The organism is Paenibacillus sp. D9 (assembly GCF_001188365.1).
GTDB lineage: Bacteria > Bacillota > Bacilli > Paenibacillales > Paenibacillaceae > Paenibacillus_O > Paenibacillus_O humicus.
Genome location: NZ_JZEJ01000001.1, coordinates 4,165,814 through 4,333,465, shown reverse-complemented (window position 1 = coordinate 4,333,465; position 167,652 = coordinate 4,165,814). Strand labels below are relative to the sequence as shown.

Below are 167,652 nucleotides of genomic sequence, written 5' to 3'. Positions count from 1 at the left end.
CGCCTGCGGCGCCGCCAGCGCCGCGGTAGCCGAAGCCGCCGGCGCCCGAGGCGGCGGAGCCGCCGTACCGGCCGCCGCCGATCGTGCGGCCGCCCGGCGAAGCCAGCTCCTTCACGCCATCCGGGATTTCCTTGAGGAAGCGTGAAGGAGGATTGCTGCTCGTGCGCCCGAACAGGGTGCGCATCCGGGCGCAGGTCATGTACAGCTGCTGCTCGGCGCGCGTGATGCCGACATAGGCGAGGCGCCGCTCCTCCTCGAGCTCCTCGTTGTCGGTGAAGGCCCGGCTGTGCGGGAAGACGCCTTCCTCGCAGCCGATGATGAACACAACCGGGAACTCAAGGCCTTTGGCGCTGTGCATCGTCATCAGGATGACCGCGTCGTCCGGCGTCTCGTCCTTGTCCATGGAATCGATGTCGGCGATGAGCGCGAGATCGGTCAGGAACGAGACGAGCGACTTGTCGTCGTTGCGCTTCTCGAATTCCATCGTCACGGACAGGAACTCCTCGATGTTCTCGACGCGGGCTTTGGACTCCAGCGTGTTCTCGCGCTGCAGCTCCAGCCGGTATTCCGACAGCTCCAGCACCTTCTCGGTCAGCTCGGTCACGGACAGGTAGTCGCGCATGCCGGTCAGATTGTCGATCATCGTGCGGAAGTCCTGCAGCAGCGTGCGCGTGCGTCCGTTGACCTCGACGCCGGACAGGTCGCCGAGCACCTGGAAGATCGAGGAGCCGCGGCGCGCCGCCTCCTCGGCCAGCTTGGCGATCGTCGTGTCGCCGATGCCCCGCTTCGGAACGTTGATGATGCGGGTCAGGCTGATGTCGTCGTCCGGATTGGACACAAGGCGCAGATACCCGAGCACGTCCTTGATCTCCTTGCGGTCGTAGAACTTGATGCCCCCGACGATCTGGTACGGAATATCCGACTTGATCAGGATTTCCTCGATGACCCGGGACTGGGCATTCGTCCGGTACAGGATGGCATGGTCCGCATAATTGCGGCCGCCATTGCGCCCCGTGCGGATCTCGCCCGTAATATAGTAGCCTTCGTCATGCTCCGAATCGGCCTGGTACATCTTGATGGCTTCGCCGGCGCCCCGCTCGGTCCACAAGCGCTTGTCCTTGCGGCCGGTGTTCTGGCCGATGACCGCATTGGCCGCGTTCAGGATATTGGAGCTCGAACGGTAGTTCTGCTCCAGCAGGATCGTCCGCGCCTCCGGGTAGTCTTCCTCGAAGTTCAAGATGTTCGTGATGTCCGCTCCCCGCCACCGGTAGATCGACTGGTCGCTGTCGCCGACGACGCAGATGTTGTGGTGCTTGTCCGCCAGCATGCGGCAGAGCATATACTGGGCGCGGTTCGTATCCTGATACTCGTCGACATGGATGTAGCGGAACTTGTTCTGGTAGAAATCCAGCACCTCCGGCACATCCGTGAACAGCTGGATCGTCGACATGATGAGATCGTCGAAGTCGAGCGAGTTGTTGCTGCGCAGCCGCTTCTGGTACATCTTGTACACATCCGAGGCGACCTTCTGGAAGTAGTCGCTGCCGGCCTTCGTCTCGAAACGGACCGGATCGATCAGCTCGTTCTTCGCGCTGCTGATGACGGCCTGCACCGCCTTCGGCTCGAACTTCTTGGTGTCGATGTTGAGATCCTTCATGCAGCCGCGGATGACCGACAGCTGGTCGCCGGAGTCCAGGATCGAGAAGTTCGACGTGAAGCCGATCCGATCGATGTCCTTGCGCAGGATGCGCACGCACATGGAGTGGAAGGTCGATACCCATATATCGCTGCCGCCGGCTCCGACGAGCTTGGACACGCGATCCCTCATCTCGCGGGCAGCCTTGTTTGTGAAGGTGATGGCCAGAATGCTCCAAGGAGCCACGCGCCGCTTCTCGATCAGCCAAGCGATCCGATGCGTGAGCACCCTCGTCTTGCCCGAGCCGGCGCCGGCCATGATCAGCAGCGGCCCGTCGGTCGCCTGAACGGCCTCGCGCTGGGGAGGATTCAGCTTCCCGACCGCGGCTTCGATTCCGATGTCGTTCATCATATATGCATTCGTTCTCCTTTGCTCGGCGCCAGCCTCCGAACGAATACCGCGCCTTCGCGGATCCGCCTGCTGTTCGCCTTTGTTCGCCTGTCTCCAGTCTAGGGCAACCGGGCCGGAAGTGTCAATGAAGGAACCGGGCCGGACAGAAGGTAATTTTCCTCATCTCCGCCTGCTTGCCGGCGCAAGCTTGCAGAGGCGCCTGTATGCGGCTATCGCCGTCTCCCCCGCGAGTCGCAGTCACGTACATCCGCCGCTGCAGCATAAGGCGGTGCAGCTACGGCGGTGGCTGCAGGCATAAGGCGGTGCAGCTGCAGCGGTGGCTGCAGGCGGAAATGCTGAACAGCAGCATCGGCAGCCGAAAGGGAACGGCTTCGTCGCCGCTGCGTTCACGCCATACGCTATAGAGGAGAAATTTTCCTACGGCGCCAGTTTAGTCTCCTTGACCGCCCGCACCGTAGCGAGCCCGTTGTCGAAATGATCGTACAGCGCATTGCCGACTACGACAGTCGGAGCCGTCCGCGCCGCCAGAGCCGCTCGCTCCGGACCGTCGATGCCCCCGCCATAAAACAGCCTGGCTTGCCGCAGCGACCGCCTCACCCTGCGCACCAGCTCCATGTCGCCGAATCGGCCGCTGTATTCCAAATAGACGATCGGCAGCCGCATCAGCCTGTCGGCCAGCTGGGCGTAGGCGACGGCTCCGTTCTCGTCCAGATCCGTCCTTGCCCCCGTCACACGGGCCGCCTCGGCAGCCTCGTTCAGAATGATATACCCTTCGCCAAGCGTCCTCTCCCAAGGAATGAGCGGCCCCCACTCCTCCAGAGCCTTGGCCTGGCGTCCGGTAATCCAATCCCCGTCAGGGGTATTCAGAGCGATCGGAATCAAGTAGAAGTCGAAGCCGGGCACCGCGAGCTCGAGGCTCGACACTTCAAGAACGGCGGGAATTCCCGAGCCCTCCATGGAATGCAGGAGAGACTCCGTGTTCTCGTAGGTGAGGCCGCTGGAGCCGCCGACCAGTATCGCATCCGTGCCGGAGGACAGGACCCGGTCCATCTCCTTGCCGGCGAGCTTCTTGTCGGGATCCAGCTTGAATACATGCCTCCATTGGTCAAATGCTTCCGCCATGATTTCCGTCTCCCATTCGTCTTGTCGCTTCCAAGCCTGTTGTTCCAGTCTAGTGAAGGGCCGGCTTCGTTGTCAATTCGGGCTGGATGCCGGCGCAGCGCGGTCTCCCGGCTTCGTTGGATCCGCCCGAAAAACCTGCCGGCGCGGGCTCCCTCAAGCCGGGCTTGGAGCGCTGTTTCAAAAGAAGCGGCCCTTTTTCCGCTGCCGCACCCGCTTTGCTCCTCGATCGCTCAGAGGATCTCCTTCCCGGGCAGCTTCGCAACCGCATGGAGCGGCCTCTCTTGTTTCAAGGCGGGAAGCATGTTGGTAATGGAACCTACAAAGAGGACAAGGCAATTCCACTTCCGAAGGAGGAAACGATCATGAGCAAAGCAGACGTTGACCATATGGAAACGGAAACCGGAGCGATCAAGGACGAGCAGCGCGCGAGACAAGAGCTCGAGCGGACGGAGGCGCATCCGAACGGCGGGCATCCAAGCGGCCACGAGCCGCAAGGAATCGTGGAGGCAGACAGCGCGGTCCATCCTCCTGCGGTCAAAGGAACGGACGGGCCGGTCCAGCAGGACGAGCCGCAGGATGACGAGGAAGGCGACAGACGACGCGTGCCGAGCGATTTGGACCGTTCGTCCGCCAGCGACCCTCGCCTGCCTTACTTCATTTCCATCACTTCAAAGACGATCGAGCATGAGCGCTCCGGCACGGATCAGCTTGAGATCAGCGCGACCCAGGAGGAGCTGGAGAAGCTCAAGATCCTGCTGGACGAAATGGAGTCGACCGACGATGTCAGCTCCCTCGTGGCGGCCATTCCGTACAAGTCCAACGACAGGAGCCCGACCCAGAAGCGCTATCAAAGCCATGTGAACGATTTGTACATGACGATTCACGAGCTGGGGACGGCCGAGACGCGGGCTTTCATTGAAGGCACGAACCTGTTCCGCGAGCTGAACAATACGGACTTCGATCTGCCCGGCTACGATAAGGAGCCCAAGATCTGAGAGTCCTGCACCAAAAAAGGCTGCATGCCGTCCCTTTCGGGGCGTGCACCCAGCCTTTTGCTTTCTTTTTATTAGCGATACCATCAGCGCCGATCCCGCTTCAAGCAAATCCGGCAGCTCCGGCCCCGCTTCATGCCGGGAGCGGAACGCTGGACCAGACGGTTAGGAGCCGTAAACGGCGCCGACCTTTCCATTCGTAAAGGTCACATAATTGCTGTAGCCGTAACTCCAGGTTTCAACCGTAATGCCCCTGCTGCTGAGAACGCTTTTGGAGCTTGGCCGGCCCCAGCTGAGAAGCACCTGCTCCTTGTTCATTCCGACAGCCACCTTTTCCTGCTTGACCAAGGACCATGTCGATTGGGACCACTTGTAGGTCTTGTATGGATCCGCGGTCAGGAAGTTCTCGCTGTTGCCGAGAAGCTCGCTTACCATCGAGGCATCGTAGGCCGTATGCGATACCAGCTTGCCCGAAACCAGCCTGAAGTACAGCGTGAAGGAACCGCCCTGCTCCGGATAGATGTCTTCAATCGTAACTTTCTGGAATCGGTAATCGCTGTCGAAATGGTTGATCCAGTAGCTCTTGCCGATCAGACGAGTCAAGCCTCCAAGCTTTTCCTGCCGGATGATTTGGTCCGTCCGCGGAGTCGTAATCTGCATTACGGCTTTGCCCATCGTCACGGTCATGTATTGATAGGAGGAGTTCCAGTCCAAGGAAGCGCCAAGAGCAGACTTGAGCAGAGCCGCCGGGAATACCGCCGTTCCGCCGACCGTCTGGACTTTGCCCGGCATAGCCAGCGGCTTGCCGTCTACAACCGCGGAAGCGCTGCCCTGCTTCAGCTGGATGACCCGGCTGCCTTGCTTGACGGTGAAGGTTTTGGAGCCCGAATCCCAGGCAACCGAATAACCGAGTTCCTTGAATGTGCCCTTGAGCGGCAAATACATCGTTCCGTCCAGATAAGCGCCGCCCTCCAGCGCTTGGTTCGAACTGATGGTCACATGGACCGTTCGGCTTTGTCCCCCGGAAACGACGGTCACGTCCGTCTCGCCAGCCGCAAGCGCTTTGAGCTGTCCGTCCGGAAGCTTTTGCAGCAGACTCGGCTTCTCGATCGTCACGTTGGCTTCAGCCAGCGGAACGGTGCGGGCCGCCATTCCTTCCCACTTCTCCTCGATGGAGACATGCACTTTATCGCCTACCGCAAGGTCGGTCGCTTCGAGCTCCATTTTGAGCTCTTCGACGGCCGGCAGCTCCATCTCGAACCGTTTGCCGCTGCCGGTCTCATACGCCTCAAGCTTGCCGTCCTGCATGCGGAGAACGAGATACGAATCGCTGAAGTAGACAATTTCGGATGCGCCTGTCAAACCGGGATAAGCTTCCGTCAACTTGAACTTGTTGCTGATGTCGTTATGCCAGACGGTTCCGTCCTTGCGGACAACCGCCAGCATTCCGGATCGGCTGTAATCGGCGCTGACGGCATCCTCCACGATCGGTCTCGGCACGTACTTCGTCAAGTCGGCACGGTCGAAGCCAAGGTAATCGTAGGCTTCAAGCTTTCCCGTGCGATAGAGGACAACAAAGACGGAATCCTGGCCGTCTTTGCCGGATGTGGCGCGAAGGGAAACGACGGATTCGGCATTGACGGCAGCGACCAGCTTGCCGCTGCCGAATTTGCCGTCGGCATAGATCTGCCCGGATGGATTCATGGATGCGGTAAGGTTTCCTCCGCAATCGGCCAAGGACGCTTGAGGGGCCGTCCCTCCGACTTGGCCGCCGCCTAGCTCCCACACCGTTCCGTCCTGCTTAAGGAGGCAGCTGCCGGCCAACGCTTTGACGCCTTGAGCCAGCGAGACGGCTTTTCCTCCGTCCAAGCCGACGAGGCCGCCGCCGGGAGTCAATCCATACCCGTTTTCGATGCTGCTCAGCTTGACGTCGGCGATCTCATAGCCCTTTTTTCCTTGGATCCAGACCGTGCCGTCCTCCAGCAAGTAATTTGTTCCGTCAAAATCAACGACGCGGCTGCTTCCGCCGGCCCACACGCCTGCAGGCGCCGAACAAGCCATGACAACAGCCAGAATAGTAGAAGCTATCCACCTTTTGTGCTTCACGATCAAATCTTCCCTTCTCCCCATTAAATATAGGAAGATAGTACCATGAGAAGGAAAATAAAACCTTATTCCATTCCACAAATGGTTCTTAGGGATTATTTTTTATCTTATTATCAATACAACTTAGGTTATTTCCTCGATTATTTAAACACCGAGTAAAGCTCTTCCAGTGCCGCGTCCGCATCGACTTCGAGAGCGAACGATACCGGATTCCCCACGCTCGGGAAGACGCGGCGGTCGGTGACGACCATGCCGTCGGTCAGCCGGTCGCCGCAGGCGATGGACGCATGGAGCGTCGTGCAGGTGACCATTTCGGGGAATACGGCCGCGATGACGGCCAGCGGATCATGAAGCGGGCAGGCGTTGTCCAGCTTGTTCACCTGCTGGTAGAAGTCGAAGTAGATCGCGAACGAATCCTTCAGGAAATCGACCAGCGGAGCGTTTTCAGGAAGGCAGGTTTTGCCCAGCTCGTCCAAGGCATCGCGGGTAAGCAGCGTCTGCAGCGTCACGTCGAGCCCGATGACCGTCAGCGGCAGCCCGGCTTCCATGAGCACCGCCGCCGATTCCGGGTCACCCCAGAAGTTGGCCTCGGCGACCGGCGTCACGTTGCCCGGCACGAGCACATTGCCGCCCATGACGACGACGCTGCGGAACTTGGAGGCGATCGACGGATCGCGGCGCAGCGCAAGCGCCAGGTTCGTCATCCGCCCCATCAGGACGAGGGTCACCTCGCCGGGACGCTCGTTCGCGATGCGGACGAGATAATCCGCAGCGGCTTCGCCGAGCGGCAGCTGGTCAGAAGGGGGGAGCACCGCGCCGCCGATTCCGTTCTCTCCATGCACATGGGAGGTCGAGCCCTGGAACTCGCGCTCCAGCGGCTTCGAGGCGCCCTTGACGACCTGCACGCGGTCGCGCGCGCCGGCGAGCTGGATCAGGCGCAGCGTATTGTCCGTCGCCTGATCGACGTCGATATTGCCGAACACCGTGCATACAGCCTCCAGCCGGATAGCCGGCGACTTCACGGCGTACAGGATCGCCAACGCATCGTCGATCCCCGTATCGGCGTCAATAATCATGGAAACAGGCTCGCGCCCTTCAAACTTGCTGACATTCATCCGTCATAACCCTCTCTGTATGCAAAATGAATCCCCAACGCCTCTCGGAAACCGGGAAGCGTTGGGGCGAAAAGCCTTGATATTTCATGGAACTTCATGCTGGCTGACCGCCGTCAAATGCGAACTCATCGCGCGCTGGGCGCTTCACCAGCTGGCTCCGAGCGCCGAGCCCTTACTTCACCAGCTGGCCGCGAGTGACGCCGAGCTGGTTGGTCGCCTTCAGGCTGCGCCATACCTGGGTGCCGCTGATGCGGCCGTTGATGGCGTCGCGGTACAGAGCGAGCACCTCGCCCACCTTCTCGGCCGGCTCCTCGAGGAACTCGACCCGGTAGGAGCGCACGCCAAGCTCCAGGAAGTTGCGCAGGTATTCCGCGCCCGACTGCTCGATCGCATTGTAGACCGTGTTGCGGCAGCCCTCGTCCACGCGGACGGGGTGGGACATGCCGATGCGGTCCTGCAGGGAAATATTGTGCTCCTCGCAAGGACGGCCGCAGTTCGTGAAGTCGGTGCCTTCGCTGAGGAACGTGCAGTACACGCAGTGCTCGGTATGGAACATCGGCAGATGCTGGTGGATGACCACCTCAAGCGCCGAAGTGTCGCGGGTGTTGCCGAGCAGGTCGACCATCTGCTGGATATTGAGGTCGTAGGATGGCGTCAGCACGTCGCAGCCCGCTTCGCGGAACAGTTCCACCGCCTTATGGTTGGCGATGTTGAGCGAGAAGTCCCCGATCAGCTTGGGGAAAGGCTCGCCCGGCCGCTCCATGCGGGCCCGCAGGTAATAATACAGCGCGCCGGTGTTGCGCACAAGAACCGCATCCGGCTTCAGGCGCAGAATATTGGCGTGGTAGCCGTTCTCGTTGGGCATATGGATGCGCGGCGTCGCCAGCGCGATCGGCTTGCCTGCCGCGCGCGCGGTTTCGATGGCGGCCGGGAACTGCTTGATGAACTCGAAGTCGGCGTAGATCATCTCCACGTCCGTAGCGCAGGCAGCCTTCACCTGATCCAGCGTGCGGCACAGAGCGGTCAGGCGTGCAGCGCCGGGACCTGCCGCGACGGCGGCGTCCTTGTCGCGCTGCTCCTGGGTGCGGGCGTCCGCAAAGATATCCGCCTCCCGCTTGACGTAAACGGGCGGCTTCGGCCGCTCGCCCGCGAGCTGCTCCACCGCTTCGCGCCGCATCCGGTTCAGCTCGCGCACCGGAATGATCAGCTCGCCGTCCAGCTTCACTTCCAGCTCCTCGAGCTGGTACAGCGTGCCGCCGAGCCGGCCGAACTGGTCTTCAAGCAGCGCCTGGTCCATCGGCCGCTTGAGAGCTTTCTCCAGCGGCATCTCGCTGACCGCCTCGACGGTCGTCCCTTTCTGGACGTCGGTCCACCAGGTGCGCAGCGGCTGCCCTTCGGCGCCCTCCACCCTCAGCGCGAGCGGGAACACGCGATACGGCTTTTCCGTTTCGTACGTCGCTCGCAGGCGGCGGTCCAGAGCCGGATCGTTCGTTTTCCAGACGCGATCGCCGACCTTCACCCGCTGCAGATTGACGTCGCTGCGGCCCGGCACGATATCGAGCACGGTGCCTTCCATCGCCTCGCCCTCGATCTTCACGCCTTGGCGGCGGATATCGTAGACGCGTCCGCCCTCTTCCTTCTGTGTCGGATCTCCGGCGTCGAACACGATGCCGTCGCCCCGCTTGAGCGGCGCTTCCAGCCGGCAGACGACGCCGTCGCGCAGGATGCGCTCGACGCGGCCGAGGTAGACGCCCCGGCTTTTCGGGAACGTGCCCTCGACCAGCTGCTTGTTGTTCGTTCCCTTGAGGAAGCCGTGCGTGAAGCCGCGCGAGAAGCTCTGCTGCAGCTCGCGCACTTCCTCCTTGGACGGGCCGGAACGGTCGCCGTCAAAGTAAGCGTCGATGGCGCTGCGGTACTTGGACACGACGTTGGCCACGTACTCGGGGCTTTTCAGACGTCCTTCGATTTTAAAGGAAGTGACGCCCGCTTCGATCAGCTCCGGCACGATGTCGATCGCGGCCAAATCCTTGGGGGACAGCAGATAGGCGATATCGCCCATCGGCTTCTGCTCGCCGTCGACCATCAGATCGTAGGGAAGGCGGCACGCTTGCGCGCATTCGCCGCGGTTGGCGGAGCGGCCTCCCCACATTTCCGAGGTGAGGCATTGGCCGGAATAGCTGACGCACAGCGCGCCATGAACGAATACCTCCATCGGCAGCTTGGCCTTCTCGCCGATCGTCTTGATCTGCTTGAGGTTGTTCTCCCGTCCGAGCACGACGCGCTCGATGTCGAACGGCTTGGTGAACTCCACCGCCTCCGGAGAGGTGATCGTCATCTGGGTAGAGCCGTGGATCGGGAAATCCGGCGAGATTTCGCGAATCATTTTCACCAGTCCCAGATCCTGCACGATGACCGCGTCCACGCCCGCGTCCACGCAAGCTTCGATCAGCGTTTTCGCGTCTCGCAGCTCATCCTCGAAGACGAGAATGTTGAACGTCAAAAATCCCTTTACCCCGTAGCTGTGCAGAAACGCCATGATTTCCGCCAGCTCGTCCATCCGGAAGTTGTTGGCGCGCGCCCGCGCGTTGAACTTCTCGACGCCGAAGAAAACGGCGTCCGCTCCGTTCGCGACCGCCGCCCTCATGCACTCCCAATCGCCGGCCGGGGCCAGCAGCTCGATGTCTTGCCTTTGTATGGTTAAGGTCATTGCCTCGATATGCCTCCGTATCTATCTTCTCAACTAGTGTGGCCGTCTGACACGGCCGCTATACTGCTAGTGTAGCAGAGTAAGGCCGGTTGCACCAAGCATTCCGGGGAAAAAGCAGGCTGGCAACTTCAGGCCGCAGCCCCAGCGGCGGAGGAATTCTTGCCTTGACCGGGCAGAGCCGGCACTGCGAAAAAGGAGAAGGCGGTCGGCCTCCCGCTCGGGAGGCGGACCGCCTTGACAGACGGCGTTTCCATTCAATGACGTCGGCGAAGCCTGCTCGACCTCGCGGGGAAGCCGGCATCAGGTCCGGATTTCGGTCCCGCCGTTTATATACGGTCTCAGGTCCGGATTTCGCTCCGGCCGTTCATATACGGTCTCAAGGCGTCCGGAATCCGAATGCTGCCGTCTTCCCTCTGATGGATCTCCAGCAGCGGAATAAGAATTCGCGGCGAAGCTGCCGCCGTATTGTTGAGCGTGAAGCAATGCCTCAGCATGCCCTCGTCGTCCCGGTAGCGGATGCCGGCACGCCGGGCTTGGAAATCAAGCAGGTTCGACGACGAATGCGTCTCCCCATATGCGTCCCGGCTCGGCATCCAGGCTTCCAGGTCGAACTGCTTGTGCGTCTTCTGCGACATATCCCCGCCGCAGACGGCCATGACGCGGTACGGCAGCTCCAGCAGCTCCAGCACCTTGCGGGCATGACCGGTAATTTCCCTGTGGAGCCGTTCCGCCTCCTCCCGGTCGGCCCGGCAGATGACGACCTGCTCGACCTTGGCGAACTGATGCACCCGGTAGAGGCCATGCGTGTCGCGGCCGGCCGAGCCGGCTTCGCTGCGGAAGCAGGCCGACACCGCCGCCAGCCTCAGCGGCTCCGAGACGTCGATGATCTCGCCGCTGTAGTAGTTCACGAGCGGCACCTCCGCCGTGCCGGCCAGCCGCTCGTCCCTCCCTTCCAGGCGATAGGTCTGATCCTCGCCCGACGGGAAAAATCCGGTGCTCGTGAACGCTTCCGTACGCACCATGACCGGCACTTCGAGCAGCGTGAAGCCCTCGCGCAGCAGGACGTCCAGCGCCAGCTGCTGGACCGCCCGGTGGAGCAGCGCGCCGTCTCCCTTCAAATAATAGCTGCGGGTTCCGCCCGTCTTGACGCCCCTGGCAAAATCGACCATCCCGTGCAGCTCGCCGAGCTCGACATGGCTCAGCGGCGCGAAGCCGAATTCCGGCGGCTGTCCCCATGCATCCACCTGCACGTTGTCAAGATCCGACTTGCCCGCAGGAGTGTCATCCGATACGGGATTGGGCACTTCCAGCATCAGTCTGCGATATTCACTCTCGGCATCGGCGAGGGCCGGCTCGACTTCAAGCAGCCTTTCATTCGCCTCGCGCGCCTGCTGCTTCGACTTCTCGGCTGCCGCGGGCAGCTTCGCCCGCATATGGGCGGCGACCTGCGCCGATGCCAGGTTCCGCGCCTGCCGCAGCTCATCGGCCTGCCCCTGCAGCTTCCGCCGCAGCGCATCCGCAGCGAGCAGCTCCTCCACATTGAACGCCGAGCCTTTCGCCGCCGCCGCTTTCTTCACTTCTTCCGGATTTTCCCGGATCCATCCCATTTCCAACATGCCGCACCGCTCCTTTGTCTGTGAAAAAAACACAAAAAGCGCCCTGTCCTGTTGGGACGAGGAGCGCTTGACTCGCGGTGCCACCCAATTTGGCCGGCTGAAAGATCCGACCCTCTTTGGTTCCGCGGTAACGGGCGGTCCGGCAAACTTAGGGGAACGGAATTCCCTTGGCGAAAACGCCTCCGAGTTGGATTCTCATCATCGGCATGGTGACGGTATGCATTTGAATCAGTATAGCGGAAACGCCGTTCTTGCACAACTGGATTCCATTTTCCTTAACGGCATGAACGGAACAGGTTTATCGTTAACGCCGTATGTCATTAAACCTTTAAAGTTGCTATACTGATTTTGTTTTATATAGATGGGCAGCATTTGCCCCTGGAGATTAAATACGTGTAGAATCGGAGCCGACTCGATGACGGAAGATTTCATTTATATCCTGTTGGGCGTGTTCGATGCCCTGGCCATCTGGGCTTGCGCACTGACCCCTTTCAAGCTTCCCATTTACGCCTATAGATGGCGGCTTCTCGGCAGCAGCGTCTTCATCGCCCTGCTCTCTTACGTCAACCGCATGGTATTGCCTTTGTCCGTGCTGGATACGCCTATCCAATTTGTGATTCTCCTGCTTTTATGCCGCTATATGCTGAAAATCCGGTTCTTCTGGTCGACTCTCGCACTCGTGACGGGGTACATGCTGTATATGCCGCTTCAATTCGGCCTCTACTTCCTGCTGACCGCTTCGGGACTCGTGCCCGAAGAAGTGATGGCCCAGAGTACCGGCTACGTCTTCCTGCTTCAAATCGCATCCATCCTGACGGCCTATGTAATCGCCCTCATCCTGAAAGCGTCCGGGAAAGGCTTCTCCTTCATTCAGCAGCCTCCCCATGATTTCTCCGTGAAGGAGAACTACTTTACCTCCGCGAACGAGAAGCTGTTGATCGGCATTGCCGTCGGTCTGGTCTGCATTTCCTTTTCCGTGATGCTGATCCACCATTCCTACCAGCTCGTTATTTTTCCGGGGGTTCTTCTCGCTTCATTTACCGTCTACTCCGTCGCCTGGAGGCGGAATCGTCTGATTTCGGATGCGCAGGAAACCGATTTCCATAGGAGCAAGGGGAGGATGGACTAAAGCAGTCCTGCCCTCCGCTTGCCGCTATTCCCGGTCATGAAATGAAGGCGGAAGCGCTTCAACGGATTGTCCAGTTATTATGCGTTTTTGTCATCATCTCGCTTTGCAGGCTGTATGCGGGTGGGGGGCATGCTATAATGAAAGCGTTTATGGATCATTCTAATCCACGGGAGGTTATTCACCATGAAGCTTGGTGTATTCTCTGTTCTGTTTGCGCAAAAAACGTTCGAGGAATCGCTTGACTACATCGCGTCCAAAGGGCTCGACGCTCTTGAAATCGGAACCGGCAACTATCCGGGCAGCCCCCATCTTGACCTGGACGAGCTGCTTGCCGACGACGGCAAGCGCCGCGCGTTCAAGCAGGCGGTCGAATCCCGCGGCCTCATCATCAGCGCCCTGAGCTGCCACGGCAATCCGCTGCATCCGCAGAAAGCGATCTCGACCGAGCATGACGGAATCATCCGCAAGACGATCGAGCTGGCCAACCGTCTGGAGGTTCCGGTCGTCAACACGTTCTCCGGCCTGCCTGGAGACCATGAGGACGCCAAGTATCCGAACTGGCCGGTAGCGCCATGGCCGAACGACTTCCAGGAAGTGCTGAAGTGGCAGTGGGAACAGAAGGTCATTCCTTACTGGACCGACATCAACAACATCTCCGAAGCGGCTGGCGTGAAGATCGGCCTTGAGCTGCACGGCGGCTTCTCCGTCCATACGCCGGCCACGATGCTCCGCCTGCGCGAAGCGACGGGCAAAGCGATCGGAGCCAACCTTGACCCGAGCCATATGTGGTGGCAGGGCATCGATCCGGTCCAGGCGATCCATATCCTCGGCCGCGAAGGCGCGATCCACCATTTCCATGCCAAGGATACGACGATCGATCCGATCAACGTCAACAAGCACGGCGTAACGGACATGCAGTCCTACACGCTCATGCTCGACCGCGCTTGGCAGTTCCGTTCCGTCGGCTTCGGCCACGACCTCAAGGTATGGGCCGACATCATCAGCGCGCTGCGCCTCGTCGGCTACGACTATGTCGTCAGCATCGAGCATGAAGACGGCCTCATGAGCGTCGAGGAAGGCTTCAGCAAAGCGGTCGCCAACCTGCAGCAGGTGCTCATCCGCGAGCCGCTCGGCGAGATGTGGTGGGTGTGACCCGCACGTAAGCGCAGGAGATAAAAAGGCTTCCCGGCAGCAGACGCTGCATCGGGAAGCCTTTTTAGTTCGAAGCGCGGTATGTAGGGCAGCGGTTTACGCCAGCCATACTTTGAAGATCATGATATAGTCGATGACGAGGAACACGAGCAGGCATGCGGCGCCCCAGCCGATGGCGAAGATGTTCTTCTTGCGCTGGCCGACAAGGCGTACAAGCCCGATAGCGATGACGATCGTGAACAAAAGCATAAAGATGTCGAACGTATTGAAGTTGCTCGTCGCGGCCTTGGCCGCTTCTGCTGCAAGATACATGGGGTGCTACCTCCCGGGTTAGATTGCTGTGAGACCGCTTCCGACGGCGTCGATGCCGAAATGCCTGGACCGGATTCGGGCGGCTTATGGACGTATATAAGCTATGGTATCTTTTAGGCGTGCCGGATGCAAGATGTTTTCGCTCCGTAACACGTTTGCCACAATTTTGTCACCTTCTAATTTGCCGCGCCTCCGGTCCGGTTATTCTTTCCCATTATAAAAATTCCGGATAGCCTGCATCAACATTCCTTATAGGCCGCGGCTTCCCGGTTATTGCCCCTGCGATCCCGCTATGGTACGATCGGATTAGCGTAATCATACCTTTTTTATCGGATATTAAAATACCGGAACCAACTATAGGAGGTTCATTTCCATGGCTTACGAAATGCCCTGGACGGCCGACACGTCCAAGCTGAATAAAATGGAACTTTGGAAAATCGAGAAGGACGGACTGGATGTCATCCGCACGATTATCGAGAAGTATGCCCTGGAAGGTTATGACTCTATTCCCGAGGACGACATGAACCGCTTCAAATGGGCAGGCGTCTACGAGCAGAAGCCGCGCGACGGCTACTTCATGATGCGGATCCGCATCAATTCCGGCGTCATGACGACCGCTCAGGCCAGAGCCCTCGCCTCGATCGGCCGCGACTACGGCCGGGACCTGATCGACGTCACGACCCGCCAGGCGATTCAGTACCACTGGCTCCGCATCGAGAACATGCCGGATATCTTCAAGCGGCTCGAGGAAGTCGGCCTGTACAGCTACGAATCCTGCGGCGACTGCCCGCGCACGATCGTCGGCAACCCTCTTCAGGGCATCGACAAGGATGAACTGATGGATACGACTGCGCTCGTCGAGGAAATCAACGACTTCTTCCTCATGAACCGCGACTTCTCCAACCTGCCGCGCAAATACAAAATGTCCGTCTCCGCGAATATCTACAACAACGCGCATGCGGAAATCAACGACCTGGCCTTCACGCCGGCCGTCAAAGTCATCGACGGCGAAGAAGTCATCGGCTTCCACGCCTGGGTCGGAGGCGGACTCTCGGCCAAGCCCTATCTGGCCAAGGAGCTCGATATGTTCGTCCGTCCCGAGGAAGCTCTCAAGGTTGCGGTCGGCGTCACCACCCTGTTCCGCGACCACGGCTACCGCGAGAAGCGCCATCATGCCCGCCTGAAGTTCCTCGTCGCCGATTGGGGCCCGGAGAAATTCCAGGAGGAGCTGCTCAAGCTGATCGGCGACATGCCTTCGCGCGGCGAGAGCAAGACGGCCGGCTGGCAGGCGGCCTACTTCGACGGCGTGCACAAGCAGAAGGACGGCCGCAACTACATCGGCCTCAATGTGCCGGTAGGACGCACCAATTCCGATGAGCTCGAGCAGCTGTGCGACATCGCCGACAAGTACGGCGAAGGCAAGATCCGCACGACGATGTCCCAGAACATCATCATTACGGGCGTCGCCGACGAGAACGTGGAAGCGGCCCTGGCCGCGCCGGTGCTGGAACGCCTCACGCCGAATCCGAAGCCGTTCATGAGCCGCACCGTCAGCTGCACCGGCAACGAGTTCTGCAATCTCGCCATCGTCGAGACCAAGGAATTCGCCCGCGTCGTCGCCGAATACCTCGACGAGAACGTCGAGCTGGACGAGAAGATCCGCATCCACTTCATCGGCTGCCCGAACGGCTGCGGCCAGAAGCATATTGCAGACATCGGCCTCCAGGGCTCCCTGGTGAAAACCCCGGACGGCATGGTCGACGCCTTCGACATCGCCGTCGGCGGCATCCTCGGCCCCGGCGCAACCTTCAACAAGCCGCTCAAGGGCCGTGTGAAGGCAGGCGACGTTCCGTCCGTCCTAGCTCAGCTGATCGGCTATTACAAGGACGACCGCCAAGCCGGCGAGTCCTTCCACCAGTTCGTCAACCGCGTCGGCGTTCCTGCCTTCCAGGAGAAGCTGACCGGCATTCTGACCGCCTCGGCGAGCTGAGCAGGTTGAAATTCAAAACCGCCCCTCAAAGGGGCGGTTTTTTTTGCATGGTTTATTGCGTATGACCGGATGGAGCAGAGCTGCTGGCAGGGGCAGATTTGTCGTATAGGTAAATGTGCGCTTGGATGTTTTGCCGACGAAAGATTTGGCCGTATGAGCCTCTGTCTATAAGGTACCCCTCTACATTCCCATAGCTTTCCAAGCCATATCGGACATACGTTCCGTTATTTATAGAATTCCAGGTCATTTCCGGATTTATCGGACATACGTTCCGCTATTCTCGAATTCGTATCCGTATATCAATACGTTTTAAAGAAATAACGGATCCTATGTCCGATAAGACGTACAAAACGCTGATTTACGCCTAATAACGGATCCTATGTCCGATAGACGAACAAAACGCCGATTGACGCCGTCACGGCTTCTCTGTGCAATACGCTAGCAATACGCCGATTAATGCCTAATCACGGATCCTATGTCCGTCACGAGAAACAAAACGCTGATTCACGCTTAAAGCCTCAAATCGGCAACTCTTCCCATTCCAGAGCACGGCTTCATTGTCTTTGATCCCGAAGAGCAAAAAAACAGCCCTCGAGCGGATATACCGCACGAAGGCTGCTGCTTGCAAACTGCCGGACGAATTCCATGGAGGGCAACGACACGATAACGCGTTTTGCCGGAAAGTCCAGCTCATACTCCGTTCCCTTGAGCTCCTATTTCGAGCCCGTATCCTTCGGCTTGCGGCCTCTCTTCTTCGGCGCCTCTTCCGTGCCTCTCTTTTTCGTGGCAGCTTCCGTGCCGCGCTTCTTCGGGGCCGTGACGTATTCGCCGCGGCTCTCGGCGGCAAGCATCTGCTCGCCGGCCGCCCCGACCTCGGCAGCCGCTCCGGACGCCTCGGCGCGGGCGACCGCTTCCTCGGTCCGCTTGCGGTCGCGCTCCAGCACCGGGCCGAGGTACTTGCCCGTGTACGAGCCCTCTACCTTGACGACCTGCTCCGGCGTGCCCGTCGCGACGATCATGCCGCCGCCGCTGCCGCCCTCCGGTCCGAGATCGATGAGATAGTCGGCGGTCTTGATGACGTCGAGGCTATGCTCGATGACGAGCACAGACTCGCCGGAATCGACGAGGCGATGCAGCACCTGAAGCAGACGGTCGACGTCGTCCATATGGAGACCCGTCGTCGGCTCGTCCAGAATATAGAATGTGCGTCCCGTGCTGCGCCGGTACAGCTCGGAGGCGAGCTTCACGCGCTGCGCTTCGCCGCCGGACAGCGTCGTCGCCGGTTGGCCCATGTTCATGTAGCCCAGGCCGACATCCATCAGCGTCTGCAGCTTGCGGTGGATCTTCGGAATGTTGCGGAAGAATTCCGTCGCGTCCTCGATCGTCATATCCAGCACGTCGGCGATGCTGTGCCCCTTGTACTTGACCTCCAGCGTCTCGCGGTTGTACCGCTTGCCCTTGCAGATCTCGCATGGCACGTACACGTCCGGCAGGAAGTGCATCTCGATCTTGATGATGCCGTCGCCGCGGCACGCTTCGCAGCGGCCTCCCTTGATATTGAAGCTGAATCGGCCTTTCTTGTAGCCGCGCACCTTGGCCTCGTTGGTGGAGGAGTAGACGTCGCGGATATCGTCGAAGACGCCGGTATAGGTCGCCGGGTTGGAGCGCGGCGTGCGGCCGATCGGCGACTGGTCGATGTCGATGACCTTGTCGATCTGCTCCAGTCCCCGAATTTCCTTGAACTCGCCGGGACGGACCTTCGCGCGGTTGAGATCCCTGGCAAGCGTCTTGTACAGAATCTCATTGACGAGCGTCGACTTGCCCGAGCCGGATACGCCGGTAACGGCCGTGAATACGCCGATCGGAACCTTGACGTTGACGCCCCGCAGGTTGTTCTCCTTGGCCCCGCGGATCTCCAGCCAGCGGTCGTCGGTCTTGCGGCGCTTCTGCGGCACGGCGATGAACTTGCGGCCGCTGAGGTATTGGCCGGTCAGGGAATTCTCGTCCTTCATGACCTCCTGCGGCGTGCCTTGGGCGATGACATGGCCGCCATGAATGCCGGCTCCAGGCCCGATGTCGATGATGTAATCGGCGGCCAGCATCGTGTCCTCGTCATGCTCGACGACGATGAGCGTATTGCCGAGGTTGCGCATATGCTCCAGCGTGCCGATCAGCCGGTCGTTGTCGCGCTGGTGCAGCCCGATGCTGGGCTCGTCCAAGATGTAGAGAACGCCCATGAGGCTGGAGCCGATCTGGGTAGCCAGACGGATCCGCTGCGCCTCGCCGCCCGACAGCGTCCCCGCCGCCCGAGACATGGACAAGTAATTCAGGCCGACATTGACGAGGAAGCCGAGCCGGCTGTTGATTTCCTTGAGAATGAGATTCGCGATCGTCCGGTCCTTCTGGTTCAAATCGAGCGATCCGAAGAAGTCTTGCGCGTCCCCGATGGACAAGGAGGTCGTATAGGCGATGTTCTGCCCTCCGACCGTAACCGCTAGACTCTCCTTCTTGAGACGCTGGCCTTTGCAGCTGCCGCAAGGCTTGGCGCTCATGTATTCCTCGATATACTCGCGCATGGAATCGGAGGCCGTGTCGCGGTAGCGTCGGGCCAGGTTGTTCACGACGCCCTCGAACGGCACATACGCCTCCTTGCGGAAGCCGAAGTCGTTCTCATACTGGAACTTGACCCGCTCCCCGCCCGTGCCGTACATCAGCTTTTTCATCTGCTCGGCGGTCAGTTCGCTGACCGGCACGTCCATCGGAATGTGGTAATGCTTGCATACGGCGGCCATGAATTGCGGGTAATAGTTCGACGTGCTGCCCGCCCATGCCTCGAAAGCACCTTGCGAAATCGTCTTGCCCGGATCATGGATGAGCAGATCCGGATCGACGATCATCTTGGCGCCCAGGCCGTCGCATTCCGGGCAGGCTCCGAACGGACTGTTGAAGGAGAACATCCGCGGCGAAAGCTCGTCGATGCTGAAGCCGCAGATCGGACAAGCCAGGTTGGAGCTGAACAGCAGCTCCTCCTGATCGATGATGTCGACGATCACCTGGCCTTCGGACAGCTTGAGCGCCGTCTCCAGCGAGTCGGCGAGACGGGTCCGGATATCCTCCTTGACGACGATCCGGTCGACGACGACCTCGATGCTGTGCTTCTTGTTCTTCTCCAGCTCGATGCTCTCGCTCAGGTCGCGCAGCTCGCCGTCCACGCGGACGCGGACGAAGCCCTGCTTCTGGATGTCCTGCAGCAGCTTGGTGTGCTCGCCCTTGCGGCCGGAGATGATCGGGGCCAGAATCTGCAGCCGGGTGCGCTCCGGATATTCCAGGATGCGGTCGACCATCTGCTCCACCGTCTGGGACGTAATCTCGATGCCGTGCTCCGGGCAATGGGGCTTGCCGATCCGGGCGAACAGGAGCCGAAGATAATCGTAGATCTCCGTGACGGTTCCGACCGTGGAGCGCGGGTTGCGGCTTGTCGTCTTCTGATCGATGGAAATGGCGGGGGAAAGCCCCTCGATGGAATCGACGTCGGGCTTCTCCATCTGGCCGAGGAACTGGCGCGCGTATGCGGACAGAGATTCCACATAGCGGCGCTGCCCTTCGGCGTAAATCGTGTCGAACGCGAGCGAGGACTTGCCCGAGCCGCTGAGGCCCGTCAGCACGACGAACTTGTCGCGCGGAATCGTCACGTCGATATTTTTCAGGTTATGGGCTCTGGCGCCCTTGATCTCGATACGGTCGCTTGCCACAGGCTGGTACCCTCCTATATCCAATAGGGCGGCCGCGAAAGGCCGCTCCTTGCTGCTTCTATATTAGAGAGCGGCAGTGCCGCTCCTTTGAACAGGGAATCCCGCCGCTCCGCTCAGCTGTCTTCGGCCCGCAGCTCGAGAAGCGCGTCGCGCAGTTCCGCCGCCTTCTCGAAGTTGAGGTTCTTGGCGGCGTTCTTCATCTCCGCCTCCAGGCGGTTGATGACCTGCTGGCGCTCCTTCTTGGTGAGCTTGCCGGAGACACCGGACAGATAGTCGGCCTTCTGCTCGGCCGCCTGAGTCTCCTCGATGACGTCGTGGATCCGCTTGCGGATCGTCGTCGGCGTCACGCCGTGCTTCTCGTTGTACGCTTCCTGGATGGAACGCCGGCGCTGAGTCTCCGAGATCGCGAGCTTCATGGAATCGGTGATCTTGTCGCCGTACATGATGACCCGGCCCTCGGAATTGCGCGCCGCCCGTCCGATCGTCTGGATGAGCGACCGCTCGGAGCGGAGGAAGCCTTCCTTGTCCGCATCGAGAATCGTCACCAGCGATACTTCCGGAAGATCGAGGCCTTCCCGCAGCAGGTTGATGCCGACGAGCACATGGAAGGTGCCGACGCGCAGATCGCGCAGAATCGCCATCCGCTCCAGCGTCTTGATGTCGGAGTGCAGGTAGCGGACCTTGATGCCGACCTCCTTGAGGTAGTCGGTGAGATCCTCCGCCATTTTCTTGGTCAGCGTCGTGACGAGCACGCGCTCGTCCTTGGCGATGCGGTCGCGGATCTCGCCGAGCAGATCGTCGATCTGCCCCTTCGTCGGACGGACCTCGATGATGGGATCCAGCAGTCCCGTCGGGCGGATGATCTGCTGGATAGGCTCTCCCGGAGCGGTCTCCAGCTCGTACGGGCCCGGCGTCGCGGACACATAGATCGTCTGCTTGTCCTTGGCCTCGAACTCCTCGAAGCGCAGCGGCCGGTTGTCCATGGCGGACGGCAGCCGGAAGCCGTGCTCCACCAGCACTTCCTTCCGCGCGCGGTCGCCGTTGTACATGGCGCGGATCTGCGGCAGCGTCACATGGGATTCGTCGATGACGATGAGCATGTCGTCCGGGAAATAGTCCATCAGCGTATACGGAGTCGCTCCCCGCTCGCGGAAGGTCAGCGGTCCGGAGTAGTTCTCGATGCCGGAGCAGAAGCCCATCTCCTGCATCATCTCGATGTCGTAGCGGGTCCGCTGCTCCAGCCGCTGCGCCTCCAGCAGCTTGCCCCGCTCGCGCAGTTCGGCCAGACGCTCCTCCAGCTCGCGCTCGATGTTGACAAGCGCGATCTTCATCTTGTCCTCGTGGGTGACAAAGTGGGAGGCCGGAAAGATCGCAACATGGTCGCGCTCTCCGATGATCTCTCCCGTCAGGACGTCGATCTCGGTGATGCGCTCGATCTCGTCTCCGAACAGCTCGACGCGGATCGCCCGCTCGTTGTTCGCGACCGGGAAGATCTCCACGATGTCGCCCCGCACCCGGAACGTGCCGCGCACGAAGTTGATGTCGTTGCGCTGGTACTGGATGTCGACAAGCTTGTGCAGGATCTGGTCGCGCCCCTTCTCCATCCCCTTGCGCAGCGACAGCACGAGGCTGCCGTACTCCGATGGCGAGCCGAGGCCGTAGATGCACGACACGCTGGCGACGATGATGACGTCGCGGCGCTCGAACAGCGAGCTGGTCGCGGAGTGGCGCAGCTTGTCGATCTCGTCGTTGATGCTGGAATCCTTCTCGATGTAGGTGTCGGTCGACGGGAGGTAGGCTTCGGGCTGGTAATAGTCATAGTAGCTGACGAAGTAGGAGACGGCGTTGTCGGGGAAGAACTCCTGGAACTCGCTGCACAGCTGGGCGGCAAGCGTCTTGTTGTGGGCGATTACGAGCGTCGGGCGGTTGAGCTTGGCAATGGTGTTGGCTATCGTATAGGTCTTGCCCGTGCCGGTGGCGCCGAGCAGGATCTGGTGCTTCTGTCCCTCCCGCACCCCTTCGACGAGCTTCTGGATCGCGCCGGGCTGGTCGCCCTGGGGCGTATAGTCCGACTTCAGGTTGAAAAGTTTCTGTACGGTATCGGCCATATGGCTCTGAAACACCTCGATTCCTCTATATATGAAGCTAAAGACCCGGTCCCAAAGACCCGGTATAGCAAGTGAAATCTACTATTATATGAATAATTCCCTATTTAACTGTATACCCCGGAGAGCCGATAAAGTAGACGTCCCCGAATTTCATAAGAATATTTGTTCCCATTCATTATACCGAGTCGTTTCTTGGCTTGCAATGAGAACACTTTGGCAATCCAGCCTGTTTCCGGACGCCCTCTCCATCTTCGGCAAGGGATTTATATCTATACCCGCAATCCTTTCTATAGGAACGCTTCTTCCGCCGCGGCGGCAAGACGTTCTGCCATATAGGGACCTACTCAAGGAGCGTGAACGGCCTCATGGACTTAACGACACTAATCGGAATCGCGGCAGGCATCGCCGCTCTGGTCGGCGGCTTCCTCTGGGAAGGCGGCGAAATGCACGGCCTGGTGGAAAAGACAGCCATCCTGATCGTCTTCGGCGGCACCTTCGCCGCCGTCGCCGTCAGCTTCCCCGCCTCCCGCCTGCGCGGCATTCCATCCGCCCTTCGCCTCGCCTTCAGCAAGGACGAGGATTCGCAGCAGCAGATCATCGAGCGCATGACCGAGATGGCGACGATCGCCCGCCGCGGCGGCGTGCTGGCGCTGGAGACGCATGCCGGCAAGCTCGACGACCGCTTTCTGCGCGAAGGCATCCTCATGGTCGTGGACGGCACGGATCCAGACCTGACCAAGGACATTCTCGAGCTCGAGATCGAGGCGATGGAGCGGAGCCATGAGCAGCAGGCCAAAATTTTCGAAAGCGCGGGAGGCTTCGCTCCGACAATGGGAATCATCGGCACCGTCATGGGCTTGATCAAAGTGCTCGGCGACCTGCATGATCCCGGCTCGCTCGGCTCCTCGATCGCCGTGGCGTTCACGGCTACGCTGTACGGCGTCGCTTCGGCCAATGTCGTCTACCTGCCGCTGGCTTCCAAAATCCGCTCCCGCAGCCAGGAGCAGGTGCATCGCATGGAGATGATGCTCGAAGGCATCATGGGCCTCCAGGCCGGAGAGAACCCGCAGCTGATCCGCAAGAAGCTGCAGTCCTTCGTCGTCCAGGACGAGCCGATGCGCAGAAAGCCGAAGGCGGCGCGGGACGCGGCAGAGGGAAAGGCGGACGGGAATGCGGCGGAGGTCTAGGCGGCGCGGCGCGGCCGCGGCTGCCCCGGAAAACCATGAGCGCTGGCTCATTACCTATTCCGACCTCATCACGCTGCTGCTGATTTTCTTTGTCGTGCTCTATGCCATGAGTCAGCTGGATGTCAAAAAATACGAGGTTCTGGCGCAGTCTCTCCAGTTCCAGTTCAACAAATCGGATGCGGTGCTGGACGGCGGCCGCGGAGTCGCCGGTCAAGCGATACAAGACGGCTCCACGCTTCAAAGCCCGGTTCCAGCCAAGCCTGTCGTCTCCAGCGCGGAAACGGGAAAGGAGCAGCTGAAGCGGCTGCAGGAGGAAGAGCTGCAGAACCTGCTGAAGATCATCCAAACCTATATCAAGGACCACAAGCTCCAGGACCGCGTCTACGTCGCCGACACGCCCAAGGGCATCGCCATCCGGCTGAACGACCTGTTCCTGTTCGACCTCGGTCGGGCGCAGCTCAAGAAAGAGGCGACGCCGGTGCTGGACAAGCTGTCGAGCCTGTTCAAGTCGCTGGACAACACCGTGAGCATCGAAGGCCACACCGACAACCTGCCCATCAATCCAGGCGGGCAATATGCCGACAACTGGGAACTCTCGGCCGCCCGGTCGCTGTCCGTGCTCCACTACTTCATCGGCAGCAGCAAGCTGGCCCCGACCAAGTTCGAGATAGCCGGGTACGCCGATACGCGGCCGGTCACCTCCAACAGCACGGAAGGCGGCCGCTCCAAAAACCGGCGTGTGGAAATCACCGTCCTGCGCACGAGCGCCGATGCGGCGGCTAAATAGAACGCCTCGGGCAGGACAGCGTTTCGGTCGTGAGGGTTGGACGCATCATACGGGTTGAACGCATCCTGCGGGCTGGTCGCCTTCTTGCAGGCTGCAATCAGATCTAAGGGCTCCTCAGGAGCCTTTTTTTTTGCATTCCAACGACCTCTGATGCCTTGCTTTAAGGCTCGATATGAGCCTTATTGGCATCCTTTCAACTCCGATGAAGAGCCCTAAATCGGCATTGCTTTAACTCCGATAAAGCGCGCTAAGTTCCATACGGCCCCTGCCTCGCAGGGTTCGCCGGACCTCGGTTGGGGTAAGGATTGATTTAGTGGTAAAATGAAAGCATCATGCTTCGCAGAGAGAGGATGTTACGCTTGGACGATCTCATTATCCGCACGAGCAGCGGCCTGGTTCAGGGAGCCCGCGGCAAAGGAGTCCGATTCTGGAAGGGAATTCCGTTCGCGGAGCCGCCCGTCGGAGCCAGACGCTTCCGCAAGCCGCTGCCCGCCCAGCCATGGGAAGGAATGCTCCCGGCTGTCGAGCCCGGCCCGCTGGCGCCGCAGCCGGTCGATCCGTCCGGCGGAAGCTTCCGGCTCGTGCGCACCTCCATCCCGCAATCCGAGAATTGCCTGAACGTCAACGTGTGGGCGCCGCAGGAGCCTTCGGCCAAGCCGCTGCCTGTCATGGTCTGGATCCACGGCGGATCGTTCGTCACAGGCGGCGGCGGACTGCCGATCTATGACGGGACGGAACTTGCCCGCAGAGGCGGCCTCCTCGTCGTCACGACCAGCTACCGTCTTGGCGCTCTCGGCTTCCTGCATCTGTCTCCTTACGCCGACGGCTCGGATGCGGATGACGGTTACGTATCCAACGCCGGCCTGCTCGACCAGATCGCCGCGCTGGAGTGGGTGCAGGACAACATCGCCGCTTTCGGCGGAGATCCGGCTCAGGTGACCGTGTTCGGCGAATCCGCAGGCAGCATGAGCATCGCCGCCCTGCTGGCCATGCCCGCTGCGAAAGGACTTTTCCGGAGAGCCATCCTGCAGAGCGGCGCCTCCCAGGCGCTTCCGGAACGGCAAGGCTCGGTGCTCGCCGGAGCCTACCTGCATATGCTTGGCATCGGGCCGGGCGAGCTGGACCGGCTGGCGGATATCCCGACGTCCGAGCTGACGCGAGCGGCGGACAAGCTGAAGCGGGCTGCCGGAGAATCCGCCGTCATGCTGTTCCAGCCGGTCGTCGACGGCAAGACTCTGCCGGACTTCCCGCAGAACTTGATCGAGGCGGGCTCCGCCGACGGCATCGATGTTCTCATTGGCGTCAACCGCGATGAAGGCGCCTTGTTCATCCCGCCCGGCATGCCGCTTCTCTCCGACGAGAAGAACGCGCAAGCCTATGTCGCCGTGACGGGCGCGCCGGAGGCGGCGGAATGGACGCGCGGTTATCCGAGGACGACCGAAGGGCAGCAGCAGCTCATGACGGATCTCTTCTTCTGGCGCTCCTCCCTGCTGCTGGCGGACGCGCAGCTTCCGTACGCTCCCGTTTGGATGTACCGGTACGATTTCACTGTCGAAGGGCACGATGTGTTTGCAAAGGCCTTCCACGCGGCGGAGATTCCGTTCGTGTTCAACAATCTGGACCTGCTTCAGAATGTTGGTGTTGAAGTGAATGCGAGCATGCGCGTTATGGCGGAAAAGGTTCAGGACGCCTGGATCGCGTTCGCACGCACCGGAAATCCGTCGACCGCCGAGCTTGCTTGGCCGGCTTACGAGGCCTCCAGGCGCGCGACGATGATCTTCGACGCCGACAGCCGGGTCGAGCTAGATCCGGACGCGGAGAAGCGGCGGCGGCTGACCAAGAGGAGCTAGCCGTTGCGAAAAGCATTTCATGAATTTCGGGCTTAATTGGGGGGGCAGGTGGCTAGCCTTTAACACGTGACCTTCCCGTTGTAAATGTTCAGTTACTTCCTGACAATAAAAGTAGTCGGACTATCCTTCCGTTTTGTTGCGAAGAATTTTTGCTACTACGTATTTATGTGCGTAGAAAATAAATGAAGAAATTCTTGTAGCGGTAAAGCATCCCAACTATCGCTCACAAAAAACAGGTCAATCATGGTGGTATCTGACCATAATCGACCTGTTTGATGTATCGTCATAGCGTTATTTAGGTTACAAATTCAAGCAATGACGTACGCACAACAAATTCTAGATATCTTTATACGGGTATTACATGGGTTAGATGTATTATTGGTTGAATGTTGGGTTCATTCGGCACTAGGTAGCCCCCGCCAAAAAAAAAGCCCTAAAGAAAATGAACTTTAGGGCAAAGCACGTTAGCTATAATGATTGAGGGAACAATTCCAAATATGTTCTGTACCACTCAGGGCGCTGCGCTTTAATTTGAGAAAGAACCTCTGCTAATGCAACCCCCTTTAACTGAGACAGCTTTTCATAATTTATTTGCTGCGTATTCAGCCAAATCTGACCTAAATACTCACCACAGCTAGCTGCAATCATCTCATCATAGCTATTGTCATTGGACAATTGTATTAAAATGTCCACTGTCTCAGTATCTTGAAAATTGATACCTAAATCAATTACTGCATCATCTTTTTCCGCATCTGATGCAGTTGGGTCTTTTAATATCTCTAAAAGTTTCTCTTTCTTCATAATATTTCACTTCCCTAATGGAATATGAGTACCGACACTCGACCCACCTATTTGTCCTGTAAATGGATTAATGTATGATGTCGGTGTTCCTTCAGCATCTAATCGAGCATCAAAGCGAGGTTGATTGCTTCCTGCTTCCAGTCCTGGCCTTGTACTTGTTTCAGGTTTCAGCTTCAACCTCCAACTAAATTTTCCATTGGCGTCTTTTACTCCCCATTGCTCGACGCCACCAGCAGTATCTTGTCTCACCCATCCCTTTTCTTGTGCCCAAGTTCTCAAATTAGCGGTGTTCTTAGCAATGCTTCCAGTGTCTTTAACTAAAGCATTTCCCGCACCCTGGGAAACTCTCATTTCCCGTAACATTAGCCGCTCCTGTTGGAGACTAGCAACGGAGGCTGTATTCCCACGAATAACTGTCGTCGGAAGTCTACCACTGGAACCTCCTCCGCTTGAACCGTTGACCGCTGGATTACCTCCAATCAAACTTCTAAAGTTCATCGAAGCTCCACTTCGGAAATCACGATCGAATCTTGCATGACCACTAGGATCAGTAGCGACTAAAGGATTATTCTCAACATAAGTATACTGATTCAAACTTAATGGATTCTTTATCTCCCCTTCATACGTATCTTCAATAATAAACCGCCCCACGCTCGGATCATACCAGCGTGCCCTCAGATACTGTATCCGAGCAATGGAGTCCCAGTATTCACCAGAATACAGGAATGGATTTGACTTCGTTTCTTTACTTGTGATGAGCCCGCCCCAAATATCGTACTGATACTGGTTTTGACTGGTGTTCCCTGTACTGTCACGGAGCTCCGTCACATCTCCGTGTCCGTTGAGCAATAGAGGACAATTGTTATTTACTCAACAAAAACTGGTTAGTGCAGTTGTTTTAACCACTTACAAGTATGATGCAAATGGCAATCTGATTAATAGAATCAAAGTCCCGGGGACAAAAATGGATCTACCCGTATATGAAGGCAATCGCTCTTTTAACCTCTCGGCATGGTGGATTAAACAATATGACATTAGAGGCATCCATCAAATCGTGAAAATTCAACCGAACAAAATGCTGAAGGTCAAAACTGCCGTCAATGTCCAGAGCTTGTATAAATCTAAGGTCCAGCTTTATGTCGACTATTACAATGCCACAGGACATTATTGATGCGACTGTTTCGGATCTGAGTCAAACGACGAACGGAGCTTTTCAAATAATGGAAACCCAAATCAACACACCTGAACAAGCCGCTTTGCCCGTTATTTTTCGCGCTCTGGAAGAAAATGCCGGTGGGATCATTTATGTAGAAGATGTTAATGTCACTTATGGGTAACGAAGCGTTGTTTTCTATTTTTTATCAAGCCAATGATCTAAGTCTATTTCTTTTGCTTATGACTTTCCATTCTTCAGGACCTAGAGAACGAGCTTCCCGATCACGCCGTCCTCGAGAACAAACACCCCTTCTCCCTCCGTCCTCTCCAACCCGCCATTGCGGAAGTACAGGCCGCAGTCCTCATCCACGCCGTAATGGGCGCGATAATCGGGATATCTGTCGGCAGAGGCCAGAAGCTGCTTCTCGTCCTGCCATTGGGAAAAATGAACGGCAATAGAGATTCCATGAACCAGACCGAGTCCCCTCCGGTCCTGATAAGCAGACTCCTCGTTATCCTTCGGCGAGATCAGGCAGCGGTCCGGGCTGAGCAGCGCTCCCGCCGAAAACCCCGCCACCGGAATGCCGGCTGCCTGCCTCTCCGCGATCACCGGGCCGATCCCGGTCTCGACGATATAATCCGCGTACAGGTTCGTATCCCCGCCCCCGATAATGATGCCGCTGCTGGCGCGGAGAGCTTCGACCGCCTCGATCTCCGGCGTCGTCGGAAGCGGCACATAGCGGAACCGCGCCACTCCCCGCTCTTCCAAAGCCTTCGTATAATGAGGCATATACTCCTCCCATCCCGGTCGATCCACGCACAGAATGGTTACGAGCGAGCCAGCCCCGCCGGCCAGCTCTGCGAACCGCGCGGCCAGCCCCGTCGAGAACGGCGGCCCTCCCCCGAACAAGAACAAATGCGTTTCCATTTCACTCCTCGCGTCCCCTCAATAGATGTAGCGGTTCAAAAATTCATTGCGGAATTTGCCGGCGGGATCGTACCGCAGCAGCAGCCGGCGGAAATCCGCGAGCTTCTCGTAAAGGGGCTGAACCTCGCCGGGCGGCAGCGCGAACAGCTTGGCCCAGTGCGGACGCGCCCCGAGCGGGCGCAGCGCTTCTTCGATGACGGGCAGCACGCGGCCGACCGCCTCCACGTCCTGCTTCCAAGTGAAATGGATTCCGACCGAATCCTGTCCGAAGCAAGGGCTCATCCAGAGCCGATCCGCGGCAATCGTGCGGACCTCGGAAATGTACAGCAGCGGCGCAATCAGATCCCGAAGACCGTCGATCGCGCGCAATGCCTCGACGGCCTTGTTCCTCGGGACGAAATACTCGCTCTGCAGCTCTTCCCCGGCGCTTGGGGTGAAGTCCATGCGGAAATGCGGCAGCCTCTCATGCCAAGGACCCGCGACGCCCATCTGCTCGCTGCAGACGGCTCCGGAATGGCCGGGCACCGGATGGCGGTTGTCCGTGGCGGCAACCGCTCCGAAAAACTCTCCGTCCGGCTGGTCCGAGGACGCCGGATCCCCGACGCGGCGCTTCAGCCACACCTGATTGAACGAGGATGCCTTCCAGTCCGTGAACAGGCTGACGCTGTAGCATGCGGACAAGATCGCTTCGGCGTTCCGCTCCAGCTGTTCCAGCGGCAGCTGCTCATACACATGCTGGGTCATCTCGAAGGTGGGAACGATATCCAGCGTGACCTTCGTGACGACGCCCAAGCCGCCAAGCCCGACGACCGCTCCGTGAAACTCCTTGGCATCCGGCATGTCGCGGGAGAGCGTCACGGTCTCTCCGTCGGCAGCGACCATCTCCAACGCATGGACGGCGGCAGCCAGATTGCCATTGAGGACGCCCGAGCCGTGCGTCGCCGTGGCGATCGCGCCTGCGACCGTGATATGCGGCAGCGACGCCAGATTGTGCAGCGCAAAGCCTCTCTCATGGAGATAGCGGGCCAAATCCCCGTACCGGATGCCGCCTTCGACGGCGACCTTGCGGTTCGCGGAGTCGAGCTCGACGACCCGGTCCAGCTTTTGCAGCGAAATCAGGCTCCCGGCCGTATCCGCGATGCCGTTGAACGAATGCCGCGAGCCCAGCACCTTGATTCGGGAACTTCGAGACACCCATTTCTGTATATCCGATACACTCTTGGGGACCAGAATCTCCGTTGCTCCGTACTTGTAATTGCCTGCCCAGTTGCGCTCGTTGACCATTCTCGTTCACCATTCCTCCTATAACCGATGCCTATATCTTGTACTTCGGGTTCCATGCCGCGAATCCCTACCTGCGTTCGGCACGATTCATGGCATTGGGCTCGTAGATACGGCATAAATCGCCAAGAGGAGAATCAACAGCAGGAATCCCGGAATAAATAAAAACAAGCAAAACAAGAGCCTTTCACGGAACATAAAGGAAGGCCATTTCAGAGGACGAGTGAACTAACATGGCGGCCTATCTTCTCCCGTCAGACTACATGCTTTTTTACTGGGTCTTGCACATCCCCCCAACCATCCGCTATACTGGGAAAAATTTAATTGCGACAAGCGATGAACGGGGAAGTACCCGGCCGCGCCTGCATGCAGAGAGCCGGGAGGGTGGGAACCGGCTGCGGCAGGCCGGGGAAACGGTCCCGCGAGCTGGCGCCCGAACTCCGCCTTGCGGCGGATGCGTAGGCGCGCCCGGACTGGCCGATACCCTGCCGAGTTGCCTCCTGCTTGCAGGTCCATGCTCTCCAACCGGGAGCATGTCCTGCCCGCAGGAGGCCGACAAGAGTGGCACCGCGGACCTCACAAGGCCTCCGTCTCTTTTGAGACGGGGGCTTTTTGCCGTTCTCGCATGCAAATCGAATAAGGAGGAATGGACGATGACAACGCTGAAAAGATCTGCCGCTGCGCTGCTTGCCCCGCTGACGGGGCTGACCGGGGAGGAAATCGCATCACGGCTGGAATACCCGCCCGATGAAGAGATGGGCGATCTGTCCCTGCCCTGCTTCCCGCTGGCCAAGGAGCTGCGCCGCTCCCCGGCGGCGATCGCGGAGGAGCTCGCCGGCCGGCTGAACGGCGAGACCGATAATCCCGCGCCGGCGGTTTTGCCGGATGATGCGGGATGGAAATCAAATGCCGGCCTCCTTGGGACCGAATTCGGCGATGGACCCATCATTCATTGGCATGCCCATGCCGCCGGCGGCTACGTGAACCTGCGCGCCGCAGGCACCGGCTGGATGGAAGCCCTGCTCCGGGAAGCGGAGTCCCCCGGGCTCGGCCAACTCTCCGACGGAGCAGGCAAGAAGGTCGTCATCGATTATTCCGCTCCGAACATCGCCAAGCCGTTCAGCATCGGGCATCTGCGCTCGACGGTCATCGGGCGCGCCTTGGCGAACCTGCACCGCGCGGCGGGGTGGCGGGTCGAGACCGTCAACCATCTCGGAGACTGGGGCACGCAGTTCGGCAAGCTGATCGCGGCCTACAAGCATTGGGGCAGCCGCGAAGCGCTGGAAGCCGACCCCATCGGCGAAAGCCTGCAGCTCTACGTCCGCTTCCACGAGGAGGCGGATGCCCGTCCCGAGCTTCTCGACGAAGGCCGGGATTGGTTCCGCCGCCTGGAGCTGGGAGACGCGGAAGCACGCGAGCTGTGGTCCTTCTTTATCCGCGAAAGCCTGAAGGAATTCAACCGCTTGTACGACCGCCTGGGAATCGAGTTCGATCATATTCTCGGAGAAAGCTTCTACAACGACAAGCTGCAGGCCGCCGTCGCGAGGCTGGAGCAGGCCGGACTTCTAGAGGAGAGCGACGGGGCTGCCGTCGTCCGCCTGGACGAGGAGAACCTGCCTCCCTGCCTCATTCTGAAGTCCGACGGCTCCTCGATCTACGGCACGCGCGATCTGGCCACGGCTCTGTACCGCCGGGAAGCCATGCAGGGCGACAAGCTGCTTTACGTGGTCGGGGCGGAGCAGATCCTTCATTTCACTCAGGTGTTCCGGGTCCTCGACAAGCTCGACGGCTCCTGGAAAGACGTGCAGCGCGTGCATGCGCCGTTCGGCCTGATGAAAATGGACGGCAAGAAAATGTCGACCCGCCGCGGCAAGGTCGTCTTCCTGCAGGATGTGCTCGACGAGGCGGCGCAGCGCGCCCTCTCGGTCATCGACAGCAAGACGCCGGATCTGCCGGACAAGGAGGCCGTCGCGGAGGCGGTCGGCATCGGCGCCGTCGTCTTCGGAGACCTGCGCAGCCGCCGCATGCTGGAGGTCGACTTCAATATGGATGAAATGGTCAGCATGGAAGGAGAGACCGGACCTTATCTCCAGTACACGTACGCCCGCGCCGCCAGCCTGCTGCGCAAGGCGGCAAGCCGAAAGCTTGCTCCCGCCGGGCCGTCCGGGCCGTCCGGCTCGGCGCCCGCCGGCGAGCCGGACGGCCCGGACGGCTGCCCCGACAGGCTGGAAGCCTTGTCCGCGCCTGCCGCCAGAGCCTGCCTGATGGCTGTCGGCACCTATGCAGAGGCCATTCGCGGCGCGCTGCGCGAGCACGAGCCGTCGGTTCTGGCCCGCTACCTGCTCGATCTGGCGAAGAGCTTCAACCGGTTCTACAACAGCGAACGCATTCTTGGAGCCGACGAAAGGGCCGGCCTTGCCCGCATCCGTCTCACGGGAGCCGCCGCCTCCGTGCTTAAGCACGGCCTCCATCTGCTGGGCATTCCGACCCCGGAAAGGATCTGAATAGCCGGACGGAGCACGAAGGCCGGGCGGGCAAAGAAGGCCCGGTGGAGCAGGGCTGCTTCTGCGGAAATCGAAGGGAGAACGGCTCTTTCCAACCATGCAGGCAAGGACATCGGGAACCGGGACAAATTTAACTGCAAAGTTCAATTTAACTATTGATTGATAGGGATTGAAATGGTAAAATTTGTTTACGAACACATGTCCCCCTCACTTGAAAGGAGCTTGATTCCACCATGCCGGAACGAAAAAACATCTCTCCAGACAAAAAAAGGCCCTCCGAGGCGGAACAGGACGAGCGCGTCCTTCTGCTCGCCAAGCAGCTCCTGCTGAAGCACCGCATCGCTTTCCGCAAGCTGGCGCATCGCTCATGACGACCAAGCTGACCATTCCCCAGCTGATCGAGATCCACATGCTTCATCAGGATACGTACGGCGTCTTGCCGGGATTCCGCAATCCCGGCTTCCTGCTTCAAATCGTGGATCGTCCCTTTCACGAGAGCTTCGGCTCCTCGGATTCCGACAGCCTGATCCGGCAGGCCGCGCTTTACTGGCATGGACTGGCCCGCTCCTTCGCTTTTCGGGAGGGCAATGCCGCCACGGCGATGCACGCTATGCTCACCTTCCTGCTTGTGAACGGCTGCGAGCTGGAGATCGATGAAGACGATCTCGTCGACGCGGCCATCCTGGCGGCAACCTGGAAGATGGAGCTGGACGAGTGCGAGGCCTGGATCCGCGCGCGCTGCCCGGCCGAGCATGGGCTGAAGGCCCCGTCGCCATCGCTGTCCCCTATGGACAAACCTCTGGCCTGAACCTTATGATAGATGGGATTGTTCCATATTCAGAATCATTCGGGTGCTTGCGCGGACATGTCCGATTCCGCCAGGCTTAATAGGGAAGTCCGGTTGAAGCCGGCGCGGTCCCGCCACTGTGAATGCCGAGCCTCTGCGCATGCAGCCACTGCCTTTATGGCGGGGAGGGGCGCACGAGACGATGAAGCTGTAGCCAGGAGACCTGCCCGAATGTCTGCGCATCAATGCTCTTCGGGGGGTGGGAGCGGATGCGGCTGAGCTGCGGCCGACCGATACGGTCTATTTCCGCAGCCCATCTATGGGTACATTTTCGCCGCCCTCGAGGCGGCTTTTTTCTTTTCCCTTCAAGCCTTGGCGTATGGGGCTCTTTTCCTGTCCAGCCTGAATTTTATCGGCTCCATTGTCCCCCTCAAGCGAAGCGGACGAGATTCGCCTGTTCCGGCACATGGGAAGCCGCGATGTGCCGGAGCCCCCCGCAGCGGCTACTACTATTTCCGAAGGAAGGTCGATCCGTTTTGAAACGCATGCTTACCCGAGCCTCGCTGTCCTGGATGCTCATGCTCGCCCTTATCGTCTCCCTTCTTCCCGCAGGCGCCGCGCCTGCATCCGCAGCTCCCGATACCGCAAGCGCCCTGCGCCAAGCCGGCCAGACGCTGCTCAAAAGCGGAATCTCGTCGGATTGGGATGCCATCGCCGCCTCTCAAGCCGGCCTCGAGCTTCCGGCATCCTATGCGGCCGGACTCGCCAAGACGGTGCGCACGGAAGCCGCCGGCTTCACCAAAGTCACGGACCTGGAGCGTACGGCGCTCGCGGTGACTGCGATCGGCGAGGACGCCTCCTCCTTCCAGGGCGTCAACCTGATCGAGCGGATCGCCAACAGCAGCCGCATGACGAGCCAAGGCGTCAACGGTCCGATCTATGCTCTGCTTGCGCTGGATTACGGCGCTTATGAAGTGCCTGCCGCCGCGAAATGGACGCGCGAAGCCCTTGTGGCCGAAGTGCTGAAGCATCAGGCGCAGGACGGAAGCTTCGCTTTCGACGGCGAAAAATCCGGCAATCCCGATCTGACGGGCGCCGCCCTTACCGCACTTGCTCCTTACCTGGACAAGCCGGAAGCCAAGCAGGCCGGCGAGCGAATCGTCTCCTGGCTGGCCAAACAGCAGGATAAGGACGGAGGATTCACGAGCTACGGCGAATCCAGCAGCGAAAGCATCGCCCAGATCGTCATCGGCCTCGCCTCCGCGGGCGTCGACCCCGCGGACAGCCGTTTCGTCCAAAACGGCAAAGGGCTGCTGGACAAGCTGTTCACCTTCCGCAATGCGGACGGCAGCTTCTCCCATTCCCTGCCGCTGGCCGCCAATGCTTACGGCGCCTATCAGTCCGTCCAGGCTTTGACCGCCTACGAGAAATTCAAGAACGGCACCGGAAGACTGTACGCCAAGCCCGCTCCAAGCGTAACCGTGAGCGTGGAAGGACCGAACGCCACGCTGCTGGCAAGCGGCGTTGCCCGCGCCGTGTATGCGCTGGATGCATTGACGCAAGCCGCATCCGACGCCAAGCTGGCCGTGGAAGTGAAATCGATGCAGTTCGGCAAATACGTCGCTTCCATCGGCGGCATTGAAGGCGGCAAGTTCGGCGGCTACGACGGCTGGCTGTTCGCCGTCCAGCGCGGCGGTGCCTGGATTACGCCTTCCGTCGGCATGGGCGACTTCGCTCTGCAGAAGGGCGACCGACTGGCCGTCTTTTATGGAGACAACACGCAGCTGATCAGCTCCGCAGCGGTCAGCCCGCGCCAGCCGCGCGACAACGAAGCCTTCACCGTCCAGGTAAGCCAGCAGACCTGGGATTACACCGCCAACGCCTATACCGTCACCCCCGCTGCCGGAGTGAGCGTGAAAGCCGGCTCCGTGACGGCAACTGCCGATGCATACGGCACGGCCCGCTTCCAGGCGATGCCGGCCGGCAGCTATGACCTGACGGTGACGGGCTACAGCGACGCCAAGGCTCCTTCCGTGCTGAAGCATGTCCAGAAGCTGACCGTCGGCTCGACCTCCGCCCTCTTCTCCGACGAGAAGGAAATCGCGGCATGGGCCCGCGATTCCGTCCATGACGGCTATGCTTCCGGTCTGATCAGCGGCATCTCCGGCAACGGTGCGGCTCCTGCATTTGCGCCGAAGCAGAAGCTGACGCGTGCCGAGTTCGCTTCGCTGATCGTGCGTCTGCTCGGCCTCGAGCCGGCTTCGTCCGCGAGCGCAGCCTTCACCGATGTGAAGGCCGGCAGCTGGTACGAGCAGGCTGTGGTCACGGCTTCCGCCAGCGGCATCCTGACCGGCACCGGCGGCGGCAAGTTCCAGCCGGACGCGCCGATCAGCCGCCAGGATATGGCCGTCATTTTCGCCCGCGCCTTGAAGCTTGACCTGTCCGCAGCCCCTTCGGGCGACATCAGGGACATCAAGTCCGTCTCCGCTTACGCGGCATCGTCCGTGAACGCCGTTCACGGCACCGAGCTGATGGTCGGCGACAAGGACGGCAACTTCAATCCGAAAGCGACCGTAACCCGCGAGATGGCGGCGGTAGCGATCTTAAACGCGTACGAGAGCCTCGCTAAAGCGGCCAACTAGCACTCCCCGTCGTTTCACCGAACGGCAGCCAAGGGCCTTCCGACCGGAAGGCCCTTTTCGGCATCATTCAACAGTCGAGAAGGAATAGAACGTTGCGGCGCGGCTCGATGCGCGGCTGATCTCCGGCAGACCGTAGAGGAAACCCGGGAACCTCCGGAAGCCTGGAGGTTGATGCTCACCCCCTGCTCCGGAGATGATTTTATCTTGGAATCCCTTTGCCGCTGCGCCTCCTGCTCAAGATTTCAGTACCGCAGTGAACTGGATTCCGCAGATTTCAGCCCTGGCCGCGGCGCAATCGACCGGTTTGTAATCGCCAAGCCGGGGAATTACAATGGAGGAAGCTTATTTTTCATTACGGACGCGGCTGCCTTCTCATCCATCCTGGCGGCGCGCAAAGGAGATTCCCGTGGCTAACTACCGTTGGAGCCGGAAGGCGTTCTGGCTCAGTCCTTTCGTCGTCTTTACGCTCTCTCTTGTGTTCAAAATTTATTTGGCCGCTTTCGTCATCTACGGCGGCGAGCATGTATGGCTTCCTCTGCTGACGAGCCTGCCGTCGGTGTGGGCCGCTTATTTCCTGATCGAGCTGCTCGCCAGGAAGCGCAAGCTGATGACGTATCTCATCGTCAACCTGCTGCTGACGACCGTCTATTTCGCCGTCATTATGTATTACAAATATTTCGGCATCATCGTCACTTATCACGCGCTCATGCAGATCGGGCAGGTCACAGAGGTGAAAGGAAGCGTCTTCCAGCTGCTTCATCCCTACTTCCTGCTCATCTATGTCGATATCGTCGCCGCCTGGCTGCTGCTCGGCTTCAGCGGCACATTCCGCCGCGCCTGGCGCGGCTTGGCCAACCGCAGGCTGATGCCGGCCTGGATTCCGGCCTCGGGATTCATCCTGATGCTGGCCGTATGCATGGCCATCGTCTGGCCGAATCGCGGCATCTCCAACGAGCTGGTGCAGAACGAGCGCATGGGCATCCTCAATTACGAGGTGTTCCTGATGGCGACGGCGGGGAACGAGAAGCTCGTTCCCGCCTCGACCGTCACGCAGGAGGCCGTGAACAAGCTCAAGGGGGTGGCGGCTCCGCAGCAGCCGCTCTATGCGGGCGCCGCCAAAGGCCGCAATGTCATCGTCATTCAGCTCGAAGCGTTTCAGAACTTCCTGCTCAATAAAACCGTGGAAGGCAAGGAAATTACGCCGAACCTCAACAAGCTTATTCAAGAGAGCGCGTATTTCCCCCGCTTCTATCAGCAGGCCGGTTCGGGGAACACCTCCGATGCGGAATTCCTGACCAATACCTCCTTCTACGTGCCGCTGCGCGTGCCGGCGACTCAAGCCTATGCGGACAAATCCCTCCCCTCGATGCCGAAGGCGTTCCGGGCGGAAGGGTATGAAGCGCTCACGTTCCATACGAACGATGTCGCGTTCTGGAACCGCAAGGAGCTGTACAAGGCGCTCGGCTTCAGCCGTTACTACGACACGGAGTTTTTCGGCGGCGAGGACAAGGTCGCGTTCGGCGCTTCGGATGAAGTGCTGTATGCCAAGACGGTGCAGGAACTGGCCAAGCAGCGCGACGAGGGCAAGAAATTCTACGCGATGCTCATCTCCATGTCCTCGCATCATCCGTACAACATCCCGGACCGCAAAGTGAAGCTGAAGCTGTCCGACACGTACAAGGACTCCTTCGTCGGGGATTACATCCGCGCCCAAAACTATACCGACTATGCCCTCGGACAGCTGTTCCAGGAGCTGAAGGATGCCGGCTTATGGGACAACAGCGTCATAGCCATCTATGGCGACCATATGGGATTGCCGATCTACTCCCTGTCAGACGGCGACCTCGATCTGCTGGAGAAGCTCGACGGACGCAAGTACGATTCCTCCCAGATGATGAATATTCCGCTCATCGTAACGGCTCCGGGCCTGCTTCAGGCTTCCGTTCAGACTCAGGTAGGCGGCCAAAGCGACATCTTCCCGACAATCGCGAATCTCGTCGGCCTGCCGATGGAAAACCATCTCCACTTCGGGCAGGATCTGTTCAACCAGCATAGCAACCTGCTGCCGGAAAGGTACTACCTCCCGTCGGGCTCCTTCATCGACGATAGCGAAATCTTCGTGCCCGGCACCGGCTTCGGCGACGGCAGCCGGATCATGCTGCCGACCGCGGCGGAAGCTTCCGCCAATGCGGCACGGCAGAATGGCTCGGCGGACAGCGGCGGCGGCGGCTTGGGCTCTGCAGGCGGCTCGGCGGGGAATGCCGGCGGCGGCTTGAATTCTACAAGCGGCTCGGCGGGGAATGCCGGCGGCGATAAAGGCGCAGCAAGCTTGGGCGGCGGCAAAGCAGGCGAAGCCAGCCCACAGCCAGGCAAGCCGGGCGAGCCTTCCGGCACCGGCGGCACGGCCGGTCTCGGCAACGCTGCCGGAACAGGCGCCAAGCCAGGCAGCGACGGCGCTACGCGCGACGAATTCGACCGCGCGCTGCAGCTGCTGCGCATGTCGGACAGCTATGTGCGCTCGCTGCCTTCCAACGGCAACGATCCCGAGCCGGAAGATGCAGGCGCGGAATCCCGCAAGTCCAAGTCCAAGTAAAATGCGAATGCCCGGCGGATACGGTTCCGCCGGGCATTTTTGTATGCTGCGATATGAAGAGCTTCATGAAGCCATACCTCATTGCGCTGTTTTCGGATCTGGTTTTAGAAGGCGTGAACCGAATGTTCCCAATGCCGTTCTCTATCGGACATACGTTCCGTTATTTAACGCAAAAGACTTCCTACCGCCCTGCTATCGGACATACGTTCCGTTATGGCTGCAATGTTCATCGCCAAGCCGATAGCAGCACGTAAATAGCGGAACCAATGTCCGATCATTTCCCAAATAACATGATTTTAGCGAAATAGCGGATCGTATGTCCGCCAGCATCAAAAAGACGCCTCATGCCGTGCTGCTTATCTCGAACAACCATGCCATTTCAATAACTGAACGACAGCAGAGTAACTCCCGTCATCGCGTCCACGACAACATTCGTCTCCAGGCCGCCAGCACCTGAATTCCCGGAAGCTGCCGGATCGATGCCGGAGCCGCCGCTTGCCGCACCGCTTACAAAGCTCACGACGTAAACGGGAGTGCGCATGAGCTTGCGGGTTTCGCGAAGGACAGGATTGGCCGCCAAGGCCTCGGGAGAGAAGGAGCTGAAATCCGGCTTGCTGATCAGACGATAGACGCAGGAGATGGAGGATGCCGTCTTGGCCACCTTCGGATAGGCCCATTTGGCATTCTGCACGGCGCGGCCTTGGGGGACGAGATTCAGAGGCGCCTTGTTCTCGACGCCGGGATTCTCGAGCTTGATGCCCAGCTTCTGCAGAAGAGAGTCATCCTGGGTAGCGGAGACAGAGATGGCGGAGCCCGCTGCCGCATCCGCGCGGCTGCCTCCGTGGTTGAAGTGCCAGCAGCCCAAGGCGACCAGCAGGCCGACCGCAATCAGCCCGACTCCCATCCATCTCGATTGATCTCTCACGGCGCTTCCTCCCTTACCCAGAATGGTTTCCGGCTTGGCGGCGCTGGTCCGGACACTTGCTCGTCCTCCCAGCCTATACAGTAGTAACGTATCTGCAAGGGACAGGGTTGCTTCGGGTCGGAAAAAGGCTTCTTCCAATTCAGTCCAATCCCGTTCCATTCGGATTCCGGAATCGGCATCCTAAACGGCCTAACGCCTGAGCGGTTCTCATGGTGTTGTTTGAAGCCGTTCAACTCTTTTCGACAGGTTTTTTCCTATTACCCCAGCCGGGAAAGCATTGAAACGAAATTGCGCCTTTTTGTGGCAAAGATGGGAGCGGAGGAGGATATGGAGCTGAGGCCAGCTGAAGCGAAACAGGAAAGAAGCCAAGTATCCCTCCGCTTGGCTTGTCCATTTTTTTCCGATGAATTGCTTGGCTTGTCCAGTGCTTCCGATGGCTCGCTAGGATTGTCAAGTTCTTCCGATGGCTCGCTAGGATTGTCCAATCCTTCCGGCAGGTCGCTTGGCTCGTCCATTCCTTCCGTTTGCAATTCCAAATGAATCGATTCTCCGCACCGCCTCTACAAATCCTTGCGCTGGAAGCGCCAAATGCCGAGCACAAAAGCAACGATCGTATAGGCCAAGGCATACCAAAGGAAGGCTGGAGAGGGGGCCGAGCCGACTCCCAACATCGACATGAGGCTGTCTACCTGGATGCCCGTGAACTGCCTCAGCGCATCCATATTGAACAGCCTGTCCATCATCGTGCGCTGCAGGCCGTCAGCCGGCATCGCGAGCGACAGCAAACCCGAGATGGTGGCCAGCGAGCCGCCTACCGTCTCCTGAAGCGAGGCGAACTGAGCGGCCAGCTTGTCGATCATGCCGCCCAGCCAGCCTCCGCCGTACAGCATCGTCATGAAGACGCCGTTGCCGATGGCAGACAGAAAACCGGAGCCGAGCATCGACACCGATACCAGCAGCGGAACAACGGAAGCGAAAAGCAGATAGGCGATGAACAGGGTTCCCATGTCCCTCGGTACGCCGGCATGCATGCCGGCAACGCCCAGTATAGCGGCATACAGCACCAGAGAGTAACCCATGCCAAAGCTGACGTAGCCGAGCCAGCGTCCCGCATACCATTGCCACCTGGGCAGAGGCCGCGGCATCAGCGCCTGCATGACTCCCAGCTCCGCCTCGCCTGAGATGACGGAAGAGGAACTGAAAATGGAGAGAAAAGCAACGACGAACGCGCCGAAGAAGAAGCCTAGGCTGATGATGAACATGCCGCGGCTGTACCTTTCGACCAGAAGCTGCGGATCGTCGGGAGACAGCCCATACCTGCGGACTTCACCGCCGATGGCCGAAGCGATGAACCAGTATGCGATCAGGAACAGCACGGTCATGAAAAGCGTCAGCAGCAGGACGCGCTTGCGCAGCAGCTCCTTCCAGGTCATGCGAAGAATGATGGTCATGCTTTCTCCCCCCTGTGGCTCTTGCCGGAGAGCTCGGTGACGAACCATTCCTCAAGCCTCGTTTTGGCGCGCGTCGACTCGTAGAGCGTCATGCCTTGATCCAGAATCAGCGCATGCAGCCAGCCAGCCTGCTCCTCGTTCTCCAGCTCGGCCTCCAGCACGGCGGAGCCATCCGGCTCCGAGGCGGCCAGCCGGAAAGCCAGTCCCGTTTCCCCGCGCAGCCAATCCAGCAGCGCGGGAGCAAAGCCGCCGACGCGAAGCCGCCAGACAGGACGCTGCTGCAGCACTTCCTCGACCGTCCCCTGCTGGAGTATGCGGCCGTTGTTGAGCAGGGCGACGCGATTGCAGAGCGACTCCACATCCTCCATGAGATGAGAGTTGAGGAAGATCGTCTTGCCCTGGGCTTTCAGCTCATGGAGCAGCTCCCTCACCTCGCTTCGCCCGATGGGATCCATCGCCGAAGAAGGCTCGTCCAGGAACAGGATGCGGGGATCGCCGACCAGCGCGCAGGCGAGGCCCAGCCTCTGCTGCATGCCTTTGGAGTAATTTTTCACCCGGTCCCTCGAGCGCAGGCCGATGCCGACACGCTCCAGCAGCTGCGGCACCCTGCGATCCGCCTCCGCCCTTGGAAGGCGGCACATCTGCGCATGCAGGCGAACGACTTCTTCGCCGGTCAGCCACTCCTGATACCGGTACAGCTCGGGCAAGTAACCAAGGAGCCTTCGGGCCGAGAGGCTCCCGATCGGCTCGCCAAACAGGGAAGCCCGACCTTCCGTAGGGAAGATCAGGCCGACCAGCATTTTGACGCAGGTGCTTTTGCCCGCGCCGTTGGGACCGAGGAAGCCGAAGGCTTCCCCTTCCCTTACGGTAATCGAGACATCGCTGCAGCCGCGGCCGTTGTCGAACCGCTTCGTCAGCCCTTCGGTCTGGATGGCGATCACGCGGAGATCAGCTCCTGCAGCTTGGCCTTGAACGCGTCCAGCTTGCCGGCGAACAGGCTGCCTCCGTCCAGCGTGAACAGCTGGCCGTCCTTGACCCATGTAGCCGAATAACGATCCTTGCCGTTTTCATTGTAATTGTACTTGCTCAGGATGACGGAGATGCCGTGAACCTTGATGTTCTCCGACTTCCCGTCCGTGATGACCGGCATGACGAGATTTCCCGTGGAGAGAAACTCGCTCTGCAGAAGCCCGGCCCGCAGCGATTGCGGCAGCAGCGGGAACTGCAGCACCGCATCCCTTGCATCCTCCAGGCCTACGCCGGGCTCAACCTCGACGGTCGGCACGAGCTGCTGCGAAATCGAAGCGTATTCTCCTTTTTCCCCGTTGGCCAAATCGTAGGAAACGGTCTTGCTCGTCTCGAGCTTCACTTCCTTGCCGTCTACGGATGCCGGCATCAGCTTGGAAGCTCCCAGCTGCTTCATCGCTTTGTTGATTTCGTCCACGTTCATCTTGAGCGTCACCGTCTGTCCTCCGGATATGAAGAACGCCTCCTGCTTGCCCGTCAAGCTCTCGGGGAGCATGGAGAAGCCCAGCTCGGCCGCAGCCTGCTCGCGGCTCAGATTGTCCTTGTACCGTCCCGACTCCGACGTAAACGTCCCGAACCGGTTGATCGCTTCGCGGACCTGGCCGTCCGAAAAGGAATCGAACATCCGCTGAAGCTCGTTCTCATCCACGCTGACGACCTGCTCCATGCGGAACTGGCCGAGAATGGACGCCAGCGCCTTGTTGCCGGCCGGCGTCGCCGCCGCCGTCACCACGATCAGCGCGGCTGCCGCGATCGTCGTCCAGCGGCGGGCGCGGCTGTTCATGCGGCGGCGCGGCTTGACGTTCGCCGGAGCTGCCGTCTTGACGCGGTCCTCAGCGCCGACATCGCCAGCCGTCGCGGTCCCGACCCTGCCGCTTCCGGCTGCCGGGGCGTCCTGAACCGTACCGGCAACCCCCGCTGCCGCCATTCCGCCTTCGCGATCCCATTTGTCCCATGCGGCATGAGGCTGCTCTCCCGCCAGTGCGGCCTGCATCCGCAGCCAAGCCTCGTCCGTCTTTTTCTTTTCTGTGTCTGTATCTTTCCTTTGTTCCGTCATATTCGACCCATCCTCCTTCAATCAGGCTCATCCTGATTCGTCATAAAAACGCCGACGCTATTCCGACTCCATTGCGAAGGTCATTTTTTCACAACGCTTTTAGCGCAATTCCGCCTTCGGTTGAACCGGCCCGAGCCCCGCCGAACCTGTCAGGGCCATCCCCTCATCTCCCTGGCGCTGTTCGGCAGCCGCCGCGCATTTGCGAAGCCTCTCCGTCGCCCTCGCCAGCAGGGTGCCTACGATCGGCTGCCGCACCGACAGCTCCTCCGCTATCTCCGCGTAGCTGTATCCGGAGTACCGGAGCAGAAGCGCCCGGCGGTCCCGCTCGGGCAGCTCCTCCAGCCAGTCGCGCACCTCTTCCTGATCGAGCCTGCGCATCAGCTCGTCCTCGCCGGACGGGCTTGAAATCCCATCTACAGCAATTTGCTGCTCCTGCCGCTCAGCCAGCCTGCGCTGCCTCGCGGCGCTTCCCATATAGTCGTAAGCGAGCCTCGTCGCAACCCGGTGCAGCCATGCTCCGGCCGCCTCCAGGCTGTCCGGCGGCTGCCGGTACATTTTCAGAAACGTTTCCTGGGCCAGATCCTCCGCCACCGCCTCGTCGCGCAGAAGCGCGGTCAGCTTGCGAAGGACGGCCGGATGATGCTCGTAGAACAACTGCTTGAACGTTGCCGATTCCGGAATCGTCAAAGGTCCCATCCTCCTTTCTTGCTGCAGCTGTATAAAAGACGAATGCCGTCGAGCAAATGTATCAGCCCCGGGGGAATTAAATTTATCCGGCTACGTTCCGCCGCTTTCCTCCCCTTTCCTTCCTCTGGCTGCCTTTCCTTCATTTTGACAAGGCCTTGCGCATTCCCCATAATGTAAACTGAATCTTAAAGCTGACATGTAGCGTAATGTTTCACCCCTAAAATGTTGAGAAGGGAAGGTTTGACCTTGCAGCGAAATCGGTTTACCCGGATGTTTTCCAGCCGGCCATTTCTGTTCTTTTCCATCATCATACTGCTCAAATGCATGCTGACCTGGTTCGTCATCTTCGACGACGGCCCGTCGTGGGCGATTCTCGTGACGGAGCTCCCGTTCGCATGGCTGATCTTCGGCCTGCTGGAGATGTTCGCAGGCAAGCGCAAGCTGATCTATTACGTCATCGCGGACGCCGCCTTGACCGGCATCCTCTTCTCGGTCTTCATGTACCATAAATATTACGGGGTCATCGCCACCTGGCATGCGCTCCAGCAGGTCAACCAGGTGACGGCGGTCAGCAACAGCGTCTTCTCGCTGATGGATCCGTACTACACGCTGATCTTCCTCGATATTATCGTCCTGGCTGTCATTCTGATCCGCAAGCGGCGCGAGCTGCTGAAAAAGCCCGCCGCACGCTTCAACCGGCGCAAGGCTGTCTTCGCCGGCGTCGCCGTTCTGTCCTTTGCCCTGTGCCTGTTCAATATCGTGCCGAACCGCGCCAGCATGAACGAGCACACCAAGGCCGAGGAGATGGGCATCCTGAACTACGAGGCGTTCGCGCTCGTCGATCGGGGACAGACGGAGCTGGAGGATCCGGCCAAGGTGACGCAGGCCCGCATCGATGAGCTCAAAGGCGTCGATCCCAAGCAAGCTTCTCCATTCCAAGGCGCTGCACAAGGCAAGAACATCATCGTCCTGCAGCTGGAATCGTTCCAGAATTTCCTGATCGGCCTGGAGCTGGACGGGCGGGAGGTGACGCCGAACCTCAACAAGCTGGCGCGCGAAAGCCTGTATTTCAACAACTTCTATCAGATGGTCGGGCAGGGCAACACCTCCGATGCGGAGTTCGTCGCCAATACGAGCTTCTATATCCCGCGAAGCGGAGCGGCAACGATGTCCTACGCCTACAAGGACGTTCCGAGCCTGCCGAAGCTGCTGAAGGAGCAGGGCTATCAGTCCGCGACCTTCCATACGAACGTCGTCGACTTCTGGAACCGCCGCGAGCTGTACAAGGCGGTCGGCTTCGACCGCTTTTACGACCAGCCGTTTTTCGGCAAGGAGAACCAGGTGTTCTTCGGCGCCGACGACGAGACGCTGTACGCCAAGACGGCCGGCAAGCTGAAGGAGATGGACGGCGAGGGCAAGCCGTTTTATGCCCAGATCATCTCCATGACCGCCCATCATCCGTTCACGCTTCCGGACGGGCTGAGCCGCTTCGAGCTTCCGGAGCGGTATGAGAAGACATTCGTCGGCGACTACATCGCTTCCCAGAGCTATGCCGATTACGCCTTCGGCCAGCTGGTGGAGGAGCTCAAGGCCGCCGGACTGTGGGAAGATTCCCTGCTCGTCGTCTATGGCGACCATCAAGGGCTCCCGCTCTTCTCCCTCGATCGCAAGGACAAGGAGCTCATGAAAGAGATTCTCGGCCATGAATACGGCTATCCCGACATGATCAACGTTCCGCTACTCCTCACGCTGCCGGGCAGCAGGCAGGGAAAAGAGCTCGATACGCTTGGCGGCCAGGTCGATCTGCTTCCGACCATCGCGGGCCTTGCGGGGGCTTCGCTGGACGGTCAGCTTCATTTCGGCCAGGATCTTCTCAGCCAATCGCAAAATATTCTGCCTCAGCGTTATTATCTTCCTTCCGGCACGCTGCTCAGCGGCAGCTCGCTCTATATTCCCGGCATCGGGTACGACGACGGCAACCGCTATCCGCTGAAGCCGGGCACCCCGGCTGCAGGCTCCGACGAGGATGCCTACAATCGGGCGCTGGAGCTGCTCCGCCTGTCGGACAGCTATATGGAGGCCTTGCCGGAGCATGGCGGCGCGCAGCGTTGAATTCCGCACTCCTTAGTTAAATTGTCCCCTAAGCCCGCTTAATCATCACCGGCTGAGCCTACAGCCGCCAGATCCCGACGGGACGAAGCCGAGCCTCTCCTCCGCTTCGTCCCGTCTTTCTTTTTTGGTTCCGCAAAGGTTTTTCAGCCGCATGCTGGAGTCGGCTTCAAAGGAGTTGACAGCTTACGTTTACAAGTGTAATCTTTAATTATCGTTTACATACGTAAACATTCTTTTTCAAGGAGTAGATGGATTGCAATGAGCGTATCCCCCCGTATTACCGAGGCCGAGAGCGAGATCATGAAGCTTCTTTGGCAAAAAGAGCCCTTATCCGCCCAGGAAATCATTGCCGAGCTGTCCCAGCAGATGCAGTGGTCGGATCAGACGATCAAAACGTTCATTAACCGCCTTCATAAAAAGAATGCGATCCGGTTCGAGAAAGCCGGAAGGAATTATTTGTATTATCCGCTCGTATCCCATGCCGAGTATTTGAAGGCCGAGAACAAGTCTTTTCTGGACCGGGTGTACAACGGAGCCGTCGGCATGCTGTTCGCCCGATTCATCCAGGAAGAGAACCTGTCCGAACAAGACATCGACGAGCTCCAGAAACTTCTGGAGAAGCAAAAAACAGCGGAACGCCCCGACGCCTAGCCCGGTTCGTGTCCCGACGCGATCATGAAGGAGCTTTCGAGCCATGCAACGGATTCAAACGATCTTTCATCTCTTCTTGACGGCCTCGCTGGCATCGACCGTTCTTATCCTGGCGCTGCTCGCCTTCCGGAAGCTGTTCAAGAAGACGCCGAGCTCCAAGCTGGCCTATGCCCTCTGGCTGCTCGTGCTGATCAAGCTGCTCGTGCCGCTGGCGCCGCAAAGCCCGATCAGCTTGTTCGGCCTTATGCCGCAGGCGGCGACACAGGCCGATTCCGCCATGCGCCAGACCCCGCCGGTTCCAAGCCTGTCCGTCGATGACGGCACGGCGGCCTCCACGCAGCCAGTCGTTGTACCCGTGCCGGAGGATCATCCTCAACCGGAAACATCGGAACCTCCGGCGCCAGCTTCAGCTCCTCCCGCCTCTCCCCTCGAGGAAAAGGCGAGCGGACAAGCCCGCTGGAGCCCTCTGCCGATCGTTGCGCTGTCTTGGCTGGCCGGCTTTGCCGTCCTATGCCTCTGCTTCCTGATCGGCACGCTCCGATTCGAATTCAAATTCCGCTCGTCCCGCCGGATCGAAGATCCCGGCATCAGGTCCGCTTTGGAGAAATGCCGGCGGAAGCTTGGCATCAAGCGGCCGATTCCGATCCATGAAACCTATGGGCTTCGGAGTCCTTTCCTTTACGGACTTGCCCGGCCAAAAATCTATCTGCCTGCGGATATTGCCGTCATCGCCAATTCCAGACAGCTGGAGCACATCCTGCTGCATGAGCTGACTCATTACAAGCGCAAGGATCTGTGGATCAATCTTCTGTGGATGCTGGCTGCCGCGCTGCATTGGTACAATCCCTTCGTATGGCTGGCCATCCGGAAAATGAAAGCGGACCGCGAGGTAGCCTGCGACGCCGGAGTGCTGGAGGTGCTCGGCGAGCGGGAATCCGCCGCCTATGGCAGGACGCTGCTGCTGCTGTCGAAAGTTTTGGCCCGCAGCTCCAGGACAGCGGCCAATTTCTCGCCTTTCTTTGAACACGAGCACGAAATGAAACGGAGGATTACGATGATCGCCAAGTTCCGCAAAGGCTCCTATCGCCTGTCCGCCGCCGCCATTCTGGCGCTTCTCGCCATCGGAGCCGTCGTACTCGCCCAAGCTCCCAACACCAGGACCGGCGCCGCTCCGCAAGCCGGATCCGGGCAAGCACAGGCGCATACGGCCTCATTCCATCTTGTGCGGATAAACGACTGGTCCAAATGGTTCTCCAGCCTGGAGAGGGCGAATGATTTTTCCGGGTTCACGTACAAGGTGCCCGACTATCTTCCGGAAGGCTATCGGCTGGAGAATATCAATCTGGCCAAATACATGGACATGAACGACAACGTCGTCGCCATAACCGTCAAAAACGGATATGAAGTATTCCCGCATGAGAAAGCCTTCGAGCTGCTGGCTTCCAAGGAAAACCTGCTGGATACAATCTATAGCTCCCAGAGCGGCGGGGAAGTGCGGACAAACGCGCCGGCGACTTGGGGTCCGGCGGATCCTCAATTTTTCAAGTATGCGGATGCCACTTTTGCCGGGATCCACGGCACCTTGGTCTCCAGAATTCAAACCTATGCCTGGCATCTACCGGAAACAGCCAAAAGCTTCGTATGGCAGGATGAGGGGATCTGGTATGCCGTCGATTACTTCAGCGAAAACCATACCCGTGAAGGAACGCTTACTCATCGAAGCAATGTGACGATGCCGGATCTGGAAAAAATGCTGCATTCCTACGTGTTTCCCGAGCAGATCAAGCAGGTCGACTACACAGGCGAAGGGATCACCTTCCCGCTATACGACGGCAAGGACCTGCAGAAGGCTGAGGAGGCGCTGGGCTTCGACATCAATATCTCTTCCACCTTGGCGGACGGTCAATGGAAGCTCATGGACGCCCGCTTGAACAAGGCAGGCGACCGGACTCGGTATTTCAAATTCAGGCCGGCGGTGGATACGCTTGAAACGAGCTATCAGCCGGATCCCGATTTAAAATCGACCGTTTACTCCATGAACGATACGCTCAACCTGTATCAGAGCAAGGCTCCTATCGTCGATGCCGCCAAGATGACCGTCCTGCGGACGCTCGATCTGGATGGCGTCCGCGTCACCGTGGCGGAGGATGGCAAGAGATTCTACGATGTATTTGAAGTCGATCCGAAGAAGGATACCCGGCGCCAGCTCTTTTACCTGTGGGAAAAGGACGGCATTTATTTCACCGCCGCCTTCCTCGGCCTGGAGCCTAACCAAGAAGAGAACGTCAAGTCGCTGATCGGGGCTCCGGCCCTGGATGAAAAGAAGGCATGACCGCGACGGCCGTCCTCCGGGGCGGCCTTTTTTCATTCTTTCCGCCCTTGCGGTTGCCTTTGCCCCCGGCAGGGTTAATCTTAAGTAGAATTCGACAGAAGGGATGAGGGCGGATGCTGGGCAAGCTGAAAAATCTGCTGGGAGAGCCGACAAAGAGCGGCGGGGAAAAGAAAGGCGAGGAGGAAGCGGCTTACAGGGAGCTTGCAGATTCCAGGACAGGGCTGCTTCCGGGAATGCCGGCAGAGCTTGCCGAGGAGGAGCGCAAGCTCGAGGAGGCCTTGCCGCAGGAATGGCTGCTGCAGGTGCGCGAAGCCGTGCTGCGCGGCAACCCTGGACTGACGGATGAAAAGTACGGCTGGATGGAACGGGAGCTCAAGCGTCATTTTTTGCTCACCGGCCTGCTCCGCCGAGTTTCCTTGTACAGCGCTGAGGTAGGCCTGGTATGGCGGGAGCTGGCTCTTTACGAGCAGCAGTACCAGCAATTCTGCGAACGTTACGCCGGTTATCATCTTCAGGTGCAGGATGCCGTTGCCGCGCCCTCTCCATCAAGCTCGGCCGACAGCGCGGAGAGGGCTTGCTTCGAGCTTCTGTATCTGCTCCTGTTTCCTTTGGAGCCCGAGAACGAGCAGCTGCTCGGACCGTTCCATCATCATAAGCTGAGCCCTGGGCTGCTGGAGGAGCTGGAAGACCGCAGGCTGCCGCTGTGCGGCGGACTCGGCTTCGTCGGAACCTCCCACAAAGCCGCCATTGCCGAGTGTCTCACCGCCTCGCTGCGCGATCGATTGGAGGCCGCCCGGGACTGCTGCGCCGGGCTTCCCAAGCCCCGCCCCTTGGACCCTGCGACGGCGCTGCTGGCGAGCAGCATGGCCGGAGAGGGGTTCCCGTTCGATGCCGACGAGCAGCTGGACACTCCGGACGCGGGAGCATGGACGGCCGACCGCTCCACAGCGCTGCCGGGATAATCGAAAAAGGCCCTCGGCCATGACGGGCACGGCCGGGACCTTCGTTCGAAACTTCCCTTGGGAACTTCCCTTAGCGACAGAGAGCTGCGGACTACTTGGAGTCGGAGCCGCCGAGCAGTCCGAGCAGCTGCGGCGGAATCTGGATGCCGCGTCGCTCTCCCTCGCCGAACAGCGCCGGCAGGAAGTCGCTCTCTTCCTCTTCTTCCTCCTGCAGCGACTGGACTTCCCGATGCAGCCGCTCCATCTTGAGGTCCAGCGCGGCGGCCGAATCCGCCGCCTCCTTGAGCTCGCGAAGCAGATGCTCGGGGACGGCCTTGTTGTATTTGTAATACAGCTTGTGCTCGAGGCTTGCCCAGAAATCCATCGCAATCGTGCGGATCTGCACCTCGACGAGCACCTTCTCCTGACGATCCGACATGTAGACCGGCACCTCGATCAGAAGATGGAAGCTCTGATAGCCGTTCGGCTTGGGATGGGCGATATAATCCTTGACCTGCACGATGGCGAGATCCTTCTGCACCTTGAGCATGTCGTGGATCAGGTAAATATCGGATACAAACGAGCAGGTGATCCGCAGGCCGGCGATATCCTGGATCTTCTCCTTGATCGCGGGCAGCGAGAACTCGCAGTTTTTGCGGTAGATCTTGTTCATGATGCTTTCAGGCGATTTCACGCGCGACTTCGTATGCTCGATCGGATTGTAATCGTGGAGAAGCTGGAATTCCTCCTTGAGGATTTCGATCTTCGTCTCCATCTCGTCCAGGGCGAACTTGTACATCATCATGAAACGGGTAATGTCGTTCTTCAGCTTCTTGAATGGCTGCAGCTGCGAAGAGTTCATGGATGGCTCCTTGCCCGGCCGCTTGGGCCGCTTTGATCCCCCTTATCATCTCACAATACGCCCCCTGATTTCAAAAAAGCGGTCCGAGCGCGCCGGGAGCCGGCCTTCAAACTCATAAAAGGGCCGGACGAATATGCCCCATCTCAACAAGCGCCGGACAAGCCCGCCTGATGGCAACCTTCGCGGCGCTTCATCCACTCCCTCATTTCTCGGACGAGGACTTCCGGCTCCGATGCGAAGACGTCATGAGCGGAGGCCTCGAATTCGCGAAGCTCCCTGGAGGCGCGGCCGGCCTCTGCTTCGGCAGCAGCCTGTTGGGGATGTAACCTTCTGCCGTCATCGCCAGGTCCGGGCAGATAAGCAGCGGCAGCATATCGTCTGAACCGCTATTTGCCCCGTATCAATAGCATGGATGCGGCCTCCTCCGCAGCTCTCGATCTCAAATTCCTTCATCCCTGCGGCCTCCCCCAGCATGAATCCATATCCTTTCGCCTCCCGTCCAGGCAACGCCTGCCTCATGCATCTCTCCCTGAAACAATCTATTTTCCGTCCCTCCGGCAATTCCGGCAGGAGTTTCCGCTTTTTGGGGTAATCTACTTGATAGACCTATTTCCACTCTGAATCATCCCAGGAGGAGACTGCCGAATGAACATGGACCGTTACCGGATCGGAAGCGACGACAAGCTCAGGCTGAAGGACTACGATCCCGAAGATACCGCCGGATTCAAGGACAAGGATGAAGTCCAGGAGAAGTTCGAGGACCTGCTGGATAGGCTGGCCGAGCAGCAGGACCGCCTGTTCGCCTCGCGCAGCAACGGCGTGCTGGTCGTTCTCCAGGGCATGGACTGCAGCGGCAAGGACGGCGTCATCAAGAAGGTGTTCGGAGGCATCAACCCCGGCGGCTTCCGCGCCTACAGCTTCAAGAAGCCGACCGAGGAGGAGAGCGCCCACGATTTTCTCTGGCGCACCCACAAGGATGTTCCGGCCAAAGGCTACATCGCTGCCTTCAACCGTTCTTATTATGAAGAGGTGCTTATCACCCGGGTGCACGGCCACGTCAGCGACAAGGAGGCTCGCCGCCGGCTGAAGCAGATCCGGCATTTTGAGGAGATGCTGACGACGCAGAACGTGCTCGTCGTGAAGATCTTCCTGCACATCTCTCCCGAATTCCAGCTGGAGAAAATCCGGGACCGGATGGAAAATCCCGAGAAGCTGTGGAAATTCGATCCGACCGACCTTCAGGAGCGCCAATACTGGAAGGAATACACATCCGCCTACGAGGATGCGATCCGCCGCACGGCGACCGACGGCTCCCCATGGCATATCGTTCCGTCCAACAACCGCTGGTTCCGCAATTATCTCGTTCTCCGCATACTTGTGGAGGAGCTGGAGAAGCTCGGTCTGGAATACCCGAAGCCGGAGCTGGATTTATCCGCTTTTCCGATCGAGGAATCCAGTTTGGAAAAAATAGATGCGGAAAAGGAAACGAACTCATCCTCCCGTCCTCTTCTTGCGTAATTGCAGTCATTCCCGACCGACGGGAGGAAAACGCCAACCTGCCGGCGAATACGGGAACGAGGCTGCCGGCGGGCATGAAATCATCCGGAGCGCATGGAAGGAACCCGCTGCCCCGGACCCGCATGGCCTGACTTGACAGAGGAGGAATTCAATGACAAATGGGATGGAATCGATGACGGCCAAGCCGGGCATCAAACGGGAACGATGGCAGGAGATGGGCGATGAACAGCTGGTGACGGCTTGCATCGGGCCCTTGCTCGCACGGCTCCGCGGAGCTTCTGAAACCGATAAAACAGCCGCCTATCGCAGCCTTTCGCCGGAAAGGCAGGATCTCTTCATGCTGCGGGTGCTCGACGGCCATGCCCGCGGCTCGGCCTGGGAGTATTATGCCTGGACCGGGCTGCTGCTTCAGTCGCCGGATCAGTGGGCCGCCATTCTGGCGGCGCTGAGGCGGATCGGATCGCTCGAGCTGCTGGAAGCGCTCGCGGATACGGCGGCGGTGCATCGCAAGCGGCTTGGCCAAGATGCAGCCGGCGCCGACGCATCCAAGCTCCATGAAAAAGCCGAAGGGCCGTCTCTACCTCCCCCCGAAGCCAAAGCATCGGATCTGGACAACGATCCGGAGCTGGCTGCGGAAATCGCCGGTCTTTATGAGCTGTACCGCTCCCTTGTTCCCGAAGCCTACAAGCTGGCTGCGGAATCGATCCGCCGCGAGCCTCAGGCTTATCTGTCCCATGAGCCCAGCTGAAGCGTCTTGAATAGATCGCCGCCCCTTCGCCCATTCTACCGAGTGGAAGGAGGGGACCATATGAGCACAGCTAAAAACCGCCGGGAAAGCAATTGGAAGCAGCGCAAGCAAAACCAGCAGCCGCACGGCAAAATCAAGTCGCTCGAGGAATATGCCGACGAGCTCGGCGTTACTCCGTCTGAAGGCGTGTCTTCGTCTCAGCCGCCGACCCCGTAAGGTCCCCTAGTCCAGCCTGCGCCGCCCTCTATGGCAGCGCAGGTTTTTCGTGCTAGAATAGGCTTAAAGCTGCCGGAGCGCCGGAACCCGAAAGGAAGACGACCCATGAACGACACGCTGCTGTCCTATACGCTCACCGATGCTTCGCTTGACGATCTCCCCGCCATCGTCGCCATTTACAACACGACCATACCGGGAAGGATGGTGACGGCGGACCTCGAGCCGATCTCGACCGACGCCCGCATCCAGTGGTTTCATGAGCACTCGGCGGAGCGCCGTCCGCTGTGGGTGCTGAAGGACGGCGACCATATCGTCGCCTGGCTGAGCTTACAGTCCTTCCATCCGCGCGCCGCTTATGACGGCACTGCCGAGATCAGCATCTACCTGTCCGAGGCTCTCCGCGGCCAAGGAATCGGAGGCCTGCTCCTGCGGAAGGCCATGGAAGCTTGTCCGGCAATCGGCGTCCACACGCTGGTCGGCCTCGTATTCGGGCATAACGAACCGAGCCTTCGCCTGTTCGAAAAGCATGGCTTCGGACAGTGGGGACGCCTGCCGGATGTCGCCATCCTGGACGGAATCAGCCGCGACCTCGTGTACGTCGGCCGCAAGGTTTGACGAGCGGAGCCTCGGCAAGCGGCTGCTTGCTCGACAATCCCGCCGTCCTTTCTCCTCATCGGCAATCATTTTCCAATCAAAAAGCCGCCTGGAACGGAGCGACCTTTAAAGGTCCCTTCATTTCCAGGCGGCTTGTTTCATTGACCGCCAGCTGCTGCGATCCGGACCACCTTGCGCCCTTCGGAGCGTCCGGCAATCAAAGCCTGAGCCGCTTCTGCAACATCGTTCAGCTCCACCTCGCGGATGAGACGCTCCAGGCCGCGGGGCTTCAGATCTCCCGCCATCCGCTTCCATAGCCTGGTCCGCAGCTCCTGCGGCGCCCACACCGAATCGATGCCGCAAAGCTGAACTCCCCGCAGGATGAACGGGAAGACGCTTCCGGTCAGCTCCGAGCCCCCCGTCAAGCCGCAGCAGGCGGCTGTTCCGCCGTATTGGATCCGGCTCAGCACATTCGTCAGCATCGCTCCGCCTACGCAGTCGACCGCTCCCGCCCACCGCTGCTTGTCCAGCGGCCGCTGCTCTGCCGGCAGCAGCTCCTCGCGGGCCAGTATCCGGGCTGCTCCGAGCTCCCTCAGCAATTCGGCCGCTTCCGGCTTGCCGGAGACGGCCTCGACTTCGTAGCCGAGCCCCGCCAGCATGGAGACGGCGAGCGTGCCAACGCCGCCGCTGGCCCCGGTCACGACGACCGGACCGCTGCCCGGCTTCACGCCTCCGTCCTCCAGCTTCTGGATGGACATCGCAGCCGTCAATCCCGCTGTTCCGAGAGCCATCGCTTCGCGCGTGGTGAGCCCCTTCGGCAGCGGCACCGCCCACTCCGCCGGTATGCGGGCGTATTCGGAATACCCGCCATGCTGGCTCACGCCGAAGCCATGGCCGGTGACAATGACCTTTGTTCCGGGCGGCAGCTTGCGTTCGGAGCTTTTCTCGACGACGCCTGCCGCGTCGATTCCGGGAATCAGGGGATAACGGCTGACGATCCGGCCGTCGGGCTCAAGGGCGAGCGCATCCTTATAGTTGATGCTGGAGTAAGCTACCCGGATCAGCAAGTCCCCTTCCGGCAGCTTCGCCTCCTCCATCGTCTGCACGGCCGCCTCCACGTCTTCATCCTGCTTGTCCACGATCAGCGATCTGAATTGAAGCATGACGTCCCCTCCCTGGAATATGAGTTCACTTACGATAAGGCCATTGAAAAAGTTGTCGCTGCGTGCGCGGATCGATCTTCCGATCGCTGTTGTCCCCGTATTTCTCTGATTCTTACCGTTTTTACGGTTGAAATCCGGTGACAAAGGCGAGCGCATTCGCTTCTCCAGAATCGATTCCTCACCCTCCGCTTGTTTTTCAGTGGCCTCCTTTCGATTACCCTTATTTTCCTCCCGCAGCCGCATCGGGTCAAGACTAGCCTCCTTCTGTAGAGGGTAGCCCGAAAAGCCCGGGTTGCCCCAGGCCTCCATTCAATCGTTTGGATGGAAAACAACCCGATTGCGGCCGTCTTTCTTCGCTTGATACAGGCACCGGTCGGCTTCGCCGTACAAAAGCTGGAAGAGGTTGTCCCCATTCATCGGCTTCAGCTCCGTTGATGCGCCGCCGATGCTCACCGTCAGCCGGATTTGCCTCCCGTCATCGGCATGCACCTCGGCCGCCATGACAGCGGCTCGGATGCGCTCGGCAATCTGCTCCGCTTCCTTGGCTCCGGCGCCAGGCACCGCGACCGCGAATTCCTCCCCGCCGATTCTCCCGAACATCGCGTTGCCGTCCACGGCGCTCTGGGCCGCTTCAGCGAATGTCTGCAGCGCCAGATCTCCGTTCTGATGGCCGAAACGGTCGTTGATTCCTTTGAACAGATCCAAATCCATGATGAGCAGGCTGTACGGCCGGTCGTTCTCGGCGCACAGCGTGAGATGCCGCTGCGCCCGTTCGATGAAGCCGGTGCGGTTGTACAATCCCGTAAGACCGTCTATCGCCGCTCTCCGGCGCAAATCCTTCTCGACCTTTTTGGATTCCGATATATCGCTGATGACGCTCAGCGTTCCATAGAAGTCTCCCCGCCCCGATACGAGCGGAGTGACATTCACCTCCAGCCAGATATCCTCGGATCCCGGCCGCCTGAAGCGCAGCCTCACCTCGGATTCGATCCGGCGCTCATGAGCTTCCGACCATGCATCGGCATCCGGGATCAGCTGGCCGAGCAGCAGTCCGCGCCAGTCGCCTCCTGGCGTTCCGCCCGCTTTGGCGATGAGCCGCGAGGCGGAAGCGTTATGATCCATCACCCTCTGACGGGTATCGAGCACCACGATGCCGTCCTTCATGATCTCGAACAGCTTGTTCCGGGCGATGGGAACGACATGAAGAACCTGATAGCGATAGAAGCTCCAGAAGATCAGCAGACAGGCCGGAAACGTGGAGAAAACCAGCGCGCCAATAATGCCTTGCGCCAAGGCCGGATTAGCCAGCCTCACATTAATGGATACAAGAGGAATGAGCACCGCTCCGATCAAGCCCAGGAGCCGGCGCCGGTCTGTGCCGGCAGCTGTCAGCCAGGTGCGGAAAAGCACGGCGATGCCGAGAACTTGGCTGGCCGAGCTGTAGGAGATGAACATGGAGCTGAGAGCCGTCCTCTCGATATCCAGCATGCCGTCGGCGCCGATCCTCACCGATGCGCGCATGAGATGGTGATAGTCATTGGTGAAAATGAGCAAAATCGCCGCGATTGGAACCAGGGATGCATAGATGATGGGACGGATTCGTACCAACCGCTCATGCCCCGAATGGGCCAAAGCCAGGAACAAGCTGAGCACGGGATAAATGAACACTGAAATTTGCGAGATATTGCGCCATAAAACTTTGGTCTGCAGCTCCGGCATGACGTATTGCATCAGCGAGGCGAAGCTGAGCACCGCGGAAAGCGCCAGCATGGCGATATATATGGAAGTGCCGGGTACCCGTCTATACGGCGTAACCAGCAGGATAAGCGCGATTGGAACGCACGCGGCGACCAGGTATGTCCAGGTCATAAGCATAGATGTACTAACCCCCTGGTCGAATTATAGCAGATAATGGAGGAAATAGAAGTTCGAGATGGGATCTCAGACCTATGTATATATGGAGCGAGGCCTATTTTATTATCCTCTGTTATTATGAGATAACTTTAAGAAAGAAGTAGAGAGCGCATACAGAAGTGTCTGCATCAATTAAATGCTTTAACGCATTAATTCAATAACTAATTGCAGATTTATTCGGGCAACGTTAAAATAAACTTAAATTCTTGTTAATTATTACTAGACAAAGAAGATTTGGAGAAGTATTCTTTTATCACACGCGAGAGATGATAGGTTCCTTGTCGAATTATGTCACGTTATCTTTCATTTTTCGTAACGCCTTCCACATGGAAGGCCACCACACTTATAGAAAGAAGGTACCTGCTTGCAGAAGTCTCGCCGCAAAGTCATTCTGACCGCTTTGTCCACCACGCTGTCTGCCGCGCTGCTGCTTCAGCCGCTCGTGGCCCAAGCCGCTGCATCGCCTGTATCCTCTGGTATTCTGGCCAAAAGCCTGACCAAAGGAATCGACGCCATGATCTCTTCCCGCCTGGACACCTCGTCCAGCAAGCCTGTCAAAGTCATTGTCCAGCTGGATGGAGCGACGATCGCCGAGGGCAAATACGCCGCAAAAATGGGCGTCAAATCCCTCAGCACCGAAGCGACCGAGAGCGCGATCAGCCGCCAGCAATCCGGTGTCATCGCCTCTGCCAAGAAAAGCGGGATCGATCTTAAGGTCACCTACCAGTTCGATACGGTGCTGAACGGAATGGAGGTCGAGCTTCCGGCCAATCAGATTCCTGCTCTTGCCCAGATTGCAGGAGTGAAATCGATCTATGAGAACCGCACTTATTATTCCGTTCCGACGACAAGCTCCCCTACCGCGACTGAAACGACATACAAGTTTGACATCAATCCGCTCAAGCAGATCGGCGTTCCCGAGGCTTGGGATGCCGGCCTGACGGGCAAAGGCATCAAAGTCGGCGTCATCGACACCGGTGTGGACTACCTTCATCCGGACCTGAAAAACGCCTACAAGGGCGGCCATGATTCCTACTTCAACACGGATGATCCTTATGAGGAGTCCCCGGACGAAAAAACCGGCAATAAAGGCACCTCCCACGGAACGCATGTGTCCGGCACGATCGCTGCCCGCGCAGAGAACGACTCAGATGTCATCCATAAAGGCGTGGCCTACGAGTCGGATCTGTATGTCTACAAGGTACTCGGCTTCAACAAAGAAACCGGCCGCTCTTCCGGCTCCTCGGCGCAGGTCATCGACGGAATCGAGCATGCCGTGCAGGACGGAATGGATGTCATCAACCTGTCTCTAGGTTCCGATGATGCCAAGGACGCATTTACTCCCGACTCTATCGCAATCAACAACGCGGTCCTGGCCGGCGTCGTAGCTGTCGTGGCTAACGGCAACAATGCCGTTGAATCAGAGCAATACTACTACTCCATGGGCTCCCCCGCTTCCAGCCAGCTGGCTATTTCCGTTGGAGCAGCCACCAGCCCAAGCAACCATTACGGAGCATCGGTCAGCGCTTCGGTCTACAACTCCGCCGGCACGGTTGCGGGCAGCGTGTATACCAACAACGCCCTGAACGTCATGGGCTGGTATACCGGCAAAGAAGACTTCGCCTCCTTGATTGGAAGCGAGGAGCAGGCAGCCGTTTACGCCAATCTCGGAGCCGAGGCGGATTACAAAGGCCTCGACGTAAAAGATAAAATCGTCTTCGTTTCCCGTGGCACGCTGGCGTTTGTCGACAAAATTGCCATCGCCAAGGAGCATCAAGCCAAGGCTATCGTCATCTTCAACGGCAATGCGCTGACAACCGATGCGAATACGGCCAATCTGAGCGAAAGCATTGCGGGACGCGATTCCTGGATCGGCCCGACGGCTTATCTGGGCGACAGCCTGCAATTCATTCCTGCTTTTGATCTCGAAGGATCCAAAGGACGCGCGCTGGCTCGCTTCTTGAAAGCCAACCAAGGCGCCAGCCTCAAGCTCGCATTTGATTCCATCTATCCAAAAACGGTGGATCAAGGCGACCATATGGCCGACTTCAGCTCGCGCGGCCCGAACTCGGACGGCATTCTCGGCATCAAGCCGGACTTCTCCGCCCCGGGCGTGAACATCTTGTCCACTTGGCCGGCATACGGCAAGACGAATCCTGAAGCCAGCTATGCGGAAGCCTACAATCGCATCAGCGGCACCAGCATGGCGACGCCGCATGTTGCCGGGCTCGCTGCCCTGCTCCAGCAGGAGCATCCGGATTGGACTCCATTCGAAATCCGCGCGGCACTCGCCAATACGGCTGATCCGATCTCCGACGCGGAAGGTACCTTGTACGATGTGTATTCCCAAGGAGCAGGACGCGTGAACATCGCGGAAGCGATCAAAACTCCTGCCGTTCTGCAAACGGTGGAGCAGCTTGTTCTCTATGACAAAGAGATGAACCCTGTTCCGACGACGAACTACGGCGACAACGCCAGCTTTGGAGTCATGAAGGCAGGCAGCGATTTCAAGACGATCAATCTGCAGGTCAACAACACCTCCGATGCAGCGGTTACTTACAACGCCACCTACTCGCTTAATAGCGAAGTAACTGGCGATCCTTATTCGGATAAACCGGTCAATACTCCGGACAACAGCAAAATCAAAGTGTCGCTGGATGGTCTCGTCAATGGCACGATTTCCGCCAGCGCAGGAAGCAAATCCGCTTTCTCTCTGAGCGTAGCTCCTCAAGACGATGCGCCCGAAGGCGTCTACGAGGGACAAGTTGTCCTGACGGCTGCAGGCCTGCCGACACTTCATATCCCGTTCGTCGTCCATGTCGGCGATCAGAAGCCGGATACCGGCTACGGCATCCAGGATCTGACGCTGTCGACTCGCCAGCTCTCCCCTAACGGAGACGGCATCAACGACTTCATGGACATCTCGTTCCGCCTTGCTGCGCAAGGCATGAACTATTACGAAATCACCATCAACGACATCAATGACGATACAGTCGGTTATGTTACGTATACCGACGCTTATTCATCCGGTTCCGTCCTCGACTCCAAGGTCTATACAAGCCGCTTCGACGGCACGTACAAGATCGATGACGAGAAAGGAAACACAACGACCGCACAGCTGAAGGACGGCCAGTACGGCATCAACGTTGCCGCATACAAGATCGTCAAAGGCAAAATCGCTGCCCAAACGATCGGCTACCTTCCGTTCTCCGTAGCCCGTACGTCGACCGGCCCGATCTTCTTCCCGGGCACAGGAGCTGCTCCCGCTCCATCGCCAACCCCTGCTCCATCGGATGCAACGGCTTCCCTGAAGGCTGTCGTTGGTCAAGGCCAACAGCAGGTCGCCGTTAAATCCGCGACCGCGTCCGAAGCTTCCGCAACGGTGACTGCAGTAACCTACGCGGATCTGCAAGCCGCAATCGGTACCGGTACGACCAAGCTGGCTCTTGTCGTCAGCGCAGCTGCCGAAGCCGGCAAAGCTTCCAAGCTGAGCCTGCCTGCCGATCAAGTTCAACTGCTGTCCACTGCTCCAGCAGGCAGCTCGCTCTACTTGACGACAGGCACAGAGACGCTTGAGCTTCCGCTCTCGCTCCTGAAATCGGTACCGGCAGGAAGCGGCCTTGAGCTTATCATCCAAAAGGCTGCCGACTCCAAATTTGCAACAGCTAGCGTCGTTGGCACTCCGGTTACGTTCCAAGTGAACGTTGTAACCGGTTCTGTATCCAAAGAAATTAGCGTACCTGCTTCGACCTTCATCAAACGCTCGTTCACGCTGGACAAAGGCGTATCGGCTGACAAAGCCGGCGTCCTGTTCCTCGAGAACGGCAAGGAAGCACCGGCTCCAGCCGTATTCGCTGCCAATGAAGACGGAACGACGACTGTTGTCGTGAACCGCCCTGGCTTCTCCACCTATGCCGTGGCCAAGAAAGCCGTCGCGTTCAACGACATCTCGGCTTCGTGGGCTCAGAGCCGCATCCAGGCTCTGGCTGAGAAGCTGCTGATCAACGGCACGTCTGCGACGAAGTTCTCGCCGAAGTCCTCCGTCACACGCGCTGAATTCGCTGCAATGCTGACGCGCGGCCTCGGCCTCAGCACGACGTCCTCTGCTCCATTCACCGACCTCAAATCCGGCGCATGGTACAGTGATGCTGTAAATGCTGCTTATGCAGCCGGCCTGATTAACGGCTACAACGACGGCACCTTCCGTCCGGACGGCATCATCAGCCGCCAGGAACTGTCCGTCATGCTGGCCAAAGCCTCCACTCTGCTTGATATCAAAGCAACCGGCGGCAAAATCAGCACCTATGGCGACGCTGCAAGCTTCGGCGCCTTTGCGAAGGACAGCATTGCCTTTGTAACGGCGGCAGGTCTCATGGAAGGCTCCTCGGCGAACGGTTCCACCGTGTTCCAGCCGGCAGCTCCTACGACCCGCGAAGCGGCCGCAACCGTCATCTACAAGCTGCTTCAAGGCGGCAAGCTGATCTAAATCCAGCTCTTCCCGGCACCTGATCCCCCACGGGATCAGGTGTTTTTTTCTGTCCGGAAATAAATTCCTTCGTCATCGGCCTGCTCATTCCTTACACCGCTCCCGAGTTGGCCAGCGACGAAGTCCGCATGAGTCCGTTCACGATCGTATTCGAGAAGGCAGGCCTCAGCATCGCAGCATCCGTCATGAACGCTGTCATCCTGACCTCGGTGCTCTCGGCCGGCAACTCCGGCCTGTACGCCTCGACCCGCATGCTGTGGGTGCTTGCCAAGGAGGGCAAAGCTCTTCGCTGGCTGGCTCGCCTTAACCGTCGCGGCGTCCCCTTCGCCGCTCTGCTTGTGACGAGCGCCTTCGGCCTACTCGCGTTCCTCGCATCCCTGTTCGGCGACGGCGTCGTCTACGTCTGGCTGCTCAACGCATCGGGCATGTCCGGGTTCATCGTCTGGCTCGGCATCGCGGTGAGCCATTACCGCTTTCGGCGCGCCTGGAAGGCCCAAAGCCGCTCGCTCGACGAGCTGCCTTACCGGGCCAAATGGTATCCATTCGGCCCGGTTCTCGCCATGATTCTCTGCATCGCCGTCATCGGCGGCCAATTCGTCGGCGGCATCGAGGACGGGAAAGTCGACTGGGCGTTCATCGCCGCCTCCTACTTCGGCTTGCCGCTGTTCCTAGCCATCTGGCTGGGGCATAAGTGGAAACATAAGACCAAGCTCCTCAAGCTGGAGGAATGCGACCTGACACCAAGGCAGGAATAAACGAAGAGAGCGCCCCATCATGGAGCGCTCTCTTTCATTTTGTCCTATAATAAGAAATCAAATTATACGTCAATCCGAATCCAAACCAAGAGATATAAATGAGGCTATTGCCGGCGAGTGGATGAAAGTCGGGGTCCTGTACAAAATGAATTGTCCTGTAATAGAAGGAAAGATAGAAACCGTAGAGCAGAACAGGCGTCACCCACAAACTCAACGAAGTCCAGGTGAAGAATCGTTTCCTTTTCATTTCTTTCCTCCAGGGAAAGCTGTAATCCAAGCATTCCGCCCTCATCTATTCCTTCTCTATCCGTATCATCCTGCACCCGCTATTTTTGGATGTCGATTCCCTACCGGTTGTCTACCTTCTCCGGATACAGATCCAGGTTCATCATGCGGTATTCCGCCATCTGCTCGTATTTCGTGCCCGGCTTGCCCCAGTTGCAGTAGGGATCGATGGAAATGCCGCCGCGCGGAGTGAACTTGCCCCATACTTCGATGTAGCGGGGCTCCATCAGCTTGATGAGGTCGTTCATGATGATGTTCATGCAATCCTCGTGGAAGTCGCCGTGATTGCGGAAGCTGAACAGATACAGCTTGAGCGATTTGCTCTCGACCATCAGCTTGTCGGGAATGTAGGCGATATAGATCGTAGCAAAATCCGGCTGTCCCGTCATCGGGCATAGGCTCGTGAACTCGGGGCAGTTGAATTTGACGCGGTAATCCCGGTCCGGATGTTTGTTGACGAAGCTCTCCAGCACCTCCGGGGCATACGTGGAAGGGTACTTCGTCCCTTGATTGCCCAGCAGCGTGACGCCGTCCAATTCGGCTTGCGAGCGTCCTTGTTGTTCGTTCATGGATTATCTTCCTTTCTGGATTTCAATTGATCTGCTATGTCTGTGCGGTCTGCTATGGCGGCCTTCTAGTCTTCTTGTCTGCTTGAGGCCATGCTGTTGTGTGCATAGGTGCTGCGTTGTCGTGTACATAGATGCTGCGTTGCTGTGTGCATAGATGCTGCGTTGCTGTGTGCATAGATGCTGCGCTGTTGTGACGCAGGTGCTGCATTGTTGTACACATCGCTGCCGCGTTGTTCCGTACATGGATGTTTCCTTGCCGCTTGCAAAGGACTTCAACCCGTCTCCGCAATTCCTGCTACCCGCCCTCAGCCCCGCGTACCTGCAACCTCTCTCTTCCTCAACGTTGAAAGGAGGATCCGGAGAGCTCCATTGCCGGAGCATTCCTGCGCCCCTATAATGAAGGGAACTGATTGTCCATTCCAAGACCATACCGGCAAGGAGCATCCCCATGAAAATCCGTTTCGCCGCTGCGGCGGTCATCGCCGCGCTCGTTCTATCGGTCATCGTGTTTCTGATGCCGCCGTCCGAATCGTACAACGACCCGGATACGTTCTGGCATATCGAGGTCGGCAAGTCCATGCTGGAGGCCGGCAAGGTTCCGCATACCGCCATCCATACCTTTTACGGCGACGACAAGCTCCCTTATGTTCCGCATGAGGTCGGGTTTCAGGCCGTCATCGCGCTGCTGTACGATGCCTTCGGCTGGGCCGGCACCTACCTGCTTACCGCCGCCTGCATGATTCTGCTCGTGCTCGGCCTCTACCGCATGATGCTCGTCTCGCGCAAGGAGCTCGGCCTGCCGTCCCGGGGCCGCGAGCCGATCCTGATGCTGCTCCTGCTGCCTGTCATGTGGGGCATCTACGACATTTACTTCACGACCCGGCCGCAAATGATCTCCGCGTTTCTCATCGTCTGGTTCTTCGTTTTCCTGCGCGAATTCCAGATCAAGCCGGCAGCCCGCTACATGGTTCTGCTCCCGCTCATCTCGCTGCTGATCGCCAATTTCCACTCCGGCGTCTGGCCGGTCATCATCGTGTTCATGGGAATGGCGCTGCTGGAAAGCCTCGTTACCCGCAAGCTGCTGAACCGGCGCATCGGCTGGCGGTGGCTGGTCGTTGCGGTCACGGTCATCGGCGCCGGCTTCCTGAATGCGGCAGGACCGAAAAGCATCTTCTTCATCCTCACGGTGACGCACGGCAACTTCAACCTGCTCATCAACGAGTGGAAGGCCATCCAGTTCAACAGCATGGGCAATCTGGCCGCGACCTGCATGCTGCTGGCATTCGTCGCGCTGCTGCCGTTCTCGATCCACAAGCGGTTTTTCCGCTTCATCTTCATGATGGGCATCTTTTTCCTCGGCGTGTCCAACTACAAGTATCATTTCTTCATGTGGCTGTTCGTCCTGTACTTTGCCGCGGCCGTCATCGAGTCGGTTCCCGGGCTGCGCCGTTTCCGGCTCAGCCTCAGCGTGAAGCCGCTGATCATCGGCCTCTTACTGGGGCTCGGCGTGAACGTCGTCTACAACTTCCAGCATACGCCGCAGCCGAACTCCTACAAGTACCCGGTGAAGGAAATGGACTACATCCTGGAGCATTTCCAAGGCCCTGCGAGGCCCAAGGTCATGACGCTGTACGGCTCATCCGGTTATGTCATGTTCCGCGGCGGCGACGTGCTGGCGGACGGGCGGCAGGATCCGTTCATTACGGACGCGACCAAAACCGTCTTCGGCTGGACCGCCTTCGAGCAGTCCATGTACGGCTTCCCGGTATACGTCACCGATCTTGTGGACGCCAACCATCCCGACTACGTCATCGTCACACGCAAAAACGCCTCCAGCCGCTTCTACACGACCTGGCTGAGCAAATACGGATCGCCGATCTATTCCGGCGACTACGGCTCCGTGTTCCAGGTGAACGGGAAAAAGCCGACCTGATGCCCGGCCGGCCGAATGTGACTGCCGGCAAAGCCTGAATTTCCCGCATATCGCTTTGGGAGCTATGGCCTCGTCTTGCCGGAATGCCATCCTGCGGAATGAGCTCGACCCGGATTGAATCTGCAGTCTTTTCATGCCGCATCCCATGAACGAAAGCAACCCGAAAGCATCCATGCCCCCCTATCCTGGGGAGGGCATTTTTGCTCTGCCGGGGAGAAGGCTTCCTTCACTCCCTACCGCTAAACGCCCCGCTTGTTGCCCCAAAGCCACGCATGCAGCTGAGGCAGCACGCGTACCCGGCTCCACTCCGGATCGTCCATGACCATATCCACCAGCCGCTCGTATCGATCAGCCAAATAATTGCGGAGCGCCGCCGCATCCGGCTCCTCGAGCCGATCGTTGCCGGCTTGCAGGAACATCGGAATCTCCGGGAAGCGCCGATGAACCTCCTTCGCATAAGCGAGGTCCTCCGCGCTCATGACGACGACCTTCAACGACGGCAGCCGGCCGGCCTCCGCCAGTCTCGCCGCGATAGTCTCCAGTACCGTCCAATCCGTGTCCATCCCGGAACTAGGCGGCTTCGGCGACAGGGTGAGCTCGTCAATGTCCGCGAACCAGTCCTGCCAGCGGCTTCCTTGCGTCTCGAGGGCCACAAGCGCTCCGCGCGAATGCAAGAGGTCGATCAACCCGCCGAGAGGACGGAGCAGCGCCGGATTGCCGCCCGAGAGCGTGACGTGGCCGGGCGTCCTGCCGCCTGCCAGCCGTTCGAGCTCCCCGGCGATTTCTTCCGGCTCCATCCAGCGGATCTCGTCCTTCGCCGATCCGTCCCACGTAAAGGCGGAATCGCACCAGGAGCAGCTGTAGTCGCAGCCAGCCGTCCGGACGAACATCGTCTTGACGCCGATGACCATGCCCTCGCCCTGCACGGTAGGGCCGAAAATCTCCAGCACCGGAATTCGTCCGCGAACGGAAGGCTTTCCCGCAGCGCTGGATGCTGCCAAGGCGGGCACCTGCGCCGCGATGCCTGAACCGGAAGGAGGCGCGGATGCATCCTGCTCCTCCATGCCCGAACCGGCGTCCACGTCGGTTACACCCTGCTCCGCAATTCCCGAACCAGCGGCAGCTGCGGATGCTGCCTGCTCCTCGATGCCCGAACCGGCGCCAGGCGCAAATGCGCCCTGCCCCGCCGCTTCCTCTCGGCCGGCTCCGATCTGAGCCCCGCTCATCGGACGGCCTCGGGACGGTAGATGACGTAGCTGGACGGCGTTTCCCGCAGGAACACCTGCAGGCAGCGGGCGCCGTTGCCGCGCCGGTCCAGCTCTTCCTGCACCAGCTGCCATACCGTTCGCGCCACGACTTCGGTCGTCGGGAACGTCTCCGGATCGTCGGCAGCCTCCGAGCCGAACCGCTCGTCGTCGTTGAGCAGACGGTGGTCGAACCGGTCGCGGACAAGCCGTTTGACCTCGGAGAAATTGACAAGGAAGCCGCAGCCGTCCAGCTTGTCGCCGGCAACCGTCACATCGGCGTAATAGGTATGGCCGTGCACGCGGCTGCAGCTGCCCGCCTCTTCGGCGGGAATATAATGGGCCGCTGCAAAATGAAACTCCTTATGCAGCTCATATCGGAACGAATGGGGCGGAGACGGATAAAGGGTTTGCATTATCGGAGCTCACCGCCAGCATCCGTTCTTGCTTCATCCCGCATGCCTGCAGCGTTTGCTGCTCCGGCTTGCGCGCCAACGCCTGCTGCCGCTGCTGCGCGCCGAGTCAGATAACGCTCCAGGCCTTTGCGGCGCAGCTTGCACGCCGGGCACTCCCCGCAGCCGTCGGCAGGCACGCCGTTGTAGCAGGTCAGCGTTTTTTCCCGGACGAATTCAAAGGCTCCCAGCTGATCCGACAGCTCCCATACCTGTTCCTTGTCCAGCCACATGAGCGGCGTCTCGATGACGAAATTCTCCTCCATCGCCAGATTGAGCGTCACGTTCAGCGACTGGATGAAGATGTTCCGGCAATCCGGATATCCGCTGAAGTCCGTCTCGCACACTCCGGTGACAAGCGTGGCCGCTCCGACCCCTTTGGCCAGGACGGCGGCAAACGACAGGAACATCAGGTTGCGTCCCGGCACGAACGTATTCGGGAGTCCTCCCGCTTCGGGAGCGTCCGCTACCGCGAGGTCCTCCCTCGTCAGCGAGCTCGGAGCAAGCTGTCCGAGCAGGCTCATGTCCAGCATATGGTGGCGGATGCCGAGTTCTGCCGCGATGGATGCGGCGCATTGGAGCTCCAGCGCATGGCGCTGTCCGTACCGGAAGGTGACGGCCTCCACTTCCTCATAGCGCTCCAGTGCCCAGAACAGGCAGGTCGTGCTGTCCTGGCCTCCGCTGAAAACGACGACCGCCTTGCCTTTTCTTTTTTCCAATCTCTTCATTTGCTTCAACTTCCCCTCTCCATGATGGCCGAAGAGAGAGCAGCGATTAACTCCATATCTCTGGATCCCGAGCTGTACGGCTCTGCCGCATCGAACAAGCGACGAGCGGCGGCGCGCCAAAGAAAACGGCGGAAAGCATGCCCCACATGACAGAGGCTGCTTTCCGCCGAACGCAAAACACACGGATCCCCCGCGGGAATCGTGCGCCTTGTAGTTTTTTATAGAGGGAGTTCGCGAACCTCTCCCGGGCATGGCCGGCCAGAGCCGCCTTCCCGGACTTCGTCTTCGGTTGTGTTTCTTGCCCAGCTAGCATACCACAGAGTAATCCGGGGCGCTACGCCTTGCAGCGGGTTCTTAAGGCTTCCTCCTCCGAGGGCGGGCATGGCGAAAGGCTGGGAAACGGGCTGACTTGTGCTATAATTAGCCCCATTCAAGCCATGCCGACGCCTGTCCAGGGCCGGGAAAGGAGAGGGCCATCCGTGAAGGCCGGGAGTTTCTACCGCACCTATATCCGCAACAACCTGTTCACCAAGCTGCTCGCCACCTTTTCGGCCATTGCGGTGCTGGCGATCGTGACCCTCTCCTATCTGCTCTACGCCGTCATGGCGGGCTCCATCGAACGCGACATTGTCGGCAACCAGCGGCGCGCCATGGAGAGCGTAAGCGGTTATCTGACCGCCAAAAACGATTCCGTCCAGCGCATGGTCTCCGACATTTACCAGGATACGGCCCTTTCGCAAAACGTATCGTACCTGCTGCAGCATCCATTCGCGGACTATTTCCGCTTCCGCATCGACCGCTATGCGGACGAGCCTCGCGCCGGCTTCGGCAACGCGCTGACTTATTTCGAGCGCAAGGCGGAAGGCGATGCCGACATCCGGCACCTGCTGCTGTACAGCTCCGGCGTCCAGTATCTGTACGCCTACCGGAGGGAGGGCAATCCGCAGCTGCTGCAGCTGAACTCGGCGCTGTCCTACATTCCCGACGCGATGGCGCTGGAAACGCCGCCGGTAAGCCTTCCAAGCCCCTGGGTCCGGTCCGGCCTCGGGCTGGAGGACAAGCGGCTGTACGCGGTCCGGTCCGCGATCAACGATTCGTCCACGCTGCAGAACATCGGGCAGCTGCTCGTCTATTACAGCTCGGACGGCATCCAGCGGGCGCTGGCAACGTACGCGGACGTCCTCAAGGGCTATCTTCTCGTGCTGACGCCGCAGGGCCAGGTCGTGTTCGACTCCTCCGGCGCCTACTACGGCAAGCTCTATCCGTACGCTTCCCGGATCAGCGCCCTCTCCCCCTCTGCAGAGCTGGAAGAAGCGTCGCTCGTATCGGTGCTTCCCGAAAGCGCGGCCGGCTTCAACGTCGTCAGCGTCGTTCCGAAGTCGGAAATTCGCGCTGCGACGGCGAGCGTGCGGCGCACCGTCCTGAGCGTGAGCGCGGTCTGCATCCTGTTCGCGGTCGCCCTTCCCTCCATCGCGGTGTTCAGCGTCGCGCGCCGAACGGGAAGCCTGGTCCGCCTCATGAGACGGGTCGAGACCGGCGACATGGCCGGCCGCATCCACGATCCCCGCGGAGACGAGCTCGGCCAGATCGCGAGCGGCTTCAATCGGATGCTCGACCAGCTGGACCGCCATATCGAGCAGGAATACAAAGCGGAAATCAGGCAGCGAAATACAGAGCTGTCCGCCCTGCAGGCGCGCATCAATCCTCATTTCCTCTCCAATACGCTGGAGGTCATCCGGATGAGAGCCGTCTCGCAAGGCGCCGACGACGCCGGGGAGATGATCTACAGCCTGTCCGTGCTGTTCCGCAGCATGGTAAGCAGCCAGAGCATCGTGCCGCTGCGGGAGGAGCTGGAGCTGGGAAGGCAGTACCTGGAGCTGTTCCGGATCCGCTACAAGGACCGGTTCGCCTACAGAATCGAGATGGCGGGAACGATCGGAGGACGCGGGGTCATCAAGCTCTCGCTGCAGCCGATCATCGAAAACTATATCGTGCATGGACTCGATCCGGACCGCAGCGACAACCGGTTTTCGATCCGGGCCGAGGCCGTTCGCGGCATGATCTCGATCACGCTGGAGGACAACGGCAGGGGCATGGATGACCAGCGGCTGGAGGAAGTGGAACGGAGCATGCGGATTCCGCTTCCGGACGAGGCTGAAGGCTCCTTCGGCCTGCACAGCGTCTCGGAGCGGCTTAGGCTCGTCTATGGGCCCGAAGCCGGCTTGTCGATCGCCAGCGAGGCTGGCCAAGGAACGACTGTCATCATCCGGTTTCCGGACGAACTCGAGGAGGAGAGAAGCTGATGTATCGGGTCATGCTCGTCGATGACGAGCCTTTTATTGTGGAAGGCCTGCAGGATGCGATCGACTGGTCCGCCTTCGATCTGGAAATCGCCGCGGTCGCAGGCAGCGGCAAGGCGGCGCTGGAGCAGCTGAAGAGGCAGCCCGTCGATCTGCTCGTCACGGATATTACGATGCCCGGCATGTCCGGACTGGAGCTGATCAGGGAAGCGCGGGGAATACTGCCGGGGCTGAAGGCGATCATCCTGAGCGGCTACAACGAATTCGACTATCTCAAGGAAGGCATGACGCTCGGCATCGAGAACTACCTGCTGAAGCCCGTCAACTTCAAGGAGCTGCGGGCGACGCTGGCTGCGACGGCAGCCAAGCTGGACGCGGAGGAGGAGCCTCCCGAGCTCGCCCTGTCCGAGGAGGAGCTCGGCATCCTGAAGGACCGAATCCTCTACCGCTGGATGCGCGGCGAGATCGATCCCTCCGAGCTCGCCCAGCGGGCGGAGCTGCTCGGCCTGCGCCTGGACCGGCCGTGGCTGACGTCGGCTGTCGTCCGCGGAACCGGCGAGAGCATTTCCGCGTTGAGGAAGCGGGTCCGCTCCCTGCTGCCTGCCGATGCCCGCTCGCTCAGCTTCGCCGACCTCGACGGCGACCTCGTTCTGCTGTTTCCGTCGGATACGGCGGAGGCGGGGAGAGCCTCTGCCCGAAGCGCGATGGAAATTCTGTCCGCAGCCGGAGGCCTGCGCCTCTCGCTCGGGACGGCGGAGCGGATCGGCGAGCTCGAGCAGCGCAGCTACGCGCTTGCCAAGAAGGCGCAGGACTATCATCTGCTGCATGAGGGCAGTCCGATTCTGGACGCCGCCGATCTGCGCGAGCAGCCGGGAAGCGGCGAAGCGCTGGAGATCGGCAGCGGCGACTACTCCCGCATGCTGCTCGCGCGCGACACGGACGGGCTGTACGGCCGCATCGACGAGGACTTTCGGCGTTTCCAGCGGATTGAGGGTGCGACGCCGGAGCTGCTCCAAAGCGCGGCGATCGAGCTGGTCGTCGCGTTCCGCCTGGAGCTGAGGGATATGCGCGGCGGCGAGCAGGCGCAGGAGGTGCTGTTCCGCTTCAAGAAAACGCTGGACCGGATCGGCAAAGCCTCCTCCCTGGAGGAGCTGACGGATGCCGTCAAAGCTTACGCCCATTTCACGATGGAGCAGCTTCAGCGCAGCGACCGCGTGCCGGTCGTGAACCAGGTCATCCAGTACATTGCCGGGCATTACCGCGAGGCGCTGTCGCTCAAGACCCTCGGTGCCGCGCACCGCATCCACCCGGCCTATCTGGGGCAGCTGTTCAGCAAGGAGACCGGCTCCGGCTTCTCGGAGTACCTGAACAAGTACCGGATCGAGAAGGCGAAGGAGCTGCTGAAGGATACCGACGACAAGGTCGCCGATATTTCCCGCGAAGTCGGTTACGTGGAAACGGGATATTTTTACAAACAATTCAAAAAATATGTGGGCATCTCGCCCAATGAGTACCGGGAGCTGCGACCTTAGCGGCTCTCTTTCTTTAGTTTCGACACCGGATTCATAATTTGTCGCCTATTTGAAACGGCTTTCATCCGGTAAGGTGAGGATAAGCAGTTCAACACAGACAGACGCAAAGGGAGGATTCACCGGCATGAAAAAGAGATCCCCGAAAGCCATGGGCGCGATCGCCCTCATCCTTACCGCAGCCTTGACCGTAACGGCCTGCGGCAAAAGCGGCGGTGCCGCGGAAGGTACGGCGGAGAAGCCCGTCAACCTGATCTGGTACACGATCGGCGCTCCGCAGAAGGACACCGACAAGGTCATGGCTGAAGTCAACAAATACACGGCCGAGAAAATCGGCGCCACCGTTACCCTGAAGCAGATCGACTTCGGCGATTACAACCAGAAGATGGGCGTGATGACCGCTTCCGGCGAACCGATGGACATCCTGTTCACTTCTTCCTGGGCTTTCGATTACGTGCAGAATGCGCGCAAAGGCGCTTTCCTCGCCATCGACGACCTGCTGAAATCCGATGGAAAAGGCATTGTGGACACGCTGGACCCGGCCTTCCTCGAAGGCTCCAAGGTCGACGGCCACAACTACGGCATCCCGGCCAACAAAGAGCTGCCGGCCCAAACGGTCTACCGCTTCAACAAGCAGAACCTGGACAAGCTCGGTCTGGATTACAAAAACGTCAAGACGCTTGAGGATCTCGAACCGATTCTGAAAGCGAACAAGGAAAAGAATCCGGGCGTGCTCGGCCTGAAAATGGACAACAACTTCACGCCGTTCGTCCCTTACGATTACATCATCCAAGGCCTGCCGATGGCTGTCGCGCTTGACGGCGACAACAGCAAGATCGTCAACGTGCTCGACACGCCGGAAATGAAGCAGGCTCTGACAACGATGAACAAGTATTACAAAGCGGGCTACATTTCTCCTGAGGCGGCTACGACCACCTCGACCGGCGACGTGGAGAAAACCGGCAAATGGCTGATCGACCTCGCGACGACCCAGCCGCTCGCCGACAACACCTGGAGCGCCAGCCTAGGCTATCCGATCGAATCGACGCCGGCCGGCCCGTCCATCATCTACAACTGGTCCGTCATGGGCTCCATGCAGGCGATCTCGGCCAACTCCGAATATCCGGAGAAAGCGATGCAGTTCCTGAACCTGCTCAACACCGACGCCAAGCTGCGCAACATGGTCGACTCCGGCATCGAGGGCACGCACTACAAGATGACCGGCGACAACCGGATGGAGAACCTGCCTGAATCCAAAAACTACGACATGCCTACCTTCTCTCTCGGCAACGTCATGCTCACCTACCTGAACCCGGGCGACCCGGACAACAAATGGGACGAGTTCAAGAAATTCAACGACGAAGGCAAAAACGCTCCTACGCTCGGCTTCAACTTCGACACCTCCAAGGTCGCGAACGAGATCGCCGCTCTGCAGAACGTCAAAGCCGAGGTATGGGCTCCGCTCATGACCGGCACCGTCGACCCTGCCGGCTACCTGCCGCGCGCCAACGAAAAGCTGAAAGCGGCCGGCCTCGACAAGATCATCGCCGAAGCCCAAGCTCAGCTGGACGCCTGGAAAGCTTCAAAGAAGTAAGATAACGACCATTCCGGGCGAAGGCAGTTTCTTCGCCCGTTTTCTTTTTGCCTGAAAACGCACGCATGAAAAGGAGGCAACCCCATGAAAGGATTGGCCGGCTTCTTCCGCGACCTGGGCCGCAACAAAGCGATTCTGCTGATGGTGCTGCCGGGAGCGCTCTGGTTCCTCATCTTCTCCTACATTCCGATGGCCGGAACCATCCTGGCCTTCAAAGAGTACCGGATCAGCCGCCACGGCTTCCTCCGGAGCGTCCTGGACAGCGACTGGGTCGGACTGTCGAATTTCAAGTTCCTGTTCAGCACCAGCGACGCCTGGGTCATCACCCGCAACACGCTGCTCTACAACATCGTCTTCATCGTCCTCGGCCTCATCGCTTCGGTCGCCATGGCGATCGTGCTGTCCGAGATCGTCAACAAGCGCCTGTCCAAGCTGTACCAGACCGGCATGTTCCTGCCTTATTTCCTCTCCTGGGTCATCGTCGGCTACTTCGCCTTCAGCTTCCTCAGCCTGGACAAAGGCCTGCTCAACCAGATCCTGTCCTCCATCGGAATCGACCCGGTCAACTGGTACAACAACCCCGCCTATTGGCCTTTCATCCTCGTCTTCATCAGCCTGTGGAAGGGGATCGGCTACAACAGCGTCGTTTACCTGGCTTCCATCATGGGCATCGACCGCTCCCTTTACGAGGCCGCGATGATCGACGGCGCGAACAAGTGGCAGCAGATCCGCAACGTCACGATTCCGATGCTGAAGCCGCTCATGACCATTCTGACGCTGCTCGCCATCGGCAAGATCTTCTACGCCGACTTCGGCCTGTTCTACCAGGTGCCCCGCGACTCCGGCACGCTTTACTCCGTCACCAACGTCATCGACACCTATGTCTACCGCGGCTTGAAAACGACCGGCGAATTCGGAATGGTGACAGCCGCCGGCCTGTATCAGAGCTTCGTCGGCTTTACGCTCGTGCTTCTGTCCAATTGGGTCGTACGCCGCTTCGACAAGGACAACTCGCTGTTCTAGAATGCATTGCAAAGGCAGCAGGCTCAGTTGTCCTGGAACGCATCGAAGCGGACTGCGAAGCCAGCGGTTTCTTCCAATCGCTCTTGCCCCCAGGTTAGTTGAATTTGGAGTTAGCGGCGCTAACCCGGGGGCAAATGCGAACGCTCCGCTTCTCCAGAATCCCGCTGCCCTCTCCGTCCCTCATGCGACTTGAGACCTTTTTTGCCTTTTGCAACGGAGCGGCCGCAGACGGCCCCTCCATTGTGGCTTCGCATGCCTGCCTTTCTGGCCAACTCATTGCGGCATCGAATATCTGCCTCTCAAGTCACCCATTGAGGCATCACATGTTGCATTTCAGGTTCAGCCATTGCGGCTTCGCATGCCTGCCTTTCAGGTCCAGCAGCTTCGCCGGGACACCTGGCATTGCAGGCTGCGCCGCTGAGCCTGCTCGGTGCTTCCCCGGCTAGGCTTTCAGCCTTTTCCCATCACCGCCTTCCAAGAGTTCGGAAGGCGGTTCCCCCTTATAAATAAGGGGGAGGCGGCGGTTGGGCTTTTCAAACCGGGAGCGCAGCGGGCAGAATCGTTCTGGAGAAGCTTTGCCGGCGACCGTGACCCCATTGGAGATGGGGTGCGTGAGGGAGGCGGCGAAGCGTTCCCCTTTGAAGACCGGATGCTGACCCTGACAAGGGGCTGGGAGATGCAGAGCATCCGGGGTTCAACAGGGATCGGAGGAATGATCTGCCGGCGGAGCGGATGGGGTTTGAAGGGGGTTGCCTTTGCCTTTGCCTTTGCCTTTGCCTTTGCCTTTGCCTTTGCCTTTGCCTTTGCCTTTGCCTTTGCCTTTGCTCCCGATCTACCCGCACCACCAAGCACCAACAAGCCGCCCTCCAGGCGGCACGAAAGGAGTTTCCCCCTCATGGCCAAAGCAATGCCCGTCCGGAAACCCCGGGACTTCCAGAAGCTGTCGACCGGCTGGAACGTCGTCTTCAACCTCATCGCAGCCGTTTTCGCCTTGGCTTGCGTGTTCCCGTTCGTCTTCATCGTCATCATCTCGTTCACCAAGGAATCCAGCCTCGCCGAGAACGGCTACCAGATCCTTCCGGAGCATTGGAGCCTTGAGGCTTACCGGTACGTCTTCCAGAACGGCGACGCGCTGCTCCGCTCTTACGGCGTCACCATTCTGGTGACGGTCGTCGGCACCGTGCTCGCGCTGCTTGTCGTCACGCTGTACGCGTACGGCATTTCGCGCAAGACGTTCAAGTACCGGAATTTCTTCGGCTTCTTTGCTTTCTTCACGATGCTGTTCAACGGCGGCCTCGTCCCGACCTACATCGTCGTCACGCAGATGCTGGGACTCAAGGATTCCGTCTGGGCGATGATTCTGCCTCTGATGGTCAACGCCTTCTACATCCTGATCATGCGTACGTTCTTCAGCACGATGGTTCCCGACGCCATTATCGAATCCGGCAAAATCGACGGCGCCGGCGAATTCCAGATCTTCTGGAAACTCGTCCTGCCGCTCGCGCTCCCCGGACTTGCCACGATCGCCCTGTTCAGCACGCTCGGCTACTGGAATGACTGGTTCAACGCCCTGCTGTACATCGAGAATCCCAATCTCGTGCCGCTGCAGTCGATGCTGATGCGCATCGAAACCAACATGCAGTTCCTGCTGTCGCAGGCGGCGAGCAATTCCTCGCTGGCGTCCAATCTCCAGAACATGCCGCAGGATACTTCCCGCATGGCGATGGTCGTGCTCGCCACCGGCCCGATCATCCTCGCCTACCCGTTCTTCCAGCGTTATTTCGTACAAGGATTGACGATCGGAGCGGTCAAGGAGTAAGCTCGCGGCAAAGAAGCCGGACAACCTGCACGATCCCCACTTCCCAATCTCACTTTCGACAAGGAGCCTGATCATTCCATGGAACAATTCCGCCTCCCCAAAATCCCGATGCCGAAGCTGGAGACGCCTGCCGCCGTACAGGCCGTCCTCGAGGAAGCCGGCCAGCGCCTGGCGCATCGTCCGAAGCTGCTCGAGCTTTTCCGCAACTGTTTCCCCAATACGCTGGACACGACGACCAAGCTGATGGCTGACAGCACCACCTTCGTCATCACCGGCGACATTCCGGCCATGTGGCTGCGCGATTCCGTCGAACAGGTCATCCACTACGTTCCGCTTGCCAAGGAGGACCCTTCCCTCCAGCGGATCATCGAAGGCCTCATCAAGCGCCACATGAACATGATCCGGATCGACCCTTACGCCAACGCCTTCAACGAAACCAGCAACGACTGGCACTGGAACACGACCGACGTGACCGACATGGGTCCATGGGTATGGGAGCGCAAGTTCGAGCTCGACTCGATCTGCTTCTCGTTCCGCCTCGCCTATGCCTACTGGAACGAGACGAAGCATACCGCCATCTTCGACACGGACTTCAAGCTGGCGATGAGGACGGCAATCGATCTGTGGAAAACGGAGCAGCGGCACTTGGAGCAGTCCCCCTACCGCTTCACCCGCAACAACGGCATTCCGACCGATTCGCTGCGCAACAGCGGCCTCGGCATGCCGGTCAACTATACGGGCATGATCTGGTCGGGCTTCCGCCCGAGCGACGATGCGTGCGACTTCCACTACAACATTCCGGCCAACATGTTCGCCGTCGTCACGCTGCGGCAGATGCGGGAGATAGCGGAATGGGTATTCCGCGACATGGCGATGGTGCAGGAGCTGGCGGATCTGGAAGCGGACGTCGACCACGGCATCCAGCTGTACGGCGTGTACCGCCATCCCGAGTTCGGTCCCATCTACGCCTACGAGACCGACGGCTTCGGCAACTACTGCCTGATGGACGATGCCGGCACGCCGGGCCTGATGTCGATCCCTTACGTCGGCTATACGTCCGAGGACGATCCGATCTATCTCAACACGCGCCGCTTCGCGCTGAGCAAGGAGAATCCGTTCTATTACGAAGGCGCCAAGGCCAAAGGCATCGGCAGCCCCCACACGCCGCCGGGCTACATCTGGCATATGGCCCTTTCCATGCAGGGCATCACAGCCGTATCCGCCGAGGAAAAGCTCGCCATGATCGACATGCTGGAGTCGACCGATGCGGACACCGGATTCATGCATGAAGGGTTCCATTCCGACGATCCCGCCGTATTTACGCGCAGCTGGTTCGCCTGGTCCAACAGCCTCTTCTCGCAGCTCGTTTACCGGGCGATGAAGGACGGCCTGCTGGACGCCTGATTCCACTTGCCTGTTGGTCAAAGACCGATCGTCAACATCGCTTTCACTCCACTCCGTACTGAAAGGACGTGCTCCCCATGAGCAAGCGCACCGCGCATCTGATCTCGCATACGCACTGGGACCGGGAATGGTACCTCCCCTATGAGAAACATCATGTCCGGCTCGTCGAGCTCGTCGACACCTTGCTGGACACGCTCGAGAACGATCCCGGCTACCGCAGCTTCTTCCTCGACGGCCAGACGATCATCCTGGAGGATTACCTTCAGGTGCGGCCGGACAACCGCGAACGCCTGCAAGCCCTGATCACCGCGGGCCGCATCGGGATCGGTCCGTGGTATATTCTGCAGGACGCCTTCCTCACGAGCGGCGAGGCCAATCTCCGCAACCTGCAGATCGGCCATGAGGATGCCGCCCGCTGGGGTCCGGTATCCAAGATCGGCTATTTCCCCGACACGTTCGGCCTTGTCGGCCAGACGCCGCAGCTGATGGCGCAGGCCGGCATCGACAACGCGCTGTTCGGGCGCGGCGTCAAGCCGACCGGCTTCAACAACGAGGTCGGAGAGTCGACCGCCTTTGAAAGCTCCTTCTCCGAGCTCATCTGGGAAGGGCCCGACGGCTCCCGCGTGCTCGGCATTCTGTTCGCCAACTGGTATTCCAACGGCAACGAGGTGCCGGTTCAAGCCGAGGAAGCCCGCGCCTACTGGCAGCGCAAGCTTTCCGACGCCGGCAAATACGCGTCGACCCCGCATCTGCTCTTCATGAACGGCTGCGACCACCAGCCGATCCAGACGGATCTGGCCGAGGCGATCCGCATGGCCGGCGCGGTAGAGCCGGATGTGACCTTCATCCACTCCAACTTCCCGGACTATCTGCAAGCCGTCCGCGAGTCGGCGGGAGAGCGGCCTCTGTCGGTCGTTCAGGGCGAGCTGCGCAGCCAGCGCACGGACGGCTGGGGAACGCTGGTCAACACCGCCTCCTCGCGCGTCTACCTCAAGCAGATGAACGCCCGCGGCCAAGCTCTGCTGGAGCGCGCGGCGGAGCCGCTTGCGGCCTACGCTCATCTGCACGGCAAGGATTACCCGCATCACTTGCTCACGTACGGCTGGAAGCTGCTCATGCAGAACCATCCGCATGACAGCATCTGCGGCTGCAGCGTGGACGAGGTCCACCGGGAGATGGTCGCCCGCTTCGACAAGAGCCGCCATGTGGCGGAATCCATCCTCGACGAGACGGCGCGTTTCCTCGCCGACGCCGTGGACACCCGGGTATTTGGATCCTACGGCTCCGATGCTCTGCCGTTCGTCGTGAACAACACGACCGGATATGAACGCGGCGGCACCGTGTCGGTAGAACTCGACGCGGCACGGATCTATTTCCGCGATGGCATCCCGATTCCGGAAATGAACTCCCGCATCTCCGAAATCGGCCTCGAAGGCCGAGTACTCGTAGACGATCAGGGGCAGGCTATTCCTTGCACGATGGAAGATCTCGGTCTTCAGTTCGGCTATGACCTGCCGGACGACGCTTTCCGCCAGCCTTACCAGGCCCGCCGAGTGCGCCTGACCTTCCGCGCTGACGCCGTGCCGGCGCTCGGCCACCGCGCTTATGCCTGGGTGAAAGGCGGGCAGGCGCCGACGCAGCAGCCTTCCCTTCTCCAAGGAGGCCGCGTGCTGGACAATGGCCTGCTGCGCGCCGAAGTCGCCGAGGACGGCAGCTTCGCCTTGAGCGATCTCCGCACCGGACGGGTTTACACCGGTCTTGGCGTATATGAGGACAGCGGCGACATCGGCAACGAATACATGTTCATGGCTCCGAAGGGCGTAGAGCCGCTGACCACGAAGGGCTTGCAGGCATCCGTCCGCGTTGCCGAGGACGCTCCGTACCGGGCCGCTCTGGAAATCGTCCACGAATGGGAGCTGCCCGCCTCGGCTGATGAGCTTCTGGAGCGCGAGCAGCGGGAAATCGTCTACTTCCCGGAACGCCAGGCCGGCCGCTCCGAGCAGACGGTCAAGCTGCGCCTGACGACGACCTTGTCGCTGGAGCGGGGAAGCAGAAGGCTGGACATCGTCTCCTCCTTCGACAACCAGGCCAAGGATCACCGGGTGCGCATGCTGTTCCCGACGGATCTCGAGACGTCTGTCCACACGGCGGACTCCATCTTTGAAGCCGCCTTGCGCGACAACGAGCCATCCGCCGAGTGGACCAACCCGAGCAACGCGCAGCATCAGACGGCCTTTGCCGACGTCAGCGGCCTGGCCGCGGCCGGCGCGCGCGCCGGTCTTACCGTGGCGAACAGCGGGCTGAACGAGTACGAGGTGCTCCGCGACGGCCGCAATACGATCGCGGTCACGCTGCTCCGCTCGACGGGAGAGCTCGGAGACTGGGGCTGGTTCCCGACGCCGGAAGCCCAGTGCATCGGTCCGCATGAAGCGCGCTTGGCGCTTATCCCGCATGGCGGCGACGGAGCCGCAGAAGGCGCGTATGCCGAGGCCTACCAGTTCGAAACGCCATGGACGACGGCGCAGACCGGCATCCATGGCGGAACGCTCCGTCCCGTCGATGCCGCCTTGGCCTGGGAAGGCGAGGCGCTGGCGTTCTCAGCCTTCAAGGTCAACGCTGTCGGCGACGTTATGGCCCGCTGGTACAACTTGAAGCGCGAGCCCGCCAAGCTGGCCGTCCAGGCTCCGGCAGGAGCTTCCGGCTGGTACAAGAGCGGCGTGCTTGAGCAGGCCGAAACCGCGTCCGGACTGGACGCCGGCCGCCGCGCCGAGCTTCCGGCCGGTCCTGCGGAGATTATTACGCTCGGCTTCTCGCATCGGCTTCAATCCTAAACCTTAAAGCAACGCCAAAAAAGACCCGGGAGCTTGTCCCGGGTCTTTTTTGGCCTGCCGTTCGGCAGACGGCCCTCTAGCTTTCCAGCGCCGCTTCCCATTCCCGGCGGAGTATGCCCATGCTGATCCGGTCATACAGGCGTCCGTCCCGCCAGACAGCCTCTCTGGCCCTGCCTTCGTGGCGGAAGCCCGCCTTTTCGTACGCCCGGATGCCGCCCGCATTATACTCGATCACATCCAAGCCGACACGGTGCAGATTGAGCTCGTGGAACGCATAGCGCAATAGGATCTTCAGCGCGTCCGAGCCATACCCGCGGCCCCGGTTCTGCGCCTCCCCGATGCCGATCGCGAGCATCCCGGCGCGGTTGTTCCATTCGATGCTGTGGATGGCCGCGAAGCCGATCAGCTCGTCGCCTTCAAGCTCACGCAGACGGAAGTAGACTTCCTTGGAGCCGGGCTCCGACTCCGATTCCATCTGCTTTTCCGTAGCCGGCACCGCGTACTCCGTGTCCACGTTCCGCAAGTAATCGGAATCCTCCATCCAAAGCGCCATTGTGGCGACATCCTCCGGCCTTGGAGCGGCCAGTCGGACGAGCTTTCCTTCAAACAAATTCGGCCTCAGCCCCATATCAAATCCTCCTGTTGGTCTGAAGACGTCGGACCGCTTCCTCTGCGGCAGCCCGGGCTTCGCCAAGCTCCCCGTCAAGCCGGAAATAGAGCGTCTTCAAGAAATAAGCCAGTCCGATACGGGTGTGGAAAGCCGCCAAATAATCCGTTCCTGAAGAAAGGAAGGCTTCATACGCCTCCGGCAGTCCCTGGATCCATCCCGCCAGCGCAGCATCGGCCAGACCGCGTTCCAGCAGCCTGTCGATGACAGTCGTCAGCCTGCTGTCCTCATCGTCGGTATAGACCGTCTCCTTGAAAAAAGCACTCTGCACCGCTGCCAGAATGTCCGGAGCCCGCTCCGGCCGGAACGCCGGATGCCTGACGCAGGCACCAAGCAAATCCGCTCCGTGCGCGATGGCATGGGCCCATCCTTTCTCAGGCACGAAGCCGCGGGTATCCCGCTCTCTTTCCATATAGGACAAGCTTTGGCGGATCGCCTTCTCCGTTTGGGCGCCGCTCAGGACGCCGCTCTTCCTGTCCGCGACGATGACGCATGTCAGCGCCAGAGAGGCGAAGGAGCGCGTGAACACCGTATCGCTCCCTTGTTCCCCGATTCCGCTCATCTGCAGCCCAAGACAGCGCTCCAGCACACGCTCCAGCTGTCCGGGACTCAAATATCCTTCCCCGATCCATTTGGCGAACGCGGAGTAGATGAGCTCGTCCCTCAGCTCCGGGTCTACGGCCCCGATATGATCCAGCATGTCCTCCAAGAGCAGATCGCTATCCTCTTGAAGCCAGTCTCCCTTGCTTGTCTCTGTCATCCGCTGGAGCTTGAGCTTGAGCTCCTCCGATGTCTGTCCCATTTTCACGCCCTCTTTCCTGATTCCTTCAGCTCCCCGTATCTTACCGCTCCGCCGGGAATCCGTCAGGCTCCAGAATGGTTATAGACGTTCTCGACAGCCGTATGCCGCAGCTACAGCAGATACCGCAAATAGACGTACACGCTGGACAGCGCGACCGAGAGCAGCATGAGCGGGAAGCCGTATTTCAGGAACGTCAGGAACCGGATCGGATATCCCTCCCGGGCCGAGATCCCCGCCGCCACGAGATTGGCGCTCGCCCCGATCAAGGTGCCGTTGCCGCCAAGGCAAGCCCCGAGCGCCAGGCTCCACCAGAGCGGCTCCAGGTTGTCGATTCCCATGCTCCCCATGTCCTGGATGAGCGGAATCATCGTGGCGACGAACGGGATATTGTCCAGAAAGGCAGAGGCGATCGCGCTGAGCCATAAAATCAGCATGGACGCGGATTTCATGTCGCCTCCGGTCAGATCCACGGCGTTTTCCGCCAAGCGGCCGATGACGCCCGTGTCGACCAGCCCGCCCACAAGGACGAACAAGCCGATGAAGAAAAACAGCGTCGGCCATTCCACCGCGGCAAGGGATGCCTCCAGCATGCGCTCTCCGGTGAGCAGCAGCAGGATGAACGCTCCTGCCAGCGCCACGGTCGCGGATTCCAGATGCAGCGCCTGATGCAGGAAAAAGCCCGCGATCGTAAGCCCAAGCACCGACAGCGACTTGATGAGCAGCTTCCGGTCATGCAGCAGGCCGTCCTCCTCCATCTCCATCAGTCTCGCCTTCAGCTCCGGCGTCGTGCGCAGCTGCTTGCGGAAGATGAGCATGAAGATCGGCACATAGACCGCCATGATGATGGCGATGATCGGCGCCAGATTTTCGATGAAGGCGAGGAAGGTCAGCTCCTTGACCGCGCTTCCGATCATGATGTTCGGCGGATCGCCGATCAGCGTCGCGGTTCCGCCTGCGTTGGAAGCGATGACCTGGGTAATCAGGAATGGAATCGGGCTGACCTTGAGCCGGCGCGTAATGCTGAACGTGACCGGGACGATGAGCAGGATCGTCGTCACGTTGTCTAGGAAGGCGGAGCCGAGAGCCGTGACGAGCGCCAGCGCGACGAGAATGCGTACCGGCTCGCCCTTGGCCAGCTTGGCGGCCTTTATCGCGGCGTAGGCGAATATGCCGGTCTCGGCGGTGACATGCACGATGATCATCATGCCGATCAGCAGGCCGAGCGTATTGAAGTCGATATGCTCGACCGCCTTATGCTGCTCGACGAGGCCTGCGGCCACGACGATGAGAGCGCCCAGCATGGCGGCGACCGTACGGTGGATTTTTTCGGAAACGATGAACGCGTAGGTAAGCAGAAAAATCGCGACAGCCCATGCAGCCTGCAAAAACAAGACCTCCTGAAGATGACGATAAATGGACAATCATGAAGCTTTCATGATTTTACCATAAAAAAGCGAATCTCTTTAAGCCATCTTCAGCTTCCGATTACTTCCAGCGAACAATCCGGAACGAAAAAAAGGATGTCCTGGAGGCTCGCGCCTTTCGGACATCCTTTTTGGTGCTGTCGATTGCGGCAGGCTCACATCTCCGCAGCGGTGCCGCTCGCGACAGTCGGCACTTCCTGGGCCGCGCCGCGCGTAGCCCACTTGCGGCTGCGCCAGCGCAGCCAGCAGACGAAGCCGCGCAAGTATTCGTCCGCGATCATGCAGGCGTAGATCGCGACCAGCCCCCAGCCGAGATGGATGCTGAAGTAGTAGGCGACGGCTACCGATACGCCCCACATGCTGACTGTCGAGATGACCATCGTGAAGCGGGTATCTCCGACCGCGTTGAGGGAGTCGGCTATCGTCATGTTGAGCATCTTGCCCGGCTGCAGCAGCAGGTTGAGACCGAGCAGGGAAGCGCAGATGGCCAGTATCTCGCTGTCCGAGGTGAACAGCCCCAGCATCTGCCTGCCGAACAGGAACACGAGCAGCGCGTTGCCGATGACGACCAGCTGGCCGATCCAGAGGCCGGTATAGGCGCCCTTGTACGCCTCCCGCATGCGTCCCCCTCCGAACAAGTGGGCGACCCGAATCTGCGTAGCAAGCGCGATCGAGAACCCGATCAGGAAGCAGAACGATTCCAGCGTGTTCATATACGTGCGCGCCGACAGCTCCTTGGCTCCGAGCGAGCCGATGAACGTGAAGATGACGAGCTGGGAGAACACCCAGTTGGCCGAGTATACGCCGAGCGGCCAGCCGATCTTCATGACCTCGGAGAACAGTCCGCGGCTCCAGATCTTGATGTCGCCCCACCAGATGCGGCGCTCGAAGGCGAACAGGAACATGTAGAAGAGCAGCGCCGAGGCGAGCAGGCGGCTGACCAGCGTGCTGACGGCGACTCCCGTCAGTCCCCACTGCGGCAGGCCGAAGGCGCCGAAGATGAAGCCGTAGTTCAAGATGATGTGGATGACATTCATGCCGACGGCCGTGTACATCGGTCCCCGCGTGTTGCCGGTGTTGCGGATCGCCGTGCTCAGCGTGCTCATGACGGCGATCAGGATCATGCCGCCGCCGACGATGGAGATGTAGCGGACCGCCATCGGCACCAGCTCCTCGGGCATCTGCAGCACCCGGGCGATCGGCGCCGGGAACAGGATCAGCACCGCGCTCAGCGCCGCGCCGATGAGGACCGTCGCCTTGAGGGCGATAATGGAAATCGTCCGGGCCTCTTCCTCTTTCCTTGCGCCCAGCTTTTGCGCGATCAGGATGCCTGCGCCGCTGGCGATGACCGTGAAGAGAACCGTCATCGCATTGAACAGCTGATTGGAGAAGCCGACGACCGCTACGGCGTCATCGGACACTTTGCTGACCATCAGCGTATCGGCGGCCCCAAGAAGAAACTGCAGGAACAGCTCGATGAAGATCGGCCACGAGAGCGCCCACAGGGAATAATTACGATTTTTCATTTATGCAACCTCCACCCTGGATAACCTGGTACGGATCGCCCGCACCGGGCTGATGAAAGCCCTTACTTCGCCCAAGCCGCCTAACAACCTAACTTATTAAGGATGATGCGGATTACAAGTGAGTATGGAGCTCATTAGTCAAACCAAATTATAAGTGCTATACTCGCTCTGAGGTATCAAGGATGCAACCTTAACTTTCAAAATTCCAACTTCATTTTCATTCCAAGCAAAGGATAGAGTAGCCCATGAATCTGCTTCAGTTCGCTCTTCCGCCGCTCCCCTTCTATATCAGCAGCGGCCATGAAACGCATGGGCCGGGACTGGTCCATGTCGATCGCCGCAACATCGGCGTGTTCGATCTGCTCGCCGTCAGGCAAGGGACGCTGCACATCGGAGAAGAAGACCGCCGTTATGCCCTCGGCGCGGGAGAAGCGCTCATCCTTCGTCCTGACGCCCATCACTTCGGCACTTCCCCATGCACGGAGACGACCGAGTATTACTGGATGCACTTCGGCCATCAGGGCCATTGGACGGCGACCGACGAGCGGCTGCCGCTCTACCAGAGCCAGCGGGATACGGCCGATTCCTCCGCCAGCGCGGCCTGGAAGATGACCGCGCCGCCCTTCTCCGTCCAGGTTCCGCAGCATTCGGTGCTGCTGCAGCCGGAGCAGGCGTTCGAGCTGCTGGAGCAGCTGACGGCCATCACGCAGAGCGGCCATATGGGCGGCGCTCTCTGGCGCCAGCAGATCCTCTTCCAGGAGCTGCTCCAGCAGCTGTCGGCGGCCATCGACGCCCGCTCCACCTCGCCTTCGGCCGCTTGCGCCACACAGGCGGCCGCCTATCTGCGCCAGCATTACGCCGAGGAGATCAGCGCCCGCGAGATGGCCGACAGCCTCAATTTCCACTCCGTCTATATCGCCCGCTGCATGCAAAAGGAGTTCGGCTGCTCGCCGAAGGAGTACCTGCTCCGCTATCGGATCGGACAGGCCAAGCTGCTGCTTCTGCGCACCGACTATCCGGTCTCCCGCGTCGCGGAAGAGGTCGGCTTCAACCAGGCGGCCTACTTCGCCTCCTGCTTCGCCAAGTACGAGGGCATCTCGCCGCGCAGCTACCGGCTGCGGTTCTCGCATGCCTGAGATTCGCTCCGGTCCATCCCAAGCGAGCCCTACGCGGGAACACGTATGAAACCCCAATGAAACCCCAATGAAACCTTGGTTGCACCCAACTGCGCCAATAATCTTGCGCTGGGATAATGGAGGCCGCCGCTTCCGGAATCGCAGCGCTAGTTTCCTGGCCTTTTTTGGCATCGGCGCTTGAACCTGAAACCGGGCTAGATACTTCCAATCGTCGCTTGAGCTTGTGACCGACTAGATGCTCCTACATCTCCGCTTGAGCTTGTGACCGACTAGAGACTTCTACATCGCCGCTTGAGCCTGAAACCGGGCTAGATACTTCTACTCGCCGCTTGAGCTTGTGACCGACTAGATACTTTTACATCGCCGCTTGAGCTTGTGACCGTTGATATTTCTGCTCGGCCGCTTGGGCAGCCCGACACTTCCACTTCCCGCTTGAGCTTGAACCAGGCTGGTACCTTTACCTGAGAGGGTTTCAAAATAACGGCGGTTGCCCAATTGCAAGCGACCCATCCCCGTTTTGGTCTTGTTCGGTGGTTGTATCGGACATACGTTCCGCTATTTAGGCTTTTTCTTCGTTTTCGTGCCTTTATCGGACATACGATCCGTTATTCCATCCATCTAAATCGGTATTCCAATAATAACGAACAAATAGCGGATCGTATGTCCGATCCGCTTCAATAATGGCCTTTTATCGCAAAATAACGGATCGTATGTCCGATCCGCTTCAATAATGGCCTTTTATCGCAAAATAACGGATCGTATGTCCGATCCGGTTTCCTTTGCCTGAAACAATCCGAACCCCGGCAAGGAACAAGCGCACCTTCAACTTGAGTCCAGCACCTGCACGGCATCCTAACGCCACCCATAATGCGCGCATCCTCGGGCACCGGCAAGCCGTCAATCCCCGGCTATTTCCTCAACGATATCGCGGAGGCAGCTCAGCACCTGCAGCCTAGAGCGGATTCACCTTCACCTGCGAGCCTTTGCCGCTCGTCTGGATGCCGCTTTCCTTGCGGCCGGCTTCCTTCAGATCGGCCAGCAGCCGCTCCAGCACCGCTTTGGCGGCGGCGCCTTCCTTGGCTCCGGACGCCTTGACGACAATCTGGACGGCACTGCCTCCCCGCAGCAGCTTGTCCGCCTGCCGCAGCTTCGTGTCGTAATCATGCTCCTCGATATGCGCGGTGAAGCGAAGCTCCTTGACCTTTTCGCCGCTCTTGCCGCTGTTGCCGCTCTTGCCGCCATGGCTTGGCGCGCCCTTCCCGGCTGTCTTGGCATCTTGGCGAGCCTTGTCCTTGCCCTTCCCTTTCGGTGTCAGGCTGCAAGGCGGCGGGCTGCTCATCAGCGAGGTGCAGACGAGATCCGCTCCGGCCGCCTTCGCCAGCGCCAGCGCTTCCTCCCGGCTGACGACGCCGATCTTCTCTCCATTCAGTCCTGTCAGCATCACCTCGAATGCTTTGATTTGCTCGTTGATCAATACCGCCATAATCGCCTCTTCACAGCCTCTCTTCCGATCTTATTCTGTTAGCATACCCGGCTGGCGGCCTGCATTCAATCCCGTTCATTTGGATTTCGTCAAATAGAGCACCAGATCGTCATCCACGCGGACCTGGCCGCCGGGCTCGACGGGACGGTTGCCGTACATGACTCCTTTTCCGTCCGGAATATATCCCCGTTTGACGTACAGTCTCTGTGCGCTGCCATAATCCGCATACAAGCCGAATCCGATGCCGACTAGATCCGATTTTGCAAAAACCCGCTCCTCCAGCGCTTCGATCAGCCGGCTTCCGACTCCCCGTCTTCTGAACGGCGGGATGACGTCGAAGTTCTGAATTTCAGGGATTCGGTTCTCGGCAAAGTACGGATAATCCGACTTGAATACCACATGTCCCCATCCTGCGAATTCCTTTTCCAGAAAGGCCAGGAATGTTGCTCTTTCTCCCTTTTGGTTCTCTTCCCAGCAGCGCTCGATGTAATCAAGAGGCTTGCCGACGTCGTGGCCGGTCAACCCTTCATAGATGAGCTCGATGTCCTCCCCTGTCATAGGGCGAATTCCGATACCAGTCTCCATGTTCTGCTTCCCTCCCGCGATCAGACGATTCAGGATCATGTTATCACAATGGCGGCAATTCGATTGGTAAAGAACGACTAGATCAAACCTTCCTGAACGCTTCCTCTTCCCCGGTAAATAGACAAAAAGACCAGCCGAATGGGCTGGCCCTGACATATATCGGGAAGCAGTTTTCCCTGGAACTCTGTTATTTCATGGAACTCTATTATTTCATGGAACTCTGTTTTTCCCTGGAACTCTGTTATTCCCTGGAACTCTGTTATTCCCTGGAACTCTGTTATTCCCCGGACCTCCATTATTGGAACTCCATTATTCCCTGAAGCTCCATTATTTCTGAACAGCTTCTCCCGCAAAAGCGCGCACGTCCAGCGGAGCCGCCATATAAGCCTGAGCAGACTTCACAAACGACTGAAAATGCCCGCTGGCATTATGGGCCGCGACAGCCTCCGCATCCTGCCAAAGCTCGACCATCGTGTACGAATGCTCCTGCTCCGTGTTCTTGAGCAGGCTGTACGAAACATTGCCGGCTTCGGCTCGGGAAGCTTCCACCAGCGCCTCGGCGGCGCTTAGGAACTCGCTCTCCGCCTCGCTTTTCACCTTGATGCCTGCATGGATGATAATCATGTCGGTTTCCTCGCTCTCGTGGCCTGATGCCGTTCCATCCGGGCAATCATAGCCTTGTCTTTCTACGCGTATTCCGCTCCGCTATAGCTTCACTCAGCCTGCAGCCTCGTCCTGCTGCGCTTACTTCCACTCCGCTACGCGGTCCACAGCCAAGCGGGTCGTCAGCCGGGCTTCCTTGGCCGCGACGCCGACCGAGATCAGCATGACCGGAACATAGCGGTCCTTCTCCATGCCGAACACGTCGGCGATGCGGCTCTTGTCGTAGCCCCCGATCGGGTTCGTGTCATAACCGCGGGCGCGGGCTGCAAGCATGAGCTGCATCGATACAAGGCCGCTGTCCACCAGAATCATCTCGCGGAAAGCCTGGGCCGGAATCGAAGCGAACAGGCGAGTGTAGTTGGCCATCATCTGGTCCTTCACTTCCTGCGGCAGGAAGCCTCGCTCAACCGCTCCGCCCATGATTTCATCGGCATAATCGAAAGCTTTCATGTCGGCGAAAACGGCAATGACAGCAGACGAAGTGTTGACCTGCGTAGCATTGTTCGGCGCGATCTCGGCCAGAGCCGCTTTCGCCTCCTCGCTTTCAACGACGAGGAATCTCCACGGCTGCAGGTTGACGGAAGATGGAGCCAGGGTCGCTTCCGCCAGAATCTCGGTCATTTCCTCGCGGCTGATTTTGACGGCCGGATCGTATACCCGCACAGAGCGGCGTTCGGAAATGATTTTTTTGTAGTCGTTCGATTTTGTAGATACAGTCATGATTTATCTCTCCCTTGTCTTATCTTCTGTATTTTTATCTCTATCCATCCGTCTTCTTCCCGGAAGCCCGGGTCTCTTTCCAAGCCATGCTTCATTCTAAAAAAATCAGGATGTACCGGCATTTCCGGAACGGCTCAGCGCCGTTTCCACCTGCTGCACCTTGTCGCCGAGCTGCTGCAGCATCCGGACAAGCTCAAGCCGCTCCTCCTCGCGGAGGCCGGACTGCAGCTCTTCCATGAAGCGGTCCTTCTGTTCCTGGTGGGAGCGCAGACGGCTGTGGCCCTCTTCCGTCAGCTGAACGAGCGTCAGACGGTTGTCGCTCTCGCATCGGGTACGGGTGACGAGTCCTTCCGCTTCCAGCTGCTGGACATGCCGGGTGACCGCGGCGGGATCGATCGAGACCGCCTTCTGCAGCTCCGCCTGGCTGATCTGACCGCCGGCCAGCTTGAAGAGCAGCTCGAGCCGATTCGGGCTGATGCCGGCGCAGCGCTCGAACCGGGTCGCGATATGCTTGTTCAGATGAAGGAGCAGACACAACAGATCTTCGGTTCGGCAATTCGGAATGGCAAGAACCTCCTTCCATCGTTTGATGGATCAATGGTTGATGGATCAATGATACAACGGCCAGAGTCGGATTGCAACCATTCCGCATATTCCCGTTTGTCCCGGCTCCCAAAATCCGTTATCCTGATAGGACGACGAACAAGCATTCTCCCCCTGAGGGAAGGCATACATTGGAGACGACATCATCTATGAACGCGAATCTACCCATTCCCTACAAAAAGCCGCTCGGAGCAACCGGACGTTCGCTCCCCTACGCCACTCTCGCCTCCGCGGGAGGAAGTCCCCGGCTCGTGCCGGACAGCGATGCCGACAGCGGCTTCTTCCGCGCGCTCGAGAGCCGCGGCCTGAGCCTGAACGGCCCGCAGATCGAGGCGGTCCGCCACGGCGACGGCCCGCTGCTGACGCTGGCGGGCGCCGGCTCCGGCAAGACGAGCGTGCTCGCCGGCAGAACCGGCTATCTGGTCGCCGTGCGCGGCGCCGACCCGCGCTCGATCCTGCTCGTCACCTTCTCGGTCAAGGCCGCGGCCGAGATGAAGGAGCGCATCGCCGCTCTGCCCGGCATGCCGCCCGGCGCGGCCTCCCAAGTGACGGCCCGCACGTTCCACTCCTTCTTCCTGCAGCTCCTCCGCAGCCGCGGTTACCGCCAGGAGATACTCGGCAGCGGACCCTATCCGATGATCGTGCTCAAGGGCATGATCCGCGAGCTCGGCCTCGGCGACCGGATCGAGCCGGAGACTGCGCTCGCCGCTCTGTCCGAAGCCAAGCTGAGCCTCGTTCCGCTCGAGGAGCTGCCGGACAGGACGCAGGCGGACCGGGAGCTCAAGCGGCTGCTGCTTCGCTTCGAGGAATGGAAGGAACGCGAGCAGCGGATGGATTTCGACGACATCCTGCTCTGGTCCCATCGACTTCTAAGGGAGCAGCCCGGGCTGCTCGCGACGCTTCAGCGGCGCTTCCGCTATATCATGATCGACGAGTTCCAGGATACGAGCCTGCTGCAGTACGAGCTCATCCGCATGCTCGCCGGCGGCCACGGCAATCTGATGGCCGTCGGCGACGACGACCAGACCATTTACGGCTTCAACGGAGCGCGCAGCGAATATATTCTCGGCTTCAAGGATGCTTTTCCCCAGGCCAAAATGATTACGCTGGACACCAATTACCGCTCCACGGCCAGCATCGTCGGCCTCGGCAACGAAGTGATCAAGCATAACAAGGCCCGCTTTCCGAAGACGCTGAAGGCCGTGGCCACAAGCCGGGACGTGCCGCTGTACATCCGTCCTTTCACGACCGATCAGGAAGCGCTCGCCGTGACCGCCCATATCCGGGAACGGGTAGAGGAAGGCGCACGGGCCTATGGCGATTTCGCCATCCTGTACCGTACCGCAAGCAACAGCCGCGCCATGTTCGAGCAGCTCGTCCTCTCGGAGATCCCGTTCCAGATCCAGGATACCGGGGACCTGTTCTACGACCAGTCCGCCGTCAAGCCGCTCGTGGACTATATGAGGCTGTCGGTCAAGCGGCGCGATTTCACCGCTATGGAAGGCGTCCTGCCTTCCATGTATGTCAACCGGCATAAGGGCATGGCCCACATCCGGGCCAAGGACGATCCCCGTCCCAAGAAAGGCCCGCTCATCCATCTGCTCACGATGGAAGGGCTTAAGGATTTCCAGAAGGAGCAGATCCAAGCCCGCATTACGTTCGTCAAAGGACTCAAGGCGCTCAAGCCGGCCGATGCCGTGCGGCGCATGCGCAAGGAGTTTTACGACGCCTACCTCGATGCGGAGCAGGCTGGAGCCTCTTCCGCAGGCTCAATCGCAGCGGGGGCGACAGCGCATAAGGAGACGCTTCGCGAATCGCTGGACGAGCTGGAGTCCTCCGCCGCGCGATTTGCCGACGTCCCGTCATTCCTTACCTTCGTCTCGAAAATGGCGGAGCGCCATGCGCAGATGAAGTCCTTGCCGCCCGATGCGGCCAAGGATGCCGTCAAGCTCATGACGATCCACAAATCGAAGGGCCTTGAATTCCCCGCCGTCGCCATCATCGGGGCTTCGGAAGGCATCCTGCCGCACAGCCTTGCGCTGGAGGCGGACAAGCTGGCCGGCGGCGCCGATTCCGATCCGGCAGCCCGCAAGGAAGCCGCGCTTGAGGAAGAGCGCCGGCTTGCTTACGTGGCGATCACGCGGGCCAAGGAAGAGCTGCTGGTCAGCTCTCCCGCCACCTACCGCGGCCGCAAAATCGACGTCTCCCGGTTTTTGCTGGCTGCCTTCCAGTCTTCTCCGGTTTCCTCCGGCCAGCCTTCGGGCGCGGTGGAGAAGCAAGTCCCTTCAGCCGCATCCAAGCCTGCTGCGCGGGCTGCGGAGAAGCCAGCCGCGGCCGGGGTGCTTGCTTCCCGGGCAGCCGCTGCCAAAGCGTTTAAAAGCAAGTAGGCTTCACAAGCTGGTTCAGCCGCAAACACTCTTGAACTAGCTTTCCAGGCTGCGGCGGTAAAAGCATTCAAGCCGCTTTTCCGGATTTGCCGCCTTACCGGCCGACTCGTTCTATGTACAGTCCCCCGCATCCAGCGGGGGATTTTTGCTTAGCTTTTTTTACGGTTTGCTTTGGTCGCTTTGCCGCTGAAAGCCGCTTTGGCATCCGAAGTGAGCTCATTGGAAAACTCGGTGTCATTTTCAGCAAAAGTGTTCAGCTTCGTGGATTGGACCTCTGCTTTGGATGCTTTGTTCTTGCCCATGAGTGGACCTCCCGGATATCGAAATGTGAAGCGATGTTAGCTTGTGAAGCCGCCGGCCATTTCATTCATCGCACATCCACTAGGCGGCGCTCACATGCCGGGGGCGGAGGCAAGCCCGGTCTCGGGTCCAGGTGCAATTACATTCGGGAGTCCGTGTCGCCGTTTCCGGCAAGGAGGTACAATAAGGACATCAAGCAGCGCCGCAGGGCGCCGCGCCAAGAGGAGAATGCATGAGTATGAGAACCTTGTATCGTTCGCGCACAGATCGCAAGCTTGCGGGGGTATGCGGAGGAATCGGCCGCACATACGGCATTGATCCCGGATTGCTCCGGATCGGCTTCATCGCCGCAGCCGTATTCAGCTGCGGTACGGCCCTCCTGATCTATGCCGCCGCCGCTGTCATCCTTCCCAAGGAGTCCGGCTTCGCGGCACCGCCTCCCCCGGATTCCTACACCTACCGCTAAGCCGAGACGACTGCCGCACGAATAAAGCCCGCCATACCCAATATAAAGGAGTGCATCCCATGAGCGTATTCGACCGGATCATGAACCTGACCAAAGCTACCGCCAACGAAGTCATCAGCAAGCTTGAAAATCCCGTTTTGATGATGAATCAGTATATCCGCAATATGGAAGAGGAAATCGACGGCATGAAAAGCGAGCTCAGCCGCCAGCAATCCGCCTCCCGCGCTTACAAGCAGCGCCTCGATGAATGCGAGCAGCTGTCGCAGCACAACCAGCTCAAAGCCGAAGAGGCATTGGCCGAAGGCCGCGAGTCGGAAGCGCGCCTTGCCCTCGAAACCAAACTCCGTTATTCGGAGCAGGCGGCTGAATACGGCCGCCTGTACGATCAAGCCAAGCATGCTTCTGCCGAGCTCGATATCCGCCTCGAAGGCGCCCAGGAAGAGCTCGCCCGCCTTGTCCAGAAGCGCTCCGATCTGAGCGAGCGCCTGCAAAAAGCGGAAGCTGCCGCAGAGCGCAAGGCGCCGAGCTTCTCTCATGGCTTCGAGCCGGGAATCGCTTCACGCGGATTCGACCGGATCGAGGAGAAAATTCTTCAATGGGAAGCTCAGCTCGGCCTCTCCAGAGACTACAAGCCCGGCTCCGGCACAGCAGCTTCTTCCTATGAGCCGTCTGCGCCAGCCCCGGATTCCGGCCGCGCCTCCGTCATTGACGAGCAGCTCGCCGAACTCCGCCGCAAGATGAAAAGCGAATAACGAACATTAACCTTGAGCCCTTCGAGCGGACTTCTGCCGAAGGGCTTTTCTTGTATTCTTACGGCTCCTTTTACCGGCCGGGGGCTCTTTTTGCATGCCCGCCGAATCTTATGATGCCTATGGACTTTTTTCGATGCCCATGAACTCCTTGAATGCCAAGGGCTTCTTCTCAAGCGGAACGTTTCCTGCAAAATATCCCCGCAGATTCTCAAGCCCTACTTGATTAAGCCTCCCCTGATTGGAACATTTGTTCCTGTCGGTTTCCATTGCTGACAGACTGTTGTCACTCCAAGCTCCTAAGATAAGGAAGTACAGAGCCGGAACGACCACCCTATCATTCCTATCAAAGGAGAGAGCATTGATGACCTACGAACAGATCCACCTCTTTGAAATCGAAATCAGGGAATTCCACAAACGCTCCAGTCGGGGCCTGCCTCCTCTGCTGCCGAATAAAGGAACCGAATTCAACCGATCCGAACACATGGGAACTCCCTCCCGCAAGCGATTGAATCCCATACATTCCGTATTCGCTCTTCGAATCAAACGATAAAAAAACCTCCGGCGTCCATAAAGGATACCAGAGGTTCGTTCTCGATCAAAAAAGCATTAAGCATAATGGCAGGCAGCCAGATGGCCAGGGTTCGGGCCGACTTGGCGCAGCTCCGGCACTTCGGCCGCGCAGCGCTCTGTAGCTGCCGGGCAGCGTGTACGGAAAGGGCAGCCGCTCGGAGGGCTGATCGGGCTCGGCAGATCGCCGCGAAGCACGATGCGCTCCTTGGTCGCCTCGAAGTCCGGATCCGGTACCGGAATGGACGACAGCAGCGCCTGGGTGTACGGATGGCGCGGGTCGGCGTACAGATCGTCGCTCTCCGCGATCTCCACCAGCTTGCCGAGATACATAACCGCGATCCGGTCGCTGATATGCTTGACCATCGCCAGGTCATGCGCGATGAACAGATAGGTCAGGCCCTCCGTCTTCTGCAGGTTTTGCAGAAGGTTGACGACCTGAGCCTGGATGGACACGTCGAGCGCCGAGATCGGCTCGTCCGCCACGATGAACTTCGGATCCACCGCGAGCGAGCGGGCGATGCCGATCCGCTGGCGTTGGCCGCCGGAGAATTCATGCGGGTAACGTGTCAGATGGGACGGATTCAGGCCGACCTTGTCGAGAAGCCTCTCGACGGCCAGCTTGCGCTCCTTTTTGCTCGGCGTCAGGCCGTGCACATCCAGCGGCTCGGCGATGATGTTCTCGACCGTCCAGCGCGGGTTGAGGGAGGCGTAAGGATCCTGGAACACCATCTGCATCTCGCGGCGCAGAGCCTTGAGCTTGGCGCCCTTCATCGAGTAGATGTTCTCGCCGTTGAAATTAACCGATCCGGAGGTCGGCTCGTACAGACGCATGATCGTGCGTCCGGCCGTCGACTTGCCGCAGCCGGATTCGCCGACCATGCCGAGCGTTTCGCCCTTGCGGATGGACAAATTCAGTCCGTTCACGGCTTTCAGCGTTTTGTTCTTGCCGACATCGAAGAACTTGCTGAGGTCGTTTACATCCAGCATCGCATGATTGCTGTTGCTCATACTGTTCGTCCTCCTTACTCCGGCTTGGCGTGAAGCCAGCACTTGGATTCATGGGTCGGGCTGTGCGTGAACATATACGGATCGACTTCGACGCATACTTCCATCGCGTGCGGGCAGCGGGCCGCGAACGGACAGCCGTGAGGCGGGTTGGCCATATCCGGAGGCGTGCCTTCAATCGGGATCAGCGGCTCGTCTTTTCTCTGATCCATGCGCGGCAAGGACTTCAGAAGACCTTGGGTGTAAGGATGCTGAGGGTTTTTAAAGATTTCGAACTTGTTGCCTCGCTCCACGACCTGTCCGGCATACATAACAATAACTTTATCACACATGTCGGCAACGATGCCAAGGTCATGGGTGATAAGAATGATCGACGTGCCGAGCTTCTCCTGCATGTCCTTCATGACCTGAAGGATCTGAGCCTGAATCGTGACGTCGAGAGCGGTCGTCGGCTCATCGGCGATGAGCAGCGTAGGGTCGCAGCTCAGCGCGATGGCGATCATCGCGCGCTGGCGCATGCCGCCGGAGAATTCATGCGGATACTGCTTGACGCGGGCTTCCGGATTCGGAATGCCGACGATCCGCAGCATTTCGACGGCGCGCTTCTCGGCGTCGCCGCGGGACATATTCTGATGGCGGACCAGCACTTCAATAATCTGTCCGCCGATGGTCATCGTCGGATTGAGCGATGTCATGGGATCCTGGAATATCATGCCGATATCGCGGCCGCGTACGGATTCCATTTGCTTCTCGGTCTTCTTCAGCAGGTCGCTGCCTTCGAAAACGATCGAGCCGTCCTTGAAAACGCCCGGAGGCGTAGGAATCAGACGCATAATGGATTGGGCCGTGACGCTCTTGCCGGATCCGGACTCGCCGACGATTGCCAGCGCCTCTCCTTTGTCCATCGAGAAGGAGACGCCGCGTACGGCCTGCACTTCGCCGCCGCGGACGCGGAAAGAGACGCGCAGGCCGTCGACTGTAAGAATCGGTTCCATAAGAGTTTCACCTTCCTCATGTCGGTGGTAGCTAGTAAGTTGAATGTCGCTATCGATGCGCTTCGCAGGTCGGATGTCCCTTTCAATCGCTGTTGAAGCCCGGATTCCTTCATTGTCCATCCCCTTACAGGGTTGGAATCCGGTCTTCAAAGGCGAGCGCTGTCGCTTTTCCGGGGACATTCCGCCTGCTGCGCCGAACAGCAAGCATTCAACTTCATCTTGTCGGGGTATAGAAGTCATCCGGCTGCCCGTCTCAGCAGCAGCGGAGACAGAGCTTTCGATAGTCGGGTCTTCCTATTCCACCTTGGTTTTCGGATCGAATGCATCGCGCAGGCCATCGCCGAAAATGTTGAAAGCCAGCATGGCGATACAGAGAAGTCCGGCCGGGAACAGAAGCGTCCAAGGGTACAGCTGATAACTTACGATCGAATCGTTGATCATCGTTCCCCATGATGCAGCCGGGGATTGCACGCCTAGACCGAGGAAGCTCAGGAAAGCTTCGGCGAAAATCGCGCTCGGAACGGTCAGCGTCATCGTGACGATGATAGGGCCCATCGTATTCGGAATCAGATGCTTGAAAAGGATGCGGAATCCGCCGGAGCCGACAGCTTGAGCCGCCAGGACGTATTCCTGATTTTTGAGCTGCTTGATCTGGCCTCGCACGATCCAGGCCATGTTGATCCATCCCGTCGCGCTAAGGGCGATGATGATGGTGAGCATGCCTTGTCCCAGCACGACGCCGAGCAGGATAACGACGAGCAGGTAAGGAATCGAATAAAGGATTTCGGTGATCTTGTTGAGCACTTCATCGACTTTGCCGCCGAAGAAGCCCATGATGCCGCCGATGATGATGCCGAGAATGACATCGGCAAGCGCGGCGATGATGCCCACGGTCAGAGAGATTTGCGCGCCTTTCCAGCTCCGCGCGAAGATATCGCGTCCGAGGTCGTCGGTGCCGAAGTAATGATCGGCTCCGGGAGGCAGGAAAGAATTGAGCAGGCTTGTCGTGCGGAAGTCGTATTTGGTCATCATCGGGCCGAAGATGGCCATCAGAATGAGCAGAATCAGAACGACGCCGCCAGCCATGGCGAACTTGTTGGAAGTCAGCTTCATCATCGCGAGCTTCCAGGTCGTGTAGCTTGGCGCCATCTGCTGCTGGATGTTCTCCCGCTTCTTCAGCGGAATGAACTTTTTCGGATCCGGCAAAGGCCGGCGTTGGTCAGTTGTGTTGTCCATGTTGGAATCAGCCTCCTTTGCTCTTCTTCATGCGCGGATCCACCAGCGCGTAGCCGATATCGGCCAGGAACCTTGCCACCATGAGAATGACCGCGTAAAACAGCGTGATGCCCATAATCAGCGGATAATCGCGGTTCGCGATGCTGTCCGTGAAGAATTTGCCCAAGCCTGCGATGGCATAGATTTTCTCGACGACGACGGAGCCGGTGATGACGTTGGCGCTCATCGGGCCGAGATAGGTGACGACCGGCAGAATCGCATTGCGCAATCCGTGGCGCAGCACAATGCGCATAGGAGACAGCCCCTTGGCCTTGGCTGTACGGATGTAATCTGCGGTCAGCACTTCAAGCATGGAAGAGCGTGTCAAGCGGGTGATGAAAGCGATCGGCAGCGCGGAGAGCGCGATCGTAGGCAATACGTAATCCATCGGTCCTGCAAGTCCGGCGACGTTGAACCAGGTGACTTTGACGCCAAGCAGATACTGCATGACGGAACCGACGACGAAGTTCGGAATGGAAATGCCGAGAATGGCGACAAACACGGCAATCTTGTCGATCAGCTTGCGGTTGTACATCGCGGCGATCATGCCGAGCGCCACGCCTACGATGACAGAGACGACAACGGCGACAAGGCCGAGCTTGAGGGAGTTGCCGAACGATTGGGAAATGATGTCGGTAACAAAACGCCCCGGCGTCTTGAGCGACTCGCCCAATTCACCTTGGAACAGGTTTTTCATATAAGTCAGGTATTGCTGCCACAACGGCTTGTCCAGACCGTAATATTTCATCATCGCATCAATGGTGGCCTGCGAGTTTTTTTCGTTAAGGAAAGGGTTGCCCGGAACGGCTTTCATCAGGAAAAACGTCGCTGACGCTAGCACGACGAGCGAGATGACGATATTGATGAGCCTCCGAACGATGAATCGAAACATTCCAGCACCTCTTTTCGTTACCCAGCCCAACCGCAAAGAAAGAAGGGACGGCCGGAGACGGTCCGGTGTCCAGCACCGGACGGCGGCTCCAGCCGCGATCCCTTCTTCTCTCTGTCAGCTGTTCAGCGGTATGGCTTATTTCTCAAAGTAACCGTTGTTGTAGTTGATGTTGCCGGCATAATCCATGATAACGTCTTTGACTTTTGGATTAACCAGTTCGGAGCTCGTGTAGTAGTAGATCGGCATTACAGCCATTTCGTCCTCGATGAGGATTTTTTCGGCTTGCGCCATCATTTTCACGCGATCCGCTTGAACCGGGGAAGCATAAGCGTCCTTGATCAGCTTGTCGTATTCTGGGTTTTTGTGGCCGATGTCGTTGTTGCCGCCGCCCGTTACGTACAGGTCGAGGAACGTCATGGCATCGTTGTAGTCGGCGCCCCAGCCTGCGCGGGCGATGTCGTAGTTAAGAGCGGTACGGTTTTTCAGGAAGACTTTCCACTCTTGGACTTCCGGCTTCACTTCGATGCCGAGGTTCGTTTTCCACATGTCGACTACAGCTTCAGCGATTTGCTTATGCGCATCGGAGGTGTTGAAGAGCAGCGTCGTCGCAGGGAAGGAAGCCATGCCTTCTTCTTTCAGACCTTCGGCAAGCAGCGTTTTCGCTTGAGCGACGTCTTCCTTGAAGTAAGCATCCTGCGTTTCCTCGCGGAAGCTCTTCGATTCGCCCGTGATGCTTGGCGGTACGAAGCCGAAGGCCGGTTTTTGGCCGCCGGATACGACGCGGTCGATCAGCAGCTGGCGGTCGATCGCCATCGAGAGGGCTTTGCGGACCTTGGCGTTGTTGAACGGCTTCTTCGACTGGTTGAAGATATAGAAGTACGTGTTCGCCGTGTCTTTGATTTGCAGCTTGTCGCTGTTCTCTTTGCGCAGCTTGGCCAGTTGCGGCAGCGGAATCGTGCCGGTCGGCGCTCCTGCCCAGTCCAGCTTGCCCGTATTGAAGCTGTTGAACTCGGTGTTGGAGTCTGCGATCATGGAGAACTGGACTTTTTGCAGCTTCACGTCGGCTTTGCCGTAGTAGCCGTCGTTCGGAGTGAGCTCAACGGAATCGTTGTGCTTCCAGGCAGCGAGCTTGAACGGTCCGTTGCTGGAGAACGTTGCCGCTTCGTTGGCCCAGTTCGGATCCTTCTCGGCTGCGACTTTGTCTACAGGGAAGTATGTGTAGAACGTCTGCAGGCTGAGGAAGTAAGTCGTCGGGTTTTTCAGCTTGACTTCCAGCGTGCTGTCGTCGATCGCCTTGACGCCAACGGCATCTACGCTGCCTTTGCCCGTGTTGTACTCTTCAGCGCCGGCCAGGTAGTAAAGCTGGTAAGCGTAAGGAGCTGGTGTAGCCGCTTTCGGATCCAGCGTGCGTTTCCAGGAGAACTCGAAGTCATGAGCCGTGACCGGGTTGCCGGAGGACCATTTGGAGCCTTGGCGAATGTGGAACGTGTACGTTTTGCCGTCTTCGGAAACATCCCATTTCTCGGCCATGCCTCCAACGATCTCGCCGTTCTTATCGGCTTTCGTCAGACCTTCGAACAGGCCGTTTGCAACCGTGCCGGACACGTTGTCCTGCATCAGAGCCGGGTCCAAAGTAGGAGGCTCGGAAGTGAGGTTCATGCGGAAGACTTGATCTGCGGCCAGGTTGCCGGCTGCTTCGCCGCCGGTATTTTCGGCGGTGTTCGTTGCCGTGTTGCCGGCCGCATCTCCGCCGGTGTTGCCGGTATTGCCGGAGTTGCTGTTATTGTTGCCGTCGCCGCATGCTGCAAGCACGCTGCCTGCGATCATCAGTGCTGCCAGTGTCAATCCTGTCTTTTTGTACACTAACCTTACACGCCCCTCACATTAATGGTTGAATAGCATAAATGAATTATACTATTACATAGTAAGAATAACAACTTGCATTATTTTCTTTCGGCCGATAAATTTATTCGCGCCTCAAGGAGAATTCTCAATTTTTTACACTTATAATTATTCAATGTTAATTTCATCACACTGACGCTTCATTCAATTAACGCAATTATTTGATAAAGTATTATTCATAGGAGCCGCAACGGATGAAATGATTTATCGGAAAACTTGCCCTATTCTTTACAATTTCTAAGCAAATCAAGATGAATTTTTATTTATGGATTCTCATCTTTATTTATAAATTCCCCGAGCTGTTCCGGTCTTCTACAACCGGCAAACGACCTCTCCCCGACCAGCCGGCAAAAGCCCCGATAGAACCCGCCGGCTGTTTCCAATCCCGCCACTGTCCTATTCTCACCTGACTTCCCTTCTATATACATGGTTCCCTGGAAGGATTGCCGTTTCCCACACTTCCTTCCAGATCCCGAATCGCCTTTTACATAAATAGGCATCCCGGCCCTCTTGAAGAGGCGGGAAGCCTAATTAGGTGCCACGTCCATGTCAGCTATGGACAGTTACCGCTGTTCCATTTTCTTGCGGGTCCGATATTCCGTCGGCGTCTGCATGAATCTCTTGCGGAATACTTGCGTGAAATGGCGCATGTCCTGATATCCGATCCGCTCCGCGATATCCGCGAGCTTCAGATCCGATTCCCGCAGCAGCAGCTTGGCTTCCTCCAGCCTCAGCCCGATGATGTAGTCCTTGAAGCCCTGCCCGGTCTTCTGCTTGAACAGCTGGCTGAAGTAGACCGGATTGAGGTAAACGACGGAAGCGATCCTCTCGAGCGATAGAGTTTCTTCCTTATAATGCGCCTCAATATACTGGAGCGCGACTTCAATCGCCTTGTTGTCGCTGCCTCCCTTGATCCGGACCGCCTCCTCCTGTCCGGCCGCGGCATGCGATGCCTGGCGGGCAAGCTTCATGATCGTGTCCGGGACGGAACGGATCTCCTTCATGACGCCGCTGCTTGCTATTCGGAAAGGAAGCTTCAGATAATGGCCCAAATATCCCCGCAGCGAAGCGATCAGCTGGGCAAACGCGTCCTCGGTCTCTACGGAAGCGAGCCCGATCAGCGTCAGCCGGTCGTAGCTGACGACGAAGCCTTCGCCGTAACGGCCGATGAGCTCGGAGAACACATTGTCCACGATGAAATGCTCCAGCCCCGCATCGCGGCTGCCCGCCTCCAAACGGACGACGACGAGATAAAATTCCGGATACCGGTCCATGAGCGGCCCGATGTCCAGGTTTCGGATATCATGGCCTGCAGCCAGCCTTTGGAACATGCCTTCCCGCAAGTATTTCAAATTCGTCCTCAGCAGCTCGCTTTGCTTGACCTCCGACCGCTCCCGGCCAAGCTCCGCCTCCAGCTCTTCCAGAAGCTCGACGAGCCGCTTTTTACCGATCGGCTTCAACAGATAGTCCTTGGCCCCCAGCTGCACCGCCTTCTGCGCATAGGAAAATTCCGAATGAGCCGATATGACGACCCATTTGATTCCGGGATGCTTCGCTCTCGACAGCTGCATGAACTCCAGACCGTTCATGCCGGGCATGAGGATGTCCGTCAGCACGATATCGATCGGATGCTCCGTAAGCAGCTTCGCCGCTTGATCGGCGGAATCCGCCAAGTGGATCGTATATCCGGGCCGTGCCTGCTCCAGCGTCCGTCTCACCCCTGTCCGGATGATGCTTTCATCGTCGGCGACCAGAATATGCATGAGTCACTCCTCCTTCTTGGGTAGCGGAATAACCGGCGTCTGGCGCGGCGGAAGCGGGAGCGTGATGGATGCCGTCGTTCCCTCGTCTCTCTCGCTGCTCAGGCGCAGTCCATATTCCGGTCCGAATGTGTGGATGAGGCGGCGGTGCACGTTGGGAAGGCCAATGCCGCCCTTGCGCTTGATCCCCGGCTCCAAGACGCTTCCCGGCGCGTTGATCTCGCTGTCCAGAGAGGCTCTGAGCATGGCCAGCGCGGCCGCATCCATCCCGACTCCGTTATCCTTCACCGTAATCGTCAGCCGCGCCCCCTGGCTGCCGGCGGTGATGACCAGGCATCCTTCACCGCCAAGCGGCTCAAGTCCATGCTTGACAGCATTCTCGATAATCGGCTGCAGCGTCATTTTCGGCAGCGGAACCGAAAGATATTCGGGCGGAACTTCCATGATCACCGAGACTCTGCCTTCGAGCCGGATCGTAATGATCGTCAGATAATCGCGGATCTGCTCCAGCTCCTCGCCCAGCGTCACCAGCGCCCCCTGCTCCCAATGGCTGCTGTAGCGGAACATGCGGGAGAGGGACAGAACGACCTCGCCGAGATGATCCTCTTCCTTTTCGTCGAGCATCCAATAGATCATGTCCAGCGTATTGTACAGGAAATGGGGATTGACCTGGGACTGAAGCGCCAGCAGCTCCGCGTTCTTCTCGCTCATCGAGCTGATCTTCACCCGCTCGACGAGCTGATCGATCTGCCGCACCATTTCATTGAAGGAGCCGGCCAGCGAATTGATTTCCCGGTAGCTCCGGACCTGAACCTGCCCTTGGAAATTGCCGAGCTCGACCTTTTTCATCTCGCGGATGACCCGCTTGAGCGGCGAAGAAATCGTGTTGGACAGTATCGTCGCTACGACGATGGAGACAAGAATGAGGATAAGCCCAACGATAAACAAGTACCGGCGCATCTCCACCAGCTCGACGTTCAAATCCTTTTCCGGCGTGACCGTGATGGCTGTCCAGTCTGCGAACGGAAGGCGCGACGTGACGATGAGCCGGCCGTCCCGGCTGTATACCTCGGTCTCTCCGACGTTATCCGGGCGGCGGACATCGGCGAATGCCGGCAGGTCCTCCGAGCCGTCGGTAGCGCTGACGAGACTGCCGCGCTCATCGAGCAGATAGACCTTGCTGTTGGAGCTGAGCTTGAGATTTTCAAGCGCCTTCAATATCGGGGCCGGGCTTGTTTCGTAGAGAACGACTCCAATCGGCTTGTGCACATCGAGATCATACAGCTGACGCCCGAAGGCCAGGACCGGACGGGTTTCGTTCTCATCGATGACGGATGTTGGAAATAGGCCCAGCCAGACGATTTTCCCGCCTTCGTCGACGATGCTTTTGTACCAGCCGGTCTTGTCGTAGCCCGGCTTGACCTCGTTGATGTAGTTCCCATAGTTGTAGATGCGCTTTTGGTTCGTCATGACATGGATGCCGATCAGGTCGTCGCGGGAAAAGAAGTTCGTTCCGATAATGTTCGTGATCGCCCTCTCATTCGCGAACTGCTCTTGAGGCTCGGTCGGATGGCTGGTCAGCAGGCGGACGAGATCAAAGTTGTTGCTGATCGACTTGGACAGGCTGTCGAAGCCTTTGTCGACCAGATCGAACAGGCCGATTGTCTGGGCGACGTTTTTGCTGGAGAGATCGTGGATCTTTGCCCTCAGCTGCTCTGTCGTCCGGTTGTAGAACAGCAGGCTGACGATGATCACCATGCCTGTCATGCAGCTGAGCAGCACGATGAACAGCCAGGTTTGAAATGAGTTGCTTCCTCGCCGCTTCAAGCTGCATGACCCCTTCCCGTTTTTTAATGACAAATCCCCGTCCGTGAGCGGTTTCACGGACGGGGTTGTCGCGCCGCTTACCAGGCGGCTTTTATCTATTTCGTTCAGCCGTGCTCTGCGGGGCTTCGCCGTCGATGCGCAGATGCTGTTGCTGTCGATGCGCAGCAGCTTTCGGCCGAAGCCGCGCAGCTAGCCTTTACCCTTTGACCGCGCCTGCCACCATGCCCTTCGTAATTCGCTCGGACAGGATGAAGTAGATCAGGATAACCGGAATCGCGCCCATGACGAGGAACGCTCCGATATTGCCGTAGTTGACGGCATATTGGCTGACGAAGCTGTTGACGCCGAAGGGAAGCGTCTTGAGGCTTTCCTTGGAGATGAACGTCGCCGCCAGGATGTATTCGTTCCAGATATTAATGAAGGTAAGGATACACACCGTCATGATCGGAGGAACGGAGATCGGCAGGATGATGCTGCGGAAGATCCGGTAGACGCTCGCTCCGTCCATGAATGCCGATTCCTCGATCTCATGCGGAATGCCTTTCATGAATCCGCTCAGGATGAAAACCGCTACCGGAGTCTGGAAGGCGATATAAGGCAAAATAAGCATGCCGAGCGTGTTTTTCAGGAACGGAATGCCCTTGAAGATCGTCATCAGCGGCAGCAAGGTCGCCTGCATCGGGATCATCAGGCCCAGCATGAAGATGATGAGCGCGACCGGCGCCAGCTTCCAGCGGAACCGGGATATTGCGTAGGCGACCATGCTGGCCAGCACGATGACGCATACCATCGTGACGACCGTGACGATGACGCTGTTCGCAAGATAGCGAAGATAATTGCCTGCCTCGAACGCTTCCGTGTAGTTCGCGAAGCGGGGATTTTGAGGAAGGGCGAAGAAGCTGCCTCCCAAAATCTCCTCGTTGGTCTTGAACGAGTACAGGACGAGCCAGAGCAGCGGGTACAGCTGGGTTACGACAAGGATCGCCAGGAGAAGATAGACGATCCATTTCTTGATAGCGGACATGGATGTTTTTCCTCCCTTAGCTTACCTTATTCTCTACGCGTTTGAAAATCGTGTTGATGAGGACCGTGAACACCAGGCAGATGATGACCAGAACGATGGCCAGCGCGCTGCCGTAACCGTATTTATTGGACATAAACGTATTGTTGTACATGAGCGTGGAGATGACATCCGTCGCATGGGCCGGACCTCCGCCCGTCATGACCATGATGAGGTCGAAAGCCTGGAGCGAACCGATGAAGGCCAGCACGATGGAAATCTTGAACACCGGCACGATCAGCGGAAGCGTGATGTAACGGTCGGCCTTGAAGCCTTCGGCGCCGTCGATCCGGGCGGCCTCGTAAATATCGGCCGGAATATTCTGCACCCCGGTGAACTGGATGAGCAGATGGTAGCCGAAGTATTGCCAGAGCGAAACGATATAAAGGCAGTACATCGCGAACTTGGGCGAGCTCAGCCATGCCTTCATGGACGAGTCCATGCCCAGGAAATGCAGCACGCCGTTGATCATGCCGCCCATATCGAGCGGATTGTAGATCGTCTTCCACAGCTGGCCGATGATGACGACCGAGAGGATGACCGGCATGAAGTAGATGGATACGAGCGTGTTGCCCTTGCGGACGTAGCGGTTGATCAGAATTGCAAAGAGCAGGCAGACCGGAATCTCCACCATGGAGAAGACGGCGTACATGAGCGTGCGCCGGACGGCAGGCCAGAAGTAAGGATCGTTAAGCAGGATATTCTTATAGTTTTCCAGGCCGACGAACTCTTTCACCGAGGAAAGGCCGTCCCACTGGAACGTACTGTTGTAGACGGAAAACAGGATCGGCACGAACACCATGCTGACATACAGCAGCAAGCAAGGCAGAACGAACACGGCAATCGTAAGCTTGGGGACCTTGAGCACATTCATGGTTCTTCAACTCCTCCGTTCTCTATCGCATGGAGCGGGGCAAGGGCGGCTCCATGCCGGAGTCCGCCCTTGCCGCCCATCTCGATCCGGCTTCTGGCGCCGGCATGCGCCTTGCTATCGCTTACTTGTTGGCAGCGAATGCGTCTTGGTGTTCTTTTGCCACTTGCTTGGAGTCTACCTTCTGGACGAAGAGGTTCTGGATGCTGCTCAGATGCGCTTGCGCGACCGCAGGGTTCATCGTGTTGTCGAAGGCGAGGTCTCCGCCGCTGACGTTTTTGAACAGATCCAGGATGTTGATGGCCAGATCCGAGTAGCCTGCCGCCTTGAAGTCGCCTTCAACCACTTGGCCTACGCCGACAGCGTCTTTAAGCTCGAATTTCTTTTTCGGGAACTCCGTCATGAAGAAGTTCAGGAAGTCCTTCGTTTCTTGCAGATGCTTGCTGTTCGCGGAGATCGCGAAGCCGGATCCCGGTGCCAGCATGAACTGGTTCAGGTCGCCTTTGCCGTTTACGGTCGGGAACGTGAAGGCTCCGACTTTGCCCGCTACCGAGGAAGCGTCGATGTTGCCCGTTTCCCACGAACCGATGATGAACATGGCCGCTTTGCCGGTTTTGAAGATGTTGCCGCCGGCATTGGCGTCGATGGAAGTCGCGCCTTCAGGGAACGCTCCGGCTTGAACCAGCTCCTGGAAGGCGTCGACCGCTTCCGTGAACGCCGGATCGTTGAAGTCCTTCTTGCCGTCGAGAACGTCCTGCAGGAAACCAGGGCCGCCGTTCGTGCGGAGCAGGATGTTCATGAACAGGAAGGAGCCGGTCCAGGTGTCCTTCTCGCCGATGGCGATTGGAGTGATGCCTTTGGCCTTGAGCGCCTTCACGTCTGCGATCAGCTCGTCGAACGTTTTCGGAACGTCACTGATGCCGGCTTGGGTGAACAGGTCCTTGTTGTAGTAGACGACTTCGATATTGTTGCCGTCAGGAAGCGCGTACGTGTTGCCGTCGAAGCTGTAGTAATCGAGCAGGCCTTTTTGGAAGGTATCCTTCAGGCCGTTCTGATCCAGCATATCGTTGAGCGGAGCGAGGAGCTTGGCATCCACGTATGGCTTCATCTGAGCCGCCGGGTTCACAATCGTGATATCCGGAATCTCTTTGTTGCCGGCCTGCGTTTTCAGCTTCAGCTTCTGCTGGTCGGTATTGAGCGAATCCAGCTCGATCTTGATGTTCGGATGCTCGGATTCGTATTGGGCGACGAGCTCCTTCAGCAGCTTGTTGGCCGGAGAAGTCGCGTCCGGATAAATGTTCTGGAATGTAATCGTGACTTTCTTGCCGGAATCCGTCGCGGCGCCTCCGGCATTCGTGCTCGATCCCGTGTTGGCTGCCGTGTTCGTTCCGCCGGAATTGCCCCCGTTATTGTCGTTGCTGCTGCCGCAGGCTGCGAGGCCGACTGCAAGAGCGCCGATAGTCAGGACGCTGACCGTTTTTTTGATGGCGTGGTTTTTCTTTACTTGGTTTTCCACCTGTTGTGTCCCCCTTGCAAAGTTTATAGTCGAATTATCCGCCAAGAAATCGTTTTCAACAATGAGGCATCCTCAAGGTGTGAGGTTTGCTTTTTCAAGGTTTTCGTTTTTTAGGAAACCTCTCCGGGCATCTGCCAATATTTCCAAGTCTATATTGCAAAGCATAATAGTGAGTGGTATAGTATAGCCATCGGACGGTATTCTTCACAGCCAGCTATTCTACATTAATGAATACCTTATTATAGTTAGGAGCAACGCATATGAATGTACAATTCAAAAAAGGTGTGCTGGATCTATGCGTGCTTGCACTTGCGGCATGGGAAGACCGGTACGGTTACGAGCTCGCCGTCGCGATGTCCGCAAAGTTCGAGGTCGCGGTCGGGAGCGTCTATCCGCTGCTCAACCGCCTGACGCAGGAAGGCTATTTCACGACCTATCTCCGGGAATCGACGGAGGGGCCTCCCCGCAAGTACTACAAGCTGACCCCGCAGGGACATTCCCATCTCATGTCTCTCATCAGCGAATGGCGGTCGTTCTCGATCGCGGTGGATGAATTGATCAAGGAAGGTGTCGAACGATGAACAGAGAGCAATATCTTCAGCAATTGTGGAATCTGCTGTCTCCGGTTCCAGAGCGCACCCGCAAGGAATGGATGTACGATTACGAGGAGCATTTCCGGTTGGCGGCCGAGCACGGACGCCTTGAGGAGGAAGCCGCCTCCGAGCTCGGAGATCCGAAGCTGGCCGCCAAGGAGCTGCTGCTCGGATACCGGGTAGCCGAAGCGGAAAGCAAGGGCGGCAGCCTGCCCTCCGTTTCCAGAGCCGTATTTGCCGCCGTCGGCATCGGTTTCTTCAATCTGGTCTTCGTCCTCGGTCCGTATATCGGCCTGCTTGGAGTTCTGTTCGGGTTCTGGGCGGCATCGGCCGCTCTCGTGCTCTCCGTCGTTCCCGTCCTCTATGAAGGCTGGTTCGGAGACGCGCTGACCGGGCCGCAGGCGATCTCCGCCGCCATGGTTCTGCTCTCGCTTGGACTGCTCGCCGGCGCCGGCACCTACAAGCTGACCCGCGGCTTCATGAGGCTGACGCTGAAGTATCTTCAATTGAATACCCGAGTCATGAAAGGGAGGAAATCCTGATGCGCAATCTCGTTGTATTCGCGCTCATCCTGCTTCTGGCCGGCTTGGTCGGCGGGGGCTTCACCTTTGCCGGTTCCGACCTCAGCTTCGGCTTGAAGGAAGTCGATATCCGCAAGGAAATCCCCGCCGTCGGCATTGCCCGCCTCAAGGTTGAATCCGGCAGCATGGACGTCGCCCTGGTCAAAGGAAAGGCGGATGTCATCGAAGCGGCCGCAACCGGCAAGGCGAACGGAAAAGCCCTGAAAAAAATCCGCGTCGAGCTCGTCAAGGAAGGCGATACGGCCATCCTGAAAAGCGATGCCGACACCGGCTTCACGATGGGCCTCAACATCGTCAACGTGAATCTGGAGATCTCCTTGCCGGAGCGTCAATACGACTCCATCATCGTGGACTCCGGCAGCGGCGACATCAACTTCGAAGGGCTGAAAGCCTCCGTTCTGGAGCTTGACAACGGCTCCGGAAACGTTGAAATAAGCGAGGTCGAAGCGGACGGAGCCAAGATCAAAACCAGTTCCGGCAACCTCTCCATCGAAGAGAGCCGCATGAATGAGCTTGAGACGACCGTCGGCAGCGGCAATATCCGCCTGACTGACGTGGAGGGGGCGATCAGGGCGAAGACCAGCAGCGGCAACATCCGCGTCGAGCTCGACGCGCTTATGCATCCGCTCGAGGCCCGCTCCGGCAGCGGCAACGTCACGATCCAGACGAAAAAGGCTCCGGAATCCGCTGCCGTCAGCTATTCCACGGGGTCCGGCACCTTCCGGATCGACTGGGGCGGCGGAGAGAAAAAGGGCGATGCCGACACCGACACGATCGTGTTCGGGAACGGCGAGATCCCGGTCCGCCTCTCGGCCGGGTCAGGGAATATATCCCTCAAGCAGCGTTGACTCAAACCACAAAAAACCGGCTCCGACTGGCCATCAGGCCTGCGGACCGGTATTTTTGCGATTATATTCATGTTTTCAAGGGAATTAAAATAAAGCACGCCTCGAATCGAAACACGCTCGGCAAGCTGCCCCGCCCATCAGCCTCTCGGCGGAAAGGGGTCGTTGCCATAGCTGTGGGATTCGCTTATTCGGCCATCCTTGGTATGGATCTTCAGCTCCGTCTTCGCCTGGCGCGCCTCTGCCCGGCCGCGCTCCTCGGCTTCCGCCTTCGTAGCGTGACGGCTGAGCACGCGTCCTTCGCGCTGGGTTGCCCATCCCTCGTCCCCGTCCGGCGTAATATGCACGTTTCCTTTGCGTTGGTCTTCCATTGCAAATTCCTCCCTGGATTGAATTTCTTGAACCAGCGGCCAAGCGGCATTCAGGCTTCGGCCCGCTTGGCTGTGAATTCCAGCACCGCGTCGAGATTCTGAGGCTCCGCCGCGGCGAGCAGGTCGCCCATCCGCTGCAGGCGATCCCCGATCGTAAGCAGGGTGAACGCTTGCGGATCGGCTTCTCCCCTCACCTCATCCCAAGTTAGCGGCGTGCTCACGGTCGCTACCGCCCGCCCTCTCGGGGTGTAGGGAGCCGAGAGGCTCTTGCCCGCCGCATGCTGGACGTAGTCGATATAGATCCTTCCTCGGCGCGCCCGGATCGAACGCTCGACCGTGAACAGCCGCGGATATTTGTCGGATAAATAATGCCCCAGAAAAGAGCCCAGGCTCCGAAGCTGCCCGAACGTATACGGCTTGGCCAGCGGGGTGACGATCTGGATGCCCGTCGCTCCCGACGTTTTGGGCACGGCGGCGATGCCCATGCCGTCCAGCGCCTCGCCGATCAGGCTCCCCGCCTCCATCAGGCGGGGACGGGTTTCCTCCGACGGGTCGATGTCGAGCACCCACTCGCCCGGCATGCCGTCCCCGATTTTGTCGAAGGAGGGGTGAAACTCCAGCACGCCGAGATTGCCGAGCCACAGCAGCGTCGATAAGGAGTTCAGATTGATGTAGCGGACTCCGTCGACTTCGGCGATCGCCACGAATTCAGGCGTCGGTTCAGGCGCGTTCTTCTGGTAGAAGGACTTGCCGCCTACGCCATCCGGGAACCGGATTGCCGTCAGCCGGCGTCCGCTGCAATAGCGGAGAAGATACGGCGCCAGCTGGACGAGCTTTTGCAAATAATCGGCTTTGCGGATTCCCGGCGCCGGCCACAGCATTTTATCCGGATGGGTGATCTCGATGCGGTTGCCCTCCACTTCCAGCATGCTTCGGCTCATAATACGATCCCCTCCAGCCATTCCAGCTTGGGATGCCGTAGCAGGCCCGACTGCGTCAGCTCCCGGCCGCTCACGCCGGCCGCAATGGGGCTGGCCAGCCAGCGGATATCGGTGCCCCGCAATCCTTCCGGCAGGCTGCCTCCAAATTCACCCTGGCGCCCCGACATCGTCTTCTGCATGGAAAGCTGCCGCTTGGCTCTTTCGTTCAAGCCCGAAGAGATGCGCCCCATGTACCGGCCCTGCCCGCTCATGACCAGACTCGACAGCTTGCCTTCCTTATAAAGCAAAGCCACGATATCGACTTCGCGGTGAAAAAACGTCTTCCGCTTGTACCAGTCACCGTGTTCCTTGCCCTCCGAATACCGGCTGCCGCGCCGCTTGGCGACAACGCCCTCCCAGCCGTTTTCCTCCGCCCACCGCCAGAGCGACTCGCCGTCCTCATACATATCCGCAAGGAAAAAGGGAGGCTGCCAGCTCGAGCAGAGCTTCTTCAGCCGGGCGCTGCGCTCCTCGAACGGCAAGCTGCGCAGATCCTCTCTTCCCACCTGGAGCAGATCGAAAATCAGATAACCGACCGGCTGGCGGCGCGAGGCCCGCTCGATCCGTTCCCGGCCGCGCAGCTTGTCCCGGCCCTGCATCATCTGAAAGCTGGGCTTGGCGGTATGGGGATCCAGGAGAAACGCCTCTCCGTCCAGCATCAGATCCGGAAAGCCTTCGGCGGCACGGTCTTCGAGCGCATGGGCCAGATCAGGATAGGATTCGGTCCTCGGCTTCATCTTCTTCGACCATAGGCTCGCTTCCCCGCTGCGGAGGACAGAGATGATGCGGAAGCCGTCCCACTTCAGCTGATAGGCCCACTCGCCGCCCGCAGGCAGACTATCCGTCAAAATTGGCGACATCGGGACGAAAGGCTTCATCCCTTATGACCCTGTCTCTTTCGGGCGGGTTCCCGAACGGCGCTTCGGCTTGGCGGCAGCCGGCTTCCCCTTGGATTCCGACGGCTTTGCTTTCGAGGAAGAGGATCCGGCTTTGGATGATTTCGGCCTGGCTTTGGAGGCGGCCCCCCTGCGCGGCTTGGACGGCTTGCCCGCGTTCCCGGAATCCGTGCCGCCTGCGGGCTTCAGCTGCTTCAAACTCTTTTGCAGCGCGTCCATCAAGTCCAGCACATTCGGCTCCGACTCCTCTTCGGCGACCTTGACCTCCTTGCCTTCCACCTTGTCCTCGATCGCCTCCAGCAGCCTCTCCCGGTACTCGTCCTTGTATTTCCCCGGCTCGAAGCTTCCCGTCAGTTGCTCGATCAGCGATTTCGCCATGTCCAGCTCCCGCCGGTCGATCTTCTCCTCCTCCGGCAGGCCCGGAATATGGTTTTTCTCGCGGATCTCGTCTTCATAAAACATGGTGACGAGGGAAAGCACTCCGTCGACGACGCGGATAGCCGCAAGGCTGCTCTTCTGCCGGATCGTCACGTTGGCCACGCCGATTTTCTTGGTGCTTTTCAGCGCCTCGACGAGCAGCCGATAGGCGTGCTTGCCGGTTTCCTCCGGAGAAAGATAATAGGTTTTCTGAAAATAGATGGGGTCTATTTCCTCCAAATCCACAAAATCGAGGATACGGATCTCACGCGAGGTTTTCGAGGCGAGCTGCTCCAGCTCGTCCTTCTCGAAGGTGACAAAGCGGCCATCCTCATACTCGTATCCTTTGACGATGTCGCTCCAGGAAACGTCCTCCTCGCATTTGGGACAGGTACGGTGGTATTTGATCGGCTGGTTGTATTTCTTGTGGAGCATCCGCATCGGGATGTCATTGTCCTCGGTCGCTGCGTACAGCCGCACCGGAACGTTGACGAGGCCGAAGCCGACCGCTCCCCTCCAGATCGTTTGCATGGACGGTATGCCTCCTTGCCGGATAGTCTGGTCTCTTTTACCCTCAGTCCGGGAGCAGCCAATCAAGATGGGAAGCTGAGGAGCGGGGTAAGATAAGGAAATAGGAAGCGGGACGACAGCGGGGCGGCAGCGGGGCGGGGGCGAAGCGGACAAGGCAAAGGGGCCTAAAGCCACTCGGAAGGTACGGCTCCGGTGCGCTTACGCTCCGCTCTGGGCATAGCCTGAATGCCCGGGGCAGGAAATTCGGAAGAGGAGGATGCGGAATGAAATCAGCGAAAGCGGTCTTTCTGGACCGGGACGGCGTCGTCAACGAGATGAATACGGGGCGTGTACGCCAGGTGAACGGTCCGGACGATGTCCATCTATTGCCTGGAACCGCCGAAGCGATCCGCGGGCTGGCGGAAGCGGGCTACCGGGTGTATGTGGTGACGAATCAAGGCGGCGTCGGCCTCGGCTACATGTCCTTGGCGGATCTGGAGGCGGTGCATAAACGGCTGGAGGAGCTGCTGGCGAAAAAAGGGGCCCGGCTGGACGGCATCGCCTTCTGCCCGCATAAGCCTGATTACGGATGTGCCTGCCGCAAGCCGCAGCCCGGCATGCTGCTGGAGCTGGCGAAGCGGCATCGCCTCTCGCTGAGCGAGAGCTAAATGATCGGAGACCGCGAGAGCGATATCGCAGCCGGCCGGGCTGCCGGCACGCGGACAATTCGAGTGAACGGTGCGGCGGACAGGAGCAAGGGAAGGGCGGACGGCAGCCGGGAGGGAGCCGGTTCTGCACGAAGGCCGCGTAGACATGGTAGAGCTTCGTTCACGGCGGACTGGAATGTCTCCTCTCTGCTCGAGGCGGCGGTGCTTATCGTGCATAGACTGGCGGAAGAGAGGGGGCTTCCTTGAACGGACGCCCGCATAGGAGTATGGTTAGAGATGAACCGTCCATCACGGACCCGGACGAGCTCCTGCCCATGCGCATTCGAGTTCTCGCCCTTCACCAGCGGGCTGCATGCCCTTGACTATTAACGGGCTTTTTCTACGAGAAGAAGCCCCCCGGGAGAGATACTATTCATGATCAAAAAGCTGGATCCAACGCCGCATTACGTCCTGGTCGTCACCGCCGTGGAGGCCGAGCGGGACGCCGTCGTCCGCGGCCTGCTCAAAGCCTGTCCCTCCGAAGTATGCGGCGAGGTCGAAGGTCCGCTGCGGCGGGTCGGCCGCTATATCGTGCTCGCGGGCGGCGTAGGCCCGGCCGCCGCAGCCGCCAGCGCCGCCCTCGCCATTGCTGGCGGCCCTTCCTTCCGCTATGTCATCAGCGCCGGCATCGGCGGAGGCTTCTCCCCGATTGCGCCCGTCGGCTCCGTCGTCATCGCGACGGATATCATCGCGGCGGATTTGGGCGCCGAGACGGCAGACGGCTTCGCAAGCGTGGATCAGCTCGGCTTCGGCTCGTGGCGCGTTGCGGCCGACCGCGAGCTGGCGGAGCGCATCGCCGAAGCTCTGCGCACGGCGAATGAGCCTGTCGCAGCCGCCGCCGGCCCCGTGCTGACGCTCTCCACCGTCACGGGATCGGCCGAGTCGGCAGCCGAGCTTCAGGCAAGGGTGCCGGGAGCTGCCGCTGAAGCGATGGAGGGCTATGGCGTCGCCATAGCCGCCGCTATGCAAGGCATCGAGGCGCTGGAAATCCGGGCAATCTCCAATGCGGTCGGTCCGCGCGACCGCGAAGCCTGGCGGATCGGCGACGCGCTCCAGGCGCTTGAAAAGACGGGATTTTTACTGCCGGAGGTGCTTGGAATCCAATGAAAATCGCTTATTCCCCTTGTCCCAACGATACCTTTGTCTTTCACGCTTGGTCGCATGGCCTTATCGAAGGCGCGCCTGAGCTGGAGGTGACTTATGCCGATATCGACATCACCAACGGCTGGGCAGCCGACCGCATCGGGCCCGAGGTCATGAAAATTTCCTATGCCGCCCTGCCCTGGGTTCTGGAAGACTACGCGCTCATCCCTTGCGGCGGCGCTCTCGGCCGCGGCTGCGGTCCGCTCGTGCTGACCGCCGGCGGCGGAACCTCGCGCAGCCATGCTGACGCCATGCCGGGAGCACCTATCGCCGCTGGCGGCACGGTTGCTGCTGGCGGTACGCTTGCTGGCGGTACGGATGCTGCCGGCGGCACGCTTGCTGGCGGTACGGATGCTGCGGCAAAGCCGTATGTCTCGGCAGGCCTCGATGTCCCGTATGGACAGCAGGATCAAGCCTCCGATAAGGCCCTCGTTCCTGCTGCCGGCTCCGCCCATGCCCACAGCGGAGCTGCCGCTCCCGGCGCGGATCCATCGTGGCTGAGCGGCAAGCGGGTCGCTGTGCCGAGCGAACGGTCGACCGCCTACCTGCTGTTCCGGCTCTGGGCGGCGCAGAATGTTCCTGGAGGCGTCGGGGAGATCGTCGTCATGCCTTTCCACGAAATCATGCCCGCCGTTCGAGACGGCCGTATCGATGCCGGGCTCGTCATTCACGAAGCGCGCTTCACTTATCCCGAATACGGGCTGTCGCTGATGGCCGACATGGGCGCATGGTGGGAAGCCGATACGGGCCTCCCGATTCCGCTGGGCGCCATCATCGCCAAGCGCTCCCTCGACCGCAGCTCCATCGCGGCATGGGCCCGCTCTTCCGTCGAATACGCCTGGGAGCATCCCGCTCAATCTGCCGATTACGTACGATCCCATGCCCAGGAAATGTCCCCCGAGGTCACCAGCGCCCACATCGCCCTCTATGTGAACGAGTTCACCCGCGAGCTTGGCGAGGACGGCTACAACGCCGTCGAGTCCTTGCTCGGACGAGCGGCGAGGGAAGGCCTCGTTCCGGAGTTCGACCTGGCTTTGCTGCGAAAATAATGTCCGGCACTGCTCGAGAAGCCTAGGCCGGACCGAACTTGAATCAGGCCAGCCGGTTTTCCCGGCTGGCCCCTTTCAGGTCAGGCGCTTCGCTATCGGACCATACGTCCGCTATACCTCGTAATTCGTGCTATTATGCTGTCTATCGGACATTCAATCCGCTATTTCTCCCAATTCGCGCTATTCTGCTCGCTATCGGACATACGTTCCGTTATTTCTCGTAATTCGCGCTATTCTGGTCGCTATCGGACATACGTTCCGCTATTCCCCTTCAACTCACTACTATCCCGATAATTGTTCACAAATAACGGATCCTATGTCCGATAAACGCTTAAACTCGACATTTTGAACGAAATAGCGGATCTGATGTCCGATAGTGCGGACAGCGCCCACATGGCCAGTAATTGCCGTCATTCCCAAATAAAAAGAGCAGCCGGCAACCCGGCTGCTCCTTTCTTTTTCAGACTCTTTTATTTTACAGAGCTATTTTCTGCTTACAGACCTATCTTTCGCCTTACAGACCTATCTTCTGCTTACAGACCGATCCGCGCCTTACAGGCCTACGGCTCTGAATGCATTGGTCACCGAGGTGACATAAGAGGAGCCCGTTCCGTACAGGTCTTTGGCTGCCTGGATCGAGGCGTTCTTCGCCGCGGCGAAGTTGGAAGTGGAAGTAAGGTAATAGGCCACCGTGTTGTAGAAAATGTTCACGGCTGCGTCGCGCCCGATGCCGGCGACGGTAACGCCGTTCTGGGTGCCGCCTTGGGCGAGCAGGTAGAACGCTTTGTTCGTGATGCCGCTGTTCGTATGAACGCCGCCGTTGTCGGAAGATCCCGTATAGCGGTTGGCATAGTTGTCCGGCTGCCCGTAAAGCGTCGGGTTGGACATGGAACGGAGAGCATCTCCGGAGATGCCAGGCGTATAGACATCGTCGCCGATAAGCCAGTTTTTCGCCTGGATCGAGTTGCCGAGGACGTCGGCATAGGACTCGTTCAGCGCGCCGGATTCATTGAGGTATTGAAGGTTGGACGTGTACTCGATGACTCCGTGGGACAGCTCATGGCCGACCACGTCGAGATCGCCCGACAGCGGAATGAACGTCGAGCCGTCGCCGTCGCCGAATACGATCTGGGTGCCGTTCCAGAAGGCATTGTTGTACCTGCTGCTGTAGTGGACCGAGGAACGGATCAGCAGGCCGTTGCCGTCGAGGCTGTTGCGTCCGAACTTCGTTTTGTAGAAATCATATACTTTGCCGGCATAAGTATGGGCATCGACGGCGGCTCCATCCGTCCATACGTTGTCGGCGTCCGTCAGCAGCGTGCCCGGAATCGTGGTCCGATTGCTGGCTGTGTAGGTGTAGATGCCGTTGCCGCGAGTGGTGTCTTTCAGCTGGTACGTGCTGCCGGAAAGAGTCGTCTGGAACGTCTTATTATCGCCCAGCACGCCCGTGCCCGAACCGGTCGCCGTCTCGATCAGATCGTACTGCTGCACGATATGGCCGTCGGCCGCATCGATAAGATAGCGGGTGCGCAGAGGCTGCGGCTCAAGCACATTCACTTCCGTCTGGTAGACGAGACGCGATCCGTTGCCTTCCGGATATACGTACAGCTGAGCCGACGGAGTCTTCTCCTGTGCTCCCAGCTCGCCGATGCGGGAACTGGCTTCCTTCGCCGCGATAGCCAGAGCGTCGGATGCGCTTATGGCTGGTACGCTGGATTTTGCCGTGATTTGATTTTGAGCCGGCAGAACGGCTCCTACGAACGACGTAACCTGGCCGGCCTTGTCGATGTGAATGGTTTGGTCACCGCCATATACCGGGATGCCATTCACATATTGCTGCAGGCGGAAATGCTCGACGCCCGAAGTCGGATCGGCTTCCTTCTTCTGGATCAGGAACGAGATTTTTACATCCGCTGCGGATACACCCAGCTTTGCTTGCTGGCCTTCAAGGAAAGCCCAGATTTTATCCTCGGAAGAGCCCGCGACAATCTTGGCATCCTTGGAAGCCTCGATGAATTGAGTCACGAGCTGATTGTTCACGACGCTGACCCCGGGAGTTCCGGCCGCTCCGAGGCTTGGCGATTCGGCAGCGACAGCGGAAGCGGAAGAAAGCAGCAATACGGTACCGAGCAGAGTAGGAATCATTTTTTTCATTACACAATTTCACTCCAGTCATAATTTTTTTCAAATCCAAAACTATACAGGAAAATAAATGCTGCATATCGCCTCCGTTCTATGTATGAATATTCACAACCGCCTTTTGAAGAAAAAAAATAGATTAGCGGTGGTGGCAACGAATGTACCACACCGTAATCTATTCGGTAAATATGGTAAAATAAGCAAAATAAAAAATGATTCTTTAGTATGAAAAGAACTGGATTGTTCGCGGCAATCCAAGCTTAAGGTCCCAATTTAAACCTGAGAAACTGGTTCCCCAGATCCGATTATGAAAAATCAATTCGGATTAATTTAATCGGGAATGAGGCCTTTAGCTCCTTGTAGTCTGCCGTTGGTCTCATCCTTTCCTTCAAAAAAATCCATCAGAAAAACCATTAACAATCCAGCGTGTCCGGACTTCACTCCAACAACCTTCTTGTCATCGCAATCAAGCGCTCAGCAATCAGAAACCTTGTCTATATGGACAACGTTCAGCGAACATGCTCATTGGCTGACGCCGAAATAAGATATGCCCGGCGCTTCCAGTCCCTTCAGTAAGGCCGAGCCGTCGGCCCAAATATTGTCTCTATCCCTTGACCGGCTCCTGCCTTGCCATCCTGCTGCTGAGGCGCGCCCGTGTCTTTACTGGAAATAAACTGAACGACCCCTATGATGAGGAGTAAAAAAACAAGGATGACGATGCCGATTCCGATGCGGAAAACCCAGCTTCTGCCGCTCTTTCTTCCCGGCGCTCCTTCCATCGGTAAAGGCGTATTTCCATCCCCTCCAGGCTCTTGATTCTTGCTCATGTCTATCCCTCCCTACATCAACCTTACATAAGTTTCTTTTTATTCACAAATATTCAAGATTGCAAGAGAGTGATTCCCATTCTATTTCATGCATAATTTAAACTTTTTAACTTCTCATTTAACGCTTTATGATAGCTTTGATCCCTATTTTAATTGTCTTTGATAACCTTTGTGCACGCCAAATAGACTCGCCTAATCGCGAATCCAATCCGTACATTGCTATTGCTCACCATAATGCTTTTCAAGCCCCACCCTCTTGGCGGGGAAGCCTGCTCGGCTCCTTCCCTGCTCCTATCCCGTTCCGTTCTCTACTCCGATTATTTTCCGTTCTCTGTTCCGTTCTCTGTTCCGCTCTCTGTTCCGATCTCCGTTCCAATCTCTGTTCCGATCTCTACTCGGATTTATATTACCATCCCCATTCCTATCAATATTCCAATCCCTATTCCTACCAATGTTTCAATCCCTATTCCTACCAATATTCCTATCCCTATTCCTGTCCGATTTCTGTTCCGCTCTCTGTCCCGATCTCCGTTCCGATCTCTGTTCCGATCTCCGTTCCGATCTCTGTTCCACTCCCTACTCAAATCCCTCTGCAATTCCTCCTCTCCCTACTTCCGCTGCCCGCTTCCCGAGCTACCGGCCGCTTCACGCTTCCCGAGCCCGGGAACCGCGGCTTGTTGAATGACCGTGTCGACTTCGCCTTGCGCCCGCATGGATAAGCTGCCAAGCTCTCCGATCAGCCAAGCATGGCGAAAGGAGGCCGAGGAAGACTCTGTCAGACGCGATCTCACATAGGCCAGGACCGCCTCCGGCATAACCTCCTTCTCCGTCCAAAGGAGAGGAGCGGACATGTCCGCTCGGGACAGCAGCCCCGCGACAGGAGCCAGCGACGGCGACTCCGAGCTCACGAGCGATACGCTTCGCGATATTCCGGCCCCGCTTCCTCCTGCGCCTGTCTCGGCCATTTCCACATAACGGGCCATTGCGACCGATTGGGCAAAATGATCCTCGCCCGAAATACGGGTGACTTGGCCGTACACGGCCAAGTCTTCGACTACATCGGGCGGCACGATAGACTCTGGCGCGATCAGATGGATGCGCGCTTTGCCGCCGCGCTGCTCCAGAGCCTGCGCCGTCTCCAGCGGAATGCCGGCGCGGCCGACGAGCAGCAGCGGCTCAGCGCTGCTGGCGATCCGGCTCACGGCGGGCGCCGTGTACAGCCGGGCTTCCTCGTCCGCAGATCCGACGAGGACATCAGCCGGATACTCGCCCGACTGCGCGGCTTCGTAGGCGTCCACGGCCCGGGCCAGATCAGCGGCTCCGCGGGCTGCGATCCGTTCGACGCGCAGGCCGAGCTTCTCCGCCTGCCGCTGAACCTGCGGTCCCAGCGCCCCGACCAGAATGGCCTGTACGCCTCCATTCCCGGGCATCCCTATCGGCCGCAGACGCTTCAGCTCCCGCAATGTCGCCTCCGGAATGCCGTCTGCATCTGCGTACAGCAGCGGACCGTCCGCGGCATCGTCGATCAAGCCCGCTCCCAGAACGGCCGCAATCCAGTCCCCTTGAGGCACGAGCACAACCCCGCCAGGTCGCTCATCGTTCTCCGTTGAGGGCCATGCCATTCGCGACGCCAGAACGGCGGCTTCATACGGATCGGCGGCATTAATTCGCGTCGTATGGGCTGTAGCGATCCATGGAGCCGCTTGCATGGCCGCTTCGGACGAACGGACAGCCAGCGCCTCGGGAGCGCTGTCCCGGAAGGCGTCGGCTTCGCCTGGAGCCGCAGACGGAGAAGGGACTGCAGCACGGTGCTCGGGAAGCTTCCCGGATGCATCGCTCCCTGACGACTCGGCTCCCGAACCGGCTTCCGCTCCGCCCTCAGAATTCCGATCCCCGCCTGCGCTGCCTCTCTCATCAGTCTGCGACAGCGTCCCCGGCGCCAGCACCGGGATGTCCGCCATCCGACTCCCGCCCGTCACATCCGACATCACCGTCCGGGTCGGCTGCTGCAGAGGAGAAGAAGGGAAGCAGCCCTCCAGCATCGCTGCGGACAGAAGCACAAGCCCGAACAAAGCTGCCGGACGGACGTGTCCGCAGCTGGGCAAGATTCGGGGTTTGCCGAGATCGGTCTTTCCCTTCCTTTCCCGCTCCCCGCCCCTAATCCCATCCAATCTCCGATCCTTATCCATACCGCTCAATCCCCCTTCCGCCGATCCATCTCCGTATCATCGTTTCCTCCGCCGCCCCTCCCCAAACCTGTCCGACTATCCATCCTTCAGACAGCGCCCCGGCGCTGTGCGCTTGTGCTATAATGGCTTTCAACGACTGTCCACGACCTTATGACAAAGGAGCTTCCCGCCATGGCCCACATACGCCCGCTGCATACCGATGCCGATTTCCAGGAAGCGCTCGACAAGAGCATTCGGGTGCGCGTCTTCCGCGACGACCAGATGATCGAATCCGGCAGCTGCATTGTCCGCTTCGACGAGCGTACGGTCGTCATCCAATCCGGCGTCGCCGACCTTGCCTATCACTCCCGCAGCGGCTGCGAGTTTTTCGAGCTGCGCAAGTAACCCGCTTCGCCGGCCTTGACAGCGAGGGGGAATCTCATCGTCCAGGCAGACGGGCGAGGGTTCAACAACCCTCCTGTCTGAGAGTCCTGAGAGTTATACTCCAGGTTTGAAATATGCAAAAAGGAAACAAAAAAAGAGGATTCCCCGGAGGGAATTCTCTTTTTTTTGGTATCGTTCATACAAATATTTCAGAGCGGCGTGATTTGAAAAACCGCCTCCAAAAGCTGCAGCGCACCATCTGTCGAACGGCATGGAGATCTTTCCAGCTCCTCTGCGCCCGCTGCGCCTGTGCTCCTCTGCACCTGTGCCCCTCTGCGCCTGCATAAGCCTGCAGAGCTACATCTGCAGCTGTTTCAAATGATAGAACTCGCCCTTGAGGGCGATCAGCTCGTCGAACGTGCCCGTCTCGACGATCCTCCCGCGCTTCATGACCACGATCCGGTCCGCATGGCGGATCGTAGACAGCCGGTGCGCGACGATGAAGGTCGTGCGACCCTTGATGAGCTGCTGCATCGCCTGCTGCACATGAAATTCCGAGGCGTTGTCGAGAGCCGACGTCGCCTCGTCGAGGACGATGACCTGCGGATCCCGCACGAGCGCGCGGGCGATCGCGATGCGCTGGCGCTGGCCGCCGGACAGCTTGCCTCCATGCTCGCCGACCATCGTGTCGACGCCGTGCGGCAGCCTGCCCACCATTTCCGACAGATGGGCCAGCTCCACGACCTCCATCAGCCTCTCGTCCGTGATGCCCTTCAGCCCGTAGGTGATATTGTCCCGGATCGAGCCGGAGAAGAGGATGTTCGTCTGCGGCACCACGGCCAGATGGCGGCGGTATTCCGACAGATCCAGCTCGGACAGCGGAACCCCGTCCACGCTCACCTGCCCCGAGCTGGGCTCAAGGAAACCGATGACGAGATTGAGGATCGTCGACTTGCCTGCCCCCGATTCTCCGACAAAAGCGACGCACTCGCCGGCCTTAACCTCCAGCGACAGCTCCTCCAATACATGCTGCTCGCTGTCCTTGAACTTCAGCTGGACGTCCGAGAAGCGGTATTCGCCGGCCACCTTGGGCAGCTTGAGCTTGCCGGCATTGTTCTCGATGTCCGGGGATTTCAGAATCTCCGTAATGGACGAGATGGACTCGAACCCCTTGGCAATCATCGGATATACGTTCATTAGAGCCGTAATCGAGCCGAGAATCATGCCGAAATACCCCTGGTACATGACGATGCTGCCGACCGGAATTTCGTTGGTGTAAGCGAGATAGGCGGTGAACAGCAGGCAGACGACCTGCACGATCTGGAACGTGACCCAGTTGGAGGCGCCGAAGTAGGCTTCGACGAGATCCATCCGGTAGCCCTTGCCCTGCAGCCGCTTCAGCGTCGTGTCGATGCGGTCGATCTCGACCTGCTCCAGCCCGTGAGCCTTGGTGACCGGAATCATCTCCACCATCTCCGACACATGGGAGCTCATCGTCTCGATTTCCTTGCGGAACTCGCTGTTGCTCTGCTTGATCCGCCGGCGGAACAGCCTCATCACCGCGATCGCGGAAGGAACCGTGACGAGGAAGAACAGCGAGACGAGCCAGTTGGTATACAGCGTGAGGCCGAACGCGATGATGACGTTCAGGATTGCCGGGAATAGCGCCAGCATCAGCTGCTTGGACATGCCCTCCACCGCCTCGACGTCGCGAAGCACCTTGGACTGGAGCCGGCCGGCCTGCAGCTCGCGGTGGGAATTGATTGAGAGCTGCTGCAGCTTGCGCACCATCGCTCCGCGCAGCCCCGCCTCGACGGTGCGGATGGCGCGGCTGAGGAAGCTCACGTAGGCGGCATGGGTCGGGATATTCTGAAGCACGACGACCAGCAGCACCGCGAAGTTGAGCCAGAGCTCCCGCATGGAATGCTGGGAGGGCTGGGCGACGATGTTGATGACATTGGCGGTGACGATCGGCAGCAGATAGACCGGCAGGCTTTTGATCACCATGAACATCAGCGAGATGCCGAGATTCATGAAGTTGCCTTTATACAGCGACAGGAGGTATTGGAAGGAAGTTCGGTTCCCCTCCTGCACCGCCTGCTGGAACGTTCGTTCGAATGAATTGCCGGGCAGTTCGGCTTGCGCGGCTCGGTTGAACATGATGGACCACCCTCGTTAAGTTGTTAGGCTAACAAAATGAACCTATGCATCAGGTCAGGGGAACTATAAGAGATGACCTTGCCCGGTGTCAATGCCCATGGAGGGAAAAAGGACGGGAACGATTGGGCTGGCGTTGCTCCTGCACCGGCAGAGGGAAGCCAGAGCGCTTGCAGCCGCGCCTTCGGCTTGCGGAAAACGGAAGCCGCGGCGGGCGGCAAGCACCGACATGCCGATCACCCTCGCGCAGGGTGCACACGAGGGCGTGGAATGCCGCATGCCGTGACCCCGTGCGAAGGCGCATATACAAGGGGCGATGTCATGCACCCCGTGAAAAGCGCACATACAAGGCGCGATGTCCTGCACCCCTTGATAAGCGCACATACAAGGCGCGATGTCATGCACCCCGTGATAAGCGTACATACAAGGCGCGATGTCATGCACCCCGTGAAAAGCGCACATACAAGGGGCGGTTTGCCGCGCATCGCGCATCTTGTGCAGGTGCACGCGAACTACACCGTATGCCGCGTTCCTCGCACAGACACTTCGCATCCCGTTCAAGGCGCAGCCGCGACTCCCGGGACCCGTGTGTCTTTGCCTAACAGCAGCAAAAAAAGAGCCGCCCTTCGGCCGATGAGGCCTTGGACAGCTCGCTCCCATGAATTGAAGCCACGCTTTTCCCCGACTCCCGCTCCCGCTTCAGCTCTTGATCGCGCCTGCTGCGATATCCGAGATGAACTGCTTGCTGATGAACAGGAACAGAAGGATAAGAGGAATGACCGCAAGCAAGGTTCCGGCGATGACCATGGAATAATCCGTCACGTAAATCCCGTTCAGCGACGCCAGCGCCACCTGAAGCGTATATTTGCGCTCGTCGGTCAGGATGATCAGCGGCCACAGGTAGTCGTTCCACGCTCCGATGAAGGTGAAGGCGCCGAGGAAGGAAAGCGCGGGCCGCAATATCGGCAGGGCGACGTTCCAATAGAGGCGCAGGAAGCCGCAGCCGTCGATGCGGCCGGCATCCAGCAGCTCGGACGGCACCGATTCCTGTGCGTACTGCCGGATCCAGAAAATCCCGAACGCATTGGCCATTCCCGGAATGATCAGCGCCTTGAACGTGCCGACCCAGCCGAATTTGGCCATAATGACGAAGGAAGGCACGAGCGACAGCTGGGACGGCGCCATCATGGTCGCCAGCAGCAGGACGAACAGCATTTTTTTGCCCGGGAAATCGAACTTGGCGAACGTGAAGCCCGCAAGCGAATCGAAGAACAGCACCAGCAGGGTGCAGGCGGAGGCGACGAACAGCGTATTCCAGAACGCTCCGAAGAAATCGACGTTGTCGAACACCCGGCCGATGTTGTCGAGAAGCTGGGTGCCGAACCACAGCTTCGGCGGGAAGCTGTAAATATCCGATGTCGTGCGCGTCGCCATGACGAGCAGCCAGTAGAACGGGAAGATCGATATCAGCAGCCCGATGGCGAGGCCGATATGGAGCAGGACCGATTTGGTTCTCGTCGCCATCATTTCACCCCCTGCCCGCGGGTTGGCCCGCCTTGGACGAACAGCCCATTCACGATCGAGAAGATTGCGATCAGGACGAACATCCCCCAGCCGACGGCCGCGCCGTAGCCGAAGTAGTTATGGATGAACGCTTCGCGGTACAGGTACAGCACGATCGTGAGGCCTCCACCGCTGACCCCTCCGTCATTGCCCGCGAGCACCTGCGGCTCGGTAAAGATCTGCATGCCTCCGATGGTCGAGGTAATCAGCGTAAAAAGGATGATCGGCCTCAGGTTCGGAATCGTAATCCGGAAAAAGGATTGGACGGTCGAAGCCCCATCGATTTTGGCGGCTTCGTAGAGGACGCTCGGGATGCTTTGCAATCCGGCCAGGTAGATGATCGCGTTGTAGCCCGCCCAGCGCCAGATGACCATGACGGACACCGCGAGCTGGATGCCCCAGGTTTTGTTCAGCCATTCGATCGAGTTCAGGCCCATGAGGTTCAGGACATAGTTGAGCAGGCCGTAGTTGTTGGAAAAGATCGTGCCGAACACGATCGCCACCGCCACAAGCGAGGTGACGTTCGGCATGAAATAGCCGATCCGGTAGAAGGTCCGGAACCGGACGAATGAGGAATTGAGCAGGAACGCGACGGCCAGCGCGAGGAACAGCATCGGAACCGTCGAGTAAATCCAGATGAGCAGCGTGTTGCCGACCGCCCTCCAGAATTCGGGATCGGTCAGCATGAAGCGGTAATTGTTCACGCCGTTGTAGCTCATCCTCCCGATTCCATCCCACTTTTGGAAGGAAAGATACATGGAGAAGGCGATCGGGAACAAGCCGAAAATGGCGAACAAGATGTAAAAAGGCGATATGGCCAAGTATTCCTTCCGATGCCTCCATAGTCTCGAAGCCAAGCTGCCTTTGAGGCGCGGGGGTACGGGAGCACGGGCAGGCTCCGCGTTCAGCATGGGATTGCCCATTGAGGTGACCTCCTGTCAGCCATTGATCTTGGAAATGCACTCTGCACAGCGGGCAGCGGCCCGCATCAGCGCAGCAGTTCTTTTTTGATCCGGCTTATCGCGTCTTTCCAGGCTTTGTCGGGATTTTTGCCCTGCAGGGCGACGGAGGTCAGCTCACGGCCGACGATTCCGTTCACATTCGAATACTTGCCTCCGAAGTAGGCCGGCTTCACGTTGCGCGCGGATTCCGAGAAAATCTCGCCGGTCGCCTGATTGCCGAAGAAAGGCTCCTTCTCCTTCATGATAGGATCGTCCAGCGCTTTGGCGGCGGAAGGGAACAGATTGAGATTTTTATAGGACTGAATCTGATTGTCGGGATTTTGAAGGTAGCGGATGACTTCGAAGGCCTCTTGCGGGTATTTGCTCGTCTTCATGATGGCGAGGAAGGAGCCGCCGTTGTTGCCGTCTCCGCCCGGAGCCCGGGCGACTCTCCATTTGCCGCTCGTATCCGGCGCGGCCTCCTCCAGAACCTCCTTCATCCAGACGGCCCCGACGAAGGAGGCGATGCTGCTGTTGTTCATGGCTGCGCTCCATTCGCTCGTGAAGGCGTTTGCATTGCCAGACAGTTTCAATTGGGCGGCCTTGACGGCCAGATTCCAGGCGTTCTTCATCGAGGAGGCAGGCGTATCGCCGATGAATTCGTCCTCCTTGGAGAAATAAATGCGGTCGGATTGGGCATTGGCCTGGGTGTAGACGTTGTTGACGTTGTCGAGCATCTTGACCTTGCCGGCAAAATGATCCTGAAGCTTCTTGCCTGCGTCGAGATAGCTCTCCCACGTTCCGAGCTGCTTATGCACGTCTTCCGGATCCGACGGGAGGCCGGCTTCCCGGAACAGATCGGCCCGATAGAACAGAGCGGTCGGCCCCGTATCGATCGGCAGGGCGATCATCGTTCCTTCCGGCGTGACGCCGAAATTCCATTTCCAGTCGAGGAAATCCGGCTCGATCTCCTTGGCTCCGAGGTCGTACAGATCGTAGAAGCGGTCTGAGCTGACGAACAGCTCGGACACCCAATCGTTGAAAGCGACGATATCGGGTCCTGCGGAGCCGGCGGCGAGCGTCGTTTTCAGCTTGGACTTGAAGTCGCCTCCGATTTTCTGCGCGTTGATGCGGATGCCCGGGAACTTCTGCTCGACGGACTTGATGAGGCCGTCGTCGAGGCTTCGGTTCCAATACCAGAGTGTAAGCGTTTTCGTTTTCTCGGTTGGAGAAGTGCTGCCGCAGCCTGCGGCGATCATGGCAAGAATCAGCATGCATAAGCCGACCATTCTGGTTTTGACCACTTCCGCCATTCCTCCTGACTTGTGGACTGCCTCGGCGCGGCTGCGGCCGCAGCCGCGTCGCGCCCCATTCGCCTAACCGTACTATTTTATTCCGGCCTCCGCAGAATTTGCGCACAAAACGGATTTCCTTTCCATACCCATCTCCAGACATTTTGAAACCGTAATCGGCGGAAATAGGCTCCTCAATGATACCTCTCGCATTTTTTGATATCGGCTCATTCCGGCGTGCGCCGAGGATGCCCGTACTGCACGAGCACATGCCATAGCTGCTTCAGCTCCTGCAGAACTGCCGGGTAGTCGCCCCTGCCGCTCCATGCGGCCGGATTCCGCTTCAAATCCATGGCCGCACAGCCGATCTGGAAGGCATCGATCTCTCCGTTGCGAGCGATCCTCCGGGCAAGGGAAGGCATGGAAGGCCCTCTAAAATCGGTCGGAACCTCGTCCGCCTTCAGGAAAAAGCCCATATGCCAGTACAAGCGGATGGAATACCGGCGGCAAATGAGTTCTAAAAGCTTTCCGGTCCCGGTGCCCTTGAAGCACGGATCCGCGACAAGCAGCTCCACATCCTCTTCCAGCGAAAGGCCCCCGTGGATTTGCGCCTCAATATAGTGGTCGAGATTTCGTACCGATTCTCCCCCGATATCGCCGGCGAACGGCTTCTCAAGCCTGTCGATTGTAGGGCCGAGCAGCTTTTGGACCGTCAGCTCACGTTCGCCGATCGCAAACCCGCCGTAATGCGCATCCTTCAGGAGGGCAGCCGCAACGAGGCCGAACTCCTCGAAAGTACCCTTCTCCCTGCGCTCCAGATGGGAATCCAAATAAGTGAACGTACAGCGCCTGGAGACAGCCGGAGAGAGCAGAAAGTAGCAGGAGCCGAATCGCGGAGCGGGACCTTCCGGATGCTGCATGACATTCAGAGCCCCATACTTGGGCCGCTCGCTGTTGGCCGCGCCGCCGGTCTGATAAGCGCCGCCAAACATCCTCTCCTCCCAGATGTCGCGTTCCCCGCCGGGATACGCCGACACGCTTCCGCTCGAGAGCATGGTTTCGAACTGGCTTTTGTATTCCCCCTGTTCGAGCAGCGCTTCAGCCACGCTTTTCATGCTGTGGTCCGGCCGGTCGGGATGGAAATGGAGCGCGACCGGGGCATGGGCCTGCAGCTTCGCAACCGCCTCATCCAACGAGGCCCGGCCGATGCCAGTCAGACGAAGGACATCGCCGATGGCTTGGTCCGCCTCGCTCTTTCGGCTTCTGGCATAAGCGGCGACATGCTCCAAAGCTTTCCGCTGGGACAGCGTCAATTCCACGGGCATGACGATTCCTCCTTTCAGCAGGGTCTACCTCTTCTCCCTCGCCGCTTGAATCTCCTTCCGCGCATATGCCGAATTAGCGGCATACTGACGGCCTATCGGCACGGCATGATGCCAAGCCTGACGGCGGTTCCTGGGTTCCAGCCTCAATTCAGCGCGCAAAAAAGCCCCTGCGAGGGGGCCTTGAATCCGATATCGGTCAAGCTTCCGCATTGCCGCGCTCATCCTCCGCTTTGCGCAGAGGACGGCCTTTCTTGCGCAGCTCGCTCATGAGCTTCTTGCCGGTCGGCGTCTGCGCCAGCCCGCCGCCTGCAGTCTCGCGGTGCTTCTCCGGCATCGCAGCGCCGACCTCCAGCATCACCTGCACGACCTCGTCGGAAGGAATGACGCTCCGCACGCCGGCAAGCGCCATATCGGCGGCCGCCAGCGCCGTGACGGCGCCGAAGCCGTTGCGCACGATGCACGGAATCTCCACCAGCCCGCCGACCGGATCGCAGATCAGGCCGAGCGAGTTTTTAAGCGCGAGTCCGACTGCGTGTACAGCCTGCTCCGGCTTGCCGCCGCGCAGCTCCGCAAGCGCTCCGGCCGCCATGCCGATCGCGGAGCCGACCTCCGCCTGGCAGCCGCCCTCCGCTCCGGATACGAAGGAGTTGTTCGCGATGACGTAGCCGATCGCGCCGGCTGCGAACAAGCCGTAGGTCATCTCGTCGTCGCTCCAGCCGAAGCGCTCCTGCGTGCTGACGAAGACGCCGGGAATGATGCCGCAGGAGCCTGCCGTCGGAGTCGCCACAATGCGGCCCATGGAAGCATTCACCTCCGACACGGCCAGCGCATACGCCATGGCGCGCCCCGCATCGCCGCCGAGGCTCGGCTCTCCGGCCGCGTTGTAAGCCGCGACCCGCTGGGCGTCGAGCCCGGTCAAGCCGCTGCGGGATGTCGTGTCCCGCGTCAGGCCGTTATGGACGGCATCCTTCATGATGCCGTAATAGTCCTTCATCGCCGCGAATTCCGCCTCGGGCTCGCGGCCCGATTCGCGCGACTGCTGCTCCAGCATGAGACGGCCGATGCTCAGGCCGCTTTCGCTGCAGCGCTCACTCAGTTCCTTCAGCGTCCGGAAGTTCATCGTCGTTCCCCCTGTCATCGTTCAAGTCCATATAATCCGTCTGAAGCACATGCGGCATTCGGCCGATCCGCTCCATCAGTCCCGCTTGCACCGGAGCATCCAGCTCCACCACGGCCAGCGCCTCTCCCTGGCGCTCCATGCGGCTGAGCGACAGCCCGCCGATGTTGAGCCCTTCCTCCTGCAGCGCCGCCGAGAGCGCCGCGATGACGCCCGGCTGGTCCCGGTGCCGGATGAGCAGCGTCGGGTAGGAGCAGCTGAATTTCACTGCGAAGCCGTTCACCTCCACAACCTCCACGTTGCCTCCGCCGATCGAAGTGCCGAGCAGAGACAGCTTGCGACCTCCGTCCGCAGCGGTCAGATCGAGCCGGACCGTGTTGGGATGGGGGAACAGCCCTTTCCCCTCCTGGAATACCAGGTCCATGCCAGCCTCCTCGGCCAGCTCGACCGAGTCGGGCAGACGCGGGTCATCCGTATGGAAGCCCATGAGCCCGCCTGTGACGGCTGTATCCGTGCCATGTCCTTGATAGGTGGCCGCGAAGGAGCCGAAAAAAGAAATTTTCGCTTCCTGCGGCATTTCTCCCAGCAGCCTGCGCCCCGCAAGCCCGATTCGCGCCGCCCCCGCCGTATGGGAGCTGGAAGGTCCGACCATGGCCGGGCCGATAATGGAAAACACGTCTTTGAACCGCACAGCCATTCTCCTTCGTCTTGAGTGTTGTAAAGGCCGAAAAAAGGGACAGAGCAGAAGAATGCGCCGAAAGAAGGGCGTGCCGCCCATTCCCAGCGATTCTTCCGCTCTGTCCTTTGTACCTGAGAGTTGCCTCGCTTCCCGCTCCGCGAGTTTCCCCTTGGGTGATTCCATGCGCGCCTGTGCGCGGCCACGGAATTCTCTCCAGAGATGCGTCCGGCAAAGGTCCTTTTGCCTGAGAGATTCACCCTGTCCCCAGGGCTTACTCCTTCGGCGCCGCCCCGTGTTACAGGTAGTCTCTCCCGCTGCCTTCATCCGCTCTATTCAATTAATGGATTTCGTCAGATTGCAAACGTTATCTACACTCATTATATGCAGGAGCGCGGCCATCTTCAACCTGCAGTCCGCGGGCAGGATGACCGACGGGAGCAATGATGCGAAAAGGCGGTCATGGAGCTGCACGGGACCGGCCATAGCGAAGATCGAGCAATGGCACGCTGCACGGAGCCGGCTCTGCTTGCACGCTGGGCGGTGCATGCTGCAGGGAGCCGGCTCTGCTTGCCGACTGCCGATCCATGCTGCATAGCCGTCCGTGCGATTATCGGCATGGAGCCGGCTCTGCTTGCACGCTGGGCGGTGCATGCTGCTGGAAGCCGGCTCTGCTTGCCGACTGTCTTTTTAACAGCATCTTCTTCCGTATCGGACATACGATCCGCTATTTCAACTTAAATGCCCGTTCAAAAAAATTTAACGGACATAGGATACCTTATTTTAGTGAAAACACCTCGAAACGGGCTGTTTTCCCACAAATAGCGGATCGTATGTCCGATAGCTCGGCGAAATCGGCAATAATTTCTAAATAACGGATCGTATGTCCGATACCGCCGCCTGACAACGCCGAATCCGAGTCAAGGACTGGACTGCCGCCGAGAAGCGCCCTTCCACGACAAAAAAACCGATAGACAGTCCAAATAAGCTCATAGACAGTCCAAGCAACCGGATAAGCCGTTCAAACAAGTCTACACACAGCCAAAACAGGCCGCAACCCGTCTCGGTTACGGCCTCCTTGCGTGCTTATCCCTTCTTTTCTGGCTGCTTGGATTCGACCCGAAGCTCAGTGTGGATACAGTCAAATCCAGCGTGAAAACGGCAGCTAGCCGAGACCAGCTCATCCCGCCATGCCGTACGACGCCCAGCCGCCGGCGGAGGCGTAGAGTCCGCTTCCGCCCAGCATCGCCTGCGGTCCCCGATGAACTGCGGCGGCATGGGCGCTTGCGCCAATGATGCCGACCGCCACGGCCGGCTCCAGCACATCCTGCTCGGCGAGAGCCGCGATGGCGGCCGCATCGCCCGTGCGGACCGCGGCCGCCAGACCGCGCAGACGCGCCAGGAGCGCTTCGTCGGACGGCTCCCGCAGGCCGCCGGCTTGCAGATCGCGCCTGACGACGTCAAGCGAACGCCGGGCTCGGTGGAAGGCGGCCTTAACCGCGCCTTCCGTCGTCAGGAGAAGCTCCGCCGTCTCCCGGATGGAACGGTCCATGACCTCGCGCAGCAGCCATACCGACAGCTGCAGCGGAGACAGCCTGAGCTCCAACGGGCGCAGAAGCTCCTCCAGCTCCCAGCTCGCCGCCGGCTGGACGGCCCCCGCCTCCTCCCGCTCGGGCATAGTCCGACGGCGGAGAGCTTCCCTGCGCAAATGGTCCGTCCACAGGTTCCGGGCGATGCGCAGCAGCAGCGCCAGGCGATTGGCATGCTCCCGCCAGATCGGGGCTGCGAGCGCCCTGCACCAGGCCGACTGCTCCAGATCCTCCGCTTCCCAGGCGCTGCGGGTCAGCGCCAGGCAATACCTTCTCAGCGCCGCGCGCTCTTCCTCCAGCTCCAGCCCCGTCTCCATCGGCGGCATCCCCTTTCAATTCGCATAGTTATTCTGACCGGTAAACGAATGATCCTGCCAAAAGGATACGAAAGGCAGAGGAATTTCTTTTCCGCGATTCAGCCGTATCCTTTCCCTACCCGTCATCCGTTTACCAGTGGCAAAACCATTCCGACCCATCCAGCGAAGGAGGATGACGACCTGTGACCCATATCCCTTATGTCGTGGAGCAGACCAACAAGGGGGAACGCTCCTATGATATTTATTCCCGGCTGCTGAAAGACCGCATCGTATTCATCGGCACGGCGATCGAGGACAATATGGCCAACGCGGTCATCGCGCAGCTGCTGTTCCTGGCCGCCGACGATCCCGACAAGGACATTCATATGTACATCAACAGCCCGGGCGGCTCCACGAGCGCCGGCCTCGCCATCTACGACACGATGCAGTTCGTGAAGCCGGATGTCCGGACGCTCTGCACCGGCACGGCCTTTTCCATGGCGGCCTGGCTCCTGCTCGCGGGAACCAAGGGCAAGCGGGGAGCTCTGCCGAACAGCGAGGTCATGCTCCATCAGCCTTCCGGAGGAGCGCAGGGCCAGGCCAGCGATATCGCCATTTCCGCCACGCGCATCCTGAAGTTGAGGGACAAGATGAACCGGATCGCAGCGGAGCGCACGGGCCAGCCGCTGGAGCGCATCGAGCGGGATACGGACCGCGACACGTTCCTGTCCGCCGAAGAGGCGCAGGAATACGGAATCGTGGACCATATCATTACGAGCATGTAGCCTTGAGAACAAGAGGCATCCGGCTCGGCCATCAATACTTTGCCAAGACGGCATCCGGCAGGTGTACAATGGAATGGAATCCAACTTTAACCGCAGGGGTGATGGCTATGCTGGAGCAGTTGAAAGGCAAGCAGGTGCTGATTCATTTTCTCGACGGAACCCATATCGGGGACGGCATTCTGGAAGAAGTGGACGACAAGTTCGTGAAATACAAGACGGAATATCAGGAATTGTATATTCCCGTCTCCTCGATCCGCACCGTATCGGTCAACCTCAAGGAACGCCAGAAGCCTAAGGTCGGATTTGCTTGACCTGACTGCGCCCCGCGCTCATCCATTGGATGGGCGGCGGGGCTTTTGCATGCGGTTGACCGGCTCCTGCTTCCGAATGAACGTGCTCGTCTCCGATTTACAGGCTCCTGCTTCCGAATGAACGTGCTCGTCTCCGATTTACAGGCTCCTGCTTCCGAATGACCGGGCTCGTCTCCGATTTACAGGCTCTTGCCTCCGAATGACCGGGCTCGTCCCCGATTTACAGGCTCTTGCCTCCGAATGACCGGGCTTGCCCCAGGTTTACAGGCTCTTGCCTCCGAATGACCGGGCTTGCCCCAGGTTTACCGGCTCTTGCCTCCGAATGAACGTGCTCGTACCCGATTTACAGGCTCCTGCTTCCGAATGACCGGGCTCGTCCCCGATTTACCGGCTCCTGTTTCCGAGTTTGACATGGTTTGTCCCTGGATAATGCCAAGACTTCCCATGCAGCGACAGAAGCGCAATCACGGCCGACGGATCGAGGCCGATTCTTCCGCTCGATCCGCCAGCCTGCCAAGAACGATATTGGCCGCCGTATACAGCAAGCCCGCTGCCGCGAAGATCCCTATCGAGCTCCATGGAGCAAGCCCATAGCCTTCGATGAAATAATCCCCGTAGCTGTTGTAATGATACAGGCCGGCCCACAAAGACAGACCTGTGAAAAGCACGGCTTGCAGCGCAGGATGTCGCAGCCAGCGGTTCGCGGCTACTGTAACCGGAAGCGCCAGGACAGGATAAACGGCTGCCGTCAGAATAAACATCATGGCGATATAGATGCCGCCTATATTCATCATCCCGTAATATTCGGTCGTTGTAATTTTATACCCTTCAATCCGCTCCACGCCAAGCAAGGCCCCCAGAAACAAGGCAATGAAAATGCCGTACAGCAAGAGATAGCGAACAACTGTCGTTCCCTTCATGCTGAATCCCCCCTACCGATTATTGTCCCGGCCAGCCATAGGATTCCGATTCCCGCCGAGCTGCCGCCGAAAAACAACGTGCCGAGCGCCCCGAATATGGACAATCTCGCCGCCTCATCCATTTCTCCGGCCTCCTGATGGACAACCCCGTATCTCCACATGCCAGCACAGAGCAACAGAGCACCGATAGACAACAGGAGGAAAATGGCCTGAACCTTATGGATTCGTTTGGCGATGTCGGTCATTCGGTCCTCTCCCCTGCTCGCTTATATCCTTGCAGCGCCTTCCTTTTCACGATCATCAATCGCATGAAGCCGCTGCTTTCCCCATGACCATCCTCTATCACGACTCATCCGGCCCCACCATCATAACGTCCGTTCTATCCCGGACCGTCCAACCGTAAGACGTCTCCTCCTGCAAAAAAGTTCCAGCCAAAAACGCGCTTGCCTCCCCTGCCGCTTGTTGATATAATGGCCTGAATTCCATAGCGCAGTTCAGGTTGCCTAGGGTTCCGCGGCTGAAGTCCAGCCGGTCTGGTCCGAGAGGGAACGATGCGGAGCACGGATCCGCATTCACACGGAGGGACAAAAGCCCGGGAGATAAGCCGCTTTCCAAGCGGTTTGTCTTCCGGGCTTTATTTATGCTCAGTCCTGTTATTGGGGCATACTGGAATACAGCTTCCTACCTGTTATTGGGGCATACTGGAATACAGCTTCCTATCCGTCCGGGCAACAAGTCCTGCAGCTCGAAAGGGGTTTTCATCATGAATGCGAACTGGCTTAAAATCATCGGCGCCTCCTTCTTCGAGGTGGGCTGGGTCATCGGACTCAAGCATGCCGACACGGCCTGGGAATGGATCGCGACCGCCGTCTGCATCCTCGTGAGCTTTTATGCGCTTATCAGCGCGAGCCGCACGCTCCCGGTCGGCACCGTATACGCCGTCTTTGTCGGCCTCGGCACAGCCGGAACCGTGCTCGCGGATATGATTTTGTTCGGCGAGCCCGCCAAGGTACTCAAGCTGATCCTGATCGGCGTGCTGCTCGTCGGCGTCATCGGGCTGAAGCTGGTCAGCCACGACAAGGAACCGGCATCCGGGGAGGTGCATTGAGATGGCATGGGTGTATCTGATCGGAGCCGGGCTATGCGAAATCTTCGGCGTCGCCATGATGAACCGGCTGACCCGCCGCCGCGACTTCGTCTCCCTGCTGCTGCTGGCCGCCGGCTTCGCTCTGAGCTTCTCACTGCTGTCCCTCGCCATGCGTTCGATTCCGATGGGGACCGCTTATGCGGTCTGGACCGGCATCGGCGCATCCGGCGGAGCGCTGGTAGGCATGCTGTTCTACGGCGAGTCGAAAAACCCGCTGCGCATCCTGTTCATCGTGCTCGTGCTCGGAGCGGCTGTCGGGCTGAAGGCGGCGGGATAGGCAGAGCAAAGCAAGCAAGTGCTTTAAAGGTTTTGTCGCCTTCATCGGAGGGCTGTCCCGCCTGAAGCCTGAATGCCAAAGAGGAGGCTCCCCATCGGAGCCTCCTCTTCGCTTTCTTCAAGCATCCGAGCCGTCTCAGCGGCTCGCCAGCCCGGCGGCTAAGCTTTTGCCGCTTCTCCTTCAGCATCGGAAGGAGTCTCGTCGCCTTCCTTCGGCCAGCCCCCCCATAGATTGGAAACATGGCCGTCGGGGTCGCGGAGGATAAAGCTGTAGCCTCCTCCCTGCTTGTACGACATCTCTCCCACTTCCACGCCTTGCTCGCGCAGCTTCGAATGGACTTGATGAATATCGTCGACCTGCAGGGAGATGATCGGCTGCACGACGCCGTGCATGTTCGTGAACTCCAGCTTGGGCACGTTCGGACTGCTGACGAGGCCGAGGCCGATTCCGCCTACGTTGAGCCAGGCTTCGGTATCGCCCGGCGTGAACGGGAAGGTGAACGGAATGTCCAGAACGTCATGATACCAATGAATCGATGCTTCCAGATTGCTGACAGGCAGCTGGATGACGGCATAGTTTTTGACGGGCATGTTGGAATCCACTCCTCGGATCTTATAGGATAGTTGAGCGCTCTCATCCTCTATAACGGAAGCCTGCTTCGAAAATACACAGGTTTTCAATCCAAATCCTGAACCAATTGAATGAGATGCCCGCTGGGATCTCGGAACGCGAAGGAAATCCGCCGTCCGCCGGCTTCGACCTTGTCCACCTGCACGCCATGGGAGGCTATGGACAAATAGGCGCTACATATGCCTTCGGCATCTCCTCGCCGGAAAGCATCCAAAAACCGCTCGAAAATGCGCGGCGGCAAAGGTTCCACGGATTTCCGGCGCCTGGTTGGTCCGCCCCTCTCCTGCACTGCCTGCTCCTGCACTGCCTGCTCCTGCGCTGCCTGCTCCTGCGCTGCCTGCTCCTGCGCTGCCTGCTGCTGCACTGCCTGCTCCTGCGCTGCCTGCTGCTGCACTGCCTGCTCCTGCACTGCCTGCTCCTCCCGGGCAAGCGCCTGCAGCCGCTGACGCGCCCGCCTATGCCCTTCCCTGACAGCCCCCGGCGTCAGGCGGAGCAGGCGGGAAGTCTCGTCCGCCGTGAAGCGGAAGACGTCCATGAGCAGAATCATTGCCATCTGCCTCGGATTCAGGCGGCCGGAGAGCTGCTCCAGCAGCATGCGGATGCGCAGCGCCTCGTCGGGCCCTCCCGATGCGCGCGGAGCATGCAGCTCCTCCTCGTATTCGACGCCGGCTTGTTCCCCTCGGCTGCTCCTGCTGCGGCAGATGTCGATCCAGGCATTTGCCGCCATCCGGTTCACATAAGCCTGCGTGAGGCGCCTCTCCGGCTCGCGCAGCTGCAGCCGGTGCAGCTTGGCCAGCACCTCCTGCTCCAGATCCTGGGCATCCCATCCCGCTCCCGCCAGCCGCAGGCAGCGCCGCCTTAGGCCGGGGATGTACGCCTCCAGACCGGGCCGGACTCCAGTCTCCTCCAATGCTCCTTCCTCCTCCCCAGACGATTGGATAAATAAGGAATATAAAATCCATTATAGCCCGTCGGCGCGCCGCTGGGAATGACGATCCGCGCAAGGAGCAACGATCATCGCGCCGCGCGTGCGGCTCTCCTTTCATGCGTCTGCGCCTCTTTCTTGCCTCTCCAACGAAAAAAAGCCCCCGAAGCGGCCGATGCCGCATCAGGAAGCCTTGGTCTGCGCCTTGGGCTTGCGGGGCCAAAGCGTATAGCTGAAGCTGATGGCGAAATCGATCGCCAGCACGAGAGTCCACGTCCGGAGCACCTTGATCAGAGCGTCAGTCTCCGCGGCATCCCCGGCTAAAGCCGTCATGCCAAGCAGGATCGCTCCCCCTATCGCGTAAGCGAGAAGATGCCGAAGCCATCCCTTGCGCTCACGGGCAGCGTGGGCCGTGCCATGCTTAGGAGGCTTGGCGGGAGCAGGTCCTCCTGAGAACCGGTGATGAAATTGGGCGTCGGCCCAAGCGATCATGGAATGGCCGAAGGCGATGGAAGCGCCGATGTAGATGGCCGCGATGCCATGAGCGGCTGTGGCGGCTGCTCCGGAGCGGATATCCCACAGCGCCGCCGCCAGCAGCAGCACGTCGATCAGCGGCGTGGCGATCAGCAGCGCGGCTCCCAGCCTTTTTCGCCGCAGCAGATATCGGCAGGCCAGACCGGCGGCAACGAACACCCAGAAGGCGATTTCGCAGGCGATGATGAACGCGACCAGAAGAACACCCCTTTTTATAATACAGTTGTATTATTACATAGTATGCATAATAGCACAGTTGTATTACAAAAAACAACCATGCTAGAATGAGGCATGCCCAAACAAGTCGATCATTCCGAGCGCCGCAGGAAGCTCGCCGAGGCTTGCTGGCAGGTTATCCGCGAGGGCGGCATCGAGAACGCCTCGGTGCGCAACGTCGCGGACGCCGCCGGCATGTCGCTCGGTTCCCTGCGGCATTATTTCTCTACCCAATCCGAGCTTATCGCCTTCTCCATGCGCCTCGTATCCGAACGGGTCAACGAAAGGATGGCCTCCCTTGCGCTGAGCGGCGAACTGCGGCAGGATATTCTGCTGCTCTCCTCCCAGCTGCTGCCTCTGGACGAGGATCGCCGCTTGGAGGGCGAGGTCTGGCTCGCCTTGTCCGCCAAAAGCCTGGCCGATCCCGAGCTGCTGGCTCTCTTCCGGGAAGTTCACGACGAGCTGCTGCAAGGCTTCCGCAAGATGACCGCGTACTGGCTCGGAGAAAACCCGGCAGCCGTCCTGTCTCCGGAAGCCGAGCTCGAAGCCCGCCGCTTTCACGCGCTGGTGGACGGCTTGGCCATCCACTCGCTGCTGGCACCGGAGAGCGCCGATCCTGCCGCGCTGCTCGAGCTGATCGGTCTGCATCTGGACCGTCTGCGGCCATCTTGACCGGTCTGAGCCCGGACCGCCTGCGGCCAAGCCCAATCGGCGCATTCAAGCTGTCGGTCCGTCCGGATCAAGCGGTATCCTCCTCCTTGCTCCTGCGCCTTCTTATCCGTCTTCCTGCCGCAATCGCGACGGCAAGCTGGAACGCCGCATTGGCCCCGTACACAGACGGGATCAGAATGAGTTGGAACGGATAACCGCCCATATCGGCGATCGACCCGATGACGAGAGCGGTCCAAAAGACGGCTCCGAGCCAGGCGATCCACAGCCGCCGCAGCCTGGCTGCCAGCAGGGCGGTCAGACTGCCCCCTATGCCCGCAATCAGGAGGACAAGCCGGTTGTATTCCGGCTGGCGGTTAAGCGGAAGCAGCAGCCGATGTCCGGAAGCATGCGAGAACACCCACTCCTCCTCCGGAAGCTCGCTCAGGAAAGCCCGGTACAAGCCAGGGCCTTCTTTGTTCATGGGGATATTGGAGCTGAGCCGCGAGCTGCGGTCCGCAAGCCGGACCTCCAGCTCGACCTTCGGCTTGCCGGCCCAATAGGAGGCCGGAGACAAGTAATACAGATGGGACCCGACCCGGTTGACGACAGCCGATTCCTCCCAGCCTCCCGGGTCCCGGTAGGAAATGAGGATCCGCTTCGTTTCGCCGGCCCGGAATTCCAGCGGAAAGCGGCCGCCGCCGACTCCATGATTGCTTGAGCGGGTCACAAGAGGCTTGCCGGAGAACGGCTCCATGATCGTCGGCCTGATCGTCGGCCGCCCGATCAAGCCTTTAAGCGAATCTTCCGATGCCGGCGTGACGGGAACCTGAGCTCTCCCGTTCTCCGTCACGCGCAGCCCTTCCATTTCGTCCCCGTCCGGGTACAGGAACAGCACCTCGACCTGCTGCGGCTCCTTCCCGCCGTTATGCAGCTCGTAGTCGACCGTCACCTCCGGGAATGGACCGTAGCGAACCGTAGCGTCATCCGGGATGAAGTAGGAAACCTTTTCCCGGACGAGAAGCATGTTCTCCGAATGCTCCAGCCGCATCGGTCCGAAGCCTTCCGCCGGCTCGTAGACCGGCCCGCCGTTGGCGAGCGCCGCCCCGCAAGGGCCTGACATGACGGCCAGCAAAGCAAGCGCCGGCAGGATAGCCAGCCGGAGCCGGCTCTTGCATGCTCTGCCCATTCCTCCTTCTTTTCCTCTTCCTGTTCCTTCCTTGCCCAAAAGACCGCCTCCACCGCCTAATATTTACCAGTCTATCAGATCGGCTTGAACCGGTCTGCACTAAAAAAAGCTCCTGAGCCGCAGGGCTCAGGAGCTAAAGAGGCTCTGCCGACTGGCAGCTGCCGGAGATGCCTGGGCATGCAGAGAACTTGAGCCGCTTATGGAACGTCCCTGCGCGTTTCAGGGATGCCTATAGCGCAAGGGATTCAAGCGGTTCGGGCTGCCTGCACCGCAAGGGATTCAGAAGCTTCAGAGCTGCCGGTACCCGTAAGGAGCGTAGGGAAACGAGGGATACGGCTGGCCAAGAGGCTGATGCGCCTGCGGATAGCCGCCTCCCTGATAAGGGCCGGCCTGGTAAGGAGAAGCCGGATAAGGCGCATAAGGAAACGGCGGCGTCCGGTAAACGTACGGCTGCTGCTGGGCATAAGCAGCGGCCTGCGCCCGGTAAGGCTCCGATATCGGCGGCGACCCGTAGCCTTGATAAGGGTTCTGCTCCGGCTCTTCCGCATATGGAGCCTCGAAGCCGCCGTCGGCGCGGGTTTTGCCGCAGCTGTCGAGCGGTCCGATGCCGACCGTTTTCGTAATCGGCGCCACGGCTTCCTTCCACTTGGCTTCGTCGAGGCAATACGTATCCGCGAATACTTTCGGCGGAGTCAGCCGCAGGATGTCCGAGCCCAGAATCACCTCCGGCATCGGGGCGTCGAAGATCGCGACGACATGGGTGTTGTCCTCTGTCGCCTGCTCGTAGTGCCACCATCCCTGAGGCACGTTGGCCACCTGGCCGGGAGTGATCGGAATGTTGTACAGCTTGTTCGTGAACGGATTGATGAACGAGACGGCAATCTTGCCGGAGACGCAGTAGACCAGCTCGGTCGCGTTCTGATGATAGTGCGGCTCGACATAATGGCCCTTGCTCATGAAAATATCGAGGATAGATGCGTTGCCGAGCGTATTCAGCTGCTTGTAGCCGAGAATGTTGATGTAGTTTTTGCTGTTGGTGAAAAACGCGTTGCTTTTATTCACGTCGAAGAAAAACTGCAGATCGGGCGAAGTGTAGTCCATGTAGGAAATGGCCATGCTCATCTTCCCTTCTGTCCGGATGTCTTGAAGCCGTGCTAGTAGAACATATGGACGCCGTCTTTCCATCATGACTAAAACCTATGGGAGGAGCAGGCGGCGCTGCCGCTGGACACACACGGGGACAGACAAGAAAAAAAGCCGGAGCATGCCGCGGATTCCGCGCTGCGCCGACCTTTCCATTTCATGAGGAAGCCGGATTGCCGAACACTTCGAGCTCCCATAGCGAGTAGCCGTACTGCGTGCCGCGAAGCAGGCCGTACACGCGGACATGGCGGGCCTGGATGCCGTTCAGGGCGATCCTCTCGACCCCTCCGTTTCCGGCCGGCTGGGCATATGCATCCGTCCAGTCTCCGTCGCCCGGCGATTCGGCGGAGGAGACCTGGATCCGGTAGCTTTTCGCAAAGGCTCCTTCCCAGTGCAGGACAGCCTCGTCCAGCCGGTACAAGCCGTCGAGGTCGACGGCGATCCACTGGGGATCCGCGGAGTCCGACTCCCAGCGGGTGCCGGAATCCCCGTCCACGGCGTTCGCCGCGGCCTGCTTGGCGGAGGATGCCGATGCCGGCTTGCCTGCGGCGACATTCGGAGCCGATGAAGCCGCCTGGATGACGATTCCCGCCGGAGCATGCCCCGCCGCTTCGACCGTCAGCCGGTACGCTCCGGCCTGAGGGAAGAGCGAGGCCGCCAGCGTCAGCTTGCCCGCCTCCAGTGTCCAGGCGTCCGCCGGAACAGGCGCGCCGTTCACCGCGAGGGCGGAAACCGCCTGCCTCCAAGCCGGATCATCGGCGAAAGCCAGCGTCACCGCTTGACCGGCAAGGCTGCTGCCCTGGATGGAAAAAGCGGGAGCGGCGGCGATTTCCCGCACCGCGATGTCGTCCAGCCATACTGTGTGGGGGCTGGACGGGGTCGCGGCGTCGCCGTCGATGACATTGCCGAGCAGGAATTTCAGCGGGGTCGCGATATCCGCCCCGGGCTTGATTACCGTCCGGTAGACGGCCTGGTCGTCGCCGGTGATCCGGAATACGGACGGCGTCAACGTTTTGCCCGGATCCCATTCCACCGCGATCGGACGGTCCGCATCGGCCCAAGCCCGGAAGCTCAGCTCATAGCTTCGGCCGGCCTTGAGCTGCAAATTCTCCTGAATGAGCTGGGCCGACCAGCTGACAGGAACGTTCCATTGGGGATGGATGCCGCCGTTGTTCAGAATGACCGCTTGGGCAGTTCCCTGCTGGATGGAGAACTCGGAATCCCCGCCGTCTCCCTTCCAGTAGATCCAGCCCGCATCCTTCGCGCTGAACGATCCGTTGGCCAGCAGATTGCCGTCCGCTTCTTTGACCGGCTGCTGTACGGCCGCATCTCCATAACCGGCCGCCTTGACGGTCACAGCCGCCGTCCCGCCTTCGGTTACCGCTCCCGGCAGCAGCTTCAGGACGCCAGGCAGCAGCTCGTACAGACCGGCTTCCAGCAAGCGGCCGTTCACGGCCACGCCCGCAACCGCAGCCCGCCAAGCCGCATCGTCGGCGAAGGTCAGCTCCAGCAAGGCACCGGCCGTATTGCCGGTCTGGTCCGCGATGAGCAGCGGCGGCCGCTTGACCGGAGCATTCGCGACCTCCAGCACGACATTGTCGATCCATACCTGATGAGAGCCCGCCGGCGTTCCCGGCAGCTTGCCGAGCTGGAATTTCAACGCCAGGCTTTCCTTCTCCGAAATCTTCACGTCATAGCTGAAATGCTGCCACTCCGTCGAAAGAGGCAGCGTGCCGGAATCGAAGCGCCGCGTATAGGCTCCATTCTCCAGCGTCGCCAGAATGCCGCGCGCCTCGCTTGCGCGGGCGTCGAACTCGAGACGGTAAGTCAGACCTTTCGAGAAGTTCATGCCGCCCTGGTTGAGCATGACGTTCCAGGCTTCCTGACCGGCATTCGCGATATCGATTCGGGCCGCTCCATGATCGATGGCGAAGGAAGCCTGCGCCCCTTGCTGGAACGGCTCCCAAGCGTCAAAGCCGGCGTCGAAGCCGCCGTTCTTCAGCGGGAACAGATCTACGCCGCTGTAATCGACGTTGCGGTTGGAGGTGCGCACCAGACGCACCGAATCCAGCAGGATGTCGCCCTGGCCGGCTTCCGCCAGGAAGCGGAGCTTGCCGTGCGCATCCGTAACTCCTGCCGGCATCGTGAAGGCAAGCTTGTAGGCGCCCATTCCGCTGCCGAGCTCGAATGCCTGCGAGCCGAAGACGGCGGAGCCGTCGCCGCTGCCTATCGATGCGGTCAAGGAGCGTCCCGCGGCAGAAGCGCGGGCGAGGAAAGTCAGCTCGTAATCGTCGGACTGCAGCAGGTTGAGGCCGCTCTGCTCCAGCGAAACCGGCTTCCCTTCGGATCCATGCATTCTCGCCTCGCGCGCTGCGGCGTCAACCGAGACGGAGCCGGCAGGAGCGGCGGTCCAATAGCCGAGCCGGTCCATCGTGCCGAGATCGAAGCCTCCGTTGTAGACGTGGTTGCCGTCCGCCAGAGGTTCCTTGGCGGCGGAAGGGTCGGCGACGCTGTCGATTTCCTCCAGCTTGACGCCTCCGATCCATACCGCGCTCGCGTTCAAGCCGGCATTGAACTCCAGCCTGGCGGTCGAATCCGTATCGCCGTTCATAAGGAAGCGGTACTCGTAATGCTGCAGGCTCGTTCCGAGTGCGGGCGAGAACTGGTCCGTGTAGACAGCCCAACCATTGTCCTCGTCTCCGCCCATTTTCACGGCGATCGTCCGGTCCGCCGCCGCCTTGGCGTCGAAGCTGAGCTTGTAGGCGTGCCCTTTGACCAAGGTCGCGTACTGGATCAGCTGCAGGGCGTAGTTCTGCACGCCTCCGGAGGAAATGGCGATCTTCGCCATTTTCCTGCCGTCCACCGTCTCGATCGAAGCGCTGCCCGCTCCGCCGTAGTCCGGCGTATGCAGGAAGTTCCAGTACAGAGGATCAAGCGCCGTCCCCGATGCCGCGATGTCCTTCAGGCCATGCTCGAACGTCTCGTCGTAGATCCAGCTGCCGTTCACCGGGAGCTTGGCGTCCGCCGGCACAGGCTCGCGCTCGGCCACCGGCTCCTGCGGGGTGCGATAAGGCCGTCCGTCGATTTCGTAGGCGCGGACATAATCGACTTCCATGCGGGCCGGAAGCGCCGAATCCTCCGGCAGGCGGTTGCCGTCGTAATTGCCGCCGACCGCCATGTTCAGAATAATATAGAACGGCTGGTCGAACGGAGCCGGGAAGGCATACTTGTCCGGCTGCCCCGCTCCTTGGCTGTCCCAGCGGTTCTGGGTCTGGTACACCTTGCCGTCCACGTACCAGCGGATTTCGCCGGGCTCCCACTCCACGCCGTACGTGTGGAAGCCTGTAATGTCCTCCCCTTCCGGGAAGGTGTATGTCTTGCCGGTATAACGGTTGTTCGGCGAAGGCTTTCCGTAATGCAGCGTGCCTCCGACCTCGTTCAATAAGCGTCCGCGCGCCTCCATGATGTCGATCTCTCCCGAGGCGGCCCAGGTGCCGTATACGCTGTCCTTCGGCATGAGCCAGAAGGCGGGCCACAGCCCTTGGCCGGCCGGCAGCTTCATGCGGGCCTCGAACTTGCCGTAGGCTTGGCTGAAGGTCGGGGATGTCCAGATCCGGCCTGAAGTATACGGCTTGCCGTTCACGCTTTCCTTGCGCGCTTCAATGACGAGGCTGCCGTTCTCCACCTTCAGGTTCTCCTTGCGGTAAAACTGCTGCTCGTTGTTCCCCCAGTCGGCAACGCCGTAATCCGAGCCGTTCCCAAGCTGGTATCCCCACTTGGACAGGTCGACTCCGTTCGTATCCGGCTGCGCGGCGTTTCCATCGAACTCGTCCGACCAGGTCAGCATCCACTCCCCGACCTGCTGCCGGACCTGGACGCTCCGGTAGCCCTTCGCTTCCACGTTCACGGTGTATACGCCTTTGCCCGGAAATGCTCCTGCGCCGATTTCCAGCATGCCTGGCGAATCCGCATGATAGCTTCCTGCATCCAAGTAGGTCCCGTTCACGCTCACGGCGGTAATGGCGGCTCTCCACCGGCTGTCCTCTTCAAAAGAAATCACCATGGCGCGCCCGGCCGTGTTGTCGTCGCCGTCCGGCTGCAGCACAGGCGGAGCCTTGAGCTCCGTTCCCGGCGTCGGCGTCGCGCTTGGCGTCGGTGTCGCGCTTGGCGTCGGCGTCCCGCTTGGCGTCGGTGTCGCGCTTGGCGCCGGAGTGCCCGCCCACGGCGCCGGCGTCGTGCTTGGCGTCGCGCTCGGCGCCGCTGTCGCGCCCGTGCCTCCGGGAGCGCCGACGACGCCTGCTTCCACGCCGACCGCCTGGCCCTGCTGCAATGCGCTGCCGTTCAAGCTCGCGCCTCCGGCCTTGGCCGTCAGGCGTCCGATGGAGCCTTGCACGCTCAGCGACGTGCTGCCCGCACGCTCGCCGAGCTCGACCTCGTCCGCCGTGGACCCGCTGCCGATCTCGACTGACGCCGTGCTGTCGACCGACAGCCTGCCGGTCCGGCTGCCGTCCTCAAGCACGACGCGCACCGGGGAGCCGGCCTTGTCGATGACGACCGAGCCGGCGCTGGAATGCTTGAAATGAATGCTGTTGACGCCGCCCCCCTGAACGAGGACCCGTCCTTCCACCGTGACTCCTTCCAAAGCGACATCGCCCTCGCCGACGCCGGGAGCGATATAGAGGTCGCCCTTGATGCGAGAATTTTCAAGGACCGTCTTTCCGGCCCGGACCAGCATATTGCCTTCCGAACCGTTCGTTTGCCTGCCGTCCTCCAGCACCGTCGCAGGAGCCAGCCGGTCCAGCAGCGTGACGGCTTCGGAGCGCGTAATCGGCTTCTGCGGCTTCAGGCTGCCGTCGGCGTATCCTTTCAGATATCCTCCGGCAAGCAGCGCCTCAAGGGCAGGCTTGGCGTAGGCGGCAGCGCCGGCTCCGTCCGAAAAGCCGTCCAGGCTGCTGCCTGTTCCGAGCGGCAGCCTGAACAGCTTGGCCGCCATGGCAGCGGCCTCCTGGCGCGTCACCGGAGCCGACGGACGGAAGCTGCCGTCCGGATAACCCTGCGCGACACCGGCCTTCCCGACTGCCCGCACAGCCTGGGAGTACCAGGAGGCTGCCGCTACGTCGCGGTAAGGCTTGTCCGATTCCGAGCCTGCGTCGTCCAGACCGAACAGCCTGGCCATCAGTTGGGCAAGCTCGGCGCGCGTAACCGCCGCATCGGGCTTGCAGGCTCCGCCCGGATAACCGCTGGCCAGACCTGATGCCACCCATTTCTCCATGACCGGGCTTGAGCAGCCCGCTTGCGTTTCCTTGGCGGCCGGAGCCGCTCCGTAGACCGGAACGGCTCCCCCGGCGATCAGCAGCGCACCGAGCAGCGCCGCAACGGATTTTGCTTTTCCCAATGACTTCCCCTCCTGATTGGCACCGCTTACATTACTGAATCCTCCTAATAATAGCGAATGCCAAGGATGGATAATATCCCCCTAATTTCGGGTGGGGTTACTGAAATTCGGTTAGCCCTCTGCTACAGCAGCCATACGGACACATACGGACGCATACGGACGCAAAAAAGAACGGCTAGTCCAGCCAGCCGTTCTTCTCCGCGATCGCGCAGGCGTCGATCCGGTTCCGGGCATCCAGCTTCTGGATCGCCTCCGACAAGTAGTTGCGCACCGTGCCCGCCGACAGGAACAGCCTCCCGGCGATGTCGCCGGCCGACAGCCCTTCTCCGGCGAGCTTCAAAATTTCCCGCTCCCGCTCGTTGAGCGGATTTTCCGCCTCCCAGAACGAGAGCGCCAGCTCCGGGCTCACCGCCCGGCCTCCGGCATGGACGTTGCGCAGCGCTGCCGCCAGCTCGCTGACCGGCGAATCCTTCAGCAGGAAGCCGCGCGCGCCGGCCTTCATGGCCCGCTGGAAGTACCCCGAACGCGAGAACGTCGTCAGGATGACGACTTTGCAGGGATGCTTGCTTTCCTTCAGCTTCTCCGCCACATCCAGTCCCGTCATAAGCGGCATCTCGATGTCCAGCACGCACAGATCCGGATTCAGAGCCTGGATGATCTCCCATGCCTGCAGGCCGTCCGCCGCCTGCCCCGCCACCTCGATATCGTCTTCCATGCCGAGCAGAGCCGCCATCGCGCCTCTCAGCATGCCCTGATCCTCCGCCAGCACGACCTTCATCGCTTCACGGCTCCCTTCGATACAAGCGGCACCGCCAGCACCAGCTCCGTTCCTTTACCCGGAGCGGAGCTTACCGCCAGGCTGCCCCCGATCAGCTTCAGCCTTTCCTTCATGCTCTCCAGCCCGCTGCCCGTGCCGGGTCCGTCCGCCGCGCATTCGGCCATGCCTCTGCCGTTGTCCCGGACAGACAGCTCCATCCGGTCCGGAACGGCCGACCAGCGTATCTCAAGCTCGGAAGCCTTGCTATGCTTGACCGCGTTCGTGACCGCCTCCCGCAGGCACATGCCGAGGATATTGTCCGCAAGCGCGGGCACGGTCCCCTCGGGCGGCATGCTCCCTGCGTTCAGCGCGATGCCCGCCGCCGCCAGAATCTGCCGCGCATGGAGCAGCTCATCCCGGAGCGTCGCGCCGTTCATCCCCGACACCAGCTCGCGGACCTGCTTCAAGGCCGCCCGCGAGGCGGCCTGAATATCGCGGGCTTCCTGCTCGGCCCGCGCCGGGTCTCCCCGCACGAGCCGCTCGGCCAGCTCGCCCTTCAGCGTAATGAGCGACAGCGTATGGCCCAGCGTATCGTGAAGGTCTCTCGAGATGCGCTGCCTCTCTTCGTTTTTGGACAAGCGGGCGATCTCCTCCTCGGCCATGGTCAAGCGGCTCCGCAGCTCGCGCGACCTCATCCCTATCCGGATGCCGAGCGGCATGACGAGCATGATGATCAGCGCAGGAACGAGCTGCAGCAGATCTCCGCCTTGAATCTCATCTCTCTGCAGCCATGCCGTCGCCGCGAACAGGAGCGCCATGCCGGATAATCCGGCCGCCGCCTGCCGACCCGACTTAAGGAAGCCGATGATCGGGGACGGAAAAAACGCCATGTACAAAAAGTTGATGCTGAGCTTCGTGCTGAAATAAACGATGATCGCCTGCTGCAACAAAATGCCTGCGAAACGATGCCTCGGCTTGAGGAAGCTGTAGACATACACGGCGCTGAACGCGCCGAGCAGCCCGAACGAAGCCGCCTGCTCCCCGGCGGACAGCTGCAGGATGCTGGCGACCGGGAAGGTCAGGTAAACCAGCCAGACGAGGGGAAAATAAATAGGCGGACCCGAGCGGGGCCGCCTGCCTTTTGGGGCCATCCTACACCGCTTCCTGTTTTTTCATGATATAAGCGGATACTACCATAAACAGAATCATATAAACAGCCAGCACGCCGATCCCGCTCCAATCGACCGGCTGCCCGCCGATGAGCGCCCACGGCCCTTGGCCCATCCGGTACGTCGGCGAGAACTTGGCGATCGTCTGCATGATCTGCGGCATCGCGGAGGTCGGCATCCATAAGCCTCCGACGATGGAGAGGGACATATAGAGAATCGTCGCCAGCACCTGCACGACGTCGCTGTTCCTCATCGTGCCGAGCAGCATGCCGAGCGCCATGAAGGCGAACCCGCCTGCCCAGATCCATAGGCCGGCCTCGATCCAGACGGACGCCGGCAGATCGATCGACTTGCTCAGGCCGCCCGTCAGGAACAGGACGAGAATAAGCCCGATATTGACGGCGCCTTGAGCGGCGGCCTTGGATAGGACGTAGGCGCCGGAAGGCAGCGGAGTCATGCGGAGCAGCCGGATCCAGCCTTGGGCTCGTTCCTTGGACACCCGCTGGGAGAAGGTGACCAGGCTCGCCCCGACGACGCCGTAGGAGGTCATCGACATCAGATAATACGCCGCCCAGTTGTGTATCCCGCCCCCGTCCATCGTGCCGGTGAAGATGAAAAAGAAAGCGGTCGGCATCAAAATCGAGAAAAAGACGAAGCGGCGGTTGCGGACTGTGCGGAGCATTTCGGCGCGGCACTGCGCCCAAGTCGCTCTATAGGCTTGGCTCATCGGGAATCTCTCCTTGGGATTGGGTTAAAAAAGCAGCGTCCAGCCGTTTCGCGGCCTCGCCTCCATGATGGCCGCAGGGAATCGCCCCGCCGCGTCACTGGGCTTTCTTCAGCAGGTTCTGGAACGCTTCGTCCAGCCCTCCGCTTTGGATCTCGATGTCCCGCATCGGCATTTTCCTCTCCAGCAGGACGCCGATCAGCCGGTCCGTGTCCGTGCTGTACAGCCTCACCCGGCTGCCCTTCCAGTCGATATCCGCCACTCCGGGAACGGCGAGCAGCATGTCGCGCGTCAGCGCTTCCCCCGCCGTGAACGATATCGAGCGGCCCGTCGCGGAGGCTTTGATGCTGCTCGGCGTACCGTCGGCGATAAGCCTCCCTTGGCTGATGACCGCCGCCCGGTCGGCGATCTGATCCGCCTCCTCCAGGTAATGCGTCGTCATCAGGACGGTTTTGCCCTTGCCGGCCATCGCCCGGACCGTATCCCAGAACAGCGCGCGCGCCGTGACGTCCATGCCGACCGTCGGCTCGTCGAGGAAGAGCACCTCGGGGTCGCCTGCCGCAGCCAGCGCGAAGCCGAGCCTGCGCTGCTGTCCTCCCGACAGCGACGCCGCCAGCTTGCCCCGCTCCGCGCCGAGGCCGGAAATCGCCAGCAGCCGCTCCAGCGGGAGAGGCCGGCTGTAGTAGCTGCGGAACAGGTCGATCGTCTCTCCGACCTTGAGGTCATCGATGACGCTCGTGTCCTGCAGCATCGCCCCGATCCGGCTTCGCACCGCCCGGTCGTGCGGATCTCCGCCGAGCAGCTTCACCGTGCCGCTCGTCGGCTTCATCAAGCCGAGAATCATCGAGACCGTTGTTGTCTTGCCGGCTCCGTTCGGTCCGAGCAGCGCCGTTACGCTTCCTTTCTCGATCGTCAGGCTGAGGCGGTCGACGGCTTTTTTATCTTTGAACTGCTTCGTCACGTTATCGATCTGGATGGCAGGCTCATGCTTCATTCGTTCCACTCCCGTTCGGCCTCGCTCGGCCGTGCTCGACTTCCTGCTCTCAGCTTAAGGGAAGCGGGAGCGGACTTGAATTCAAACGTATCATCTGTTTCGCATGACAGTTGTCATACGTCGGATAAGCTCACGAGGCCGGCCTCGCCGGGCTTGGCGGCACGGCTCCTTGACTTTAGCCCGTTTATTTTCAGGAAAATTCAATTAAAAGAAAACTTGACCTGAATTGGAATCGGATTGCACATACAATGGATGCGGAGGTCAATCAAGCCTGCCCGGCCTCGAATTTTTTTCATCCGAAAAGGTGGTTGATACCATGAGCATTCCATCCGCGGCGGAGTCTCCTCCGAGCCTTTTCCGCAACCGATTCCTGCAGACGATCCTGCTATCCAGCATGCTTCTGCAGATCGGCATCTGGGTGCGGAACTTCGCGATCCTCCTCTTTGTCGCCGAGAAAACGAACAACGATCCGTACGCCATATCGCTTATCAGCGTAGCCGAATTCGCACCCATATTCGTCTTCTCGTTCATCGGCGGAACGTTCGCCGACCGCTGGCCGCCCAAACGGACGATGGTCTGGTGCGATCTGCTGTCCGCCGTTTCCGTGTTCGTCGTCCTGCTGGCCATCCATTTCGGCTCTTGGGAGTCGGTGTACCTCGTCGCCTTCATCTCCGCCATCCTGTCGCAGTTCTCCCAGCCGTCCGGAATGAGGCTGTTCAAGCAGCATGTGCCGGAAACGCAGATGCAGCAGGGCATGGCTCTGTTCCAATCGCTGCAGGCGACGTTCATGGTGCTGGGACCCATGCTCGGCACGTTCGTCTACAGCCGCTTCGGTCTGGAGACTTCGGTCGCCATCATGGGCGTCGCCTTCCTGCTCTCGGCGCTCGTCCTCGTCCGGCTGCCCAAAGATCTCCCGCAGCCGCGGGCGGCGGCAACGAAGGGGCAATTCCTCCGGGAGCTGGCGGAAGGGTTCCGGTACGTCTGGCAGAGCCAGGTGCTCCGCATGCTCGGCGCGGCCTTCATTCTGGCCGGGCTCGCGGTCGGCATCGCCCAGGCGCTCAACCTGTTCATCGTGACGGAGAGGCTAGGCCGGGACAAAGAATTCCTCCAATACCTCCTCATGGTGAGCGGCGTAGCCATGCTGATCGGGGGCGGGATCGTGGCGACATTCGCCAAGCGCGTCTCTCCCCAGCTGCTGCTGGCGACCGGCATGCTCGTCGGAGCCGTATGCACGGTCATCGTCGGCTTCTCGACGAGCGTGACGCTCACGCTCGTCACCCAGTTCGTCAACGGACTCGTGTTCCCGTGCATCCACATCGGCATCAGCACGATGATTCTGAAATGGTCGCATCCATCGATCGTCGGCCGGGTGAACGGCGTGCTGAATCCGATGTTCATCGGCATGATGGTCATCTCCATGTCCGTCGCCGGGGTGCTCAAGAGCGCATTCCCGCTCGTAGCCATCTACAGCGGCTCGGGGCTGCTGTTCCTGCTCGGCGCGATGGTCATGATGCCGATCCTGAATCATCGAGCTCCCGAACAGGCGCAGGCCGTCTCCTAGAGGGTCGAGGAATGCCGAAAAGCCGCCCCCCAAGGGGACGGCTTTTTTTGACGTCTTCTTCCGCTCTTCCATCGGCGCAACGAAAAAGCCCCCGGACGCCTCTTCGCTTGAAGAGTGTCCGAGGGGCTTCCCTGTGTCTCCGATAACGAAACCTCGTTGTCCGTTCTCTTTTACAGCTCCATCGTCCAGCCGAACGGATCTTCCTTCTCGCCGCGCTGCAGTCCGGTGACCTCGTCGTACAGACGCTGGGACAGTTCGCCCGTCTTGCCGCCGTTGACCGGCATCGCCTCGCCCTGCCAGTACAGCTCGCCGATCGGCGAGATGACAGCGGCGGTGCCCGTGCCGAACGCCTCCTTCAGTGTGCCGTCATGGTAGGCGTCCGCAACCTCCTGCATGGAAAGCTGGCGCTCCTCCACGTCGTAGCCCCAGTGCTTCAGCAACGTAATGACGGAGTCGCGCGTAATGCCGTGCAGGATGCTGCCGTTCAGCGCCGGCGTCACGACCTTGTCTCCGATGACGAAGAACACGTTCATGCTGCCGACTTCCTCGATGTATTTGCGGTGCACGCCGTCGAGCCAGAGCACCTGCGAGTAGCCCTTGGCCATCGCTTCCTCCTGCGCCTGCAGGCCGGCCGCGTAGTTGCCCGCCGTCTTGGCTTCGCCGACGCCGCCAGGCACCGCGCGGACGTAGCTGGATTCCACGTAGATGGAGACGGGATTCACGCCCTCTGCGTAGTAAGCGCCGACCGGCGAGAGGATGATCATGAATTTGTACTGATGGGAAGGAGCGACGCCAAGCGTCGGCTGCGTCGCGATGACGAACGGACGCACGTACAGGGAAGTTCCTTCCTCCGACGGCACCCAGTCGCGCTCGGCCTGGATCAGCTGGCGCAGCGCCTCCAGCACGAGCTCCTCGTCGAGCTGCGGAATGCTGAGGCGGGCGTTGGACAGGTTCATCCGCTTGATGTTGCTGCGGGGACGGAACAGCAGGACGCGGCCGTCAGCGGTCAGGTACGCCTTGAGCCCTTCGAAGATCGTCTGGCCGTAGTGGAACACCTTGGCCGCCGGATCCAGCGAGATCGGCTGGTAAGGAACGATGCGGCCGTCATGCCAGCCCTGCCCTTTGTCATAGTCCAGAATAAACATATGGTCCGTGAAGCGGGTGCCGAATACCGAGCCCTGAAGCGATTCCTTCGTTCTCGGGGAAGCCGTGCGCTCATGCTTGAATTCGTATGCCATTACTCTTAACTTCCTCTCTCCGGGAGTCTGCCCGCCGGGGGCGTCCCGTTCATTCTTCTACTAGTCATCCTACCACTTGATCCCCTATAGTTAAAGGATCGGTTTCATTCAGCTTCCCATACCTTCCAGGTATGGATGCCGCTGAGCGCCCGCTCGCGGCCTTTCTTCCATTGTTCCCCAACTAGGAGGATTTCGATATGGATATGCGCCAGCTGAATTATTTCGCGACGATCGCCCGGGAAGGCCAGATTACGCGGGCCGCCCGCGCCCTGCATATGGAGCAGCCGCCGCTCAGCCGCCAGCTCAGGCAGATGGAGGAGGAGCTCGGCGTCAGGCTGTTCGACCGCACCGGCCGCAGCCTGAGGCTTACCGCCGCCGGCAAGCTGCTGCTCGAAAGGGCGGAGCGGCTCATGCGGGAATTCTCCGATGCGCTCCAGCAGGTGCGCGAGCAAGGAGAGGGCATCCGCGGCGTGCTGTCCGTCGGAGCCGTCGTTTCCTGCATCTCCCTGCTGCCGGAGCCGATCCGGCAGTTCCATGCCCGCTATCCCGAGGTGACGTTCAAGGTTCATGAAGGCGACCACTTCTCGCTCGGACAGGAGCTCGACGCGGGAGAGATCGAGCTGATCGTCACCCGGCTGCCGTTCGAGTTCGACGCCGATCCGTCCGCTTATCAGATCGCCTATCTGCCCTCCGATCCGTTCGCCGCCATTTTGCCGTCCGGCTGGCCGCTCGCGCGTCCCGGTCCGATTACGCTCGCCGAGCTTGCCAAGCATCCTTTTCTCACTTTGAAGACCGAGCGGACAACCGCCATGCATGAAAAGCTGCTGCAGGAATTCCGCCGCGCCGGCTGCGAGCCGCATGTCCTGTGCGAATGCTCCAGCGTCGCCGTCATTCTGGCCCTCGTCTCGGAAGGCATCGGAGCGACCGTCCTGCCGCGCTCCGTGCTGTCCTCGTTCCAGATGGCCGGGATCGAGCTGCGCGAGCTCGACGGCGAGAGCTTCCACTCCGAGGTCGGCATCGTCTGGCGGCGGGACCGCTACCTGTCCAAGAGCTCCGAGCGCTTCATCGAGACGCTGGTATCCGAAACGCAGGACGCCGCGGACAGCGGCTGACGCCCCCTTCGGCCCCAAGCCGCGCTACCCTCTCTTCATAAAAAAAACGCAAGCGCCGGGATCAGAATCTGATCGCCTCGCTTGCGTTTATTCTTTTAAACCGCTGCCCGAAATCCGAGCTCCTGCTTGCTCAGGCAGCCTGCTGGGCAGCCAGCTTCACCAGCAGCGCCGCGGCTTGAGCGCGCGACACCGGCTCCGCCGGAGCGAACCGGCTGCCGCCGACGCCGCCCATCAGTCCGGCTTGCTGCAGCGCAGCGACCGAAGGGCGGGCCCAGACCGGAATGCCGGCCAGATCCAGATAGCTCGGCTTCTCGCCGGCGACCGTCTTGAGTCCGGCCGCTTTGGCGGCGATTACGGCAAGCTCCGCACGGCTGATCGGACGATCCGGACGGAAGCTGCCGTCCTCGTAGCCGCCGATCCAGCCGGAGGAAGCGGCTCCCGCGACAGCGCCGCGCGCCCAGGCCGGGATGCTCGAAGCATCCTTGAAAGCGGACGGGCTGCCGGATTCCGGCAGCTTCATCGCCCGCGAGAGCAGCACGGCAAGCTCCGCACGGCTGACCGAGCGTTCGGGACGGAAGCTTCCGTCCTCATAACCTTGAGCGATGCCAAGCTCCATCGCCCGGGAGATGCTGGCATAAGCCCAATGGGTCGCTGGAACGTCCTTCGCCGGTGCAGGCGTCATGCTCGGCGCCGGTGTCGGCGTCGGGCTTGCACTCGGCGCTGCGCTTGGCGTCGGGCTTGCGCTCGGACTTGCGCTCGGCGACGGACTTGCGCTCGGGGTCCAGACCGGACCCGTTGTCGGACTCGGGGTTGGCGCCGGGCTCGTCGATGGACTTGCCGACGGACTTGCGCTCGGGCTTTCCGATGGGCTTGCGCTTGGCGTCGGGCTTGCCGACGGGCTTGCGCTCGGACTTGCCGACGGGCTTGCGCTTGGCGTCGGGCTCGCCGACGGGCTTGCGCTTGGCTGAACGGCTTCATTCGGCTTCACCGCAACCGCGGCCGAATTGCCGCGGCCGCCGGTCGCACGGATAGCCAGCTCATATTGGCCTTTTGGATCGGCATTTTCCAGTACATAGACGTAGCTCGTCTTGCCGGCTTCATGGTTCACCGTAGCATTCCAGTTCGCGCCAAGCGCGTCCTTCTGCTCATAAATCCGGTAAGCCGCGGGAGCCGCGCCGGCCGGAGCCGTCCATTCCAGCTGCAGCTTGCCGTCGGCATTGACGGACCACGCCGCATGCTGCACCGGTGCGGGAGCGGCATCCGTACGCTTGATTCCATAGGCATCGTACGCATCCGTGCTGCCTGCCTCCGTCGTCGTGTAGGCCTGGAAGCTGATTTCATCCTCCGTCACCCGCACGCCGGTGAACATTTCCTTGCCGGGCTGATCATACTTGGCGGCATAAGGGAACGTCGTTCCCGTTTTCACGTTGTAGCGCTTGTCGCCTGCCGCGTTCGTGATGAGGTAGAGCGTGCCCTTCGGATCGACGACCTGTCCGCCGGCATCCGGCACGATGTCGGTCTGAGGCACGTTGTTCAGCATCTGATAGCTGCGCGCATACGTATGGTCATGGCCGCCGAGCACGAGATCGACGCCCATCTCGTCGAACGCCTTCGTCAGGTCCTGGCGGAAGCTCAGGACATCGGAGTCGCTGGAGTGGTTGGCCACCGAATACATCGATTTGTGGAGCAGGACGATCTTCCATTTCTTGTCCGTGCGGGCCGCTTCGCTCTTCAGCCATTGCACCTGATTGCGGTAAATCTGCTTCTGCTCCTCGGTGCTGCTGACGAGCGAATATTCCGTATTGACGACCATGAAGTGCGCCGGGCCGTAGTCGAAGGAATACACGGAGCCGTCCGGCTTGGCGCCCGTCTGCGACACGTTCGGAAGATTGAAATGCTGCGCGTAGTCATTGTAGTTCTTGGATTCATGGTTGCCGACGAGCGGCACCAGCGGCCGGCTCATCAGAAGCTCCTTGGGCTTGTTGAAGAACCAGCTCCACTGCTCCTCGAGATCCCCGTTGTCGACCAGATCGCCCGTATTGGCGATGAAGGCCGATTGCGGGAAGCGCGCGATTCCTTCCTGAAGCGTATGCGCCCAAGTGGCGAAGTCCGCCTCCGTCGTTCCCTGCGAATCCGTCGTGTAGAGGAATGTGAAGCCTTCCGGCTGCGCCGCTTCCGTACGGAAGGAGCCTGCCGGGCTCCAATGGCCGTCCTCGCCGTCGCCGACGCGATAGACATAGTCCGTGCCCGGCTTCAGGCCGGCGGCCTTCGCCTTATGGCTGATGTACGCCGTCTTTTTGGCGGCAGTCTTGTCCGCCTTGGTCTGGAACGTCTCGATCCGCTCCGACGTCCCCTCGAACGTCGCCGCCTTGTCCGCCGGGAATTCCGTCCCTGCGCCAGCGGCAGCCTTCTCGGCGACCTGCAGCTTCGTGCCGGGGTAGTTCTCGTACGTGTACCAGGCTACGCCCAGCTCCGTGCGCGGATCGCCGTTGAATGTCAGCGCTACCGACTGGGGCAGCGGCGACTTGGACGGCTCGACCGGCGGCTGCGCCGGCGATTTGTACGCCGTCAGCTCCATGTCGAAGTACAGGTCCGAGCTGCTCTTGCTCTGCTGATGCACCTCGACGGCGATCTGATTCGCGCCTTCCTTGACGACGCCCGCCAGCTTGTCCGTCAGATCGACGTCATCGAAGAACAGCGGTGCCGCCTTGCCCTCCACCGACAGCGTCGTGTAGCTGATCGGCCCCTCCGGCATATTGTAGCGGGCGATTTCCGCACCGTTGACATAGAGCACCATGCCGTCGTCGACGCCGAAGCTGCCGACGAACCGCTTGTAGTCCGCCGCTCCGCTGATTTGAATCGTTTTGCGGAAATAGGTCGTCAAGTATTTGTTGCTGCTGTTGCCGCCGTATCCGATCGTCGTCGCGATGCCGCCGAACTTCGATGTTGCCGTCTCGGCGCGCACGGGATACCCGAGCGGCGCGGCGCCGCTGGTCCAGGCCGTATCGTCGTACACGTTCCTCCAGACGCTTCCTTGATCGGAAGGAGTCTCCAGATACTTCCAGGAGCTGTTTCCTTCCACGAGCTTGACCGGCGTTTCCTCGACCGCCGCCTGCGCTTCCCGAGCGCCCGGCAGCGAGATGCCGACAGCGAGCGCGGCGGAGAGCACAATGCCGACACTTTTTCGTAACCATGGTTTCATTTCCCCACACCTGCCTATTCGGATAAGATTGCACTTTTGCAAGCGTACCGGTCCAGATTCATGGGAATGTCAGGAATTGATGTTCCTTTTGTAAAGATAGAAACCCTCTTCTCCAGTAAAGAAAAAAAAACGGCCCCTCTGCGCCGGCCTACGCCAGCGTCAGAATGAACCGTTCCAGCTCGTTCGCAAGGCCGTACAGGGTCGCCCGCGTCTCGAACTCCTCGCGCGTCTCCGGCAGCGGGAGCTCCTTGTGATAATCGCGGATGGCGCGCAGCTTGGCATGGTAATCCCGACCCCCCGGAATGGAATTCCAGTTGTCGGCCAGGTCCAGCAGGAAGCCGCCGATGCGCTCCCCCTGCTCCAGCCTTCCGTCGACCTGCGAGCAGAGCGGAATGAGCACCTTCAGAATCTCCACCTGCCTGCGGCGGGTTTCATAATAGGCATAGAACAAGCTGCGGCGCCCGCTGAAGTCGTTTTCGGTCGCTTGGATTCCGAGGCTCCGCGCCTCGTCCAGCAGCTTGTCCAGCTCGAGCACCTCGCGTCCGTCCCAGAGAGTGCTTCCTTCCTTCAGATACAGCGCCAGCTCGCGCAATATATTTTCCATGCGCTGCTCGATTCCGTTTTTCAGCTCCCGCACCTTGCGGTCGATTCCGGGCATATAGAGATTGACGATCAGCGCCACCCCCAGTCCGATCAGGATGAGAAGAAGCTCGTTGCCGATAAATTTCAGCGTCACGCCCTCATGGATATATACATGCATCATGATGACGGAGCTGCTCGCGATGCCTCCCTGAATGCCGAGCTTCACGCAGAGGGGAATCAGGATCAAATAGATGGGAACGAACAGAAGCGCGTAATAACCGGCCCATTCAAAGAAAGCTCCCGACAGGGCGATGGAAATCAAACAGGCGAACAGCCGGTCCAATATGGCCGACAGGCTCTGCCTGCGGGTCTTTTGAATGCAGAGCAGGGTCAGAATGCCCGCCGATGCGAAGTTGAGCAGTCCGAGCTGCTGCGCGAGGAGGACGGACAGGCTGACTCCGACGGCGGTTTTCCAGGTACGAAATCCGATTCGCATGATGAGGCTCCTTGTTAGATAAAGAAATCGTCTTCAATGATAAGATAAGCTATTATACCATCCCTCCTGGCGCCTTTTCGAACCGAAAAAGACTCGACAAAGGAAAATATGCCCTGTCCTCTATGAAATTTATCCCTTATCCGCCATGTCTTTTCGTGGTCCAATAGAGAAGCGGACTCCACGAAGGAGCCGCTACGAAAGGGGATGCACTTATGAAAAGCAAAGGCTTGGCCCTGACGCTCGTCCTTCTGCTGCTCGTCTCGCTGCTGCCGGCCACCGTATTCGGCGCCGCGGCCTGGACACCCGGAACGGCCTACAAGACGGGAGACGTCGTCACGTACAGCGGCAAGGATTACAAATGCCTGCAATCCCATACTGCCCTTGCGGGCTGGGAGCCGCCGAACGTGCCGGCGCTTTGGACGGCGACCGGCGGCACGACGCCGACTCCGACGCCTAGCGCTACACCGGCTCCGACCGTCACGCCGACTCCGACTCCAAAACCGACCGTAACCCCGACCCCTACGGCCACTCCGAAACCGACAGCCACTCCGACCGCGACTCCGATTCCTACCGTGACCCCGACTTCGACGCCGAAGCCGACCGCGACTCCGTCCACCGGCAAAGTGGTCGTCGGCTACTGGCATAACTTCGACAACGGCTCCGGCGTCATCCCGCTGCGAAATGTTTCGAACAACTTCAACGTCATCAACGTCAGCTTCGCCGAGACGCTCAGCGACCACGCGACGCTCACGTTTACCCCGTTCCAGACGACGCCGGCGCAGTTCAAGGCCGATGTCGCCTACCTGCAAAGCCAAGGCAAGCGCGTCCACATCTCCATCGGCGGCGCCAACGCCACGGTGGATCTGGAAACGGCGGCGAACAAGGCCAGCTTCGTCAGCTCTCTTAAATCCATCATCGACACCTATGGCTTCGACGGCATCGACATCGACCTGGAAGGCGCCTCTCTCTCCCTGAACGGCGGCGATTCCGACTTCAAAAATCCGACGACGCCCAAAATCGTCAATCTGATCGCCGCCATCAAGGAAATCATGACGGCATACGGCTCCGGCTTCGACCTGACGATGGCTCCCGAGACGGCTTACGTCCAAGGCGGCCAGATCGCCTACGGCGGACCTTGGGGAGCTTACCTGCCCGTCATCTACGCCGTCCGCGACCAGCTCGACTACATCCATGTCCAGCACTACAACAGCGGCTCCATGCAAGCGCTCGACGGCAAGTCCTATTCCCAGGGCACGGCCGACTTCCAGGTCGCCATGGCCGAGGTGCTGCTGAAAGGGTTCGCGGTCGCCGGCAACGCCGCCAACATGTTCCCCGCCCTGCGCGCGGATCAAGTCGCCATCGGGCTGCCGTCCTCGCCGGCCGCTGCGGGCGGCGGCTACACCGCTCCGGCCGACATCGTGAAGGCTCTGAACTACATCACCAAAGGCCAGTCGTTCGGCGGCGGCTACAAGCTGCAGACTCCGGCCGGCTACGCAGGCTTCCGCGGCGTCATGACGTGGTCGATCAACTGGGACGCGACGACCGGCTACGCCTGGTCCAATGCGATGAAGAGCTACTTCGGCTGAATGCGGTGATGCAGACTGAATGCAAATAAAAAAGCAAAAGCGGCTCCAAAGCGCCTGACTGGCGTTTCGGAGCCGCTTTTTTTGCGTCCGGGAATCCGTTCCCCGGCTTTCAATCCGTCAAGCATGGCCCTTTCAAGGCCGGGGACCGATCCCGCCGCTCTTCGGCCCGGATACCCGCCCGCCTACGTCAAACCGCCCTCCGGACGAAATACAGCAAGCCGGAGCAGAGGAAGACGAGGAAGCTGCCCCCGATAACGGCGAGCAAAGTCTCCAGCGAGACGTTGAACGCGCCGAAGCCGTACGTATCCTGCGGCACCATGGCCAGCAGCGGCTGCACCCACGGGTACCAGGGAGCGAAGTCCCGCGAGTTGGCGACGAGCATGTTGGGGAGCGTGAAGACGACGTTGACCGCGAGCGGCGCCGCGAAGCTCTGAAAAGCGGTGGACGCGAGCAGCTGGAGCGCGGCCAGAGGAAGGCAGGCGAGCCAGCCTCCGAAAGCCGACATGCCGATCATGCCCCAAGGAACGGGAGCATCCAGCCCGCGCAGCAGCCCGGCTCCGGCAATGGCGGCGCACATCAGCAGCTGCAGGATGGCGGCCAGCGCCATGATCGCCGCAAGCTTCGCTCCATAGACAGCCGCAGGCCGGACCGGGAGGGCGAGCAGCTGCTTCCAGCCGCCGGAAGCATGCTCGAAGCGGCAGAGCAGTGCCGCGAAGATGCCGACCAGCAGCGGGAGAAAGAGGTAGCCGTGCACCATCGCGCCGACTGCGAGCACTTCCCTCCAAGCCTGGGCGCCCCCGCTGTCGAGACTGGATCTCCAGCAGGCGACGAAAGCCAGCAGCGGGCTTGCAGGCAGCAGCAGCCAAATGATGGAGCGCCTCAGCTTGATCCACTCCGATGCCAATAACCTCGCCATGTCAGCTCACGTCCTTTCGGGCAAAATGGGCATAACCGATCAGCAGCACGAGTACGCCGAGCGCGAGCCCGGAGCCGGCAGCCTGAAGGGCATCGGCGGAGCGTACGGCCCGGTCCGGCCAGCCCCAGGGCATCCAGACCGGCATCAGCAAGCTGAACATGGAGAGCACCATGCCGAGCGTGCCGACGGTAAGCGGCAGCGCCTGATTCGCCATGACGATCGACAGCCAGCTCTGCAGGGCGATGAAGGGGAGCGCGGCCAAGTAAGGCAGGTAAGACTGGCGGACGATTTCCGCCCAAGGAACCTGCGAATCGAAGCCGAGCAGCAAGCCCATTCCGAGAGTCAGCAGCAGGAGCAGCGTGCAGGAGGACAGGAGCAGCAGGAGCGACAGCATCACTTTGCCCCCGAACACCTGCAGCCGGGTAACCGGAAGAGCGAGCAGCTGCTTCCAGGCGCCGGCCTGATGCTCGATGCCCGCGGACATGGAGGCGACCAGCGCCAGGCCGATGAACAAAGCCGGCAGCATAAGGGATCCTACCTGCCGCAGCAGACCTTCCCATGGAGAATCTCCGTACAGCTTCATCAAGTAATCGTACCGCAAGCCGTAGTTGACCGCCTGCAGGCCGATGACGCCGACGGGGCCGAGCGCGGCAAGCATCCATAACAGCTTGCGGCGGATCTTGAGCAGCTCCACCGAGAGCATGCGGCCGATCACAGGCTGCCTCCCGTCCCGGTCATTTCCAGGAAGACGCTCTCGAGGGACGAACGCTCTTCCTCCACCCGGTACACGGAGTGGCCGCGCCTCACGAGTTCCGCCACGATGGAGGCTACCGTCCGGTCGGCCGCGCCGCCTACCGTCAGCCTGCTCTGGTCGCGCTCGGCTTCGAACCCGAGCTCCAGCAGCCGCTTCCAAGCGTCTTCCGGCTCGCTGACGGAGAAGCGGATCCTGCCGGCCGTCCTCGCCTTGAGGCTGGCGATGCTGTCCTGGTAGATCAGGCTGCCGCTGCGGATGATGCCCACCTTCGTCGCCATCAGCTCGACCTCCGAGAGCAGATGGCTGGAGAGGAGGATCGTCACTCCCCGCTGGCCGGGCAGGCTTTTGATCAGCTCGCGCATTTCCTGGATGCCCGCTGGATCAAGGCCGTTGGTCGGCTCGTCGAGAATGAGCAGCCTCGGGTTGCCGAGCAGCGCAGCCGCGATGCCGAGCCGCTGCTTCATCCCGAGCGAGTAGCCTTTGACGGCGCGGCCGGCATCCTTCTCCAGCCGCACGATCGACAGCGCCTCGGCGATTCTCTCCTTGGGCACGTCCAGGAGCCGGCGAATGACCTCCAGATTTTCCGTACCGGTCAGATGGCCGTAATACGACGGATATTCAACCAGCGAGCCGACATGACGGAGTATTTCCATCCGGTTCGCCGCCAAGCTCTTTCCGAATACCGTCACGCTGCCTCTCGTCGGCTTGGCAAGGCCGAGCAGCATGCGGATCGTCGTCGTCTTGCCGGCTCCGTTGGGGCCGAGAAAGCCGTAGATGTCGCCTTCCCCGATCCGCAGATCCACATCGCGGACCACCGCTTTGCCGCCAAGCTTCTTGGTCAGCCCTTTCGTTTCCAGCAGCCAGGAGCCGCTTGCCTGCTTCATCATCTTCATCAGGAATCACCTCTGCATCCATCGTAACGGGCCGAGGTTAAAATCCGGGACGGGCCGAGGTTAAAAAGCGGTTAAAAAGCGGGCAACCTTCCGCAAAGCGACTGCGTCTTAGGAATCATTAAGGAGGGATAGGAGGATGAAATTATCTGTGCAAGCGACTGCCCTCGCGCTCATGCTGGCAGCCGCGATCCCGATTCAAGGCTCAGGCGATATCGGCGAGCCGTCCTCGTCGAAAGAGCCACTCCCCTCGGAAAGCCGGTCAGCCGGAATAGTGGGATCATCCTCTGCCGTTCCGGGCAGGGGTGCGCTAGTGGACTCCCAGACGGAGCTTTTCCAATCAATCCGAAAAGCCGCCTGGGAAAGCCTGTCCCAGAACACGAAGAAAACCGTAACGACGGATTGGCGGACGGCTCCCGTCCAGAAATCCAGACTCCCTTATGATGCCGACACGAATTCCCAAATCTCAAGCGATCGTACAATCTACAAGGTAACTCTGAACACGTCCATGGACGAGCTGCTCGGTCCGATCGGATTGTACTTGGACGGAGAGACGCTGGAAATTGTCGAGCAGGATATCCGCATGTAGACAAATAGAGCCGGGAGCGCTGCTCCCCGGCTCTTTCATTGTTTTTTGCACCCGAACAAACAGTTTTCATCAGTCCGTTTGTTCCGGCCTGACCGCAACCGTCGTTCCTCCTTCGCCGGAGCTCACTTCCTTGCGCAGACCCATCTCCTTCAGCATCAGCTGCACGATGGACAGGCCGAGCCCGCTTCCCTTGTTCGGCGAGTCGCCGCCAAGTCCCGGCCCTTTATCCTCAATGAGGAGCCGGCCTCCCCCGTCCCCGACGATGCGGACAGCCGTCCAGCCTCCCGAAGCAGCGTGCTGGAGGGCGTTCTGCAGCAGATTGTCCAGCACCCGCTCCAGCCAGTGAGGATCGGTATGCCAATAGACGGGAGCATCCGGAAGCTCCGGCTCCAATTCCATGCCGGCCTGCTCGAAGGCGGGATACCAGGCGGCCAGCTGCGTTCTCGCCAGCCGCACGATATCCGTCTTCTCCGGCCGGTAGGCGTATTTGCCCGCGGACAGCAGGCTGTAGGAGAACAGATTCTCAATCAGCTGCGACAGGTAATCCAGCTTGCCGCCGATCAGCGCCACCGACCTGCGTCCCTGGTCGCTCAGCGGCTCCCGCTCCAGAGAGTATGCATGGCTGCGCACGACGGTGAGCGGGGTGCGCAGATCATGCGACAGCCGCGCCACAAGCTCGCGCCGCAGCGACTCCTCCTCGGCTTCGCGGCGGCGTCCGGCCTCGAGCTCGCGGATCATGCCGTTGAAGCTCTCCTCCAGGCGGCCGACCTCGTCCGCTCCCGACACCTCCACAGGCAGCGGCAGCCCGCTGCCCGACGGCTGCTCCATCGCCGCCTGCAGCCTTACCAGCCGCTTGCGGATGCGATTGAAGAACAAGAAGCTGACCGTGAGGAACAGTCCCAGCAGGACAATGGCGCCGGCCGTGTATGCGGTTCCTCCGAGCATCCCCAGCCGCTGTCCATAAGGCAGCGTGAGGTATCGGGGCACCTGCATGGCCATGAAGCCCTGCTCGCCATCCTTGCCGATGAACGCCACGACCGAATATTTTGTCCCGTTGACCGCTTCCTTCATGAAATCCACCGTGTACACGGATGACCACACCCGGGGCAGGTCTTCGTTGAAGGGGAGGCTTGCCCGCAGCCGGCTCCCGCCGTCTACCCAGAAGACGCTGGACCTGGGATAGCGGCTGTGCCACGACTCCAGGCTGCGGACGATCGTCTCCGGATCGGCATGCCGGAGCGAGGCCGCCTCCCGGTGCCACTCCTCGATCAGCCTGCTCGTGTCCGCATAAGGGTTGTCCCTCTCCTTGGGGGAGACAAGCCCGGAGATGACGACCGACCCCGTTCCCACCATGAGCAGGGCGACGGGCAGGACGACAAGGGCCGACACAATGATCAGAAGATATCGGACCAGCAGAGACGGCCGGCGCGCGGCCCCGAACAGCCTTTTCACGGCTTCACCCGGTATCCGATGCCCCGGACCGTCTCCACGATCCGCGGCTGGGCCGGATCCAGCTCGATTCTCTCCCTCAGGTACCGGATATGCACCATGACGGTTTTGTCCCCTTCCATGTATGGCTCTCCCCAGACCGCTTCGTAGATCTGCTCCTTGGTCAGGATGCGCCCGGCATGGCGAAGCAGGTACAGCAAAATCTGCAGCTGCTTGGGGGTGAGAGCGATCTCGGCCCCGCTGCGGGAATCCGTTACCGTCAGCTCCCGGGGGCGCACCTCCAGATGGCCGATGAGGACCGCATCTTCGCCGCCTTGCCCCGATCGGCGCAGCAGCACCTCCAGCCTGGCGGCCAGCTCGTCGGGATGGAACGGCTTGGTCACGTAATCGTCCGCGAAGCCGAGACCGTGCAGCTTGTCCTCGACCGCTGTGCGGGCGGACAGCATCAGGATCGGCAGCTCGGGGCGCCGCTTCTTGAGCCTCCTGCCGACGGAGAAGCCGTCGAGGCCCGGCAGCATGACGTCCAGAACGGCTACGTCGGCCGCTCCGGCATGCTCCTCCGCCTTCTCGCCCGACTGCAGCCACGTCACCTCGTAGCCTCTCCGGACAAGATCGTCCGCGAGCCAGGCGCCGATCTCGGCGTCGTCTTCGATGTAGAGAATTCTTGCGCGTGCCGCCATCGGGCGCACCTCCTGTTCGTCTTTATATCATAGTATTAGCTAGCGGATCCACGGAAGTTAAACTTCGTTTAAAAGTTAGAAGCGGACGAACCTTGGCTGTGGTAGCCAAGGCTCGTTCGCTTCTGCGTTAAAGAAGAATGACTTTTTGTTTCTGCTTTTGCTGTTGATCTTCGGAGAACATCTAATAAAATAATCGGTGCAGAGGTAATCGCCCGAATCGAGGAAGATCCATCGTATTATGAAGCTCGAAAAATTCGCAGCTGTCGCTGCCGACCTGATCCGGAACCTCCGTCCCAATGACCGGAGGAACTCCCGGCAGGGCAGCCGTTTGCATGATAGAGAACGCTGGAGGGAACAGGATTCCTGCCGAGAGGCTGACGGCCAGCGCGGCCTCTCCCGTCCTCTATCCATTGCGACACCGCGTATAGAAACAGCAAAGGAGCCGATCGCCCATGAACCGCAACGACCGCCTCATCGCCCTGCTGATCGCGCTGCAGCGCAATTCCTTTACAGCCTCGCAGCTCGCGGAGCGTTTCGAGGTGTCTGTGAGAACGATTTTGCGGGACATGCATTCGCTCTCTGAGATGGGTGTGCCGCTCTACTCCGCGACCGGTCCCGGCGGAGGCTTCCGCCTCATGGAGGGCTACCGGCTGCCTCCGCTTCAGCTCGATACGCAGGAAGCGCTGACGGCGCTGTTCGCTCTGCATGCCGTTACCCGCTTCGGCGACAGCCCTTTCAACCGGGAACGCTGGACGGTGCTGGACAAGATCCGGGCCTTGCTGCCCGAGGAGACGCTTCGGCAGATCGAGCCGATCTTGGGCAAAATGCATCTGGAGGTGCCTCGGCGAAGCGTCCGTTCCCCTATGCTTCCGCTGCTGCTGGAGCTGCTTGCCGAGTCGCGCATTTTCCGGACGCTGTACCGCTCCCAGACAACCAGGCGCTGGCTGGAGCTGCACCCGCTGCGGGTGTTTGCGGCGCACGGCTTCTGGTACTGCGAGGCGTTCTCCCCTCTGCACGGGGAAGCCCGAACGTTCCGCGTCGACCGGATGGACGAGCTGCATCCTTTGGAGGAGGAGGGAGACCGCAACAAGTGCAAAGGCGGGCAGGCGGAAAGCAGCGCAGCGCCTCGCAGCAGCCTTGCCGGCGCAGCCGGGGACAGCAGCACGGATGAAGATACACTTCTCCGCGTTGAGGTGCCCGGCGAGCTGTCTGCGGCTTCGGCTGTCGCCGCAGCTGCAGGCAGCTCGATTCCCATCGCGGTCCGGCTCACCTACCGCGGCTCCCTGCTGGCTGAGCAGGACGAGCATATCGGAGAACTCGTGGAGCAGGTCGGAGACGAGGAATGGGAGCTCCGCTTCGATTGCCCGGCCGCCGAATGGACATGGGCGGTCCGCTTTTTCTACGGAATGGGACTGGATGCGGAGGTGCTGTCGCCTCCGGAGCTGCGGGCAGCTGTCGCCTCTATGGCGGCCTCCGTGCTGGAGAGGTACAATGAAGATTCCGATAGCGGATGCTCCTGAAGACGGGAGATTCCGCCTTCCTCATGCCTGAACGACGAAAAGGAACCGATCCTCTATGCCTATTAACAGCGAGAACCTTCGTTATCTCTATACTTATGCCTGCCACGAATCCGAGGCCGAGCTCTGCTCCCTGGAGCTTCGCTGTCTCTTCCCGGGAGTGACTCTGCCGCCGGATCACGATGCCTTCATCCACAGCCGCCGGCTCGATCCCAGCCGCAGCCCCTTCCTGAAGCAGCGCCTCAGGATCGAGATCGACGCCGCTTCGCCGGAGGAGCTGCTGGAGCGGGCGGCCGGCCTGTCCGCCGGCGAGCGCACCTTCCGCGTGCGCTACGCCAAGACGGGAGCGCCGGGCCAGCCCGACAATGAAGGCCGACTTGCTCTTGAGAGGCAGCTCGGCATGGCCATTCATGGAGAGCCTGACCTGCGCCGGCCGGAGACCGTGTTCGGCGCCGCGCTGCTGAACGGCCGCTGGCTGTGCGGCGAGATGGCTTCCGCCGAGCCGGTCTGGCTGCGGCAGAACGCCAAGCCGCGGCAGTATTCCACGGCGCTGCCCGCCAGGGCGGCGCGGGCCGCCGTCAACATCGCGGTGCCGGAAATCCCCGGCATACGCGCGCTCGACCCCTGCTGCGGCATCGGCACCGTGCTGCTGGAAGCTCTCTCGATGGACATCGACATCCGGGGCGCTGACCTCAATCCGCTCGCAGCGGTCGGGGCACGCGAGAATCTGCGGCATTTCGGCTATCCCGAAGAGCTGGTGCGGATTGCCGACATGCGCAGCCTGGAAGGGCGTTACGATGCCGCCCTGCTCGACATGCCCTATAATCTCTGCTCCGTGTCGCCGCCGGAGGAGCAGCTGGAGATGCTTGCCTCCCTGCGCCGGCTGGCGGGACGTGCCGTCATCCTGACGACCGAGCCGATCGAGCCGCTCATCCGGGAAGCCGGCTTCTCCATCCGCGAGACATGCCGCCTGACCAAAGGCAGCTTCGTCCGTTTTCTGCATCTTTGCGATTGATCGCCGAGAAATTCATGACATCCATACTGTCAGGATGAAGGCGGTATACTGGGGCCGAACTCAATTTGCGAGGAGGACTCCTGTATGCCGTCTCATTTTGCGCTCGAAAAAGCCCGTTCCTTTCTGCTCCTGAACGCCCGTCTGATCGACCGCCTCCGCTTCCGCTTCCACTGGGAGGAAGGCTCCGCCGAAGCCGTCCTGCAGGCGCTGAAAGCCTATCAAAACCCGGATGGAGGCTTCGGCCATGCGCTTGAGCCTGACATTCGCTGCCCGCATAGCCAGCCCGTGCCGCTGGAGGTCGCCTTGGATGTAATCGCCGCGACCGGTCTGAGGGACAAGCAGCTGGAGGACGGCATCGTCCGATGGCTGAAGGCCGCTTCACTGCCCCAGGGAGGCTGGCCGATCATTCGCGGCGACGCGGCCGGCTGGCCGCTCTCCCCCTGGTGGGAAGGGCTGGACACCTCTGTCCCCTCTATCAACCCGACCGGCACGCTGCTCGGGATCCTCTACCGCAGCGGCTGGACAGAGCTTGCCGGACAAGACTGGTTCCAGGCAGCCGAACGGTCGGCGTGGAGGATGCTGGAGAGGGATCCGGATCGCGAGCCGCAAGGCTACCACGAAGCCGTCCACTGGATCGCCTTCCTGAACGCGGCTCCCGACCGGGAACGCGCCGAGCCGCTGCTGCGCCGGCTGGATGCCTGGCTGCGGAAGCCGGGCGTCATCGGCTTTGGCTTCC

General features: G+C 59.8%; 135 protein-coding genes, 1 pseudogene and 5 riboswitches. Of the genes and pseudogenes, 54 read left to right on the top strand and 82 right to left on the bottom strand.

The window, feature by feature from the left end:
• Together pcrA and VE23_RS19385 are read right to left on the bottom strand one after the other, a co-directional pair.
• Positions 1 to 2,047, bottom strand: a 2,047-nt coding sequence (pcrA, locus tag VE23_RS19390) for a DNA helicase PcrA (RefSeq protein WP_084781599.1), incomplete at its 3' end; no start/stop codon positions are given.
• Between the two features lie 417 nt (positions 2,048 to 2,464).
• Entirely contained in the window at positions 2,465 to 3,169 is a 705-nt protein-coding gene (locus VE23_RS19385) for a heptaprenylglyceryl phosphate synthase (RefSeq protein ID WP_048745646.1), read from the bottom strand.
• A 362-nt stretch (positions 3,170 to 3,531) separates the two neighbouring features.
• On the opposite strand from VE23_RS19385, the gene VE23_RS19380 reads away from it, so the two are divergent.
• The gene (locus tag VE23_RS19380) at positions 3,532 to 4,164 is read left to right on the top strand and encodes a hypothetical protein (protein ID WP_157054002.1); all 633 of its coding nucleotides are present in this window, start codon (positions 3,532 to 3,534) and stop codon (positions 4,162 to 4,164) included.
• A gap of 162 nt (positions 4,165 to 4,326) precedes the next feature.
• On the opposite strand, the gene VE23_RS19375 is transcribed toward VE23_RS19380, so the two are convergent.
• The 4 genes from VE23_RS19375 to serS all read right to left on the bottom strand — a co-directional run bounded on the left by VE23_RS19375 (position 4,327) and on the right by serS (position 11,705).
• On the bottom strand, positions 4,327 to 6,267 hold the full coding sequence (locus tag VE23_RS19375) for a stalk domain-containing protein (RefSeq protein WP_198156192.1): 1,941 nt from the start codon (positions 6,265 to 6,267) through the stop codon (positions 4,327 to 4,329).
• Positions 6,268 to 6,407: 140 nt separating this feature from the next.
• Complete coding sequence (locus VE23_RS19370) at positions 6,408 to 7,382, bottom strand: nucleoside hydrolase (protein WP_021879746.1); 975 nt, start codon at positions 7,380 to 7,382, stop codon at positions 6,408 to 6,410.
• A gap of 172 nt (positions 7,383 to 7,554) precedes the next feature.
• Positions 7,555 to 10,089 (bottom strand): U32 family peptidase, encoded by a 2,535-nt coding sequence (locus VE23_RS19365; protein WP_048745636.1) that lies wholly within the window; start codon positions 10,087 to 10,089, stop codon positions 7,555 to 7,557.
• A 338-nt stretch (positions 10,090 to 10,427) separates the two neighbouring features.
• Complete coding sequence (gene serS, locus VE23_RS19360) at positions 10,428 to 11,705, bottom strand: serine--tRNA ligase (RefSeq protein ID WP_048745635.1); 1,278 nt, start codon at positions 11,703 to 11,705, stop codon at positions 10,428 to 10,430.
• A gap of 415 nt (positions 11,706 to 12,120) precedes the next feature.
• Between serS and VE23_RS19355 the strand changes: the two genes are divergently transcribed.
• Positions 12,121 to 12,834: a hypothetical protein gene (locus VE23_RS19355; protein ID WP_048745633.1), complete on the top strand. Its 714-nt coding sequence runs from the start codon at positions 12,121 to 12,123 to the stop codon at positions 12,832 to 12,834.
• 183 nt (positions 12,835 to 13,017) lie between these two features.
• Positions 13,018 to 13,986, top strand: coding sequence for a sugar phosphate isomerase/epimerase family protein (locus VE23_RS19350; RefSeq protein WP_048745632.1), 969 nt, complete (start codon positions 13,018 to 13,020; stop codon positions 13,984 to 13,986).
• Positions 13,987 to 14,082: 96 nt separating this feature from the next.
• Here VE23_RS19350 and VE23_RS19345 read toward each other — a convergent pair whose 3' ends face one another.
• Positions 14,083 to 14,298 carry a hypothetical protein gene (locus VE23_RS19345; protein WP_021879740.1) on the bottom strand — a complete coding sequence of 72 codons (216 nt, stop codon included), beginning with the start codon at positions 14,296 to 14,298 and terminating at the stop codon, positions 14,083 to 14,085.
• Positions 14,299 to 14,671: 373 nt separating this feature from the next.
• On the opposite strand from VE23_RS19345, the gene VE23_RS19340 reads away from it, so the two are divergent.
• Positions 14,672 to 16,288, top strand: coding sequence for a nitrite/sulfite reductase (locus VE23_RS19340; RefSeq protein ID WP_048745631.1), 1,617 nt, complete (start codon positions 14,672 to 14,674; stop codon positions 16,286 to 16,288).
• 713 nt (positions 16,289 to 17,001) lie between these two features.
• Here the strand turns inward: VE23_RS19340 and uvrA are convergent.
• The gene (gene uvrA / locus VE23_RS19335) at positions 17,002 to 20,040 is read right to left on the bottom strand and encodes an excinuclease ABC subunit UvrA (RefSeq protein ID WP_084781597.1); all 3,039 of its coding nucleotides are present in this window, start codon (positions 20,038 to 20,040) and stop codon (positions 17,002 to 17,004) included.
• Between the two features lie 113 nt (positions 20,041 to 20,153).
• Positions 20,154 to 22,148, bottom strand: a complete 1,995-nt coding sequence (uvrB, locus tag VE23_RS19330) for an excinuclease ABC subunit UvrB (RefSeq protein ID WP_049869804.1) — start codon at positions 22,146 to 22,148, stop codon at positions 20,154 to 20,156.
• Between the two features lie 365 nt (positions 22,149 to 22,513).
• Here uvrB and VE23_RS19325 point away from each other — a divergent pair, with 365 nt between their 5' ends.
• The 3 genes from VE23_RS19325 to VE23_RS19315 all read left to right on the top strand — a co-directional run bounded on the left by VE23_RS19325 (position 22,514) and on the right by VE23_RS19315 (position 25,972).
• Positions 22,514 to 23,335, top strand: a complete 822-nt coding sequence (locus VE23_RS19325) for a flagellar motor protein (protein WP_048745388.1) — start codon at positions 22,514 to 22,516, stop codon at positions 23,333 to 23,335.
• On the top strand, positions 23,319 to 24,122 hold the full coding sequence (locus tag VE23_RS19320; RefSeq protein WP_021882146.1) for a flagellar motor protein MotB: 804 nt from the start codon (positions 23,319 to 23,321) through the stop codon (positions 24,120 to 24,122). The genes VE23_RS19325 and VE23_RS19320 overlap by 17 nt, the downstream gene beginning before the upstream one ends.
• Before the next feature lie 359 nt (positions 24,123 to 24,481).
• Entirely contained in the window at positions 24,482 to 25,972 is a 1,491-nt protein-coding gene (locus tag VE23_RS19315; RefSeq protein WP_049868834.1) for a carboxylesterase/lipase family protein, read from the top strand.
• Between the two features lie 468 nt (positions 25,973 to 26,440).
• Here VE23_RS19315 and VE23_RS19310 read toward each other — a convergent pair whose 3' ends face one another.
• The 4 genes from VE23_RS19310 to VE23_RS19295 form a co-directional block, all read right to left on the bottom strand.
• Positions 26,441 to 26,773 carry a hypothetical protein gene (locus VE23_RS19310; protein WP_021882035.1) on the bottom strand — a complete coding sequence of 111 codons (333 nt, stop codon included), beginning with the start codon at positions 26,771 to 26,773 and terminating at the stop codon, positions 26,441 to 26,443.
• Between the two features lie 6 nt (positions 26,774 to 26,779).
• Positions 26,780 to 27,601: an RHS repeat-associated core domain-containing protein gene (locus VE23_RS27765; protein WP_307721826.1), complete on the bottom strand. Its 822-nt coding sequence runs from the start codon at positions 27,599 to 27,601 to the stop codon at positions 26,780 to 26,782.
• Positions 27,602 to 28,190: 589 nt separating this feature from the next.
• The gene (locus tag VE23_RS19300; RefSeq protein WP_048745216.1) at positions 28,191 to 28,856 is read right to left on the bottom strand and encodes a Type 1 glutamine amidotransferase-like domain-containing protein; all 666 of its coding nucleotides are present in this window, start codon (positions 28,854 to 28,856) and stop codon (positions 28,191 to 28,193) included.
• 18 nt (positions 28,857 to 28,874) lie between these two features.
• Positions 28,875 to 30,140 (bottom strand): FAD-binding protein, encoded by a 1,266-nt coding sequence (locus tag VE23_RS19295; protein ID WP_048745215.1) that lies wholly within the window; start codon positions 30,138 to 30,140, stop codon positions 28,875 to 28,877.
• Positions 30,141 to 30,790: 650 nt separating this feature from the next.
• Here VE23_RS19295 and argS point away from each other — a divergent pair.
• The 5 genes from argS to VE23_RS19275 all read left to right on the top strand — a co-directional run bounded on the left by argS (position 30,791) and on the right by VE23_RS19275 (position 38,663).
• Entirely contained in the window at positions 30,791 to 32,641 is a 1,851-nt protein-coding gene (gene argS, locus VE23_RS19290) for an arginine--tRNA ligase (protein WP_049868833.1), read from the top strand.
• 233 nt (positions 32,642 to 32,874) lie between these two features.
• The gene (locus VE23_RS26660; RefSeq protein WP_021881727.1) at positions 32,875 to 33,012 is read left to right on the top strand and encodes a hypothetical protein; all 138 of its coding nucleotides are present in this window, start codon (positions 32,875 to 32,877) and stop codon (positions 33,010 to 33,012) included.
• The gene (locus tag VE23_RS19285) at positions 33,009 to 33,449 is read left to right on the top strand and encodes a type II toxin-antitoxin system death-on-curing family toxin (protein ID WP_021881728.1); all 441 of its coding nucleotides are present in this window, start codon (positions 33,009 to 33,011) and stop codon (positions 33,447 to 33,449) included. The genes VE23_RS26660 and VE23_RS19285 overlap by 4 nt, the downstream gene beginning before the upstream one ends.
• 24 nt (positions 33,450 to 33,473) lie before the next feature.
• Positions 33,474 to 33,673, top strand: a riboswitch (cobalamin riboswitch).
• Between the two features lie 300 nt (positions 33,674 to 33,973).
• Positions 33,974 to 36,070 carry an S-layer homology domain-containing protein gene (locus VE23_RS19280; RefSeq protein ID WP_232313087.1) on the top strand — a complete coding sequence of 699 codons (2,097 nt, stop codon included), beginning with the start codon at positions 33,974 to 33,976 and terminating at the stop codon, positions 36,068 to 36,070.
• A 406-nt stretch (positions 36,071 to 36,476) separates the two neighbouring features.
• Positions 36,477 to 38,663, top strand: coding sequence for an LTA synthase family protein (locus tag VE23_RS19275; RefSeq protein WP_049868832.1), 2,187 nt, complete (start codon positions 36,477 to 36,479; stop codon positions 38,661 to 38,663).
• 379 nt (positions 38,664 to 39,042) lie between these two features.
• Here VE23_RS19275 and VE23_RS19270 read toward each other — a convergent pair whose 3' ends face one another.
• The 6 genes from VE23_RS19270 to VE23_RS19250 all read right to left on the bottom strand — a co-directional run bounded on the left by VE23_RS19270 (position 39,043) and on the right by VE23_RS19250 (position 43,809).
• Positions 39,043 to 39,588 carry a hypothetical protein gene (locus VE23_RS19270; protein ID WP_021881985.1) on the bottom strand — a complete coding sequence of 182 codons (546 nt, stop codon included), beginning with the start codon at positions 39,586 to 39,588 and terminating at the stop codon, positions 39,043 to 39,045.
• Positions 39,589 to 39,845: 257 nt separating this feature from the next.
• Entirely contained in the window at positions 39,846 to 40,124 is a 279-nt protein-coding gene (locus tag VE23_RS26655) for a hypothetical protein (RefSeq protein WP_157054001.1), read from the bottom strand.
• Positions 40,125 to 40,148: 24 nt separating this feature from the next.
• Positions 40,149 to 41,039, bottom strand: a complete 891-nt coding sequence (locus VE23_RS19265) for an ABC transporter permease subunit (protein WP_048746979.1) — start codon at positions 41,037 to 41,039, stop codon at positions 40,149 to 40,151.
• Positions 41,036 to 41,980 carry an ABC transporter ATP-binding protein gene (locus VE23_RS19260; protein ID WP_049868830.1) on the bottom strand — a complete coding sequence of 315 codons (945 nt, stop codon included), beginning with the start codon at positions 41,978 to 41,980 and terminating at the stop codon, positions 41,036 to 41,038. The genes VE23_RS19265 and VE23_RS19260 overlap by 4 nt, the downstream gene beginning before the upstream one ends.
• Entirely contained in the window at positions 41,977 to 43,122 is a 1,146-nt protein-coding gene (locus tag VE23_RS26650) for a hypothetical protein (protein WP_049868829.1), read from the bottom strand. The genes VE23_RS19260 and VE23_RS26650 overlap by 4 nt, the downstream gene beginning before the upstream one ends.
• 99 nt (positions 43,123 to 43,221) lie before the next feature.
• The gene (locus tag VE23_RS19250) at positions 43,222 to 43,809 is read right to left on the bottom strand and encodes a sigma-70 family RNA polymerase sigma factor (protein WP_069202499.1); all 588 of its coding nucleotides are present in this window, start codon (positions 43,807 to 43,809) and stop codon (positions 43,222 to 43,224) included.
• Positions 43,810 to 44,055: 246 nt separating this feature from the next.
• On the opposite strand from VE23_RS19250, the gene VE23_RS19245 reads away from it, so the two are divergent.
• The 4 genes from VE23_RS19245 (at position 44,056) to VE23_RS19230 (ending at position 49,866) form a co-directional block, all read left to right on the top strand.
• Positions 44,056 to 45,921 carry an LTA synthase family protein gene (locus VE23_RS19245; protein WP_332310177.1) on the top strand — a complete coding sequence of 622 codons (1,866 nt, stop codon included), beginning with the start codon at positions 44,056 to 44,058 and terminating at the stop codon, positions 45,919 to 45,921.
• A 258-nt stretch (positions 45,922 to 46,179) separates the two neighbouring features.
• The gene (locus VE23_RS19240) at positions 46,180 to 46,572 is read left to right on the top strand and encodes a BlaI/MecI/CopY family transcriptional regulator (protein WP_049868827.1); all 393 of its coding nucleotides are present in this window, start codon (positions 46,180 to 46,182) and stop codon (positions 46,570 to 46,572) included.
• Positions 46,573 to 46,615: 43 nt separating this feature from the next.
• Complete coding sequence (locus VE23_RS19235; protein WP_049868826.1) at positions 46,616 to 48,904, top strand: M56 family metallopeptidase; 2,289 nt, start codon at positions 46,616 to 46,618, stop codon at positions 48,902 to 48,904.
• A 113-nt stretch (positions 48,905 to 49,017) separates the two neighbouring features.
• The gene (locus VE23_RS19230; RefSeq protein WP_049868825.1) at positions 49,018 to 49,866 is read left to right on the top strand and encodes a hypothetical protein; all 849 of its coding nucleotides are present in this window, start codon (positions 49,018 to 49,020) and stop codon (positions 49,864 to 49,866) included.
• A gap of 91 nt (positions 49,867 to 49,957) precedes the next feature.
• On the opposite strand, the gene VE23_RS19225 is transcribed toward VE23_RS19230, so the two are convergent.
• Positions 49,958 to 50,707, bottom strand: a complete 750-nt coding sequence (locus VE23_RS19225; RefSeq protein ID WP_021880632.1) for a GTP pyrophosphokinase — start codon at positions 50,705 to 50,707, stop codon at positions 49,958 to 49,960.
• Between the two features lie 645 nt (positions 50,708 to 51,352).
• Here VE23_RS19225 and VE23_RS19220 point away from each other — a divergent pair.
• The 4 genes from VE23_RS19220 to VE23_RS19210 all read left to right on the top strand — a co-directional run bounded on the left by VE23_RS19220 (position 51,353) and on the right by VE23_RS19210 (position 53,804).
• Complete coding sequence (locus tag VE23_RS19220; RefSeq protein WP_198156191.1) at positions 51,353 to 52,225, top strand: PPK2 family polyphosphate kinase; 873 nt, start codon at positions 51,353 to 51,355, stop codon at positions 52,223 to 52,225.
• A 151-nt stretch (positions 52,226 to 52,376) separates the two neighbouring features.
• Positions 52,377 to 52,973: a hypothetical protein gene (locus tag VE23_RS19215; protein WP_157054000.1), complete on the top strand. Its 597-nt coding sequence runs from the start codon at positions 52,377 to 52,379 to the stop codon at positions 52,971 to 52,973.
• A 60-nt stretch (positions 52,974 to 53,033) separates the two neighbouring features.
• The gene (locus VE23_RS27125) at positions 53,034 to 53,189 is read left to right on the top strand and encodes a DUF6254 family protein (protein WP_021880628.1); all 156 of its coding nucleotides are present in this window, start codon (positions 53,034 to 53,036) and stop codon (positions 53,187 to 53,189) included.
• Between the two features lie 105 nt (positions 53,190 to 53,294).
• On the top strand, positions 53,295 to 53,804 hold the full coding sequence (locus tag VE23_RS19210; RefSeq protein ID WP_049868823.1) for a GNAT family N-acetyltransferase: 510 nt from the start codon (positions 53,295 to 53,297) through the stop codon (positions 53,802 to 53,804).
• Between the two features lie 137 nt (positions 53,805 to 53,941).
• Here the strand turns inward: VE23_RS19210 and VE23_RS19205 are convergent, their stop codons facing one another.
• Complete coding sequence (locus tag VE23_RS19205; protein ID WP_049868822.1) at positions 53,942 to 54,946, bottom strand: oxidoreductase; 1,005 nt, start codon at positions 54,944 to 54,946, stop codon at positions 53,942 to 53,944.
• 309 nt (positions 54,947 to 55,255) lie between these two features.
• Complete coding sequence (locus VE23_RS19200) at positions 55,256 to 56,821, bottom strand: histidine kinase N-terminal 7TM domain-containing diguanylate cyclase (protein WP_049868821.1); 1,566 nt, start codon at positions 56,819 to 56,821, stop codon at positions 55,256 to 55,258.
• A 403-nt stretch (positions 56,822 to 57,224) separates the two neighbouring features.
• Between VE23_RS19200 and VE23_RS19195 the strand changes: the two genes are divergently transcribed.
• On the top strand, positions 57,225 to 61,346 hold the full coding sequence (locus tag VE23_RS19195) for a S8 family serine peptidase (protein ID WP_049868820.1): 4,122 nt from the start codon (positions 57,225 to 57,227) through the stop codon (positions 61,344 to 61,346).
• Between the two features lie 71 nt (positions 61,347 to 61,417).
• Positions 61,418 to 62,101 (top strand): annotated as a pseudogene (locus tag VE23_RS19190) (amino acid permease); the annotation flags it as partial.
• 347 nt (positions 62,102 to 62,448) lie between these two features.
• Here the strand turns inward: VE23_RS19190 and queF are convergent.
• Positions 62,449 to 62,955, bottom strand: a complete 507-nt coding sequence (gene queF, locus VE23_RS19180) for a preQ(1) synthase (protein ID WP_021880380.1) — start codon at positions 62,953 to 62,955, stop codon at positions 62,449 to 62,451.
• 448 nt (positions 62,956 to 63,403) lie between these two features.
• Between queF and VE23_RS19175 the strand changes: the two genes are divergently transcribed.
• Entirely contained in the window at positions 63,404 to 64,888 is a 1,485-nt protein-coding gene (locus VE23_RS19175; protein WP_049868818.1) for a hypothetical protein, read from the top strand.
• Positions 64,889 to 65,127: 239 nt separating this feature from the next.
• On the opposite strand, the gene queE is transcribed toward VE23_RS19175, so the two are convergent.
• From queE to queC, 3 genes are all read right to left on the bottom strand, one after another.
• Complete coding sequence (queE, locus tag VE23_RS19170; protein ID WP_084781735.1) at positions 65,128 to 65,952, bottom strand: 7-carboxy-7-deazaguanine synthase QueE; 825 nt, start codon at positions 65,950 to 65,952, stop codon at positions 65,128 to 65,130.
• A gap of 158 nt (positions 65,953 to 66,110) precedes the next feature.
• A complete protein-coding gene (locus VE23_RS19165; protein ID WP_307721805.1) occupies positions 66,111 to 66,548 on the bottom strand; it encodes a 6-pyruvoyl trahydropterin synthase family protein in 438 nt (145 codons plus the stop codon).
• Entirely contained in the window at positions 66,548 to 67,312 is a 765-nt protein-coding gene (queC, locus tag VE23_RS19160) for a 7-cyano-7-deazaguanine synthase QueC (RefSeq protein WP_084781589.1), read from the bottom strand. The genes VE23_RS19165 and queC overlap by 1 nt, the downstream gene beginning before the upstream one ends.
• Positions 67,313 to 67,516: 204 nt before the next feature.
• Positions 67,517 to 67,560, bottom strand: a riboswitch (PreQ1 riboswitch).
• Between the two features lie 231 nt (positions 67,561 to 67,791).
• Between queC and VE23_RS19155 the strand changes: the two genes are divergently transcribed.
• The 7 genes from VE23_RS19155 to VE23_RS19125 all read left to right on the top strand — a co-directional run bounded on the left by VE23_RS19155 (position 67,792) and on the right by VE23_RS19125 (position 79,812).
• Positions 67,792 to 69,615, top strand: coding sequence for a sensor histidine kinase (locus tag VE23_RS19155; RefSeq protein WP_232316999.1), 1,824 nt, complete (start codon positions 67,792 to 67,794; stop codon positions 69,613 to 69,615).
• Positions 69,615 to 71,144, top strand: coding sequence for a response regulator transcription factor (locus tag VE23_RS19150; RefSeq protein WP_049868816.1), 1,530 nt, complete (start codon positions 69,615 to 69,617; stop codon positions 71,142 to 71,144). The genes VE23_RS19155 and VE23_RS19150 overlap by 1 nt, the downstream gene beginning before the upstream one ends.
• Positions 71,145 to 71,268: 124 nt before the next feature.
• A complete protein-coding gene (locus VE23_RS19145) occupies positions 71,269 to 72,735 on the top strand; it encodes an ABC transporter substrate-binding protein (protein ID WP_048746815.1) in 1,467 nt (488 codons plus the stop codon).
• An 84-nt stretch (positions 72,736 to 72,819) separates the two neighbouring features.
• Positions 72,820 to 73,758: an ABC transporter permease gene (locus VE23_RS19140; protein WP_021880223.1), complete on the top strand. Its 939-nt coding sequence runs from the start codon at positions 72,820 to 72,822 to the stop codon at positions 73,756 to 73,758.
• 895 nt (positions 73,759 to 74,653) lie between these two features.
• Positions 74,654 to 75,577: a carbohydrate ABC transporter permease gene (locus VE23_RS19135; protein WP_048746819.1), complete on the top strand. Its 924-nt coding sequence runs from the start codon at positions 74,654 to 74,656 to the stop codon at positions 75,575 to 75,577.
• Between the two features lie 78 nt (positions 75,578 to 75,655).
• Positions 75,656 to 76,981: a glycoside hydrolase family 125 protein gene (locus VE23_RS19130; protein WP_021880221.1), complete on the top strand. Its 1,326-nt coding sequence runs from the start codon at positions 75,656 to 75,658 to the stop codon at positions 76,979 to 76,981.
• Positions 76,982 to 77,058: 77 nt separating this feature from the next.
• Positions 77,059 to 79,812: an alpha-mannosidase gene (locus tag VE23_RS19125; RefSeq protein ID WP_049868815.1), complete on the top strand. Its 2,754-nt coding sequence runs from the start codon at positions 77,059 to 77,061 to the stop codon at positions 79,810 to 79,812.
• A 76-nt stretch (positions 79,813 to 79,888) separates the two neighbouring features.
• On the opposite strand, the gene VE23_RS19120 is transcribed toward VE23_RS19125, so the two are convergent.
• From VE23_RS19120 to VE23_RS19105, 4 genes are all read right to left on the bottom strand, one after another.
• Complete coding sequence (locus VE23_RS19120; RefSeq protein ID WP_048746823.1) at positions 79,889 to 80,440, bottom strand: GNAT family N-acetyltransferase; 552 nt, start codon at positions 80,438 to 80,440, stop codon at positions 79,889 to 79,891.
• Position 80,441: 1 nt separating this feature from the next.
• On the bottom strand, positions 80,442 to 81,281 hold the full coding sequence (locus tag VE23_RS19115) for a DUF2785 domain-containing protein (RefSeq protein WP_049868814.1): 840 nt from the start codon (positions 81,279 to 81,281) through the stop codon (positions 80,442 to 80,444).
• Positions 81,282 to 81,391: 110 nt separating this feature from the next.
• The gene (locus VE23_RS19110) at positions 81,392 to 82,672 is read right to left on the bottom strand and encodes an ArsB/NhaD family transporter (RefSeq protein ID WP_048746827.1); all 1,281 of its coding nucleotides are present in this window, start codon (positions 82,670 to 82,672) and stop codon (positions 81,392 to 81,394) included.
• A gap of 188 nt (positions 82,673 to 82,860) precedes the next feature.
• Complete coding sequence (locus VE23_RS19105) at positions 82,861 to 84,231, bottom strand: MATE family efflux transporter (RefSeq protein WP_021881909.1); 1,371 nt, start codon at positions 84,229 to 84,231, stop codon at positions 82,861 to 82,863.
• 245 nt (positions 84,232 to 84,476) lie between these two features.
• On the opposite strand from VE23_RS19105, the gene VE23_RS19100 reads away from it, so the two are divergent.
• Positions 84,477 to 85,367: a helix-turn-helix transcriptional regulator gene (locus VE23_RS19100; RefSeq protein ID WP_021881908.1), complete on the top strand. Its 891-nt coding sequence runs from the start codon at positions 84,477 to 84,479 to the stop codon at positions 85,365 to 85,367.
• A gap of 952 nt (positions 85,368 to 86,319) precedes the next feature.
• Here the strand turns inward: VE23_RS19100 and infC are convergent.
• The 6 genes from infC to VE23_RS19070 all read right to left on the bottom strand — a co-directional run bounded on the left by infC (position 86,320) and on the right by VE23_RS19070 (position 89,355).
• The gene (gene infC, locus VE23_RS19095; RefSeq protein WP_049868813.1) at positions 86,320 to 86,850 is read right to left on the bottom strand and encodes a translation initiation factor IF-3; all 531 of its coding nucleotides are present in this window, start codon (positions 86,848 to 86,850) and stop codon (positions 86,320 to 86,322) included.
• A gap of 75 nt (positions 86,851 to 86,925) precedes the next feature.
• Positions 86,926 to 87,435 (bottom strand): GNAT family N-acetyltransferase, encoded by a 510-nt coding sequence (locus VE23_RS19090; protein ID WP_049868812.1) that lies wholly within the window; start codon positions 87,433 to 87,435, stop codon positions 86,926 to 86,928.
• 77 nt (positions 87,436 to 87,512) lie between these two features.
• Positions 87,513 to 87,788 carry a hypothetical protein gene (locus tag VE23_RS19085; RefSeq protein ID WP_157053999.1) on the bottom strand — a complete coding sequence of 92 codons (276 nt, stop codon included), beginning with the start codon at positions 87,786 to 87,788 and terminating at the stop codon, positions 87,513 to 87,515.
• The gene (locus VE23_RS19080; RefSeq protein WP_049868810.1) at positions 87,763 to 88,059 is read right to left on the bottom strand and encodes a putative quinol monooxygenase; all 297 of its coding nucleotides are present in this window, start codon (positions 88,057 to 88,059) and stop codon (positions 87,763 to 87,765) included. The genes VE23_RS19085 and VE23_RS19080 overlap by 26 nt, the downstream gene beginning before the upstream one ends.
• Before the next feature lie 120 nt (positions 88,060 to 88,179).
• Positions 88,180 to 88,818: a nitroreductase family protein gene (locus VE23_RS19075; RefSeq protein ID WP_048746836.1), complete on the bottom strand. Its 639-nt coding sequence runs from the start codon at positions 88,816 to 88,818 to the stop codon at positions 88,180 to 88,182.
• 105 nt (positions 88,819 to 88,923) lie between these two features.
• Positions 88,924 to 89,355: a MarR family winged helix-turn-helix transcriptional regulator gene (locus tag VE23_RS19070; RefSeq protein WP_232316998.1), complete on the bottom strand. Its 432-nt coding sequence runs from the start codon at positions 89,353 to 89,355 to the stop codon at positions 88,924 to 88,926.
• A 215-nt stretch (positions 89,356 to 89,570) separates the two neighbouring features.
• Here VE23_RS19070 and VE23_RS19065 point away from each other — a divergent pair, with 215 nt between their 5' ends.
• On the top strand, positions 89,571 to 91,808 hold the full coding sequence (locus VE23_RS19065; RefSeq protein ID WP_049868808.1) for an ATP-dependent helicase: 2,238 nt from the start codon (positions 89,571 to 89,573) through the stop codon (positions 91,806 to 91,808).
• 149 nt (positions 91,809 to 91,957) lie between these two features.
• Here the strand turns inward: VE23_RS19065 and VE23_RS26645 are convergent, their stop codons facing one another.
• On the bottom strand, positions 91,958 to 92,110 hold the full coding sequence (locus VE23_RS26645) for a hypothetical protein (RefSeq protein ID WP_021879041.1): 153 nt from the start codon (positions 92,108 to 92,110) through the stop codon (positions 91,958 to 91,960).
• Positions 92,111 to 92,340: 230 nt separating this feature from the next.
• On the opposite strand from VE23_RS26645, the gene VE23_RS19060 reads away from it, so the two are divergent.
• Positions 92,341 to 92,574, top strand: coding sequence for a PspC domain-containing protein (locus VE23_RS19060; protein ID WP_232313100.1), 234 nt, complete (start codon positions 92,341 to 92,343; stop codon positions 92,572 to 92,574).
• A gap of 59 nt (positions 92,575 to 92,633) precedes the next feature.
• On the top strand, positions 92,634 to 93,326 hold the full coding sequence (locus VE23_RS19055) for a PspA/IM30 family protein (protein WP_049868807.1): 693 nt from the start codon (positions 92,634 to 92,636) through the stop codon (positions 93,324 to 93,326).
• A 606-nt stretch (positions 93,327 to 93,932) separates the two neighbouring features.
• On the opposite strand, the gene VE23_RS19045 is transcribed toward VE23_RS19055, so the two are convergent.
• The 10 genes from VE23_RS19045 to VE23_RS19000 all read right to left on the bottom strand — a co-directional run bounded on the left by VE23_RS19045 (position 93,933) and on the right by VE23_RS19000 (position 106,999).
• A complete protein-coding gene (locus VE23_RS19045) occupies positions 93,933 to 94,904 on the bottom strand; it encodes an ABC transporter ATP-binding protein (protein WP_048747126.1) in 972 nt (323 codons plus the stop codon).
• A 14-nt stretch (positions 94,905 to 94,918) separates the two neighbouring features.
• Positions 94,919 to 95,896 (bottom strand): ABC transporter ATP-binding protein, encoded by a 978-nt coding sequence (locus tag VE23_RS19040; RefSeq protein ID WP_048747125.1) that lies wholly within the window; start codon positions 95,894 to 95,896, stop codon positions 94,919 to 94,921.
• 294 nt (positions 95,897 to 96,190) lie between these two features.
• Positions 96,191 to 97,132 carry an ABC transporter permease gene (locus tag VE23_RS19035; RefSeq protein WP_021879047.1) on the bottom strand — a complete coding sequence of 314 codons (942 nt, stop codon included), beginning with the start codon at positions 97,130 to 97,132 and terminating at the stop codon, positions 96,191 to 96,193.
• A gap of 7 nt (positions 97,133 to 97,139) precedes the next feature.
• Entirely contained in the window at positions 97,140 to 98,063 is a 924-nt protein-coding gene (locus tag VE23_RS19030) for an ABC transporter permease (protein WP_048747123.1), read from the bottom strand.
• A 135-nt stretch (positions 98,064 to 98,198) separates the two neighbouring features.
• Positions 98,199 to 99,926, bottom strand: coding sequence for a peptide ABC transporter substrate-binding protein (locus VE23_RS19025; RefSeq protein WP_307721804.1), 1,728 nt, complete (start codon positions 99,924 to 99,926; stop codon positions 98,199 to 98,201).
• 602 nt (positions 99,927 to 100,528) lie between these two features.
• The gene (locus VE23_RS19020) at positions 100,529 to 101,728 is read right to left on the bottom strand and encodes a response regulator (protein ID WP_021879051.1); all 1,200 of its coding nucleotides are present in this window, start codon (positions 101,726 to 101,728) and stop codon (positions 100,529 to 100,531) included.
• A gap of 3 nt (positions 101,729 to 101,731) precedes the next feature.
• Positions 101,732 to 103,492 carry a cache domain-containing sensor histidine kinase gene (locus VE23_RS19015; RefSeq protein WP_049869802.1) on the bottom strand — a complete coding sequence of 587 codons (1,761 nt, stop codon included), beginning with the start codon at positions 103,490 to 103,492 and terminating at the stop codon, positions 101,732 to 101,734.
• 256 nt (positions 103,493 to 103,748) lie between these two features.
• On the bottom strand, positions 103,749 to 104,576 hold the full coding sequence (locus tag VE23_RS19010; protein ID WP_021879053.1) for a carbohydrate ABC transporter permease: 828 nt from the start codon (positions 104,574 to 104,576) through the stop codon (positions 103,749 to 103,751).
• Between the two features lie 16 nt (positions 104,577 to 104,592).
• Entirely contained in the window at positions 104,593 to 105,486 is an 894-nt protein-coding gene (locus tag VE23_RS19005) for a carbohydrate ABC transporter permease (protein ID WP_021879054.1), read from the bottom strand.
• 121 nt (positions 105,487 to 105,607) lie between these two features.
• Positions 105,608 to 106,999 (bottom strand): extracellular solute-binding protein, encoded by a 1,392-nt coding sequence (locus VE23_RS19000; protein ID WP_232313099.1) that lies wholly within the window; start codon positions 106,997 to 106,999, stop codon positions 105,608 to 105,610.
• Between the two features lie 260 nt (positions 107,000 to 107,259).
• Here VE23_RS19000 and VE23_RS18995 point away from each other — a divergent pair, with 260 nt between their 5' ends.
• Genes VE23_RS18995 through VE23_RS18985 form a run of 3 tightly spaced genes read left to right on the top strand, consistent with a single transcriptional unit; the run spans position 107,260 to position 109,021 of the window.
• A complete protein-coding gene (locus tag VE23_RS18995) occupies positions 107,260 to 107,580 on the top strand; it encodes a PadR family transcriptional regulator (protein WP_021879056.1) in 321 nt (106 codons plus the stop codon).
• Positions 107,577 to 108,134: an HAAS signaling domain-containing protein gene (locus VE23_RS18990; protein ID WP_048747119.1), complete on the top strand. Its 558-nt coding sequence runs from the start codon at positions 107,577 to 107,579 to the stop codon at positions 108,132 to 108,134. The genes VE23_RS18995 and VE23_RS18990 overlap by 4 nt, the downstream gene beginning before the upstream one ends.
• Positions 108,134 to 109,021, top strand: coding sequence for a DUF4097 family beta strand repeat-containing protein (locus VE23_RS18985; protein WP_049868806.1), 888 nt, complete (start codon positions 108,134 to 108,136; stop codon positions 109,019 to 109,021). The genes VE23_RS18990 and VE23_RS18985 overlap by 1 nt, the downstream gene beginning before the upstream one ends.
• A gap of 137 nt (positions 109,022 to 109,158) precedes the next feature.
• Here the strand turns inward: VE23_RS18985 and VE23_RS18980 are convergent, their stop codons facing one another.
• The 4 genes from VE23_RS18980 to ku are packed head-to-tail and all read right to left on the bottom strand — an operon-like array spanning position 109,159 to position 112,213.
• Positions 109,159 to 109,389 carry a DUF2188 domain-containing protein gene (locus tag VE23_RS18980; RefSeq protein WP_021879060.1) on the bottom strand — a complete coding sequence of 77 codons (231 nt, stop codon included), beginning with the start codon at positions 109,387 to 109,389 and terminating at the stop codon, positions 109,159 to 109,161.
• A 50-nt stretch (positions 109,390 to 109,439) separates the two neighbouring features.
• Positions 109,440 to 110,330, bottom strand: a complete 891-nt coding sequence (gene ligD, locus VE23_RS18975; protein ID WP_232313097.1) for a non-homologous end-joining DNA ligase — start codon at positions 110,328 to 110,330, stop codon at positions 109,440 to 109,442.
• Positions 110,327 to 111,247, bottom strand: coding sequence for an ATP-dependent DNA ligase (locus VE23_RS18970; RefSeq protein ID WP_048747115.1), 921 nt, complete (start codon positions 111,245 to 111,247; stop codon positions 110,327 to 110,329). Before VE23_RS18970 ends, ligD begins: the two co-directional genes overlap by 4 nt.
• A gap of 3 nt (positions 111,248 to 111,250) precedes the next feature.
• Complete coding sequence (gene ku, locus VE23_RS18965) at positions 111,251 to 112,213, bottom strand: non-homologous end joining protein Ku (RefSeq protein ID WP_048747113.1); 963 nt, start codon at positions 112,211 to 112,213, stop codon at positions 111,251 to 111,253.
• 263 nt (positions 112,214 to 112,476) lie between these two features.
• Between ku and VE23_RS26640 the strand changes: the two genes are divergently transcribed.
• The 4 genes from VE23_RS26640 to VE23_RS18950 all read left to right on the top strand — a co-directional run bounded on the left by VE23_RS26640 (position 112,477) and on the right by VE23_RS18950 (position 115,091).
• Complete coding sequence (locus VE23_RS26640; RefSeq protein ID WP_069202498.1) at positions 112,477 to 112,860, top strand: D-glycero-alpha-D-manno-heptose-1,7-bisphosphate 7-phosphatase; 384 nt, start codon at positions 112,477 to 112,479, stop codon at positions 112,858 to 112,860.
• Positions 112,861 to 113,106: an HAD hydrolase-like protein gene (locus tag VE23_RS26635; RefSeq protein ID WP_157053998.1), complete on the top strand. Its 246-nt coding sequence runs from the start codon at positions 112,861 to 112,863 to the stop codon at positions 113,104 to 113,106. It abuts the gene before it with no gap.
• Between the two features lie 168 nt (positions 113,107 to 113,274).
• A complete protein-coding gene (locus VE23_RS18955) occupies positions 113,275 to 114,006 on the top strand; it encodes a futalosine hydrolase (protein ID WP_049868805.1) in 732 nt (243 codons plus the stop codon).
• Positions 114,003 to 115,091, top strand: coding sequence for a 1,4-dihydroxy-6-naphthoate synthase (locus VE23_RS18950; protein ID WP_049868804.1), 1,089 nt, complete (start codon positions 114,003 to 114,005; stop codon positions 115,089 to 115,091). Before VE23_RS18955 ends, VE23_RS18950 begins: the two co-directional genes overlap by 4 nt.
• A gap of 552 nt (positions 115,092 to 115,643) precedes the next feature.
• Here the strand turns inward: VE23_RS18950 and VE23_RS18945 are convergent.
• From VE23_RS18945 to VE23_RS18935, 3 genes are all read right to left on the bottom strand, one after another.
• Positions 115,644 to 117,245 (bottom strand): M4 family metallopeptidase, encoded by a 1,602-nt coding sequence (locus VE23_RS18945; RefSeq protein WP_049868803.1) that lies wholly within the window; start codon positions 117,243 to 117,245, stop codon positions 115,644 to 115,646.
• 554 nt (positions 117,246 to 117,799) lie between these two features.
• A complete protein-coding gene (locus VE23_RS18940; RefSeq protein ID WP_049868802.1) occupies positions 117,800 to 118,057 on the bottom strand; it encodes a hypothetical protein in 258 nt (85 codons plus the stop codon).
• A gap of 608 nt (positions 118,058 to 118,665) precedes the next feature.
• Positions 118,666 to 120,246, bottom strand: coding sequence for a hypothetical protein (locus VE23_RS18935; RefSeq protein ID WP_049868801.1), 1,581 nt, complete (start codon positions 120,244 to 120,246; stop codon positions 118,666 to 118,668).
• Positions 120,247 to 120,417: 171 nt separating this feature from the next.
• Between VE23_RS18935 and VE23_RS18930 the strand changes: the two genes are divergently transcribed.
• On the top strand, positions 120,418 to 120,630 hold the full coding sequence (locus VE23_RS18930) for a hypothetical protein (protein ID WP_021882376.1): 213 nt from the start codon (positions 120,418 to 120,420) through the stop codon (positions 120,628 to 120,630).
• A gap of 336 nt (positions 120,631 to 120,966) precedes the next feature.
• Here the strand turns inward: VE23_RS18930 and VE23_RS18925 are convergent, their stop codons facing one another.
• From VE23_RS18925 to VE23_RS18880, 8 genes are all read right to left on the bottom strand, one after another.
• Positions 120,967 to 122,769 (bottom strand): ABC transporter ATP-binding protein, encoded by a 1,803-nt coding sequence (locus tag VE23_RS18925; RefSeq protein WP_084781588.1) that lies wholly within the window; start codon positions 122,767 to 122,769, stop codon positions 120,967 to 120,969.
• 696 nt (positions 122,770 to 123,465) lie between these two features.
• Positions 123,466 to 124,293 (bottom strand): carbohydrate ABC transporter permease, encoded by an 828-nt coding sequence (locus tag VE23_RS18915; RefSeq protein ID WP_048749171.1) that lies wholly within the window; start codon positions 124,291 to 124,293, stop codon positions 123,466 to 123,468.
• Positions 124,290 to 125,252 carry a carbohydrate ABC transporter permease gene (locus VE23_RS18910; RefSeq protein WP_021881551.1) on the bottom strand — a complete coding sequence of 321 codons (963 nt, stop codon included), beginning with the start codon at positions 125,250 to 125,252 and terminating at the stop codon, positions 124,290 to 124,292. Before VE23_RS18910 ends, VE23_RS18915 begins: the two co-directional genes overlap by 4 nt.
• Positions 125,253 to 125,317: 65 nt before the next feature.
• Positions 125,318 to 126,583 (bottom strand): ABC transporter substrate-binding protein, encoded by a 1,266-nt coding sequence (locus VE23_RS18905; RefSeq protein WP_048749169.1) that lies wholly within the window; start codon positions 126,581 to 126,583, stop codon positions 125,318 to 125,320.
• A 206-nt stretch (positions 126,584 to 126,789) separates the two neighbouring features.
• Positions 126,790 to 127,881: a DUF3626 domain-containing protein gene (locus VE23_RS18900; protein ID WP_048749179.1), complete on the bottom strand. Its 1,092-nt coding sequence runs from the start codon at positions 127,879 to 127,881 to the stop codon at positions 126,790 to 126,792.
• Positions 127,882 to 128,083: 202 nt separating this feature from the next.
• Positions 128,084 to 129,007 (bottom strand): L-serine ammonia-lyase, iron-sulfur-dependent, subunit alpha, encoded by a 924-nt coding sequence (gene sdaAA / locus VE23_RS18890; protein WP_049868799.1) that lies wholly within the window; start codon positions 129,005 to 129,007, stop codon positions 128,084 to 128,086.
• Positions 128,976 to 129,701: an L-serine ammonia-lyase, iron-sulfur-dependent subunit beta gene (gene sdaAB, locus VE23_RS18885; protein ID WP_373864560.1), complete on the bottom strand. Its 726-nt coding sequence runs from the start codon at positions 129,699 to 129,701 to the stop codon at positions 128,976 to 128,978. Before sdaAB ends, sdaAA begins: the two co-directional genes overlap by 32 nt.
• A gap of 90 nt (positions 129,702 to 129,791) precedes the next feature.
• A riboswitch (glycine riboswitch) is annotated at positions 129,792 to 129,905 on the bottom strand.
• A riboswitch (glycine riboswitch) is annotated at positions 129,906 to 130,007 on the bottom strand.
• Between the two features lie 853 nt (positions 130,008 to 130,860).
• Positions 130,861 to 131,586: a sigma factor gene (locus VE23_RS18880; RefSeq protein ID WP_049868798.1), complete on the bottom strand. Its 726-nt coding sequence runs from the start codon at positions 131,584 to 131,586 to the stop codon at positions 130,861 to 130,863.
• A 182-nt stretch (positions 131,587 to 131,768) separates the two neighbouring features.
• Here VE23_RS18880 and clpP point away from each other — a divergent pair, with 182 nt between their 5' ends.
• Complete coding sequence (clpP, locus tag VE23_RS18875; protein ID WP_021880322.1) at positions 131,769 to 132,350, top strand: ATP-dependent Clp endopeptidase proteolytic subunit ClpP; 582 nt, start codon at positions 131,769 to 131,771, stop codon at positions 132,348 to 132,350.
• A gap of 107 nt (positions 132,351 to 132,457) precedes the next feature.
• A complete protein-coding gene (locus VE23_RS18870) occupies positions 132,458 to 132,661 on the top strand; it encodes a hypothetical protein (RefSeq protein ID WP_048745094.1) in 204 nt (67 codons plus the stop codon).
• 464 nt (positions 132,662 to 133,125) lie between these two features.
• Here VE23_RS18870 and VE23_RS18865 read toward each other — a convergent pair whose 3' ends face one another.
• Entirely contained in the window at positions 133,126 to 133,581 is a 456-nt protein-coding gene (locus tag VE23_RS18865; protein ID WP_048745093.1) for a hypothetical protein, read from the bottom strand.
• Complete coding sequence (locus VE23_RS18860) at positions 133,578 to 133,826, bottom strand: hypothetical protein (RefSeq protein ID WP_021880326.1); 249 nt, start codon at positions 133,824 to 133,826, stop codon at positions 133,578 to 133,580. Before VE23_RS18860 ends, VE23_RS18865 begins: the two co-directional genes overlap by 4 nt.
• 247 nt (positions 133,827 to 134,073) lie before the next feature.
• Positions 134,074 to 134,182: riboswitch (guanidine-I (ykkC/yxkD leader) on the top strand.
• Positions 134,183 to 134,344: 162 nt separating this feature from the next.
• Here VE23_RS18860 and VE23_RS18850 point away from each other — a divergent pair.
• Together VE23_RS18850 and VE23_RS18845 are read left to right on the top strand one after the other, a co-directional pair.
• On the top strand, positions 134,345 to 134,689 hold the full coding sequence (locus VE23_RS18850) for a DMT family transporter (protein WP_048745092.1): 345 nt from the start codon (positions 134,345 to 134,347) through the stop codon (positions 134,687 to 134,689).
• Position 134,690: 1 nt separating this feature from the next.
• Entirely contained in the window at positions 134,691 to 135,005 is a 315-nt protein-coding gene (locus tag VE23_RS18845; protein ID WP_048745091.1) for a DMT family transporter, read from the top strand.
• Positions 135,006 to 135,163: 158 nt separating this feature from the next.
• Here VE23_RS18845 and VE23_RS18840 read toward each other — a convergent pair whose 3' ends face one another.
• From VE23_RS18840 to VE23_RS18830, 3 genes are all read right to left on the bottom strand, one after another.
• Complete coding sequence (locus VE23_RS18840) at positions 135,164 to 135,595, bottom strand: VOC family protein (protein ID WP_048745090.1); 432 nt, start codon at positions 135,593 to 135,595, stop codon at positions 135,164 to 135,166.
• Between the two features lie 86 nt (positions 135,596 to 135,681).
• Positions 135,682 to 136,545, bottom strand: coding sequence for an RNA polymerase sigma factor (locus tag VE23_RS18835; protein WP_048745089.1), 864 nt, complete (start codon positions 136,543 to 136,545; stop codon positions 135,682 to 135,684).
• A gap of 198 nt (positions 136,546 to 136,743) precedes the next feature.
• Complete coding sequence (locus VE23_RS18830) at positions 136,744 to 137,253, bottom strand: hypothetical protein (RefSeq protein ID WP_232316997.1); 510 nt, start codon at positions 137,251 to 137,253, stop codon at positions 136,744 to 136,746.
• Positions 137,254 to 137,385: 132 nt separating this feature from the next.
• Here VE23_RS18830 and VE23_RS18825 point away from each other — a divergent pair, with 132 nt between their 5' ends.
• Positions 137,386 to 137,982, top strand: a complete 597-nt coding sequence (locus tag VE23_RS18825) for a TetR/AcrR family transcriptional regulator (RefSeq protein ID WP_021880331.1) — start codon at positions 137,386 to 137,388, stop codon at positions 137,980 to 137,982.
• Between the two features lie 67 nt (positions 137,983 to 138,049).
• Here VE23_RS18825 and VE23_RS18820 read toward each other — a convergent pair whose 3' ends face one another.
• From VE23_RS18820 to VE23_RS18790, 7 genes are all read right to left on the bottom strand, one after another.
• Positions 138,050 to 139,147 carry a hypothetical protein gene (locus VE23_RS18820; RefSeq protein WP_157053997.1) on the bottom strand — a complete coding sequence of 366 codons (1,098 nt, stop codon included), beginning with the start codon at positions 139,145 to 139,147 and terminating at the stop codon, positions 138,050 to 138,052.
• Between the two features lie 288 nt (positions 139,148 to 139,435).
• The gene (locus VE23_RS26035; protein ID WP_084781586.1) at positions 139,436 to 140,263 is read right to left on the bottom strand and encodes a cupin domain-containing protein; all 828 of its coding nucleotides are present in this window, start codon (positions 140,261 to 140,263) and stop codon (positions 139,436 to 139,438) included.
• Positions 140,264 to 140,447: 184 nt separating this feature from the next.
• Positions 140,448 to 145,685 (bottom strand): hemoblobin-interacting domain-containing protein, encoded by a 5,238-nt coding sequence (locus VE23_RS18810; RefSeq protein ID WP_049868794.1) that lies wholly within the window; start codon positions 145,683 to 145,685, stop codon positions 140,448 to 140,450.
• A gap of 175 nt (positions 145,686 to 145,860) precedes the next feature.
• Positions 145,861 to 146,463: a response regulator transcription factor gene (locus VE23_RS18805; RefSeq protein WP_049868793.1), complete on the bottom strand. Its 603-nt coding sequence runs from the start codon at positions 146,461 to 146,463 to the stop codon at positions 145,861 to 145,863.
• Positions 146,460 to 147,593 (bottom strand): sensor histidine kinase, encoded by a 1,134-nt coding sequence (locus VE23_RS18800; protein WP_049868792.1) that lies wholly within the window; start codon positions 147,591 to 147,593, stop codon positions 146,460 to 146,462. Before VE23_RS18800 ends, VE23_RS18805 begins: the two co-directional genes overlap by 4 nt.
• 1 nt (position 147,594) lies before the next feature.
• Positions 147,595 to 148,338 (bottom strand): ABC transporter permease, encoded by a 744-nt coding sequence (locus VE23_RS18795; protein ID WP_049868791.1) that lies wholly within the window; start codon positions 148,336 to 148,338, stop codon positions 147,595 to 147,597.
• Between the two features lie 94 nt (positions 148,339 to 148,432).
• Positions 148,433 to 149,329, bottom strand: coding sequence for an ABC transporter ATP-binding protein (locus tag VE23_RS18790; RefSeq protein ID WP_049868790.1), 897 nt, complete (start codon positions 149,327 to 149,329; stop codon positions 148,433 to 148,435).
• 316 nt (positions 149,330 to 149,645) lie between these two features.
• Here VE23_RS18790 and VE23_RS18785 point away from each other — a divergent pair, with 316 nt between their 5' ends.
• The gene (locus VE23_RS18785) at positions 149,646 to 150,890 is read left to right on the top strand and encodes an MFS transporter (protein WP_048745479.1); all 1,245 of its coding nucleotides are present in this window, start codon (positions 149,646 to 149,648) and stop codon (positions 150,888 to 150,890) included.
• A 170-nt stretch (positions 150,891 to 151,060) separates the two neighbouring features.
• On the opposite strand, the gene VE23_RS18780 is transcribed toward VE23_RS18785, so the two are convergent.
• Complete coding sequence (locus VE23_RS18780) at positions 151,061 to 152,128, bottom strand: branched-chain amino acid aminotransferase (protein WP_049868789.1); 1,068 nt, start codon at positions 152,126 to 152,128, stop codon at positions 151,061 to 151,063.
• 197 nt (positions 152,129 to 152,325) lie between these two features.
• On the opposite strand from VE23_RS18780, the gene VE23_RS18775 reads away from it, so the two are divergent.
• Positions 152,326 to 153,240, top strand: a complete 915-nt coding sequence (locus VE23_RS18775) for a LysR family transcriptional regulator (RefSeq protein ID WP_049868788.1) — start codon at positions 152,326 to 152,328, stop codon at positions 153,238 to 153,240.
• 130 nt (positions 153,241 to 153,370) lie between these two features.
• On the opposite strand, the gene VE23_RS18770 is transcribed toward VE23_RS18775, so the two are convergent.
• Together VE23_RS18770 and VE23_RS18765 are read right to left on the bottom strand one after the other, a co-directional pair.
• Positions 153,371 to 156,442 (bottom strand): S-layer homology domain-containing protein, encoded by a 3,072-nt coding sequence (locus VE23_RS18770; RefSeq protein WP_157053996.1) that lies wholly within the window; start codon positions 156,440 to 156,442, stop codon positions 153,371 to 153,373.
• A gap of 148 nt (positions 156,443 to 156,590) precedes the next feature.
• Positions 156,591 to 157,520, bottom strand: coding sequence for an aromatic acid exporter family protein (locus VE23_RS18765; RefSeq protein WP_049868786.1), 930 nt, complete (start codon positions 157,518 to 157,520; stop codon positions 156,591 to 156,593).
• A 212-nt stretch (positions 157,521 to 157,732) separates the two neighbouring features.
• Here VE23_RS18765 and VE23_RS18760 point away from each other — a divergent pair, with 212 nt between their 5' ends.
• A complete protein-coding gene (locus VE23_RS18760) occupies positions 157,733 to 159,106 on the top strand; it encodes a carbohydrate-binding protein (protein ID WP_049868785.1) in 1,374 nt (457 codons plus the stop codon).
• A gap of 187 nt (positions 159,107 to 159,293) precedes the next feature.
• Here the strand turns inward: VE23_RS18760 and VE23_RS18755 are convergent, their stop codons facing one another.
• Genes VE23_RS18755 through VE23_RS18745 form a run of 3 tightly spaced genes read right to left on the bottom strand, consistent with a single transcriptional unit; the run spans position 159,294 to position 161,669 of the window.
• The gene (locus tag VE23_RS18755; RefSeq protein WP_049868784.1) at positions 159,294 to 160,022 is read right to left on the bottom strand and encodes an ABC transporter permease; all 729 of its coding nucleotides are present in this window, start codon (positions 160,020 to 160,022) and stop codon (positions 159,294 to 159,296) included.
• Between the two features lies 1 nt (position 160,023).
• Positions 160,024 to 160,737 carry an ABC transporter permease gene (locus tag VE23_RS18750; RefSeq protein WP_069202496.1) on the bottom strand — a complete coding sequence of 238 codons (714 nt, stop codon included), beginning with the start codon at positions 160,735 to 160,737 and terminating at the stop codon, positions 160,024 to 160,026.
• Complete coding sequence (locus VE23_RS18745; RefSeq protein ID WP_442950539.1) at positions 160,734 to 161,669, bottom strand: ABC transporter ATP-binding protein; 936 nt, start codon at positions 161,667 to 161,669, stop codon at positions 160,734 to 160,736. Before VE23_RS18745 ends, VE23_RS18750 begins: the two co-directional genes overlap by 4 nt.
• A gap of 136 nt (positions 161,670 to 161,805) precedes the next feature.
• Between VE23_RS18745 and VE23_RS18740 the strand changes: the two genes are divergently transcribed.
• Positions 161,806 to 162,255: a hypothetical protein gene (locus tag VE23_RS18740; RefSeq protein WP_021880488.1), complete on the top strand. Its 450-nt coding sequence runs from the start codon at positions 161,806 to 161,808 to the stop codon at positions 162,253 to 162,255.
• Between the two features lie 69 nt (positions 162,256 to 162,324).
• Here VE23_RS18740 and VE23_RS18735 read toward each other — a convergent pair whose 3' ends face one another.
• Together VE23_RS18735 and VE23_RS18730 are read right to left on the bottom strand one after the other, a co-directional pair.
• A complete protein-coding gene (locus VE23_RS18735) occupies positions 162,325 to 163,707 on the bottom strand; it encodes a HAMP domain-containing sensor histidine kinase (protein ID WP_049868783.1) in 1,383 nt (460 codons plus the stop codon).
• Positions 163,704 to 164,384, bottom strand: a complete 681-nt coding sequence (locus VE23_RS18730; protein WP_048745470.1) for a response regulator transcription factor — start codon at positions 164,382 to 164,384, stop codon at positions 163,704 to 163,706. Before VE23_RS18730 ends, VE23_RS18735 begins: the two co-directional genes overlap by 4 nt.
• A gap of 452 nt (positions 164,385 to 164,836) precedes the next feature.
• Here VE23_RS18730 and VE23_RS18725 point away from each other — a divergent pair, with 452 nt between their 5' ends.
• The 3 genes from VE23_RS18725 to VE23_RS18715 all read left to right on the top strand — a co-directional run.
• A complete protein-coding gene (locus VE23_RS18725; RefSeq protein WP_049868782.1) occupies positions 164,837 to 165,904 on the top strand; it encodes a helix-turn-helix transcriptional regulator in 1,068 nt (355 codons plus the stop codon).
• 55 nt (positions 165,905 to 165,959) lie between these two features.
• Entirely contained in the window at positions 165,960 to 166,916 is a 957-nt protein-coding gene (locus VE23_RS18720; RefSeq protein ID WP_049868781.1) for a TRM11 family SAM-dependent methyltransferase, read from the top strand.
• Between the two features lie 84 nt (positions 166,917 to 167,000).
• Positions 167,001 to 167,652: hypothetical protein (locus tag VE23_RS18715; protein WP_232316996.1), on the top strand; the 652-nt coding region annotated here is incomplete at its 3' end.

Coding starts and splice junctions, on each gene's coding strand:
- VE23_RS19385 (WP_048745646.1), bottom strand. CDS start 3,169: ATGGCGGAAGCATTTGACCAATGGAGGCATGTATTCAAGCTGGATCCC.
- VE23_RS19380 (WP_157054002.1), top strand. CDS start 3,532: ATGAGCAAAGCAGACGTTGACCATATGGAAACGGAAACCGGAGCGATC.
- VE23_RS19370 (WP_021879746.1), bottom strand. CDS start 7,382: ATGAATGTCAGCAAGTTTGAAGGGCGCGAGCCTGTTTCCATGATTATT.
- VE23_RS19365 (WP_048745636.1), bottom strand. CDS start 10,089: ATGACCTTAACCATACAAAGGCAAGACATCGAGCTGCTGGCCCCGGCC.
- serS (WP_048745635.1), bottom strand. CDS start 11,705: ATGTTGGAAATGGGATGGATCCGGGAAAATCCGGAAGAAGTGAAGAAA.
- VE23_RS19355 (WP_048745633.1), top strand. CDS start 12,121: ATGACGGAAGATTTCATTTATATCCTGTTGGGCGTGTTCGATGCCCTG.
- VE23_RS19350 (WP_048745632.1), top strand. CDS start 13,018: ATGAAGCTTGGTGTATTCTCTGTTCTGTTTGCGCAAAAAACGTTCGAG.
- VE23_RS19345 (WP_021879740.1), bottom strand. CDS start 14,298: ATGTATCTTGCAGCAGAAGCGGCCAAGGCCGCGACGAGCAACTTCAAT.
- VE23_RS19340 (WP_048745631.1), top strand. CDS start 14,672: ATGGCTTACGAAATGCCCTGGACGGCCGACACGTCCAAGCTGAATAAA.
- uvrB (WP_049869804.1), bottom strand. CDS start 22,148: ATGGCCGATACCGTACAGAAACTTTTCAACCTGAAGTCGGACTATACG.
- VE23_RS19325 (WP_048745388.1), top strand. CDS start 22,514: ATGGACTTAACGACACTAATCGGAATCGCGGCAGGCATCGCCGCTCTG.
- VE23_RS19320 (WP_021882146.1), top strand. CDS start 23,319: ATGCGGCGGAGGTCTAGGCGGCGCGGCGCGGCCGCGGCTGCCCCGGAA.
- VE23_RS19310 (WP_021882035.1), bottom strand. CDS start 26,773: ATGAAGAAAGAGAAACTTTTAGAGATATTAAAAGACCCAACTGCATCA.
- VE23_RS19300 (WP_048745216.1), bottom strand. CDS start 28,856: ATGGAAACGCATTTGTTCTTGTTCGGGGGAGGGCCGCCGTTCTCGACG.
- VE23_RS19295 (WP_048745215.1), bottom strand. CDS start 30,140: ATGGTCAACGAGCGCAACTGGGCAGGCAATTACAAGTACGGAGCAACG.
- argS (WP_049868833.1), top strand. CDS start 30,791: ATGACAACGCTGAAAAGATCTGCCGCTGCGCTGCTTGCCCCGCTGACG.
- VE23_RS26660 (WP_021881727.1), top strand. CDS start 32,875: ATGCCGGAACGAAAAAACATCTCTCCAGACAAAAAAAGGCCCTCCGAG.
- VE23_RS19285 (WP_021881728.1), top strand. CDS start 33,009: ATGACGACCAAGCTGACCATTCCCCAGCTGATCGAGATCCACATGCTT.
- VE23_RS19280 (WP_232313087.1), top strand. CDS start 33,974: ATGCTTACCCGAGCCTCGCTGTCCTGGATGCTCATGCTCGCCCTTATC.
- VE23_RS19265 (WP_048746979.1), bottom strand. CDS start 41,039: ATGACCATCATTCTTCGCATGACCTGGAAGGAGCTGCTGCGCAAGCGC.
- VE23_RS26650 (WP_049868829.1), bottom strand. CDS start 43,122: ATGACGGAACAAAGGAAAGATACAGACACAGAAAAGAAAAAGACGGAC.
- VE23_RS19240 (WP_049868827.1), top strand. CDS start 46,180: ATGAGCGTATCCCCCCGTATTACCGAGGCCGAGAGCGAGATCATGAAG.
- VE23_RS19235 (WP_049868826.1), top strand. CDS start 46,616: ATGCAACGGATTCAAACGATCTTTCATCTCTTCTTGACGGCCTCGCTG.
- VE23_RS19230 (WP_049868825.1), top strand. CDS start 49,018: ATGCTGGGCAAGCTGAAAAATCTGCTGGGAGAGCCGACAAAGAGCGGC.
- VE23_RS19225 (WP_021880632.1), bottom strand. CDS start 50,707: ATGAACTCTTCGCAGCTGCAGCCATTCAAGAAGCTGAAGAACGACATT.
- VE23_RS19220 (WP_198156191.1), top strand. CDS start 51,353: ATGAACATGGACCGTTACCGGATCGGAAGCGACGACAAGCTCAGGCTG.
- VE23_RS19215 (WP_157054000.1), top strand. CDS start 52,377: ATGACAAATGGGATGGAATCGATGACGGCCAAGCCGGGCATCAAACGG.
- VE23_RS27125 (WP_021880628.1), top strand. CDS start 53,034: ATGAGCACAGCTAAAAACCGCCGGGAAAGCAATTGGAAGCAGCGCAAG.
- VE23_RS19210 (WP_049868823.1), top strand. CDS start 53,295: ATGAACGACACGCTGCTGTCCTATACGCTCACCGATGCTTCGCTTGAC.
- VE23_RS19205 (WP_049868822.1), bottom strand. CDS start 54,946: ATGCTTCAATTCAGATCGCTGATCGTGGACAAGCAGGATGAAGACGTG.
- VE23_RS19200 (WP_049868821.1), bottom strand. CDS start 56,821: ATGCTTATGACCTGGACATACCTGGTCGCCGCGTGCGTTCCAATCGCG.
- queF (WP_021880380.1), bottom strand. CDS start 62,955: ATGAACGAACAACAAGGACGCTCGCAAGCCGAATTGGACGGCGTCACG.
- VE23_RS19175 (WP_049868818.1), top strand. CDS start 63,404: ATGAAAATCCGTTTCGCCGCTGCGGCGGTCATCGCCGCGCTCGTTCTA.
- queE (WP_084781735.1), bottom strand. CDS start 65,952: ATGGAGGAGCAGGATGCATCCGCGCCTCCTTCCGGTTCAGGCATCGCG.
- VE23_RS19165 (WP_307721805.1), bottom strand. CDS start 66,548: ATGCAAACCCTTTATCCGTCTCCGCCCCATTCGTTCCGATATGAGCTG.
- queC (WP_084781589.1), bottom strand. CDS start 67,312: ATGAAGAGATTGGAAAAAAGAAAAGGCAAGGCGGTCGTCGTTTTCAGC.
- VE23_RS19150 (WP_049868816.1), top strand. CDS start 69,615: ATGTATCGGGTCATGCTCGTCGATGACGAGCCTTTTATTGTGGAAGGC.
- VE23_RS19145 (WP_048746815.1), top strand. CDS start 71,269: ATGAAAAAGAGATCCCCGAAAGCCATGGGCGCGATCGCCCTCATCCTT.
- VE23_RS19140 (WP_021880223.1), top strand. CDS start 72,820: ATGAAAGGATTGGCCGGCTTCTTCCGCGACCTGGGCCGCAACAAAGCG.
- VE23_RS19135 (WP_048746819.1), top strand. CDS start 74,654: ATGGCCAAAGCAATGCCCGTCCGGAAACCCCGGGACTTCCAGAAGCTG.
- VE23_RS19130 (WP_021880221.1), top strand. CDS start 75,656: ATGGAACAATTCCGCCTCCCCAAAATCCCGATGCCGAAGCTGGAGACG.
- VE23_RS19125 (WP_049868815.1), top strand. CDS start 77,059: ATGAGCAAGCGCACCGCGCATCTGATCTCGCATACGCACTGGGACCGG.
- VE23_RS19120 (WP_048746823.1), bottom strand. CDS start 80,440: ATGGGGCTGAGGCCGAATTTGTTTGAAGGAAAGCTCGTCCGACTGGCC.
- VE23_RS19115 (WP_049868814.1), bottom strand. CDS start 81,281: ATGGGACAGACATCGGAGGAGCTCAAGCTCAAGCTCCAGCGGATGACA.
- VE23_RS19105 (WP_021881909.1), bottom strand. CDS start 84,231: ATGAAAAATCGTAATTATTCCCTGTGGGCGCTCTCGTGGCCGATCTTC.
- VE23_RS19100 (WP_021881908.1), top strand. CDS start 84,477: ATGAATCTGCTTCAGTTCGCTCTTCCGCCGCTCCCCTTCTATATCAGC.
- infC (WP_049868813.1), bottom strand. CDS start 86,850: ATGGCGGTATTGATCAACGAGCAAATCAAAGCATTCGAGGTGATGCTG.
- VE23_RS19090 (WP_049868812.1), bottom strand. CDS start 87,435: ATGGAGACTGGTATCGGAATTCGCCCTATGACAGGGGAGGACATCGAG.
- VE23_RS19080 (WP_049868810.1), bottom strand. CDS start 88,059: ATGATTATCATCCATGCAGGCATCAAGGTGAAAAGCGAGGCGGAGAGC.
- VE23_RS19075 (WP_048746836.1), bottom strand. CDS start 88,818: ATGACTGTATCTACAAAATCGAACGACTACAAAAAAATCATTTCCGAA.
- VE23_RS19065 (WP_049868808.1), top strand. CDS start 89,571: ATGAACGCGAATCTACCCATTCCCTACAAAAAGCCGCTCGGAGCAACC.
- VE23_RS26645 (WP_021879041.1), bottom strand. CDS start 92,110: ATGGGCAAGAACAAAGCATCCAAAGCAGAGGTCCAATCCACGAAGCTG.
- VE23_RS19060 (WP_232313100.1), top strand. CDS start 92,341: ATGAGTATGAGAACCTTGTATCGTTCGCGCACAGATCGCAAGCTTGCG.
- VE23_RS19055 (WP_049868807.1), top strand. CDS start 92,634: ATGAGCGTATTCGACCGGATCATGAACCTGACCAAAGCTACCGCCAAC.
- VE23_RS19045 (WP_048747126.1), bottom strand. CDS start 94,904: ATGAGCAACAGCAATCATGCGATGCTGGATGTAAACGACCTCAGCAAG.
- VE23_RS19040 (WP_048747125.1), bottom strand. CDS start 95,896: ATGGAACCGATTCTTACAGTCGACGGCCTGCGCGTCTCTTTCCGCGTC.
- VE23_RS19035 (WP_021879047.1), bottom strand. CDS start 97,132: ATGGACAACACAACTGACCAACGCCGGCCTTTGCCGGATCCGAAAAAG.
- VE23_RS19030 (WP_048747123.1), bottom strand. CDS start 98,063: ATGTTTCGATTCATCGTTCGGAGGCTCATCAATATCGTCATCTCGCTC.
- VE23_RS19020 (WP_021879051.1), bottom strand. CDS start 101,728: ATGCATATTCTGGTCGCCGACGATGAAAGCATCATCCGGACAGGGGTG.
- VE23_RS19015 (WP_049869802.1), bottom strand. CDS start 103,492: ATGACAGGCATGGTGATCATCGTCAGCCTGCTGTTCTACAACCGGACG.
- VE23_RS19010 (WP_021879053.1), bottom strand. CDS start 104,576: ATGTCCGCTATCAAGAAATGGATCGTCTATCTTCTCCTGGCGATCCTT.
- VE23_RS19005 (WP_021879054.1), bottom strand. CDS start 105,486: ATGAATGTGCTCAAGGTCCCCAAGCTTACGATTGCCGTGTTCGTTCTG.
- VE23_RS18995 (WP_021879056.1), top strand. CDS start 107,260: ATGAATGTACAATTCAAAAAAGGTGTGCTGGATCTATGCGTGCTTGCA.
- VE23_RS18990 (WP_048747119.1), top strand. CDS start 107,577: ATGAACAGAGAGCAATATCTTCAGCAATTGTGGAATCTGCTGTCTCCG.
- VE23_RS18985 (WP_049868806.1), top strand. CDS start 108,134: ATGCGCAATCTCGTTGTATTCGCGCTCATCCTGCTTCTGGCCGGCTTG.
- VE23_RS18980 (WP_021879060.1), bottom strand. CDS start 109,389: ATGGAAGACCAACGCAAAGGAAACGTGCATATTACGCCGGACGGGGAC.
- ligD (WP_232313097.1), bottom strand. CDS start 110,330: ATGAGCCGAAGCATGCTGGAAGTGGAGGGCAACCGCATCGAGATCACC.
- VE23_RS18970 (WP_048747115.1), bottom strand. CDS start 111,247: ATGAAGCCTTTCGTCCCGATGTCGCCAATTTTGACGGATAGTCTGCCT.
- ku (WP_048747113.1), bottom strand. CDS start 112,213: ATGCAAACGATCTGGAGGGGAGCGGTCGGCTTCGGCCTCGTCAACGTT.
- VE23_RS26640 (WP_069202498.1), top strand. CDS start 112,477: ATGAAATCAGCGAAAGCGGTCTTTCTGGACCGGGACGGCGTCGTCAAC.
- VE23_RS26635 (WP_157053998.1), top strand. CDS start 112,861: ATGATCGGAGACCGCGAGAGCGATATCGCAGCCGGCCGGGCTGCCGGC.
- VE23_RS18955 (WP_049868805.1), top strand. CDS start 113,275: ATGATCAAAAAGCTGGATCCAACGCCGCATTACGTCCTGGTCGTCACC.
- VE23_RS18950 (WP_049868804.1), top strand. CDS start 114,003: ATGAAAATCGCTTATTCCCCTTGTCCCAACGATACCTTTGTCTTTCAC.
- VE23_RS18945 (WP_049868803.1), bottom strand. CDS start 117,245: ATGAAAAAAATGATTCCTACTCTGCTCGGTACCGTATTGCTGCTTTCT.
- VE23_RS18940 (WP_049868802.1), bottom strand. CDS start 118,057: ATGAGCAAGAATCAAGAGCCTGGAGGGGATGGAAATACGCCTTTACCG.
- VE23_RS18935 (WP_049868801.1), bottom strand. CDS start 120,246: ATGGATAAGGATCGGAGATTGGATGGGATTAGGGGCGGGGAGCGGGAA.
- VE23_RS18930 (WP_021882376.1), top strand. CDS start 120,418: ATGGCCCACATACGCCCGCTGCATACCGATGCCGATTTCCAGGAAGCG.
- VE23_RS18925 (WP_084781588.1), bottom strand. CDS start 122,769: ATGTTCAACCGAGCCGCGCAAGCCGAACTGCCCGGCAATTCATTCGAA.
- VE23_RS18915 (WP_048749171.1), bottom strand. CDS start 124,293: ATGATGGCGACGAGAACCAAATCGGTCCTGCTCCATATCGGCCTCGCC.
- VE23_RS18910 (WP_021881551.1), bottom strand. CDS start 125,252: ATGGGCAATCCCATGCTGAACGCGGAGCCTGCCCGTGCTCCCGTACCC.
- VE23_RS18905 (WP_048749169.1), bottom strand. CDS start 126,583: ATGGCGGAAGTGGTCAAAACCAGAATGGTCGGCTTATGCATGCTGATT.
- sdaAA (WP_049868799.1), bottom strand. CDS start 129,007: ATGAACTTCCGGACGCTGAAGGAACTGAGTGAGCGCTGCAGCGAAAGC.
- sdaAB (WP_373864560.1), bottom strand. CDS start 129,701: ATGGCTGTGCGGTTCAAAGACGTGTTTTCCATTATCGGCCCGGCCATG.
- VE23_RS18880 (WP_049868798.1), bottom strand. CDS start 131,586: ATGGAGACGGGGCTGGAGCTGGAGGAAGAGCGCGCGGCGCTGAGAAGG.
- VE23_RS18870 (WP_048745094.1), top strand. CDS start 132,458: ATGCTGGAGCAGTTGAAAGGCAAGCAGGTGCTGATTCATTTTCTCGAC.
- VE23_RS18865 (WP_048745093.1), bottom strand. CDS start 133,581: ATGAAGGGAACGACAGTTGTTCGCTATCTCTTGCTGTACGGCATTTTC.
- VE23_RS18860 (WP_021880326.1), bottom strand. CDS start 133,826: ATGACCGACATCGCCAAACGAATCCATAAGGTTCAGGCCATTTTCCTC.
- VE23_RS18850 (WP_048745092.1), top strand. CDS start 134,345: ATGAATGCGAACTGGCTTAAAATCATCGGCGCCTCCTTCTTCGAGGTG.
- VE23_RS18845 (WP_048745091.1), top strand. CDS start 134,691: ATGGCATGGGTGTATCTGATCGGAGCCGGGCTATGCGAAATCTTCGGC.
- VE23_RS18840 (WP_048745090.1), bottom strand. CDS start 135,595: ATGCCCGTCAAAAACTATGCCGTCATCCAGCTGCCTGTCAGCAATCTG.
- VE23_RS18825 (WP_021880331.1), top strand. CDS start 137,386: ATGCCCAAACAAGTCGATCATTCCGAGCGCCGCAGGAAGCTCGCCGAG.
- VE23_RS18820 (WP_157053997.1), bottom strand. CDS start 139,147: ATGGGCAGAGCATGCAAGAGCCGGCTCCGGCTGGCTATCCTGCCGGCG.
- VE23_RS26035 (WP_084781586.1), bottom strand. CDS start 140,263: ATGGCCATTTCCTACATGGACTACACTTCGCCCGATCTGCAGTTTTTC.
- VE23_RS18805 (WP_049868793.1), bottom strand. CDS start 146,463: ATGAAGGTCGTGCTGGCGGAGGATCAGGGCATGCTGAGAGGCGCGATG.
- VE23_RS18800 (WP_049868792.1), bottom strand. CDS start 147,593: ATGGCCCCAAAAGGCAGGCGGCCCCGCTCGGGTCCGCCTATTTATTTT.
- VE23_RS18795 (WP_049868791.1), bottom strand. CDS start 148,338: ATGAGCCAAGCCTATAGAGCGACTTGGGCGCAGTGCCGCGCCGAAATG.
- VE23_RS18790 (WP_049868790.1), bottom strand. CDS start 149,329: ATGAAGCATGAGCCTGCCATCCAGATCGATAACGTGACGAAGCAGTTC.
- VE23_RS18785 (WP_048745479.1), top strand. CDS start 149,646: ATGAGCATTCCATCCGCGGCGGAGTCTCCTCCGAGCCTTTTCCGCAAC.
- VE23_RS18780 (WP_049868789.1), bottom strand. CDS start 152,128: ATGGCATACGAATTCAAGCATGAGCGCACGGCTTCCCCGAGAACGAAG.
- VE23_RS18775 (WP_049868788.1), top strand. CDS start 152,326: ATGGATATGCGCCAGCTGAATTATTTCGCGACGATCGCCCGGGAAGGC.
- VE23_RS18770 (WP_157053996.1), bottom strand. CDS start 156,442: ATGAAACCATGGTTACGAAAAAGTGTCGGCATTGTGCTCTCCGCCGCG.
- VE23_RS18765 (WP_049868786.1), bottom strand. CDS start 157,520: ATGCGAATCGGATTTCGTACCTGGAAAACCGCCGTCGGAGTCAGCCTG.
- VE23_RS18760 (WP_049868785.1), top strand. CDS start 157,733: ATGAAAAGCAAAGGCTTGGCCCTGACGCTCGTCCTTCTGCTGCTCGTC.
- VE23_RS18755 (WP_049868784.1), bottom strand. CDS start 160,022: ATGGCGAGGTTATTGGCATCGGAGTGGATCAAGCTGAGGCGCTCCATC.
- VE23_RS18745 (WP_442950539.1), bottom strand. CDS start 161,669: ATGAAGATGATGAAGCAGGCAAGCGGCTCCTGGCTGCTGGAAACGAAA.
- VE23_RS18740 (WP_021880488.1), top strand. CDS start 161,806: ATGAAATTATCTGTGCAAGCGACTGCCCTCGCGCTCATGCTGGCAGCC.
- VE23_RS18730 (WP_048745470.1), bottom strand. CDS start 164,384: ATGGCGGCACGCGCAAGAATTCTCTACATCGAAGACGACGCCGAGATC.
- VE23_RS18725 (WP_049868782.1), top strand. CDS start 164,837: ATGAACCGCAACGACCGCCTCATCGCCCTGCTGATCGCGCTGCAGCGC.
- VE23_RS18720 (WP_049868781.1), top strand. CDS start 165,960: ATGCCTATTAACAGCGAGAACCTTCGTTATCTCTATACTTATGCCTGC.